The organism is Pseudotabrizicola algicola (assembly GCF_010915705.1).
Lineage (GTDB): Bacteria > Pseudomonadota > Alphaproteobacteria > Rhodobacterales > Rhodobacteraceae > Pseudotabrizicola > Pseudotabrizicola algicola.
Genome location: NZ_JAAIKE010000004.1, coordinates 111,415 through 337,023, shown reverse-complemented (window position 1 = coordinate 337,023; position 225,609 = coordinate 111,415). Strand labels below are relative to the sequence as shown.

The 225,609-nt window shown below is 66.1% G+C and carries 203 protein-coding genes, 3 tRNA genes and 1 pseudogene (2 of these 207 cut by a window edge); 112 read left to right on the top strand and 95 right to left on the bottom strand.

Annotated features, from left to right (window positions below):
- Nucleotides 1-785, bottom strand: partial view of a serine hydroxymethyltransferase gene (gene glyA, locus G3572_RS14630; RefSeq protein ID WP_164613129.1) — the 5' portion only. 529 nt of this gene lie to the left of the window's left edge; the window shows 785 of its 1,314 coding nt (coding positions 1-785); its start codon is at nucleotides 783-785; its stop codon lies beyond the left edge, outside the window.
- A 93-nt stretch (nucleotides 786-878) separates the two neighbouring features.
- Between glyA and G3572_RS14625 the strand changes: the two genes are divergently transcribed.
- The gene (locus G3572_RS14625; RefSeq protein WP_164613127.1) at nucleotides 879-1,745 is read left to right on the top strand and encodes a LysR family transcriptional regulator; all 867 of its coding nucleotides are present in this window, start codon (nucleotides 879-881) and stop codon (nucleotides 1,743-1,745) included.
- Here the strand turns inward: G3572_RS14625 and deoD are convergent.
- Together deoD and G3572_RS14615 are read right to left on the bottom strand one after the other, a co-directional pair.
- Nucleotides 1,738-2,433 (bottom strand): purine-nucleoside phosphorylase, encoded by a 696-nt coding sequence (deoD, locus tag G3572_RS14620; protein WP_164613125.1) that lies wholly within the window; start codon nucleotides 2,431-2,433, stop codon nucleotides 1,738-1,740. The genes G3572_RS14625 and deoD overlap by 8 nt on opposite strands.
- Nucleotides 2,434-2,737: 304 nt before the next feature.
- On the bottom strand, nucleotides 2,738-4,708 hold the full coding sequence (locus G3572_RS14615; protein WP_354004045.1) for a methylmalonyl-CoA mutase family protein: 1,971 nt from the start codon (nucleotides 4,706-4,708) through the stop codon (nucleotides 2,738-2,740).
- A gap of 201 nt (nucleotides 4,709-4,909) precedes the next feature.
- On the opposite strand from G3572_RS14615, the gene G3572_RS22305 reads away from it, so the two are divergent.
- From G3572_RS22305 to G3572_RS14580, 7 genes are all read left to right on the top strand, one after another.
- Entirely contained in the window at nucleotides 4,910-6,253 is a 1,344-nt protein-coding gene (locus tag G3572_RS22305) for a 1-acyl-sn-glycerol-3-phosphate acyltransferase (protein ID WP_164613121.1), read from the top strand.
- A gap of 143 nt (nucleotides 6,254-6,396) precedes the next feature.
- Entirely contained in the window at nucleotides 6,397-7,689 is a 1,293-nt protein-coding gene (gene ccrA / locus G3572_RS14605) for a crotonyl-CoA carboxylase/reductase (RefSeq protein ID WP_164613119.1), read from the top strand.
- Between the two features lie 88 nt (nucleotides 7,690-7,777).
- Nucleotides 7,778-8,032: a hypothetical protein gene (locus tag G3572_RS14600; protein WP_164612582.1), complete on the top strand. Its 255-nt coding sequence runs from the start codon at nucleotides 7,778-7,780 to the stop codon at nucleotides 8,030-8,032.
- An 80-nt stretch (nucleotides 8,033-8,112) separates the two neighbouring features.
- Complete coding sequence (locus G3572_RS14595) at nucleotides 8,113-9,666, top strand: ATP-dependent DNA helicase (RefSeq protein ID WP_164613246.1); 1,554 nt, start codon at nucleotides 8,113-8,115, stop codon at nucleotides 9,664-9,666.
- 57 nt (nucleotides 9,667-9,723) lie between these two features.
- A complete protein-coding gene (locus tag G3572_RS14590; RefSeq protein ID WP_100198217.1) occupies nucleotides 9,724-9,960 on the top strand; it encodes an Lrp/AsnC ligand binding domain-containing protein in 237 nt (78 codons plus the stop codon).
- A 74-nt stretch (nucleotides 9,961-10,034) separates the two neighbouring features.
- Complete coding sequence (locus G3572_RS14585) at nucleotides 10,035-11,216, top strand: glutathionylspermidine synthase family protein (protein ID WP_164613117.1); 1,182 nt, start codon at nucleotides 10,035-10,037, stop codon at nucleotides 11,214-11,216.
- A 4-nt stretch (nucleotides 11,217-11,220) separates the two neighbouring features.
- The gene (locus G3572_RS14580; protein WP_164613115.1) at nucleotides 11,221-11,793 is read left to right on the top strand and encodes a DUF1190 domain-containing protein; all 573 of its coding nucleotides are present in this window, start codon (nucleotides 11,221-11,223) and stop codon (nucleotides 11,791-11,793) included.
- A 46-nt stretch (nucleotides 11,794-11,839) separates the two neighbouring features.
- Here the strand turns inward: G3572_RS14580 and G3572_RS14575 are convergent, their stop codons facing one another.
- Nucleotides 11,840-13,318 carry an NAD-dependent succinate-semialdehyde dehydrogenase gene (locus G3572_RS14575; protein WP_164613113.1) on the bottom strand — a complete coding sequence of 493 codons (1,479 nt, stop codon included), beginning with the start codon at nucleotides 13,316-13,318 and terminating at the stop codon, nucleotides 11,840-11,842.
- Nucleotides 13,319-13,436: 118 nt separating this feature from the next.
- Here G3572_RS14575 and G3572_RS14570 point away from each other — a divergent pair, with 118 nt between their 5' ends.
- Complete coding sequence (locus tag G3572_RS14570) at nucleotides 13,437-14,216, top strand: hormone-sensitive lipase (RefSeq protein WP_164613111.1); 780 nt, start codon at nucleotides 13,437-13,439, stop codon at nucleotides 14,214-14,216.
- An 8-nt stretch (nucleotides 14,217-14,224) separates the two neighbouring features.
- Here G3572_RS14570 and G3572_RS14565 read toward each other — a convergent pair whose 3' ends face one another.
- The 4 genes from G3572_RS14565 to ubiA form a co-directional block, all read right to left on the bottom strand.
- Complete coding sequence (locus tag G3572_RS14565; protein WP_164613109.1) at nucleotides 14,225-14,794, bottom strand: hypothetical protein; 570 nt, start codon at nucleotides 14,792-14,794, stop codon at nucleotides 14,225-14,227.
- Between the two features lie 90 nt (nucleotides 14,795-14,884).
- Nucleotides 14,885-15,214: a hypothetical protein gene (locus G3572_RS14560; RefSeq protein WP_164613107.1), complete on the bottom strand. Its 330-nt coding sequence runs from the start codon at nucleotides 15,212-15,214 to the stop codon at nucleotides 14,885-14,887.
- 36 nt (nucleotides 15,215-15,250) lie between these two features.
- Nucleotides 15,251-17,185, bottom strand: coding sequence for an OmpA family protein (locus G3572_RS14555; RefSeq protein WP_164613244.1), 1,935 nt, complete (start codon nucleotides 17,183-17,185; stop codon nucleotides 15,251-15,253).
- Between the two features lie 249 nt (nucleotides 17,186-17,434).
- Nucleotides 17,435-18,415: a 4-hydroxybenzoate octaprenyltransferase gene (ubiA, locus tag G3572_RS14550; protein ID WP_164613105.1), complete on the bottom strand. Its 981-nt coding sequence runs from the start codon at nucleotides 18,413-18,415 to the stop codon at nucleotides 17,435-17,437.
- A gap of 11 nt (nucleotides 18,416-18,426) precedes the next feature.
- On the opposite strand from ubiA, the gene G3572_RS14545 reads away from it, so the two are divergent.
- The 3 genes from G3572_RS14545 (at nucleotide 18,427) to G3572_RS14535 (ending at nucleotide 21,180) form a co-directional block, all read left to right on the top strand.
- On the top strand, nucleotides 18,427-19,164 hold the full coding sequence (locus tag G3572_RS14545; RefSeq protein WP_164613103.1) for a 16S rRNA (uracil(1498)-N(3))-methyltransferase: 738 nt from the start codon (nucleotides 18,427-18,429) through the stop codon (nucleotides 19,162-19,164).
- On the top strand, nucleotides 19,161-19,727 hold the full coding sequence (locus G3572_RS14540) for a hypothetical protein (protein ID WP_164613101.1): 567 nt from the start codon (nucleotides 19,161-19,163) through the stop codon (nucleotides 19,725-19,727). The genes G3572_RS14545 and G3572_RS14540 overlap by 4 nt, the downstream gene beginning before the upstream one ends.
- A gap of 106 nt (nucleotides 19,728-19,833) precedes the next feature.
- On the top strand, nucleotides 19,834-21,180 hold the full coding sequence (locus tag G3572_RS14535) for a glutamate--cysteine ligase (RefSeq protein ID WP_164613099.1): 1,347 nt from the start codon (nucleotides 19,834-19,836) through the stop codon (nucleotides 21,178-21,180).
- Nucleotides 21,181-21,397: 217 nt separating this feature from the next.
- On the opposite strand, the gene plsY is transcribed toward G3572_RS14535, so the two are convergent.
- The 5 genes from plsY to G3572_RS14510 are packed head-to-tail and all read right to left on the bottom strand — an operon-like array spanning nucleotide 21,398 to nucleotide 25,200.
- On the bottom strand, nucleotides 21,398-22,003 hold the full coding sequence (plsY, locus tag G3572_RS14530; protein ID WP_164613097.1) for a glycerol-3-phosphate 1-O-acyltransferase PlsY: 606 nt from the start codon (nucleotides 22,001-22,003) through the stop codon (nucleotides 21,398-21,400).
- Nucleotides 22,003-23,280 (bottom strand): dihydroorotase, encoded by a 1,278-nt coding sequence (pyrC, locus tag G3572_RS14525; RefSeq protein WP_164613241.1) that lies wholly within the window; start codon nucleotides 23,278-23,280, stop codon nucleotides 22,003-22,005. The genes plsY and pyrC overlap by 1 nt, the downstream gene beginning before the upstream one ends.
- Before the next feature lie 29 nt (nucleotides 23,281-23,309).
- Nucleotides 23,310-23,720, bottom strand: coding sequence for a hypothetical protein (locus G3572_RS14520; RefSeq protein WP_205518732.1), 411 nt, complete (start codon nucleotides 23,718-23,720; stop codon nucleotides 23,310-23,312).
- On the bottom strand, nucleotides 23,717-24,241 hold the full coding sequence (locus G3572_RS14515) for a hypothetical protein (RefSeq protein WP_164613093.1): 525 nt from the start codon (nucleotides 24,239-24,241) through the stop codon (nucleotides 23,717-23,719). The genes G3572_RS14520 and G3572_RS14515 overlap by 4 nt, the downstream gene beginning before the upstream one ends.
- Nucleotides 24,238-25,200 (bottom strand): aspartate carbamoyltransferase catalytic subunit, encoded by a 963-nt coding sequence (locus G3572_RS14510; RefSeq protein ID WP_205518744.1) that lies wholly within the window; start codon nucleotides 25,198-25,200, stop codon nucleotides 24,238-24,240. The genes G3572_RS14515 and G3572_RS14510 overlap by 4 nt, the downstream gene beginning before the upstream one ends.
- 126 nt (nucleotides 25,201-25,326) lie before the next feature.
- On the opposite strand from G3572_RS14510, the gene G3572_RS14505 reads away from it, so the two are divergent.
- The 4 genes from G3572_RS14505 (at nucleotide 25,327) to G3572_RS14490 (ending at nucleotide 31,615) form a co-directional block, all read left to right on the top strand.
- Nucleotides 25,327-26,154 (top strand): uracil-DNA glycosylase, encoded by an 828-nt coding sequence (locus G3572_RS14505; RefSeq protein WP_164613239.1) that lies wholly within the window; start codon nucleotides 25,327-25,329, stop codon nucleotides 26,152-26,154.
- Nucleotides 26,151-26,693: a molybdenum cofactor biosynthesis protein B gene (gene moaB / locus G3572_RS14500; RefSeq protein ID WP_164613089.1), complete on the top strand. Its 543-nt coding sequence runs from the start codon at nucleotides 26,151-26,153 to the stop codon at nucleotides 26,691-26,693. The genes G3572_RS14505 and moaB overlap by 4 nt, the downstream gene beginning before the upstream one ends.
- A gap of 95 nt (nucleotides 26,694-26,788) precedes the next feature.
- Nucleotides 26,789-28,261 carry an efflux RND transporter periplasmic adaptor subunit gene (locus G3572_RS14495; RefSeq protein ID WP_164613087.1) on the top strand — a complete coding sequence of 491 codons (1,473 nt, stop codon included), beginning with the start codon at nucleotides 26,789-26,791 and terminating at the stop codon, nucleotides 28,259-28,261.
- Nucleotides 28,262-28,264: 3 nt separating this feature from the next.
- Nucleotides 28,265-31,615, top strand: a complete 3,351-nt coding sequence (locus G3572_RS14490; protein ID WP_164613085.1) for an efflux RND transporter permease subunit — start codon at nucleotides 28,265-28,267, stop codon at nucleotides 31,613-31,615.
- A 41-nt stretch (nucleotides 31,616-31,656) separates the two neighbouring features.
- Here G3572_RS14490 and G3572_RS14485 read toward each other — a convergent pair whose 3' ends face one another.
- Nucleotides 31,657-32,472 carry a protein-disulfide reductase DsbD domain-containing protein gene (locus G3572_RS14485; protein ID WP_240335558.1) on the bottom strand — a complete coding sequence of 272 codons (816 nt, stop codon included), beginning with the start codon at nucleotides 32,470-32,472 and terminating at the stop codon, nucleotides 31,657-31,659.
- Between the two features lie 82 nt (nucleotides 32,473-32,554).
- Between G3572_RS14485 and G3572_RS14480 the strand changes: the two genes are divergently transcribed.
- Nucleotides 32,555-33,172: a YqgE/AlgH family protein gene (locus G3572_RS14480; RefSeq protein ID WP_275897793.1), complete on the top strand. Its 618-nt coding sequence runs from the start codon at nucleotides 32,555-32,557 to the stop codon at nucleotides 33,170-33,172.
- Nucleotides 33,173-33,184: 12 nt separating this feature from the next.
- Here the strand turns inward: G3572_RS14480 and G3572_RS14475 are convergent, their stop codons facing one another.
- The 10 genes from G3572_RS14475 to G3572_RS14430 form a co-directional block, all read right to left on the bottom strand.
- On the bottom strand, nucleotides 33,185-35,524 hold the full coding sequence (locus G3572_RS14475) for an aldehyde dehydrogenase family protein (RefSeq protein ID WP_164613079.1): 2,340 nt from the start codon (nucleotides 35,522-35,524) through the stop codon (nucleotides 33,185-33,187).
- A gap of 3 nt (nucleotides 35,525-35,527) precedes the next feature.
- Nucleotides 35,528-36,520, bottom strand: coding sequence for a deoxyribose-phosphate aldolase (gene deoC, locus G3572_RS14470; protein WP_164613237.1), 993 nt, complete (start codon nucleotides 36,518-36,520; stop codon nucleotides 35,528-35,530).
- Between the two features lie 118 nt (nucleotides 36,521-36,638).
- A complete protein-coding gene (locus G3572_RS14465; protein WP_164613077.1) occupies nucleotides 36,639-37,037 on the bottom strand; it encodes a Na+/H+ antiporter subunit G in 399 nt (132 codons plus the stop codon).
- Between the two features lie 5 nt (nucleotides 37,038-37,042).
- On the bottom strand, nucleotides 37,043-37,312 hold the full coding sequence (locus tag G3572_RS14460; protein WP_164613235.1) for a K+/H+ antiporter subunit F: 270 nt from the start codon (nucleotides 37,310-37,312) through the stop codon (nucleotides 37,043-37,045).
- Nucleotides 37,312-37,800, bottom strand: coding sequence for a Na+/H+ antiporter subunit E (locus G3572_RS14455; protein WP_164613076.1), 489 nt, complete (start codon nucleotides 37,798-37,800; stop codon nucleotides 37,312-37,314). The genes G3572_RS14460 and G3572_RS14455 overlap by 1 nt, the downstream gene beginning before the upstream one ends.
- A 1-nt stretch (nucleotide 37,801) precedes the next feature.
- Nucleotides 37,802-39,313: a monovalent cation/H+ antiporter subunit D gene (locus G3572_RS14450; RefSeq protein WP_164613233.1), complete on the bottom strand. Its 1,512-nt coding sequence runs from the start codon at nucleotides 39,311-39,313 to the stop codon at nucleotides 37,802-37,804.
- Nucleotides 39,313-39,666: a Na+/H+ antiporter subunit C gene (locus G3572_RS14445; protein ID WP_164613074.1), complete on the bottom strand. Its 354-nt coding sequence runs from the start codon at nucleotides 39,664-39,666 to the stop codon at nucleotides 39,313-39,315. Before G3572_RS14445 ends, G3572_RS14450 begins: the two co-directional genes overlap by 1 nt.
- Entirely contained in the window at nucleotides 39,666-42,530 is a 2,865-nt protein-coding gene (locus G3572_RS14440) for a monovalent cation/H+ antiporter subunit A (RefSeq protein ID WP_164613072.1), read from the bottom strand. The genes G3572_RS14445 and G3572_RS14440 overlap by 1 nt, the downstream gene beginning before the upstream one ends.
- 169 nt (nucleotides 42,531-42,699) lie before the next feature.
- Nucleotides 42,700-43,926: an ROK family transcriptional regulator gene (locus G3572_RS14435; RefSeq protein ID WP_164613070.1), complete on the bottom strand. Its 1,227-nt coding sequence runs from the start codon at nucleotides 43,924-43,926 to the stop codon at nucleotides 42,700-42,702.
- A 2-nt stretch (nucleotides 43,927-43,928) separates the two neighbouring features.
- Nucleotides 43,929-44,363 carry an RbsD/FucU family protein gene (locus tag G3572_RS14430; protein ID WP_164613068.1) on the bottom strand — a complete coding sequence of 145 codons (435 nt, stop codon included), beginning with the start codon at nucleotides 44,361-44,363 and terminating at the stop codon, nucleotides 43,929-43,931.
- A 240-nt stretch (nucleotides 44,364-44,603) separates the two neighbouring features.
- On the opposite strand from G3572_RS14430, the gene G3572_RS14425 reads away from it, so the two are divergent.
- The 3 genes from G3572_RS14425 to G3572_RS14415 all read left to right on the top strand — a co-directional run bounded on the left by G3572_RS14425 (nucleotide 44,604) and on the right by G3572_RS14415 (nucleotide 47,561).
- Nucleotides 44,604-45,593, top strand: a complete 990-nt coding sequence (locus tag G3572_RS14425; RefSeq protein ID WP_240335571.1) for a sugar ABC transporter substrate-binding protein — start codon at nucleotides 44,604-44,606, stop codon at nucleotides 45,591-45,593.
- Nucleotides 45,594-45,714: 121 nt separating this feature from the next.
- Nucleotides 45,715-46,785 (top strand): ABC transporter permease, encoded by a 1,071-nt coding sequence (locus G3572_RS14420; RefSeq protein WP_164613066.1) that lies wholly within the window; start codon nucleotides 45,715-45,717, stop codon nucleotides 46,783-46,785.
- Nucleotides 46,785-47,561 (top strand): ATP-binding cassette domain-containing protein, encoded by a 777-nt coding sequence (locus G3572_RS14415; protein ID WP_164613064.1) that lies wholly within the window; start codon nucleotides 46,785-46,787, stop codon nucleotides 47,559-47,561. Before G3572_RS14420 ends, G3572_RS14415 begins: the two co-directional genes overlap by 1 nt.
- Nucleotides 47,562-47,741: 180 nt before the next feature.
- Here G3572_RS14415 and G3572_RS14410 read toward each other — a convergent pair whose 3' ends face one another.
- Nucleotides 47,742-48,662: a DMT family transporter gene (locus G3572_RS14410; protein WP_164613229.1), complete on the bottom strand. Its 921-nt coding sequence runs from the start codon at nucleotides 48,660-48,662 to the stop codon at nucleotides 47,742-47,744.
- 128 nt (nucleotides 48,663-48,790) lie between these two features.
- Between G3572_RS14410 and ade the strand changes: the two genes are divergently transcribed.
- The 4 genes from ade (at nucleotide 48,791) to G3572_RS14390 (ending at nucleotide 53,184) form a co-directional block, all read left to right on the top strand.
- Nucleotides 48,791-50,503: an adenine deaminase gene (gene ade, locus G3572_RS14405; protein WP_164613062.1), complete on the top strand. Its 1,713-nt coding sequence runs from the start codon at nucleotides 48,791-48,793 to the stop codon at nucleotides 50,501-50,503.
- A 142-nt stretch (nucleotides 50,504-50,645) separates the two neighbouring features.
- Nucleotides 50,646-51,527 (top strand): LysR family transcriptional regulator, encoded by an 882-nt coding sequence (locus G3572_RS14400; protein WP_164613060.1) that lies wholly within the window; start codon nucleotides 50,646-50,648, stop codon nucleotides 51,525-51,527.
- A gap of 93 nt (nucleotides 51,528-51,620) precedes the next feature.
- Nucleotides 51,621-52,379, top strand: coding sequence for an SDR family NAD(P)-dependent oxidoreductase (locus G3572_RS14395; protein WP_164613058.1), 759 nt, complete (start codon nucleotides 51,621-51,623; stop codon nucleotides 52,377-52,379).
- Between the two features lie 37 nt (nucleotides 52,380-52,416).
- On the top strand, nucleotides 52,417-53,184 hold the full coding sequence (locus G3572_RS14390) for a CbiX/SirB N-terminal domain-containing protein (RefSeq protein ID WP_164613057.1): 768 nt from the start codon (nucleotides 52,417-52,419) through the stop codon (nucleotides 53,182-53,184).
- Here G3572_RS14390 and G3572_RS14385 read toward each other — a convergent pair.
- Nucleotides 53,170-55,755, bottom strand: coding sequence for a hybrid sensor histidine kinase/response regulator (locus G3572_RS14385; RefSeq protein WP_164613055.1), 2,586 nt, complete (start codon nucleotides 55,753-55,755; stop codon nucleotides 53,170-53,172). The genes G3572_RS14390 and G3572_RS14385 overlap by 15 nt on opposite strands.
- 124 nt (nucleotides 55,756-55,879) lie before the next feature.
- Here G3572_RS14385 and G3572_RS14380 point away from each other — a divergent pair, with 124 nt between their 5' ends.
- Both G3572_RS14380 and G3572_RS14375 read left to right on the top strand, forming a co-directional pair.
- Nucleotides 55,880-56,485 (top strand): response regulator, encoded by a 606-nt coding sequence (locus tag G3572_RS14380; RefSeq protein WP_205518741.1) that lies wholly within the window; start codon nucleotides 55,880-55,882, stop codon nucleotides 56,483-56,485.
- A gap of 110 nt (nucleotides 56,486-56,595) precedes the next feature.
- A tRNA-Gly gene (locus G3572_RS14375) sits at nucleotides 56,596-56,669 on the top strand.
- A 1-nt stretch (nucleotide 56,670) separates the two neighbouring features.
- Here G3572_RS14375 and G3572_RS14370 read toward each other — a convergent pair.
- A complete protein-coding gene (locus G3572_RS14370; RefSeq protein ID WP_205518729.1) occupies nucleotides 56,671-57,744 on the bottom strand; it encodes a DUF475 domain-containing protein in 1,074 nt (357 codons plus the stop codon).
- 205 nt (nucleotides 57,745-57,949) lie between these two features.
- Nucleotides 57,950-59,551, bottom strand: a complete 1,602-nt coding sequence (locus tag G3572_RS14365) for a bifunctional metallophosphatase/5'-nucleotidase (protein WP_164613051.1) — start codon at nucleotides 59,549-59,551, stop codon at nucleotides 57,950-57,952.
- Nucleotides 59,552-59,714: 163 nt separating this feature from the next.
- Between G3572_RS14365 and G3572_RS14360 the strand changes: the two genes are divergently transcribed.
- The 4 genes from G3572_RS14360 to G3572_RS14345 all read left to right on the top strand — a co-directional run bounded on the left by G3572_RS14360 (nucleotide 59,715) and on the right by G3572_RS14345 (nucleotide 63,957).
- The gene (locus G3572_RS14360) at nucleotides 59,715-60,053 is read left to right on the top strand and encodes a DUF952 domain-containing protein (protein WP_164613049.1); all 339 of its coding nucleotides are present in this window, start codon (nucleotides 59,715-59,717) and stop codon (nucleotides 60,051-60,053) included.
- Complete coding sequence (locus G3572_RS14355; RefSeq protein WP_164613047.1) at nucleotides 60,050-61,108, top strand: quinone-dependent dihydroorotate dehydrogenase; 1,059 nt, start codon at nucleotides 60,050-60,052, stop codon at nucleotides 61,106-61,108. The genes G3572_RS14360 and G3572_RS14355 overlap by 4 nt, the downstream gene beginning before the upstream one ends.
- A 75-nt stretch (nucleotides 61,109-61,183) precedes the next feature.
- Nucleotides 61,184-62,551 (top strand): aspartate aminotransferase family protein, encoded by a 1,368-nt coding sequence (locus tag G3572_RS14350; protein ID WP_164613045.1) that lies wholly within the window; start codon nucleotides 61,184-61,186, stop codon nucleotides 62,549-62,551.
- 11 nt (nucleotides 62,552-62,562) lie between these two features.
- Nucleotides 62,563-63,957, top strand: a complete 1,395-nt coding sequence (locus G3572_RS14345; RefSeq protein ID WP_164613043.1) for a glutamine synthetase family protein — start codon at nucleotides 62,563-62,565, stop codon at nucleotides 63,955-63,957.
- Nucleotides 63,958-64,014: 57 nt separating this feature from the next.
- On the opposite strand, the gene G3572_RS14340 is transcribed toward G3572_RS14345, so the two are convergent.
- Nucleotides 64,015-64,803, bottom strand: coding sequence for an enoyl-ACP reductase FabI (locus G3572_RS14340; RefSeq protein ID WP_164613041.1), 789 nt, complete (start codon nucleotides 64,801-64,803; stop codon nucleotides 64,015-64,017).
- 10 nt (nucleotides 64,804-64,813) lie between these two features.
- Nucleotides 64,814-66,043: a beta-ketoacyl-ACP synthase I gene (gene fabB, locus G3572_RS14335; RefSeq protein ID WP_164613039.1), complete on the bottom strand. Its 1,230-nt coding sequence runs from the start codon at nucleotides 66,041-66,043 to the stop codon at nucleotides 64,814-64,816.
- Between the two features lie 61 nt (nucleotides 66,044-66,104).
- Here fabB and G3572_RS14330 point away from each other — a divergent pair, with 61 nt between their 5' ends.
- The gene (locus G3572_RS14330; RefSeq protein WP_164613037.1) at nucleotides 66,105-66,638 is read left to right on the top strand and encodes a hypothetical protein; all 534 of its coding nucleotides are present in this window, start codon (nucleotides 66,105-66,107) and stop codon (nucleotides 66,636-66,638) included.
- Between the two features lie 30 nt (nucleotides 66,639-66,668).
- Here the strand turns inward: G3572_RS14330 and fabA are convergent, their stop codons facing one another.
- Nucleotides 66,669-67,178, bottom strand: coding sequence for a bifunctional 3-hydroxydecanoyl-ACP dehydratase/trans-2-decenoyl-ACP isomerase (gene fabA / locus G3572_RS14325; RefSeq protein WP_164613224.1), 510 nt, complete (start codon nucleotides 67,176-67,178; stop codon nucleotides 66,669-66,671).
- Between the two features lie 166 nt (nucleotides 67,179-67,344).
- Here fabA and irrA point away from each other — a divergent pair, with 166 nt between their 5' ends.
- The gene (gene irrA, locus G3572_RS14320; RefSeq protein ID WP_164613035.1) at nucleotides 67,345-67,761 is read left to right on the top strand and encodes an iron response transcriptional regulator IrrA; all 417 of its coding nucleotides are present in this window, start codon (nucleotides 67,345-67,347) and stop codon (nucleotides 67,759-67,761) included.
- A gap of 3 nt (nucleotides 67,762-67,764) precedes the next feature.
- Here irrA and G3572_RS14315 read toward each other — a convergent pair whose 3' ends face one another.
- Entirely contained in the window at nucleotides 67,765-68,082 is a 318-nt protein-coding gene (locus G3572_RS14315) for a DUF6476 family protein (RefSeq protein ID WP_164613033.1), read from the bottom strand.
- On the opposite strand from G3572_RS14315, the gene G3572_RS14310 reads away from it, so the two are divergent.
- The 7 genes from G3572_RS14310 to G3572_RS14280 all read left to right on the top strand — a co-directional run bounded on the left by G3572_RS14310 (nucleotide 68,081) and on the right by G3572_RS14280 (nucleotide 74,583).
- Nucleotides 68,081-69,139: an RluA family pseudouridine synthase gene (locus G3572_RS14310; protein WP_164613032.1), complete on the top strand. Its 1,059-nt coding sequence runs from the start codon at nucleotides 68,081-68,083 to the stop codon at nucleotides 69,137-69,139. The two genes, G3572_RS14315 and G3572_RS14310, sit on opposite strands and share 2 nt — an antisense overlap.
- A 166-nt stretch (nucleotides 69,140-69,305) precedes the next feature.
- On the top strand, nucleotides 69,306-70,199 hold the full coding sequence (gene rpoH / locus G3572_RS14305) for an RNA polymerase sigma factor RpoH (RefSeq protein WP_164613030.1): 894 nt from the start codon (nucleotides 69,306-69,308) through the stop codon (nucleotides 70,197-70,199).
- A 222-nt stretch (nucleotides 70,200-70,421) separates the two neighbouring features.
- Nucleotides 70,422-71,114 carry a phosphatidylserine decarboxylase gene (locus G3572_RS14300; RefSeq protein ID WP_164613028.1) on the top strand — a complete coding sequence of 231 codons (693 nt, stop codon included), beginning with the start codon at nucleotides 70,422-70,424 and terminating at the stop codon, nucleotides 71,112-71,114.
- On the top strand, nucleotides 71,111-71,866 hold the full coding sequence (pssA, locus tag G3572_RS14295; protein WP_164613026.1) for a CDP-diacylglycerol--serine O-phosphatidyltransferase: 756 nt from the start codon (nucleotides 71,111-71,113) through the stop codon (nucleotides 71,864-71,866). The genes G3572_RS14300 and pssA overlap by 4 nt, the downstream gene beginning before the upstream one ends.
- A gap of 1 nt (nucleotide 71,867) precedes the next feature.
- Complete coding sequence (locus G3572_RS14290; protein ID WP_164613024.1) at nucleotides 71,868-72,491, top strand: class I SAM-dependent methyltransferase; 624 nt, start codon at nucleotides 71,868-71,870, stop codon at nucleotides 72,489-72,491.
- Nucleotides 72,492-72,588: 97 nt separating this feature from the next.
- Complete coding sequence (locus G3572_RS14285) at nucleotides 72,589-73,581, top strand: Gfo/Idh/MocA family protein (RefSeq protein ID WP_164613021.1); 993 nt, start codon at nucleotides 72,589-72,591, stop codon at nucleotides 73,579-73,581.
- A gap of 183 nt (nucleotides 73,582-73,764) precedes the next feature.
- Nucleotides 73,765-74,583, top strand: coding sequence for a cobalamin B12-binding domain-containing protein (locus G3572_RS14280; protein ID WP_164613019.1), 819 nt, complete (start codon nucleotides 73,765-73,767; stop codon nucleotides 74,581-74,583).
- Nucleotides 74,584-74,598: 15 nt separating this feature from the next.
- Here G3572_RS14280 and G3572_RS14275 read toward each other — a convergent pair whose 3' ends face one another.
- The 3 genes from G3572_RS14275 to G3572_RS14265 form a co-directional block, all read right to left on the bottom strand.
- Nucleotides 74,599-76,425 carry a M3 family oligoendopeptidase gene (locus tag G3572_RS14275; protein ID WP_164613017.1) on the bottom strand — a complete coding sequence of 609 codons (1,827 nt, stop codon included), beginning with the start codon at nucleotides 76,423-76,425 and terminating at the stop codon, nucleotides 74,599-74,601.
- Between the two features lie 216 nt (nucleotides 76,426-76,641).
- The gene (locus G3572_RS14270; RefSeq protein WP_164613015.1) at nucleotides 76,642-78,252 is read right to left on the bottom strand and encodes an ATP-dependent DNA ligase; all 1,611 of its coding nucleotides are present in this window, start codon (nucleotides 78,250-78,252) and stop codon (nucleotides 76,642-76,644) included.
- A gap of 94 nt (nucleotides 78,253-78,346) precedes the next feature.
- The gene (locus G3572_RS14265; RefSeq protein ID WP_164613013.1) at nucleotides 78,347-79,363 is read right to left on the bottom strand and encodes a ligase-associated DNA damage response exonuclease; all 1,017 of its coding nucleotides are present in this window, start codon (nucleotides 79,361-79,363) and stop codon (nucleotides 78,347-78,349) included.
- Between the two features lie 189 nt (nucleotides 79,364-79,552).
- On the opposite strand from G3572_RS14265, the gene G3572_RS14260 reads away from it, so the two are divergent.
- The 5 genes from G3572_RS14260 to G3572_RS14240 all read left to right on the top strand — a co-directional run bounded on the left by G3572_RS14260 (nucleotide 79,553) and on the right by G3572_RS14240 (nucleotide 84,308).
- Entirely contained in the window at nucleotides 79,553-80,944 is a 1,392-nt protein-coding gene (locus G3572_RS14260) for a circularly permuted type 2 ATP-grasp protein (RefSeq protein WP_164613222.1), read from the top strand.
- 7 nt (nucleotides 80,945-80,951) lie between these two features.
- Complete coding sequence (locus G3572_RS14255) at nucleotides 80,952-81,902, top strand: alpha-E domain-containing protein (protein WP_164613011.1); 951 nt, start codon at nucleotides 80,952-80,954, stop codon at nucleotides 81,900-81,902.
- Nucleotides 81,902-82,729, top strand: a complete 828-nt coding sequence (locus tag G3572_RS14250) for a transglutaminase family protein (protein WP_164613009.1) — start codon at nucleotides 81,902-81,904, stop codon at nucleotides 82,727-82,729. Before G3572_RS14255 ends, G3572_RS14250 begins: the two co-directional genes overlap by 1 nt.
- A 95-nt stretch (nucleotides 82,730-82,824) precedes the next feature.
- Nucleotides 82,825-83,493, top strand: coding sequence for a hypothetical protein (locus tag G3572_RS14245; protein WP_164613008.1), 669 nt, complete (start codon nucleotides 82,825-82,827; stop codon nucleotides 83,491-83,493).
- A 92-nt stretch (nucleotides 83,494-83,585) separates the two neighbouring features.
- Nucleotides 83,586-84,308: an Ntn hydrolase family protein gene (locus G3572_RS14240; RefSeq protein ID WP_164613007.1), complete on the top strand. Its 723-nt coding sequence runs from the start codon at nucleotides 83,586-83,588 to the stop codon at nucleotides 84,306-84,308.
- 23 nt (nucleotides 84,309-84,331) lie between these two features.
- Here the strand turns inward: G3572_RS14240 and G3572_RS14235 are convergent, their stop codons facing one another.
- Both G3572_RS14235 and G3572_RS14230 read right to left on the bottom strand, forming a co-directional pair.
- Nucleotides 84,332-85,279, bottom strand: a complete 948-nt coding sequence (locus G3572_RS14235) for an alpha/beta fold hydrolase (protein WP_164613006.1) — start codon at nucleotides 85,277-85,279, stop codon at nucleotides 84,332-84,334.
- A complete protein-coding gene (locus tag G3572_RS14230; protein ID WP_164613005.1) occupies nucleotides 85,276-85,563 on the bottom strand; it encodes an SCP2 sterol-binding domain-containing protein in 288 nt (95 codons plus the stop codon). Before G3572_RS14230 ends, G3572_RS14235 begins: the two co-directional genes overlap by 4 nt.
- A gap of 69 nt (nucleotides 85,564-85,632) precedes the next feature.
- Between G3572_RS14230 and G3572_RS14225 the strand changes: the two genes are divergently transcribed.
- The 5 genes from G3572_RS14225 (at nucleotide 85,633) to G3572_RS14205 (ending at nucleotide 90,665) form a co-directional block, all read left to right on the top strand.
- On the top strand, nucleotides 85,633-86,190 hold the full coding sequence (locus G3572_RS14225; protein ID WP_164613004.1) for a tetratricopeptide repeat protein: 558 nt from the start codon (nucleotides 85,633-85,635) through the stop codon (nucleotides 86,188-86,190).
- Between the two features lie 20 nt (nucleotides 86,191-86,210).
- Entirely contained in the window at nucleotides 86,211-89,150 is a 2,940-nt protein-coding gene (locus G3572_RS14220) for a helicase-related protein (protein WP_240335556.1), read from the top strand.
- Nucleotides 89,151-89,153: 3 nt separating this feature from the next.
- Nucleotides 89,154-89,474 (top strand): RNA-binding S4 domain-containing protein, encoded by a 321-nt coding sequence (locus G3572_RS14215; RefSeq protein WP_354004038.1) that lies wholly within the window; start codon nucleotides 89,154-89,156, stop codon nucleotides 89,472-89,474.
- Between the two features lie 51 nt (nucleotides 89,475-89,525).
- A complete protein-coding gene (fdxA, locus tag G3572_RS14210) occupies nucleotides 89,526-89,864 on the top strand; it encodes a ferredoxin FdxA (protein ID WP_164613003.1) in 339 nt (112 codons plus the stop codon).
- 291 nt (nucleotides 89,865-90,155) lie between these two features.
- Complete coding sequence (locus G3572_RS14205) at nucleotides 90,156-90,665, top strand: CarD family transcriptional regulator (RefSeq protein WP_103334578.1); 510 nt, start codon at nucleotides 90,156-90,158, stop codon at nucleotides 90,663-90,665.
- 57 nt (nucleotides 90,666-90,722) lie between these two features.
- Here the strand turns inward: G3572_RS14205 and cobS are convergent, their stop codons facing one another.
- Nucleotides 90,723-91,478: an adenosylcobinamide-GDP ribazoletransferase gene (gene cobS / locus G3572_RS14200; protein WP_164613002.1), complete on the bottom strand. Its 756-nt coding sequence runs from the start codon at nucleotides 91,476-91,478 to the stop codon at nucleotides 90,723-90,725.
- Nucleotides 91,479-91,555: 77 nt separating this feature from the next.
- Here cobS and cobT point away from each other — a divergent pair, with 77 nt between their 5' ends.
- Nucleotides 91,556-92,572, top strand: coding sequence for a nicotinate-nucleotide--dimethylbenzimidazole phosphoribosyltransferase (gene cobT, locus G3572_RS14195; RefSeq protein WP_164613001.1), 1,017 nt, complete (start codon nucleotides 91,556-91,558; stop codon nucleotides 92,570-92,572).
- 73 nt (nucleotides 92,573-92,645) lie between these two features.
- Here the strand turns inward: cobT and G3572_RS14190 are convergent, their stop codons facing one another.
- A complete protein-coding gene (locus G3572_RS14190) occupies nucleotides 92,646-95,987 on the bottom strand; it encodes a hypothetical protein (RefSeq protein WP_164612999.1) in 3,342 nt (1,113 codons plus the stop codon).
- A gap of 172 nt (nucleotides 95,988-96,159) precedes the next feature.
- On the opposite strand from G3572_RS14190, the gene G3572_RS14185 reads away from it, so the two are divergent.
- A complete protein-coding gene (locus G3572_RS14185; protein WP_164612997.1) occupies nucleotides 96,160-96,864 on the top strand; it encodes an SIMPL domain-containing protein in 705 nt (234 codons plus the stop codon).
- Between the two features lie 59 nt (nucleotides 96,865-96,923).
- Here the strand turns inward: G3572_RS14185 and G3572_RS14180 are convergent, their stop codons facing one another.
- Complete coding sequence (locus G3572_RS14180; protein WP_164612995.1) at nucleotides 96,924-98,216, bottom strand: O-acetylhomoserine aminocarboxypropyltransferase/cysteine synthase family protein; 1,293 nt, start codon at nucleotides 98,214-98,216, stop codon at nucleotides 96,924-96,926.
- Nucleotides 98,217-98,406: 190 nt separating this feature from the next.
- Entirely contained in the window at nucleotides 98,407-99,408 is a 1,002-nt protein-coding gene (locus G3572_RS14175) for a GT-B fold glycosyltransferase domain-containing protein (protein ID WP_164612993.1), read from the bottom strand.
- A 213-nt stretch (nucleotides 99,409-99,621) separates the two neighbouring features.
- Between G3572_RS14175 and G3572_RS14170 the strand changes: the two genes are divergently transcribed.
- From G3572_RS14170 to G3572_RS14140, 7 genes are all read left to right on the top strand, one after another.
- Complete coding sequence (locus tag G3572_RS14170) at nucleotides 99,622-100,554, top strand: metal ABC transporter solute-binding protein, Zn/Mn family (protein WP_205518728.1); 933 nt, start codon at nucleotides 99,622-99,624, stop codon at nucleotides 100,552-100,554.
- Nucleotides 100,547-101,326, top strand: coding sequence for a metal ABC transporter ATP-binding protein (locus G3572_RS14165; protein WP_164612989.1), 780 nt, complete (start codon nucleotides 100,547-100,549; stop codon nucleotides 101,324-101,326). Before G3572_RS14170 ends, G3572_RS14165 begins: the two co-directional genes overlap by 8 nt.
- Nucleotides 101,323-102,180 carry a metal ABC transporter permease gene (locus G3572_RS14160; protein WP_164612987.1) on the top strand — a complete coding sequence of 286 codons (858 nt, stop codon included), beginning with the start codon at nucleotides 101,323-101,325 and terminating at the stop codon, nucleotides 102,178-102,180. The genes G3572_RS14165 and G3572_RS14160 overlap by 4 nt, the downstream gene beginning before the upstream one ends.
- Nucleotides 102,173-103,042 carry a metal ABC transporter permease gene (locus tag G3572_RS14155; RefSeq protein WP_164612985.1) on the top strand — a complete coding sequence of 290 codons (870 nt, stop codon included), beginning with the start codon at nucleotides 102,173-102,175 and terminating at the stop codon, nucleotides 103,040-103,042. Before G3572_RS14160 ends, G3572_RS14155 begins: the two co-directional genes overlap by 8 nt.
- Nucleotides 103,043-103,071: 29 nt before the next feature.
- Nucleotides 103,072-103,659 carry an imidazoleglycerol-phosphate dehydratase HisB gene (gene hisB, locus G3572_RS14150; protein WP_164612983.1) on the top strand — a complete coding sequence of 196 codons (588 nt, stop codon included), beginning with the start codon at nucleotides 103,072-103,074 and terminating at the stop codon, nucleotides 103,657-103,659.
- A 70-nt stretch (nucleotides 103,660-103,729) separates the two neighbouring features.
- Nucleotides 103,730-104,368 (top strand): imidazole glycerol phosphate synthase subunit HisH, encoded by a 639-nt coding sequence (hisH, locus tag G3572_RS14145; RefSeq protein WP_164612981.1) that lies wholly within the window; start codon nucleotides 103,730-103,732, stop codon nucleotides 104,366-104,368.
- Nucleotides 104,356-105,285 carry a glutaminase gene (locus G3572_RS14140; protein ID WP_164612979.1) on the top strand — a complete coding sequence of 310 codons (930 nt, stop codon included), beginning with the start codon at nucleotides 104,356-104,358 and terminating at the stop codon, nucleotides 105,283-105,285. The genes hisH and G3572_RS14140 overlap by 13 nt, the downstream gene beginning before the upstream one ends.
- 17 nt (nucleotides 105,286-105,302) lie before the next feature.
- On the opposite strand, the pseudogene G3572_RS14135 reads toward G3572_RS14140, so the two are convergent.
- Together G3572_RS14135 and G3572_RS14130 are read right to left on the bottom strand one after the other, a co-directional pair.
- A pseudogene (locus G3572_RS14135) lies at nucleotides 105,303-105,476 on the bottom strand (Ada metal-binding domain-containing protein); the annotation flags it as partial.
- Between the two features lie 72 nt (nucleotides 105,477-105,548).
- Complete coding sequence (locus tag G3572_RS14130) at nucleotides 105,549-105,944, bottom strand: DUF2147 domain-containing protein (protein ID WP_164612976.1); 396 nt, start codon at nucleotides 105,942-105,944, stop codon at nucleotides 105,549-105,551.
- Nucleotides 105,945-106,084: 140 nt separating this feature from the next.
- Between G3572_RS14130 and hisA the strand changes: the two genes are divergently transcribed.
- From hisA to G3572_RS14115, 3 genes are all read left to right on the top strand, one after another.
- Nucleotides 106,085-106,804, top strand: coding sequence for a 1-(5-phosphoribosyl)-5-[(5-phosphoribosylamino)methylideneamino]imidazole-4-carboxamide isomerase (hisA, locus tag G3572_RS14125; RefSeq protein WP_164612974.1), 720 nt, complete (start codon nucleotides 106,085-106,087; stop codon nucleotides 106,802-106,804).
- Nucleotides 106,805-106,901: 97 nt separating this feature from the next.
- Nucleotides 106,902-107,663: an imidazole glycerol phosphate synthase subunit HisF gene (hisF, locus tag G3572_RS14120; protein WP_164612972.1), complete on the top strand. Its 762-nt coding sequence runs from the start codon at nucleotides 106,902-106,904 to the stop codon at nucleotides 107,661-107,663.
- 11 nt (nucleotides 107,664-107,674) lie between these two features.
- On the top strand, nucleotides 107,675-107,992 hold the full coding sequence (locus tag G3572_RS14115; protein WP_164613216.1) for a phosphoribosyl-ATP diphosphatase: 318 nt from the start codon (nucleotides 107,675-107,677) through the stop codon (nucleotides 107,990-107,992).
- A 65-nt stretch (nucleotides 107,993-108,057) separates the two neighbouring features.
- Here the strand turns inward: G3572_RS14115 and G3572_RS14110 are convergent, their stop codons facing one another.
- Nucleotides 108,058-108,483 carry a CoA-binding protein gene (locus G3572_RS14110; protein WP_164612970.1) on the bottom strand — a complete coding sequence of 142 codons (426 nt, stop codon included), beginning with the start codon at nucleotides 108,481-108,483 and terminating at the stop codon, nucleotides 108,058-108,060.
- 149 nt (nucleotides 108,484-108,632) lie between these two features.
- On the bottom strand, nucleotides 108,633-109,442 hold the full coding sequence (rlmB, locus tag G3572_RS14105) for a 23S rRNA (guanosine(2251)-2'-O)-methyltransferase RlmB (RefSeq protein WP_164612968.1): 810 nt from the start codon (nucleotides 109,440-109,442) through the stop codon (nucleotides 108,633-108,635).
- A 129-nt stretch (nucleotides 109,443-109,571) separates the two neighbouring features.
- On the opposite strand from rlmB, the gene G3572_RS14100 reads away from it, so the two are divergent.
- Nucleotides 109,572-109,655: transfer RNA gene (locus tag G3572_RS14100), tRNA-Tyr, on the top strand.
- A 242-nt stretch (nucleotides 109,656-109,897) separates the two neighbouring features.
- Here the strand turns inward: G3572_RS14100 and G3572_RS14095 are convergent.
- Nucleotides 109,898-109,972, bottom strand: a tRNA-Gly gene (locus G3572_RS14095).
- Nucleotides 109,973-110,136: 164 nt separating this feature from the next.
- Nucleotides 110,137-113,598 (bottom strand): pyruvate carboxylase, encoded by a 3,462-nt coding sequence (locus G3572_RS14090; protein ID WP_164612966.1) that lies wholly within the window; start codon nucleotides 113,596-113,598, stop codon nucleotides 110,137-110,139.
- Nucleotides 113,599-113,825: 227 nt separating this feature from the next.
- On the opposite strand from G3572_RS14090, the gene G3572_RS14085 reads away from it, so the two are divergent.
- Nucleotides 113,826-116,198 carry an ATP-dependent helicase gene (locus G3572_RS14085; RefSeq protein ID WP_164612964.1) on the top strand — a complete coding sequence of 791 codons (2,373 nt, stop codon included), beginning with the start codon at nucleotides 113,826-113,828 and terminating at the stop codon, nucleotides 116,196-116,198.
- Here the strand turns inward: G3572_RS14085 and G3572_RS14080 are convergent.
- Nucleotides 116,195-117,337 carry a benzoate/H(+) symporter BenE family transporter gene (locus G3572_RS14080; RefSeq protein ID WP_164612962.1) on the bottom strand — a complete coding sequence of 381 codons (1,143 nt, stop codon included), beginning with the start codon at nucleotides 117,335-117,337 and terminating at the stop codon, nucleotides 116,195-116,197. The genes G3572_RS14085 and G3572_RS14080 overlap by 4 nt on opposite strands.
- Nucleotides 117,338-118,032: 695 nt before the next feature.
- Nucleotides 118,033-118,248, bottom strand: a complete 216-nt coding sequence (locus G3572_RS14075; RefSeq protein WP_198431750.1) for a DUF1127 domain-containing protein — start codon at nucleotides 118,246-118,248, stop codon at nucleotides 118,033-118,035.
- Nucleotides 118,249-118,504: 256 nt separating this feature from the next.
- On the opposite strand from G3572_RS14075, the gene G3572_RS14070 reads away from it, so the two are divergent.
- The 11 genes from G3572_RS14070 (at nucleotide 118,505) to murD (ending at nucleotide 131,900) form a co-directional block, all read left to right on the top strand.
- Nucleotides 118,505-119,596, top strand: coding sequence for an Mrp/NBP35 family ATP-binding protein (locus tag G3572_RS14070; RefSeq protein WP_164612960.1), 1,092 nt, complete (start codon nucleotides 118,505-118,507; stop codon nucleotides 119,594-119,596).
- Nucleotides 119,597-120,238: 642 nt separating this feature from the next.
- Entirely contained in the window at nucleotides 120,239-120,751 is a 513-nt protein-coding gene (locus G3572_RS14065) for a division/cell wall cluster transcriptional repressor MraZ (RefSeq protein ID WP_164612958.1), read from the top strand.
- A 1-nt stretch (nucleotide 120,752) separates the two neighbouring features.
- Nucleotides 120,753-121,760 carry a 16S rRNA (cytosine(1402)-N(4))-methyltransferase RsmH gene (gene rsmH, locus G3572_RS14060; protein WP_164612956.1) on the top strand — a complete coding sequence of 336 codons (1,008 nt, stop codon included), beginning with the start codon at nucleotides 120,753-120,755 and terminating at the stop codon, nucleotides 121,758-121,760.
- Nucleotides 121,760-122,122, top strand: a complete 363-nt coding sequence (gene ftsL, locus G3572_RS14055; RefSeq protein ID WP_164612954.1) for a cell division protein FtsL — start codon at nucleotides 121,760-121,762, stop codon at nucleotides 122,120-122,122. Before rsmH ends, ftsL begins: the two co-directional genes overlap by 1 nt.
- Nucleotides 122,119-123,912 (top strand): peptidoglycan D,D-transpeptidase FtsI family protein, encoded by a 1,794-nt coding sequence (locus tag G3572_RS14050; RefSeq protein ID WP_164612952.1) that lies wholly within the window; start codon nucleotides 122,119-122,121, stop codon nucleotides 123,910-123,912. The genes ftsL and G3572_RS14050 overlap by 4 nt, the downstream gene beginning before the upstream one ends.
- Before the next feature lie 11 nt (nucleotides 123,913-123,923).
- A complete protein-coding gene (locus G3572_RS14045; RefSeq protein WP_164612950.1) occupies nucleotides 123,924-125,405 on the top strand; it encodes a UDP-N-acetylmuramoyl-L-alanyl-D-glutamate--2,6-diaminopimelate ligase in 1,482 nt (493 codons plus the stop codon).
- Nucleotides 125,405-126,850 (top strand): UDP-N-acetylmuramoyl-tripeptide--D-alanyl-D-alanine ligase, encoded by a 1,446-nt coding sequence (locus G3572_RS14040; RefSeq protein ID WP_164612947.1) that lies wholly within the window; start codon nucleotides 125,405-125,407, stop codon nucleotides 126,848-126,850. Before G3572_RS14045 ends, G3572_RS14040 begins: the two co-directional genes overlap by 1 nt.
- The gene (gene mraY, locus G3572_RS14035; RefSeq protein ID WP_164612945.1) at nucleotides 126,851-127,933 is read left to right on the top strand and encodes a phospho-N-acetylmuramoyl-pentapeptide-transferase; all 1,083 of its coding nucleotides are present in this window, start codon (nucleotides 126,851-126,853) and stop codon (nucleotides 127,931-127,933) included.
- 8 nt (nucleotides 127,934-127,941) lie between these two features.
- Complete coding sequence (locus tag G3572_RS14030; RefSeq protein WP_164612943.1) at nucleotides 127,942-129,738, top strand: hypothetical protein; 1,797 nt, start codon at nucleotides 127,942-127,944, stop codon at nucleotides 129,736-129,738.
- Nucleotides 129,739-129,809: 71 nt separating this feature from the next.
- Nucleotides 129,810-130,481 carry a DUF2161 family putative PD-(D/E)XK-type phosphodiesterase gene (locus G3572_RS14025; protein WP_354004036.1) on the top strand — a complete coding sequence of 224 codons (672 nt, stop codon included), beginning with the start codon at nucleotides 129,810-129,812 and terminating at the stop codon, nucleotides 130,479-130,481.
- 24 nt (nucleotides 130,482-130,505) lie between these two features.
- On the top strand, nucleotides 130,506-131,900 hold the full coding sequence (gene murD, locus G3572_RS14020; protein WP_164612941.1) for a UDP-N-acetylmuramoyl-L-alanine--D-glutamate ligase: 1,395 nt from the start codon (nucleotides 130,506-130,508) through the stop codon (nucleotides 131,898-131,900).
- Nucleotides 131,901-132,039: 139 nt separating this feature from the next.
- Here murD and galE read toward each other — a convergent pair whose 3' ends face one another.
- From galE to rimO, 8 genes are all read right to left on the bottom strand, one after another.
- Nucleotides 132,040-133,026, bottom strand: coding sequence for a UDP-glucose 4-epimerase GalE (gene galE, locus G3572_RS14015; protein ID WP_354004047.1), 987 nt, complete (start codon nucleotides 133,024-133,026; stop codon nucleotides 132,040-132,042).
- A 31-nt stretch (nucleotides 133,027-133,057) separates the two neighbouring features.
- The gene (locus tag G3572_RS14010; protein ID WP_164612938.1) at nucleotides 133,058-134,503 is read right to left on the bottom strand and encodes a mannose-1-phosphate guanylyltransferase/mannose-6-phosphate isomerase; all 1,446 of its coding nucleotides are present in this window, start codon (nucleotides 134,501-134,503) and stop codon (nucleotides 133,058-133,060) included.
- 260 nt (nucleotides 134,504-134,763) lie between these two features.
- Complete coding sequence (rfbA, locus tag G3572_RS14005; protein ID WP_164612936.1) at nucleotides 134,764-135,642, bottom strand: glucose-1-phosphate thymidylyltransferase RfbA; 879 nt, start codon at nucleotides 135,640-135,642, stop codon at nucleotides 134,764-134,766.
- On the bottom strand, nucleotides 135,639-136,493 hold the full coding sequence (gene rfbD, locus G3572_RS14000; RefSeq protein WP_164612934.1) for a dTDP-4-dehydrorhamnose reductase: 855 nt from the start codon (nucleotides 136,491-136,493) through the stop codon (nucleotides 135,639-135,641). Before rfbD ends, rfbA begins: the two co-directional genes overlap by 4 nt.
- Nucleotides 136,490-137,530, bottom strand: a complete 1,041-nt coding sequence (gene rfbB / locus G3572_RS13995) for a dTDP-glucose 4,6-dehydratase (protein WP_164612932.1) — start codon at nucleotides 137,528-137,530, stop codon at nucleotides 136,490-136,492. The genes rfbD and rfbB overlap by 4 nt, the downstream gene beginning before the upstream one ends.
- The gene (rfbC, locus tag G3572_RS13990) at nucleotides 137,527-138,090 is read right to left on the bottom strand and encodes a dTDP-4-dehydrorhamnose 3,5-epimerase (protein WP_164612931.1); all 564 of its coding nucleotides are present in this window, start codon (nucleotides 138,088-138,090) and stop codon (nucleotides 137,527-137,529) included. Before rfbC ends, rfbB begins: the two co-directional genes overlap by 4 nt.
- Before the next feature lie 5 nt (nucleotides 138,091-138,095).
- Entirely contained in the window at nucleotides 138,096-139,400 is a 1,305-nt protein-coding gene (locus G3572_RS13985) for a UDP-glucose dehydrogenase family protein (RefSeq protein ID WP_164612929.1), read from the bottom strand.
- A 187-nt stretch (nucleotides 139,401-139,587) separates the two neighbouring features.
- Entirely contained in the window at nucleotides 139,588-140,979 is a 1,392-nt protein-coding gene (gene rimO / locus G3572_RS13980; RefSeq protein ID WP_164612927.1) for a 30S ribosomal protein S12 methylthiotransferase RimO, read from the bottom strand.
- Nucleotides 140,980-141,343: 364 nt separating this feature from the next.
- On the opposite strand from rimO, the gene G3572_RS13975 reads away from it, so the two are divergent.
- Entirely contained in the window at nucleotides 141,344-143,392 is a 2,049-nt protein-coding gene (locus G3572_RS13975; RefSeq protein WP_164612925.1) for an AsmA family protein, read from the top strand.
- A 150-nt stretch (nucleotides 143,393-143,542) separates the two neighbouring features.
- Here the strand turns inward: G3572_RS13975 and G3572_RS13970 are convergent, their stop codons facing one another.
- Nucleotides 143,543-144,154: a GcrA family cell cycle regulator gene (locus G3572_RS13970; protein WP_164612923.1), complete on the bottom strand. Its 612-nt coding sequence runs from the start codon at nucleotides 144,152-144,154 to the stop codon at nucleotides 143,543-143,545.
- Between the two features lie 363 nt (nucleotides 144,155-144,517).
- Between G3572_RS13970 and G3572_RS13965 the strand changes: the two genes are divergently transcribed.
- Both G3572_RS13965 and argF read left to right on the top strand, forming a co-directional pair.
- Complete coding sequence (locus tag G3572_RS13965) at nucleotides 144,518-145,696, top strand: aspartate aminotransferase family protein (RefSeq protein ID WP_164612921.1); 1,179 nt, start codon at nucleotides 144,518-144,520, stop codon at nucleotides 145,694-145,696.
- Nucleotides 145,697-145,775: 79 nt separating this feature from the next.
- The gene (gene argF / locus G3572_RS13960) at nucleotides 145,776-146,702 is read left to right on the top strand and encodes an ornithine carbamoyltransferase (RefSeq protein ID WP_164612919.1); all 927 of its coding nucleotides are present in this window, start codon (nucleotides 145,776-145,778) and stop codon (nucleotides 146,700-146,702) included.
- Nucleotides 146,703-146,749: 47 nt separating this feature from the next.
- On the opposite strand, the gene G3572_RS13955 is transcribed toward argF, so the two are convergent.
- On the bottom strand, nucleotides 146,750-147,295 hold the full coding sequence (locus G3572_RS13955) for a hemerythrin domain-containing protein (protein WP_164612917.1): 546 nt from the start codon (nucleotides 147,293-147,295) through the stop codon (nucleotides 146,750-146,752).
- Between the two features lie 113 nt (nucleotides 147,296-147,408).
- On the opposite strand from G3572_RS13955, the gene G3572_RS13950 reads away from it, so the two are divergent.
- Complete coding sequence (locus G3572_RS13950; RefSeq protein WP_164612915.1) at nucleotides 147,409-147,900, top strand: DUF1993 domain-containing protein; 492 nt, start codon at nucleotides 147,409-147,411, stop codon at nucleotides 147,898-147,900.
- Here the strand turns inward: G3572_RS13950 and G3572_RS13945 are convergent.
- From G3572_RS13945 to meaB, 4 genes are all read right to left on the bottom strand, one after another.
- Nucleotides 147,885-148,499 (bottom strand): hypothetical protein, encoded by a 615-nt coding sequence (locus G3572_RS13945; protein ID WP_164612913.1) that lies wholly within the window; start codon nucleotides 148,497-148,499, stop codon nucleotides 147,885-147,887. The two genes, G3572_RS13950 and G3572_RS13945, sit on opposite strands and share 16 nt — an antisense overlap.
- 87 nt (nucleotides 148,500-148,586) lie before the next feature.
- Nucleotides 148,587-149,786: an MFS transporter gene (locus tag G3572_RS13940; protein ID WP_205518727.1), complete on the bottom strand. Its 1,200-nt coding sequence runs from the start codon at nucleotides 149,784-149,786 to the stop codon at nucleotides 148,587-148,589.
- 250 nt (nucleotides 149,787-150,036) lie between these two features.
- The gene (locus G3572_RS13935; RefSeq protein WP_240335555.1) at nucleotides 150,037-150,297 is read right to left on the bottom strand and encodes a DUF1127 domain-containing protein; all 261 of its coding nucleotides are present in this window, start codon (nucleotides 150,295-150,297) and stop codon (nucleotides 150,037-150,039) included.
- 208 nt (nucleotides 150,298-150,505) lie between these two features.
- The gene (meaB, locus tag G3572_RS13930; RefSeq protein ID WP_164613208.1) at nucleotides 150,506-151,483 is read right to left on the bottom strand and encodes a methylmalonyl Co-A mutase-associated GTPase MeaB; all 978 of its coding nucleotides are present in this window, start codon (nucleotides 151,481-151,483) and stop codon (nucleotides 150,506-150,508) included.
- Nucleotides 151,484-151,672: 189 nt separating this feature from the next.
- Between meaB and G3572_RS13925 the strand changes: the two genes are divergently transcribed.
- From G3572_RS13925 to rpmB, 3 genes are all read left to right on the top strand, one after another.
- Nucleotides 151,673-152,398 carry a DUF3108 domain-containing protein gene (locus G3572_RS13925; protein ID WP_164612911.1) on the top strand — a complete coding sequence of 242 codons (726 nt, stop codon included), beginning with the start codon at nucleotides 151,673-151,675 and terminating at the stop codon, nucleotides 152,396-152,398.
- Between the two features lie 120 nt (nucleotides 152,399-152,518).
- Complete coding sequence (hrpB, locus tag G3572_RS13920) at nucleotides 152,519-154,936, top strand: ATP-dependent helicase HrpB (protein ID WP_435530983.1); 2,418 nt, start codon at nucleotides 152,519-152,521, stop codon at nucleotides 154,934-154,936.
- A 350-nt stretch (nucleotides 154,937-155,286) separates the two neighbouring features.
- Entirely contained in the window at nucleotides 155,287-155,574 is a 288-nt protein-coding gene (gene rpmB / locus G3572_RS13915; RefSeq protein WP_164612906.1) for a 50S ribosomal protein L28, read from the top strand.
- Between the two features lie 187 nt (nucleotides 155,575-155,761).
- On the opposite strand, the gene G3572_RS13910 is transcribed toward rpmB, so the two are convergent.
- A complete protein-coding gene (locus G3572_RS13910) occupies nucleotides 155,762-156,076 on the bottom strand; it encodes a hypothetical protein (RefSeq protein ID WP_164613206.1) in 315 nt (104 codons plus the stop codon).
- Nucleotides 156,077-156,422: 346 nt separating this feature from the next.
- On the opposite strand from G3572_RS13910, the gene lepA reads away from it, so the two are divergent.
- Nucleotides 156,423-158,222: a translation elongation factor 4 gene (lepA, locus tag G3572_RS13905; protein WP_164612904.1), complete on the top strand. Its 1,800-nt coding sequence runs from the start codon at nucleotides 156,423-156,425 to the stop codon at nucleotides 158,220-158,222.
- A 22-nt stretch (nucleotides 158,223-158,244) separates the two neighbouring features.
- Here the strand turns inward: lepA and G3572_RS13900 are convergent, their stop codons facing one another.
- The 5 genes from G3572_RS13900 to G3572_RS22125 all read right to left on the bottom strand — a co-directional run bounded on the left by G3572_RS13900 (nucleotide 158,245) and on the right by G3572_RS22125 (nucleotide 165,177).
- Complete coding sequence (locus G3572_RS13900) at nucleotides 158,245-159,390, bottom strand: OpgC family protein (protein WP_164612902.1); 1,146 nt, start codon at nucleotides 159,388-159,390, stop codon at nucleotides 158,245-158,247.
- Complete coding sequence (gene mdoH / locus G3572_RS13895) at nucleotides 159,383-161,158, bottom strand: glucans biosynthesis glucosyltransferase MdoH (protein ID WP_164612900.1); 1,776 nt, start codon at nucleotides 161,156-161,158, stop codon at nucleotides 159,383-159,385. Before mdoH ends, G3572_RS13900 begins: the two co-directional genes overlap by 8 nt.
- 3 nt (nucleotides 161,159-161,161) lie before the next feature.
- Nucleotides 161,162-161,377 (bottom strand): hypothetical protein, encoded by a 216-nt coding sequence (locus tag G3572_RS13890; protein ID WP_164612899.1) that lies wholly within the window; start codon nucleotides 161,375-161,377, stop codon nucleotides 161,162-161,164.
- Entirely contained in the window at nucleotides 161,374-162,975 is a 1,602-nt protein-coding gene (locus G3572_RS13885) for an OpgD/OpgG family glucan biosynthesis protein (RefSeq protein WP_164612898.1), read from the bottom strand. Before G3572_RS13885 ends, G3572_RS13890 begins: the two co-directional genes overlap by 4 nt.
- 306 nt (nucleotides 162,976-163,281) lie before the next feature.
- Complete coding sequence (locus tag G3572_RS22125) at nucleotides 163,282-165,177, bottom strand: ATP-binding protein (RefSeq protein WP_164612897.1); 1,896 nt, start codon at nucleotides 165,175-165,177, stop codon at nucleotides 163,282-163,284.
- 391 nt (nucleotides 165,178-165,568) lie between these two features.
- Here G3572_RS22125 and G3572_RS13875 point away from each other — a divergent pair, with 391 nt between their 5' ends.
- The 3 genes from G3572_RS13875 (at nucleotide 165,569) to G3572_RS13865 (ending at nucleotide 169,644) form a co-directional block, all read left to right on the top strand.
- Complete coding sequence (locus tag G3572_RS13875; RefSeq protein ID WP_240335553.1) at nucleotides 165,569-165,901, top strand: Hpt domain-containing protein; 333 nt, start codon at nucleotides 165,569-165,571, stop codon at nucleotides 165,899-165,901.
- Nucleotides 165,902-166,180: 279 nt separating this feature from the next.
- Nucleotides 166,181-167,653: a sensor histidine kinase gene (locus tag G3572_RS13870; protein ID WP_164612896.1), complete on the top strand. Its 1,473-nt coding sequence runs from the start codon at nucleotides 166,181-166,183 to the stop codon at nucleotides 167,651-167,653.
- A gap of 128 nt (nucleotides 167,654-167,781) precedes the next feature.
- The gene (locus G3572_RS13865; RefSeq protein WP_164612895.1) at nucleotides 167,782-169,644 is read left to right on the top strand and encodes a heavy metal translocating P-type ATPase; all 1,863 of its coding nucleotides are present in this window, start codon (nucleotides 167,782-167,784) and stop codon (nucleotides 169,642-169,644) included.
- Between the two features lie 18 nt (nucleotides 169,645-169,662).
- Here the strand turns inward: G3572_RS13865 and G3572_RS13860 are convergent, their stop codons facing one another.
- Complete coding sequence (locus tag G3572_RS13860; RefSeq protein WP_164612894.1) at nucleotides 169,663-170,646, bottom strand: LacI family DNA-binding transcriptional regulator; 984 nt, start codon at nucleotides 170,644-170,646, stop codon at nucleotides 169,663-169,665.
- A gap of 145 nt (nucleotides 170,647-170,791) precedes the next feature.
- On the opposite strand from G3572_RS13860, the gene G3572_RS13855 reads away from it, so the two are divergent.
- From G3572_RS13855 to G3572_RS13835, 5 genes are all read left to right on the top strand, one after another.
- A complete protein-coding gene (locus G3572_RS13855; protein ID WP_164612893.1) occupies nucleotides 170,792-171,811 on the top strand; it encodes an ABC transporter ATP-binding protein in 1,020 nt (339 codons plus the stop codon).
- 25 nt (nucleotides 171,812-171,836) lie between these two features.
- Complete coding sequence (locus G3572_RS13850; RefSeq protein ID WP_164612892.1) at nucleotides 171,837-172,967, top strand: extracellular solute-binding protein; 1,131 nt, start codon at nucleotides 171,837-171,839, stop codon at nucleotides 172,965-172,967.
- 72 nt (nucleotides 172,968-173,039) lie between these two features.
- Entirely contained in the window at nucleotides 173,040-173,906 is an 867-nt protein-coding gene (locus tag G3572_RS13845) for an ABC transporter permease (protein ID WP_205518726.1), read from the top strand.
- Nucleotide 173,907: 1 nt separating this feature from the next.
- The gene (locus G3572_RS13840) at nucleotides 173,908-174,732 is read left to right on the top strand and encodes an ABC transporter permease (RefSeq protein ID WP_164612891.1); all 825 of its coding nucleotides are present in this window, start codon (nucleotides 173,908-173,910) and stop codon (nucleotides 174,730-174,732) included.
- Between the two features lie 5 nt (nucleotides 174,733-174,737).
- Nucleotides 174,738-175,529, top strand: coding sequence for a metallophosphoesterase (locus G3572_RS13835; protein ID WP_164612889.1), 792 nt, complete (start codon nucleotides 174,738-174,740; stop codon nucleotides 175,527-175,529).
- Nucleotides 175,530-175,539: 10 nt separating this feature from the next.
- Here G3572_RS13835 and G3572_RS13830 read toward each other — a convergent pair whose 3' ends face one another.
- Nucleotides 175,540-176,577: a LacI family DNA-binding transcriptional regulator gene (locus G3572_RS13830; RefSeq protein WP_164612887.1), complete on the bottom strand. Its 1,038-nt coding sequence runs from the start codon at nucleotides 176,575-176,577 to the stop codon at nucleotides 175,540-175,542.
- A gap of 146 nt (nucleotides 176,578-176,723) precedes the next feature.
- Between G3572_RS13830 and G3572_RS13825 the strand changes: the two genes are divergently transcribed.
- Both G3572_RS13825 and G3572_RS13820 read left to right on the top strand, forming a co-directional pair.
- A complete protein-coding gene (locus G3572_RS13825) occupies nucleotides 176,724-178,508 on the top strand; it encodes a Na/Pi cotransporter family protein (RefSeq protein WP_240335552.1) in 1,785 nt (594 codons plus the stop codon).
- Between the two features lie 3 nt (nucleotides 178,509-178,511).
- The gene (locus G3572_RS13820; RefSeq protein WP_164612885.1) at nucleotides 178,512-180,152 is read left to right on the top strand and encodes a metallophosphoesterase family protein; all 1,641 of its coding nucleotides are present in this window, start codon (nucleotides 178,512-178,514) and stop codon (nucleotides 180,150-180,152) included.
- A gap of 8 nt (nucleotides 180,153-180,160) precedes the next feature.
- On the opposite strand, the gene G3572_RS13815 is transcribed toward G3572_RS13820, so the two are convergent.
- Both G3572_RS13815 and G3572_RS13810 read right to left on the bottom strand, forming a co-directional pair.
- The gene (locus G3572_RS13815) at nucleotides 180,161-181,699 is read right to left on the bottom strand and encodes a phospholipase D family protein (protein WP_164612883.1); all 1,539 of its coding nucleotides are present in this window, start codon (nucleotides 181,697-181,699) and stop codon (nucleotides 180,161-180,163) included.
- Nucleotides 181,699-182,427 carry an endonuclease/exonuclease/phosphatase family protein gene (locus G3572_RS13810; protein ID WP_164612881.1) on the bottom strand — a complete coding sequence of 243 codons (729 nt, stop codon included), beginning with the start codon at nucleotides 182,425-182,427 and terminating at the stop codon, nucleotides 181,699-181,701. The genes G3572_RS13815 and G3572_RS13810 overlap by 1 nt, the downstream gene beginning before the upstream one ends.
- Nucleotides 182,428-182,742: 315 nt before the next feature.
- On the opposite strand from G3572_RS13810, the gene G3572_RS13805 reads away from it, so the two are divergent.
- Nucleotides 182,743-183,426 carry a type 1 glutamine amidotransferase domain-containing protein gene (locus tag G3572_RS13805; RefSeq protein ID WP_164612879.1) on the top strand — a complete coding sequence of 228 codons (684 nt, stop codon included), beginning with the start codon at nucleotides 182,743-182,745 and terminating at the stop codon, nucleotides 183,424-183,426.
- Between the two features lie 49 nt (nucleotides 183,427-183,475).
- Here G3572_RS13805 and G3572_RS13800 read toward each other — a convergent pair whose 3' ends face one another.
- Complete coding sequence (locus G3572_RS13800) at nucleotides 183,476-184,474, bottom strand: 2-hydroxyacid dehydrogenase (protein WP_164612877.1); 999 nt, start codon at nucleotides 184,472-184,474, stop codon at nucleotides 183,476-183,478.
- Between the two features lie 260 nt (nucleotides 184,475-184,734).
- Here G3572_RS13800 and G3572_RS13795 point away from each other — a divergent pair, with 260 nt between their 5' ends.
- The 7 genes from G3572_RS13795 to G3572_RS13765 all read left to right on the top strand — a co-directional run bounded on the left by G3572_RS13795 (nucleotide 184,735) and on the right by G3572_RS13765 (nucleotide 192,237).
- Complete coding sequence (locus G3572_RS13795) at nucleotides 184,735-185,688, top strand: TAXI family TRAP transporter solute-binding subunit (protein WP_164613198.1); 954 nt, start codon at nucleotides 184,735-184,737, stop codon at nucleotides 185,686-185,688.
- Between the two features lie 77 nt (nucleotides 185,689-185,765).
- Complete coding sequence (locus tag G3572_RS13790) at nucleotides 185,766-187,853, top strand: TRAP transporter permease (protein WP_164612875.1); 2,088 nt, start codon at nucleotides 185,766-185,768, stop codon at nucleotides 187,851-187,853.
- On the top strand, nucleotides 187,850-188,209 hold the full coding sequence (locus G3572_RS13785; protein ID WP_164612873.1) for a DUF1850 domain-containing protein: 360 nt from the start codon (nucleotides 187,850-187,852) through the stop codon (nucleotides 188,207-188,209). The genes G3572_RS13790 and G3572_RS13785 overlap by 4 nt, the downstream gene beginning before the upstream one ends.
- A gap of 134 nt (nucleotides 188,210-188,343) precedes the next feature.
- Nucleotides 188,344-190,086 (top strand): sensor histidine kinase, encoded by a 1,743-nt coding sequence (locus G3572_RS13780; protein ID WP_164612871.1) that lies wholly within the window; start codon nucleotides 188,344-188,346, stop codon nucleotides 190,084-190,086.
- Nucleotides 190,083-191,381: a sigma-54-dependent transcriptional regulator gene (locus G3572_RS13775; protein WP_164612869.1), complete on the top strand. Its 1,299-nt coding sequence runs from the start codon at nucleotides 190,083-190,085 to the stop codon at nucleotides 191,379-191,381. The genes G3572_RS13780 and G3572_RS13775 overlap by 4 nt, the downstream gene beginning before the upstream one ends.
- A 60-nt stretch (nucleotides 191,382-191,441) precedes the next feature.
- The gene (locus G3572_RS13770) at nucleotides 191,442-191,837 is read left to right on the top strand and encodes a DUF2177 family protein (protein ID WP_164612867.1); all 396 of its coding nucleotides are present in this window, start codon (nucleotides 191,442-191,444) and stop codon (nucleotides 191,835-191,837) included.
- A gap of 73 nt (nucleotides 191,838-191,910) precedes the next feature.
- A complete protein-coding gene (locus G3572_RS13765; RefSeq protein ID WP_164612865.1) occupies nucleotides 191,911-192,237 on the top strand; it encodes an arsenate reductase family protein in 327 nt (108 codons plus the stop codon).
- Between the two features lie 74 nt (nucleotides 192,238-192,311).
- On the opposite strand, the gene G3572_RS13760 is transcribed toward G3572_RS13765, so the two are convergent.
- Nucleotides 192,312-192,518 (bottom strand): cold-shock protein, encoded by a 207-nt coding sequence (locus G3572_RS13760; protein ID WP_164612863.1) that lies wholly within the window; start codon nucleotides 192,516-192,518, stop codon nucleotides 192,312-192,314.
- 262 nt (nucleotides 192,519-192,780) lie between these two features.
- Nucleotides 192,781-194,727, bottom strand: a complete 1,947-nt coding sequence (gene thrS, locus G3572_RS13755; RefSeq protein WP_164612861.1) for a threonine--tRNA ligase — start codon at nucleotides 194,725-194,727, stop codon at nucleotides 192,781-192,783.
- Nucleotides 194,728-194,853: 126 nt separating this feature from the next.
- Between thrS and G3572_RS13750 the strand changes: the two genes are divergently transcribed.
- Nucleotides 194,854-195,612, top strand: a complete 759-nt coding sequence (locus G3572_RS13750) for an alpha/beta hydrolase (RefSeq protein ID WP_164612859.1) — start codon at nucleotides 194,854-194,856, stop codon at nucleotides 195,610-195,612.
- A 100-nt stretch (nucleotides 195,613-195,712) separates the two neighbouring features.
- Nucleotides 195,713-196,420, top strand: a complete 708-nt coding sequence (locus G3572_RS13745; protein WP_164612857.1) for an alpha/beta fold hydrolase — start codon at nucleotides 195,713-195,715, stop codon at nucleotides 196,418-196,420.
- Here the strand turns inward: G3572_RS13745 and phaZ are convergent.
- On the bottom strand, nucleotides 196,412-197,692 hold the full coding sequence (phaZ, locus tag G3572_RS13740; protein WP_164612855.1) for a polyhydroxyalkanoate depolymerase: 1,281 nt from the start codon (nucleotides 197,690-197,692) through the stop codon (nucleotides 196,412-196,414). The two genes, G3572_RS13745 and phaZ, sit on opposite strands and share 9 nt — an antisense overlap.
- Nucleotides 197,693-197,794: 102 nt before the next feature.
- Here phaZ and phaC point away from each other — a divergent pair, with 102 nt between their 5' ends.
- The 4 genes from phaC to G3572_RS13720 all read left to right on the top strand — a co-directional run bounded on the left by phaC (nucleotide 197,795) and on the right by G3572_RS13720 (nucleotide 202,097).
- Nucleotides 197,795-199,600: a class I poly(R)-hydroxyalkanoic acid synthase gene (phaC, locus tag G3572_RS13735; RefSeq protein WP_164612853.1), complete on the top strand. Its 1,806-nt coding sequence runs from the start codon at nucleotides 197,795-197,797 to the stop codon at nucleotides 199,598-199,600.
- 134 nt (nucleotides 199,601-199,734) lie between these two features.
- Nucleotides 199,735-200,187 (top strand): Phasin, encoded by a 453-nt coding sequence (locus tag G3572_RS13730; protein ID WP_164612851.1) that lies wholly within the window; start codon nucleotides 199,735-199,737, stop codon nucleotides 200,185-200,187.
- Between the two features lie 374 nt (nucleotides 200,188-200,561).
- On the top strand, nucleotides 200,562-201,116 hold the full coding sequence (gene phaR, locus G3572_RS13725; RefSeq protein WP_164612849.1) for a polyhydroxyalkanoate synthesis repressor PhaR: 555 nt from the start codon (nucleotides 200,562-200,564) through the stop codon (nucleotides 201,114-201,116).
- Nucleotides 201,117-201,122: 6 nt separating this feature from the next.
- Entirely contained in the window at nucleotides 201,123-202,097 is a 975-nt protein-coding gene (locus G3572_RS13720) for a LysR family transcriptional regulator (protein ID WP_164612847.1), read from the top strand.
- An 18-nt stretch (nucleotides 202,098-202,115) separates the two neighbouring features.
- Here G3572_RS13720 and G3572_RS13715 read toward each other — a convergent pair whose 3' ends face one another.
- The 12 genes from G3572_RS13715 to G3572_RS13660 form a co-directional block, all read right to left on the bottom strand.
- Nucleotides 202,116-203,345 carry a DegT/DnrJ/EryC1/StrS family aminotransferase gene (locus tag G3572_RS13715; RefSeq protein ID WP_164612845.1) on the bottom strand — a complete coding sequence of 410 codons (1,230 nt, stop codon included), beginning with the start codon at nucleotides 203,343-203,345 and terminating at the stop codon, nucleotides 202,116-202,118.
- A 106-nt stretch (nucleotides 203,346-203,451) separates the two neighbouring features.
- Complete coding sequence (locus G3572_RS13710; protein ID WP_164612844.1) at nucleotides 203,452-204,753, bottom strand: NAD(P)/FAD-dependent oxidoreductase; 1,302 nt, start codon at nucleotides 204,751-204,753, stop codon at nucleotides 203,452-203,454.
- Nucleotides 204,750-206,105: a glutamine synthetase family protein gene (locus G3572_RS13705; RefSeq protein WP_164612843.1), complete on the bottom strand. Its 1,356-nt coding sequence runs from the start codon at nucleotides 206,103-206,105 to the stop codon at nucleotides 204,750-204,752. Before G3572_RS13705 ends, G3572_RS13710 begins: the two co-directional genes overlap by 4 nt.
- Before the next feature lie 29 nt (nucleotides 206,106-206,134).
- Entirely contained in the window at nucleotides 206,135-206,815 is a 681-nt protein-coding gene (locus G3572_RS13700) for a type 1 glutamine amidotransferase (RefSeq protein ID WP_164612840.1), read from the bottom strand.
- Nucleotides 206,816-206,892: 77 nt separating this feature from the next.
- Nucleotides 206,893-208,227 (bottom strand): glutamine synthetase family protein, encoded by a 1,335-nt coding sequence (locus G3572_RS13695; RefSeq protein WP_164612838.1) that lies wholly within the window; start codon nucleotides 208,225-208,227, stop codon nucleotides 206,893-206,895.
- A gap of 125 nt (nucleotides 208,228-208,352) precedes the next feature.
- Nucleotides 208,353-209,180 (bottom strand): ABC transporter permease, encoded by an 828-nt coding sequence (locus G3572_RS13690; protein WP_164612837.1) that lies wholly within the window; start codon nucleotides 209,178-209,180, stop codon nucleotides 208,353-208,355.
- Nucleotides 209,177-210,058, bottom strand: a complete 882-nt coding sequence (locus G3572_RS13685; RefSeq protein WP_164612835.1) for an ABC transporter permease — start codon at nucleotides 210,056-210,058, stop codon at nucleotides 209,177-209,179. The genes G3572_RS13690 and G3572_RS13685 overlap by 4 nt, the downstream gene beginning before the upstream one ends.
- A 42-nt stretch (nucleotides 210,059-210,100) precedes the next feature.
- Nucleotides 210,101-210,826 carry a transporter substrate-binding domain-containing protein gene (locus G3572_RS13680; protein WP_164612833.1) on the bottom strand — a complete coding sequence of 242 codons (726 nt, stop codon included), beginning with the start codon at nucleotides 210,824-210,826 and terminating at the stop codon, nucleotides 210,101-210,103.
- A gap of 45 nt (nucleotides 210,827-210,871) precedes the next feature.
- Nucleotides 210,872-211,636, bottom strand: coding sequence for an ABC transporter ATP-binding protein (locus G3572_RS13675; protein WP_164613196.1), 765 nt, complete (start codon nucleotides 211,634-211,636; stop codon nucleotides 210,872-210,874).
- A gap of 172 nt (nucleotides 211,637-211,808) precedes the next feature.
- Nucleotides 211,809-212,579, bottom strand: a complete 771-nt coding sequence (locus G3572_RS13670; protein ID WP_164612831.1) for a phosphate/phosphite/phosphonate ABC transporter substrate-binding protein — start codon at nucleotides 212,577-212,579, stop codon at nucleotides 211,809-211,811.
- A complete protein-coding gene (locus G3572_RS13665; protein WP_164612829.1) occupies nucleotides 212,576-213,013 on the bottom strand; it encodes a tellurite resistance TerB family protein in 438 nt (145 codons plus the stop codon). Before G3572_RS13665 ends, G3572_RS13670 begins: the two co-directional genes overlap by 4 nt.
- Nucleotides 213,014-213,053: 40 nt before the next feature.
- Nucleotides 213,054-213,815 carry a transglycosylase SLT domain-containing protein gene (locus G3572_RS13660; protein WP_240335551.1) on the bottom strand — a complete coding sequence of 254 codons (762 nt, stop codon included), beginning with the start codon at nucleotides 213,813-213,815 and terminating at the stop codon, nucleotides 213,054-213,056.
- Between G3572_RS13660 and gatB the strand changes: the two genes are divergently transcribed.
- From gatB to G3572_RS13645, 3 genes are all read left to right on the top strand, one after another.
- Nucleotides 213,814-215,325, top strand: a complete 1,512-nt coding sequence (gene gatB, locus G3572_RS13655) for an Asp-tRNA(Asn)/Glu-tRNA(Gln) amidotransferase subunit GatB (RefSeq protein ID WP_164612826.1) — start codon at nucleotides 213,814-213,816, stop codon at nucleotides 215,323-215,325. The two genes, G3572_RS13660 and gatB, sit on opposite strands and share 2 nt — an antisense overlap.
- The gene (locus G3572_RS13650; RefSeq protein WP_164612824.1) at nucleotides 215,322-215,972 is read left to right on the top strand and encodes a hypothetical protein; all 651 of its coding nucleotides are present in this window, start codon (nucleotides 215,322-215,324) and stop codon (nucleotides 215,970-215,972) included. The genes gatB and G3572_RS13650 overlap by 4 nt, the downstream gene beginning before the upstream one ends.
- Nucleotides 215,973-216,132: 160 nt before the next feature.
- Nucleotides 216,133-216,555 (top strand): DUF4177 domain-containing protein, encoded by a 423-nt coding sequence (locus G3572_RS13645; protein ID WP_164612822.1) that lies wholly within the window; start codon nucleotides 216,133-216,135, stop codon nucleotides 216,553-216,555.
- Nucleotides 216,556-216,566: 11 nt separating this feature from the next.
- Here the strand turns inward: G3572_RS13645 and G3572_RS13640 are convergent, their stop codons facing one another.
- The 5 genes from G3572_RS13640 to G3572_RS13620 form a co-directional block, all read right to left on the bottom strand.
- Entirely contained in the window at nucleotides 216,567-217,667 is a 1,101-nt protein-coding gene (locus G3572_RS13640; protein WP_164612820.1) for a pyridoxal phosphate-dependent aminotransferase, read from the bottom strand.
- 141 nt (nucleotides 217,668-217,808) lie between these two features.
- Entirely contained in the window at nucleotides 217,809-218,141 is a 333-nt protein-coding gene (locus tag G3572_RS13635) for a DnaJ family domain-containing protein (RefSeq protein ID WP_164612818.1), read from the bottom strand.
- 191 nt (nucleotides 218,142-218,332) lie between these two features.
- Nucleotides 218,333-221,440, bottom strand: a complete 3,108-nt coding sequence (locus G3572_RS13630; RefSeq protein WP_164612816.1) for a valine--tRNA ligase — start codon at nucleotides 221,438-221,440, stop codon at nucleotides 218,333-218,335.
- Between the two features lie 113 nt (nucleotides 221,441-221,553).
- Nucleotides 221,554-222,306 carry a VOC family protein gene (locus G3572_RS13625; RefSeq protein WP_164612814.1) on the bottom strand — a complete coding sequence of 251 codons (753 nt, stop codon included), beginning with the start codon at nucleotides 222,304-222,306 and terminating at the stop codon, nucleotides 221,554-221,556.
- Nucleotides 222,303-222,662: a DUF1428 domain-containing protein gene (locus G3572_RS13620; protein WP_164612812.1), complete on the bottom strand. Its 360-nt coding sequence runs from the start codon at nucleotides 222,660-222,662 to the stop codon at nucleotides 222,303-222,305. Before G3572_RS13620 ends, G3572_RS13625 begins: the two co-directional genes overlap by 4 nt.
- Before the next feature lie 77 nt (nucleotides 222,663-222,739).
- Between G3572_RS13620 and G3572_RS13615 the strand changes: the two genes are divergently transcribed.
- Complete coding sequence (locus tag G3572_RS13615) at nucleotides 222,740-223,396, top strand: winged helix-turn-helix transcriptional regulator (protein WP_240335550.1); 657 nt, start codon at nucleotides 222,740-222,742, stop codon at nucleotides 223,394-223,396.
- On the opposite strand, the gene G3572_RS13610 is transcribed toward G3572_RS13615, so the two are convergent.
- Nucleotides 223,393-223,824, bottom strand: coding sequence for an Lrp/AsnC family transcriptional regulator (locus tag G3572_RS13610; protein WP_164612808.1), 432 nt, complete (start codon nucleotides 223,822-223,824; stop codon nucleotides 223,393-223,395). The genes G3572_RS13615 and G3572_RS13610 overlap by 4 nt on opposite strands.
- Before the next feature lie 216 nt (nucleotides 223,825-224,040).
- Between G3572_RS13610 and G3572_RS13605 the strand changes: the two genes are divergently transcribed.
- Nucleotides 224,041-225,186: a type III PLP-dependent enzyme gene (locus G3572_RS13605; protein WP_164612806.1), complete on the top strand. Its 1,146-nt coding sequence runs from the start codon at nucleotides 224,041-224,043 to the stop codon at nucleotides 225,184-225,186.
- 124 nt (nucleotides 225,187-225,310) lie between these two features.
- A protein-coding gene (locus G3572_RS13600) for a xanthine dehydrogenase family protein molybdopterin-binding subunit (protein WP_164612804.1) crosses the window boundary here: on the top strand, nucleotides 225,311-225,609 show its 5' portion. Its footprint extends 1,987 nt past the window's final position; only the first 299 of its 2,286 coding nucleotides appear in the window; its start codon is at nucleotides 225,311-225,313; its stop codon lies off the right edge, out of view.

Sequence of the window (225,609 nt, the reverse complement as noted above, 5' to 3'; positions counted from 1 at the left end):
ACGATCAGCCCGCCTGCGGGGCCGCCGAGGGATTTGTAGGTGCTCATCGTCATCAGATGCGCGCCCTGGTGCAGCGGATTGTCCCACGCCCCGCCCGCGATGATGCCGCATTGATGGGCGGCATCGAAAAGGACATGGGCCCCGACCTCGTCGGCGATGGCGCGGATCTGCGGGACGGGATGGGGGAAGAGGTTGAGGCTGCCGCCGATGGTGATGATGCGGGGGCGGCAGCGCAGGGCGAGGGCGCGCAGGCCCGGCAGGTCGATGGTATAGCCATCGGCGTTGACGGGGGCGGCCTGTGTCATCAGCCCGTAGAGGCCCGCGCATCCGGCGGCGTGATGGGTGACATGGCCGCCGACGCTGGCGGGGGGCGCGATGATGGTGTCGCCCGGTTTGGCCAGCGCCATGAAGCCGTAGAGATTGGCCAGCGCGCCGGAGCCGACGCGGATTTCGGCATGGCGCGCGCCGAAGATCTCGCAGGCGAGTTCGGCGGCGATGACCTCGATCTCCTCGATGGCTTCCAGCCCCGTTTCATACTTGTCGCCGGGGTAGCCGAGGCTGGGGCGGGAGCCGAGCCCGCGCGCGAGGGCGGCTTCGGCGCGCGGGTTCATCACATTGGTGGCGGGGTTCAGGTTGAAGCAGTCCTGATCGTGGATCTGGAGGTTTTGCGCAATCAGCGCCTCGATGCGGGCGTTGACTTGCGCCGAGGGCGCGGCGGCGGCGGCGGCGAGGGTCTGGACATGGGCTTCGGTCGGAACCCAGGGGCGGGGGGCTTGGTGGGGCATGGCACTCTCCTGTCTGGGGGCAGGATGCTGGTGGCGGCGCTTGCGCACAAATGAGTTTTCGGAAATATTAGGGTTAGAAAAACTGAGGCTTACATGGCTGTTTCCCCGCCGCGCCTGCCCGATCTGCCGCTGAACGCCTTGCGCGCCTTCGAGGCGGCGGCGCGGCTGGGGGGATTTGCGGCGGCGGCGGCAGAGCTCGGGGTGACGCCGGGGGCGGTGACGGCGCATGTCAAGCAGTTGGAGGCAGTGCTGGGGGCGGCGCTGTTCGTGCGGGGGCCGCGCGGGGTGGAGCTGACCCCCTTGGGCGCGCGGGTGCTGCCCGATCTGACGGCGGCCTTTGATGCGCTGGCCCATGCGGGGCAGCGGCTGCGGGCCGAGGCGCGGCCCCGGCAGGTGCATATCGCCACGCTGCCCGCGATTGCGCAGCTTTGGCTGTCGCCGCGCCTGCCCGCCTTGCGCGCCGCTTGGCCCGAGATTGCGATTTCGATCACTGCGATGGAGGCGCCGCCGAACCTGAAGCGGGCGGGATTCGACCTGTGCCTGTTTCCGTCGGCGGAGCAGGGCTTTGTGCTGGCCGAGGATTGGCTGTTTCCGGTTTGCGCGCCCGGCATGGCGGCGCGCTTGCGGCGGGTGGAGGATCTGGCCGAGGTGCCTTGCCTGACCGATGCCTCATGGCGCGAGGATTGGGCGCTGTGGCTGGCGGGGCAGGGGGTGGCGGTGGTGCCGCGCGGGCCGGTGTTCTCGCTCTATGCGCTGGCACTGGAGGAAGCGGTGAATGGCGGCGGCGTGCTGATGGGCCATTCGGCGCTGGTGGAGCGGCATCTGGCGGAGGGGCGGCTGGTGCGCCCCTTCGCGCATGAATTGCGCCTGCCGCGCGCGCTGCGCCTGTGGTCGGCGCGGCCCCTGCGCGGGACGGAGGCGGCGGCGCGGGTGGCCGAGGGCTTGCGCGCGCCTAGGTGAAGGCGGCGCGCAGGGCCATTTCGACCATGGCCGAAAAGCCCGTCTCGCGGTCGGCGCTGGGCAGGGCCTCGCCGGTCAGGATGTGATCGGAGACGGTGAGGATGGAGAGCGCGCGGCGCTGGTAGCGGGCGGCGAGGGTGTAAAGCTCGGCCGTTTCCATTTCGACGGCAAGGCAGCCGTGGCGCTGCAACTGGTCGTTCAGGTCGGGGCGCTCGTCGTAGAAGGTGTAGGAGGTGAAGATGCCGCCGACATGCACGGGGCCGGTGGCGGCGGCATGGGCCTTGGTGAGCAGGCCGAAATCGGCCACGGGGGCATAGCGCATCTCGCGGAAGATGCTGGAGGAGGGCGAGCCGATGGTGGAGGCGGATTGCGCCAGCACCACGTCGCGCAGGGCAATGTCCGGCTGCAAGGCCCCGCAGGAGCCGACGCGGATCAGGGTTTTCGCGCCGTAGTCGCGGATGAGTTCGTTGACGTAGATCGAGAGCGAGGGCATCCCCATGCCGGTGCCGTGGATGGTGACCGGATGGCCTTGCCATGTGCCGGTATAGGCCAGCATGCCACGCGTTTCCGAGACGAGCGTGGCGCCATCGAGAAAGCGCTCGGCCGCCCAGCGGGCGCGGTAGGGGTCGCCCGGCAACAGGCAGGTTTCAGCGATCTCGCCCGGCTTTGCGCCGATGTGAAAGGTCATGTGCAGCGGGTCCAGCTTGAGAAAACAGAAGGCCGCGTTCTGCGCGTTTGGCTGCGGGAGGGCAAGGGGGAGTGCAACGGGTTGCGCGGATGTTTGCCCCTTCGGCGGACTGAGGACGGGCGCGGAGGAGCGCCCGCTGGCGCGGGGGTTGCAGGCGCGACCGGCGCACGCGTTTTGCGGGTGTAAGGCGGCGCGCGGGGCCGCCGGTATGCGGCCTCGGGCGCCGCGCGCGGCGGCGGCGCGCGGCGGGCGGGCCGCAAAAGGGGCGGGCGTCCGGCCTTCTGGGCTGCGCCCGTCGCGCGGGCTACTCGGCGGCGATGGGGGCGGCGTCGACCAGACCGACGATGTCGAGCATGATGCGGTTCAGTTCGAAATCCTTGGGCGTGTAGACGGCAGCGACGCCGAGCGCGCGCAGGCGGGCGGCATCGGCCTCGGGGATGATGCCGCCGACCACCAGCGGGATATGCGACAGGTTGGCCGCGCGCATCAGGTCCAGCGTTTCGGTGATGAGCGGCAGGTGGCTGCCCGAGAGGATCGACAGGCCGATCACATGCGCCTGCTGGTCCTGCGCCGCCGTCACGATTTCGGCCGGAGTGAGCCGGATGCCTTCGTAATGGATGTCCATGCCGCAATCGCGGGCGCGGGCGGCGATCTGCTCGGCCCCGTTGGAATGGCCATCGAGCCCCGGCTTGCCGACAAGGAACTTGAGCGGGCGGCCGAGTTTGGACGACAGGGTGGCCACCGCCTCGCGGATCGGCTCCAGCCCTTCGGTGCGGTTGGAGGGGTTGCGGCTGACGCCGGTGGGGGCGCGGTATTCGCCGAAGGCACGGCGCACCACCGCCCCCCATTCGCCGGTGGTGACACCGGCGCGGGCGCAGGCGATGGAGGCGGGCATGATGTTGCTGCCATCGGCGCAGGCCTGTGCAAGGGCGGAGAGCGCGGCGCTGACCGCCTGCCCGTCGCGGGCGGCGCGCCATGATTGCAGGCGGGCGATCTGGTCGGCCTCGGCCTCGGGATCGGCGGCCATGATGCTGCCATCGCCCGTGGTGAGCGGCGAGGGTTCGGTAGTGGTGAAGCGGTTGACGCCGACCACGGTGGTTTCCTTGCTCTCGATCTTGGACAGGCGGACGGCATTCGCCTCGACCAGACGCGATTTCATGTAGTCGATGGCGGCGACCGCGCCGCCCATCGCGTCGATCTGGGCGAGTTCGGCGCGCGCGCCCTCTTTCAACTGCGTGACCTTGCGGTCGATGGCGGGGTTGCCGTCGAAGAGGTCGTCATATTCGAGAAGGTCGGTTTCATAGGCGAGGATCTGCTGCATGCGCAGCGACCATTGCTGATCCCACGGGCGGGGCAGGCCGAGCGCCTCGTTCCACGCAGGGAGTTGCACGGCGCGGGCGCGGGCGTTTTTCGACAGGGTGACCGCCAGCATCTCGATCAGGATGCGGTAAACGTTGTTTTCGGGCTGCGGTTCGGTGAGGCCGAGCGAGTTGACCTGCACCCCGTAGCGGAAGCGGCGGTATTTGGGGTTGGTGATGCCGTAGCGGGTTTCGGTGATCTCGTCCCAGAGGTCGACGAAGGCGCGCATCTTGCACAATTCGGTGACAAAGCGGATGCCCGCGTTCACGAAGAACGAGATGCGGCCGACCATGCTGGGGAAATCTTCGGGCGGGACCTTGCCCTTGAGGTCATCGAGCACGGCGCAGGCGGTGGCGAGGGCGAAGGCCAGTTCCTGTTCCGGCGTCGCCCCCGCCTCTTGCAGGTGGTAGGAGCAGACGTTCATCGGGTTCCATTTGGGCAGGTGCTTCTGCGTATAGGCCGCGACGTCGGTGATCATGCGGAGCGAGGGTTTCGGCGGGCAGATATAGGTGCCGCGCGAGAGGTATTCCTTGATGAGGTCATTCTGCACGGTGCCGTTGAGCGCGGCAATGTCGGCCCCCTGTTCCTCGGCCACCGCGATGTAGAGCGCCAGCAGCCAGGGGGCGGTGGCGTTGATCGTCATCGAGGTGTTCATCTGGTCGAGCGGGATCTGGTCGAACAGCGCGCGCATGTCGCCCAGATGCGCGACCGGCACGCCGACCTTGCCCACCTCGCCGCGCGCGAGCTGGTGATCGGAATCATAACCCGTTTGCGTGGGCAGGTCGAAGGCGACGGAAAGGCCGGTCTGCCCCTTGGAAAGGTTGGTGCGGTAGAGCGCGTTGGAGGCTGCTGCGGTGGAGTGACCCGCATAGGTGCGGAACAGCCATGGTGCGTCTTTGGTCATCGGAGCCTCCACCACGCGACTCAGGGTCGCGCAATAATGTTTCGCTTTGTGCCAGATAGGGGAAATATTATGGCGTTGTCAATTCGCTGCGTTGCGGCAATTCGCGGGGCAGGCGGGGAGGGGGGCGCTGCCCCCCGCGCTGCGCGCCCCCCCGGAGTATTTTCAAAGCAGCAATTGGATTGCGCGGGCGCGGGCTTTGGTTAGGGTTGGCGCATGTTCCAGTCGGTTGAAATCCCTGTATGGCTGGTGGTGGTGCTGTTTGCGCTGCCCGGCGTGGCTGCCCTGGACCGGATCATCGGGCCGGGGGTGCGCTGGTTTTTCCGGCGCAGGCTGGAGCGGCTGCTGGCGCGGGTGAATGCGCGGCTGGAGCGGAAGATCGAGCCGTTCAAGCTGATGCGGCGGCAGGATATGGTGGTGCGGCTGCTCTATGATCCGGCGGTGCTGGAGGCGGTGGCCGAGCGGGCGGCGGCGCGCGGGGTGCCCGGCGAGGTGGCGCTGGAGGAGGCGCGGACCTATGCGCGCGAGATCGTGCCGGGGTTTTCGGCGCTGTTCTATTTCGGGTTTGCGACGCGTGCGGCGCGGGCCCTGTCGGCGGTGTTCTTCCGGGTGCGGGTGGGGGTGGTGGCCGAGGAGACGCGCCAGATCGACCCGCGCGCCACGGTGATCTTCGTGATGAACCATCGCAGCAACATGGACTATGTGCTCGTCACCTGGCTGGTGGCGGGGCGGGCGGCGATTTCCTATGCGGTGGGGGAATGGGCGCGGGTCTGGCCCCTGAGCCGGCTGATCCGGGCGATGGGGGCCTATTTCATCCGGCGGGGGAATCACAATGCGCTCTACCGGCGGGTGCTGGCGCGTTACGTGCAGATGACCACGGCGGAAGGCACCACGCAGGCGGTGTTTCCCGAGGGCGGGCTGAGCCTGACGGGGCGGGTGGGCGCGGCGCGGATGGGGCTTTTGTCCTACATCTGGGCGGGGTTCGATCCGGCGGCGATCGAGAAGGGCGGGCGGGATGTGGTCTTTGTGCCGGTCGGGCTGGCCTATGACCGGGTGCTGGAGGACAGGCTGCTGGTGCGGGCCGCGCGCGAGGGCGGGCGGCGGTTTCGCGCGCCGCTGCTGCGGGTGATGTGGGAGGCGCTGCGGATTGCGTTCAAGCGCGCGGGGGGGCGGCGGTTCCTGTTCGGGACGGCGGCGGCGGGGTTCGGGCCGCCGATCTCGCTGCGGGCGCATCAGGCGGCGGGGGGCGATCTGGAGTCGCTGGGCGTGCGGTTGATGGCGGAGGTGGAGCGGGTGGTGCCGGTGCTGGCGGTGCCGCTGGTTGCGGCCTCGGTGGTGATGGACGTGCCGGTGCCGGAACTGGTGGCGCGGCTGGAGGCTGCGGGCGCGGTGATGCGGCTGGCGCCGGGTGGTCAGGAGCAGGCGGAGGCCGAGGGGCGCGCCGCGCTGCGCCTGCGCGGTCTTTTGGATGCAGAGGACAAGGTGGTGCCGGGAACGGAGGATTTGCTGGCGTTTTACGCGGCTCCGGTGCGGCAGCGGCTGGGAGAAGGGGCGGCGTGACTGTGGTTTCTGCGGCGCGGCAGACATAAAATTACAAAATAGGCCTTCATCCTATTGCAATATTGCGCGCTGGTTCATATTCCTTGGCCAGACGCCCGCTGATTCTGCGGCGCGGCATTGGACACAGCAGGATGGAGGCCCCGATGGCTCTGGACACGCAGACGGCGATCGCCGCCTATGAGGCGCCGATCAAGGACTTGTACGAGATTGGCGAGATGCCGCCCCTGGGCCATGTGCCGCGGCAGATGTATGCCTGGGCGATCCGCCGCGAGCGGCATGGCGAGCCGGAGGTGGCCATGCAGCAGGAGGTGGTGGACACCTGGACCATCGACAGCAACGAGGTGCTGGTGCTGGTGATGGCGGCGGGGGTGAATTACAACGGCGTCTGGGCGGGCCTTGGCCAGCCGATCAGCCCCTTTGACGGCCACAAGCAGCCGTTCCACATCGCGGGGTCCGATGCCTCGGGCATCGTCTGGGCGGTGGGTGACAAGGTGAAGCGCTGGAAGGTCGGCGACGAGGTGGTGATCCACTGCAATCAGGACGACGGCGATGACGAGGAGTGCAACGGCGGCGATCCGATGTTCTCGCCCACGCAGCGCATCTGGGGATACGAGACGCCCGACGGGTCCTTTGCGCAATTCACCCGCGTGCAGGCGCAGCAGCTGATGCCGCGGCCCAAGCATCTGACATGGGAGGAAAGCGCCTGTTACACGCTGACGCTGGCCACCGCCTACCGGATGCTGTTCGGCCACGAGCCGCATGACCTGAAGCCGGGGCAGAATGTGCTGGTCTGGGGGGCGTCGGGTGGTCTTGGGTCTTACGCGATCCAGCTGATCAACACGGCGGGGGCCAATGCGATCGGCGTCATCAGCGACGAGAGCAAGCGCGAGTTCGTGATGTCGATGGGCGCCAAGGGCGTGATCAACCGCAACGAATTCAAGTGCTGGGGCCAGTTGCCGAAGGTGGGCAGCCCGGAATATGCCGCATGGTTTGCCGAGGCCCGCAAGTTCGGCAAGGCGATCTGGGACATCACCGGCAAGGGCGTGAATGTGGACATGGTCTTCGAGCATCCGGGCGAGGCGACCTTTCCGGTCAGCTCGCTGGTCTGCAAGAAGGGCGGCATGGTGGTGATCTGCGCAGGCACCAGCGGGTTCAACTGCACCTTCGACGTGCGTTACATGTGGATGCACCAGAAGCGTTTGCAGGGCAGCCATTTCGCGCATCTCAAGCAGGCGAGCGCGGCGAACAAGCTGATGGTGGAGCGGCGGCTGGACCCCTGCATGTCGGAGGTGTTCCCGTGGCAGGACATTCCCAAGGCGCATACCAAGATGCTGCGCAACCAGCACAAGCCGGGCAATATGGCGGTTCTGGTGCAGGCCCCTGCGGCAGGGCTGCGCACCTTTGACGATACGCTGGAGGCCAGCCGCCGCGGCTGATCTGCCGCATGGCGAGGCAGGATGCCGCCGCAAGCCCGGGCTTGCGGCGGCTTTTGCATGGCAGGTCCATTCCAATGGTGACGGGTGCATGGCTTGGGCGCATATATGGGCGCGCATCCGGCGTATTTTGCCGGTGAAGTCGGGCCGGATTATTGCGGATGGTATTGTCATGCATCACGACTGGGTTTGCGAGGTGCTGGAAGATTTGAGGTCCTATGCGCTGGACAACGGGTTGCCCGCGACGGCGGCCCAGGTCGAGGAAGTGCTGCGCGTGCTACGGGCCGAGTTGCGGGGCGCCGAGGGGCCGCTGGGGCGGCCACCGGCCGGGCGCAAGCGAAACTGAGTGCGGGCGAAACTGCGTGCGGGCGGGGGCGTGGCATCTGGCGCAGGCGCCGGCTTGGCCCTATGGTCGCGGCCATGAGCATGACCGCATCCCCCGCCCCACGGCCGACACCGGCCATCCTGACCCTGTCTGACGATCAGGCCGAGGCGCATGACCGGGTGGCGGCAGACCTGCTGGCGGCAGGGATCGACCTGGACCACGGCGGGCTGGAGCCGCCGGGCGAGGGGAAATCGACTGTGCTGGCGGTGATGGGCAAGGCCGGATCGGGCAAGACCATGCTGCTGGCACAACTGACGCGGGCGATGATCGATGCGGGCGTCGAGGTGGTTTCGGGCGATTACGAGGGCAAGAAGCGCAAGGACCGGCGCACGCTGGCGGTGCTGGCCCCGACCAACAAGGCGGCGAGCGTCTTGCGCATGCGCGGGGTTCCGGCGACGACCATCCACCGCATCCTCTATACGCCGCTTTATGATCCGCAATACGAGAAGATTGCCGAATGGCTGACCGGAACGGGGGACCGTCCGGTGATCGAGGACCTTCCCGATCTGGCGCTGGACCGCGCCTTTGCCTTCTATCAGCAGGTTGCGTCGATTCCGGGGGCCTTGGCGGCGGCGGGGCTGCGGGGCTCGGATTTCATCAAGGGCTGGAAGCGGCGGGACGAGCCACTGGATGTGGGGTTCATCGACGAATCTTCCATGCTGGACGAGCGGCAGTTTGACGACCTGCGCGAGATTTTCCCGACGCTGGTGCTGTTTGGCGATCCGGCGCAGCTTGCGCCCGTGGGGCAGTCGGGCAGCATGGTGTTCGACCGTCTGGGTGACAGCAAGAAGCTGATGCTGAACCGCATCCACCGGCAGGCGCAGGACAACCCCATTCTGGACCTTGCGCATGCTCTGGCCGACCCCGACATCGGGTTTGACCGGTTCGAGCGGATGGTGGAGGAGGCGGCCAAGCGCGACGAGCGGGTGGTCTGGGCCGAGCGGGTGGATGCCGACATGATGGCGCGCTCGCCCGCGCTTGTGTGGCGCAATGCGACGCGCATCCGGCTGATCACCGCGTTCCGGGCGGCGCATGGCGCGCCGGATGATGCGCTGCTGCCGGGAGAGCCCTTGATCTGCGACGGGATCGAATTGCCGCTGAAGCACCGCAAGAAGCGCATCGATCTGGAGGCGCGGGGGCTGATCAAGGGGGCGCAGGTGATTTACCTCGGCCCCGGCAACCGGCCCGGATTTGCAAAGATCCATGTGGTCGGCGCGGAGGACCCGCAGGTTTCGGCCGCCAGCATCATCAAGATCGAGCGTCCCGACGAGGACGAGCCGCTGATTGCCTCGGCCGCGACGATGGGGGCGGCGTTTCTGCACGGGGCGGCGGTGACGATCCACAAGGCGCAAGGCAGCCAGTGGGAGAATGTGCAGGTGTTCGCGCCCGATCTCTTTGCCGCCGCACAGGCGGGCCGGTCGGAGGCAGGGTTGCCGCTGTGGAAGCGGCTGGCCTATGTGGCGATCACGCGGGCCGAAAAGCGGCTGTTCTGGGTGGTGCGGGCGCGTCTGGCGCGGCCCCTCGGGCCGCTGGTGGTCGATGATCTGAAGCCCGCCTCGGTCCCGCTGACGCTGAGCGCGCAAAGCGACGGCTGACCCTTTATCCCGTGCCCCCTGCGCGTTAGGGTGCGGGGCAAGGACAGGAGGCCCCCCATGCGCTGTGTATTCGTTCAGTTCCGCTGCACCCCCGGCAAGACCTATGAGGTGGCCAATGCCATCTGGGACCGCGAGGTGGTGTCCGAGATGTATTCGACCAGCGGGGAATATGACCTGATGGCCAAGGTCTACATTCCCGAGGATCAGGATGTGGGGCAGTTCCTGAACGCGGCGCTGTTCGACATTCCGGGCATCAGCCGCACGCTGACCACGATGACATTCCGCACGTTCTGACCACTGGGACATTGCGCCCGGTTGCGCCGGGGCGGGGTCGCCGCCATATCAGGGGTGACCACGAGGAGACAGACTTGGACCGTATCACCTTGCCCGAACGCCCTGAGTGGCGCGCGAAAGCGGCAGAGCTTGGCTTTACCTTTGCCGATATGCATGGCGAGCCCTATTGGGACGAAAGCTCGGCCTATGCCTTCACGCTCGAGGAGATCGAGGGGCGGATCGAGGACCCCTGCACCGAATTGCACGCCATGTGCCGCGAGGCCGTGGCGACGGTCTTGGCCGATGAAGGGCTGATGGAGCGCCTGGGCCTGCCGCGCCTGCGCTGGGAGTTCATCCGCGACAGCTGGGAGGCGGGCGAGCCCGAGCTTTATGGGCGGTTTGACCTTGCCTATGATGGCAAGGGTCCGGCCAAGCTGCTGGAATACAACGCCGATACGCCGACCTCGCTTTATGAGAGCGCCAGTTTCCAGTGGCTGTGGTATGAGGAACAGGTGGCCGCGCGGGTGCTGCCCGAAGGGTCGGACCAGTTCAACCGGATCCACGAGGCGCTGGTCGAGCGGTTTGCCGAGATGTTCGCGCCCGACACCGACCTGCATTTTGCCGCGATGGCGGGTGCGCCCGAGGATTATGCCACCGTCGAGACGATGGCATGGGCCGCGCGTGAGGCGGGGATGGGCGCGCATTACACCGATCTGGAGAAGATCGGGATCAGCGATCAGGGCCAGTTCACCGATGCCGAGGATCGGGTGATCGGCACGCTGTTCAAGCTATACCCGTGGGAAGACCTGTTCGCGGACGAGTTTTCGGCCCATCTTGCGAGCGCGCAATGCCGGTTCATCGAACCTCCGTGGAAGGCGCTGCTTTCCAACAAGGCGATCTTGCCGGTGCTCTGGCAGATGTATCCGGGGCATCCGAACCTGTTGCCTGCGTTTTTCGCCGATGACACCAAGGGATTGGCCGATGCCGCGCATCTGATGCTGGCGGGGCATGTGACCAAGCCGATCTTCTCGCGCGAGGGGGCATCGGTGACGATCACCGCGCAAGGGCGGGTGCTGGAACGGGCCACCAACCGCGATTATGACCGGCACCCGATGATCGTGCAGGGCTATGCGCCCTTGCCGGTGATGGGCGGGATGCGCCCTGTCATCGGCGCATGGGTGGTGGGAGAGACTTGTGTGGGCATGGGGGTGCGCGAGGATCGCGCGCTGATCACGCAAGACCTGTCGCGGTTCAAGCCGCATTTCATTGAAGGATAGGGCCATGAAAAGATCACGCGCGGTATCGCTGGGGATATTGGGGGCGGCGGCCTTTGGTCTGGCGGCCTGCCAGCAGGAAGAGCAGACCGATGCGGCGGCTTTTCCGGATGAGGCGTCCTGCGTGGCGGCCGCGGCGCAGAGCGGCTGGTTCACCCGTGAGGATTGCGCCGCGACCTTTGCCGAGGCACAGGCTTTGCACGCGGAAACGGCCCCGCGTTACGAAAGCCGCGAGCTTTGCGAACAGGAGCATGGCGCGGGGAATTGCGGCGGTGACACCGTGGCCGGATCGGGCGGGGGCGGCAGCATCTTCATGCCGCTGCTGGCGGGCTATCTGATCGGGCAGGCGCTGGGCGGCGGGCGCGCGATGGCGCAGCCGGTGGTGCCGAAGGCGGGCGGCGGCTATGCGACGCCGACGGGGGGCACCCAACTTTCGCGGCTCAATTCCACCGGCAAGATGGGCACGGCGGCCTTTGCCAAGGGGCCGACCACGGTGGGCCAGCCGCCGATGACGCGGGCGGCGGTGGCAAGCCGCGGCGGTTTTGGCGGATCGGCGGCCACGCGGTCGGTGGGCGGATGAAAAAAGGGGGCATTGCGCCCCCTTTTGCCTGCCGTGCGGGTGCCGGTCAGATCGACAGGCAGACGTATTTCATTTCCAGATAATCTTCCATCCCGTGATGGCTGCCCTCTCGGCCAAGGCCGGATTGCTTGACGCCGCCGAAGGGGGCCACCTCGGTCGAGATGATGCCGGTGTTCACGCCGACGATGCCGTATTCCAGCGCCTCTTGCACGCGGGTCACGCGGCCGATGTCGCGGCTGTAGAAATAGCTGGCAAGGCCGAAGATGGTGTCATTGGCCTTGGCCACCACTTCCTCTTCGGTGTCGAACTTGAAGAGCGGCGCGAGCGGGCCGAAGGTTTCTTCATTCGTCACCAGCATGTCATCGGTGACGCCGGTCAGGATGGTGGGTTCGAAGAAATTGCCGCCCAGTTTGTGCCGGTTGCCGCCGGTTTCGATTTTCGCACCTTTGGCGGTGGCGTCGGCGATGTGTTCCTCGACCTTTTCCACGGCGGCGGCATTGATGAGCGGGCCGAATTGCACGTCTTCGGACAGGCCATCGCCCACGCGGGTTTTCGCCACCGCGGCCTGAAGCTTCTCGGCAAAGGCATCATAGACGCCGGCCTGCACATAGATGCGGTTCGCGCAGACGCAGGTTTGCCCGTTGTTGCGGAACTTCGACATCATGGCACCCGCCACGGCGGCATCGAGATCGGCGTCGTCGAACACGATGAAGGGGGCGTTGCCGCCCAGTTCCATCGAGCACTTCATCACCTGATCGGCGGCCTGACGCAGCAGGATGCGGCCCACCTCGGTCGAGCCGGTGAAGGTGAGTTTGCGCACCAGATGGTTTTCGCAGAATTCCTTGCCGATGTCGGAGGATTTCTTCGAGGTGATGACCGAGAGGATGCCCTTGGGCAGGCCCGCGCGTTCGCCAAGGACCGCCATCGCCAGCGCCGAAAGCGGGGTCTCGGCGGCGGGGCGGGCGACGAAGCCGCAGCCTGCGGCAAGGGCGGGGCCTGCCTTGCGGGCGATCATGGCGTTGGGGAAGTTCCACGGGGTGATGGAGCCGACCACACCGATGGGCTGTTTGAGCACGGTGATGCGCTTGTCGCGCTGGTGGCCGGGGACGGTTTCGCCGTAAACGCGTTTCGCCTCTTCGCCGAACCATTCGATGAAACTGGCACCATAGGCCACTTCGCCCTTGGCCTCGGCCAGCGGTTTGCCCATTTCGGCGGTGAGGATGGTGCCAAGATCATCCTGATTGGCCATCATCAACTCGAACCACTTGCGCATGACCTGCGCGCGTTCCTTGCCGGTGCGCGCCGCCCAGTCTTTCATTGCCGTGTTGGCGGCGGCGATGGCGCGGGCGGTTTCGGCGCGGCCAAGGTTCGGGACGCGGGCAATCTCGTCGCCGCGCGCGGGGTTGATGACGGCAAAGCTGTCGCCGTCATCGGCCTCGATCCACTCGCCCGCGACATAGGCGCGGGTGGCGAGCAGCGTCGGGTCTTTCAGCAGCGACGCGAGATCGGTCACGGAATCGAGCATTTGGGGCCTCCCATTTCGGTTTGGACCATGCAAAGCATGGGGCGGGCGGGCTGTCCAGTTCCGACGGGGGCGGCGGGCAGGATCGTGCCAGTTTTTTGATCAAATCGGGACGGACTGGATGGATTTTGCAAGCGCGGCAGACCGGGCCTATGCCAACGGCGCCTTCATTCCGGGGGCGGACGGATTTGTGCCGAAATGGCAGGCGCAGGCGGCGGCGTTCCGGGGAGAGGCGCGGGCAGAGCTCGGGCTGGCCTATGGGGCGGGCGCGCGGCAGGGGTTCGATCTGTTCCTGCCCGAGGCCACACCGCGCGGGCTGATGGTGTTCTTGCACGGCGGCTACTGGATGGCCTTTGACCGTGGCGACTGGTCGCATCTGGCGGCGGGCGCGGTGGCGCGCGGCTGGGCCTGTGCGGTGCCGTCTTACACGCTGGCCCCCGAGGCGCGGATCGCGGACATGACGGGCGAGGCGGCGGCGGCGGTGCGGGCGGCGGCGGCGCGGGTGCCGGGGCCAGTGGTGGTGACCGGCCATTCGGCGGGCGGGCATCTGGCGGCGCGGATGGCTTGCGAGGGCGGGCCAGAGGTGGCGCGGGTGGTGCCGATCTCGCCCCTGGCCGATCTGCGGCCGCTGCTGGAGACACAGATGGCGGCGACGCTGCGGCTGGACAGCACAGAGGCGGCGGCGGAGAGTCCGGCCCTCCTGCGCCCGCGTGCGGGCGTGCAGGCCCATGTCTGGGTCGGCGGGCAGGAGCGGCCCGCGTTTTTGTGGCAGGCGCGCGTGCTGTCGGAGGAATGGGCCTGCCCGTGGACCGTGGAGGCGGGGCGGCACCATTTCGAGGTGGTGGACGGTTTGACCGATCCGGAAAGCGCGCTGGTGCGGGCCTGTCTCGACGGGCTGTAGGCAGGTCGTCAGGGAGCGGTGTCGAAGGCCGCGAGCTTTTCAAAATCGATCTGTTCGACGAACGGCATCATCTGATCGACCGGCAGGCCGCTGATATTGACCAGAATGCGCTGATCGACCAGCGTCATCAGGCTGTTGTCCTGTTCGAGCAGCTTGGCGCCGGGGACTTCGACCAGTTTGCCCATCATCGCAAGCATCTGCTCGTTCATGAACATGCCCGCCATGCCCATCGTCATCATCGGGCTGTCGGCGGTGATCGAGAGGGTCATGGTGTTGCCGGACGCGTCGGAATAGCGCGCCTCGGTCCCGGCACCGCCGCCGGCCAAGGCGAGGTTGGATGTGTAGTCTTCGTTGACCGAAAGGGTCCAGCCGTCGGGGGCGGGAGGCAGGAGGGCGATGATGCGGGCCTGCTTTTGCAGAGCCAGCGCGCCGGAGGCCATCGCCATGTCAAGGGTGGTGGTCTTGAGATCACCGCGCGCATAGGCCTCGAGCGCGGATTGCAGCTTGTCGCTGACCTCGTCCGCGAGGGCGCAAAGGGGCAGGGCGCAAAGGGAGAGCGAGGCGAGAAAGAGGCGCATGGGAGGCTCCGGGTTGATCTGGCCGGAGTATGGCGGGTTTTGACCTTGGGGCAAGCGTGCCGGCAGGGGCGTCAGGTATGGAAAACCCGATCAGGAGTTGGCGTGCATGCGTTCGATATAGGCGCGCATTTCCTCGGCTTCTTGCCGCGCATCGCGCAGGCCGCTCATTGCGGCGCGCAGTTCCGCCTCGGTCTGGGCGATCTGGTTCATCAGTTCGGCCTCGCGTTGTTCGAGGTAGATGATGGCCTGATCGCGGGTTTCCTCGGCCTCGTGGAGCATGGTGGACAGACGGTCCATCTCGCCCATGTCACCCCCCGCGACGCGGGCAAAGCGGTGGAGCACCCAATGCGCGAACCACCCCAAGGCAAAGGCGGCCATGAGGATGATTGCGGTGACGATGATAAACTCTGTGCGATTCATACGCCTTGGGTCGTGGAAGCTGCCATCGGACTTGGCCTAGCCGTCACGGGCCGGTCGCGCAAGGGGGCGGCGGGTCTTTTCTTGCGGGGCGACCGAGGGGCTGTCGTCTTCGGCCAGTGCCGCAGCGACATCGCCTGCGGCTGCTGCGCCTGCTGCGCCGGCGGCCTCGGCTGCCCCGTTGCCGGAGGCGGCTCCGGCGCTGGTCCCGGCAGTGGCCTGCGGCTGGTCGAGCAGAGTGAACTCGATCCGGCGGTTGGCCTCGCGCCCGGCTTCGGTCGTGTTGTCGGCGATCGGGTTGGCTTCACCGTAACCCTTGGCGGTCAGCGCCGAGATGGCGACGCCGCGACCCTGCAGCGCCAGCAGGACAGCTTCGGCGCGGGCTTGGCTCAGGGCCAGATTGCCGCTGTCGGAGCCTTGGCTGTCGGTGTAGCCGCCGATTTCCATGCGCACGTCGGGGCAGTCTTCCAGCACCTCGGCCAAGGCATCCATGATGCCGACGGTCTGGCCGTCGATCTCGGCGGAGCCGGGGGGGAAGGTGATCTTGCGGCTGGAGAGAATGGCGGTGACCTCGGCGGCACATTCCTGCGCGGTGGGCAGGCCGGCGAGCGGATCGAGCTTTTCGTCATAGCGGACCGAGACCTTGAACGTCTGGCCTTGCCCCAGCTTGTCGGACAGCACCTGCGAGATGCGGCCGCGCGCATTCTGCGAGCCGGTGACGCCTTCGACCTCGACCGTATCGGCGCGCACCAGCACGCGGCCCTCGGCCAGTTCGCCCAAGGATTCCAGCCCTGCCAGCACGCGCACCGGCCAGCCATCGGGCAGATCGTCGTCGATGCGGGTGGCGCTGTAGACCTTGCCGACGCCAAAGCGGGCCTGCGCATAGCTGGAGACCGCGTCGCGCAAAAGCTCGTCGGTGACGCGGCCCCGAAGTTCGACGCGGCCCTCGGGCGACAGGCTGGCGGTAAACTCGGCGGGGCCAAGCGCGGCGTCGGATTTGCGTTCGAGCACGGCGCTGAGCGAGAACACGTCGGGCAGGGCGGAATCAAGCTCGCCCACCACGCGGTCAAACTCTGCCTGCGAGACAGAATCGGCGGCGACGAGCGACACATCGGCATCCGAGAAGGTGACGGTGGCCGCGCCGAGGGTTTTCACCGCATTGATCGCGGTGCTGACCGCGTCGGCCCAACTGGGCGAGGGCACGCCCAGACCGACGGTGCAATTGGGCCGTCCTTCGACGCCCGCCGCGCTGCCTGCCGCCAGAATACGGGTGCGGGCGCGGTCGGTATCGGCCGAGCAGGCATCAAAGCGCGCGCCCTGCGCGTCGAGCACGAAGCGCAGGGTGAAGGGGGTCAGCACCGGACGAGGGGCGGAAATATCGATCGCGACCTGAAGTCCGGCGGGTTTGGCGGCATTGAGTTCGTTCGTCAGACGGCGCTGTTCGTCGGCGCTGCTGGCGATGGCGGTGATCTTGACCCCGCTTTGCGAGACAGAGACCTTGGAGCGCGGCAGGCGGCGGATCGCCTCCATCCCGTAGGCGAAGGCTTCGTTCCAGCCTTCGGGGGCGGGATAGGCGGCGGTTTCGAGCATGTCGGAAATCGCCCCGTCCGAGCGCAGGGATTCCGCCTCGGCCAGCAGGGCCTCGACCGAATCATTGTCGGGCAAGAGGCCGATGAGCTGGATGCCATCATCATTGCGCAGCATCTCGATGGAGAATTTCGGCGCCTCGATGGCCTTGACCGGGGTCACGTCAAGCATGTCGCGCACGCGCGAGGCGTCGATCACCGATCCGGCCAGATTGACGGCACGAAAGCGCGCGGCCTCGTTCGGGGCGGTGCCGGTGAGGTGAAGTTGCAGCCCGTTGGCCTCGACCGTGGCCCATGTGATGCCGGCATCGAGCAGGCGCGACGTGACCGCCTGTTCCGAGCGTTGCTCGATCACGATGGCCGAGGCCCAAGCGGCAAGGGCCGCCATCACGCCCGCCCCTGCCACCGCGCCCCCTGCGATGAGCGCATGGGGCAGCGGGCCGTTTGCAATGCGCGCACGGGCCTTGGCGCCGATACGGGTGGTCAGGGTGAGCAGGCGCTTGGGCAAGGCAGGGTCCTGTCTTTGGCCATCCGCCGGTGGGCGGTCGGCAAAATGCAAAGGGCATGGCACGCGCGCCGCCCCGTTCTGGCGGCTGTGCCTGCGCCTTGTCATAAAAGCCCGGCAGGCCGGGATCAATCAGAGCGCTGCGGCAGCGGCAAGAAACAGCGCAACGATGAAGCCCGCATCGCGGTTGGCGCGGAACTGGGCAAGGCAGGAGGCCGGATCGTCGATGTTGAGCCGCGCCATCTGCCGCACCATGTGCCAGCCAAAGGCCCAGACGCCACCCAGCGCCACGGCCAGTTGCAACGGCTGGCGCGCGGGCAGGAGCGCCAGCAGCACGGCCAGACCCATCAGCGCGACCGTGGCGAGAAGGAACAGCTTGAGCCACCAGCCGGTATCGGTGCCGAACAGCCGCGCGGTGGATTTGACGCCGATCAGGGCGTCATCCTCGCGGTCCTGATGGGCATAGATGGTGTCGTAGAACAGTGTCCATGTGATGCCGGAGGCGTAAAGCGCGAGGGCGGCGGGCGGCACCGTGCCTGCATGCGCCGCCCAGGCCAGCACCGCGCCCCAGTTGAAGGCGAGGCCCAGAAATACCTGCGGCCACCATGTGAAGCGCTTGGCGAAGGGGTAGATCGCGACCAGCGCCAGCGAGGCGATGCCGAGCGCGATGGCAAGGGCGTTGTAGGTGAACAGGATCAGCGCCGCGAGCCCCGCCTGCACCGCCATCCAGACCAGCGCCTGACGCGGAGTGACCTGCCCCGAGGGAATCGGACGCGAGCGGGTGCGGGTGACCCGCGCGTCGAAATCGCGGTCGGTGATGTCATTCCATGTGCAGCCCGCGCCGCGCATCAGGAACGCCCCCGCCGCACAGCTGAGCGCCAGCCACAGGTCCCACAGGCGATAGCCATCCACCGCCGCCGCCAGCGCGATGGCCCAGAGGCAGGGAATCAGCAAGAGCCATGTGCCGATGGGCCGGTCCGCCCGGCTGAGCCGCAGATAGGGGCGGCTGGCGCGGGGCGCAAAGCGGTCAACCCAGTTGCCGGCAGGCGCGTCGGCCACCATCCCCGCCACTGGCCCGGCTTCGGCCTCTGGCGTTTCCGGAAATTGGGTCATAGCTTGGGCCTATGGATGCGAAGGTCAGACTCTATGTAGATCAGCCCTTGGGGCGGGGGCAAGCGGTGGCGGTCGGCCCCGATCAGGCCAATTACCTGTTTGCGGTGATGCGCCTTGCCCCGGGGGCGGGGGTGTTGCTGTTCAACGGGCGCGACGGCGAATGGCTGGCGCGGGTGGCCGATGCGGGCAAACGGCGCGGCGTCCTGCTGTGCGAGGCGCAGACGCGGCCCTTGCTGGCGCCGCCCGATCTGTGGCTGCTGTTTGCCCCTGTCCGCAAGGAGCGCACGCAGTTCATCGTGGAAAAGGCGGTGGAGCTCGGGGTGGCGCGGCTTGTGCCGGTGACGACGCGCTATACCCAGTCCGAGCGTTGGCGGCATGACAAGCATGTGGCCCATGTGATCGAGGCGGCCGAGCAATGCGGCGCGACCTTCGTGCCGGATCTGGCCGGGGTGCAACCGCTGGCGCAGGTGCTGAAGGGCTGGCCCGACGGGCGGGAGCTGTTCTGGGCCGATGAGGCCCTGGCGGGACAGTCCGGCGCGATGGGCTCTTCCGCCCTGACGGGCGTCATCGCGGCACCGGCGGCAATTCTGGTGGGGCCGGAGGGTGGCTTTTCGGAGGAGGAAAAGGCGCTGTTGCGCGGTCTGCCCTTTGTCCGCCCGATGCGTCTTGGCCCGCGCATCCTGCGCGCCGAGACGGCGGCGGTGGCGGCCCTGGTGCTGTGGCAGGCGGCGGCGGGGGATTGGCGATGATCCGTCCCGAGGCGCAGGCCGCGCTTTGGCGCTGGCGCGAGGTGGCGCTGGGGGCCTTGGTGGTTGCGCTGGGGCTGTGGCTGATGCGGCTGGGCGGCTACCTTTTGTTGCCCTTGGGCGCGGGGGTCTGCCTTGCCGGCGGGGCGCTGGGGGTTCTTGCATGGCGGCGGATGCGCTTTGTGCCTGCGGGGGACGCGCCCGGCGTTGTGCAGGTCGACGAGGGACAGGTGAGCTATATGGGCCCGCAGGTCGGCGGCTTTGTCAGCCTGCGCGATCTGGTGGAGTTGCGTCTGATCTCGCTGCGCGGGCGGCGGCTGTGGCGGCTCAAGCAGGCAGATGGTCAGGCCCTTCTTATCCCGGTGGAGGCGGCAGGGGCCGAGGCGCTGTTCGACGCATTCTCGAGCCTGCCCGGCCTGTCGAGCGCAGGGCTGGTCGCCGCTCTGGCCCCTGCCTCCCCCGCGCGCACGGACAGCCGGGCGGTGGCGGCGATGGGCGAGAACCGTGTGGTCTGGCGACGGGCCGGGCCGGGCGTCGTGGCGGGCGCGGAGCGGCCCCGACGATAACCTTTTGTGATATGACCCGCGCGCTGCATCGCGCCATCTTGACTTGGCCTGCGCCGCAAGACACCTGTAGCGCCGATGCACCTGATCTCAGCCGGAGCCTGAACCCATGTCTATCCCTCAATCCGGCGGCGGAGTGATCGAGCATTTTGACCAGCTGGCCGGCCTGATGGAATCGGGCTGCAAGCCCAAGGACGCATTGCGCATCGGCACAGAGCACGAGAAATTCGGTTGGCTCGAGGACAGCCGGATGCCCTTGCCCTATGCCGGAGAGCGCTCGATCTCGGCCCTGTTCGATGGATTGCAGGCCCGCTTTGGCTGGAAGGCGGTGCGCGAGGGCGACAATGTGATCGGCCTGCACCGCAACGGCGCCAATATCAGCCTCGAGCCGGGTGGCCAGTTCGAGCTTTCGGGCGCGATGATGGCGGATATGCATGAAACCGCCGCCGAATTGCGCCAGCATCTGGAAGAGGTGCAGGCCATTGCGGGGCCGATGGGCGTGCGCTTCATGGGGATCGGGGCCGCACCGGAATGGACCCATGCGCAGATGCCGGTGATGCCCAAGGGACGCTATCGGCTGATGACCGATTACATGGGCCGTGTGGGAACGCATGGCACCCAGATGATGTATCGCACCTCGACGGTGCAGGTGAACCTCGACTACGCCTCCGAGGCGGATATGGTGAAGAAGCTGCGGGTGGCGCTCGCGCTGCAACCGGTGGCGACCGCGCTCTTCGCCTCCAGCCCGTTTTTCGACGGCAAGCCCAACGGCCACCGCAGCTGGCGCAGCCGCATCTGGCGGGGGCTCGATGACAGCCGCACCGGCATGCTGCCCTTTGCCTTCGAGGGGGATTTCGGCTTTCAGGCCTATGTCGACTGGGTGCTGGATGTGCCGATGTATTTCGTCTACCGCGAGGGGAAGTACATCAACGCGCTGGGCCAGTCCTTCCGTGATTTCCTGAAGGGCGCGTTGCCCGCGCTGCCCGGCGAATTGCCCACGCTGTCCGACTGGGCCGACCATATGACAACGGTGTTCCCCGAAGCGCGGGTCAAGAAATACATCGAGATGCGCGGCGCGGATTGCGGTGACGAGGCCCATATCAACGCGCTGCCCGCCTTCTGGCTGGGTCTGATGTATGACCAGACCGCGCTGGATGCCGCCTGGGATCTGGTCAAGGGGTTTGACGCCCAGACGCGCGAGGCGCTGCGCGTCGCGGCCTCCGTCTCTGCGCTGAAGGGAGAGGCGAACGGCATCCGGCTGGAGAGCCTCGCCCGCGCGGCGGTCGATCTGTCGCGCGCCGGCCTGAAGGCGCGGGGCCTCGGGGAAGAGGTCTATCTCGCGCCGCTCGAGGCGTCGCTGGAGAGCGGCGAGGTGCAGGCCGACCGCTTTCTGCGCCTTTATGGCACGCAATGGCAGCACTCTCTGACGCCGATTTACGAGGCGACCAGCCTCTGAGGGGGGCCAGCCCCCCGCGCTGCGCGCTCCCCCCGGAGTATTTCGGAAGCAGCAATGCAAACGCGCTTTGTCTTGCTGCTTTCCCAAATACTCCCCGCGCGGAGCGCGCGCCCGAGGAGACGCGGCGCAGCCGCGCGACGAGACAAGTCAGCTGCGGCGCAAGCCGCGCCTCTGGATCACCGCCGGAGCAGGGCGGGACGGCGGGCGGGCGTTTGCGTCATTTGCGGCCGATCCTCGGCTCGGTTCCGGCGCGGAGCCGCGCGATATTGGCGCTGTGGCGGGCGAAGACCAGCGCGCCGAGGGCGATGGCCAGCACCGTCATCTCGGGGTAGCCCAGCACCGCGAGCCAGATCGGGGTGAGCGCCACGGCCACCAGCGCCGAGAGCGACGAGATGCGGCTGACGGCGGCGGTGGCGGCCCATGTGGCACAGGCGGCGAGGCCGACGGGCCAGGCCAGTGCCAGCAGGGTGCCGAGGAAGGTGGCCACGCCCTTGCCGCCCTTGAACCCCAGCCAGACCGGGAAGAGGTGGCCCAGAAAGCTGAACAGCGCCGCGACCTGCGCGGCATCGGGCCCCACGAGCGCGCGCGCGATCAGCACCGCGATGCCGCCCTTGCCCGCGTCGAGGAGCAGGGTGGCAAGGGCCGCGGGCTTGTTGCCGGTGCGCAGCACATTGGTGGCCCCGATGTTGCCGGACCCGATCTTGCGCAGATCGCCCAGACCGAGGACGCGGGTGATGACGATGCCGAAGGGCACTGAGCCCAGCAGGTAGGCGAGTGCTGCCGTGACGAGGAGCAAGAGGGGGGCAGAGGTGAGATCGGGCATTAGGATGCGGCTCCGTAAACCTGATGGCCTGCAACAAAGGTGGAGAGAACCTTGCCCTCCATCCGCGCGCCGTCAAAGGGGGTATTTTTCGATTTCGACGCCAGCGTGAAGCGGTCGAGCATGAACGGCGTGTCGGGGTTGAACAGCACAAGGTCCGCGGGGGCGCCTTCGGCCATCCGGCCCTGCGGCAGGCCAAGGCGGCGCGCGGGGTTCAGCGACAATGCGCGGAACAGTTGCGGCAGGGTGAGCTGGCCCGCGTGGAACAGGCGCAAGGAGGCTGGCAAGAGCGTTTGCAGGCCGACCGCGCCCGAGGCGGCATCCTCGAAGGGGAGGCGCTTGGACTCTTCGTCGGCGGGCGTGTGGAAGCTGCCGATCACGTCGATCAGCCCGCTGGCCACCGCGTCGATCATCGCCAGACGGTCATCTTCCGACCGCAGCGGCGGGGTGAGCTTGAAGAAGGTGCGGTAATCGCCCACGTCGAATTCGTTCAGCGTCAGGTGGTGGATCGAGACGCCGGCGGTAACGTCCAGCCCGTTGGCCTTGGCGCGTTCCAGAGCGGGCAGGCTGCGGGCGGTGGTGATCTGGTCGGCGTGATAGCGCGCGCCGGTCATCTCGATCAGGCCGAGGTCGCGGTCGAGACCGATGCGTTCGGCCATCGGATGCACCGCCGGGATGCCGCGCAGGGAGGCGAACTTGCCGCTGGTCGCCGAGGCGCCCTTCGACAGGCCTGGCTCCTGCGGATGGCCGATCACCAGCGCGCCGAGGCTGCGGGCATAGGTGAGCGCGCGTGACAGCACCTTGGCGTCGGTGGTGACGCGGGCGGCATCGGTGAAGGCGATGGCGCCAGCGTCGAGCAGGAAGCCGATCTCGGTCATCTCGCGCCCGTCGCGGCCCTTGGTCAGGGCGGCCATGTGGCGGATGCGCACGGGCGAGGCCTCGGCGGCGCGGCGGGTGACGAATTCCAGCACCTCGGGCGTGTCGATGGCGGGGGTTGTGTCGGGGCGGGCGATGATGGTGGTGACCCCGCCCGCCGCTGCCGCCAGCCCGGCGGAGCGGAAGGATTCCTTATGCCGCTCGCCCGGCTCGCCGATCTTCACGCCCCAGTCGACGATGCCGGGGGCAAGGCAGGCGCCGCCGCAGTCGATCACCTGCGCACCCTTGGGGGCGGAGGCCGCACCGATGGCCGCGATCTGCCCGGCATCGATGATGACATTGCCGGTGGTGACGGTGTCGCCTTCGGGGTCGATGATGCGGGCGTTTTCCAGAAACAGGGTCATCGCGGTGCCTTTGTGCAGCGAAAGAAGCATCAGCGCGCCTGCATCAGGCGGGCGGCGTCGGCGTTGGGATCGGCGAGGTATTTGATCAGATGGCGTTCGCCCGTCACGGTGGTGATCTGCACCGATCCGAGGAAGGCGCGGGCCGAGGTGATCTGCGCACGCGGGATGACGAGCCCGCGCGGCCCGATGAGGCGGTTCTGCGTGAGATACCACAGATCGCCGAGCGCCTCGGAGGCGACATAGGCCGCGCGCACCGCGATGGCGAGGGCCGCCCCGATCGGCCCCATGACCGGATAGGGGTTGCCCTGCCAGAGCAGGAACAGCCCCACCGCCGCACCGAGGCCGACCGCCATGATGAGATGCGCGCGCCAGTAGGTCAGCCGGTCGGGGGTGAAGGTGGCGAGCAGGGTTTCGCCTTCGGTCAGGACGGGCGCCATCACCCGGCCCCCCAGACGAAGAGGGTGACGAAGATGGCCAGCAGGATCAGCACGACCATGGCCACCCGGCCCGACATCGCGGCATCCGAGGGGCGCTTTTTCACCGGCACGTCGAGGGTATCGGCGGCGGCGTCATAGCTGCCCATGCCGACAAGGGCGGGGGCGGGCTGTTCCTCATAGCGGCCGATCAGGCGCAAGGGCGCGCGGGGCGACAGGCGGCCCTGCCCGAGCGCCGCGCGTGCCACCAGCAGCACGGGGCCGCGCAGCGCATCGAGCATCGCGGCATCGGCGGCGAGGCTGGCATCCGACATGCCCTGACCTTCGGCCAGATAGCGCGCGAAGCCGTAATCGGTGAAGGTGTCGGCATCGACCAGTTCGACATGGGCGGGATCGAGGCTGTCGACGCCAAGGGGTCCGGCAAGCGGGGTGCGGGCAAAGGCCTTGGCCTCTGGCTCGGGCAGGTCGATGGCAAAGACCCAGAGGCAGCGGTCGGGGCCGCGGGGAATGGCCAGCGGATCGGTCATGCCATGACCCCTGCGGCCTTGGCGCCGCGGTCGGCGCGCAGGTTGCGCGCGAGCAGGTCCATGCAGGCCATGCGCACCGCGACGCCCATTTCCACCTGTTCCTGAATGACGCTGCGGTTGATGTCATCGGCAAGCTCGCCGTCGATCTCTACCCCGCGGTTCATCGGGCCGGGGTGCATCACGATGGCATCGGGCTTGGCATGGGCCAGCTTTTCGGCATCGAGGCCGTAGCGGTGGTAATACTCGCGTTCCGACGGGATGAAGCCGCCGTCCATCCGCTCGCGCTGGAGGCGCAGCATCATCACCACATCGACGCCCTCCAGCCCCTTGCACATGTCGTCGAACAATTCGCAGCCGAATTCGCCCACGCCTGCGGGCATCAGCGTGGGGGGTGCGATGAGGCGGATGCGGTTTTCCATCTTGCCCAGCAGGATCAGGTTGGACCGCGCCACGCGGCTGTGGGCGATGTCGCCGCAGATCGCGATGGAGAGCCGCTGGATGCGGCCCTTGGCGCGGCGGATGGTCAGCGCGTCGAGCAGGGCCTGTGTGGGGTGTTCGTGCCGCCCGTCGCCCGCGTTCAGCACCGCGCAATTCACCTTGGACGCCAGAAGGTTGACCGCGCCGGATGATCCATGCCGCACCACCAGCAGATCGGGGTGCATCGCGTTCAGCGTCATGGCGGTGTCGATCAGGGTTTCCCCTTTCTTTACCGAGGATTGCGCGACCGACATGTTCATCACATCGGCCCCCAGCCGTTTGCCCGCCAGTTCGAAACTGGCCTGCGTGCGGGTGGAGTTTTCGAAGAACATGTTGATCTGCGTCATGCCCGCCAGGGCATCGGACTGTTTCACCGTGCGGCGGTTCAGATCGACATAGCGGTCGGCCAGATCGAGGACGGCAAGGATTTCCTGCGGTGACAGGTGTTCGATCCCGAGCAGGTGGCGTGCGCGAAACATCAGGGGTCTCCTTGCTGCGGGTTTGGCCTGCTTATGCCAAAGGGGGGCGCGATGGGCAAGGCGCGGTGGATGCGCCGCGTCGGGGCGTCAGGGTTGCGGGGGCGGGGTTGGGGGCCTACCTTCGCGCACATGGGAATCGCACAGGACATTCTGGCGGATTGGCACGCGGCGCAGGCGGCGCTGCTGTGGCAGCATGAGCTTGGCGTCGAGGACTGGCTGCTGGACGCGCCGCTGAACCGCTATGACTTGGCCGATGCGGTCAAGCCGGTGCAGGTGCCGGTGGCGGCGCAACCCGCGCCGGTGCCGGCGGCGCGCCCTGCTGCGCCCGCCGTGGTGCTGCCCGACCCGCCCAAGGTGGATGCGGTGGCCGAGGCCCGCAGCCTTGCTGCCGCGGCCAAGACGCTGAACGAATTGCGTGCGGCGATGGAGGCTTTCGAGCATTGCGAGATCAAGCGCGGCGCGCGCAATCTGGTCTTTGCCGATGGCTTGGCGGGCGCGCGGGTGATGATCGTCGGCGAAGCGCCGGGGCCGGAGGAAGACCGCGAGGGGCGGCCCTTTTCGGGGCGTGCGGGGCAGTTGCTGGACGAGATGTTCGAGACGATCAACCTGTCGCGGGCGGCGGCGCTGCCGGGGGATGCGGTTTATCTGACGGGCGTCCTGCCGTGGCGCTGTCTGGGCAACGGCGAACCCGCGCCCGAGGATATTGCGATGATGCGCCCGTTTCTGGAGCGGCATATCGAACTGGCCGCGCCCGAGATTCTGGTGGCGATGGGCAATGCGGCGCTGTTCGGCCTGACGCAGACGCGCGGGGTGGCGCGGTTGCGCGGGCAATGGATGGAGGCGCTGGGCCGCCCGCTGTTGCCGATGCTGCATCCTGACACACTGCTGCGCACCCCGATTGCCAAGCGCGAGGCTTGGGAGGACCTGTTGGCGCTGGAGGCGCGATTGGCACAATGAGCCGGATTGACGAAAGCAAGGATTTCATTCCGGTGCGCATTGCCGTGCTGACCGTGAGCGATACGCGCAGCGCAGCCGATGACCGCTCGGGCGATACGCTGGTCGAGCGGTTGACGGGGGCGGGGCATCTGCTGGCGGCGCGCGGGATTGTCGCCGATGAGCGCGCGCAGATTGCCGAGCAGTTGCGGGCATGGATCGCCGATCCGGAGATCGATGTGATCCTGACCACGGGTGGCACCGGCCTTACGGGGCGCGATGTGACGGTCGAGGCGCATCGGGACGTGTATGAAAAGGAGATCGAGGCCTTCGGGACAGTGTTCACCATCGTCTCGATGCAGAAGATCGGCACCTCGGCGGTGCAAAGCCGTGCCTGCGGCGGGGTGGCGGGCGGCACATACCTGTTCGCGCTGCCCGGCAGCCCCGGTGCCTGCCGCGATGCCTGGGACGAGATTTTGCGCTGGCAACTCGATTACCGTCACCGTCCCTGCAATTTTGTCGAAATTTTTCCGCGTCTTGAAGAACACCGGCGCAGAAAGTAGCGACGGAAAGCCGCGCGGGCGGCGTAACAGGCTTGTGGTTGGACGCTTGTAGGGTGTGCGCTACTGTTTTTACGACGTCATGACGCGGAGCCTGCATGCGATTTCTGGCACGATCCCTCACCGGTCTGTTTCTGGCCGCCATGACTGTGGCTCTGCTTGCGCTGGCGGCCAGCCTGATCGCGGGGGCGGTGGCAGAGCGCCTGTCGACGCAAAGGCCGGGGCAGCCTGCGCGCGAGCGGGTGTTCACGGCCAATGTGGTGACGGTGACGCCGGGCGTGCTGGTGCCGCAGACGGTGGCCTTTGGCGAAATCCGCTCGCGCCGCACGCTGGAACTGCGCGCGCCGCGCGGGGGGCGGGTGCTGGAGATTGCCGAGGGCGTCGAGGATGGTGCCACGGTGACCGAAGGGCAGGTGCTGGTGCGGCTGGACCCTGCTGATGCCACATCGGCGCGCGATCTGGCGCAGGCAGGCCTGCGCGAGGCCGAGGCCGAGGGGCGCGATGCGGAGCGCGGTCTGCTTCTGGCGCGCGATGATCTGGCGGCGGCAGAGGCACAGGCCGAATTGCGCGGACAGGCGCTGACCCGGCAAGAGGATTTGCAGCGGCGCGGCGTCGGCTCGCCTGCGGCGGTGGAAACGGCGGCGTTGGCGCTGTCCTCGGCGCAGCAGGCGGTGCTGTCGCGCCGTTCGGCTTTGGCGCAGGCCGAGGCGCGGGTGGATCAGGCGGCGTCAAACCGGTCGCGTGCGGCGATTGCGCTGGCCGAAGCCGAGCGCGCGCTGGAGGATACGGTGATCCGCGCCAGTTTCACCGGACGGCTGAACGGCGTTTCGGTGGTCGCGGGCGGGCTCGTCGGGGCCAATGAGCGGCTGGCCGAACTGATCGACCCTGATCGGCTGGAAGTGTCGTTCCGCCTGTCGACGGCGCAATTCTCGCGGCTGCTGGATGATGCAGGCGGGCTGATCCTTGCGCCGGTTGCGGTGTCGCTGGATGTGCTGGGCGCGGAGATTGCGGCGACGGGCCGCGTCGAGCGCGTGGGCGCTGCGGTGGGCGAGGGCGCGACGGGGCGGCTGGTCTATGCTTCGCTGGAAGGCGCGCGCGGCTTTCGGCCCGGCGATTTCGTGACGGTGGCGATCTCCGAGCCGGAGGTTTCGGGCGTTGCGCTGTTGCCGGCCACGGCGGTGGACAGCGCGGGCGGGGTTCTGGTGCTGGGGGCGGGCGACCGCCTTGAGGTGCAGGTGGTGCCTGTGCTGCGCCGGCAGGGCGATGATGTGATCGTTGATGCCAGCGCGATTGCAGGGCGCGAGGTGGTGCTGGAACGCTCGCCGCTGCTGGGTGCTGGTATCCGGATCAACCCGATCCGACCGGGGGCGGCGGAAGAGGCGGCCGCAGTCGCACCTGCCGCGCCTGATACCATCACGCTGACGCCGGAGCGCAGGGCCGGATTGATCGCGATGGTCGAGGCGAACAGCCGGATGCCGGAGGAGGCGAAGGCGCGGATGCTGGAGCAACTGGCGCAGGAACAGGTGCCTGCGCAGGTGGTCGCGCGCCTTGAAAGCCGGATGGGGGGCTAGGCCATGAAGATCGCGCAGGGCGGCGGGCGGGCCGGCGGGCTGATTTCCTATTTCACGCGCCATCGCACCTTGGCGAACCTGCTGTTCGTGCTGCTGATCGTGGCGGGAATTGTGGCCTCGTCCCGCATCCGGGCGCAGTATTTTCCCGATGTGGTCGTGGCCGAAGTGCAAGTTTCTGTCGCGTGGAGCGGGGCCGGGGCGGAAGACGTGGACCGCGCCATCGTGCAGGTGCTGGAACCTGCGCTGCTGGCGGTGGATGGCGTGTCGAACGCGGTGTCGCGGGCGGCGGAAGGCTCGGGGCGCATCGTGCTGGAATTCGAGCCCGGCACCGATCTGACGCAGGCCGCCGAGGATGTGCAGGCTGCGGTCAATTCGGTGAACAACCTGCCGTCCGAGGCGGAAGAGCCGCGCATCACCCGCAGCCAGTGGCGCGATCAGGTCACCGATGTGGTCATCACGGGGCCGGTGGGGGTGGACCAGCTAGCGCGCTTTGCAGATGAATTTGTCGCGCGGCTGTTTCAGGAGGGGATCACCCGCACCACCATTCGCGGCATGGCCAGCCCGCAAACCGTGATCGAGGTGCCATCGGTCGCGATGATCCGGCATGACATCACCCTGCGCGAGATCGCCACGGCCATCGGGGCGGCGGTGCAGACCAATCCGGCGGGCAATGTCGGCGACGGCTCGGCGCGGGTGCGCACGGGGACCGAGCGGCGCAGCGCCGCCGAACTTGCAGGCGTGGTGCTGCGCAGCCTTCCCGATGGCACCAAGGTGACGGTGGGCGACGTCGCCACCTTGCGCGCGGTGGGGCCGGATTCGGGGCGGGCGAGCTATGTCGGCGAGAATCCTGCCATGACGGTGCGGGTGGACCGCAACGCCGAGGGCGATGCCATCCGCATGCAGCGCAGCGTCGAGGAGGTTGCCGCCGAGATGCAGCTTTCGCTGCCGCCGGGGGTGACGGTCGATCTGGTGCGGGCGCGGGCCGAGGAGATCACCGACCGGCTGTATCTGCTGCTGGACAATGCGCTGAGCGGGTTGGCGCTGGTGGTGTTGCTGTTGTTCCTGTTCCTGAATGCACGCACGGCGTTCTGGGTGGCGGCGGGGATTCCGGTTGCGATGCTGGCGGCGGTGGCGGTGATGTATGCTGCGGGGCTGACGCTGAACATGATCTCGCTGTTCGCGCTGATCATCATGCTGGGCATCGTGGTGGATGATGCCATCGTGGTGGGCGAGCATGCCGATTTCCGCGCGCGGCATCTGGGTGAGGGCGCTGTAGAGGCCGCCGAGCGCGGGGCGATGCGCATGGCGCAGCCGGTGGTCGCCTCGACCCTGACGACGGTGATCGCCTTTTTCGGGCTGGTGGCGATTGGCGGGCGGTTCGGGGGGCTGATCCGCGACATTCCCTTCACGGTGATTGCCGTGCTGATCGCCTCTCTGGTGGAGTGTTTCCTGATCCTGCCGAACCACATGGCGCATGCGATTGCCAAGGCAAAGCAGGAAAAGTGGTATGACTGGCCGTCGCGGCAGGTGAACCGCGGCATGGCTTGGTTCGGCGTGCGGGTGGTGAAGCCCGCGATGCGGCTGCTGATCGTGGCGCGCTATCCGGTTCTGGCGGGGTCGGTCGCGCTCTTTGCCGCCTCGGCCGCGCTGTTCATCCGCGGCGATCTGCCGTTCCGCTTTTTCAACGCGCCCGAGCAGGCCTCGGTGACCGGCAATTTCTCGATGCTGCCGGGGGCCGCGCGCAGCGACACGATCGAACTGATGCGGGAGGTGCAGCGCGCCGCCGAAGCGGTGGGCGCGCGGTTCGAGGCCGAGCATGGCGTCAACCCCATCACATTTGCGATGGCCGAGGTGGGCGGATCGGGCGGGCGGGGACTGGCCAGTGCAGAGGGCAAGGATGCCGACCTTCTGGGCAGCATCTCGATCGAGCTGATCAACCCCGATGCGCGGCCCTATTCCAGCAATGTGTTTGTGAGCGCCTTGCAGGAAGAGGTGCGCGGGCATCCGCTGATGGAGGAACTGTCGTTCCGGGGTGGGCGCTTCGGACCGGGGGGCGATGCCCTGTCGATTGATCTTTACGGCGCGGATGCAGCGGGGCTGAAGGCGGCGGCCGAGGCGCTGAAGGCGCGGCTGGCGGTCTACCCCGAAGTATCGGCGCTGGAAGATTCGCTCGCCTATGACAAGGAAGAGCTTGTCCTGAACCTGACGCCTTTGGGGCAGGCGCTTGGCTTTGCCATTGACGAGTTGGGACGCAGCCTGCGCGACCGGCTGAACGGGATCGAGGCCGCGACCTATCCCGACGGGCCACGGTCTGCCTCGATCCGGCTGGAGCTGCCGCGCCGCGAGTTGACCGCAGATTTTCTCGATGCCACGCTGATGCGTGCGCCGGGCGGCGCCTATGTGCCTTTGGCCGATATCGTGACGGTGGAGCGGCAGGCCGGATTCTCGACGATCCGGCGCGAGAACGGCCTGCGGGTGGTGACCGTCTCGGGCGATCTGGCCGAGGATGATCCGGCGCGGGCCGCCGAGATCCAGGCGACGATCCGCGAGACGATCCTGCCCGAGATCGAAGAGCAATTCGGGGTGGAGAGCCGTCAGGGCGGACTGGTCGCGCAGCAGAACGCGTTTCTGGGCGAAGCAGGCACGGCGGTGATCCTGTGCCTGCTGGGGATTTACCTGTGTCTTGCGTGGATTTTCGCCAGCTGGAGCCGTCCGCTGGTGGTGATGTCGGTGATTCCCTTCGGCCTGATCGGGGCGATGTGGGGGCATGTACATTGGGGCGTGCCGCTGTCGATGTTTTCCATCGTCGGGCTGATCGGCATGTCGGGAATCATCATCAACGATTCCATCGTGCTGGTTTCGACCATCGACGAATATGCCGAAAAGCGCGGGCTGATTCCGGCGATCATCGACGGGGTGGCCGACCGTTTCCGCGCGGTGCTGCTGACCACGATGACCACGGTGTTCGGCCTGTCGCCGCTGCTGTTCGAACGCAGCTCGCAGGCCGAATTCCTCAAGCCCACGGTGGTGACCCTCGTTTACGGACTGGCGTTCGGGATGTTTCTGGTTCTGATCGTCGTGCCGGCGCTGATGGCGGTGCAACAGGACATCGGCAAGCGGTTTCGCGCCTTGTCGCGCGGGTTGCGGCGCGGGCCACGCGGGCTGTTGGCGGGAACCGCGGCGGTGCTGGCGCTGATCTTTGCCGCGACCCTCGGGCCGGCGCTGCTGGGCAGTCAGCTTCCCGGTCTGCCGATCTTGTCGCAGGGGCTGGCCTTGGGGCTGTTCGCGCTGGGGGCCGTAGGGGTCACCCTTGTCGTCTACGGCATCACGCGGCTGCGCGCGGTGCGGCGGTAGGGAGGTCCGATAAGGCCGGAGAAGGACGCCAGCCCTCGGCGTCAGTCGGCGGGGCAGCCGCGGATTTCGACCGCACGGCCTTCGCCGGCGATCACGGTCACGACCACGGCGCTGCGGTTGAGCGCGAACGGCGCGCCGGAGGGCGGCACCATTTCGGCGACGGCGGTCAGGCTGCCGCCGCTGCGCTGCACCTGCGCTTCGGACACCCAGATGTTGGCAAGGCCCGGCTCGAACACCACGACCTCGGTCTGGCCCTGCGGCGGCATGTCCATCCGCGCCGTGATGCGCAGACCGTCGCGGATGGCCTCGACCGTGCAGGTGATGCGGGTCAACCCCGCCTCGGCGGCGGTGGAGGGTCTTGCGCGCAGGGCGGCGTTGATGGCGCTGTCAGGGTTACCCGGACCGGGCAGGGCCGTGCCGAGCATCAGTGTGGCCGGAATGCAGATGTCTTTGCATACCCCGAGGTCCACCGATGCCCGCAGCCGCACCGGTTTGCGCGGGTCTTTCGGCGTCACCTCGATCGGCAGCACCAGTTCGTCATGATAACCGACGGTCTGCATTCCGTTGGTCTGGAACACATCGGGGGCAGGCCAGTGAAAGCGCACCGCGCCCACGTTTTCCGATCCGGCCCAGTCGAATTGCGGCGGGATGCCCGCATCGCCCGGCGCGCGCCAGTAGGTTTTCCAGTTCGGGGCAAGTTGCAGGTGCAAGGCCGCCATATGGGTGCCGGAGGCGGTCTGCCAGCCGGGCCGGAATTCGCCTTGCACCACATCGGACAGCAGGACCGATTGCGCCTGCACGGCAGTCGCGGCGACAGTGGGGCCAAGGACAAGGCAAAGGGCAAGGGCGCGTATCATGGGTCGAAACATAAGGAGTGGCCCGTGAATGGAAAGTCACAAAGACGGGAAGCAAATGTAGCACTTGCCTCTTGAGGCATGGCTGCATCAGCATCATGTTGGCAGCGAGGGGCAAGACCGAGAGGCAGAACGGGAGACCGAGACGATGGACCTTGACGGCAAGTTGCTGATCGCGATGCCCGGCATGGGGGATGCGCGATTTGACCGGAGCGTGATCTTGATCTGCGCCCATTCCTCTGATGGCACGATGGGGCTTATCGTCAACAAGCCTACGCCGGATCTGAGTTTTTCCGGTTTGCTGGAGCATCTGGACATCTCGCGCGCGCCCGAAGGGCGGGACATTCGCGTGCATTTTGGCGGGCCGGTGGAACGCGGGCGCGGCTTTGTGCTGCACTCGTCCGATTACCCGCGCGGCCCTGCCACGATGACGATGCCGGGCGGCTATCACATGACGGCGACGCTCGATATTCTGCAGGCCCTGGCTCAGGGGGGTGGGCCGGATGCCGCGCTGCTGGCCCTGGGTTATTCCGGCTGGGGGCCGGGGCAGCTTGAGTCCGAGATTCTGCGCAACGACTGGCTTTTGGCCGATGCGCCGCCCGATCTGGTCTTTGCGCGGGACGACAGCAGCAAATGGGTGAACGCGTTGAAAACGCTGGGCATCGACCCGCTGACGCTTTCGGCGACAGCGGGTCGCGCCTGAGTGTTGCGCGGTCTATTCGCCGTAAGGCACCCAGACGGTTTTCACCTCTGTCGCCTGCCGCAAGAAGCTGCGGCCTTCGGAGTCCGGGGCCATCCAGTCGCGCGCACGCCCGTGGTTGACCCATGTCCGCTTGAGGTTGGTGGCCGATTCCGTTTCGATCACCTGCGAGACATCGGATGACGAAAAGCTCCAGACCGCGTCGATATCCATGTGGCCGGCCAGCGGTTTGGCAAGATCGGCATGGGGGCCGGTGACGATGTTCACCACACCGGCTGGCAGGTCCGAGGTTTCCAGCACCTGATAGAAGTCGGTCGCCGACAGCGGGAAGGGCTGTGACGGCACCAGAACACAGGTGTTGCCCATCGCGATGGCGGGGGCGATCACCGAGACGAGGCCCAGAAGCGGCGACTCGTCGGGGCAAAGGGCGGCGATGACGCCGCAAGGCTCGTTCATCGCCAAGGCCACGCCGCGGATCGGCACGGATTTGACCGCGCCGTCAAACTTGTCGGCCCAAGCCGCATAGCTGAACAGGCGGGCGATGGCGGCGTCCACCTCGGCGCGGCCCGAGGTGCCGGTTTGCGCGGTGAGGCGGGCGGCGAATTCATCGGCACGGGCCGAGAGGTTCTCGGCGATGTAGAACAGGATCTGCGCGCGGTTGTGGGCCGAGGCGCGGGCCCAGCCCTTGGCGGCCTGCGCCGCCTCGACCGCGTTGCGGATGTCCTTGCGGTTGCCGATGCCGACATGGCCCAGAAGCGCACCCTTGGGGCCATAGACCGCTTGCGAATAGCCGCCATCGGGGCGGGCCTGCTTGCCGCCGATGAACAGCTTTGCGGTGCGGTCCAGTCCTTCGACGGTGGCCGATCCGGGTGCCGGCAGGGCGCGGACGGGTTTGAGCGCGGCCGGTTTGCCTGCGGGGCGCAGATAGGCGAGCAGCCCCTCCCAGCCGCCTTCACGGCCAAAGCCGCTTTCGCGCACGCCTCCGAAGCCTGCCGCCGCATCGAACATGTTGGTGCCATTGATCCAGACCACGCCCGCCCGAAGTTTGGGCGCGATGTCGAGCGCAAGATTCACATTCTCGGTCCAGACCGTTGCGGCAAGGCCGTAGCGCGTGTTGTTCGCGAGCTCCACCGCCTCGGCAGGGGTGCGGAAGGTCATGCTGACCAGAACCGGACCGAAGATCTCTTCCTGCATCAGCGGGGATGCCGCCGACAGGCCGATGATGAGGGTGGGGGGATAGAAACAGCCCGATGGCATCGGGGTTGCGGCGGTGTATTTCTCGCCCTCGGACGCATCGACCAGACGGGTGATGGTGGCCAGTTGCACAGGGTCCACGACTGCGCCCACGTCGATGCATTTGTCGAGCGGATCGCCGATGCGCAGTCCGTCCATCCGGCGCTTCAGCTTGGTGTGGAAGCGTTCGGCCACGCCTTCCTGCACCAGAAGGCGCGATCCGGCGCAGCAGACCTGCCCGCCGTTGAACCAGATGGCATCGACCAGCCCTTCGACAGCCGAGTCGAGATCGGCGTCGTCAAAGACGATGTAGGGCGATTTGCCGCCCAGTTCCAAGGTAAGCGCCTTGCCGCTGCCTGCCGTGGCGCGGCGGATGGATTTGCCCACCGAGGTGGACCCGGTGAAGGCGATCTTGTCGACGCCGGGGTGATCGACCAGCGCCGCGCCTGTGTCACCATCGCCGGTGACGATGTTCAGCACGCCCTTGGGCAGGCCCGCCTCGCGGCTGATTTCGGCAAACAGCAGGGCGGTCAGCGGCGTGTATTCGGCGGGTTTCAGCACCACCGTATTGCCCGCCGCCAAGGCGGGGGCCACCTTCCACGCCAGCATCAGAAGCGGGAAGTTCCACGGGATGATGGCGCCGCAGACGCCCAAGGGTTCCATGCCCGGCTGTTCGGCAGGAGCAAGCTGGGCAAGGCCCGCGTGGTAGTAAAAATGCCGCGCCACCAAGGGCAGGTCGATGTCGCGGGATTCGCGGATCGGCTTGCCGTTGTCGAGGCTTTCCAGCACCGCGAGCAAGCGGGCGTGTTTCTGCACCAGCCGCGCAAGGGCATAGAGATATTGCGCGCGTTTGTGCGGGGCAAGGCGCGCCCATTTGGGTTGCGCGCGGCGGGCGGCGGCAACGGCGGCGTCCACGCTGGCCGGGGAGCCTTGGCTGACCCGTGCCAGCACCGCGCCAGTGGCCGGATTGCGGCTTTCGAACAGCGCCTCGGGCGCGGTGAAGGTGCCGTCGATGAAATGGCCGAAGCCTGCGGGATGCGTGGCAAGCCATGCCTGCGCCTCGGCACTGGATTCGGGGGCGGGGCCATAGGACATGGTGTTGAAAATCTCTTTGATCGTCATGGCTCAGCCCATCGCGTGGCGGTTTGCGGCCGAGTAATGGCCGGTCAGGTGATGTTCCAGTTGCCGCTCGATATCGCCGAGGAGCGAGGAAGCGCCAAAGCGGAACAGGTCGGGTTGCAGCCACGGGTGGCCGAGTTCGTCCTTCATCAGCGCGAGATAGAGCAGCGCGTCCTTGGCCTTGGCGATGCCGCCTGCAGGTTTGTAGCCGACGAGGATTCCGGTGCGGTCCTGATAGTCACGGATGGCGCGGATCATGGTGAGCGAGACGGGCAGGGTGGCGTTCACGCCTTCCTTGCCCGTGGAGGTCTTGATGAAATCGGCCCCCGCCATCATGCAGATCAGCGACGCCTTGGCGACGTTGCGCAAGGTGCCAAGCTCGCCCGTGGCGAGGATCGCCTTGACATGCGCCTCGCCGCAGGCCTCGCGCATTTCGCGCATCTCGTCGTAAAGCGCCTGCCAGTTCTGCGTCAGCACATGGCGGCGCGAGATCACGATGTCGATTTCCTGCGCGCCCGCGGCCACGCTTTCACGGATTTCCTGCACGCGCAGGTGCCAGGGCGACAGGCCCGCCGGAAAGCCGGTGGACACGGCGGCGACCGGAATCGCCGTGCCTTCCAGCGCGCGGACGGCGGTTTCCACCATGTCGTGATAGACGCAGACCGCGCCGACGGTCAGCCCTTCCATGCCCAGCGCCGTCAAGGTTTCGGCGCGCACGGGCTGGCGCGCCTTGGCGCAGAGGCGCTGCACGCGGCCGGGGGTGTCATCGCCTGCAAGGGTTGTCAGGTCGATCAGGCTGATGGCCTTGAGCAGCCACGCGGCCTGATATTCTTTCTTCACCGAGCGCCTGCCGCCAAGGCTGGCGGCGCGGCGTTCGATAGCAGAGGTATTGGCCTGCACCGAGGCGACCCAATCCAGATCGAGGGCCATGCCCGGATTGCGGTCATGGGACGGATGGGCGGGGGGCAGGGACACCAGCCCCGTGGTCGGGGCTGGCATGTCTGGGGAAAGCGCGGTCACGGCAAGCCCTTTGCTGGAATAAATCGCCAGCAATGTTGCATGGGCGCGGCCACCCGGCAAGCCTGACGCCGCGCTGTTTTGACCTTTTGGTCAGAAATCAGCCCGGATCGCGATCATTCAGTAGGGCAGGGCTGACGGCCTGCACCTCGGGGTCATAGGTGGCCCATTCGGTGCCGACGCCGGTGGGCGGAAGGTCCTGCTTGTCGATGGCGCGGTGCAATTGCACTTTGGCGATGAAATTGGCGGTGATCGGGGCTGTCAGGAACAGGAACAGCGTGATCATCAGCTCGTGCCAGCTGAGCGTGCCTTCGAAATACCAGAAATAGGCCATCGACGCGATCAGCGCCGAGCCGACGCCGAGCGTGGTGGCCTTGGTCGGCGCATGCAGCCGCTGGAGCGTCTGCGGCAGTTTCAACAGGCCGAAACTGCCGACGATTCCGAAGATGCCACCGAACACCAGCAGGGCCGACAGGATGTATTCAACGATCTGGTCCATGCCACTCACTCGATGATGTCGCCGCGCAGGACGAATTTGCAATAGGCCACGGTCGAGACAAAGCCCGTCATGGCAAAGAGCAGCGCCGCCTCGAAATTGACGCCCGACCGGGTGCGGATGCCATACAGCACGATCAGGGTGAGCACGTTGATCACCATGGTGTCGAGCGCCAGAATACGGTCTGTCACGCCGGGCGCGCGGAACACGCGGTAGAGGTTCATCGCAAGGCCGAGGCCAAAGCAGAGGAAGGCGAAATCGAGAGCGTAATTCAGGATCATTCGAATATCCTTTTCAGGCGGGCCTCATAGCGGGTCTTGATGTCGTTGATGATGCTGTCAGGGTCGGGGGCGTGCAGGGCGTGGATCAGAAGCACCCGGCCGCAGGACGACATGTCCGACGTCACCGTGCCGGGCGTCATCGTGATGGTGCCGGCCAGAATGGTGATCGCTTCTGGCGTCTTGAGGTCGATCGGAATGGCCAGCCAGCGCGAGCGGATGTTTTCGTTGCGCATGAACAGCACGATCCGCGCCACCTGGATATTGGCCAGCACGATATCCCACATCACCAGCAGGACATAGGCGGCGAAGCCCGGCACGTTGCGCAGCGGCGGGCGGTTGGGCCAGTAGGGCGCCGTCAGCAGCGGGATGACGATGGCAAGGATCAATGCCATCACCAGACTGCCGATCTTCACCTGATTGACGAGCAGAATCCACGTCGCGAACAGCAGCAGCGACAGCAGCGGGTGGGGAAAGAGGCGGCGCATGTCAGTTCACCTCGGGCAGTTGGTTCGCGGCGATATAGGCGGAGGTGTCAAAGAGGCTGTCCGCCGTGACCTCCATCCAGGCGATGACGGGGCCCGCCAGCAAGGTCAGCGCGACCAGTCCGGCAAGCAGCATGCCCACGGCCACGAAGGCAAGCGTCTGGGACGGGTGGCCGGGGGCTTCGCCTGCGGGGGCCGAGGCATGGGCCTTCCAGAACAGGGTGGAACCGGCGCGGGCAAAGCCCAGAATGGTGATGAGCGAGGTCACGAGGATGACTGACCACACCAGCGCCGCCTGTTCGCGCAGCGCGTCGAGCACCAGCAATTTGCCAATGAAGCCCGACAGCGGCGGCATCCCTGCGGTGGCAATGGCCGAGACCATGAACAGCGCCGAGATGAGCCCCGCCTGTGCGATGGGCGGCAGGGACTGGTGCAGGCCGTCATGGGCGCGGCGATGCGCGACCAGATCGGCGATCAGGAACAGTGCGGCGCCAGCAAGCGTGGAATGCACCATGTAATACATCGCCGCCGCCGTGGATTGCGGCGTGAAGGCCGAAATCGCGATGAAGGCGGTTCCCATCGAGGCCACGGCGGCAAAGGCCGCCAGCCGAGACAGGGTGGTTGCGCCAAGGATGCCCAGAGCGCCGAGGACCAGCGTGATGAGCGCGGCGGGCAGCATCAGGTCGACGATCAGGGTTCCGGTGATCGGATGCGAGGGCGGCAGCACGATCACGCCGAAGCGGATCACCGAATAGGCCCCGATCTTGGTCATCACCGCGAACAGGGCGGCAACGGGTCCGGGGGCGTTGGAATAGGTGCCCGGCAGCCAGAACTGCAGCGGTACCAGCGCGCCCTTGATGGCGAAGACCATCATCAGCATGACGGCGGCAACCCGGAACAGGGCCGCATCTCCTTCGGTCAGGGCGGCCGATTTGACCGCCAGATCGGCGATGTTCAGCGTGCCGGTGATCGAATAGATCGTGCCGAGCGCAAAGAGGAACAGCGACGATCCGACAAGGTTGAAGGCGACATATTGCACGCCCGCCCGCAGACGGTCCTTGCCGCCCGAATGGATCATGAGCCCGTAAGAGGCGATCAGCAGGATCTCGAAGAACACGAACAGGTTGAAGGCGTCGCCCGTCAGGAAGGCCCCGCAGATGCCCATGAGCTGGAACTGGAACAGCGCATGGAAGTGCCGCCCCCGCGCATCCCACGCCGAGCCGATCACATAGAGCAGCACCGCCACCGCCAGCACGGCTGTCAGCACCACCATCAGCGCCGACAGACGGTCGAGCACCAGCACGATGCCAAAGGGCGCGGGCCAGTCGCCCAGCTTGTAGACCTCGGGGCCCTCGTTGCTGGCGGCGACCAGCAAGGCCACGCTGGCAGCCAGCAGGCCGAGGGTGGACACAATGGCGAACACCCGCTGCAACAGAAGGTCGTTGCGCATCAGAAGGACCATCAGCGCGCCCATGACGGCAGGCAAAAGGACCGGAGCGGAAATCCAGTGATACATCATTTCTGGCCCCCTTCGGTCGGGGCATCGTCGTCGTTCATATCCACCTTGTCATGGCCAGCTTCCAGAAAGGCGCCAAGCGCCATCATCACGATGACCGCCGTCATCCCGAAGGAGATCACGATGGCGGTCAGCACCAGCGCCTGCGGCAGCGGGTCGGAGTAGCCCGGCGCGCCTGTGCCATAGATCGCGGGCATGTTTGTTGCCAGACGGCCCGAGGTGAACAGGAACACGTTCACCGCATAGGTGAGCAGGGTCAGTCCGACGACCACGGGAAAGGTGCGCTGGCGCAGCATCAGATAGACCCCGGCAGAGGTCATCAGGCCGATTGCGGATGCAACAAGGGCTTCCATCAGCGGACCTCCCCGGAGTTGAGGGTGCGGCCTTCGGACGGGTCGATGTCGAAGGGCTGCACGTTGACGGTTTCACCGGCGCGCAGGCCGATGCGGGACAGCGAGGCCAGCGCCAGCATCACGGCGCCGAGCACGGTGAGGAAAACCCCGATGTCGAACAGCAGCGCGGTGGCAAGCTCGAACTCTTCCAGCGGCCAGATGGTGAAGTAGCCGAAGGCCGAGGTGAGGAAGGGCAGGCCGTTGAACCATGCCCCGATGCCGGTGGCGGCGGCGATCAGCACCCCGCAAGCGATCAGCGCATGGTAATCCACCTTTTGCCGCGCCGCCGTCCATGCAAAGCCCGAGGCCATGTATTGCATGACCAGCGCGATCGCCACGATCAGACCGGCGATGAAGCCGCCGCCCGGTTCGTTATGGCCGCGCAGGAAGATGAAGAAGCCCACCATCAGCGCGATCGGCAGGATGACGCGGGTTGCGACCACCAGCATCATCGGGTGGCGGTCGCCCGCGCGGCGCTGATCCGGACGCCAGGCCAGCAGCCTGTCATTGGCCGGACCCGCGCGCAGCAGCGCTTCGGTCAGCGCAAAGATCACGAGGGCGGCGATGCCCAGAACGATGATCTCGCCGAAGGTATCATAGCCCCGGAAGTCGACCAGTATGACGTTGACGATGTTGGTGCCGCCGCCGCCCGGTTTGGAGTTGGTGATGTGGAACTCGGAGATCGGGCTGAAGGCCTGTTCGCGCATCATTAGCGCATAGGCCAGCGCGGCCATGCCCACACCTGCGACAACCGCCACCGCCCCATCCCAAGTGCGGCGCACGGGGGTGCTTTCAACCGGCGTGGCCTTGGGCAGGAAATTCAGCGCGAGCAGCATCAGGATGATGGTGGCCACCTCGACCGAAATCTGGGTCAGCGCCAGATCGGGGGCCGAGAAATAGGCGAAACCGACAGAGACCATCAGGCCGACGATTCCCACAAGAACCAGCGTCAGCAGGCGCTGGCGGTGATAGATCACGATGGCGACGGTCGCCAGCACCAGAGCCAGCCAGCCCAGCGCCGGAACCGGATGGATCGGCATCATCTCCCGCGTGCCGGCGGTGTGCGCGCCGCTGTCAAAGGCGTAATAGGACACCGCCGCGATACCCAGCACCGCGATGGCGATGTAGCGGGTAAGAGACCCGTCGTGGAGGCGGTTCGAGAGGCGGCCCGCGAGGGCGGCGAAGGGCTCCACGATGCCGTCGAAAATCTTCTTGGCCTCGGGGCGCGGCGTGGCATTCCACATCGCCATCAGGCGCGGGTGCAGGCCCATGAGCAAAAGGCCGCCGCCGATGGCCGCCAGCGACATCCACAGGGCGGGAGCGTAAAGACCGTGCCAATGCGTGATCTTGACGGCAATCGCCTCTCCCGTGACCGCGCTCGCCGCCGCGTTCACCAGCCATGATGCGGTCAGCATCGGGAACAGGCCGATCAGGATGACCAGCACGGCCAGCAGGGCAGGGGCCGCCCAGAGCCCGAAGCCGGGGTCATGCGGCTTGGCCGGATAATCGCTCCGCACCGGACCGAGGAAGGCATGGGCGATGAAGCGGAAGCTGTAGGCGACCGAGAACAGCGCCCCGATGGTGGCCAGAACGCCCAGCAGCCACGGGTTTGCCATCCACGCGGTATGGGCGGCCTCCTCCAGCATCAGTTCCTTGGACAGGAAGCCGTTCAGCGGCGGGATGCCCGCCATCGACAGCGAGGCGATGGTGACGATCGTGAAGGTGATCGGCATCAGCGTGCGCAGTCCGCCAAGGCGCTTGAGATCGCGTGTATGCGCCTCGTGGTCCACAATCCCCGCCGACATGAAGAGCGCGGCCTTGAAGGTGGCGTGGTTGATGATGTGGAACACGGCGACCGTCGCGGCCTCGGCGGTGCCAAAGCCCAGAAGCATGGTAATCAGGCCAAGGTGCGACACGGTGGAAAAGGCAAGGAGCGCCTTGAGGTCATCCTTGAACAGCGCGATCTTGGCGGCCATCACCATCGTGATCAGGCCGGTCGTCGCCACGATGTAGAACCATTCCGGGGTGCCGGACAGCACCGGCCACATGCGGGCCATCAGGAACAGCCCGGCCTTCACCATTGTAGCCGAGTGCAGATAGGCCGAAACCGGGGTCGGCGCGGCCATTGCATGGGGCAACCAGAAGTGGAACGGGAACTGCGCCGATTTGGTGAAGGCGCCCAGCAGGATCAGGATCAGCGCGGGCAGATACCAGTCGGAGGCCTGGATCGCCTCTTTGCTTTGCAGGATCACCGTCAGGTCATAGCTGCCGGCGATATTGCCAAGGATCAGCATGCCCGCGATCATCGCAAGACCGCCGCCGCCGGTCACGGCCAAGGCCATCCGCGCGCCTTGGCGGCCTTCGGGAAGGTGCTTCCAATAGCCGATCAGAAGGAAGGACGACAGCGACGTCAGTTCCCAGAACACCAGCAAAAGCAGGATGTTATCGGAAAGGACGATGCCGACCATCGCGCCCTGGAACAGCATGAGATAAGTGTAGAACTGCCCCATCGGGTCCGATTTCGCGAGATAGAACCGCGCGTAAAGGATGATGAGAAGGCCGATGCCGAGGATCAGGCCCGCAAACAACAGGCCCAGACCGTCGAGGAAGAAATTGGCGTTGAGCCCGAGGGACGGGATCCACTCGATCCGGGTCTGCACAACTTCACCGCGCAAAACGGCGGGGGCGTTCAGGCCCAGCATCAAAAGCGCGAGGGCGGTGACCGATCCGGTTACCAGCGCGCAGGCATTCTTGCCTGAGCGGATCATAAGGCCGGGAAGAAGCGCTCCGAGGAAAGGTAGCGCAGCAATCAGGGCGAGTGACATGAAACGGACGTTCCCTCGTCGTGGCGTGGCGTTTTTGCGTCGTTATCGTCGCGGCGGGTTTTCGCCGATCAAAGACCTAACGGGCGCGTTTTCAAGACCTTTAGGGCCCAGAACCGGCAACGGAAAGCATTTTCGTCTTCGCCAGTGCGCCCAAGGGGCAAAAACGCGACTAGGTGTCGCGGCCAGATGCGTTCTGGTCGATCAGATAGCGCTGTGACAGCGGAATGGCCGCCGCGCCCAGGACGCGCGCATTTGCCCCCACGGTGCCTTCGCGGATCACCGGAGGGTCGATTCCGGCCAGATCCAGCCGGTGCAATGCCTGATCCGTGCGCAAGGTCAGCGCGGCACGGATGGTGGTTGGCACCCAGCCATCCAGCAGCACCGCCTCCAGTTCGATCAGCGCGGCAGCAGACAGGATGGCATGGGCAAGACTGCGCGCCGCGGTATCGAGCCATGATTCCAGCAAGGGCGCAGAGACGTGCCAGACCTCATGCTGCGCCCAGAGGTGATCGGCGCTTTGCCCGTCGCGTTCCATCGCATCGGCCAGAACCGACAGCGAGGCGGTGTCGAGCAGGCGCATGATCCGGCCATCCGGTCCGGGAACCGGCATGGGGCCGACGCCTGCCGCATTGCCGCTGCGTCCGGTGAAAAGCTGGCCGTTCAGCACCAGCCCGCCCCCGATAAAGGTGCCGAAATAGAAATAGAGAAAGTCATTGGGCCGCTCGCCGGTGCCGAACACCAGTTCCGCACCGCAAGCGGCGGTCGCGTCATTCTGGACAAACACCGGAAGGCCCGACAGCGCCGCCAGTTCCGCCTGAATGTCGCGGCTGCGCCATGCGTCCATTTCGGCCTGCGGCGCACCGAGCGATTGCACCCAGTTCCAAAGCTGGAACGGCATCGCAACGCCAAGCCCGCCGATGCGGCCCTGCAGCGCTTCGGGCAGGGCAGCGGTCAGCCGGGGCAGGGTGGCAGCGACAAAATCCACCACCGCGCCCGGCGTGGGGTAGCGATAGACCTGCCGCTCCAGCCGGACGACGCGGCCCAGAAAGTCGACCAGCGTCAGGTCTGCCGAACGTCGGCCGATCTTCAGGCCGAAGAAAAAGGCGCCATCTGCCGCCAGCGACATCGGAATCGAAGGCTGCCCGATGCGGCCCCGTTGCGGCTCGCCGCGGATCAGCAGCCCGTCCTGTTCCAGCGCGCGCATGATGACAGAGACGGTCTGTGCCGACAGGCCGGTCATGCGGGCAATGTCGGATTTCGCCAGCGCCCCGTGCTTGCGCAGCAAGGTCAGCACCAGCCGTTCGTTCTGCGCGCGCATTCCCGACTGGTTGGTGCCGCGCAGCGCCAGATCATCGGCTGCGATGCGGTCTACAATTGGTGCAGCATCGCCCGACATTCTTACTGGTTTTCCCTGATCACGCCCTTGCGAAGGATGACATTGGCATAAAGGGCAGTCTCGCTGCTGGCAACAATCGTATGTGCGGCGCGGATGCGCGGATAAAGCGCGGCCCCGGCCAGCGGCTGCACCGCATATCCGGGTTTGATCCGACCACAGAGCGCCTCGATTCGGTGGTGGAATGGCCCCGCCTGTTCGGGGTCGTTGAACTGGCTGGCACGGCTGATGGCATAGGGCACGTCGTCATCCAGCGGCAGGACTTTCAGGATCGCTTCCAGCAGCGGCAAAAGCCCGTGGCCATCGGCGCGCACCAAACGGCGGGCATGCTCTTGCGCCGGGTAATTGCCATCGACGATGGCGATTTCGTCGCCATGCCCCATGGCGCGCAAGGTCGCCAGCAGTTCTGGCCCCAGAATGGATGGTATGCCGATCAACATATGTCTTGGCCCTCGCGCTTTGTGCCCAAGGACGTCCTCCCCAAAGCCAGATTGGAGGGCATTCGGTGCCGCTGTCAATATTAAATCACTCTTATTTATTTATATTGACGCAACGCCGAGAATCGGCTTTTGTGTGGTCACCGCAGCAGGAGGAACGGCTGCGACCAGAAAACGTGCAGCAGGGGGCAACCCCCTGACATCCTTGGGAGGAACAGCATGAAACTTTCGATGACCGCTCTTATGGGCTCGGCCGCGCTTGCGCTGATGGCCACCACCGCCAGCGCGCAGACCAGCGCATGCCTGATCACCAAGACCGACACCAACCCCTTCTTCGTGAAGATGAAAGAGGGCGCTGAAGCCAAGGCTGCCGAACTGGGCGTGACGCTGAAATCCTATGCCGGCAAGATCGATGGCGACCATGAAAGCCAGGTTGCCGCTGTCGAGGCCTGCGTGGCCGATGGCGCCAAGGGCATCCTGATCACTGCGTCGGATACCAAGGCGATTGTGGATTCGGTCAAGGCCGCCCGCGATGCCGGCGTTCTGGTCATCGCGCTCGACACCCCGCTTGATCCGATCGACGCGGCAGATGCGACCTTTGCCACCGACAACTTCCAGGCCGGTCTGCTGATCGGGCAGTGGGCTGCGGCAACGCTGGGCGCCGAAGCGGCCAATGCCAAGATCGCCATGCTGGACCTGTCGATTGCACAGCCTTCGGTGGACGTGTTGCGCGACCAGGGCTTCCTGCAAGGCTTCGGCATCGATCTGGCGGACCCGAACAAATGGGGCGATGAAACCGACCCGCGCATCGTCGGCAACGAAGTCACCGCCGGCAATGAAGAGGGCGGCCTGAAGGCGATGGAAGCCCTGCTGGCCAAGGACCCCGACATCAACGTGGTCTACACCATCAACGAGCCTTCGGCAGCGGGTGCCTTCGAGGCGCTGAAAGCCGCTGGCAAGGAAGGCGTTCTGATCGTCTCGGTCGACGGCGGCTGCCCCGGTGTGGCGGATGTGCGTGACGGCGTGATCGGCGCGACCTCGCAGCAGTATCCGCTGCTGATGGCATCGCTCGGCATCGAAGCCATCGCCAAGTTCGCCGCAGACGGCACCAAGCCTGCGCCCACCGAAGGCAAGGCCTTCTTCGATACCGGCGTGGCGCTGATCACCGACAAGCCCGTCGCTGGCGTCGAGTCGATTGACACGGCCAAAGGCACCGAGCTTTGCTGGGGCTGAGCCCGTATCGCGCCTGACCTGAGGCGCGGGACCTTACACAAGTTCGGCAGGGGCGGCCATTGCGCCGCCCTTGTCACAGGCAAAGCACAGCCATGACCGCAGTGCCGGGGAGGGGAATGACATGACGGATGCAAAGACGGCTTCCAGTTTCGAGGAGGGCCTGAAGGGCGCTTCCGAGAAAGTGGCCGAATTCCACGAAGACAAAAGCGCGCTGAAGAGGGTGCAGCACTGGCTTCATCAGACACCCTCGGCGGTGCCGCTGATCGTTCTCATGGTGGCGCTTGCCGTGTTCGGCATTCTGGCCGAAAACTTCTTCAAGGCCGGCACGCTGACGGTGATCCTGCAGCAGATCGCGATTGTCGGGATTCTGGGCTGCGCACAGACCATCGTGATCCTCACGGCAGGGATCGACCTGTCGGTCGGGGCCATCGCGGTGTTCTCGTCGGTGCTGATGGGGCAGGCCACGTTCCGCTATGGCGTGCCCGCCGAACTCGCCATCGCGATCGGACTTGTTCTCGGCACGGCGATGGGCGCGGTGAACGGTTTGCTGATCGCCAAGATGAAGCTGCCGCCCTTCATCGCCACGCTTGGCACATGGCAGATCCTGCTGTCGGCCAACTTCATCTTTTCGGCGAATGAAACCATCCGGTCCTCCGACATTGCGGCGCAGGCACCGGCCCTGCAATTCTGGGGCGGCTCCATCCAGCCGGGGGGCGTCAAGATCCTTTATGCGGTGTTCCTGATGATCGCACTGGTCGCTATCATGGCCTATGTGCTGCGCAGCACTGCTTGGGGACGGCATGTCTATGCCACCGGCGATGACCCGCAGGCTGCGGAACTCGCCGGTGTGCCGACCAGCAAGGTGATCATCCAGGTCTATGCACTGGCCGGATTCTTCTGCGCCATCGCAGGCTGGGTGATGATCGGTCGTTTCGGCTCTGTCTCGCCCACCGCCTCGACCGGCCAGCTTGGCAACATCCAGTCGATCACGGCTGTGGTGATCGGGGGCATCTCGCTCTTTGGCGGGCGCGGGTCCATCATGGGCATGTTCTTTGGCGCGCTGATCGTGGGTGTGTTTGAAATGGGCCTGCGCCTTGTCGGCACCGACCCGCAGTGGACGTTCTTCCTCATCGGCGTGCTGATCATCTTCGCGGTCGCCGTGGACCAGTGGATCAGAAAGGTGGCAAGCTGATGGAACCGCTTCTCAAGGGCACAAATCTGGTCAAGCGTTACGGCAAGGTGACCGCGCTCGACCATTGCGACTTCGACCTTTATCCCGGCGAAATCCTTGCCGTGATCGGCGATAACGGGGCAGGCAAATCCACGCTGATCAAGGCCATTTCGGGCGCTGTGGTTCCGGACGAGGGCGAGATCAGGCTCGAAGGGCGTCCGGTGCGGTTTTCCTCGCCGATCGAGGCGCGGGCGGCTGGCATCGAAACGGTGTATCAGACCCTCGCCATGTCTCCCGCCCTGTCGATCGCCGACAACATGTTCATGGGGCGCGAGTTGCGCGCGCCGGGGATCATGGGGTCGGTGTTCCGCAAGCTGGATCGCCCCCGGATGGAGAAATTCGCCCGTGAAAAGCTGAACGAGCTGGGGCTGATGACCATCCAGAACATCAATCAGGCGGTGGAAACCCTGTCGGGCGGCCAGCGCCAGGGGGTGGCGGTGGCCCGCGCCGCCGCCTTCGGCTCCAAGGTGGTGATCCTTGACGAGCCCACCGCCGCGCTGGGGGTCAAAGAATCGCGCCGCGTGCTGGAACTGATCCGCGACGTGCGCGCGCGGGGCATCCCGATCATCCTGATCAGCCATAACATGCCGCATGTGTTCGAGGTGGCGGACCGCATCCACATCCACCGTCTGGGTAGGCGCCTGTGCGTCATCAAACCGGGCGAGCACAGCATGTCGGACGCCGTGGCCTATATGACCGGCGCCAAGGTGCCAGACGGCGTCGTTGAACAGGCCTGACGCCCGCCCGGACACCGTTTGCGCCCGCGCGTCAGTGCGGGCGCAAACGGAGCGCATCCGGCCTGCGCGAAGCGCCGGACGGTGTTTTTTGCAGAACAAGCTTGGATGCAGGGCGGTTAAGCCAAAAGGGGGGCCGACGGCCCCCTTATTCCTTGTCTGCGCAGGATCAGGTCGCCAAGGTCAGGTGCCGGGGGGCATGGCCTTGCGCTGGCGCGCGCGCGCCATTCCCAGCTTGCGCTCGCGCCAGATGATCAGCACGCCTGCGCTGATTACCAGTGTCGCTCCCAGCAGCATTGTTGCGGTCGGCACTTCCGCAAAGAAGAACCAGCCGATCAGCAGGGCAAACAGCATCGAGGCATAGTCGAAGGGCGCGATCACCGAGGCATCGGCACTGCGATAGGACGAGGTGAGGAAGATCTGCCCCAGCCCCCCCAGAAGACCCGCCGTCACCAGCAGGGCTGTCTCGGCGGGGGTCGGCCAGACCCAGCCATAGGGCAGGGTCAGCAGCGAGAGCAGGGTTGCGGTGACCGAGAACCAGAACACGATGGAGGCGGTCTGCTCGGTCTGCACCAGTTTGCGCACGAAAACCTGCGCAAGAGCGGTGAAAACCGCCCCGCTCAGCACCAGAATGGCGCCGAAGGCTTCGGCATGGGTGGCCCCCGCGTTCAGCACGCTCAGGCGCGGCGAGACGACGATCAGCACCCCGATCATGCCCAGAACCACGCAACTGAAACGGAACAGACGCACCTGCTCGCCAAGGAACATTGCGGCAAACACCACGGTCAGCAAGGGCGCGGTATAACCGATGGCCGTCACCTCGGGCAGCGGCAGATAGCCGAGCGCGGCAAAGCCGAGACCCATCGCCACCGTTCCCATCAACCCGCGCCAGAAATGGCCGAAGGGGTTGCGGGCGCGCAGGCCTGTCGACAACTCGCCCCGCCAGAGCAGCCAGATCAGGATGACGGGAATGGCGAAGAACGAGCGGAAGAACACCGCTTCACCCGGAGGCACATGGGCAGAGGTGGCCTTGATCATCGCCGACATCGTGATGAACAAAAGGACGGAAATCAGCTTGAGGGCAATGCCGCGCAACGGGTTCATGGGGGCATCGTGTCCGACCCGCCGCCCCCCTGCAAGGCCGTCATTGTCCCCCGCACAATCGGGGCGGGTGCATTCGCGGCTTTCCTGTTCCGCGCGGCTCTGCTTTGCTGAGGTCAAAGGAGTCGCCCATGCCCGAGATTGCCCCCAAAGCCCCGCTGTCCGACCGTATCGCCCAAGGCAGGGGTCAGGTGCCCGCCGATCTGGTGCTCAAGGGCGGGCGGGTGTTCGACCTGATCACCGGCGATCTGGTGCAGACCGATGTGGCGATCTGCGGCGATACCATCGTGGGCGTGTTCGGCACTTATGACGGGCAGCGCGAGATCGACGTATCGGGCCGGATTCTGGTGCCGGGTTTCATCGATACCCATCTGCATATCGAATCCTCGCTGCTGACCCCCTTCGAGTTCGACCGCTGCGTGACCCCGCGCGGGGTGACGACGGCGATCTGCGACCCGCATGAAATCGCCAATGTCTGCGGCGCGCCGGGGCTGGAGTATTTTCTGGAAGCCTCGCTGCACTGTCTGATGGACATACGGGTGCAGCTTTCCTCCTGCGTGCCGTCAACCCATATGGAGACGGCAGGGGCGCGGCTGGAGGCGGCGGACCTGCTGCGCTTTCGCGACCATCCGCGCGGGATCGGGCTGGCCGAGTTCATGAACTTCCCCGGCGTGCTGATGCAGGATGAAGGCGCGATGGCCAAGCTGGAGGCGTGGCAGGGCCGTCATATCGACGGCCACGCGCCCTTGCTGCGCGGCAAGGACCTGAACGGCTATATCAGCGCGGGCATCCGCACCGAGCATGAGGCAACAACCGCCGAGGAAGGGCTGGAAAAGCTGCGCAAGGGAATGCGGGTGCTGATCCGCGAGGGGTCGGTGAGCAAGGACATGGAGGCGCTGGCGCCGCTGCTGACCGAGCGGCATGCGCCCTATCTGTGCCTGTGCACCGATGACCGCAACCCGCTCGACATCGCCGAGCATGGCCATCTGGATTACATGATCCGCCGCCTGATCGCGCTCGGTTGTCCGCCGCTGGCAGTTTACCGTGCGGCAAGCCTTTCGGCGGCTGAGGCCTTCGGGCTCAAGGATCGCGGCTTGATCGCACCCGGAAAGCGGGCCGATATCGTGGTGATCGAAACGCTGGAAGACTGCCGCGCCAGTCTGGTGCTGGCGGGCGGGGTGCTGGCGGAGGCGGCGGCCTTTGCCGCGCGCGGCACGCTCGCCCCTGTGGCGCGGCAGTCGGTCAAGGCGCGCAAGGTGGCGCCGGAGGATTTCCGCACCGGCGGCAACCGGGTCGGGACGCCGGTGATCGGCATCCTGCCCGGCAAGATCATCACCGAGCATCTGAGTTTCGACATCGTTCCCGAGGATGGCGACAAGCGCCCCGATCTGGCGCGCGATCTGGTAAAAATCGCGGTTCTGGAACGGCATGGCGTGAACGGCAATCTGGCGACCGGCTTTGTGAAGGGCTTCGGGCTCAAGCGCGGGGCAATCGCCTCGACCGTGTGCCATGACCATCACAACATCGCGGTGGTGGGTGCGGATTATGCCGACATGGCGCTTGCCGCCAACCGTCTGGGCGAGATCGAGGGCGGGTTCATGGTGGTGGCAGAGGGCGAGGTGCTGGCCGAACTGCCGCTGCCGGTGGCCGGGCTGATGAGCCTCGAGCCGTTCGAGGCGGTGCGCGATGCGCTGATCGACTTGCGCGCGGCGGCGCGGGGCCTGGGGGTGGAGCTGGAGGAGCCGTTCCTGCAACTGGCGTTCCTGTGCCTGCCGGTGATTCCGCACCTGAAGATCACCGACAGGGGGATTGTGGATGTGGACCGCTTCGAGGTGATGACGTGATCTGTGACGGGGGCGGCCTCGGGGGGCATCGAGCCCCCGCTCGGCCGCGCTGCCGCGCCTCTTGCACCGGCCGGTGCGCGCGGGGCTGGCCGCGGCCTCCGGCGGGAGTATTTGGGAAAGCAGCAAGCCGTGGGGGGCGGGCGTGATCGACAAGCTGGAGATGTTCATCGCGCTGGCGCGCGCGCGGCATTTCGGGCGGGCGGCCGAGGCCTGCGGGGTGACGCAGCCTTCGCTTTCGGCGGCGATCCGGCAGCTGGAGGATCATCTGGGGGTGCAGCTGGTGTTTCGTGGTGCGCGGTTTCAGGGTCTGACCCCGGAAGGGCAGCGCGTGCTGGAGCGGGCACAGGGAATCGTGGCCGAGACGCGGGCGCTGCGCGACGAGATGCGGTCGGTCAAGAAGGGGCTGGCCGGGAACCTGCGGATCGGGGTGATCCCGACGGCGCTGCCGATGGTGGCGCAGCTGACCGCGCCCTTCACCCAGCGCCATCCCAAGGTGTCTGTCACCATCCTGTCGCGCACAAGTGCGGAGATTCTAGAGGGGATCGAGCGGCTGGAGCTGGAGGCGGGGATCACCTATCTGGACAACGAGCCGCTGGGGCGGGTCGTGACCCAGCCGCTTTATGCCGAGTTCTACCGTCTGGTCTGTGCGCCGGGGTCTGATTTTGCGGGTCGGACGCGGGTGGAATGGGCCGCGCTGGCGGGGGTGCCTTTGTGTCTGCTGACCTCGGACAACCAGAACCGCCGGATCATCAACCAGCATCTGGCAGAGGCGGGGGTGAAGGCGGAGGCGGGTGTGGAAGCCAATTCCACCATCGCGCTGATGGCGCATGTGATGACGGGGCAATGGGCGTCTGTCTTGCCCAAGGCGCTGGCGGACCTCTTCGCGAAATCGGGGGCGGTGCGGGCGGTGCCGATCGTGGCGCCGGAGGTCGAGCATCTTGTGGGGCTGATCGCGGCGCGGCGCGACCCGCCGACCCCGTTGATCGAGGCGCTGATGGAGGAGGCGCGGCGGCTTTCGGGTTGAGATTTTTCCCGCCCCGCGCCGGGGCGCGCCCTTGCCCGCCGCCCGTGGGCGCGGCACAACTGGGGCAGTTTATCGAGGGGAGGGAGCGGCAGCATGTTTGCCATTGTGACAGCCGGGCCATCGGCCATCGGGCGCAGTCTGGTGATGGCCTTGGCCGAAGCGGGCCATGATCTGGCCTTTACCCATCTGGGTGCGGCGGCGGCGGCGGCAGAACTCGAGACGCGGGTGACGGCGCTGGGCCGTCGCGCGCGTGGCTGGGAGACGGATGCCGGCGATGCGGCGGCGGTTGCGCGTTTTCATGCCGAGGCTGCGGAGTGGGCCGGAGAGGCCCCCGATGTGCTGGTGAACAATGCGGGCATCCAGACATGGGCCGGACTTCTGGAATTGCAGGCGGCAGACTGGGACCGGGTGATGCACACCAATCTGCGCGGCACCTTTCTGAACACGCAGGCGGCAGGTCGCGCGATGGTCGCGGCTGGCAAGGCGGGCAGCATTGTCAATCTGGGCTCGGGGTGCAACAAGCTCGCCTTTCCGCGGCTGGTGGATTATACGGCCAGCAAGGGCGGCATCGAGCAATTCACCAAATCGGCAGCGGTGGAACTGGGGCCGCATGGAATCCGCGTGAACTGCATCGCGCCCGGGGCCATAGCGACCGAGCGCACGGCGGCAGAGGCGGGGGATTACGCCGCCACATGGTCAAAGGTCACGCCCTTGCGGCGGGTCGGCACGCCCGAGGATATCGCGGGGCCGGTGGTGTTCCTGTGCTCGCAAGCGGCGCGGTTCATCACGGGGCAGACCATATGGGTAGATGGCGGGGTGTTTTCGCAAGCGGTCTGGCCTTATGACCATTGAACCTTGCCGGCGGCAGCGGCGCGCCTAGATGCGCCATATGACAAAGACAGCCCTGATCGTGGCCCATGGCCAACCCTCTGAACCCGAGCCCGCCGAGGCGGCCCTTGCGGCGCTTGCGGCGCAGGTGAGCGTGCATTTGCCGGGGTGGCGGGTGCTGTCGGCGACTCTGGCAGCGGACGGGGCGCTTTCGGCAGCCGCCCGGACGGCGGGGCCGCAGGGCGGGTTTGTGTTTCCGATGTTCATGGCCGACGGGTGGTTCACCCGCCAGCACCTGCCCGAACGCCTGTCAAAGGCCTGCCATGCCGCGCTATTCGCCGGGGGCGGGTGTGACCGGCAGGGATGCGGCGGGGCGTCAGGCTGTGCGCGCTGGTGCATCTTGCCGCCCTTCGGGCTGGACACGACGGTGCAGGATCTGGCGCTGCGGGTTTTGCACGAAGCCGGGGTGCCGCCGGGTGGCGAGGTTTTGATTGCGGCGCATGGCTCGGGGCGCAGCACGGCCCCTGCAGAGGTGGCTCATGCATTGGCCGCGCGCCTGAAACTCGGGTTGCTGCTGGCCCGTTGCGAGGCGGCGTTCATTGAACAGGACCCGCGCTTGGCCGAGGTCAGCGGATTTGGCCCCGAGGCGGTGTGCCTGCCGTTCTTTGCTGCAGAGGGCGAACATGTGACCGACGATCTGCCTGATGCCCTGCAAGAGGCCGGATTTGCCGGACGCATCCTGCCACCTCTCGGGCGCGATCCGCGGGTGCCTGCGGTGATTGCGGCGGCGCTGCGCGCGGCGGCCGAGGTCACGTCAGACCGGCCATAGCGCCCGCTCTGCGCCGAGCGCGTCATTGGTGGCTTGCCACAGCGCGGGGAGGGCCGAGATACGCCTTGCGGCCTCTGCCATCTCGCCCTGCCGGATCGCCTGTTCTACACGCGAGAGCGCTTCGCACAGGGCAAAGGCCCCAAACGTCGCGCTGCTTCCGGCCAGATGATGCGCCAGCCTTCCAGTTTCCTTGTCGGGGGCAACTTGCGTCATGCGGGCAATCATGTCTTGCCCTTCGGCCAGCATCCTGTCGATGAGCGACTGTGTTGCCTCTTGGCCCAGCATATCCCTGAGATCGCGCAGCGCCGAGATTTCCAGCAAGGGCTGCGCCGCACGGGTGGCGGAAGGACCGGGGGGCGGGGGCGTCGCTGCAAGCGGTTGAAGCTGCGCCATCAGTGCGGCGCGCGTGATCGGCTTGGTCAGGCAGGCATCCATCCCCGCCATCCGAAAGCGCTCGAGGTCTTGCGGCAGGGCATGGGCGGTCAGCGCGATGATCCGCGCCGAGACCGATGCGCCCCCCGCGCGGATGCGCCTTGCGACTTCTATCCCGTCAAGTCCGGGCATCGAAATATCCGTGATGATGACGTCGTAGCGGCTGTGATCGGCCAGCGCGACGCCCTGCAGGCCATCGGTGGCCTCTGTCACATGGTGGTTGCAATCGGTCAGGGTGCGGCGCACGAGAAAGCGGTTGATGTCATTGTCCTCGATCACCAGCACGTTGAGCGGCTGCACTGCCGCATTTGCCTCGGGCGGTGCGTGGGTGCGGATCGTAGGGGCCTCGGGCGCTGGTAGGGCGGGTGCCGCCTCGACCGGCGGCAGCGGCAGGCGCAGCCAGAACAGGCTGCCCTCTCCCGGCTCGCTTTCGACGCCGATGCTGCCGCCCATCGCCTGCACAAGACGCCGCGCGATGCCGAGGCCAAGGCCGGTGCCACCCGCCTCGCGCCTGTAGGACGAGTCCACCGTTGCGAAATCTTCGAACACCCGGTCCAGATCGGCCTTGGGAATTCCGATGCCGGTATCGCAAACCCTGATTTCGACCATCTCCGGTGTCTGGCTGTCCAAAAGACGCTCTGTCTCGACGGTGATCGCGCCCTTGCGGGTGAATTTCACCGCATTGCCGATGAGGTTGAGCAAGATCTGCTGCAACCGCCCCGGATCGCCGCGCACGGTGCCGAGCGGTCCGGTCAGCGCCAGATGGCGAATGGTATTGCCCCCGTTGCGCGCCACGCCAGCCTGATTGGCGATGCAGTCATCGATCAGACGATCCAGCGCGAAAGGGGTATCGGCAAGCACGATCTGCCCCGATTCCGAGCGCGAGATATCAAGGACGGATTCTACATGGCCAAGCAGGATATCGCCCGAGACCTGCATTACCCGCATCAGTTCCTGCTGGCTTTCGTTCAGCACGGTGTCATGCATCAATTCGATAGAGCCGATCAGGCCATTCAGCGGCGTGCGCATCTCGTGGCTCATCACCGCAAGGAAATCGGCCTTGGCCTTCTCGCCCGCCCGCGCCCGCGTCAGCGCCTGTTCCAATGCCTGCTGGTCGGCCTGACGCTGCGAGACATCGCGCAGGAAGCCCACAATCAGCGCACCGGGTTTCAGATCGCGCACGGCCAGAGAAATCTCGAGCGGGAAGCTGCGGCCATCGGCGCGCCGCCCCGTCAGTTCGATGCGCTGCGGACCTGAATCCACTGCCTTGGCAACAGTGTCTTGCAGGCGTTCAGTGTACTCCGCCTGATCGGCGGCAAGAAAAACCAGAGGCAGGATCTTCCGTCCCATCACCTCTTCACGCGTGTAGCCAAACATGCGCTGGGCCGCCGGATTGAATTCGATGACCCAGCCGCCACGGTTCGTCACCACGATGGCATCGGGAGAGGTGGCGATGATCAGTTGCAGACGGTCGCCCGCGATCTGGTTTTCCTTCGCCTGCCGCTGAGTCACGCGGTAAAGCCGGGTCGCCATCGCGGCCAGCATCCCCAGCAGCAGCATCGTCGCCCCTGTCGTCAGCGCCAGATTGGTCAGCGTGTCGGACACACGGGCGCGTGTCCGGTCGGTGCCTCTTGAAAACGCCAGAAGCGAGTCGAGCGACAATGCGCGGGCGTTCTGATGCACCATATCGGTCTGTGCGGCCATCTCGCCCAGCGCCGCCGTCAGCACCTCGTCCGGGGAATCGATGGTTGTGACCCATCGTTCGGTGAAAGATCGCATGCGTTGCAGGCGCTCGAAGTTTTCCGGCTGTCGGATGAAATCCTCATACAGCGGGCTTTGTTCGAGCATGGTGAGACGGCTATACAGCACGTTGAACCAGCGGCGCACCTCGGACAGATCGGTCAGGCCCGTCTGTGCCTTGATCAGCGTGGTTTGCAGGCGCAGCACCTCCACCTCGGTCTGCATCATGACCCATTGGCCGTTGTCGCTATCGGCCCGTTCCAGCGCAGACATCCGTGCCCGCACATCCAGCGCCAGCATGGCGACCATGCCCAGCATTGCCAGCACAAGGCTTACAACCGCCAAAAGACGCACAGACCCGCTGATCGGATTGCGCCGGGGAAGGGGGATATTCGTCATGCAAGCCCTTGCATCCGTGGGTGAAAGTCAGGCTAGAATACACCAGTGTTGTATGTTGTCGATCTGACCCGGCTCTGGCCCTGAAATTGGATGACCCTCGATAAAGGATGACCTGATCGTGCGGATGCTTCTGGCCGATGACCATGACCTGTTCCGCGAGGCCGTGTCGGCGATGCTTACGGCCGAAGGCGGTGTTGCCGTGGTCTCTGTCTCGCGGCTGGATGCCGTGCTCCAGAATCTTGCCGGAGAGCCGTTCGACCTGATCCTGCTGGATTACCAGATGCCGGGGATGAACGGGTTTGCCGGCCTGCGTCAGGTCAAGGAGGCCGCGCCGACGGTGCCGGTGGCGGTGATGTCTGGCACCACCTTGCGCGAATTGGCCGAAGAGGCGCTGGCCAACGGGGCGGCGGGCTTTGTGCCGAAGACCTTGGGCATCCGCGCCATGATTGCTGCGGTCAAGCGGATGGGGGCCGGAGAGATCTTTGCGCCGCTGTCGATGCTCGATTCCCCGCCCGCCTTGCAGCCCCCGCTGGAAGACCTGACACGCCGCGAGCGCGAGGTGCTGGAAGGTATCTGCAACGGCAAGTCGAACAAGGAAATTGCCCGTGACCTCGATGTGCAAGAGGTAACGGTGAAACTGCACGTCAAAACGCTGGCCCGCAAACTGGGCGCGCGCAATCGAACGCATGCGGCGATGATCGCGCGCGATGGCGGGCTTCTGCGGTCCTGAGCCTTCGCCCTGCATCCGGGGGCAGGGTCGGCGCGTGCAGAATTCTCGCCACACCGGCACAGGGCCCGGTTGACCCCGCCCGCGCGATCCATTAATCGAACAGGCAGAGCGCGGGCGTTGTGTAATGGTAAGACCTTAGCCTTCCAAGCTAATGACGCGGGTTCGATTCCCGCCGCCCGCTCCAGTCAATCTGCCGCATGTGCCTTGTTCCAGCGGATCGACGACCACAGCGACACCCCGATCAACGCCGCGCCGCCAAGTCCCGTGATGACCTCGGGAATATGCGTCAGCGTCTGCACATACATGATCACCGACAGGATCAGGATGGCGTAAAAGGCCCCGTGTTCCAGATAGCGGTATTGGGCAAGCGTGCCACGTTCGACCAGCATGATGGTCATCGACCGCACATACATCGCGCCGATGCCAAGTCCGATGGCGATCACGAACAGGTTGGAGGACAGGGCAAAGGCTCCGATCACACCATCAAAACTGAAGCTGGCATCCAGAACTTCGAGATAGAGGAACGCGCCGAGCCCGCCCTTGGCCGCGCCCGCGAGCACCTGCTGGCTTTGGTCCAGAACACCGCCCAAGACCTCGACCAGCAGAAAGGTCAGCAAACCCCAGATGGCGGCGTGAAAGAAGGTGGTCGCATAGACCGCGCCCTTCTGGCTTTCGATCACTTCGGAAAAGACCAGCATCACCACCAATACAAAGGCAATCTCGATGCCCTTGACCGAGGAATAGGCGGTAATCTTTTCTTCCAGCCAGCGCACCCAATGCACGTCCTTTTCGTGGTCGAAGAAGAAGGACAGCGCGACCATCATCAGGAAGGTGCCGCCAAAGGCCGCGATGGGCAGATGCGCCTCGTGCATGATGCGGCTGTATTCCTCGGGCTGGGTCGCGGCCATCACCAGCGCGCTCCACGGCCCGACATTGGCCGCGATCACCACGATCAGCAGCGGAAACACTATCCGCATGCCGAATACCGCAATCAGGATACCCCATGTCAGAAAGCGCTGTTGCCAGACCGGGGTCATGTCTTTCAGCTTGTTGGCATTCACGATGGCATTGTCAAAGGACAGCGAGATTTCCAGCACTGCCAGAACGCAGACAATGAAGAAGACTTTCATCGCGCCGCCAAAGCTGTGTTCGGTGGCGAACCCCAGCCACAGCCCGAGCGCAAGGCCAAGGCCGGTGACAATGAATGCCCATGTAAAATAGGACAGCGTGGCGCGCTGCGTCGGTTGCAAGGAAGACATGAGTCATGGACCGCGCGGCAGGTGGCGGTTCGGATGCCGACATCGCAGGCTCGCCGCAAAGTCCTGCCAGAGGGGCCCGGTCACCCGTTGGGCATGCTATGCGCCTTTTTGTCTCACTCCGCAAGGTCGCCCTTCGTCCTGGACTTCGGGTCGGCAGGTGGCGGGGGCAAGCGCGATGCCGGCCCCCGCGCGGATCGCCCCGCCTTTATTTGCGGGTGATGCGCCCATCCAGATAGGGCGTGTAGTTTTGCGACTTGGCCATGTAGTCCGCCAGAACATCCGCCAGATCCGGCCCGAAGTCATAGGCGTTGCGGGCGTCGACGAACATGCGGAAACCATCGCCTCCACCGCGCACATAGTTGTTTGACACAAGATTGTATTCTGCGGCCTCGTCGATAGGAGCCCATGCATCGCCGCCAAGCATCACCATCACATCCGACACGCGGCTTCCGACCGCTTGCGCCGGATCGAAGCTGTATTTCAGGCCCGACACCTGCGCAAAGCGCCCGCCCGCATCTTCAAGACGGCTGACGCCGTTTTCCAGCGCGGCAACGATATCGGCCCCCGTCACGGTAAAGGTCGACAGCGTGTTCTGGAACGGCAGCACGCCCAGCACCTCGCCCATCGTCACCGGACCCGCGTCGATAGAGGCGCGCAGACCGCCGCCATTGGTGATGGCAATGGTCACGCCCTGGTCTTTCACACGGTCCAGCATCGCATCGGTCACCAGATTGCCCATCTGGCATTCCATCTGCCGGCAGGTCTCGCGGCTGCCGTCGATGGCCTCCGCAGCCTCGCCGATCACCTTGGCCTTCACTTCCTCGATCGGGCCAGCCAGTTCCGCCACGCGCGCCTCGATCGCCGGGTCGGGGGTCACGCTCGAATCGAGCAAGATCGTGTTGCCTGCAGCATGAAGCAGCGAGCCGTCATCGGCAAAGGTAAGCTTCAGATGGCCGAGGTATTTCGAATAGGCATAAGCCTGCACCACCGGCACCATCGCCCCCGACTCCTGGCTGACCCAGGTGGGGTAGGGGCCGGCGCGGTTCGGGTCGGTTGCAGACAGATAGGTGTGGCTATGCCCGCCCACCACCGCATCGATCCCCGGCACCTGCGCCGCGATCTCTTGGTCCATCGTGTAGCCGGCATGGGTGACGGCGATGATCTTGGTCACCCCCTCCTCCTCCAGCGTCGCCACATCGGCCTTCAGGCTTTCGATCTCGTCCTGAAAGATCACCATATTGCCGGGGCTGGAGGTTTCGGTCGTATCTGTGGCCAAGGCCGAGATGATGCCGATCTTCTCGCCGCCAACGTCCAGAACAACATGGTTTTGCACGCGTCCCGCGAGAATGTTCGACTGGCTGACATCAAGATTGCCCGAAATCACCGGAAAGGTGACCTTGTCGAGGAACTCGGCCAGCCCTTCGGGGCCGTCGTCGAATTCATGGTTGCCAAGCGCCATCGCATCGGGACGCAACTGTTCAAGGAACTCGGCCTCTGCCGCGCCCTTGTAGGTGGTGAACATCAGGCTTCCCTGAAACTGGTCGCCCGCATCGACAAGGATCACGTTTTCTCCTGCCGCCGTCAGGCTGTCGCGCAATTCGTTCACCTTGGCCGACAGGCGCGCGATGCCGCCAAAGCACTTGTCTTCCGCCGCCTCTGCGGCCGAGCAGGTGGAATCCGAGCCGTTCACCGCCTCGATCCGGCTGTGGAAGTCATTGATATGCAGAACATGCAACGTGTACTCGGCCTGCGCTGCCCCCGCAGACAGCGCCACTGCAGCGACAGAGCCCATCAATCGGATTTTCATACATTGCTCCTCTTCTGGTTGATGGCATCAGCCTGACTTGCCCCCGCGGCTGAGTCAAACCCGCGCATAAGGCTTGCGCGTCTTTGACCTTGCGTCACCTTTGCAAAGCGCCGATGACAGCAGTTCCCATTGACCAACCCCTGCGCAATGTGCATGGAAAGCCATGCTCATTTACAAGATCTTCCGCCGCCCCGAATGGGATGCCTTCCGCGCCGCCGGAGAAACCGCCGGGGCTCCGGTGGACCTTGCCGACGGGTTCATCCATTTTTCCACGGCGGCGCAGGTGGCTGAAACCGCAGCCCGGCACTTTGCCACGGAAAGCGATCTGGTGCTGGTGGCCTTCCGGTCCGATGCTCTCGGCCCCGACCTGAAATGGGAACCGTCGCGGGGCGGGGCACTTTTCCCGCATCTTTACCGCCCCTTGCGCCTGAGCGATGTGGTCTGGGACAAATCGCTGCCGCTGGGGGCCACAGGCCATATCTTTCCCGAGGGTGTCTGGTGAACCTGATCGAACGCACAGGGCTTGCGGTCCTGCACCGCATGGACCCCGAAGCCGCGCATGGCCTGTCGCTGCGGGCGCTGAATGCAGGGCTTGTGCCGCTGCCGGGTCTTGTCACATCTTCCCGTCTCGCCTGCACTTTGGCGGGTATGGCTCTGGCAAATCCGGTCGGGCTCGCGGCGGGCTATGACAAGAACGCAACCGCACTGGGTGCGCTGGCGCGGGCAGGCTTCGGCTTTCTCGAGGTGGGGGCTGCGACGCCGCTGCCACAGCCCGGCAATCCCAAGCCGCGCCTGTTTCGCCTGACCGAGGACCGCGCTGCCATCAACCGTTTCGGCTTCAACAACGAGGGCATGCAGGCCATCGCCGCGCGGCTGAAGTCCCGCCCCCGCAGCCTGCCCATCGGTCTCAACCTAGGGGCCAACAAGACTTCGGCGGACCGTGCGGCCGATTTCGCGCATGTGCTGGCGGCTTGCGGCCCGCATGTCGACTTCGCGACGGTGAATGTCAGCTCTCCCAACACCGAAAAATTGCGCGACCTGCAAGGCGCTGCCGCGCTTACGGCCTTGTTGGCAAGGGTGATGGAAGTGCGCGACGGTCTGGCCACGCCGGTGCCGGTGTTTCTCAAAATCGCCCCCGATCTGAACGGCGACGAGATAGCTGAAATCGGTGAGATTGCGGTGGCGGCAGGGCTCTCGGGCATTATTGCCACCAACACCACGCTGTCGCGCGAAGGTTTGAAAAGTGCAATGCGCAATGAAATGGGGGGGCTTTCGGGCGCGCCGTTGTTCGAAAAGTCCACACGGGTGCTGGCCCAGCTTTCCGTTGCGACCCAAGGCCGCCTGCCGCTGATCGGTGTCGGGGGCATCGGCAGCGCCGAGCAGGCCTATGCCAAGATCCAGGCCGGGGCCACGGCGGTGCAGCTTTACACCGCGATGGTGTATCAGGGCATCGGCATTGCCGCCCGCATCACACGCGGGCTGGATGCCTTGCTTGCGAAGGACGGATTTTCCAATGTGGCCGAGGCGACGGGCAGCGACCGGGGCGCGTGGCTTTGACGCTGCCGGACTGCGGTGCAGCCTCTTCCATTTGATCAAATCATCCGCGATACTGGCCGTGAATGAGGGAACACCATGTCACAGCCAGCCATCGCCGGAGTTTCAGCCGACCGTCTGACCGCCTTTGCCGCGCGCGAGGCGCAGCGCTACCGGCTCTCGCGCCCCCTGTCGGCCAAGGCACTTGAAGCCGGGGCAGGGGCCTTCCTCAACGGCGTGCCGATGCATTGGATGCGCGACTGGCCGATGCCGCATCTGCCGCTGGTCGCCAAGGCCAAGGGCGCGCGCATCACCGATCTGGATGGTTACGGGATCGACGACTTCTGTCTCGGCGATACTGGCAGCATGTTTGGTCACTCCCCCGAACCTGTCGCCCGTGCCATCCGCAAACAGGCGCGGCGCGGCCTGACCTATATGCTCCCAACCGAGGCCGCGCTGGAGGCCGGGCGGTTGCTGACAAAACGCTTCGGCCCGTTCCTGTGGCAGATCGCCACTACTGCCACCGACGCCAACCGCTTTGCCTTGCGCGTGGCGCGGGCGGTGACGGGGCGGCCCAAGGTTCTGGTGTTCAACGGCTGCTATCACGGCACGCTGGACGACACGATGGTGGAACTGTCGGGCGGCAAGACCGTAAACCGCGCGGGACTTGTCGGGCAGGTGCAGGATCTGAGCCTTGGCGCGGTCGTTTGCGAATTCAACGATCTGGCCGCCGTCGAGGCGCTTTTGGCCAAGGGTGACGTCGCGGCGGTCCTGACCGAACCGGTGATGACCAATTGCTCCATGGTGCCGCCCGACCCCGGCTTTCACGACGGCTTGCGCGCCCTGACGCAGCGGTTTGGCGCGTTGCTGATCATGGACGAGACGCATACGATCTCGACCGGTCTGGGCGGCTATACTGCCGTGCATGGGCTGACGCCCGATATGTTTGTGGCGGGCAAATGTGTGGCGGGGGGTATGCCCACCGCGATCTGGGGCATGACAGAGGCGGTGGCGGCGCGTTTTTACGCCTATGACGCCGCGCGCGCACCGGGCCATTCCGGTATGGGAACCACGCTGTCGGCCAATCCGATGCAATTCGCCTGTCTTGTCGCGACCCTCTCCGAGGTCATGACCAAGGACGCCTATGCGGGGATGGAGGCCGGGGCCGCCCGGCTTGCAAAGGGGCTCGAACGCGCGATTGCCGCGCATTCGGCGCCTTGGCATGTGGTGCGGGTGGGCGCGCGGGTAGAGTTCATCTGCGCCCCCGGACCGCTGCGCAACGGGTCCGAGGCGGGCCTTGCCCACCAGCCGGAACTGGAGGCCGCACTGCATACCGGCCTGCTGAACCGTGGCTGCCTGATCGCGCCGTTCCACAACATGATGCTGGTCAGTCCGGCGACGAAAGAGCGGCAGATTGATCGGCTGGTGCTGGCCTTCGACGAAATTCTCTCCGAACTCTTTTCCTGAGGTGCCACGCGATGACCGCCCATCCCAGCCCCTCCGGATCGCTTGTCGCCGAGGCCGAAGCCTTTCTCGAAGCGCATCCCGAGATCGAGGCGTTCGACATTGTCTTGCACGATTCCAACGGTATTGCCCGGGGAAAGGTGATCCGGCGCCGCGAACTCTTGTCTCTTTACAACGATGGCCGCCATCTGCCGATCTCTATCCTCGGCCTCGACATCTGCGGCGAGGATGTGGAGGAGACCGGGTTGATCTGGGAGCAGGGCGACGGCGATCTGCGCGCCTGGCCGATCCCCGGCACCCTGGTTCCGGTGCATAACAGCACCCCGCCGCGCGGCGAGCTGCTGATGTCGCTCTATCACCTTGATGGCACCCCCATGCCCTCCGACCCCCGCCACGCCTTGCAGCGGCAGGTGGACGCGCTTGCCGCGCAGGGCTTTTTTCCTGCCGGAGCCTTCGAGTTGGAGTTCTTTCTGCTTGATCCGGCGCGCGGTCCGGATGGCAGGCTGCGCCCTGCCGCCGACGTGCTGGACGGGCGCAGATCGACCCGCACCGAGGTTTATTCGGTGGATCATCTGCACGGGATGCTGCCGCTCTTTGCCGATGTCTATGCGGCGGCCGAGAAGTGCGGCATCGTGGCCGAGACGCTGATCTCGGAATACGCGCCGGGCCAGTACGAACTGACCCTGCATCATCGCCCCGATGTGCTGCAGGCCGCGGATGATCTGATGCGGCTCAAGCGCATTGTGCGTGCGCAGGCCCGTGCGCATGGCGTGACCGCTTGTTTCATGGCCAAGCCGATGGCCGAGCATGCAGGGTCAGGCATGCACTTCCACGTATCGATGCAGGACGCCCAGGGCACCAATCTGTTCGTCGAGGCGGAAGAAGGCATCTGGAACGACAGGCTTCTGCATGCCTTGGGTGGCCTGCGAGCGACGATGGGCGAGTCGATGCTGGTTTTCGCGCCCCATGCGAATTCGTGGCGGCGTTTCGCCGATCAGAGCTATGCCCCCGTCAGCCCGACATGGGGGGTAAACAACCGCTCGGTGGCCCTGCGCATTCCTGCGGGCGATCCGCGCGCGCGCCGGATCGAACATCGTCCGGCGGGCGTGGATGCGAACCCCTATCTCGTGGCGACGACGGTGCTGGCCGGAATGCGCCACGGTTGGGCCGGCAAGATCGACCCCGGCCCAGAGACGCGCGGCAACGGCTATGAAAGCATCACGAGCGCCCTGCCGATCCCGGCAGATTGGCGTCAGGCCCTCGAGGCGGCGAAGGCCTCTGATTTCCTGAAAGAGGCCTTGGGCGCCGACATGCACCGCACCTTTACCGCAGTTAAGCAGGCCGAATACCGCCGTGTGATGCGCACCATTCCAGAGATCGAATACGATCTTTATCTGCACAGTGTCTGACCGGACGATTTTCTGCGAACCACCATTTATCCGGATTTTCGCAGAAGAATCTTGCGGTTACATATTGGCCGGTTGCGGGAAGCCCAAGACGTGATAGCCGCCATCGACATGGATCACCTCGCCCGTGGTCGATGCCCCAAAGTCCGAACAGAGCCAAGCCGCGGTGCCGCCAATCGCCTCCAGCGTCGCATTCGCGCGCAGGGGCGCGTTTTCTTCGGTGTGGCGGTAAGTGGCGCGCGCGCCGCCGATCGCCGCTCCGGCCAGCGTTTTCATCGGGCCGGGGGAAATTGCATTGACCCGCACCTTTTGTGGCCCGAGGTCATTCGCCAGATAGCGCGTCGCGCTTTCCAAGGCGGCCTTGGCCACGCCCATCACGTTGTAATTGGGCGAAACCCGGTTCGACCCCTGGAAGGTGAGGGTGATCAGGCTGCCACCGTCCGGCATCATTTCCGAGGCGCGACGGGCTACGTCGATGAAGGAAAAGCAGGAGATCGTCAGCGAATTCTGGAAGTTGCCGCGTGACGTGTTGATGAACCGGCCCGTCAACTCCGTCTTGTCGGAAAAGGCGATGGCATGGATCAGGAAATCCATCTTGCCCCAGCGCTCTTTCAGCGTGGCGAAACAGGCATCGAGGCTTTCGTCGTTGTTCACGTCGACATCGACCAGCAGGTCCGATCCGACAGACGCGGCCAGCGGCTCCACCCGCTTGCCGAACGCCTCACCCTGATACGAGAACGCCAGTTCCGCGCCCTCGTCGGCCAGCGTCTTGGCAATGCCCCAGGCGATGGAGCGTTCATTCGCCACACCCATGACAAGCCCGCGCTTGCCGGTCATCCAATTGGCCATGATCCGCCCCTTATCCGCGATACTTGCTCATCACCAATGTGGCATTGGTGCCGCCAAAGCCGAAGCTGTTGGACAGGATCGAATCCATTTCCACACTATCGCGATAGGTCGTGGCGATTTCCTCGGGCTTCAGTTCCGGATCAAGCTGGGTGACATTCGCCGAAGCCGTGATGAAATTGCCCTGCAACATCAAGAGCGAATAGATCGCCTCATGCACGCCGGTCGCCCCGAGGCTGTGGCCGGTGAGCGATTTGGTCGACGAGATCGGCGGCACCGAGCCTTCGCCGAAGACGCGGCGCACGGCCTTGACCTCGGTCACATCGCCCGCAGGCGTGCTGGTGCCATGCGCGTTGATGTAGCTGATCTTGCGATCCGAGGGCAGGGTGGACAGTGCCTGCCGCATCGACCGCTCACCGCCCTCGCCGCTGGGGGCCACCATGTCATGCCCGTCGGAGGTGGCGCCATAGCCGGTGACTTCGGCATAGATCTTCGCGCCGCGTGCAAGGGCGTGGTTGAGTTCTTCCAGAACCACGACCCCGCCACCACCGGCGATGACAAAACCGTCACGCGTGGCATCAAACGCGCGCGAGGCCAGTTCAGGCGTGTCGTTATACTTGGAAGACATCGCGCCCATCGCGTCGAACAGGCACGACAGCGTCCAGTCGAGTTCTTCGCCGCCGCCGGCAAAGACGATGTCCTGCTTGCCGAACTGGATCAACTCGGCCCCGTTTCCGATGCAATGCGCCGAGGTCGAGCAGGCCGAGGTGATGGAATAGTTGACGCCCTTGATCTTGAAGGGCGTGGCGAGGCAGGCCGAATTGGTCGAGGACATGCCCTTGGTCACGCCGAAGGGGCCGATCCGCTTGGGGCTGCCCGAGTCGCGCACGATGTTGTGCGCCTTGAAGAAGGACTTGGTCGATGGCCCGCCCGACCCCACGATGATGCCGGTGCGCTCGTTCGAGATGTCCGAAGCCTCCAGCCCAGAATCCTCGATCGCCTGCCGCATCGCGATGAAGTTATAGGCCGCGCCATCGCCCATGAAGCGCAGGTCGCGCTTGTCGATATTGTCTTCCAGCACGATTTTCGGCTCGCCATGAACCTGGCTGCGGAAACCGCGCTCGGCATATTCGGGGGCAAAGACGATGCCGGATTTTCCAGCGCGCAGGCTGGCTTCGACTTCGGCAGCAGTGTTTCCGATGGGAGAAACGATACCGATGCCGGTGATGACGACGCGACGCATGGCGGCTCCTTCGCTGATCTTTGTCTTTCTGTAAGGGACCAGTGGGCGAGGAGCAAGCCATTTGGGTCAGGCATCTCCTGTGTGGCGCGCGTCAGGCTGCGCCCGCTCCGCCCCGACACTTACGTTGATCGAATCGGGGGAATCGCCTTATTTTTCTGGGACCGATCCGGATTTAGCCGACGCTTTTCACGATTTCTCCAAGGAGAGCATGATGCGCATAACATGGCTTTTCGTCTGTGGTTTTATCCTGTGCCTGTCCCAGCCGGCGCTATCACAAAGCACCAAGGCGATGACCGCAGAGCAGATGGCTGCAATGACGTCCAACGGGGTCACGTTGACGCTTGGCGGTCCCGGCATGGGATACAAAGGCAGCCTTGAACTGACGAAAGACGGGAAAGGCAAAGGCAGCGCTGTTACCGACGCCGGCCAGAAGATTTCCATATCTGGCACATGGCGCCTGAACGGAAACATGTTTTGCCGGACCTGGCGCGATCTGGACGGAGGCAAGGAGGTCTGCGAGACGTGGCACCCGATCTCGAGCCGGTCTGTCGAGGTTTACAACGGGAAGTCCAAACTTGGCGTCAATTCGTGGTAAGCCACGGATGCGCAAGCCCGTAAAGGCGCCTCAGCTTTCGCTGAGGGCCACCTTCATGTCCGTGACCTGATAGATCACCTCGCCGTCGGCTTCGACGATGCCATTGGCGACGCCCATCGTCAGGCGGCGGGTTGTCAGGGCCTTGGTGAAATTGACCTTGTAGGTCAGCATCTTGCGGTCGGGGCGGACCATGCCCGTCAACTTGACCTCGCCCACGCCCAGCGCATAGCCGCGCCCCTTCCAGCCGCGCCAGCCAAGGTTGAAGCCGGTCAGTTGCCACAGCCCGTCAAGACCGAGGCACCCGGGCATGATCGGATTGCCGGGAAAATGGCAGTCGAAAAACCAAAGATCGGGAGTGATATCGAACTCGGCCACCACATGGCCCTTGCCGAATTCGCCGCCGTCTTCGGAGATTTCGGTGATGCGGTCCATCATCAGCATCGGCGGGGCAGGCAGCTGGGCATTGCCGGGGCCGAACAACTCGCCACGCGCGCAGGCCAGAAGTGCCTCTTTGTCAAAGCTTGACGGATATTGCCCCATTGCCGACGGTTCCCCTCGTTTCGCTGTCATTCATTTCAATGCTGTAACACCCGCAGAGAGTCAGAGGCAAGGGTGCCACGCGCGGCGGCTCAAGGGGGGTTGACTTGATTTCCATTGAAATCCGGCGGGCGGGCGCTTTATATGGAGCAAGAAGAGCAGGACGCAGATGAACAACTCGGCACTGGAACGCGGAACGGAATGGCTGGCACAGGGCGGATTGCGCCCCACGCGCCAGCGGCTTTCGCTTGCCAGTCTGCTTGTGGGCGATGGTGTGGATCGGCATGTGACCGCCGAAAGCCTGTTCGCCCTGTCCGCCCAGTCTGGGGAAAAGGTCAGCCTTGCCACCGTCTACAACACCTTGCGCGCCTTCTGCGCGGCGGGGCTGATGAACGAGGTCGTGGTGGACGGATCGAAAAGCTATTTCGACACACGCATCGACGATCATCCGCATTTCTACTGGGAAGACACCGCCGAACTGACCGATGCGCCGAAAGACCAGCTCGAGATCAGCGGTCTGCCCGATGCCCCCGAGGGCACCGAGATTTCGCGCGTCGATGTGGTGATCCGCCTGCGCCGCGCCTGACGCTCAGGGCTGCGCCGCCTCGTTGCCGCTTGTCACAATCTCTTGCCGGAAACTGCCATCGCGTCCGAACATCAGGATGCGGTCATCTTCTGTCACCACAAGGATGAACCCTTGGCCAAGGGTCACCGCGGCGGGGCGGGCGCCATCGGGCAGGGTGATCTGATCGGGCAGCGCCATCGGGCCAAGGTCCGGCATGCGGGTGACAAGCAGACCAACCACGGTTATGACACCCACAATCATCGTGGCGGTGAGAACGATCACCAGCCATTTCAGAAGTCTCAGCGAAGGCGGAAGCGCTTCGGTTTCAGGAGTGTTGTTCATGTCCGGTCCTCTTGCCGAAGCCTTTGATGACGAAGACCCCACGCTGGTGGTGACCATCGCCGAGGGCTGTGCCGACCGTCTTGATAAGGCGCTTGCCCGTTCGGTGCCAGAGGATGCGGCACTCTCGCGCACGCGTCTGATGAAGATGATTGCCGACGGTGCCGTGTGGCGCGCCGGGGTCGCGCTGACCGACCCCAAGATCAAGGTGGAGGAGGGCGAGGTCATCACCTTGATGCTCGATCCGCCGGCGCGCGTGGACACCTTGGCCGAGGACATTCCGCTGGTGGTGGTTTACGAAGATGACCACCTGATCGTGGTCGACAAACCCGTTGGCATGGTCGTGCATCCGGCACCCGGAACGCCGTCGGGCACCTTGGTCAACGCACTGCTTGCCCATTGCGGCGACACACTTTCCGGCATCGGCGGTGAACGCAGGCCCGGCATCGTGCACCGTATCGACAAGGACACCTCGGGCCTTCTGGTCGTGGCCAAATCCGACAAGGCGCATCACGGTCTTGCCGCGCAGTTTGAACGCCACGATGTGAACCGGCGCTATGTTGCGCTTGTCCATGCCGTGCCCAATGCCGCCGATCCGCGCCTGCGGGGCATCAAGGGCGTGAGTTTCGAAACGGGGGGCATCATCAAGATTGCCACCCTGCTGGCGCGTCACAAGACCGACCGCCAGCGGCAGGCCGTGGTCTGGCACGACGGCCGCCACGCGGTAACGCGCGTGCGGGTGCTGGAAGCCTTCGCCGATCAGGCCGCTCTGGTGGAATGCTGGCTGGAAACGGGGCGCACGCACCAGATCCGTGTGCATATGGCACATGCGGGGCACGGGCTCTTGGGCGATCAGACCTATGGCGGCAAGCGCAAGATTTCGCCCAAGGCGCTGACACCGCAGGCGGCAGAGATGGGCAACAGCTTTCCCCGGCAGGCGCTGCATGCCGCCACGCTCGGCCTTCGCCACCCTGTTACCGACGAATGGCTGGAGTTCACCTCGCCCTTGCCCGAAGACATGGCGGCGCTTCTGGAGGCGCTGCGCAGGCCGCAAGAGTGACATTCCCGTGATCCGCACGTCACAATCCTTCCGCAAGGGAACGGAAATGCCTTCATCCTGCGTTAACACAAGGATGATAGCTGGCGGCCTTGAAGGCGCGGCGTGCAACCCTTAGGTAAGTTGGCCCCCGGGGGCTGATGGCACCGGGGATAACAGGGGGCGACAGATGAGCACCTATACCAATCTTCCCGCACCAAGCCCGGAACAGGGCTTGAACCGTTACATGCAGGAAATCCGCAAGTTCCCTTTGCTGGAGCCTGAAGAAGAATACATGCTGGCCAAGGCTTGGGTGGACCGGCAGGACAGCACCGCTGCGCACAAACTCGTCACCTCGCACCTGCGCCTCGCGGCCAAGATCGCGATGGGATATCGCGGTTACGGGCTGCCGCAGGCCGAAGTCATCTCCGAAGCCAATGTCGGTCTGATGCAAGCCGTCAAGCGGTTTGATCCCGAGCGCGGCTTCCGTCTGGCGACCTATGCCATGTGGTGGATCCGCGCGAGCATTCAGGAATACATCCTGCGTTCGTGGAGCCTTGTGAAACTGGGCACCACCTCGGCGCAGAAGAAACTGTTCTTCAACCTGCGCAAGGCCAAGGCCAAGCTCGGCGCGCTGGAAGATGGCGATCTGCGGCCCGAAAACGTGGCGCAGATCGCCAAAGACCTGTCGGTGACCGAGGAAGAGGTCGTGGCGATGAACCGCCGGATGGCGGGGGCCGATGCCTCGCTGAACGCGACCGTCGGCACCGAGGATGGCGGCGCACAGTGGCAAGACTGGCTGGAGGACGAGAACAGCGATCAGGCCGAGGCTTATGCCGAAAATGACGAACTGTTGATGCGCCGCCGCTTGCTGGTGCAGGCGATGTCGGTGCTGAATGATCGGGAAAAGGAAATCCTGATGCAGCGCCGCCTTGCCGATGAACCTGTCACGCTCGAAACGCTGTCGGAAAAACATGCGGTCAGCCGCGAGCGGATCCGCCAGATCGAGGTGCGGGCCTTCGAAAAGCTGCAAGACCGGATGCGCGAGCTTGCCAAGGGCAAGGGCATGGTCGTTCCCGGTTGATGGGCGGCACCCCGCTGTCTTTGGGCGGCTCCGCAAGGGGCCGCCCTTTGCTTTTGTGCCGCCCTCTTGGCCTTGGGCAATTTGACCGTTACCACAGCCCGTAATTTGGCGGGCATCCGCCGAAGCTATGACGTTTTTGTTGGCTGATGGGTCGTTTTTGTTTGCCCCCGATGCGCGGGCAGGCTACGCCCTCTGCCTAAGGTTGAAAGGACCGGACCAACCATGACGATGCTGGGCACTTTTCTAAAGCCGATGCACCCCGAGGGGTACAAGTTCGTGGCGATCTTCGCCGCGATTGCCCTTGTGCTGTTCTGGCTGTGGGAGCCTCTGGGCTGGATCGGCGTGGGCCTCACGGTCTGGTGCTATTACTTTTTCCGCGATCCTGTCCGCTCGGTGCCGCAAGGCGCGGGCATTCTGGTGTCGCCCGCCGATGGCGTCATCAGCCTGATCGAGCGCGCGGTGCCGCCACCGGAACTGGGCATGGGACCAGAGGCGCTGATGCGGGTTTCGGTGTTCATGAACGTGTTCAACTGCCATGTGAACCGCGCGCCGATTGCAGGCACCGTGGGCGCCATGAGCTATCGGCCCGGCAAGTTCCTGAACGCCTCGCTCGACAAGGCGTCGGTGGACAACGAGCGCAACTCGCTGCGCCTTGATCTGCCCGACGGGCGCCAGATCGCCGTTGTGCAGATCGCCGGTCTGGTGGCACGCCGCATCATGTGGTGGGTGTCGGAAGGGCAGGGCCTGCGCACGGGTGAGCGTTTCGGCCTGATCCGCTTTGGCAGCCGCGTCGATGTCTATCTGCCCGAAGGCGTGGCCCCGCAGGTCGCCATCGGTCAGACGATGGTGGCGGGGGAAACCGTGCTTGCCGTGCTGGGCCGTGATCTGCCCCAAACCATGAGCCGCATGGAATGAACGAAGAGCCCGTCACGCCCCCCCGGCGCAGGATGCCGCTGCTGTATCTGCTGCCGAACCTGATCTCTATTCTGGCGCTCTGTGCCGGCCTTACCGCCATTCGCATGGCGGTCGAGGGGCGGTTCGGCTGGGCGGTGGCCCTGATCGGCCTTGCCGCCGCGCTGGATGGCATCGACGGCCGGCTGGCGCGGATGCTGAAATCGGAAAGTGCCATCGGGGCCGAACTCGACTCGCTCTGCGATCTGGTCAACTTCGGTGTCACGCCAGCCTTGGTGCTGTATTACTGGGGGATGCGGGCCGATACCTCGCTGGGTTGGATCGCGGTGCTGATCTATGCGGTTTGCTGCATGTTGCGGCTGGCGCGTTTCAACGTCGGCAACCGCCTGCCGGAAGGCGCAGAAAAGCCCAAGGGCTTTGTCGGCGTGCCATCTCCGGCGGGGGCGATGCTGGCGCTTTTGCCGATCTACCTTGCCTATGCCTTCGACAACGCCCTGCGGATGCCGCCTTGGGCGGTGGCCATCTGGATGGTCTTCGTGGGTGCCTTGATGATTTCGCGCATGCCGACCCCGTCCTTCAAGGGGGTGCGCATCTATGCCGAGAACGCCCGTTTCATCCTTGTCGGCTCTGTCGCGGTGATCGCCGCCCTGCTGACCTATCCTTGGGTCACACTGCTGTTGCTCGATCTGGTGTATCTGGCCGCCATTCTGGTCCTCTGGCGCAAAAGCGCCCGTTCATTAAGGAGTGTCGTCTGACATGGATATTCACGCCGTCCGCAAATCCTATGCCCGCTGGGCCCCGATCTATGATGCAACCTTCGGCGTCATCACGCGGGTCGGGCGGCGGCGGGCGGTTTCCGTCCTGAACGGGCTTGGCGGGCGGGTGCTGGAAGTGGGGGTTGGCACCGGCCTGTCCTTGCCGGCCTATCGCCCCGACGTCTCGGTGACCGGAATCGATGCCAGTGCGGAAATGCTGCAAAAGGCGCAGGACAAGGTGGCCGAACTGGGGCTTGGCAATGTCAAGGCGCTGCGCCTGATGGATGCCCGCGCGCTTGAATTTGCCGACAGCAGCTTCGACCACATCAGCGCGCTGCACATCATGTCGGTGGTGCCAGAGCCCGAGCGGGTGATGGCGGAAATGGCGCGGGTGTTGCGCCCCGGTGGCACCATCGTGATGGTCAACCATTTCGCCCGCGATGCCCACCACAAGGGCGCGCTGCCGTGGCTGGAACGTGTCTTTGCCCCGTTTGCCGACCGTCTGGGCTGGCATTCCGATTTTCAGCGCAGCACGGTGACGCAGACGCGCGGCCTGACCCTGATCGAAGAAACCGATCTGCCGCCCTTCGGCATGATGACGCTGATGCGCTTTCGCAAGGACTGACCCGCGCCGTCGCCGAAATCGCGGCCCTTGCAGTGAAGTGGCTTCCCCCTGCGCGCACAAGCCATTAGGCTGATTGCGCTAACAGGGAGAGAACCAGATGAAACCAGTTCGTTGGGGGGTGCTCGGCGCCGCCAAATTCGCGCGCGAGCATATGGCTCCGGCCATCCACGCCGCCGAGGGAGCCGAATTGGCGGCGCTTGCGACCTCTGATCCGGCCAAGGCCGAAGGCTTCCGCAGCTTCTGTCCCGGCCTGCAGGTCCATGCCAGCTATGATGACTTGCTGGCCGATCCGGCCATCGACGCGGTTTATGTGCCCTTGCCCAACCATCTGCATGTCGAATGGACGCTCAAGGCGCTTGCCGCTGGCAAGCATGTGCTGACGGAAAAACCCATCGCCCTGCGCGCCGAGGAAATCGACCGGATCATCGCGGCCCGAGATGCCAGTGGCCTCTTGGCGGCCGAAGCCTTCATGATCGTGCATCACCCCCAGTGGCTGCGCGCGAAGGAGTGGCTCGACGAAGGCCAGATCGGCCAGTTGCGCCATGTCGATGCTGCCTTCAGCTATAACAATGCCGCCGAGCCGGGCAACATCCGCAACCGCCCCGACACCGGAGGCGGCTCGCTGCGCGATATCGGGGTCTACACGCTTGGCTCCATGCGCTTTGTCACCGGGGCGGAGCCCGCAGAGGTGGCCGCGCGCATCATCGTGGAAGGCGGGGTCGAGGTGTTTGCCGATCTGAACGCCCTGATGCAGGGCCCCACAGGCCGTTTCACCTACCGCTCGCTCACCTCGATGCGGCTGGCCAACCGGCAAGAGGTGGTTTTTCAGGGCGACAAGGGCATGATCCGCGTGGGCTCTGCGCCCTTCAACGCCAATGTGCATGACGTGGCCGAGGTGGAATTGCACCTGCCCGGCCAGCGCGTCATCACCGACCGTTTCCCGACCGCCAACCACTACAAGCTGCAGGTGGAGGCCTTTGGCCGCAGCATCCGCACCGGCGCGGCCTATCCTTGCCCGCTCGAGTTCGTGCGCGGGACACAGGCGATGATGGACAGCGCCCTTGATACCGCAGCAGAAATCAGCCTTTAGGGCCGATTTCGGCAGGGCCTCTGGGCAGCGCGGCGCAGAGGCCCTGCAAAACTTCGCTGGACAGGTTGACATATCTTCCCCAAGACTTGGACCAAGGGCGAGGAATCGCCTGCCGGGGGATCGCTTCGTGTCGGATGGCCGCCTTGCCAATCCCACGCGCGGCCACGTTCAAAGTGACCAGACATGGAAACACGCTTTCCTGCGTTCAAGGCTCTAGGAAATCGGGGCGCTGATCCCGATGGCGTTGTTCCTGAAACCACCGCCATCGTCCATTCCTTCGCGGCTGAAGTGATCTTGCGGGTTGCGGCTCAGGCGCGTCGCGACCGGATGGAAGCCACCGCCTCCAAGATCGCCCTGCTGCGCGATGCGCTGCTGGGCGAAGATGACATGGCCGCCGCCGATTTCGTGCGCGACGCCCGGCTGGGCGGGATGCCCGCCGATACGCTCTATTACGGTCTGGTCGCGGGGGCGGTGCAACAGGTCGGCGATGTCTGGGCGCGCGACCACATCACCTTGCCTGACATGCTGCGCACCTCGCAGCGGGTCTGGCGTATCATGAACGATCTGCGCGAGGTGTTCGTGCGGCTGTCAGACCGCAAACCGGGCCAGCGGGCCGTCTTTGCGCCTTGCCCGAGCGAACCGCACCGGATCGGCCTGACCATCACCGCCGATGACCTGCGACGCCGTGGCTGGGAGATTGAACTGGTCACCGAGGATGACCATGACAGTCTGGTGCAGGAAATCGAGCGCCGCGCGCCGATCCATGTGGCCCTCGGGGCCACCTCGGTCGACATGACACTCGAACTCACGCGGCTGGTGGTGGCCTTGCGCGCCCATATTCCCGGCGTGTGGGTCATGATCGGCGGGCCGATCACCGAACAGGTGCCGGACCTGCTCGCGCTCACGGGCGCCGATGCCTTGGCCAACACCGCCGAACATGCCGAACGGCTGATGCTGGACCATATGGCAGACCTGCTCGACCGCCGCGCGAACCGGTATTGAAATCCGGCCCGCGTTTCAGTCTTCCATTGCCTCCAACTCGTCGATGAAGCCCGCGATCATCGACAGACCCTTGTCCCAGAACTTCGGGTCCGACGCATCCAGCCCGAAGGGGGCCAGCAATTCCTTGTGGTGCTTCGATCCGCCCGCCTTGAGCATGTCGAAATACTTCTGCTCGAAGCCCGGCAAGCCATCCGCATAGGCCGCATAGAGCGCATTCACCAGCCCGTCGCCAAAGGCATAGGCATAGACGTAGAACGGCGAATGGACGAAATGCGGAATATAGGCCCAGAAGGTCTCATACCCGTCCATGAACTCGAACACATCGCCCAGCGATTGCGCCTGCACGCTCATCCACAGCGCATTGATGTCGTCGGGCGTCAGCTCCCCTTCGGCCCGCGCGGCGTGCAGCTTGCATTCGAAGTCATAGAAGGCGATCTGGCGCACCACCGTGTTGATCATGTCCTCGACCTTGCCCGCCAGCAGCGTCTTGCGCTCGGCTTTCGTCTTGGCCTGATCGAGCAGCTTGCGGAAGGTGAGCATTTCGCCAAATACGCTGGCGGTTTCGGCCAGCGTCAGCGGGGTAGAGGACAAAAGTTCGCCCTGACCCGCCGCCAGCACCTGATGCACGCCATGCCCCAGCTCATGCGCCAGCGTCATCACATCGCGCGGCTTGCCCAGATAGTTCAGCATCACATAGGGGTGCACGGTCGACACCGTGGGGTGTGCAAAGGCGCCCGGTGCCTTGCCCGGCTTCACGCCCGCATCGATCCAGCCCTTTTCAAAGAAGGGCTTGGCGATCTCGGCCATCTCGGGCGCGAAATCGCCATAGGCGTCCAGTACCATGCGGCTTGCCTCGTCCCAGCCCACCACCTTGGGGGCTTCCAGCGCCAGGGGCGCGTTGCGGTCCCAGATCTGCAACCGCTCCAGCCCCATCCACTTGGCCTTCAGCCGGTAGTAACGGTGCGACAGCTTGGGATAGGCGGCCACCACCGCATTGCGCAGCGCCTCGACAACCTCGGGCTCCACATGGTTCGACAGGTGCCGCCCGTGCTGCGGTGATGGCATCTTGCGCCAGCGGTCATGGATTTCCTTTTCCTTGGCCAAGGTGTTGTGCACCCGCGCAAACAGCTTGATGTTGCGCTCGAACACAACCGCCAGCGCCCGCGCCGCCGCCTCGCGCTTGGCGCGGTCAGGGTCGGTCAGCAGGTTCAGCGTCGCCTCGAGGTTCAGCTCCTCCTCTTCCCCCTCCACCTTGAACATCAGCCCGGCCATCGTCTCGTCGAACAGCTTGTTCCACGCGCTCGCGCCCACGACGGACTCGTCATGCAGTAACTTTTCCAGCTCGTCCGACAGCTGATGCGGCCGCATCGCGCGCATGCGGTCGAACACCGGCTTGTAGCGCGCGAGTGCCGCATTGGCGGCAAGCAGCGCCTCGAGCTGCGCATCCTCGATGCGGTTGAACTCCAGACTGAAGAACACCAGCGGCGTCGTGAAGGTCGTCACCTTGTCCTGCACATCGGCGATGAACTTGGCACGCTCGCTGTCCATCGTGTTCTGGTAATAGCGCAGACCCGCGAAAGACATCAGCCGACCGGCCACCACGTCGATCTTCTCATAGGCCAGCACACAGTCCAGCATGCCCGCTGCATCGAGCCCCGCCAGCTTGCCCTCATAATCGGCGGCAAATGCGGCGCAGGCCTTTTCCAGCCATGCCATATCCGCGGCAAATTCCTTGGACTCCGGCGATGGATAAAGATCGCGCAAATCCCATTCGGGCAGGTTCCCGAACCCTCCCGAGGCGGCATTGGCATCAAAAACAGGGCGGGGCATCGGCAGGGTCATCGGCCATCCTTCCAGAACATCTTTGCACTCAAATAGGGGCTGGGTCGGGCAAAAGGCAACCCACGGCCTATTTTCTGTCTCCAAATATCCTGGGGGTCCGGGGGCAAAGCCCCCGTCTTTTTACAATTCGCTGCGGGCAAAGCCCCCGTCTGTCTATAATTCGCTGCGGGTAAAGCCCTCGGCTTCTCTTTTTTGTCAGACGAAACCCCAGTTTTCCTAATCTGCCGTGGTTGGCCCCGGCATCGAGACCTGTCGCAGCAGCGCGCGCAGGCTCTCCAGCGTGTCAATCTCGTCCACGCCCTTGTCATGCCGCCAGCGCAGCATACGCGGAAAGCGCAAGGCGATGCCGGATTTGTGGCGCGGGCTGGCCTGTATGCCCTCGAACCCGATCTCGAACACCAGTTCCGGCACCACGCGACGCACGGGGCCAAAGCGTTCAACCGTGTGCTTGCCGACCCAGCGGGTGATCTCGGCGAATTCCGCGTCGGTCAGGCCGGAATACGCCTTGGTGAAGGGCACCAGATCATTGCCGTCCCGCACGGCGAAGGTGAAATCGGTAAACAGGTTCGCCCGCCGCCCGTGGCCCGATTGCGCGTAAAGCATCACCGCATCCACGCTGAACGGGTCCAGCTTCCATTTCCACCAATCGCCCCGCTTGCGCCCCGCGTGATAGGGCGACGACAGCCGTTTGAGCATCAGCCCCTCTGCCATTTGCGCCCGTGCGGTTGCGCGGATCTTGGCCAGTGTCTCCCAATCCCCTTGCACCACGGTCGAGGGGGTCAGCGGCAATCCTGCAGGCAGCGCGGCAAGCAGCGATTCCAGATGCGCGCGGCGTTCCGACAGCGGCGCGCCGCGCAGGTCCACCCCCTTCGCCTCCAGCAGGTCATAGGCCAGAAAATGGCCGGGCGCCTCGGCCAGCAGCTTTTTGGGCACGGTCTTGCGGGCAATGCGCTTTTGCAGATCGGCAAAGGGCAGGGGTGCGTTTCCTCCCCATGCGACGATCTCGCCATCCAGAACCGTGCCGGGGGGCAGGTGGTCTTGCAACGGAGCAAATTCGGGGAAACGGTCCGTGATCAGGTCTTCGCCCCGGCTCCAAATCGCGAAAGTGCCGGGGCGCGCGATGATCTGGCCGCGGATGCCATCCCATTTCCATTCGGCCAGAAAGGCTTCGGGCGCGCCCAGACTGTCGGGCGCGGCCTCCAGCGGGCTGGCAAGGGCAAAGGGATAGGGCCGCGCGCCTTCTGCCGCGCCGCCGTCCTCGGTCAGATCGGCAAACCGGGTGCGGGCCGGGTCCCAGTCCCCCATCAGCCGATGCGCCATGACCGCCGCCTCGACCCCCGTGGCCTGCGCCAGTGCGCGGGTCATCAATCCGCTGCTGACCCCCATCCGGAACCCGCCCGTCATCAGCTTGTTGAACAAAAACCGCTCGTCCGGCCCCAGCCCGGCCCAGACGCCGGTCACGAAACTGCGCCGTTCGGGTTCCGGCCGCCCGCCCTGCGCGATCAGCGCGCGCAAGGTGGCATCGAGCGACAGGTCTGTCTCGCGCTCTGGCGGCGGCAGCAGGCGGGCGATCGTCTCGGCAAGATCGCCTGCGATCGCATAACATTCCTCGAAGAGCCACAAGGGCACAGCGGCGGCCTCGGCGGCCCAGAGGCGCAATTCGGTGGCGTTGACGATCCGCTTGGGGCGGCGGCCCGAAAGCAGCGCGATGGTCCAGACCCTGTCTGCTTCAGGGGCGGATCGGAAGTATTCTGCCAGGGCAGCGGTTTTTTCCCCTGTCCTGGTGGTGGCGTCGAGCGCGTTGAAAAGGGCTGCAAAACGTTTCATGCGCACGCGCCCCTGGCTGGCCGGGCAGGGGGGGCTTTCCGCCCCCCCGGGCCTGCGGCCCTCCCCCCCGGGAGTATTTGGAAAAGCAGCAAGATCATGCGGGGTCCGCCTCGACGGCTGCGTCCGATTCCTCTGCGCCGAACTCGGTCTGCACGATGCCTGCGTCATAGCCCTGTTCTTCCAGCCAGCGGCGGAAGGGGGTGGTGTAGCCGTGGGTGACGAAGACGCGGGTGGCCCCGGTCGCGCGGATCGCCGCGTTCAGTCCCGGCCAGTCGGCATGGTCCGAGATGACAAAGCCGGTGCCAAGGCCGCGGCGGCGGCGGATGCCGCGCAGGGCCATCCAGCCGCTGGCAAAGGCCTCGGCCGCCGGGCCGAAGCGGCGCGCCCAAGGGGTGCCAAGGGCCGAGGGTGGGGCGATGACGAGCGCGCCGGGGTGGGATTTGGCATCGACGCCGGCGCTGACGCGGATGGTGGGCGGCAAGGCATAGCCCTGATCGCGCAGGATCCGCGTGGTTTCCTCGACCGCGCCGTGGGTGAGGATCGGCCCCGCATCGGGCAGGAGCCGCATCAGGCGTTGGGCCTTGCCCAAACCATAGGCGGCGAGGATCGACGTCCGGCCCTCTGCCGCATTGCCCTGCCACCATGCGGCGAGTTGCTCTGCGATCAGCCTCTGCGGTTGCCAGCGAAACAGCGGCAGGCCGAAGGTGCATTCGCTGATGAAAGTATGGCAGCGCACCGGATCAAAGGCTTCGGAGAGACCGTCGGCCTCGACCTTGTAATCGCCCGACACCACCCAGACCTCTCCGCGCCGCGCGATGCGGATCTGCGCCGAGCCCGGCACATGGCCTGCCGGGTGAAAGCTCACCTCGACCCCGCCGATCTGCCGTGTCTCGCCATAGGCGATGCCCTCGGCGCGGATGTCGCCGAGCCGGTGTCGGATCACCGGCAGCGCCTGATGGGTGCAAAGATACTGCGCATGGCCCCATCTGGCATGGTCGCTGTGGCCATGCGTGACAAGCGCGCGCGCCACCGGGCGCCACGGATCGATGTAGAAATCGCCGTCGGCGCAATAGATGCCGCGGTCGGTAAAACTGAGAAGCTGCGAGGACATAGGCAGAGCCTAGCACGACCTGATCCGGTGGAAAGGTCATGAGACACTTTTGGGCTGCACAAAAAACCGGCGATTGTGCCTTCTGTGGGCAGGAAATGCAGCGCCCCCCTTTCGCTGTTGCATGCGGGCTGCTTAACTGCCCCCAAGGACCGGTAAACGGGGGCCGTTGTGACCAGCTACTTCAACGAGATGTATCAAGGCAATTCGGTGCGGGCGCCCTATGCGCGGCTGCAGGACTGGATGAGCGCCATGCCAGCGGAACTGCGCCAGATGAAGCAGGCGGAAGCCGAGGCGCTGTTCCGGCGCATCGGGATCACCTTCGCCGTTTATGGCGAAGGCGGCGATCCGGACCGGCTGATCCCGTTCGACATGTTCCCGCGCGTGTTTTCCGGCACGGAATGGGCCAGGCTGGAGCGCGGGATCAAGCAGCGGGCGCGTGCGCTCAATGCCTTTCTGGTCGATGTCTATGGCCGCGGCGAGATCGTGCGGGCAGGGCGCATTCCGGCGCGTCTGGTCTATCTGAACGAAGCCTATGAAAAGGCGGTCGTCGGTTTTGTGCCGCCCAAGGGGGTCTATTCGCACATCGTCGGCATCGACCTTGTGCGGACCGGCCCGGATGAATTCTTCGTGCTGGAAGACAATTGCCGCACCCCGTCGGGCGTGTCCTACATGCTGGAAAACCGCGAGATCATGATGCGCATGTTTCCGGACCTGTTCCGCGAAAACCGCATCCAGCCGGTCGACAGCTACCCCGAGATCCTGCGCCGCACCCTCGCCTCGGTGGCCCCCGCGAAATGTGACCGCGAGCCGACGGTGGTGATCCTGACACCGGGCCATTACAATTCGGCCTATTACGAGCACAGTTTTCTTGCCGATCTGATGGGCGTCGAACTGGTGGAGGGGCAGGACCTTTTCGTCGAAGGTGAATTCGTCTTCATGCGCACCACCGAAGGCCCGCGCCGTGTGGATGTGATCTACCGGCGGATCGATGATGCCTTCATCGACCCGCTGTGCTTCCGCCCCGATTCCATGCTGGGGGTGCCGGGGCTGATGGATGTCTATCGCTCGGGCGGGGTCAGCATCTGTTCGGCCCCGGGGGCAGGGGTGGCCGATGACAAGGCAGTCTACACCTATGTTCCCGAGATGATCCGCTTTTATCTGGGCGAAGAGCCGATCCTGAACAATGTGCCGACGTGGCAATGCGGCAAGTCGGATGATCTGGCCTATGTTCTGGCACATCTCGACGAACTGGTGGTCAAGGAGGTGCATGGCTCGGGCGGTTACGGCATGCTGGTCGGGCCAAAGGCCAGCGCCGATCAGGTGGAACTGTTCCGCGCCCGCATCACCGCCAACCCGGCAAACTACATCGCCCAGCCCACGCTTGCCCTGTCCACGACGCCTACCTTTGTGGCCGAAGGCATCGCGCCGCGCCATGTCGACCTGCGCCCCTATTGTCTGGTCGGGGAACGGATCGAACTGGTGCCGGGCGGGCTCACGCGGGTGGCGCTGACCGAAGGTTCGCTTGTGGTGAACTCGTCGCAGGGCGGCGGGGTCAAGGATACCTGGGTGCTGGCGGAGTGAACCGGACATGCTGAGCAGAACCGCAGACAACCTTTTCTGGCTGGCCCGCTATATGGAGCGGGCAGAAACCTCGGCCCGGCTGCTCGAGGTCGGGGCGCGCATCGCGCTGATGCCCTCGGCGGCGGGGTATCGCAACGAATGGGAATCGCTTTTGCACGCCAGCGGCACCGCCGATGGCTTTGCCCGCAAATATGGCGATGCGGTGCAGCGCAATCTGGAAAGCTGGTTCTTTTTCGACGCCGACAACCCGTCTTCGGTCATGTCCTGCGTGACGGCGGCGCGCGAGAACGGGCGTATCGTGCGCACGGCGCTGACCACGCAGGTCTGGGACGCGCTGAACACCGCCTTTCAGGAATTGCGCCAGTTGCAGCGGCGTCCGCGATCGGAGCTGGAACTGTCGATGCTGACGGACTGGACCATGCGCAACACCGCGCTGGTGCGCGGGTCGATCGATGCGACACTGCTGCGCAATGACGGCTGGGATTTCCTGAACCTCGGCTATTTTCTGGAGCGCGCCGACAACACCGCGCGGCTGATGGATGTGAAATACTACGTCCTGCTGCCACGGCTGGAATTTGTCGGGTCGGGCCTTGATAACTACCAGTGGACAACGCTTCTGCGCGCCATGTCCTCGCACCGCGCCTTTCACTGGGCCTATGGCGGCGAGGTGACGGCGGCCAAGATCGCGCATTTCCTGATCCTCAATCCGCAATGTCCGCGCAGCCTGATTACATGCGTCGAAGGCATGACCAGCCATCTGGACCGCCTCGCGCGCGGCTATCAGCGCAAGACGGCGGCGCAGGAAAAGGCGCGCGGCATTCAGGCCGAACTGGCCGAATTGCGCGTCGAGGACATATTCGAAGAAGGTCTGCACGAGTTTCTCAGCCGTTTCATCGGCGATATGGCGCGGGCGGGCTCTGTCATCCGGGACTGCTATCTGAACGGGGATGTGCGCTGATGTTGCTGACGGTCGATCATGTCACCCGCTATTTCTACGACCAGCCGGTGCGCGGGGTGGTGCAAAGCCACCGCCTGATGCCGTCCCAATGCGCCGGACAAAAGATGCTGCGCTGGAAGGTCACGGTCAGCGATGGCCAGATGGGCGGCGGCTTTCGCGACGGCGCGGGCGATTGGGTGCAGGGCTGGACGGTGCTTGGCCCGGTGAATGAAATCACCGTGCAGGTGACGGGGCAGGTGGAAACCGTCGATCAGGCGGGCGTCTTGCGCGGCCACAAGGAACTCACCCCCGCCGAGGCCTATCTGCGCAAGACCCACCCGACCGAGGCGGATGCCGCCCTTGCCGCCTTGGCCGAAGGGCTGGACCCGGCCAAAGACGCGCTTGCCGCCGCGCACGAGATTTCGGCCCGCGTCTCCGATGCGATCCTCTACACGCCCGACACGACCAACGCCCATACCACCGCCGCCGAGGCTTTGGCGCAGGGAACCGGCGTGTGTCAGGATCAGGCCCATGCCGTGATCGCCATTGCCCGCCATGCCGGTCTGCCCGCGCGCTATGTCTCTGGCTATCTGCTCGTCGGGCTTGACGGCGCCGCGCATGATGCGGCCCACGCCTGGGCCGAGGTCTTCATCGCGGGCCTCGGCTGGGTCGGGTTTGATCCGGCCAACCGCTGCTGCCCCGATGATCGCTATATCCGTTTGGGTTCAGGCCTCGATTCGCGGCACGCGGCCATGATCCGGGGAATCGCGCGCGGTCAGGGCGAGGAAAGCCTTGTCGTCTCGGTCAGCGTGCAAGAAGGCCAAATTCAGTCCCAAACGCAGCAATAGCGGGCAAAGTCGCACCAGTTTCCCAATTTCTGCCCCGCTGTTGCCACATCTGGCCCGCACCTTGCACTGTGCGAGAAGCGCGTAGGGGGTGAACTATGGCCTTGGCCTATGATTTCGATATCTTCGAGGTGATCCCGGATGCCGGAACGTCGGACCCGGAGCTTGACGGCTTTCTGACGGCAGCGGGGTTCGTGTCAAAAACCGAAGCGGCCACCGTGGCCCTGTTCCGCGATCCGCGCACGGCAGAGGCGCTGCGCCGCGCGCCGCCCGCGTTGCGAGAGTATTTCGTGGCCTCCGGCTTCGGCTTCAACACCTACGACTCGGGGGCGCCAGCGGGGCGCTATCCGGCCAAGGACGAGGCGGCCCGTCTGGCCGTCATCTTCCGGCTGACCGAAAACGCCAGCCGCCATGCCTTGCCCCGCCCCGATGATGCGCCCGAGGGCGGCGAGGTGTTTCGTCTTGGGGCATTTCTGGCTGAACTGGACCGCGCCCAGCCCATCGACATGCCGGAACCGCCTGCGGTTCACGTTCTGGGCGATGATGCCAACGCGCGCGCCGAAGCGGGCAGCGCGCCGCGCCGCAGGGTGCCTGCGATCTTCGAGACCGATCCCATCATCAACGAACCGGCCGCGCCTGCGCCAGAGCCGCCGCGCCGGAAGTTCTGGCAGCACCGCTTCTTTCGTCTGGGCGCCGCCGCTACTTTGGTGATCTTTGCCATGCAACTGGCCAGCGGAACCGCCTTGACGGTGCTGGCCAGCCTGTAAACACTGGTGAATAGGGCGCTTCGCCCCATGAACGCCCTTTTCATCCCCCTGCGCGGGCAGTAGCGTTCGCGTCTGAGTCTCGGGGGAAAATGATGACCTATTGCGTCGGGCTGTTGTTGAACGAAGGCATGGTGTTGCTGTCAGATACGCGCACCAATGCGGGGCTCGACAATATTGCCACCTACCGCAAGATGTTCCACTTCGAAAACCCCGGAGAGCGGATCATCACCATCGTCACCGCAGGCAGCCTGTCGGTGACGCAAACCACCATCTCGCGCCTGCGTGACGCGATGGATGACAAGGACGCCACCCCCGAAACATCGGTGATGCTGGCGCCGACCATGCTCAAGGTGGCCGAGATCGTGGGCAACGTGCTGGCCGATGTGCGCCGCGAGATTGACCAGAAACTCTCGATGTCTCAGGGCGCCAGCGCCACCATGATCGTGGCAGGCCAGCGCAAGGGCGGCGGCATGCGCATGTTCCTGATCTATCCTGAAGGCAATTTCATCGAAGCGACCGAAGACACGCCCTTCCTTCAGATCGGCGAGCACAAATACGGCAAGCCGATCCTTGACCGCGTGGTAAAGCCCAGCACGTCGCTCGCCGATGCGCAAAAGGCCGTGCTTCTGTCCATGGATTCCACCCTGCGCTCCAACCTGTCGGTCGGGATGCCGCTGGACCTGTGCGTCATCAACCGCGACGAATTGCGCATCGGCATCTTGCGACGCTTCGAGGCGGGTGATGAATCTTTCCGCGCCATGAGCGAGGCGTGGTCGAACGCGCTGCGCGAAGGCTTCAGTCGAATCCCGATCTGACCGGTGCCGCGCCGGACCGCGCCTTAGCGGTGGGCGTCGAACAGCGCCGCCGCGTCGTCATAAAAGCGGGTGCGATGGGCAAGAGCCTCCATCGGGACCTCGTGCTCGGCGCCGTGATACATGTCCAGGCGCCCGTTGCGCCAGCGGGCCATGCGCAGGTGGATCGGGGCCACATCGACCACCTTCTCCGCGCTTCCCAGCACGGTCAGCGCCGGATAATCCGGCGACGGCGCCAGCGACAGATCGCGGCATTCCATCAGGGCTGTGTAAACCCAGGCCAGACTTGGCCCCCCCAGCGCAAGTTCGGGCCGTTCCGTCATCTGGCGCTTCATGTAACGCCACATCTCGGGATCGGTGGTCAGAACATTGCCGCCAAAGCCGACGTCCAGAATGTAATTCTTGTTGCTGGTGCTTGGGGCAAGACGGTGCGACAGCCCGAGCAGACCCGAAATCTGGGCGATCGGCTGTGCAAAGGGGCGCATCCACGCCGCCATCGCGATGCCCCACATCGGGGCCGAGAACACCGCCGCCTTGACGGGCAGGCCATGCATCAGCGCACGCAGGGCAATCGCGCCGCCCATGGAATGGGACATCAGGTAATAGGGTTCGGGCAGGCCGAGCCGCCGGGCCATGTCAAGGACCGCCTGCACATCCAGCTGGTAGTCGTGGAATTGCCCGACATGCCCCAGCATCCGGTCCGGCAGCAACCTGTCAGCCAGACCCTGCCCACGCCAGTCGACCACCACCGTCGCATAGCCGCGCGCGGCCAGATCGGCGGCCCCCATGCCATATTTTTCCACATATTCGGTGCGCCCCGGAAAGAGCAGCACCGTGCCCTTTTCCCCCACCGGCCAGACTCCGGCACGGATGCGCACCCCGTCGACCGTGGTCAGCCAATAGGCCGCCCCCCCGTCAGGGCCGAGCGCAAGGTCCGCGTAAAGCGGCGCGGCGGGAAAAAGCGGCTGTGTCACCCCAGGAACGAGCCCAGTTTCATCGCCATGCCCATGCTGCCATCCACCGCCAGCTTGCCCTGCATGAAGGCCATCGTCGGGTTCATGTCACCATCGAGGATGCGTTTGAACACCTCGGCGCTGGCGGTCATCGTGACATCGGCCGGATCATCGCCCGCGCGCACGCCGTCAGCGTCAAGCATGATCGCGCCCTCGCCCTCGATCACGAACTTGGCCACCCCGTCAAAGCCGCCGGACAGCTTTTTCGACAACACCTGAACAGCCTCGGTTACCACATCGCTCATGAAGGATTCCTCTCTGCCTTGTGACGGCTTGCATATGGTTTTTCTGCGTCAATACGCTACCATCATCATATGAAAGTTCATCGGCGGTTTCTCAATCCTATCGTTGCGGCACTTTTGTCAGTTTTTATACTGGCAGCAAATGCGCATGCCGATGAACCTTTGGACGATTTGTTCGACCGGCTGAAATCGGCCGATCCGCGCGCCGCCAGCCGGCTGGAGCGCGAGATCTGGAACGAATGGTCCAAGAGCGGCTCTCCGGCGATGGATCTTCTGTTGCAGCGCGGGCGCGATGCGATGGCCGCAGGCCGCACCGCCGAAGCGATAGAGCATCTGACCGCGCTGACAGATCACGCCCCCGATTTCGCCGAAGGCTGGAACGCGCGGGCCACCGCCTATTATCAGGCGCGCCAGCTTGGCCCCTCGGTGTCGGATATCGCCCGCGCCCTTGTGCTCAATCCGCGCCATTTCGGGGCGCTGGCGGGTCTCGGCGCGATTTATGAAGAGCTGAACAATCCACGCAAGGCGCTCGAGGTTTATCGCGCTGCTTTGGCTATACATCCCCATCTGCGCGGCGTATCAGAAAAGGCGCGGCGTCTGGAAGCACAGGTCGCTGGCACCGAACTCTAAGGGCAGGGCAAAGGCACAGGATGGGCGCGACCACGGGCCGGATCACGGCGGTCCTCGGGCCGACCAACACCGGCAAGACGCATTATGCCATCGACCGGATGCTGGGGCATCGCACCGGCGTGATCGGGCTTCCTCTGCGCCTGCTTGCACGCGAGGTCTATGACCGGATCGTGGCTCTGCGCGGCCCTTCGGTGGTGGCTCTGGTGACGGGCGAAGAGCGTATCGTGCCGGAGCGTACCCAGTATTGGGTTTGCACGGTCGAGGCGATGCCGCTCGAGATCGGGGCCGATTTCGTCGCCATCGACGAGATCCAGCTTTGCGCCGACCCTGACCGCGGCCATGTGTTCACCGACCGCCTGCTGCGGGCGCGCGGCCTGCATGAAACGCTGTTCATGGGGGCCGAAACCATGCGTCCGGCGATTGCGGGGCTGGTGCCGGGCGTGACCTTCCTGAAACGCGAGCGTTTCAGCGAATTGACCTATACAGGTTCGAAAAAGATAAGCCGCATGCCTCCGCGCAGTGCGATCGTGGGGTTTTCGGTTGAAAACGTCTATGCCATCGCCGAACTGATCCGCCGCCAGAAAGGCGGCTGCGCGGTGGTGATGGGCGCGCTTTCCCCGCGCACCCGCAATGCGCAGGTGGCGCTTTACCAGAATGGCGATGTCGATTATCTGGTGGCCACCGATGCCATCGGCATGGGCCTCAACCTTGATATCAAGCACATCGCCTTTTCCGCCACCGCCAAGTTCGACGGCCGCCGGATGCGGGGCCTCTACCCGCAGGAATTGGCGCAGATCGCGGGGCGGGCAGGCCGCCACACCGAAAACGGCACCTTCGGCGTCACCGGAGAGGCGCGGCCCTTTGACGAAGAGATCATCGAGGCGATCGAAAACCACCAGTTCGCCCCCGTGCGCAAACTGATGTGGCGCAACCATGCGCTCGATTTCGGCAATGCCGACCGCCTGATCCGCAGCCTTGAAGAGCCGACTTCGAATGAATGGCTCACCCGCGCGCGCGATGCTGACGATGTGCTCGCGCTCAAATCGCTGGTCGAACTGGCCGAAGTGCGCGAGCGGCTGACCGGCCCCAAGCGGGTCCAGCTTTTGTGGGATGTCTGCCGCATCCCCGATTTTCGCGGCGCCTCGGCGGCCGATCATGCCGGTCTGCTGGCGAGGATTTTCGAATTCCTCTGCGGGCGGGGTCTGGGCGGGGGCAGGGTGCCTTCCGACTGGATCGGCAAGGCCGTTTCCCGCATCGACCGCACCGATGGCGATATTGATGCCATTTCCAAGCGGTTGGCGTATATTCGCACCTGGACCTATATTGCGCAGCGCAAAGGCTGGGTGGATGACGAAAGCCATTGGCGCGACGAAACGCGCGCTGTAGAAGACCGTCTGTCAGATGCGTTGCACGCACGACTGACTCAAAGATTTGTAGACCGGCGGACAAGTGTGCTGCTTCGCCGGTTGAAGCAGAAGGAGACCCTCGTGGCCGAGGTGAATGACAAAGGCGAAGTGACGGTCGAAGGCGAATTCGTCGGCCGTCTGGAGGGATTCCGGTTCCGGCAGGATGCCAGCACCTCGCCCGACGAGGCAAAGGTGATGGCGCAGGCCGCCGTTCAGGCGCTCAAGCCGGAATTCCATCTGCGGGCGGATCGCTTCTACAACGCCCCCGATACCGAGATGGATTTCACCGAGCAGGGGGGCCTGATGTGGGGCACCACCGCGGTGGGCAAACTGGTGAAGGGGGCCGAGGCGCTGCGCCCGTCGGTCGAGGCCTTCGTCGATGACGAGGCTGGGCCGGAAGTGGCCGAAAAGGTGCGCCGCCGCCTGCAACATTTCATCGACCGCAAGGTTGCAGCGCAGTTCGAGCCGCTGGCCGCGATGAGCCGCGACGAGACGCTGACCGGGCTTGCGCGCGGTTTTGCCTTCCGGCTGGTCGAGGGTCTGGGCGTGCTGCCGCGTGATATCGTGGCCAATGACGTCAAGGAACTCGATCAGGAATCGCGGGGTGCCTTGCGCAAGCATGGCGTGCGCTTTGGCCAGTTCACCATCTTCCTGCCGCTTCTTCTGAAACCCGCGCCCACCCGTCTGCGGCTGGTGCTCTGGTCGCTGTGGAACGGCCTTGACGAGTTTCCCGAAAGCCCGCCGCCCGGTCTGGTCACCATTCCGAACGTGGCCGAGGTGCCGAAGTCGCATTACACGCTGGCCGGTTATCATCCGGCAGGCAGCCGTGCGATCCGCATCGACATGCTGGAACGTCTGGCCGATATCCTGCGCCAGAAAGACAGCCGCGCCGGGTTTGAAGCGACCCCCGACATGCTGTCGATCACCGGCATGACGCTGGACCAGTTCGCCGATCTGATGGCCGGTCTTGGCTACAAGGGCGAAAAGGCCGAACGTCCGAAGGTCAAGGCCGCCGAACCCGTGGCCGCCGTGCCTGCGGTAGACCCCGACCAGCCGCAAAACCCGATCCCCGAAGAGGTGTCGATCCTTGCACCGGTGCCGGAAGAGCCGGCCGCCGAGGCCGCCGCGCCCGAGATGGAGTCGTTCTACACCTTCACCTGGGCACCCAAGCCGCGCAACGCGCGCCCCGAACGCGGCCCGCGTCCGCAAGGCGAACGGCGCGACCGTCCGCAGGGCGACCGGCCACGCGGGGAGCGCCCCCAAGGCGAGCGTCCGCAAGGTGATCGCCCCGCTGGCGACAAACCCCGCGGGGAACGTCCGCAGGGCGAACGGCGCGAGCGTCCGCAAGGGGAAGGCAAGCCGCAGCACGCAAAAGGCGATCACGGCAAGGGTGACCGCAGCAAGGGCGATCGTGGCAAGGGGAAGGGCGACCGTCCCGACCGCAACGATGCCAACAAGCCGCGTCAGTTCGAGGCCCGCCCCCAGCGCGCCGACAAGCCGATCGACCCCGACAATCCCTTTGCCGCGCTGCTCGCGCTGAAGGGCAAGGTCTGACACTTGGCCGGGCCGGGGGCGAAACCCGCGCCCGGAGTCCAGCCGCGTTTGCGGCTGGACAAATGGCTTTGGCAGGCGCGGTTCTTCAAATCGCGCAGCCTCTGCGCCGAGGTGATCGAAGGGGGCCATTGCCGGGTGAACGGGCAGCGGACGCTCAAGCCCGGCTACAGCGTCGGGGTGGGGGATGTGCTCACCTTCGCGCAAGGCAAACAGATCAGGGTCATCAAGGTGCAAGCGCTTGGCCTGCGCCGTGGCCCCGCGACCGAGGCGCAGCAGCTTTATCTGGACCTTGACCCGAATGCGACGCCGGAGGCGCTTGAATGATCCGGCGGCTTGCTCTAGCTACTGACCCGACAAATCCAAGGGCCTGATCCGATGACATATGTGGTGATTGATAACTGCATCGCCTGCAAATACACCGATTGCGTGGAAGTCTGTCCGGTGGACTGCTTCTACGAAGGCGAGAACATGCTGGTCATTCACCCCGATGAATGCATCGACTGCGGTGTGTGCGAACCCGAATGCCCCGCCGATGCCATCCGCCCCGATACCGAACCCGACATGGACGAATGGGTGGCGTTCAACCGCAAGTATTCGGAAATGTGGCCCGTGATCACCGTCCGCAAAGACCCTCTGCCCGAGGCCGAGGCACGCGATGGCGAAAAGGGCAAGCGCGAGAAGTATTTTTCGGAAGCCCCCGGCGAAGGCAGCTGACGCCTTTATCCTGCCCGATTCGTCAGATCCGCCATGCCGAATCGGCAAGGCTGACAAAAATCCAATGAAATCAATGTAACTTTGCCCCCGAGGGCAGAGTCGCGGCAGTTGGAATCATGCGATTTTTGTGATATACACCTGTTACAAACAACCATGGACGCCTGACCTCCGCTCAGAGCTGCTCGCCTGAGGTGGAATTTCTTGTGACACGACGCGCCGCATCGCCGGGCCTGCCAAGGCCGGGGCGGTTCTTTTGTCGCCAGAGGGCCTCCGCTGTTAGGAAGCGACTGAATGACCAAGTCCAAAAGACCCGAGTTCCGCCCGAATGAATTCGTCGTATATCCCGCTCATGGCGTGGGCAAGATCATGTCCATCGAAGAGCAGGAAATCGCCGGGTTCAAGCTGGAGCTGTTCGTCATCACCTTCGAAAAGGACAAGATGACGCTGCGGGTGCCCACCCACAAGGCCACCGAAATCGGGATGCGCGCTCTCTCGGCGCCCGATGTGGTATCCAAGGCGCTTGATACGCTGAAGGGCAAGGCCAAGGTCAAGCGGGCGATGTGGTCGCGCCGCGCACAGGAATACGAACAGAAGATCAATTCGGGTGACCTGATGGCGATTGCCGAAGTGGTGCGCGACCTGCACCGCAGCGACGATCAGCGCGAACAGTCCTATTCCGAGCGTCAGCTTTACGAAGCCGCGCTGGAGCGTCTGACGCGGGAAGTCGCGGCTGTTTCCGGCATCGACGCCGGATCGGCTGCAAAGACCGTGGATGATGTGCTGGTGAGCCGCGCGGCCTGATCCGCGCCGGAACCGCGACCGATTTCCGAACGGCGGCCTGCAAGGGCCGCCGTTTTTTCATGTCACCCAGCCCGCCGCGACCGTCAGCGCCGCCAGCCACGCCATCTGCTGGCTTGCCCCCAGAATATCGCCCGTCTGTCCGCCGATCCGCCGCTGCGCCGTCAAGGCAACCGCCAGCCCCGCCACCGCCACCGCCGCGCCCATCGCTGCCGCCAGCGCGCCGAGCGGCGCGGCGATCAGCAGGGCAAGGCCCGCCGTCAGCAGCGCCACCGCCAGCGGTGGCCGCCCGACCGACCGCGAAAGCCCGCCCGCGCGCGCATGGCCCATCAGCGCCATGATCAGCGCCATCGGCACCCGCGACAGCACCGCCGCCGCCGCCACCGCCGCAAAGGCCCCCGCTTGCAGCAGCGCGACCAGCGCCGACCACGCCGCCAGCGTCGTGAGCAGCAGCGCCAAGGTGCCATAGCTGCCGATGTGGCTGTCCTTCATGATCTCCAGCCGCCGCTCGCGGGTCCAGCCACCAAACAGCCCGTCCGCCGCGTCGGCCAGCCCGTCCTCGTGCAGCGCGCCCGTCATCAGGGCCGAGGCCGCCAGCACCAGCGCCGCTGCCACCCCGACAGGCAGCTCCAGCGCCAGTGCGGCCCATCCCGCTGCCGCCGCCAGCGCGCCCAGAACTAGCCCCACCAGCGGCCAAGCCCAACAGGATTGCGCGCGGTGGTGCTGCGTCTGCGGAAAGGGCAGGCGGGTCAGCAGGCCAAAGGCCGAGGCCACATCCGCCAAAATCCACACCGGCTTTTGCTCTGGGCCGCTCATCTCGTTCGTTCCCGGCTGGCCATTTCCTGCTTTGGTCTGTAGCCAAGCCGGGAATGGCTTGCAACGCAGGAACCGAAATGACCGTGCCTTTCACCTCGCTCGACAGTTTTCGCCACCTTCTGGCCACGTGCCCCGCGCCTGACAGCGCCGCGCAAGGGCTGGCGCTGGCCCGCAACGGGCAGTTGACCAAACCGCCGGGGGCCTTGGGGCGACTGGAGGATCTGGCGATCTGGCTTGCCGGTTGGCAGGGGCGGGAAAAGCCGCAGGCCAGCGCGCCGCAAGTGGTGATTTTTGCCGCAAATCATGGCATCGCCGCCCGCGGGGTCTCGGCCTTTCCGCCGCAGGTCACCGCCCAGATGGTCGCCAATTTCCGCCACGGCGGCGCGGCGATCAACCAGCTGTCCCGCACGTTCGGCGCATCGCTCGGCGTTCATGCGCTCGACCTTGACCAACCCACGGCAGACTTCACCCAAGGCCCCGCAATGACCGAGGCCGAGGTGGTTTCCGCCCTTGCCACGGGCTGGAACGCGGTCGACCCCGAGGCCGATCTGCTGGTCACAGGGGAAATGGGCATCGGCAACACCACCTCTGCCGCCGCCATCGCCGCCGCGCTTCTTGGCGGCAACGCGCAGGATTGGGTCGGGCGCGGCACGGGCGTGGATGATCACGGGCTCGCCCGCAAGGCCGAAACGGTGCGCGCGGGTCTTGTCGCCCATGCCGATGCGCTCCACGATCCGCTGGAGGTGCTGCGCCGCCTTGGCGGGCGCGAGATCGCGGCCATGACAGGGGCCATCGCCCGCGCGCGGATGGAACGGGTCGCCGTGGTGCTCGACGGGTTTATCTGCTGCGCGGCGGCGCTTGTGCTGCAACGGCTGCATGAAGGCGCGCTCGACCATTGCATAGCAGGCCATGTCAGCGCCGAGGCGGGCCATGGTCGCCTACTGGCCGCCTTGGGCAAAGACCCGTTGCTGGCCTTGGGCCTGCGCCTTGGCGAAGGCTCGGGCGCGGCGCTGGCGCTGGGGGTGGTGCAGGGGGCCATCGCCTGCCATTCCGGCATGGCCACCTTTGCCGAAGCCGGGGTCAGCGGGGCCTGACAGGCCCCTTCACCACCTTGCCCTGCCATGAAAAAGGGCCGCCCCGCGGCGGCCCGTTGCCACCAGACCCCCGTCAGCCCGCAGGCATGGTCAGGGCAAGCATCCGCCCGCCCTTCTGATAGCGCACTTCCGATGCGGTGATCGCCTGCACGCGGCCTCCGTCGATATTGTCTCCGACCTGCACCTTGCGGTAACGGCCATTCGGCTGGCGCACCAACGCATAGCGCTTGGACTGCGTGCCATAGACGCCGATCAGGTTCAGCCGGCCCAGATTGATCGCATTCACAAAGGTCGCTTGCTTGGCCACATTGGCGGTGGTCGGAATGCGCGGCGCGTTGGAACGGGCCACCACTTCCGGCTCGTCCTCGGCCTCATCCGCCTCGATCTGGGCAGGTGGGGCGGGGGCGCGTGCGGCAGGGGCGGCCGCGACCACCTCCGGCTCGGCGCGGCGGGTGGCGGCGGCCACCGCAGCCTCTACCGCGCGGCTCAGATCGCGGGGGCGCGGGGCGGGGACGCGCGACACCGAAACCGCCATCGGGCTCAGGCTCGCATCCTCGGCCACCACTGCTTCGGCCACCGCCGCCTGCACTGCCAGCGATGCCGCTTCCGAGGCTTTGCGCGCGGCCTCTCCGGCGGCCAGAATCGCCTGCGGACGCAAACGCGGGCGCAGGCTGGCAAAACGGCTGTCCTCTGCGGGGGCGAGCGAGGCATCGTCATCGGTTCCGGCGGTCGCTGCATCTGTCGCCGGCGCGGCGGGGGCGAGACCCGCAGGACGCACACGCGGACGCGCATCGGACAGCGCCGGATCGGCGGCATAGGTCTCGGCGGGCAGCGGGTCTGTCCCCGCGCTGGCGGCAAGCTCCGGCGCTGCGGCAGGGGCCGGCTCTGCCGCAGCGGCCACCGGCGCGGCAAGCGCCGCCGCCGCCGCCTCGATCGCGGCAGGGCGCACCGGCGGCAGCCGTGCCGGCTTGCCTGCGATCAGCATCACGCCTTCCGGCGTCATGATACCTTGTGGCGTCGGCACAATGCGGCCTTCGGCATCAAATTGGTAGACGGTGCCGAAAGGGGGCGGCGGCATCTGCGCGGCGGGCGGCAGATCGCCCCGCGCGGCAGGGGCGGGAAGCGCCAGCGGATCGCTCAGAGAGGGCGGAACATCCATGCCGGCCAGAAAAATCTCGTCCTGCTCGGCGGCTTCCGGCCGTATCTCGGCGGCGGCGACATCCTGCACGCCGGTTTGCGGCGCCGGTTCGGCAACGGCGGGCGCGGCCGCTTCGGGCAGCGCGGCAACCTCCGGCTCCGGCTCTGCCAGAGGGGCGGCAGGCGCGGGGGCCAGATCGGCCAGATCGACATTTACCGGCAGATCATCCGGCTCGGCCAGCAGCGAATAGCCATCCTCCTCGCCCTCCAGCAACTGCCCGTCGGCCAGCGCCTCCGCCGCGCCGGTCGGATCAAATCCGGCAATTTCGACCTCGGGGGCCGGATCGTCGGCGCGCGTCAGATAGAAGGATGACCAGGCCGCAACCAGAGCCAGCAGCAACAGCAGCACGCCCGTCAGGATCAGCCCCAGATACCTCGGCTTGCCCCGCCGCGGCATGGTGCGCGCACTCAGGCCGCGCCCAATTGCATCGGGGGCAGGCGTCTTCTGCCGCGTCAGCGATTGCGCCGCAGCGGCAACGCTCGCCTTGGCGCTTGCGCTGTCCAGCGGCGCGGCCAGCGTGGTGATCGGAGCCAGGGTCGAGGCGGCGACCCCCGGTTTCACACCGACAGGCGCTGCAGGGCTTGCGGCTGGGCCGGGCTTTTTCTTGCGGGTGCCGGGAATGCTCTGGGCCGTCACCAGGGTGCCAAGGCTGCGCAGGCTCTTGCCCGCCTTGCCCATCACACTCGCGGGCGGCGTCGGCGGATCGCCGGGCAGGCGCGGTGGCGGTGTCGGCAGCGGATCATCATAGCTGAACTTGGGGGCAGGCTTGGCCCCCGCTGGCCGCTCCACCACCGGCTTTGCGCCTGCGGGACGCGCGGCAACCGGCGGGGCAGGGCGCGGCGCAGCCGCAGGGTCGGGGCGTCCGGCGCGCGGCTCGGCTCCGCCCAGCGGGCGCGGTGCTCCTTCGGCAGCCCGCCGCGTGGAAAACGCGCGCAGCGCCGCCGAGGATATCGGTGGGGGCAGGTCGTCATCCTCATCGGTCACCGCCGCCGCCGCAGCGCCAACGCGCGGGCCAGACCGTGGCGCGTCCCCGTCTTCGGGCGAGACATCCACCGCCATCGGGGCTTCGCTCTCGTCGACGAAGGACGGTTTGGCGCGGGACTTGGCGGCGGCAATCACAGGGCTTGCCGAGTCAGCCGCGGCTGCGGGTGCGCGGGGCGCATCGACGGACGCGGCGGCGCTGGCCGCAGGGTCTTTGGCCGCTTCGGCCGACCAAACCGGCCGCTCCGGCTCTGCCAGACCGGGACGCTCGGCGGGTGCCACAGGTTCAGGAGGCACAGGTTCCGGCAAAATCGGCTCGGGCCGCGGGGGAGAAGCAACCACGGGCGGGGCAATGACCGGGACCGCAACGACAGGCTCGGGCAGCACAGGCTCTGGCACCACAGGCTCCGGCTCGACGGCCTCGGGCGGCGCGGGAACCGGCGCTTTGGGCACTTCGGGCGATGCGGCGGCCCCCGGACGGAAGGCCGCAGGCACCGGACGCTCCGGCGCGGGCGCATCCTGCTCCGCCACAACCGGCTCTGCCTCTGCTTGCGGCTCCGCAACAGGCACGTCCACGTCCGCCGCTGCAGTCACGGCCTCCGGCCCGTCCTCGACAACGGCCTCCGGCTCGGCCGCCGCGCCCTCGACTTCTCCGACCTCGGCGGGCGCGGGCTCTGCCACGCGCGGCACCTCGCGGGCGAGGATGGTCACCGGCTGCGGGTCGGCTTCCACCGTCTCGCCCGGCTCAAGGCTTTCTGCCGCCCGCGATGCGGTGCCGAAGAACGGTTCCTTGTCAAATCCCCGCTCGGGCGCTGCCACGAAGGACACCGGGTTGAACCGGTGCTCGGTCGCAAAGGCCTCGGCCTCGGCCAAAGTCTCGCGCGCGACAACGGCCACCGTCACCGTCGCCCCGCTGCCCGACCAGTCATACACCAATTCGTCCAGCGCATAGGGTGTGCGCCCGTCCAGCGCCGCCTCGATCTGGGCGCGGCGGCTGTCATCATCCGGCCCCACGGCGTCGATCTGCAAATACAGGATCTGCGACTCGGGAATGATCAGCTTGGTCGTCACCCCGGTGGGCGAGAGGCCAAGCGCGGTCGACCGCAGATATTCGAGGCCCGCCGCCAAGTCCGGATCGGCAAAGGCGACGCTTCCGACATCCATCCAACCCCGTGACGTCCGGTGCAGGAGCGTGACGCCGTCTTCGGTCAGGTTAAGGGCAAAACTCGGTTTCATGTCCGGCATCTAGCATGAGAAAACAAGGTGCGGGAACCGTTCCTTGCGGGCTAAATCTTTCCTACAGCAGCTTTCCGCCGAAGAAAAGAAAAAGCCCCGTGATGCACCAAGGATCGGCTTGCGGGCTGCGTTTCAACTTCGGAAACCTGATCGCACCAAACGGAGAACCTCCATGCGCATCCTGCACGCTGCCCTGATCGCCTCGCTCTTGTCGGCCACCGTCCTCACCCCGGCCCTTGCCCAGTCCGGCCCCAGCCTGCCGCAGATCACCGTCACCGGCGAAGGCGTGGTGGACGGCGTCCCCGACATCGCAACCCTCTCGCTCGGCGTGACCACGATGGGCGACACCGCCGCCGCCGCGATGGCAGCCAATACCGCGTCGCTCGACGCGGTCATGGCCCGGCTCAAGGCGGCGGGAATCGCCGACCGCGACATGCAGACAACCAATCTGTCGATCAATCCGAACTGGACGGGCTATGACAACGGCACCCGCCAGCGGATCGACGGTTACACCGCCTCGAACCAGTTGACCGTGCGCATCCGCGATCTGGACGGCCTCGGCGCTGTCCTCGATGCCGCGATCCAGGACGGGGCCAATACGCTCAACGGGCTCAGCTTCGGCCTGTCCGAGCCGCGCCCCGCGATGGATGCCGCCCGCAAGGCCGCCGTGGAAGATGCCCGCGCCCGTGCCACCCTGCTGGTCGAGGCGGCAGGCGCCAAACTGGGCCGGATCGTGTCGATCAGCGAGGGCGGCGGCTATTCGGTGCCGCAGCCTATGTTCCGCCAATCCGCCGAAGCGGTCGGCGCGGTGCCGGTGGCCGCGGGAGAGGTGGCCACCAGTGCCAGCGTGACGATCGTGTTTGAAATCAACCAGTAAGGTCGGCTCCCTTCTGCCGGGCGCGCCGCGCGGTGCGCCCGGCAGATCGGCTGTGACACTCAGGCAGTCGCCTTGTCCATCGCCTGATCGAGGTCGGCGATGATATCGGCCAGATCCTCGATCCCGATCGAGACACGCACCACATTCGGCGCGGCTCCGGCCTTGATCTGCTGCGCCTCGGGCAATTGCCGGTGCGTGGTCGAGGCAGGGTGGATGATCAGGCTGCGCGTGTCGCCAAGGTTGGCGACATGGCTGAACAGCTTCAGATTGTCGATCAGCTTGACGCAGGCGTCATAGCCACCCTTGAGCGCAAAGGTGAACAGCGCGCCCGCGCCCTTGGGGCATATGCGCCCGATGCGGTCCGCATAGGGGCTGCTCTCCAGCCCGGCATAAGTCACCATCTCGACCCGCGGGTCCGCCTCCAGCCACTTGGCCACCGCCAGCGCGTTTTCCACATGGCGCTGCATCCGCAAGGACAGGGTCTCGATTCCCATCAGCGTGTAATGCGCGCCCTGCGGGTTCATCGTCATGCCCAGATCGCGCAGGCCCACCGCGATGGAATGGAAGGTAAAGGCCATCGACCCCAGCGCCGGATGGAAGGCGAGCCCGTGATAGGCAGGCTCCGGCTCCGACAGGGACGGGAACTTGCCGCTGGCCGACCAGTCGAACTTGCCCGAATCAACCACGATACCGCCGGTGACGGTGCCGTTGCCGGTCAGGTACTTGGTGGCCGAATGCACGACCAGCGTCGCCCCGTGCTCGATCGGCTTGCACAGATAGGGCGTGGCGGTGGTGTTATCCACGATCAGCGGCAATCCCACCTTGTCCGCAATCGCGGCGATGGCATCCAGATCGGTGATATAGCCGCCGGGGTTGGCGATGGTCTCGCAGAAGATCGCGCGGGTGTTGTCATCCACCGCCGCCTCCACCGCCGCCAGATCGTCGAAATCGACAAATTTCGCCGACCAGCCAAAGCGTTTGATGGTCTGGCTGAACTGCGTCATCGTCCCGCCATAGAGCCGGGTCGAGGCGATGATGTTCAGCCCCGGTCCCATCAGCGGAAACAGCGCCATGATCTGCGCCGCATGCCCCGAAGAGCAGCAGATCGCCCCCGCGCCGCCTTCCAGCGCGCAAACACGGTTCGCCAGCGCCGACACGGTCGGGTTGGTCAGGCGCGAATAGATGTAGCCCACTTCCTGCAGGTTGAACAATTTCGCCGCGTGATCCGCATCGCGGAATACATAGGCGGTGGTCTGGTAGATCGGCACCTGCCGCGCGCCTGTCGCGGGGTCAGGCTCGGCCCCCGCGTGAATGGCCAAGGTGTCAAATCCGTAGCCGGGTGTGTCGCTCATCTGGTGTCCCCCCTTGATGGTTCCTGCGGAACGCTATCGGGGTTCGCGGCAACCATCAACCGCTGCTCTGTCCGGAATCGTCGGGATCGGACGCCTGCATTGCTGCTTTTGAAATACTCCCCGCGGAGCGTCCGGCGGCGGCCGCAGGAGCCTCCGGCGGGAGTATTTCAAAAGCAGCAATTGCAAGGGATCAGCGCAGCCAGAGCCCTTCGCGCTTGAGCGTGTTGCGGATCACCTGCTCGCGCCGGGGCAAGGCGTCGCGGTCAAACAGGGCGCGGGCGCGGCGGCCCTGATTCTGGTAGACCATCGCCTTGACCGGCGCATGGTCGCGCAGCAGGCGGCGCAGCGGCTGGTCCTTGGCGACCGCCTCCAGCACCTCGACCGCGCGGTCGCTTTCGCGCGCATAGAGCAGCGGCAGGCTGCGGTAATGGCATGTCACCGCGCCATCGAGTCCCGCAAGTCCCGGTCCCGGCCGCCCGCCGCCGAAGGAATGGATCACCAGCGGCAGCGCCACCTGATCCAGCCAAGGGTCCAGCGATTGCAGCACGAGTTCCGGGGGGCGGTCGTTGAGGATGGATCTGGCATAGGACAGGAAGCGCGCGCCGAAGCGGCGGGGGCTTTCATGAAAGAACCAGCCCGCGTTGAAGTAAAGATAGCGCTGCCAGTATTCATCGGGCTGGTCCAGATCGAGCGAGGCGGCAAAGTCGAGCCCGAAGCGGTCATAAAGCGACTTCCAGATCGCGGTATAGCCCGGACCGTAAAGCTCAATCTGCGGCCAGGTGCCTTCGCGGCGCATGCTGGCCGAGGGGCGTCTGAAGTCGAGTGCAAGGCTGCCCAGATCGCCAAGGATCAAGGTATCGGTGTCGAGAAAGAGGAAAGGCGCGTCGGGCAGGGCGGCCAGCGCCTCGATCTTGTTGCCATAGGGGTAATCTTGCCCGAAGACCTGCGAGTCGAACGGCAGGATGGTGGCCCCGAGCGATTGCAGCAGCGCGCGCGCCTCGTCGCTCATCCTCGGATCGCTCCGCCACAGCGGGCCGGGCTGCGGTTCGCAGATGACAAGCCTGCCGGAAAAACCGGGGTTGGTCAGGCGCAGGGAGCCTGCCAGCAGGATCGCCTCGTATTGCAAGCGGCCCGCCTGGCCGATGGCCATCACGGTGAAATCCTGTGACGTTTTCGGATCTGGCGCGCGCATTTCCGGTCCTGCCCCTCGCTTTGGGTTTTGTGTAGCGGGGAATATCGCACCGCGATAGGGGGCTTGCGCGCCTCGACCCCGCGCCGCGCGGCACTGCCCAAAGCGGCGGCAATCGCGAAGATGCGATTGCGAACCATTCGCAATATAATTGACATTGCGAATAATTCGCATAACTTCACGATGGAAAAGGCAAAGACGGGGGGCCGAAACACCATGCTCGGGCGACGCGGTTTTCTGGGGGTAATGGCGGGCGGCCTGCTGCCGATTTCGGCACGTGCCGATACGCCTGCGATTGTCGCCACCACCGGCATGATCGCCGATGCCGCCCGCGCGCTGTGCGGTCTGCCGGTCAGCGCCTTGATCGGGCCGGGAATGGACCCGCATGGCCATCGGCCGACCCGCAACGACATTGTGACCCTGTCGCGCGCCGATCTGGTCTTCTGGCACGGGCTCAATCTGGAGGCGCAGTTTGCGCGGCTCATGCCGGATCTCGCGCAGACGCGCCCTGTGCTGGCGGTGGCCGAAACACTCCCGGCCGAGCTTCTGCTGTCGGACCCGGCCTATCCGGACCGCCCCGATCCGCATGTCTGGTTCGATCCGGCGCTCTGGGCGCAGGCAACGGAGGGGATGGAGCCCTTGCTGGCCGCCTTTGCCCCGGATGTCGCGGCGCGCGGCGCGGCCTATCGCGCCCAGATTGCCGAAATCGCCACCTATGCGCGGCAGGCGCTGGACACCATTCCGGCAGAGGCGCGCCTTCTGGTCACGGCGCATGATGCCTTTGCCTATTTCGGCCGCGCCTTCGGGCTGGAAGTGGAGGGGGTGCAGGGCATCTCGACCGAGTCCGAGGCGGGGCTGGCGCGCATTTCCGAACTGGTCGACCTGCTGGTTGCGCGCCGCGTGCCTGCGGTCTTTGTCGAAAGCTCGGTGTCGGACCGCGCCTTGCGCGCCCTGATCGAGGGCGCGGCGGCGCGCGGCCAGCAGGTGCGCATCGGGGGCGAGCTGTTTTCCGACGCGATGGGGCCGGACGGAAGCTACGAAGGCACCTGGGTGGGCATGATGGACCATAACGTGACCACGATCACCCGCGCCCTGGGCGGCACCGCGCCCGAACGGGGCGCGCAGGGGCGTCTGGCCGCAGATGGCTGACAGGGTCCCGCCAAACCCTCTGCGGGCCGCTGAATGCCCGGCGCTCGAGGTGCGCGGGCTCAGTCTGCGCTACAAGGATGTGCAGGCGCTGGAAGCGGTCACGGCCACGGTTCCGGCCGGATCGATGACCGCCATCATCGGCCCCAATGGTGCGGGCAAGTCCACCTTGCTCAAATCGGTGCTGGGTCTGGTGCAGGCCGAGGGCGAGGTGCGCGCCTTTGGCGGCCCTGTCGCGCAGGCGATGGCGCGCATCGCCTATGTGCCGCAGCGTGCGGCGGTGGATTGGGCCTTTCCCGTGCGGGTCATCGACGTGGTGCTGATGGGCTGCTACCGCCAGACCGGCCTTCTGGGCCGGATCGACGCGCAGGTGATGGCGCAGGCCCAGTCGGCACTGGCGCGCGTGGGGCTGCAGGATTTCGCGCGCCGCCAGATCGGGGCGCTGTCGGGCGGCCAGCAACAGCGGGTCTTTCTGGCCCGCGCTCTGGCGCAGGGGGCGGATCTGTTCTTGCTGGACGAACCCTTTGCGGGGGTGGATGCCGCCACCGAATCCGCCATCATCGGCGTGCTGAAATCCCTGCGCGCAAGCGGGGCCACCATCCTTGCCGTGCATCACGACCTGACGACGGTGGCCAGCTATTTCGACCGCGTGCTGCTGCTCAACCGCCGCAGCATCGCCGAAGGCCCCGTGGCGCAAACCTTTACCCGCGCCGCCCTTGAGAAAGCCTACGGTCCCGCGCTCTTTCCCGATCCCGCCATCCGGTCTGCCTCATGATCTGGCAGGCCCTCTTGCTGCAGGCTGGCTACAATGCCGCGCTGGTCAGTCTGGGGGCCGCCTGTCTGGGCGCGGCGGCGGGGGCGGCAGGGGCGTTCCTGACGCTGCGGCGGCGGGCGCTGATGTCGGATGCGATGGCCCATGCCACGCTGCCGGGCATCGGGCTTGGCTTTCTGGTCATGGTCGCACTGGGCGGCGATGGCCGCTTCCTGCCCGGCCTGATGCTGGGCGCGGCGCTCACCGCGGCGCTGGGCCTGTGGGCGGTGCAGCGCCTGTCGCGCCAGATCCACGAGGATGCTGCCACGGGCGCGGTGCTGGCCAGTTTCTACGGCGCGGGGATCGTGCTCCTGACGCTGATCCAGGGCCTTGGCACCGGCCGGCCTGCGGGGCTCGAGACGGTGCTGCTCGGATCGACCGCCGGCATGCTGCGCGCCGATGCGCTGGTGATCGGCTTTGGCGGGCTGGCGGTCGTGGCGGCGCTCTGGGTGCTGCGCCGCCCGCTGACACTCGTCGCCTTCGATCCGCTGCACGCCGCCATGATGGGCATCAACCCGCGCCGGATGGACAGCCTGCTGATGGCGCTGGTGCTGGCGGTGGTGCTGGTCGGGCTGAACGTCACCGGGCTGATCCTGATCGTGGCGCTCTTGGTCACACCCGCCGTCACCGCCCGGATGTGGAGCGGCACGGTCAGCGGCACCGCCAGCCTCTCGGCGCTGATCGGGGCGGTCTGTGGCTATCTCGGCGCGGCCATCTCGGCAGGCGTGCCCGACCTGCCCACCGGTCCGGTGATCGTGCTGCTGGCGGCAGCGGCCTTCATGCTGACCCTGCTGGTGCGGGGGCGGCGCGATGGATGAGTTCCTGATCCTCTCGCTGCCGCCCATGCTGATCGCCGCGCTGGCGGCCATCGCCTGCGCCTTGCCGGGCAATTTCCTTTTGCTCTCGCGCCGTGCCATGCTCGGCGACGCGCTCAGCCATGTCGTGCTGCCCGGCATCGTCGTCGCCTTCCTGCTCACAGGCTCGGGCAGCGGCGTGGTGATGGGGGCAGGGGCCCTCGCGGCGGCAGGGCTTTCCGCGCTTTTCATCGAGGAGATCACCCGCCGCACGGGGATGGAGCCGGGGGCGGCGATGGCGGTGGTGTTCACCACGATGTTCGCGCTCGGCGTCGTGCTGCTGGAAACCACCGGCACCTCGGGCGTGCATCTCGATGTCGAACACGCGCTCTATGGCAATCTGGAAAGCCTGATCTGGCTCGGCGCGCCGCCCCCGGAACTTCTGCGCCTGACGCTCATCGCGGCAGGCCTCGCCCTCGCGCTGCGGCTGGTCTGGCGCCCCCTCGTGCTTGCCACCTTCGATCCGGTCTTCGCGCAGACCCAGGGCGTGCCGGTCGGTCTGGTGCGCGCAGGGCTGACCGGTGCCACCGCGCTCGCCGCCGTTGCCGCCTTTCAGGCGGTCGGCTCCATCCTCACCATCGCCATGCTGATCTGCCCCGCCGCCGCGGCCCGCCTTCTGACGCAAAGCCTGCCGGCCCAGCTCGCGGCCTCGCTCGGCTTCGCCGTGACCGCGGCTCTCGGCGGCTATGTGCTGGCAGGCTACGCGCCGCTCTGGCTGGGCCTTCCCTTCACCCTCTCGGCTGCGGGCATGATCGCCACGCTCTGCGGCCTCATGCTGGCCGCCGCCGCGCTCATCGCTTCCCATCGCGCCCGCGCCGCCCTATAAGGCCCGCACAGCAATCCGAGAGCCCCTTGATGCGCACAGCCGAAATCACCCGCACCACCGCCGAGACGCAGATCACCGTATCGATCAACCTCGACGGCACCGGCAAATATGATGTGACCACCGGCGTCGGCTTTTTCGACCACATGCTCGACCAGCTCGCGCGCCACTCGCTCATCGACATCACCTTGCGCGCCACCGGCGATCTGCACATCGACGATCACCACACGGTCGAGGATTGCGGCATCGCGCTGGGGCAGGCCCTCGCCAAAGCCCTTGGCGACAAGCGCGGCATCCGCCGCTTTGGCCACTTCGCCCTCGCGATGGACGACAGCCAGATCGCCTGCGCCCTCGACCTCTCGGCGCGGCCCTTCCTCGTCTGGAACGTCGATTTCCCGACCGCCAAGATCGGCACCTTTGACACCGAACTGGTGCGCGAATTCTTCCAGGCCCTTGCCACGCATGGCGGGATCACCCTGCATGTCGACCGCACCCACGGGTTCAACAGCCACCACATCGCCGAGGCGACCTTCAAATCGGTTGCCCGCGCGCTGCGCATGGCGGTGGAGCCCGATCCGCGCATGGCAGGCGAGCTTCCTTCCACCAAGGGCGCGCTCTAACCCGTTTTCCGTCTTCAAATATCCCCGCCGGAGGCTCCCCCAGCCCCGCCGGGCGCAAGGGTCCAGAACCATGCTCACCGTCCTCGTCGACTATGACAGCGGCAACCTGCACTCCGCCGAGAAGGCCTTCCAGCGCATGGCGGCCGAAACCGGCGGCGGTGACATCCTCGTCACCTCCCGCCCCGAGGACGTGGCCCGCGCCGACCGGATCGTGCTGCCCGGCGACGGGGCCTTTCCGGCCTGCCGCCGCGCGCTCGGCGATGTGGGCGGCCTGTTCGAGGCCATCGAAGAGGCGGTCACCCGCAAGGCCCGCCCGTTCCTCGGAATCTGCGTCGGCATGCAGATGATGGCGACCTGGGGCCGCGAATATTCGGACACGCGGGGCTTTGACTGGGTGGGCGGCGAGGTCGTTCGCATCACCCCCGCCGATCCTGCGCTCAAGGTGCCGCATATGGGCTGGAACGATCTGGTGATCGACCATCCGCATCCGGTGCTTTCGGGCATCGGAACCGGCGATCACGCCTATTTCGTCCACTCCTACCATTTCCGCGTCGCCGATCCGGCACAGCGCCTTGCCCATGTCGATTACGCGGGCGATGTCACCGCGATCATCGGGCGCGGCACGATGGTCGGCACCCAGTTCCACCCCGAGAAATCGCAGGCCACCGGTCTGCGCCTCATCGCAAACTTCCTGCAATGGAATCCCTGAGCCCCGCCGCGCTGCAATCCATTCTCGATGACATCGCCGCCGCGATGGCGCAGCGCAGCGATCGTGGCCAGCCTGCCAGCTACATCCCCGAACTGGGCCGCGTCAGCCCACAGCACTTCGGCATCGCGCTCTGCCTGCCCGGCGGGCAGACGCTCCTGGCGGGCGAGGCCACCACCCGCTTCTCGATCCAGTCGATCTCGAAGGTCTTTACCCTTGCCATCGCGCTCGGCCGCCTCGGCGATGACCTGTGGCAGCGCGTCGGGCGCGAACCCTCCGGCGCTGCCTTCAACTCCATCGTCTCGCTCGAGCATGATCAGGGCATCCCCCGGAACCCCTTCATCAATGCCGGCGCCATCGCGGTGACCGATGCCATCCTCGAAGGCTTGCAGCCGCGTGATGTGCTGGCCGAACTGCTGCGCTTCCTGCGCGTGGCCGCCGGGGACGAGGACATCCACATCGACAAGACCGTCGCCGCCTCCGAGCGCGCCCATGCCCATCGCAACACCGCTCTGGCCGAATTCATGGCCGCACATGGCAATCTGCGCAATCCCGCCGCGCTCACCATCGGCACCTATTGCCACCAATGCGCGGTGGAGATGACCTGCGTGCAACTCGCCCGCGCAGGGCGCTTTCTGGCGGGCCTGCCCGCCGCACCGCGCCTCGTCTCACCCGCCCGCGTCCGCCGCATCAATGCGCTCATGCTCACCTGCGGCCATTACGATGCCTCGGGCGATTTCGCCTATCGGGTCGGCCTGCCGGGAAAATCCGGCGTCGGCGGCGGCATCCTCGCCATCGCTCCCGGCCGCGCCAGCATCGCCGTCTGGTCGCCGGGTCTCGACGCGCAAGGCAATTCCAGACTGGGGGCAGAGGCGATGGAACACCTCGCCCGCGCCACCGGATGGTCTGTCTTCGGCTGACCGCCACAGCGCTTGCAAGGCCGATATCCCGCTGCCTGCGCCGCCGCCGGGCTGTCAAACAGCCGCACGTTGCGGCGCAGCGGCGGCGGCGCGGGGCAACCGAAGCCGCAGAAAATCCCCGTGGTGATCACGGCGTAAATCCCGTGCCGTGGCTGGCGCCCGCGCAGATCGGCCCACTCTTCGGCTGTCATGCTTCCCTCCCCAAACCAAAGCGCGGCCAAGGTTGCCCCTGACCGCGCCGGAATGCGACCCGAAAGCTGCGCTTACTTGATCTTCTTCCAATCCTGCTTGGAACAGATCAGTCCGCCCGCGACACAGCCCGAAAGCTTCATCGCCGTGCCGTTGACCGCGATCTTGCCCATGTAGATCTTGTTGTTCGACGGCCGCCACACCTTGCCCTCGTAGGCCCCGCCGCCCTTGGCCGCCATGTCGCGCACCAGTTGTTTGCCAAGGTTCTCCGACTTGTATTCCGCCCCCGCCTTGAAGGTCTTGACGATGGTGCCGCAGAAATTGGCCCCGCAAGGCGCGATCTGCACATGGGCATAGGCCCCGTCATCTTCCTGCGTCTGCCACAAGCCGACGATCGGCTCGGCAAAAGCCGTTCCGGCACACATCACAAGGGCGGCGGCCATCGCCACCTGTTTCGCGAATCTGTTCATATCTGGGCTCCTCCCTGAAGCGTGCGCGATCATCCGCATGCCGCCCGCGCCCGTGCAAGCATGACGTCGGGTCGCGGCCCCCTTGGCATCGCAGGCCCGCCGTGCCAAAGGGGGGCAAACCCCTGTCAAAGGTGCGCGCCATGATCCTCTATCCCGCCATCGACCTGAAAGACGGCCAATGCGTCCGCCTCCTGCGCGGCGAGATGTCCGCCGCCACGGTGTTCGGCGACGACCCCGCCGCGCAGGCCGCCAAGTTCGAGGCGGCAGGCTGCGACTGGCTGCATCTTGTCGACCTCAACGGCGCCTTCGCAGGACAGCCCGTCAACGCGGCAGCGGTCGAGGCGATCCTTGCCCGCATCAAGGTGCCCGCGCAACTGGGCGGCGGCATCCGCGACATGGCCACCATCGAGATGTGGCTCTCCAAGGGCCTCGCCCGCGTGATCCTCGGCACTGTCGCCGTCGAAAACCCCGCTCTGGTGCGCGAGGCATCCCGCGCCTTTCCCGGCAAGGTCGCGGTCGGCATCGACGCTCGCAAGGGCTTTGTCGCCACCAAGGGCTGGGCCACCGAAACCACGGTGCAGGCCACCGACCTCGCCCGCAGCTTCGAAGATGCCGGCGTCGCCGCGATCATCTACACCGACATCGACCGCGATGGCGCCATGCAGGGCCCCAACATCGAGGCGACCGAGGCGCTCGCCCGCGCCGTCTCGATCCCCGTCATCGCCAGCGGCGGTGTTAGCCGCATGGAAGACCTCGTCGCGCTGCGCGACACCGGCGTCATCGCCGGTGCCATCTCGGGCCGCGCCCTCTACGATGGGGCCATCGACCTTGCCACCGCCCTCGCGGCGCTCAAGGCCTGACCATTTTCTGTCCGAGAGTATCCTGGGGGGTGCGCGCAGCGCGAAGGGGGGCAACGCCCCCCTTTCCCCGCCCCGCCACACGCGCTAGGGTCCGAGCATGCTGAAAACCCGTATCATCCCCTGCCTTGATGTCGCCGATGGCCGCGTGGTCAAGGGCGTCAACTTCGTCAACCTGATCGACGCGGGCGATCCGGTCGCCGCCGCCCGCGCCTATGATGCCGCCGGCGCGGACGAGCTGACCTTCCTCGACATCCACGCCACCCATGAAAACCGCGGCACCATGTTCGATCTGGTCACCCGCACCGCCGAGCAATGCTTCATGCCCCTCACCGTGGGGGGCGGGGTGCGCACGCATCACGACGTGCGCGCGCTCCTCCTCGCAGGGGCCGACAAGGTCAGCTTCAACTCCGCCGCCGTTGCCAACCCCGATGTGGTGGCCGAAGCCGCCGACCGCTTCGGCAGCCAGTGCATCGTGGTGGCGATCGATGCCAAGACCGTCGCCCCCGGCAAATGGGAGATCTTCACCCACGGCGGGCGCAAACCCACCGGCATCGACGCGGTCGACTTCGCCCGCACCGTCGCCGCCAAGGGGGCGGGCGAGATCCTTCTCACCTCGATGGACCGTGACGGCACCAAGGGCGGCTACAACCTGCCCCTCACCCGCGCCATCGCCGATGCCGTCAGCATCCCCGTCATCGCCTCGGGCGGTGTCGGCACGCTCGACCACCTCGTCGAAGGCGTGACCGAAGGCCATGCCTCTGCCGTTCTCGCCGCCTCCATCTTCCACTTCGGCACCTTCACCATCGCCGAGGCCAAGGCCCATATGGCCGCCGCCGGCATCCCGGTGCGGCTGACATGACCAAGGCCGATATGACCCACACGCTCGACCGTCTCGCCGCCACCATCGCCGTCCGCAAGGGCGCCGACCCCGAGTCGAGCTGGACCGCCAAGCTGCTGGCCAAAGGCCCCGAAAAATGCGCCGAGAAATTCGGGGAAGAGGCAATCGAGGCCATCATCGAGGCGGTCAGGGGCGACCGCGCCAGACTGGCCTCGGAGGCGGCAGACGTGCTCTACCACCTTCTGGTGATGCTGGCTGCACGCGACGTGGCCCTGGCCGACGTGCTGGCCGAACTGGATCGCCGCGAGGGGCAGTCCGGCATCTCCGAAAAGGCCGCTCGGCGGCCCTGACGGGCCTTCTCGCTCACCAGCCCCACGCAGGCCCGCGCCCGATGAGCGCCGCCGACCGGCGTGCCCTAACCCAGTCCGAGGCGCGGGATTTCGATGGCCGGGCAGCGATTCATCACCGCCGCCACCCCGCGCGCCTCGGCCCGCGCCGCCGCTGCGGCATCCTCGACACCCAGTTGCATCCACACGCAGGTCAGATCGGGAAACCGCGCCAGCGCCTCGTCCACCACCGCGCCCGCCTCCTCGCTGCGCCGGAAGATGTCCACCATGTCCACCGGCCCCTCGATTTCGGCCAGACTGCCGCGCACCACCTCGCCCAGGGCCGTCTGTCCCGCCTGTCCGGGGTTGACCGGAATCACCCGGTAGCCACGGGCCGCCAGATAGGCCGCCACACGGTGGCTCGGGCGGTCAGGCTTCGGGGACCAGCCCACCAGCGCAATCGTGCGGCAGCGGGTCAGAATCGCGCGCAGCCGCGCATCTTCGGCATCGGTCATCGGCTCACCTCAAAGAAAACCGCAAAGAAAAAGGCGCCGCGGGTGAACCCCGGGCGCCAGGTGTGGAACGAGGGACAGTGAATAAGAGACGGGAGTTCCGGCCCGTGCCTCCTCATCCTCACATAAGAAGTTTAAGCCCGCCTTAAAGTTCATGTCGCGCTTTTGTGATGCAGCCGCTGGCTTGCCGCATAAAGCGACACCGCCGCCGCGTTTGAAACGTTCAGGCTGCCAAAGGCTCCGGCAAAGGGAATCCGCGCCAGATGATCGCAGGTCTCGCGCGTCCGCTCCCGCAGGCCCGGCCCCTCGGCCCCCAGCACCAGCGCCACGGGCCGTCCGTTCGCAAGGTCCAGTGCGCCCTCCAGCGACTGCTCCGCCTCTCCGGCAAGCCCGATCAGGATATAGCCCATATCGCGCAACTCCTGCATCGCATCCGCCAGATTGCCCACCCGCAGATAGGGCTGGCGTTCCAGCGCGCCGCTCGCGGTCTTGGCCAGCGCCCCGGTTTCCGGTGCCGAATGGTGGCGCGGCGCGATCACCGCGCGCGCGCCGAACACTTCGGCGCTGCGCAGCACCGCGCCCACGTTATGCGGGTCGGTCACCCTGTCCAGCAACACCACCAGCGGCAGGCCCTCGCCCGAGATCGCCACATCGGGCAGCTTGCCCCAGTTCAGCGCCCGCACCTCCAGCGCCGCGCCCTGATGCACCGATCCCTCGTCGATCGGCACGTCAAAGCGGCGCGGATCGGCGATTTCCGGCGTCATCCCCGACTCGGCCACCGCCGCCTCCAGCTTGTCCAGCGCGTTCTTGGTCAGCACCAGCCGCAGCTTCTCGCGTGCCGGATTGACCAGCGCATCACGCACCGCGTGCAGGCCGAACAGCCAGACCGTCTCTTTGGCTTCGGCCCGCTTGCCGCGTTCCTTGTCGATCACCCATGTCGGTTTGGTGGTTCCGGTCTTCATGCTGCAGCCCATTGTTTCTGGCCCCGCAGAATGCGGCGGGGCAGGGGGGATGCGCAAGCCGAAACTCTTGGCACAACCATGCATTCGGCGCTTGACGCCCCCCCGCGCCTTGGGTATTCCGCCCCCGTCGGGTGACGAGCTGCAAGGTGCGGCAGCGGACTGTAACTCCGCCGGGGAGACCCATGCCTGGTTCGATTCCAGGGTCACCCACCATCCCTTCCGGATGGGGACCGACACAAGGAAAGCCGCCTCCGGGCGGCTTTTTCTTTTTCTCCCGCAGCGTCACGCCCCGCGCCCAAAGCCATCCGCGCCGCGTCCGCAATACGCGGCCACGCGGTCGCCACCCGCACCTGCGCAGCGCTTCGCCGCCCCCTGCAAGGCCGAAACCGTCATCATCAAAGCCAAAGGGGGGAAATGAAAAAGGGCAGCCGAAGCTGCCCTCTTACAGACCGAAATGGAGCGGGCGAGGCGATTCGAACGCCCGACCCTAACCTTGGCAAGGTTATGCTCTACCCCTGAGCTACGCCCGCACCGTTTCGGTAAGCGGTGATTTAGGGGAAGCCGCGGGTGCCCGCAAGAGGAAAATGCATGGGCCGTGCGCTTTTTTTCCGCCGCCCGGACAGGCCATCCGAAAAGCCCAACAAAAAAAGCCCCGGCGCGGGGCCGGAGCTTTCAAGCATTTGTAAAATGGCGCTTATTCCAGCTCGATCAGCAGGTCCTTGGCGTCGATCTGGCTGCCCGCATGGACATGCAGCGCCTTGACGGTCGCCTCGCGGTCGGCGTGCAGCCCCGTCTCCATCTTCATCGCCTCGATGGTCAGCAGCAGATCGCCCGCGCGCACCTTTTGCCCCACGCTCACCGTCACGCTGGCAATCGATCCGGGCATCGGCGCGCCGACATGGGCGGGGTTGCCCTCGGCCGCCTTGGGGCGTGCGGCGGTCTTGGCCTTCACCGCGCGGTTCGGCACGCGGATCACCCGTGGCTGGCCGTTCAGCTCGAAGAACACCTTCACATCCCCGTCTTCCGAAACATCGCCCACCGCCTGCAGCCGGATTTCCAGCGTCTTGCCGGGGTCGATCTCGGCGGCAATCTCCTCGCCCGAGGTCATGCCGTAAAAGAAAGTCCGCGTCGGCAGCACCCGCACCGGCCCGTACAGGCGATGGCGGGCGCGGTAATCCATGAAGACCTTGGGATACATCAGGTAGCCGTTCAGGTCTTCCTCATCCAGCATCTCGCCATCGGCCTCGTCCTGCCCCAGATGCAGCTCCTGCGCCAGCTTGGCCCGCACTTCATCCAGATCGACGGGCGGCAGCGTCTTGCCCGGCCGCTCGGTCAAGGGGGCCTCTCCCTTGAGCACCTTTTTCAGGATGCCCTCGGGCCAGCCGCCATGCGGTTGGCCCAGATTGCCCTTGAGCATATCGACCACCGAGTCGGGGAAGGCCACATCCACCGCAGGGTCTTCCACCTGCGCGCGGGTCAGCCCCTGCGCCACCATCATCAGCGCCATGTCGCCGACCACCTTTGAGGATGGCGTGACCTTCACGATATCGCCGAACATCTGGTTGGCATCGGCATAGGCCTGCGCCACCTCGGGCCAGCGATCCTCAAGGCCCAGGGACCGCGCCTGCGCCTTCAGGTTGGTGAACTGCCCGCCCGGCATTTCGTGCAGATAAACCTCCGACGCCGGGGCAGGGGTGCCGGATTCAAAGGCCGCATATTGCGCGCGCACCTGCTCCCAATAGTTGGAAATCTCGCGGATCGCCGCGATGTCGAGCCCTGTGTCGCGGTCGGTATGGCGCAGCGCCTCGACGATAGAGCCGATGCAGGGCTGCGAGGTGCCGCCCGAGAACGCATCCATCGCCGCATCCACCGCATCGACGCCTGCATCGCAGGCGGCCAGCACCGTGGCCGCCGCCGCGCCCGAGGTGTCATGCGTGTGGAAATGCACCGGCAGCCCCACCTCCTGCTTCAGCGTCTTGACCAGAACCCGCGCCGCCGCAGGCTTCAGAAGCCCCGCCATATCCTTGAGCCCGAGGATATGCGCCCCTGCCGCCTTCAGCTCCAGCGCGCGCTCGACATAGTATTTCAGGTCATACTTCGACCGCGCCGGATCGAGCAGATCGCCGGTATAGCATATGGTGCCTTCGCAAACCTTGTTCGCCTCCAGCACGGCATCCATCGCCACCCGCATGTTTTCCACCCAGTTGAGCGAATCGAACACGCGGAACACATCGACGCCGGTTTCGGCGGCCTGTTTCACGAAACTCTGCACCACATTGTCAGGGTAATTCGTGTATCCCACCCCGTTGCTGGCGCGCAGCAGCATCTGCGTCATCAGGTTCGGCATCGCCGCGCGCAGATCGCGCAGCCGCTGCCACGGACATTCTTGCAAGAAGCGGTAGGCCACATCGAATGTGGCCCCGCCCCAGCACTCCACGCTGAACAGTTGCGGCAGATGGGCGGCATAGGCGGGCGCCACCTTGATCATGTCGATCGACCGCATCCGCGTCGCCAGCAGCGACTGGTGGCCATCGCGCATGGTGGTGTCGGTCAGCAGCACCTTCTTCTGCGCCTTCATCCAGTCGGCCACCGCCTGCGGCCCCTTCTGCTCCAGCAGGTTGCGGGTGCCCATCGCGGGCTCGGCGCGCAGCTTGGGGGCCTTGGGGGCCTTGGCCTCGGCGGGCGGCTTGGGGCGGCCTGCGGTTTCGGGATGCCCGTTCACCGTGATGTCGGCGATATAGGTCAGGATCTTCGTCGCGCGGTCGCGCCGCTTGCGGAAGGCGAACAGATCGGGCGTCGTGTCGATGAACTTGGTGGTGTAGCTGTCATCGAGGAAGGTCGGGTGCTTCAGGAGGTTGATGACGAACTCGATATTCGTCGCCACCCCCCGGATGCGGAATTCGCGCAAGGCGCGGTCCATCCGCGAAATCGCCTTCTCGGGGGTCTGGGCATGGGCCGTCACCTTGACCAGAAGCGAATCGTAATAGCGCGTGATGACGCCCCCCGCATAGGCGGTGCCGCCATCCAGCCGGATGCCGTTGCCGGTGGCGCTGCGATAGGCGGTCAGGCGCCCGTAATCGGGGATGAAGTTGTTCAGCGGGTCTTCGGTCGTCACGCGGCACTGCAGCGCATGGCCGTTCAGCCGCACCTCGGCCTGTGACGCGACGCCCGTCGCTTCGGCCAGCGTCTTGCCCTCGGCAATCAGGATCTGCGCCTGCACGATGTCGATGCCCGTCACCTCTTCGGTCACGGTATGCTCCACCTGCACGCGCGGGTTCACTTCGATGAAGTAGAACTTGCCCGAGTCCATATCCATCAGGAACTCGACCGTGCCGGCACATTCGTAATTCACATGGGCGCAGATCTTGCGGCCCATCTCGCAGACCTCGGCGCGCTGCGCTTCGGTCAGGTAGGGGGCAGGGGCGCGCTCCACCACCTTCTGGTTGCGGCGCTGCACGGTGCAGTCCCGCTCCCACAGATGGTAGATCTCGCCATGCTTGTCGCCAAGGATCTGCACCTCGACATGCCGCGCGCGCAGGATCATCTTTTCCAGATAGCCCTCGCCATTGCCAAAGGCCGCCTCGGCCTCGCGCCGCCCTTCGCGCACCTTGGCCTCCAGCTCGTCTTCCGACATGATCGGACGCATCCCGCGCCCGCCGCCGCCCCATGACGCCTTGAGCATCAAGGGATAGCCCACCGCCTTGGCCTCGGCCTTGATCGCGGCCATGTCCTCGCCCAGCACCTCTGTCGCCGGAATCACCGGCACTCCGGCTTCCATCGCCACCCGCCGCGCGCTGGCCTTGTCGCCAAGCGCACGCATCGTCTCGGCGCGCGGCCCGATGAAGATGATTCCGGCCTGATCGCAGGCATCGACGAAATCGGGGTTCTCGGACAGCAAGCCATAGCCGGGGTGTATCGCATCGGCCCCGCACATCTTGGCCACGCGGATGATTTCGGGGATCGACAGATAGGCCCCGACGGGGGACAGCCCCTCGCCGATCCGGTAGGCTTCATCCGCCTTGAAACGGTGCAGGCTCAGCTTGTCTTCCTCGGCAAAGACCGCCACCGTCTTCTTGCCCATCTCGTTCGCCGCCCGCATCACGCGGATTGCGATTTCCCCCCGGTTGGCGACAAGAATCTTGCTGAACTCGGGCATTGTCTACTCCTCAAAGACATGGCGTCGGCGCGGCATCGGCGCGGCAATCCGCCTCACTCTATTGTTGCCGCACTGCAGCGCAAGGGCGCTCTGATGCCAAACTGCAAAGTTTGCGAAATATGCAGGCCGATCTTTGCACCTGCGAAATCCCGCCTTTCCTCGGGGAAAATGTGAACAAGTCACGAACAGACGCTTTTCATCCCCCCAATCCGGCGTATAAATGACCCATGAACACCTGGGATGAAAATGATGCCTTCGAGGCCGCCGCCGCACCTGCCGTGCCGCTGTCGCAGCGGGCAATGGCCGCGCGCCCCGCGCCCTATCTCGATGATCTGAACCCCGCGCAGCGCGCCGCGGTCGAGGCGCTGGACGGCCCCGTCCTGATGCTCGCGGGCGCAGGCACGGGCAAGACCAAGGCGCTGACCAGCCGCATCGTGCATCTTCTGCACACGGGCCGCGCCCGCCCCAATGAAATCCTGTCGGTCACCTTCACCAACAAGGCCGCGCGCGAGATGAAAGAGCGTGTCGGCCGCCTGCTGGGACAGGTGGCCGAAGGCATGCCGTGGCTCGGCACCTTCCACTCGCTTTCGGTCAAAATCCTGCGCCGTCATGCGGAACTGGCGGGGCTGAAACCCAATTTCACCATTCTGGACACCGACGACCAGATCCGCCTGCTCAAGCAACTCATCGCCGCCGCCAACATCGATGAAAAGCGTTGGCCCGCCCGCATGCTTGCCGGCATGATCGACGGCTGGAAGAACCGCGCGCTCACGCCCATGAACGTGCCGTCGGCCGAAGCTTCGGGCTTCAACAACATGGGGACCGAACTTTACGCCGCCTATCAGGACCGCCTGCGCACCCTGAACGCCACCGATTTCGGCGACCTCTTGCTGCACTGCGTCACCATCTTTCAGGCGCATCCCGATGTGCTGGGCCAGTATCAGCGCTGGTTCCGCTATATCCTTGTCGACGAATACCAGGACACCAACATCTGCCAATACCTCTGGCTGCGGCTTCTGGCGCAATCGCACAAGAACATCTGCTGCGTGGGTGATGACGACCAGTCCATCTACGGCTGGCGCGGGGCCGAGGTGGGCAATATCCTGCGCTTCGAAAAGGACTTTCCCGGCGCAACCGTCGTGCGGCTGGAACAGAATTACCGCTCCACCGCCCATATCCTCGCCGCCGCCTCCGGCGTCATCGCGGCCAACAAGGGCCGCCTTGGCAAGACCCTGTGGACAGCGGGCGAGGCGGGGGAAAAGGTGCGCCTCATCGGTCATTGGGATGGCGAGGAAGAGGCAAGGTGGATCGGCGAAGAGGCCGAGGCGCTGCAACGCGGCACCCGCGGGCTCGATCCCGTCAGCCTTGACCATCAGGCGATTCTGGTCCGCGCCAGCCACCAGATGCGCGCCTTCGAGGACCGTTTCCTCACCATCGGTCTGCCTTACCGCGTGATCGGCGGCCCGCGATTCTACGAACGGCAGGAAATCCGCGACGCGATGGCCTATTTCCGCCTTGCCGTGTCCCCCGAAGACGATCTCGCCTTCGAACGCATCGTCAACACCCCCAAGCGGGGCCTCGGTGACAAGGCGCAAGGCGAAATCCAGCGCCTTGCCCGCGCGGCCGAAGTGCCGCTTCTGGATGGCGCGCGCGAGGCGGTGGCCAAGGGCATCATCGGCGGCAAGGGCGGCGGGCAACTGCGCCAGTTTGTCGAAGGCGTCGACCGCTGGCATCAGGCCACGCTGCGCCCCGATTACAACCATATCGCATTGGCCGAGACGATTCTCGACGAATCGGGCTACACCGCCATGTGGCAGAACGACAAGACGCCCGAAGCCCCGGGGCGGCTCGACAACCTCAAGGAACTCGTGAAGGCGCTCGAACAGTTCGACAACCTGCAAGGCTTCCTCGAACACGTCAGCCTCATCATGGACAACGAAACCGAAGAGGCGTCCGAAAAGATCTCGATCATGACCCTGCACGCCGCCAAGGGCCTCGAATTTCCCGTGGTGTTCCTGCCGGGCTGGGAGGACGGTCTGTTCCCCAGCCAGCGCAGCATGGACGAATCGGGCTTGAAAGGGGTGGAGGAAGAACGCCGCCTTGCCTATGTCGGCATCACGCGGGCCGAAACGCTCTGCACCATCTCTTTCGCGTCCAACCGCCGCGTCTATGGCCAGTGGCAATCGCAACTTCCCAGCCGCTTCATCGACGAACTGCCCGCCGACCATGTCGAGGTGCTGACGCCCCCCGGTCTTTATGGCGGCGGCTTCGGCGCGGCGGCCTCTGTCGGCTTTGGCTCCGGTCTGGAAGAGCGGGTGTCAAAGGCCGATGTCTACAACTCCCCCGGCTGGCGCCGCCTGCAAGGCGCAAGCCAGCGCCCCGTGCATCAGCCGCGCGAAACCCGCCACCTGACCATCGACGCCGAGGCGATTTCCGCCTTCAGCATCGGGGACCGCGTGTTTCACCAGAAATTCGGCTACGGGCGCGTGTCGGGCATCGAAGGCGACAAACTCGATGTCGATTTCGACCATACCGGCCTGAAAAAGCTGGTCGCCCGCTTCGTCATACCCGCCGATCAGGTCGATGACGTGCCGTTCTAGGCCCGCGCCCGCTCCAGCCCGTAAACGACCAGTCCGGCGACCAGACCCCAGAACGCCGCTCCGACGCCGAACACCGCCACCCCCGATCCGCCCACCGCCAGCGTGATCGTGGCGGCAAAACGGGTCTGCGGCGCGGCAAAGGCCCCCGTCAGCGCCCCCATAAGCGGACCCAGCAGCGCCAGGGCCACCAGCGCCGCCATCACCTGCGGCGGCAGCGCGGCCAGCAAGGCCAGAATCGCGGGCGAACTCAGGCCAAGCACCACCCAGACGCCCGCATAGGCAAGCCCCACCTTCCAGCGCTGCGCGCGGTCGGGATGCACGTCATCGCCCATGCAGATCGCCGCCGTGATCGCCGCCATGTTCACCGTATGCGCCCCGAACAGCGCCGACACCGCCGAAAGCCCCCCCGTCACCGCCAGCGCCCGCGACACCGGCGGCTCATAGCCCGCCGCCCGCATCACCGCGAACCCCGGCAGGTTCTGGCTCGCCATCGTCACCAGATACAGCGGCACGCCCAAGCCGAGCAGCACCCCCAGATCCCATTCGGGCAGCACCGGCACAGGGGCAGGCATCGGCACTGCCAGCGCAGGCAGCACCGCCGCCCCGCCGCCAAAGGCCAGCGCCAGCCCCGCCGCCAGTGCCGCCAGAACCGCAAGCGCAGGATTCCACAGCCGCACCAGCGCAAAGACCGCCACCATCGGCATGACCAATCCCGGCGCCGCCTCTGCCGCCCCGGCCCCGCGCAGACAAAAGGGCAGCAGCACCCCCGCCAGCATCGCCGCCGCGATCCCGTCGGGAATCGACGCGACCAGCCGCCCGAGGGGGCGCACCGCCGCCGTCAGCGCCACCAGCGCACCCGCCAGCACAAAGGCCCCGACCGCCTGCGGCAGCGTGACCCCCGTGGTCGCCGCAATCAGCGCAGCGCCCGGTGTCGACCATGCCAGAACCACCGGCACCCGGTTCCACACCGACAGCCAGGCCGAGCCCGCCGCCTTGGCCAGCGACACCGCCAGCACCCAGCTCGCCGTCTGCCCCGCATCCGCGCCCACCGCCGCCGCCGCCGCCAGCACCAGCGCAATGGTGGACCCATAGCCGACAAGCGCAGCGACAAGGGCTGCTGAGATCAAGGAAATCTGCATGATGCTCCCGCTCTGGCGCGGCTGTTCCGGCGCAACCGGCACCCGCAGGCCCCGAACAATCCCAAGTCCCGCGCGACTGCAAGCCCCGAAAATGAAAACGGCGACGCCCAGGGAGGAGGAGGGGCGCCGCCGCATCATTCACGACCAACCCCAGGGAGGAGGAGGGGGCCGGCCTATCCGGGAACCCGCGCCCCGGGGAGGAGGAGGGGGCGGAGGTTCCGACTTTCAGTCCAGCCCCAGGGAGGAGGAGGGGGCGGAACCGAAGGGGTCTGAGGGTGCAACCCTCGTATTTCGGGCGCGGCGACCCCAGGGAGGAGGAGGGGGCCGCCGCTGATCCGACCGGCTCAGGGAGGAGGAGGAGCCGTTCGAACTGTGGTGAGGGGTGGACCCCTCGGATTTCGGGCGCGGCGACCCCAGGGAGGAGGAGGGGGCCGCCGCTGATCCGAGCGGCTCAGGGAGGAGGAGGAGCCGTTCGAACTGTGGTGAGGGGTGAACCCCTCGAATGATCCGCGGCACCCTCAGGGAGGAGGAGAAGGGTGCCGCTGTTCCGAAAAGCCCCGGGGAGGAGGAGGGGCTTCCCGTATCAGATAGGAGCGCTTGCTCCGGTTTAAAGGGCGTCGGTATCAGGGAGGAGGACGATACCGACGCTTTTGCTACAGACCCCGGGGAGGAGGAGAGGGGCCTCGCAAAGAAACTTACTTGCCGTAGGCCGCTTCGTTTGCAACACGGGTGATCATGCTGCGGTGAATGCCAAGGTCTGCCAGTTCGCGGTTCGACAGCGCCTGCAGTTCGCGGACGGTCTGTTTGAACACCCGGCGACGCTCAAGGCCAACGCGAATGGATTTCACGATGGCCGCCGCCCGGTCAGCAATGCCGTAAGACGCGGCACGCGAGGAGTTTACATAAGCCATGATACTCTAGCCTCTTGGTTCGATTGCGGTTGCAGCGTTCTGCCGCGTTGTTAGGGGTAACATGGGGCAAATGCTGCAACTGCACAATACGCCCTTCGCGCAATGCCGCCATGCAGCAACCGCATGGCTGACTGTCACAGAAACGTCATTAATTACAGCGCCTTCGCGCAAAATTTGAGCGTTTGGTCAAGCAAACCTTGAGCTTTCGGTCAAACATCGCAACTGTGCCGCAACGACAGGCAAAAGGAAAACAAAGATGGGTGTGTCGCAACGTGAAGTCATGGCGGCTCTGGCGTCCGTCAAGCTGCCCGAAGGCGGTGATCTGGTCTCGCAAGACATGATCCGCGCCCTTTCGATTGACGAATCGGCGGGCGGTGCCAGCGTCCGTTTCGTGATCGAGGCCCCGACGCCCGAGGTCGCCCGCATCGTCGCGCCCTTGCAGCCGCAGGCCGAAGCTGCCGTGCGGGCCATTGCGGGCGTCGCCTCGGTGCAGGCCGTCACCACCGCGCATGGCCCCGCCGCCAAACCGGCAGCCCCTGCGCCCAGCCTCAAGATCGGCCAGCACCCGACCCCGCATCAGGGCGGGCCGCAAAAGCTGGCGGGCATCGACCGCATCATCGCCATCGGCTCGGGCAAGGGCGGGGTGGGCAAATCCACCGTGTCATCGAACCTCGCCGTCGCCCTCGCCCGTCAGGGCCGCCGCGTCGGCCTGCTGGACGCCGATATATACGGCCCCAGCCAGCCGCGCATGATGGGCGTCAACCGCCGCCCCGGCAGCCCCGATGGAAAAATCATCGAACCGCTCACCGCGCATGGCGTCACCATGATGTCCCTCGGCCTCATGCTCAAGGACGACGAGGCGGTGATCTGGCGCGGCCCTATGATCATGGGGGCCTTGCAGCAACTGCTGACGCAGGTGGCATGGGGCCAGCTCGATGTGCTGCTCATCGACCTGCCCCCCGGCACGGGCGATATCCAGCTTACCCTGTGCCAGCGCACCCAGTTGACCGGGGCCATCGTCGTCAGCACGCCGCAGGATGTGGCGCTGCTCGATGCGCGCAAGGCGCTTGATATGTTCCTCAAGCTCAAAACGCCGGTTCTCGGGCTGATCGAGAACATGTCCACCTTCTGCTGCCCCAATTGCGGCCACGAGACGCAGATCTTCGGTCATGGCGGGGTGCGCGCCGATGCCGAACGGCTCGATCTGCCCTTTCTGGGAGAGCTTCCGCTTACCCTCGCCGTGCGTCAGGCAGGCGACAGCGGCACCCCTATCGCGGCCACCGATGCCCCCGAGGCCGAGGCCTATGCCCGCCTTGCCCATCGCCTGATCGCGGGGGGCATGGCCTGACGCGGCGGGATTGGCCGGGATCGGGCGGGAAAGGGCGTTCACGGCGAATCACGCAAATGGGAATTTCTGGGAAATCCGGGTGATCGGCCCGGATTTCTGCATTTCTGGCCCATGTGCCTGTTGCAAAAGTGCAATTGTCTCGCCGTCTTTTGCGGCCTGACCGCCCCGGCACGGGAAACTCTGGGAATAAATCCGGGTCACTACATATAGCGTTCACGGCGCTGTGATCGCTGGTTTTCCGCTGTATTTTGATTTCTCCGACCCCTAGATGATGTTTCGGATCGGGCCGGAAAACCAAATCTGCCCGCCTTCGCCCGAAATTTCCCGTTGCTTCCCAGATGATCCCATGTCATCCCTACACCATCGAAACGGGCAGTACGGAAAGCAGCGGCAGCTCAAGACCGCAAACAGGCGAAACAGTCAGGCTTCATACAGGCAAACCCGTTTAGACAAACAGAGATCCGGCGCGCGAGCGAGCAGACATCTCCCCCAGGTGGCGCGCGTAGCTGGACGCCCAGCGATGGGACAGGCGGCGGATCGAGCAGTGGCAGCAGCTCGGTCCTCCGTTCCCGTTTCTGGCCCAAGGATTTGGCCCCTTCGGGGCCGGCAGAATGGAAAGGGACGGGCGCAAGCTCAGCAATTATGTCGGACATGTTTCGCGGTGAATACTACCAGAAGGTAGATTCGAAAGTTCGGGTCCTGATCCCGGCACCGTTTCGGCGTGTTCTCGACGCTGGCGACACCCGCACCGCCGAAAGCCCCCGCACCCGCATGATCATCGTCTACGGCGGCAAGAACCGACAGTTCTGCGACTGCTATTCGATGGCAGGTGCCGATGCTCTGGCGCGCTGGGTCGAAACCATCCCGCTGGGCAGCAAGGACCGCATCAAGGCCGAACGTGACCTCATCACGCGCTCGGCCACGGTGGAAATCGACGACGATGGCCGCATCGTGCTTCCTGGTCCGGTCCGTGAAAAGCTGGGCCTCACCCCCGAGATGATCAAGGACGGTGTCGAGGCTGCGCTTGCTGGCGCGACCGACCGCTTTTCGCTCTGGCGCGGCGATGTCTACCGCGACATGTTCGGCGATGATGACGATGAAGACGACGGTGAAGATGCCCTTGCGGTGGTTGGCCGTTACCCAAAGGTAGGGTGAGATGGCACAGACCGGCGATCAGGATCAGGGTCGCGCCCCCCATATCCCGGTGCTGTTGCGCCCGATCCTCGAGCTTTGCGCCCCGATCTCGGGCCTCTGGCTTGACGGCACTTTCGGGGCAGGGGGCTATGCCCGCGCGCTTCTGGACGCAGGGGCGGATGTGATCGGCGTCGACCGCGACCCGCTGGCGCTGCAAATGGCACAAGGCTGGCGCGCCACCTATGGCGACCGTCTGACACTGGTGGCAGGCACCTTCTCGAACCTCGACCAGTATGCGCCGCAGCCGCTCGATGGCGTGGTGCTCGACCTTGGCGTCAGCTCGATGCAGCTCGATCAGGCCGAGCGCGGGTTTTCCTTCATGAAGGATGGCCCGCTCGACATGCGCATGTCGCAAGATGGCCCCTCCGCTGCCGATCTGGTCAACACCGCCGATGAATCGCGGCTCGCCGACATCCTCTATCATTACGGCGAGGAACGCGCCTCGCGCCGCATCGCCCGCGCCATCGTCGACCACCGCAGCCGCGCCCCGATCGAAAGCACCCTGCAACTGGCCGAGATCGTCGCCCGCTGCCTGCCGCGCCCGAAACCGGGGCAAAGCCACCCCGCCACCCGCAGCTTTCAGGCCATCCGCATCGCGGTGAACACCGAATTCACCGAACTGGCCGAGGGGCTGATGGCCGCCGAACGTGCGCTCAAACCCGGCGGCCTTCTGGCCGTGGTCAGCTTCCACAGCCTCGAAGACCGTATCGTCAAACGCTTCTTCCAACTGGCTTCGGGCAGCGAATCCAACGCCAACCGCTATGCCCCGCAAACCGCGCTCAACACCGCGCGCTTTGATCTGGTCACCAAGCGCGCCGTCGGCCCCGACGAGCGCGAGCTGGAAGAGAACCCCCGCGCGCGCTCGGCCAAGCTGCGCATCGGGCGCCGCACCGCCGCGCCCGCCCAAAACCTCGATCCCGCCGCGCTCGGCCTGCCCGAGCCACCGCCCCAGAAGAAAGGACGCCGCTGATGCGCCCCGTCATCTATGTTCTGTCCTTCATCGCCGTGCTCGGCCTTGGGTTCTGGGCCTACCGTGAACATTACGACACCCGTCAGGCCCTGCGCGATGTCTCCCGGCTCAATTCGGAAATCGCGGGCCTGCGCGAGGCGCTTGCGCTGCAACGCGCCGAATGGGCCTATCTCAACCGCCCCGACCGCCTGCGCGAACTCGCGTCGCTCAACTTCGAACGGCTTGGCCTGATGCCGCTGGAGCCGTCGCAATTCGGCGATGCCGCCAACCTCTCCTATCCGGCGGTGGATGAATTCTTTGGCGACATCAACAATTCGGTCATGGTCAATGGCCAGCTGAACCCCGAGGAGGAACCGCTATGACCCGCACCCCCCTCCGTCCGCTGGCCCGCATCCTCAAGGCCCGCGCCCAAGGCGAAAACCCCGATGTGATCGAGCGCGAAAACCTGCGGCTGCGCCACGAACAGATGCGCGACGCCGCCCGCTCGCGCGCCGAAGTGCGCCTGCTGATCCTCGGCTTCTCCTTCTTTCTCGCCTTTTCCGCCATCGGCGTTCGCATGGGCGTCCTGTCGGCCACCGAAGCGGCCGAGCCGCGCTCTTTCGCCTCCGGCGCCGAGATCCTTGCCCAACGCGCCGACATCACCGACCGCAACGGCCGCGTTCTGGCCACCAACATGCTCACCCACGCGCTCTATGCGCACCCCAAGGACATGGTGGACCCGGCCCGCGTCGCCAAGGAACTGGCCGCCATCTTCCCCGAGATGAAGGCCGACGACCTGACCCGCCGCTTCACCGACGGGCGCAGCTTCATCTGGCTGCGCAAGGTGCTCAGCCCCGAACAGATGCAGCAGGTGCATGAAATCGGCGATCCGGGCCTGCTGTTCGGCCCGCGCGAGATGCGGCTCTATCCCAATGGCACCTTGGCCGCACATATCCTTGGCGGTTCGTCCTTCGGGGTCGAGGGCGTCCATTCCGCCGAAGTCATCGGCACCGCCGGAATCGAGCGGGCCATGGATGCCCGCCTGCGCGATCCGGCGCTTTCGGCCACGCCGCTCGAACTTTCGGTCGACCTGACGGTGCAGGCGGCGGTCGAGGAAATCCTTGGCGCGGGCGTCACCATGCTGAACGCCAAGGGCGGCGCCGCGATCATCATGGATGTGAAGACGGGCGAGATCCTGTCGCTGGCCTCGCTGCCCTCCTTCGATCCCAACAACCGCCCCAATCCGGTGCTCCCCAAGGATGCCGAACCGGGTGACAGCCCGCTGTTCAACCGCGCGGTGCAGGGGGTCTATGAACTCGGCTCCACCTTCAAGATCTTCGCCACCGCGCAAGCGATGGAACTGGGCCTCGTCGGCCCCGATACGCTGGTCGATGCCAATGCCCCGATGCAATGGGGCAAGCACCGCATCCGCGAATTCCAGAACAAGAACTACGGCCCCCTTGCCACGGTGACCGATGTCATCGTGAAATCCTCCAACGTCGGCACCGCCCGCCTTGCCCTGCAGATCGGAGGTCTGCGGCAACAGGAATTCCTCAAATCGCTCGGCTTCTTCGACCCCACCCCGATCGAGTTGACCGAGGCGCCGGGGGCCAAGCCCCTGCTGCCCGCCCGCTGGCCCGACATCGTGACCATCACCACCTCTTACGGGCACGGCATGTCGGCCAGCCCGCTGCACCTTGCCGCCGCCTATGCGACCATCGCCAACGGGGGAATCACCGTCAAGCCGACCCTGCTCAAGCAAAGCGGTCCGCAGGCGGGCGTGCGGGTGATGCGCGAAGAGGTGGCCGATGCCTCGGTCGAAATGCTGCGTCAGGTGGTGACGCGCGGCACCGCCAGTCTGGCCGAGGTTCCGGGCTACGAGGTCGCGGGCAAGACCGGCACCGCCGACAAGCCCCGCCGCACGGGGGGCTATTACAAAGACAAGGTGATCAACACCTTCGCCTCGGTCTTCCCCGCCTCGGACCCGCGCTATGTGGTGCTCGTCACGCTCGACGAACCTGTCGAAACCTCGGGCACCGAGCCGCGCCGCACCGCAGGCTGGACCGCCGTTCCGGTCGCTGCCGAGATCACCCGCCGCATTGCGCCCCTGCTGGGCATTCGGCCAGTGGTTGAAGCCCCCCCCGCCGATAGGCTAACAGCCGTTCGGAACTGAAGGGAAATGACATGGCACCGCACCCGGCGACTCGCCGCGCCACTCTGGCAGAGCTTGGGCTGACCCCAAGGGCAGGGGCGAACCCTGCAATCACCGGCCTTACGGCAGACAGCCGGGCGGTGCAGCCCGGCTTTCTCTTTGCCGCGCTGCCGGGCAGCCGCCTGCACGGCGCGGCCTTTGCCGCCACCGCCATCGCCCAAGGGGCCGCCGCCATCCTGACCGATGCCGAAGGCATGCGCGCCTTGCCGCAGGGACCGACACCCGTTGTCGTGGTGCAGGACGCGCGCGAGGCCTTTGCCCGCGCGGCCTCGCTCTGGTTCGGTGCGCAGCCCGCCCGCATGGTCGCCGTGACCGGCACCAACGGCAAGACCAGCGTGGCCACCTTCACCCGCCAGATCTGGGAGGCGCTCGACCACGCCGCCATCAACATCGGCACCACGGGGGTAGAGGGCGCATGGACCGCGCCTTCGTCCCACACCACCCCCGATGCGCTGACCCTGCACGGCATGCTGGCGGCTGCCGCAGGGGCGGGCGTGACCCACGGCGCGATGGAGGCGTCGTCCCACGGCCTCGACCAGCGCCGGATGGATGGCGTGCGCCTCTGCGCGGCAGGTTTCACCAACCTCACGCAGGACCATCTGGATTATCACGGCACGATGGAGGCTTACCTTGCCGCCAAGGCCGCGCTGTTCACCCGCCTCCTCCCCGATGATGCGATTGCCGTGGTCAACCTGAACGGCGCGCACGGGTCCGAGATCGTGGAACTCTGCCTCGACCGTGGCCTGCCCACCATGACCATCGGCCACGGGCAGGGGGCCGACCTGCGCCTCTTGTCACAACGCTATGACGCCACCGGACAGGACCTGCGCTTTTCATGGCAGGGCAAGCCCCATATGGCCCGCCTCAACCTCGTGGGCGGCTTTCAGGCCGAGAATGTGGCGCTTGCGGCGGGCCTCGCCATTGCCTCGGGCGACGACCCCGAGGCGGTTTTTGCCACCCTGCCCAAGCTCACCGGTGTGCGCGGACGGATGCAACTGGCCGCCACCCGCACCAATGGCGCGGCGGTCTATGTCGACTACGCCCATACGCCCGACGCGATTGAAACCGCGCTCAAGGCGCTGCGCCCGCATGTGATGGGCCGCATCGTGATTGTCTTTGGCGCGGGCGGCGACCGCGACACTACGAAACGCCCGCTGATGGGGGCCGCCGCCGCCGCCCATGCCGATGTGCTGTTCGTGACAGATGACAACCCCCGATCCGAAGATCCCGCTGCCATCCGCGCCGCGATCATGGCGGCCTGCCCCGAGGCAACCGAAGTCGGCGACCGCGCCGAAGCCATCCTGCGCGGCGTCGATGCGCTGCAACCCGGCGATGCGCTGCTCATCGCGGGCAAGGGCCACGAAACCGGCCAGACCATCGCGGGGCAGGTCTATCCCTTTGACGATGTCGAACAGGCCAGCGTGGCCGTAGCCGCCCTTGACGGAGTGATCTGATGCCTGCATCCCTCTGGACCTCTGCCGATGCCGTCGCCGCGACGGGGGGGCAGACCACCGCCGCTTGGACGGCGCAGGGCGTGTCGATCGACACCCGCACGCTGCGCCCCGGCGATCTGTTCATCGCGCTCAAGGATGTGCGCGACGGGCATGATTTCGTGGCACAGGCGCTGGAAAAGGGGGCCGCCGCCGCCCTCGTCTCGCGCCGCCCCGAAGGCGTCGCCGCCGACGCACCACTGCTGATCGTGCCGGATGTGCTGCGCGCGCTCGAACAGCTTGGCACCTTCGCCCGCGCCCGCACCCGCGCCAAGGTGGTCGGCGTCACCGGATCGGTCGGCAAGACCAGCACCAAGGAAATGCTGCGCGCCATCCTCGGCGGGCAAGGCACGGTCCATGCCGCCGAAGCCAGCTACAACAACCATTGGGGCGTGCCGCTCACACTGGCGCGGATGCCCGCCGACGCCGATTTCGCCGTGATCGAGATCGGCATGAACCACCCCGGCGAAATCGCGCCCCTCTCGCGCATGGCGGCCCCGCATGTGGTGATGATCACCACCGTCGCCGCCGCGCATCTGGAAGCCTTCGAAAGCATCGAAGGCATCGCCCATGAAAAGGCCTCCATCATCGACGGTCTGGTGCCGGGCGGCACCGCGATCCTGAACGCCGACCTGCCCACCACCCCCATCCTGACCGCCAAGGCCGCCGCCACCGGTGCCAGCGCCGCCCTCTTCGGCACCGCCGACGCCGCCGGGTATCACCTCGACCACGCCGATCTGGCCGAAGACGCCACCGTCGTCCGCGCCACCTGCATGGGCCGCCCCGTCCTGTTCAAGGTCCGCACCCCCGGCAGGCATTTCGCCCTGAACGCGCTCGGCGCGCTCGCCGTGGCCGATGCGCTCGGCTGCGATCCCGCGCTCAGCGCCTGCGACATCGGCAACTGGCTCCCCCCGCAAGGGCGCGGCACCCGCGAAACCATCCAGCTCGACCGCGTCGAGGAAACCAGCTTCCAGCTCATCGACGATGCCTTCAACGCCAACCCCGCCTCGATGGCCGCCAGCCTCGATGTGCTCATCGCCGCCCGGCCCGAAAACGGCGTCGGCCGCGTGGGGCAGGGCCGCCGCATCGCCATTCTGGGCGACATGCTGGAACTCGGCCCCACCGAAACCGCGCTCCACGCGGCCATCGCCCGCCATCCGGGCCTGTCGGCCATCCACACCATCCATTGCGTCGGCCCGCGCATGCGCGCCCTGCACGCCGCCCTGCCGCGCAAACAGCAGGGGGAATGGGTCGAAACCGCAGCCGAACTTGCCCCCCATGCCCGCCAGCTGGTGGATGCAGGCGATATTGTTCTCGTCAAGGGCTCCAAAGGATCAAAGGTCAGCCTTGTTGTTGACGCCTTGCGCAAAATGGGCCAAGGCAGCGCCCCAACAGAAGGGACCGCGTAAATGTTGTATCTGCTGACCGAGTTCTCTGCCGGAGGGGATTTCTTCAACCTCTTCCGCTACATCACCTTCCGCGCCGGTGGTGCCTTCCTGACCGCGCTGATCTTCGGCTTCCTCTTCGGCCAGCCGCTCATCAACATCCTGCGCCGCAAGCAGGGCAAGGGCCAGCCCATCCGCGACGACGGCCCGGCCACCCATTTCGCCAAGGCCGGCACCCCGACGATGGGCGGCCTCCTGATCCTCTCGGCGCTTCTGGTCTCGACCCTCCTCTGGGCGCGGCTCGACAACCCCTATGTCTGGATCGTGATGCTGGTCACCATCGCCTTCGGCCTGATCGGCTTTGCCGATGACTATGCCAAGGTCACCAAGCAGAACACCAAGGGCGTCTCCAGCCGCGTGCGCTTTACCGCCGGTCTGCTGATCGCGGTTCTGGCCACCTTTGCCGCAAGCAGCTTCCACCCGCCGGAACTGACCAACCAGCTGGCCTTTCCCTTCCTGAAGGACCTCCTGCTGAACCTGTCCTACTTCTTCATCCCCTTCGGCATGATCGTGATCGTCGGTGCCGCCAATGCGGTGAACCTGACCGACGGGCTCGACGGCCTTGCCATCATGCCGGTGATGATCGCCGCAGGCACGCTGGGCGTGATCGCCTATGTGGTGGGCAACTTCAATTACACCCAATACCTCGGCGTCCACTTCGTGCCCGGCACGGGTGAGCTTCTGATCTTCTGCGCCGCCCTCTTCGGCGGCGGCATGGGCTTTTTGTGGTATAACGCCCCCCCTGCCGCCGTGTTCATGGGCGACACCGGCAGCCTCGCCCTTGGCGGCGCGCTCGGCGCCATCGCCGTCTGCACCAAGCATGAAATCGTGCTCGCCATCGTCGGCGGCCTCTTCGTGGTCGAGGCACTCAGCGTCATCATCCAGGTGCTCTACTTCAAACGCACCGGCAAACGCGTGTTCCTCATGGCCCCGATCCACCACCATTTCGAGAAAAAGGGCTGGGCCGAGCCGCAGATCGTCATCCGCTTCTGGATCATCAGCCTGATCCTCGCCCTGATCGGGCTGGCCACGCTCAAGGTAAGGTAAGCCGCAAGATGCAGGCCAGAAAGCTCCTGATATACAGCGGGCTTCTGGTCCTGCTGATCATCCTCGCCTCTTTCGTTTTCGCCACCATCCTCGTCTGGGTCCGGCTCCTGTCCGATGATCCGCTCTCCTCGGGCGACTCGGCGGCCTATCCGCTGCTGCAATCGACGGTCGGGCTGGCCATCTCGGCAGTTGCGTCCTCGGTGGCCCTCCTGCTCGCCCTGCGCTCGGTGCAATCGGCGGAAAAAGAGCGCACCATCGCGCTGCTCGACATCTACCAGCCCGAGATCACCGCGCTGGTCGAGGAAGCCAACGCGCTGCAAGACCGCCTGCGCGATGTGGTCCTTGCCATGCGCGCCACCGCCCTTGCTGGCGCACACCTCACCCGCGCGCGGCTCTTCGAGGATTATCGCCGCGACAGGGTGCCGGGCGATGCGCTGCGCGCCGTTCTGGCCGCGCGCAAGGCGCGCGCCATCGATGCGCACCGTGCCGCCTGCGGAAAAGACCCCGACCCCGAAGACCTGCCCGAACACATCGCCTTGGCCGATGATCCGGATGATTACTTCGGCGAGGTGATCTACCGCTTGCCCGGCTTTGACCGCGCGGCCTTTGCCGAGCAGCAGCGGGCAGGCTTCGGCCATGTCCCGTATTGGCCGCAAGAGCAGAAACTGACCGATGAGCAGCTTTCCGTTCCGGCCGCAGCCCAGACCTTCGACGCCTCTCTGGATACCCTTCGCCGTGAACTGGAAGGCTTCGTCACCGACGTGACCTCGCCCCGCTCGGGCCTGTTGCACACTGTCCTGTCGCGGCGCTTTGCGGGCCTTGTCACCGGCCCCTTTGCCCCGCTGGGGGCGCATCTGGCACAGCCTGTCAACCGGCAGGACAGTGTCGCACAACAGGATGGCACCGTCTGGCCAGTGCCTGACCTTGCTGCCGAAGGCTATCACGCCCTGACCCGAGTGCCGGCACTGTTCGGGCGCCATCTGCCGCTTGCCTTCCTGCGCAGCGCCGATATGCCGGACGCGCTCTTGCCGGCCGATGCCTTGCCCGATGCCTGCTTTCACAGCCGCCTGCGCATCCTCGATGTCACCAAGACCGAGGGCGAGGCGGCAGCGCTGCGCGGCTTTCCCCTGCGCGGCCCCGCCACGCCCGAGGCTCTGGGTCTGCTGCTCGGTCGGTTCCTGCCCTGCATCACCCATTTCAAGGTCGCGCAGCCCACCAGCATCCTGATGATGCAGGCCGATCGTCATTTCCATGACAGTCCCGGCCTTGATGATCTGTCTGCGGACGAGATTGCCGCGATGTATCCCGCCGATCTGGCCGAGAGCGCCGGTGATGACCTGCCACCGGAAACGCCGGACGAATGGGTCAGCCGGATGCAGCGCGACGGACTCGTGCCGCCCGAAGACGATTTTCCCGCGGAGGCAAGCCCGTTCATGCCGCCCCCCGAGGAAGACAGCCACCATTCGCCCGCCTTCTACCGCCACATCGACCATTACCCTGATGACGACGAGGCCTGCGCCTTCTCTCCGGTCTTTGTCTGGGTGATCCCGCTTCTGGTCCGTCTGATCTCGCCCATCGGCGTCTTGCGCGAACTGACGGACGCGATGGCCGATCTGGATCTTGACGGCGATCTGCTCCAGCGTCACCTGCGCCTCCAGATGCTGCGGCTTTACAGCTATGAGGCCTTCGGCGACCCCTCCAGTGCGCCAGTCCCCGTGCCGGACCGCCTCGGCCATTGGGCGGCAGAGCGCGCAAGGGCCAACCCGGCGCGCGATCTGTGGGACGACAGGCCGGCAAGGTCTTAACAAGCCGTAAATTCGCACGGCTAACCCATTGAAATTGCACAGACCAATCCCGTGTAACACAGGGGGACCGCGTGAAAGAAGCCGACCTTTACCCCCCCGTCAAAGCCTTCCTCGAAGCGCAGGGCTACACCGTCAAGGCCGAGATCGGGGCCGCCGATGTCATGGCCTGCCGGGGCGAGGAGCCGCCCCTGATCGTCGAGCTCAAGACCGCCCTCAACCTCCCCCTCATCCTGCAGGGCGTGGCCCGGCAGGGCCTCTTCGACCACGTCTACCTCGCCATCCCCCAGCCCCCCCGCTGGACCCACCGCTACCGCGACCTGACGGCCCTCCTGCGCCGCCTCGGCCTCGGCCTGCTCACGGTCCGCGATGGCCGCGTCGAGCCCCACCTCGACCCCGCCCCCTACCAGCCCCGCAAGAACACCGCCAAGGCCGCCCGCCTGCTGAAAGAGTTCCACAAGCGGCAGGGCGACCCCAACATCGGCGGCACCACGGGTATCAAGCGGGTGACCGCCTATCGGCAGGACGCCCTGCGCCTCGCCGCCGCCCTCGCCGTCGGCCCGGAAGCCCAAAGCCCCGCCGTCCTCGCCCGCGCCACCGGCATCGCCCGGGCGGGCGCCATCCTGCGGGACAACCACTACGGCTGGTTCGATCACCCCGCCAAGGGCCGCTACACCCTCTCTCCCGCCGGACAAGCCGCCTGCGCCGCCCCCTTGGAAGATCACGCGCCATCCCCTATCCCGTGAGGATCAACCGGAAAGGGGCGGCAGATGATTCCAGTCAAGGGCTATGCAGGCGAAAAGGTCGCGGTTCTGGGCCTCGGGCGTTCCGGCCTTGCCACCGCGCGTGCGCTCGTCGCAGGGGGGGCGACGCCCCTGTTGTGGGACGACAGCCCCGAAGCCCGCGCCAAGGCCGAAGCCGAGGGCTTCACCCTGACCGATCTGGGCCGCGCCGGCGCGCTCGAGGGCGTCGCCTGCCTCATCACCAGCCCCGGCATCCCCCACCTCTATCCCGCCCCCAACAAGATCATCGCCCGCGCGCTCGAGGCGGGTGTGCCGGTCGACAATGACATCGGCCTGTTCTTCCGCAGCTTCTCCACGTCGGACTGGGACAACTTCGAAACGATGCCCCGCGTGGTCTGCGTCACCGGATCGAACGGGAAATCCACGACGACCGCGCTCATCCATCACATTCTGGAGGTCGCGGGTCGGCCGACCCAGATGGCGGGCAACATCGGCAAGGGTGTCTTGTCGATCGATCCCGCGCGGGATGGCGAGGTGGTGGTGCTGGAACTGTCGAGCTATCAGACAGAGCTTGCCCGCGCCCTCACCCCGGATGTCGCCGTTTTCACCAACCTGTCGCCCGACCATCTGGATCGCCACAACGGGATGGGGGGCTATTATGCCGCCAAGCGCCGCCTGTTCTCCGAAGGCGGCCCTGACCGGGCGGTGGTCGGGGTAGACGAGCTGGAGGGCCGCTTCATGGCCAACCAGCTTGGCATGGGGCCGCAGGATGACCGGGTGATCCGCATCTCGTCCGGCCAGAAGCTCGACCAGTTCGGGTGGAGCGTCTTTGCTCGCAAGGGGTTTCTTGCAGAGTGGCGCAAGGGGCGGCAGGTGGCCAGCATCGATCTGCGAGAGGTGGCGGGTCTGCCGGGGGCGCACAACCACCAGAATGCCTGCGCCGCCTATGCGGCCTGCCGGGCGCTGGGGATTGCGCCCAAGCTGATCGAGGGGGCGTTCCAGTCTTTCGCGGGGCTGCCGCACCGCAGCCAGCTGGTGCTGGAGCGGAACGGGGTGCGGTTCATCAACGACTCGAAGGCGACCAATGTGGACAGCGCGGCCAAGGCGCTGCAGGCCTTTCCGGCGGTCCGCTGGATTGCGGGGGGGATGGGCAAGGACGGCGGCATCGCGGCCTTGCAGCCCCATCTGGGCGCGGTGGTGAAGGCCTATCTGATCGGCCATTCGGCCCGCGATTTCGCCCTGCAACTGGGCCAGACCCCGCATGAGATCTGCGAGACGATGGAGCGGGCCGTGGCGCGGGCGGCGGAGGAGGCGCAGGCGGGGGAGGTGGTGCTGCTGGCCCCGGCTGCGGCCAGTTTCGACCAGTATCCGAACTTCGAGAAGCGGGGGGAGGATTTTGTGGCGCGGGTGAGGGCGCTGTGAGTCCCCCTGTGTTACAGCCCCATTAATCGTTTTATTTCAATGGTTTGACCTGCGGGCGTTAGGTTTTTCTTAACCGTTGCGCGCCGTCAAGGCCAGTGCCGCGCCGGAACACGGCGCGGCACCGGCAAGCGCCGGTCTTTCAGCTTTGGTAGCCCGGGGTCTGGTCCCAGCGCCACGCGTCGCGGATCATCTGCTCCATCGTCGAATGGCTCCGGACCCAGCCAAGCTCTGTCTCGGCGCGCTGGCTGCCCGACACCAGAACGGCGGCGTCGCCGGGGCGGCGGGGGCCTTCGGTGATGGGAACCGGACTGTTCGTCACCTGTCCGGCATGGCGGATCACATCGCGCACCGAAAAGCCCACTCCCGTGCCAAGGTTGAAGGCGGCGGTGCCCTTGCCGTCAAGCAACCAGCGCAGGCCCAGCACATGCGCCTGCACCAGATCGGTGACATGGATGTAATCGCGGATGCAGGTGCCGTCGGCGGTGGGATAATCGGTGCCATGCAGGGTGAGCGCGGCGCGGCGTCCGGCAATCGCCTCGAGCATCAGCGGGATCAGATGGGTTTCGGGGCGGTGCTGTTCGCCAAGCTCCCCCTCGGGGTCGGCGCCTGCGACGTTGAAATAGCGGAAAATCACATGGCGCAGGCCGAAGGCGGCCTCGAAATTCGCCAGCACATCCTCGATCGCGCGCTTGGAGGCGCCGTAGGCATTGATCGGGCGTTGCGCCGTCTCTTCCGTCAGCACCACGCCATCCTGATCGCCATAGGTGGCGCAGGTGGAGGAGAAGATGAAGTTGAGACAGCCGTGGGCCACCGCCGATTCAGCCAGATTGAGCGCGCCGCCGACATTGACGCGCCAATAATGCGCGGGGTCTTTCATGCTTTCGCCCACCAAGGACAGTGCGGCGAAATGCAGCACGGCCACAGGTTTGTATTGCGCAAAGGCGGCATCGACCGAGGCGCGATCCATCAGATCGCCCTTGAACAGAGGGCCGAACTTGACCGCCTGTTCCCAGCCTGTCGAGAGGTTGTCAAAGGTAACGGGAATGAAACCGGCCTTGCGCAGCGCCTTGCAGGCGTGCGAGCCGACATAGCCCGCACCGCCTGTCACCAGAACATGATCCAAAATGCAGTCTCCTCAAATCGCGTGCCGCGAGGGCCTAGCCTTTGGCCCCTTGGCCGCGCGCGTAGACATCTTCGTAACGGATGATGTCATCTTCACCGAGATAGCTGCCGGTTTGCACCTCGATCAGCACCATCGGCACCTTGCCGGGGTTTTCCATGCGGTGCACCGCACCGAGCGGGATATAGACGGACTGGTTTTCGGTGAGCAGTTTCACCTCGTTGTCGACGGTCACGCGGGCGGTGCCCTCGACGACGATCCAGTGTTCCGAGCGGTGGTGGTGCGATTGCAGGCTGAGGGCCGCCCCCGGTTTCACCACGATGCGCTTGACCTGAAAGCGCGAGCCGATGACGAGGCTTTCGAACATGCCCCACGGGCGGTGATCGGTCGGAAAGGCGGTGGCCTGCGCGCGGCCTTTGGCCTGAAGCGCGGCAACAGCCTCTTTCACGCGCTGGCTTTGCGATTTATGCGCGACCAGCACGGCATCGGTGGTGGCGATGGCCACGATATCCTTGAGCCCGATGCCGACCAGTTCCACACGCGGCGATTCTGACCGCAGCAGCGTGTCTTCGCAGCCGATGGCGGTCGCATTGGACGAGGCGACATTGCCCGCCGCATCCGGCCCGGCCTCTTGCCAGACGGCTTCCCAGCCTCCCAGGTCGGACCATCCGGCAGAAAAGGGCATGACGGCGAGGTTCGGGGCCTTTTCCATGATGGCATAATCGATGGAGATATCCGGCACCTGCGCCCAAGCCGCCGGATCAAGGCGGCTGAAGCCGAGGTCGGGCTTGGCATTGGCAACAGCGGCGCTGACGGGTTCGAGCACATCGGGGGCGTATTGGCTGAACGCCTTGACCAGCGTATCGGCGGTAAACAGGAAGATGCCCGCGTTCCACAGGAAATTGCCGGCGGCGATCATCTGTTCGGCCTGCTCGGCCTTGGGTTTTTCGACAAAGCGGGCAAGGGCCTGCGGCTCGGTCGCGGTTGCATCGGCGCCGGGGGCGAGTTCGAGATAGCCATATCCGGTTTCGGCCCGCGTGGGGGTGATGCCGAAGGTGACGATATCGCCCGCGAGGGCGCGGGGCGCTGCGGCCTGCACGGCGGCACGGAAGGCGGCGGCATCGGGCACCACATGGTCGGACGGGGCGACGAGCAGCAGCGCATCGGGCTGGGTGGTGCGCAGATGCAGCGCGGCGGCCAGAACGGCGGGGGCGGTGTTGCGCCCGTCGGGTTCGATCAGGATGGCCTGCGGGCTGGTTTCGATGGCGGCGAGTTGTTCGACGACGATGAAGCGGAAATCATTGCCGGTGATGACGACAGGTTCCTTGAAGCCCGCACCGATCAGGCGGCGCACGGCACCCTGGAACAGGCTTTCATCCCCTGTCAGGCGGGAAAACTGTTTGGGAAAGGATTTGCGGGAGAGCGGCCAAAGCCGCGTTCCCGACCCGCCGCACAAAAGGACCGGATGGATGAAGGATGTCATGAAAAAGGCCTGTCGGTTGCGAAAAGGTGTCTGGTTGGCAAGTGGACGCTGGCCCGGGCCGAAAGGCAAGGGCCGGAGCGCGTTCGGAAATCCGTATCAGGCTGGTTACAGATGCCGGCCCGTTTCGTCAAAGCCGTGCGCGGGATTTGCCGCGCAAAACCGACGCGTGGCGTCGGGCCGCGCAATATAGAGGCAGCCGGGGGCGACGGCGATTGCAGGCAGGGCGGCGGGCTGTGTCGGATGCGTGCCATGGCGCGGGGTCAGGCTTGTTTGGCGATGGTCAGCAGGTATTTGCCGTAATCGTTCTTGCGGAACACCTCGGCGCGGCGGGCAAGGTCATCGGCGCTGATCCAGCCCAGCAGGAAGGCGATTTCATCGGGGCAGCCGACTTGCAGGCCCTGCCGTCCGGTCAGGGTGCGCACGAAATTGCCCGCATCGAGCAGGCTTTCGTGGGTGCCGGTGTCGAGCCATGCAAAACCGCGGCCCATCTGTTCGACCTGCAGGCTGCCTTCGGCCAGATAGATCTGGAGAAGGTCGACGATTTCCAGCTCGCCGCGCGGCGACGGTTTGATCTGGCGGGCCAGTTCGGGCGCGCGGCCATCGAGGAAGTAAAGGCCGGTGACGGCGTAGTTCGAGGGCGGCACGGCGGGTTTCTCGATGATCTCGCGCACCTTACCCGTGGCATCGAAGCCCACCACGCCGTAGCGTTCGGGATCGGTCACGCGGTAGCCGAAGACGGTGCCGCCGGTCGTGCGGCTGTCGGCGGCCTGCAAGAGTTCGGGCAGTCCGTGGCCGAAAAAGATGTTGTCGCCCAGCACCATGGCCGAAGGAGCCCCGTTCAGGAACTCCTCGGCCAGCAGATAGGCCTGCGCCAGACCATCGGGCGAGGGCTGCACGATCCAGTCAAAGCGCACGCCCCATTGCGCGCCGTCGCCCATCAGGCGCTGGAACTGCGGCTGGTCTTCGGGGGTGGTGACGATGGCGATCTCGCGGATGCCCGACAGCATGAGGACCGAGAGCGGGTAGTAGATCATCGGTTTGTCGTAGATGGGCAGCAGTTGCTTGGACACGCCCATGGTGATCGGCCAGAGCCGCGTGCCGGAGCCGCCTGCCAGAATGATGCCCTTGCGTGTCGTCATGGCAGAACCTCCAGCGTGGTCAGGGTGTCGCGCAGGGCCGCGTGCCAGTCGGGCCGGGCGAGGCCGAAGGCGGCTCGGGTCGCGGTGCAGTCGAGGCGCGAGTTGAGGGGGCGGCGCGCGGGGGTGGGATAATCGGCGGTGGGGATGTCCACCACCTCGACGCTGCGGCCCGAGAGGGCAAAGATCGCGCGGGCAAAATCGGCCCATGTCACATCGGGCGCGCCGGAGAAGTGATAGGTGCCGGAGAGGGCAGGGTCATCGCGCAGCCGCGCGGCAATGGTCAGGCAGGCCTGTGCGATGGCGGCCGCCGGGGTGGGGCCGCCGGTCTGGTCGCCGACGATGGTCAGCCGGTCGCGGGTTTCGGAGAGGCGCAGCATGGTTTTGACGAAATTGGCGCCATCGGGCGAGAACACCCATGACGTGCGCAGGATCGCGTGCACGGCGCCGGTGGCGCGCAGGCGGGCCTCACCTTCCGCCTTGGTGCGGCCATAGGCCCCGAGGGGGGCGATGGGGTCGAACGGCTGGAACGCCGCTGTTCCCGCGCCGTCAAAGACGTAATCGGTCGAGATATGCACGAAAGGCACGCCCAGCGTGGCGCAGGCCTGTGCCATCGCCTCGGGCGCGAGGGCGTTGACCAGATGCGCGGTCTGCTCGTCCTGCTCGGCCTTGTCCACTGCCGTATAGGCGGCAGCGTTGATGACCGCCCCGGGGCGGGCCTGCAGGATGGCCTGCGCGCAGGCGGCGGGGTCGGTCAGATCGGCGCGGTCGCGGCCAAGACAGGTGGCATCAGGCGCCAGCCGCGCCAACGCGCGCGCCACTTGCCCGCTTTGGCCAAAGACCAGAAGGGTCATGCCTTGGTCCCCAGACGCTGGCCCACGCCCTGACGGTCGAGCAGCGGACGCCACCAGTCTTCGTTGTCGAGATACCAGCGCACGGTGCGGCGCAGGCCCTCCTCCACCGTGACGGAAGGCGACCAGCCGAGTTCCTCGCGGATGCGGGAAGGATCAATCGCATAGCGCGCATCATGGCCCGGACGGTCGGTCACAAAGGTGATGAGCCGGTCATGCGGCGCGCCATCGGGGCGCATTTCATCAAGGAGGGCGCAGATCGTGCGCACCAGATCAATGTTGCGCCGTTCATTCTCGCCGCCGATGGCATAGCTGCGCCCCGGCACGCCCTTTTCGAGCGCGAGCAGCAGGGCGGCAGCGTGATCTTCGACATAGAGCCAGTCGCGCACGTTTTCACCCTGACCGTAAACCGGAATCGGGCGGCCATGCAGCGCGTTGAGGATGACCACCGGGATCAGCTTTTCGGGGAAGTGGAAGGGGCCGTAATTGTTGGAACAATTGGTCAGCACCACCGGCAGACCGTAGGTTTCGTGCCAAGCGCGCACCAGATGGTCGCTGGCGGCCTTGGAGGCCGAATAGGGGCTGCGCGGATCGTAGGGTGTGGTTTCGGTGAACTGCCCCGTGGGGCCGAGCGAGCCGAACACCTCATCCGTCGAAATGTGGTGAAGGCGGAAGCTGTCAGGGCGGCCCTGCGCCTGCCAATGGGCGCGGGCGGCCTCGAGCAGGTTGAAGGTGCCGGTGATGTTGGTTTCGATGAAGTCACCCGGCCCGTCGATGGAGCGGTCGACATGGCTTTCGGCGGCAAGGTGCATCACCGCATCGGGGGCGTGGTCGCTGAAAATGCGGGTCAGCGCCTGACGGTCGCGGATGTCGGCCTGTTCGAAGCGGTAGAGCGGCGAATTGTCGACCGAGGCGACATTTGCCAGATTGGCGGCATAGGTCAGCGCATCGAGGTTCACGACATGATGCCCGCGCGCGACCGCCAGCCGCACGACTGCCGATCCGATGAAGCCTGCGCCGCCGGTGATGAGTATCTTCATGCTTGACCCGTCTCGAAGGGGGTGACGAAATCGGCGAAGGACTGGGCTGCGCGGTCTTTGTCCGACAGGACGGGCGAGGCGACGGGCAGCGGCCAGTCGATGCCGCAACTGTTCCACAACACCGCGCCGTCGCAGTCGGGGGCGTAGACGTCGGTGCATTTGTATTGCACCTCGGTATCGGCCACCAAGGTGACAAAGCCGTGCAGGAAGCCTTTGGGCACAAGCAGTTGATGCCCGTTTTCGGCGGTGAGTTCCGCGCCCGTCCATTGGCCATAGGTGGGAGAGCCGCGCCGCGCATCGACCGCGACATCGAAGATCGCGCCGCGCGTGCAACGCACCAGTTTGTCCTGCGCGCGCGGGGGCTTCTGGAAATGCAGGCCGCGCAGGGTGCCCGCCTCGGCGGAATAGGAATGGTTATCCTGCACGAAGGCAAGGTCCAGTCCCGCCTCGGCCATGCGCTGCGCGTTCCATGTTTCGGTGAACCAGCCACGGGCATCGCCAAAGCGGCGCGGCACCAGCAGGAGCACGCCGGGCAGGGAGGTTGGTTTCACATCAAGCATCAGGGTTACCGTCCTACCGCGTCATAGGCCTCAAATCCTGCGCCGAGCACGGCGCTGCGTTCATAGATATTCCTGAAATCGGCCATGCGCGCCAGTCTCATCGTGGCGGCAAGGCGCGGCAGGTCGAGGGCGCGGAATTCGTTCCATTCCGTGAGCAGCATCACAAGGTCGGCCCCTTCGACGGCGGCATAGGCATCGGCGAACCATGTGACACCGGGCAGCAGATGCTCGCCCTCGCGGCGGCCCTGCGGGTCCACGACATGCACGCGCGCACCTGCGCCGATCATGGCGGGGACGATGGTGAGCGAAGGGGCCTCGCGCATGTCATCGGTGTTGGGTTTGAAGGTCACGCCCAGAACCGCCACGGTCTTGCCGTTGAAAGAGCCGCCGCAGAGATCGCAGGCCTTGTCGATCATGCGGCGTTTGACTTCGGCGTTCACGGTGATGACGGTTTCGGTGATGCGCTGGGGCACGCCATACTCTTGCCCGATACGGGCGAGGGCCTGCGTGTCTTTGGGAAAGCACGAGCCGCCATAGCCCGGCCCTGCATGCAGGAACTTGTTGCCGATACGGCCATCGAGCCCCATGCCTTTGGCCACCGCCTTGACATCGGCGCCCACCCGCTCGCACAGGGCCGCGATTTCGTTGATGAAGCTGATCTTGACCGCCAGAAAGCCGTTGGCGGCGTATTTGATCATCTCGGCGCTTTCGAGATCGGTGAAGACGATGGGGAAATCGCGCAGGAAAAGCGGGCGGTAGAGGTCGGACATGACCTGACGCGCGCGGTCGGTTTCCAGCCCGATCACCACACGGTCGGGGCGCATGAAATCATCGATGGCGGCGCCTTCGCGCAGGAATTCGGGGTTGGAGGCCACATCGAATTCTGCATCGGGGCGGGTGGCGCGGATCACCTCGGCCACCTTGCGGTTGGTGCCGACAGGGACCGTGGATTTGGTGACGATGACAGCAGGTCCCGTCAGGGCATGGGCGATTTCGGCGGCGGCGGCCATGACATAGGACAGATCGGCATGGCCATCGCCGCGGCGGGTGGGGGTGCCGACGGCGATGAACACCGCCTCTGCCCCGTCGACTGCCGCGCGAAGATCGGTGGTGAAGCGCAGACGCCCCGCCTCGGCATTGCGCTGCATCAGCGTGTCGAGCCCGGGTTCATAGATCGGAACGATGCCCGCCTGAAGCTGCGCGATCTTGTCGGCGGAGGTGTCGACGCAAATCACGTCATGGCCGAAATCCGAGAAACAAACACCCGACACAAGACCGACATAGCCTGTGCCAATCATGGCAACCTTCATAATCTTTCTCCTTGGACAGCAGCAATACGCCCAGCCTGTCCGCAGCGCATCCGGTCAGGCGCGGCAGCGGCAGGGCCGTGTCTTAGCGGGGTGTTAGCCTTGAAGCGGGGCCAAAAAAAGGTGGAAGTTGCTGCGATTTGTGACGGCAGGGCGGCAGGCAGGCATAAAAGGCACAGGGCGGGGCCGGTCAGTCGAGAAGATGGCCCCAGAGGTCATACTCGCCCGCCTCGTCCACCTGCACGCGCACCAGATCGCCCGGTTTGAGCGTGTCAAAGCCGCTGTCGATAAAGAGGTTGCCGTCGATCTCGGGCGCGTCCGCCATCGTGCGGCAGGTCGCGCCTTCGGCATCGACCTCATCCACGATGACCTGCAGGGTGCGGCCCACCTTGGCGGCAAGTCTGGCCTCGGAAATGGCTTGCGCCTTTTCCATGAAGCGGTCCCAGCGGTCCTGCTTGACCTCGGCCGGGACATGGTCCGGCAGGTCATTGCTGCGCGCGCCGGCGACGTTTTCATACTGGAAGCAGCCCACACGGTCGAGTTGCGCCTCGTCCAGCCAGTCGAGCAGGGTCTGGAATTCGGCCTCGGTCTCGCCGGGATAGCCGACGATGAAGGTGGAGCGCAGGGTGAGATCGGGGCAGATCGCGCGCCAGGCGGCGATTTCGTCGAGCGTCCTGGCCGCTGCCGCCGGCCGCGCCATGCGGCGCAGGACATCGGGATGCGCGTGCTGGAAGGGGATGTCGAGATAGGGCAGCAGGCCGTTCGCGGGGTCGGCCATCAGCGGGATCAGGTCGCGCACATGCGGATAGGGGTAGACGTAGTGCAGCCGCACCCATGCGCCAAGCTTGCCCATCTCGCGCGCAAGATCGGTGATATGGGCGCGCACCTCGCCGCCTTTCCAGGGCGAGAGGTCATGCTTGCGGTCCAGCCCGTAGGCGGAGGTGTCCTGGCTGATGACCAGAAGCTCGCGCACCCCCGCCTCGACCAGTTTTTCCGCCTCGCGCAGCACGGCATGGGCCGGGCGGCTGACAAGGCGGCCGCGCATGTCGGGGATGATGCAGAACTTGCACTTGTGGTTGCAGCCTTCGGAAATCTTCAGATAGCTGTAATGGCGCGGAGTCAGCGACACGCCCGTTGCCGGCAACAGGTCGATGAACGGATCGGGCGCGGGCGGCACCGCGCCGTGGACGGCATCCAGAACGGCCTCGTACTGGTGCGGGCCGGTGACGGCCAGAACCTTGGGATGCGCGCCGGTGATGTATTCGGGTTCCGCCCCGAGGCAGCCTGTCACGATCACCCGTCCGTTTTCCTGCAGCGCCTCGCCGATGGCTTCGAGGCTTTCGGCCTTGGCGCTGTCGAGAAAGCCGCAGGTGTTGACGATGACCGCATCCGCGCCCTTGTAATCGGGGCTGATCGCATAGCCCTCGGCCCGCAGCCGCGTGAGGATGCGTTCGGAATCGACCAGCGCCTTGGGGCAGCCGAGGCTGACCATGCCGATGGTGGGCTGGCCGGGGCGCGGAGCCTCGGAGAAGGTGGCTTTCGGGGCCAGATCAGGGCGGAGGTTGGGCGGGTTTTGCGACATGGGGCGCTCTATACCTGTGTTTTTCGGAAGCGGATAGGGGGGAAGAGCCGCCCGCTGGGCCCGGGACACGGCGCGGAATGTTCGGGACAGGCGCGGAGGGGGGGCGGGGCTGTGGTCAGGGCGCGGACGGGATGGCGCGGCGCGGGTGGTGGCCGTGGGATGCGCTCCGCGCGGGAGTATTTGGAAAAGCAGCAAGGACCTGGATATGCTGCTCTGTTGGGGATGCGGGGCGCAGGATCGGCGAGCGCCCGCCGATCCTGCGCCGGCGGGGCTGGCGGCGATGTCGTGATCCGTTGCGGCGCGGGCGCGGGGCGGCGTAGGCTTTGGCACGGATGCGCCGGAGGCGGCGACAGAGGGGGATGCGATGCGTTGGATGATCCGCGCGGTGCTGGCGCTGGGGCTGTTTGTGTTTCTGGCCGTGGCGGCGCTGTTCTTGATCCCTGCCGAGCGCATTGCGGCGCTGGCGGGCGAGCGGTTTACCGAGATGACAGGGCGCAGGCTGGTCATCGAAGGCTCGGTGCGGCCGAGTCTCTATCCGGTCCTCGGGGTGCAGACCGGTGCGGTGACGATATCGAACGCGGCATGGAGCGATGCGGGCGCGATGCTGCGCGCAGAGGGTCTGAGCATCGGGCTGGACATGGCGGCGTTGCTGCGCGGAGAGGTGAAGATCACCGGCCTTCAGGCGCAGGAGCCGCATCTGCTGCTGGAGCGGGCGCGCGACGGGCAGGTGAACTGGGTGTTCGGCGGGCAGGCCGGGGGCGCTGGCGCGGGGGGGGCCGCGAGTACGGGCGGACCACCGGACGCGGCGACGGGCGCGCCCTTTACCCTTGATCTGGCGGAGGTGACGGGCGGGCGAGTCACCTTTGTCGATCATGCGGCGGGGCGCCGGATGGAGCTGAGCGAGATCGAGGGCTCTTTGCGCATTCCGGCCTTTCTGGGGCCTGCCGAGGCCGAGATGACGGCGGTGATAAACCGCCAGCCCTTTGCCCTGCGTCTGTCGCTGGCCGAGTTTGCGCCCTTTCTTGCGGGGAGGCTGGGCGACGTTGACCTGACGCTGACGGCGGGGGCTTCGGAATTGCGTTTTGCGGGGCGCGCGGGTTGGAAATCCTCGGCGGCCGAGGGAGAGCTGGCGGCACGCATCGGCGATCTGGCGGCGCTGGCGCGGCTGGCGGCGGTGTCTGCACCCGATCTGCCGCCCGGTCTGGGCGCGCGCAGGCTGGAGGCGACGGGGCGGCTGACGCTGACCGAGGCGCAATCGCTGCATGTGCGGGGCGGGGCGCTGGTGCTGGATGACAACCGCCTGACGCTGGAGGCCGATCTGACCACGGCAGGGGCGCGGCCCAAGCTGACGGCGCAGGTAACGGCGGGCGATCTTTCGCTGGCGGCGGCGCTGGGCGGGCCGGCCGGAGGCGGGGCCGCGGGAAGCGGGGCAGAGGGCGCGGCGCAGAGCGGGGGATGGTCGCGCGCGCCGCTGGATGTATCGGCGCTGGGGCTGCTCGATGCCTCGGTCGCGCTGCGGGCGCAGAGCCTCGATCTGGGGCGGGCGCGTTTTGGTGCGACGCAGGCGCTGGTCACGCTGGAGCGGAGCCGCGCGGTGTTTGATCTGCGGCAGGTGGCCGCCTATGAGGGCGCGATCAGCGGGCAGTTCGTGGTCAACGGGCGCTCCGGCCTGTCCGTTGGAGGGGATTTGCAGCTGACGGGTCTGGCGATGCAGCCCCTGCTGGTCGATCTGGCGGGCTATGACCGGCTGATCGGGCGCGGTGATCTGGCGCTGAAGTTTCTGGGTGTCGGCGGCTCTGTGGATGCGATCATGCGCAGCCTGTCCGGCGCGGGGCAGTTGAGCCTTGGCACGGGGGAATTGCGCGGGCTGGATGTGGCGGGGATGCTGCGGCGGCTGGATGCGGGCTATGTCGGCGAGGGGCAGCGGACGATCTTTGACGCGGTCTCGGCGGGGTTCTCGATAGAGCAGGGGCGGCTCTCGAACTCCGATCTGGCCCTGCGCGCGCCTTATGTGACGGCGACGGGCAGCGGTGTGGTCGATCTGGGGGCGCGGACGCTGGACTACCGGTTGCGGCCTGTGGCGCTGGCGGCGGAGGATGGCAGCGGCGGGGTGCTGGTGCCGCTGCTGATTACCGGGCCCTGGGCCAGCCCGCGGTTTCGGCTGGATCTGGAGGCGCTGGCGCGCGAGCGCTACGAGGCGCAGGCCAAGGAGCTGGAGGCGCGGGCGCGGGCCGAGGCGGCGGCGGCAGAGGCGCGGGCGCGGGCAGAGCTGGCACGGAAGGCGGAGGCGGAGCTTGGCATCGTGCAGCAGGAGGGCGAGAGCTTCGAGGATGCCGCCCGCCGCCGCGCGCAAGAGGCGCTGGACGCCGAGGCCGGACGCCTGCTGGAGCGGCTGCTGGGCGGCGGCAACTGACGCGGGCCCATCTGCGGCGGCGCGCGCAGGGTCTGGCGCACGGGGCGTTTGCGGAGGGCGAAGTGTGCCGCTTCGGGCGCCGGCGCAGGCCACGGGGCGGAGCGCCGTTTGCCATCGCCCGTTCCTGCGCGGCCTCGGGGGGCGCGGGGCCTAGCGGCGGCGGTCGCGCCGTGCGCTCATCGGCTGGAAGGCGACGCCGACATGGGCCTCGCAATAGGGTTTGCCGGGCAGGCTGGGCAGGCCGCAGAACCAGAAATCATCGGTTGCAGGGTCCCCGATCGGCCATTTGCAGGTGCGCTCGGTCAGTTCCATCAGGGTCAGGCGCTTGGCGTGCTTTTCCACCTCGCGCACCGAGGCCAGTGCCTCGGGGCTGATCTCGTTGGCCGAAGGCTGCGGCGGCAGCGGCTGGCCCGCGGGGATGATCGCCTTGCGGATCGGCAGCGGTGTCACGTTCGACGGCGCGGCAGGGGCTGCGGCGGCGGGACGCTCCGGCGCGGGGCGCGGGGCTGCAGCGGCCATCGGCTCGGGGCGCGGCTCTGGCGCGGGGCGGGCCGCCGGTTCGGCCTTGGCGGCAACCGCCGGAGCCTCGTCCTCACCCTCGTCCTTGCCGCCACCGACGCGGTTCGACAGGCCCAGCCGGTGCACCTTGCCGATCACCGCGTTGCGGGTGACACCACCCAGCTCCTTGGCGATCTGGCTGGCCGACTGGCCTTCGGCCCACATCTTCTTGAGCGTTTCAACCCGCTCATCCGTCCAGGACATGGTGATCTCCGCTATTGCGCTGCCGATAGGTCTTTGTGCCGCGCATTGTAACCGCGACGGCACGGGATACAAGCAGGCAGGGCGAAGATCAAGCGCCCCACGGCGGCTGCGGGTGGCAGATTTCCGTTTACAGGCGGCGGAACTTGCCCTAACAGCAGGGCATGACCAAGCGGCACGCCCTTATCCGACGTCCCCGACGCTTCTGAGCGAAGGTCTGCGCGCGGCCCGGCGCAGGGGGTATTCCCCCTTCGGGTCATCCCCAGATTGACACCCCCCACGGTCCCCCGTTACGGCTTGGCTTTCCCCTGTTCATCCGGGGATGCTTGCGCCCCCGGTTCCGTCCCACCCCGAAAGGCATCTGCCATGATTTCCGCCGTTCTGCCCACCTATAACCGTGCACCGCTCGCCTTCGTTTCAGGGGAGGGCAGCTGGCTGACGGCAGAGGATGGCAGCCGATACCTCGATCTGGGCGCAGGCATCGCGGTGAACGCGCTGGGCCATGCGCATCCGGCGCTGGTGGAAACCCTGACGGCGCAGGCGCAGAAGTTGTGGCATGTGTCCAACATCTACACGATCCCCGAGCAGGAACGGCTGGCCGAGATGCTGGTGGCGCGCACCTTTGCCGATACGGTGTTCTTCACCAATTCCGGCACCGAGGCGGCGGAACTGGCGATCAAGATGGCGCGCAAGCACCATTACGAGGCGGGCCAGCCCGAGCGCACGCAGATCATCGCGGTGGAAGGCGCCTTCCACGGCCGCTCCACCGGCGCAATTGCGGCCGCGGGGTCGGAAAAGATGGTCAAGGGCTATGGCCCGCTGATGCCGGGCTTCACGCAGGTGAAATGGGCCGATCATGACGCGATCCGCGCCGCGATCACCGACCGGACCTGTGCCGTCATTATCGAGCCGATCCAGGGCGAGGGCGGCATCCGCGTGGTGCCCGACCAATGCCTCAAGGGCCTGCGCGATCTGTGCGACAGCACCGGCACCCTGCTGATCTTTGACGAGGTGCAATGCGGGATGGGCCGCAGCGGCAAGCTTTTCGCGCATGAATGGGCGGGCGTCACGCCCGACATCATGATGGTCGCCAAGGGCATCGGCGGCGGCTTCCCCCTCGGCGCGGTGCTGGCCACCGAGGCGGCGGCCTCCGGCATGACGGCGGGCAGCCACGGCTCCACCTATGGCGGCAACCCGCTTGGCTGCGCCATCGGGGCCAAGGTCACCGAGATCGTCTCGGAGCCTGCCTTCCTTGACGGCGTCAGCCAGAAGGCGGCGCAGTTCCGGCAGGGGCTGGAGGGGCTTGTCGCCAGCCACCCCAAGGTGTTCGAGGCGGTGCGCGGGCAGGGCCTGATCCTTGGCCTGAAATGCGTGGTGCCGAATGCCGACGTGGTCAAGGCCGGCTATGCGCGCCACATCCTGACGGTGGCCGCCGCCGACAACGTGCTGCGCCTCCTGCCCGCCCTCAATATCCCCGAGGCTGACATTGCCGAGGCGCTTGCCCGCCTCGACGCCACCGCCACCGATCTGGAAAATGCCCTCTGATCTGCATTTTCTGTCTTTCAAGTATCCCGGGGGTCCGGGGGCAGCGCCCCCGGGATTCCCGCCAGAACAGCGAACCGATATGAACCACTTTCTCGATATCCACAAAACCGACGCGGCCGAACTCAGAACCATGATCGACTCGGCCCATGCGATGAAATCGGCGCGGGGCGGGCGTCCGCGCGGCGCGCCCGATGATGACCAGCCCTTGGCCGGACATATGGTCGCGCTGATCTTCGAAAAGCCCTCGACCCGCACCCGTGTGTCCTTTGACGTGGGCGTGCGGCAGATGGGCGGGCAGACGATGGTGCTGTCGGGCAAGGAGATGCAGCTTGGTCATGGCGAGACGATTGCCGACACCGCGCGGGTGCTCTCGCGCTATGTCGACCTCATCATGATCCGCACCTTCGAAGAGGCGACGCTGCTGGAAATGGCCGAGCATGCCACGGTGCCGGTCATCAACGGGCTGACCAACCGCACGCATCCCTGCCAGATCATGGCCGATGTGATGACCTATGAAGAGCATCGCGGCCCGATTGCGGGCAAGAAGGTGGTCTGGGCCGGTGACGGCAACAATGTCTGTGCGTCCTTCCTGCATGCGGCGGGGCAGTTCGGCTTCGATTTCACCTTCACCGGACCGGAAACGCTCGATCCCGAGGACAAGTTCGTGCAATTCGCACGCGCCAAGGGGTCGGATGTGCAGATCGAGCGCGATCCGCATACGGCGGTGATCGGGGCCGATCTGGTGGTCACCGACACCTGGGTCAGCATGCATGACCCAGAGTCGGCCAAGGAGCGTCGCCACAACCAGTTGCGCGGCTATCAGGTGAACGAGGCGCTGATGGCGCGTGCCAAGCCCGACAGCCTGTTCATGCATTGCCTGCCCGCGCATCGCAACGACGAGGCGACCAGCGCGGTGATGGACGGCCCGCATTCGGTGATCTTCGACGAGGCGGAGAACCGTCTGCATGCGCAAAAGGCGATCATGCGCTGGTGTCTGGGCAAGTAGCGCTCCGCGCTCCCTTCGGGCGCTTGTCGCGCGCGCCTGTGCGCGACTCAGCCCATCTGGTGCTTGAGGATGACGGGGATGATGAGGTCTTCCTCATCCTCGAGATGGCGGACGAGCTGCTTTTCAAAGGGCGCGAGGCTGGCATGGAAGGCCAGCGCCGACTCTTGCGGGTCGGTCGCCTGCAGGGCGGCGTTGGCCGAGGTGACAAAGCCATCAAGCAGGGCGTCGAGCGCGTGGTGATCGGCGTCGAGCAGGTCGAAGCCGCGCGCGAGGCGGGGCTCCAGCCGGACCATCGTGGGGAAATAGCTGGCGTCTTCGATCTGGTGATGCCCGATCAGGCCCTGCACCAGTTGCTCGCCCCCGCGCAGCAGGCGGCCCTGCCAGCGCTGCGGGTCGATCCGCCCGCCGGCCATGTGTTCGGCATCGAGGCGCAGGCCCGACATGAGGTCCCGGAATCCCAGATGGCGGTCGAGCCAGAAGGCGGACAGGCCTTCGAACCCCGGCACGTCGGACCACCTCTCGCGGGGCCAGTCGGCCAGCAGGGTGACAAGGTCGGGCGGGAGGCGGTCGCGGTTGGCAAGATCATGGGTCATGCTGCGTCACATAACCCATTCCGGCGCACCATCAACCGGTCTTGACGCTGTGGCACCGGGGGCAGATCACTGGTGGCAGTGAAAATCCGCCGCACGCCAAGAGGACAGGCCCGATGCATCACCGCTCCATCGCCGTTTACGACCGTTTCCTTGCCAATCTGTCGCGCATCCTGACACGCGCCGAGGCGCATTGCAGCGAGAAGGGCATCGCGCCCGAGGCGATGCTGACCTTCAGGCTGTTTCCCGACATGTTCCCCTTTGTGCGGCAGGTGCAACTGGCCTGCGATTTTGCCGCCCGCGCCGCGGCGCGGCTGGCGGGGGAGGAGCCGAAGGCCTTTCCCGACACCGAAACCAGCTTTGCCGAGTTGCAAGAGAGGATCGCGGCGGCGCGGGGTTACATGGCCGGGTTCGAGGCGGCCCGCTATGACGGGGCCGAGGGCCGCAAGGTCACGCTGAAGGTGCGGGGGCAGGAGGTGACGATGACGGGAGAGAACTTCCTGAACCTCTATTCGATGCCGCAGTTCCATTTCCACCTGACCACCGCCTACAACATCCTGCGCCACAACGGGGTGCCGCTGGGCAAGGGCGATTACATGGGCGGCTGATCTTGCTTGCGTCCGGTGCCGAGGAGGCTGGCCGCCACCGCCGCCTGAAGCAGCAGGACAAGTCCGATCGGGATGTGGAAATAGCGGAACATGCTATCCTCGGTCACAAGCGCGAAAACGGCAAAGACCATTGCGGCTGCAAGGGAACCCGGCAGGCCCGAGATCGTACGGGAGCGTGTGGACCCTGCGAAGTAGTGGCCCCCCCAGCGCAGCGGGCCGCGAAGTGGCTGATAAATCCGGTGGGTTCGGGGGGAGATCACGCAGCGCTCGCGCGCGAGGCTGGCCGCGTTGAGCCGCAAGGTCGCATAGACCATGAGCGGCACGGCCGTCACCGTGTTGATGGCGGATGCGATGATGGCGGCGGCAACGAGCGAATAGCCAAGGTGGAACAATGCCACACCGATGAGGACCGCGGCGGGCATCGCAACGGACAAGCCCGCTGCAATCGCGAGTTCACGCAAATAGGCGGCTCGTCCCAGCACGACATGGGAGGCTGCTGCCGATGTCGGGTCGAGGATCGAAACGACGCGTTCTGACCTTTGCGTGCCAGCCGTAGAGCGGTGGCCGACGGTGCCGGTCTGCCCCCGATCACCGGTCATTGGGTGGCCGGCAGGCGGATTCGGGAAAAGGCGCAAGGACAAGCGCGCTGCCTGCACGCCCGGGGCCAGATGCGCCGGCTTGCGGCGTCATGCAGCGGGTCTGTGTGCGTCTTCCTCGGGCGCGGCCTGCACCTCGTCCGCGCCGGAGGTGCGGCCTGCGAGCAGGGCGACCACGACCAGCAAGAGCGACAGGACGCCGTAGGTCACGCGGAAACCGATGGCCTCGGCCACGAAGCCGATGCTGGCGGGGGCCACGAGGATGCCCGCATAGCCCACCATCGTGACCGCCGATATCGCGCTGCCTGACGAGACACCGGGATAGTTTCCGGCGGCGGAGAACAGGATCGGCACCATGTTGGCGACGCCGAGGCCGGTGATGAAGAAGGCGGCAATCGCCAGCGTGTCGGTGGGGGCGAGGGCGGCCAGCATCATCCCTGCCGCCGCGACCAGACCCGAGACGCGCAGGGTGAGCACCGCGCCAAAGCGGTTGCGCACGGAATCGCCCGCAAAGCGCATCAGCGCCATCGCCCCGGCAAAGAAGGCAAAGCCGAGACCCGAGCGGAACACGTCGGACTGCATGTCCTTTTGCAGGTAGAGCGCCGCCCAGTCGAGCACCGCGCCTTCGGGCACCATCGAGAACAGCGCCAGCGCCCCCAGCAGCCAGAGCCCTGCCGCGCGCGGCAGCAGGACGGTCTTTTCGCCGGATGCCGTGGCGGTGACGGGGGCAGGCGCCTCGCCCCGCAGGAAGGGCATCACGGCGATGACCAGCGCGGCCGTGACCACAGCCACCAGCGCCGCCTGCGTTTCCGCGCCCCAAAGCGAGATCACCCAAGCGCCCGCCGATCCGCCGACAAAGCCGCCAAGGCTCCAGAACCCGTGGCTGGAGGACATGATGGCGCGGCCAAGGCGGCGTTCGACCTCGACCGCATTGGCGTTCATTGCCACATCCATGCAGCCGATCAGCGCGCCCAACAGCGCCATCGCAGGCGTCAGCACCACGAGCGAGGGCGAGAACACCACGATCGGCAAGGCGGCGGCGGCGGAGAGGGCAAAGGCGCGCAAGACCGCGACCGAGCCATAGCGCCCGATCAGCCGTCCGGTAAAGACCATCGCCCCCACCGCGCCGAGGCCGAGAACGAGGATCAGAAGGCCCAGCGTGAATTCGCTGATCTGGTGGCGGGGCAGCAGCAGCGGGATCTGCGGGGCCCAGGCCCCCATGACGAAACCCGCCGCCGCGAACATCATCGCGACAGCCCAGCGGGCGCGGTTTGCCTCGGTCATGGTCATGGCGGCTTTCTCCCTGTAATGCGCCCTTGGGTAAACCGGGGCAGAGGCCACGGAAAGCCCCCCGCGCTTCACAGATTATGACAGCGCTAACATCGCCACAGGGGCGGGGCGGCGGCGGACAAAAGAAAGCGGCGAACCGGGGGAGGACCGGTTCGCCGCGAAACCTGTTGGCGCAGGGAGGAGGAGAGCGCCTTCAGGAGGCTGGTGTCACCCGTGGGCGACGTGTTTCATGGGGCCACCGGGGTGGCGATTACTTGCCGTAGGCGGCCTGGCGCGCGATGTCTTCGATCGACACGCGGGCGACGTTGATGTCGGCCAGATCGCGGTCGGACATGGCCGACAATTCGTTCAGGGTTTGCAGATAGACCGCGCGACGCTCGCGGGCCACATTCCACTTGGCCAGAACATCGCCCATCCATCCGCCGACCTGAATGCCAGCAACCGTTTGCGTGTTCGTGTAAGCCATGATCTTTTCCTCTTCATCATCTTCGGACCGGATCGGGCGGCCCATCCGCCTTTTCCGTTGACGCTAACATGGGGTGGATGCTGCACCGCGACAATCCACTGAAAACCCAAAGCCGCTATGCGATTTGTGCATGGCTGACTGCGGTGAATTTCATCGGGATGTGATCTCTTGTCATAAAAGTGACAGGTCTTGCAGGGGAATCGTGGCGGCTGCCCGCGGGCAGCCCCCGCAGTTCTGCCGTGCCTTGCGCCTGCTAGGCGCGGCCCAGCAGCGCCAGCATCTGCGTTGCCGCCGCCTCGGGGGACAGATCGCCCGCCTCGACGCGCGCGCCCAAGGCGGCCATCGAGCCCTTGGCCGGTTCACGGTCCAGCACCGACAAAAGGCCCTGCCGCACCTCTTCGCCGAACCAGTGGCGGGCCTGATGGGCGCGGCGGCTTTGCCAGTGGCCGTTTGCCTTGCGCCAGCCGGCCAGCCTTTGCATGTCGGCCCAGGCTTCGGTCAGGCCGCTGTCTTCGATGGCCGAGACGCAAAGCGCCTTGGGAAAGCCTTCGGGGTCTTGCGGGCGGCGGCGCAACAGGTGCAGCGCCCCCGCGTAATCCGCGCGGGTGCGCTGGGCCGCGGGTTTGAGATCGCCATCGGCCTTGTTCACGAGGATCAGGTCGGCCATTTCCATGATGCCGCGCTTGACGCCTTGCAGTTCATCGCCCCCCGCCGGGGCCAGCAGCAGGATGAACAGGTCGCAGATTTCCGCTACCACGGTTTCAGACTGGCCGACGCCCACGGTTTCCACCAGCACCACGTCAAAGCCCGCCGCCTCGCACAGGGCCACCGCTTCGCGGGTGCGGCGGGCGACGCCGCCCATCTGCGCCTGCGAGGGCGAGGGGCGGATGAAGGCGGCAGGGTCGCGGCTGAGCCGTTCCATCCGCGTCTTGTCGCCGAGGATGGAGCCGCCCGAGCGGGCCGAGGAAGGGTCCACCGCCAGCACAGCCACGCGCAGGCCCTGCGCCACCAGCATCATGCCGAATGCCTCGATGAAGGTGGATTTGCCCACCCCCGGCGTGCCGGACAGCCCGATGCGCAGCGCCTGCCGCCCTGCGGCGCGGGCCTGTGCCACGAGGTCCACCGCCTCGGCGCGGTGATCGGCGCGGGCGCTTTCCACCCGCGTGATGGCGCGTGCCAAGGCCCTGCGGTCGCCCGCGATCACGGCATTTGCCAGATCGGTCATCTCCATCGCGGCATCCATCCGTCACATCTGCTTGATCTGATAGCACAAGCGGCACATTCCCGCCGCTCTGGACAGATCAGGTCGTTTCCTCTGCCCTTCATGCCCTATACTGGGCGCCTAGGCCAGAGTGTGTGCCCCGGTGCCACGCCCCGCGCCCTGACCTGACCCGACGACCCCTGCCGCAAGGAGCCTGTGATGCTTGTCCGATCTTTTGCCCTTGGCCTTGGCCTGATGGCGCAGTGCCTGGCCGCGCCCGTCCAGGCGCAGGAAGCGTCGGAGCTGCGCTATACCATATCGGTGAGCGGTCTGACGGCGGGCAAGCTGGTGCTGGCCGCACAGCGCGGCGGGGGCAGCTATGCGCTGAGCGCCAACACAGCCTCGGCGGGGCTGGCGGGGCTGCTGCGTTCCTTCAGCCTGACCACCCGTGCCAAGGGCAGCGAGCGCGGCGGTCGTCTGATGCCGCAGCATTATGCCGCCAAGGCAGAGGGCGCGCGGCAGGGGCGCGGCGCGGAACTTGCCTTTGCCGACGGGGTGGCGACGGTGATCAAGGCCGATGCCCGGCCCGGAGCCGCGCCCGTGGTGGACCCGAGCCAGCACAAGGGCGCGATCGACCCGCTGACGGGGCTCTACACCGTCTTGCGCGACACCGACCGCGACAGCGCGTGCCAACTGGATTTCAAGATGTTCGACGGCCATCGCATCAGCCGCGTGATCGTGGGCTCCCCGCAGGCAGAGGGTGAGGGGCTGGTCTGTCAGGGCGTCTATCGGCGGGTCGACGGCTATCCGGCCAAGGAACTGGCCAAGCGCAGCGAGTTTCCCTTCGAGGTGGTCTACCGTCCGGCAGCGGATGGCACCTTGCAGGTGGCCGAGGTGTCGATGGACAGCCTGTTTGGCCCGGCCCGCATGGTGCGGGACGACTGACACGGCAGGGTGCGTGCGGCGGTTTTGGCACCCGGGGCGGGCCGCGGCCTTGAACAGGCGCCACGCGGGGGCCTTGATCTGCGCCGCCACTCGCCCTAACCCCGGCGCATGGTAAACCCCGTGACCCCTGCTGACCCGCTGCCGATCGATGCGGTGATCCCCGACCTGCAGGCCGCGATGGCGGCGCAGGGAATGGCGGTGTTGCAGGCCCCGCCCGGAGCGGGCAAGACCACGCGGGTGCCGCTGGCGCTGCTGGCGCAGGTCACGGGCCGCATCCTGATGCTGGAGCCGCGCCGGCTTGCCGCCCGCGCCGCCGCCGCCCGCATGGCCGATACGCTCGGGGAGGGCTTGGGGCAGACGGTGGGCTACCGTATTCGCGGCGAGGCGAAAACCGGTGCCGCCACCCGCATCGAGGTGGTGACCGAGGGCATCCTGACCCGCATGATCCAGTCCGATGCCGAACTGCCGGGGGTGGGCCTTGTCATCTTTGACGAGTTTCACGAGCGATCCTTGCAGGCCGATCTGGGGCTGGCGCTTGTCCTCGAGATTCGCGGCGCGCTGCGGCCTGATCTGCAGGTGCTGGTGATGTCGGCCACGCTGGACGCGGCACCGGTGGCGGCGCTGATGGGCGATGCGCCCCTGATCACATCCGAAGGCCGCGCCTATCCGGTGGAGACCCGCTGGCTGCCGCGCCCGCCCGATGCCTCGCTGCGCCATGAGGCGGCGGTGGCGGCGCTGATCCGGCAGGCGGTGGAGGAGGTGGCCGAAGGCGATGTGCTGGCCTTCCTGCCCGGCGAGGGCGAAATCCGCCGCGTGGAGGCGCAGTTGCAGGGCCTGTCCGGCCTGACCATCCGCCCGCTGTTCGGCGCGATGGAGTTTGCCGCGCAGCAGGCCGCGCTGGCCCCTGCGCCGGGGCGCAAGCTGGTGCTGGCGACCTCGATCGCCGAAACTTCGCTGACCATTCCGGGGGTGCGGGTGGTGGTGGACGGGGGCCGCGCGCGGCGGGCGCGGTTCGATGCGGGGTCCGGCATGTCGCGGCTGGTGACCGAACGGGTGACGAAGGCAGAGGCAGAGCAGCGGCGGGGCCGCGCGGGGCGGGTGGCGCCGGGGGTGTGCTACCGGCTGTGGACGAAGGGGGAAGAGGGCGGCATGGCCGCCTTTCCCCCCGCCGAGATCGAGGCGGCCGATCTGGCGCCGCTCGCGCTGGAACTGGCGCTCTGGGGGGCGGCGGACCTGCCGTTCCTGACCCCGCCGCATCCGGGGGTGCTGGCCGAGGCGCAGGCGCTGTTGCAGGGTCTGGGCGCGCTGGACGCCAAGGGCGGCATCACGGCGCATGGCCGTGCGCTGGCGGCGCTGCCGCTGCACCCGAGGCTGGCGCATATGCTGGTTGTCGCGGGGCCTGCTGCGGCACCGCTGGCGGCGCTGCTGGCGGAACGTGATCCGCTGCGCGGGGCGGGGGTGGACCTTCTGGCGCGGCTCAAGGCCATCGACCGCCCGCCGCCCGAGGCGCACCGCGCCACGCTGGAACGCATCCGCGCCGAGGCGCGGCGTCTGGCGCGGATGGTGCAGGGGCCGCAGCGCCCCGACCTGTCGGCGGCGCAGATGGCGGCGCTGGCCTATCCCGACCGCATCGGGTTGCGGCGCGCGGGCGACGCGCCGCGCTGGGTGCTGTCGGGCGGCAAGGGGGCGGCGATGGCGGCGGGGCAGGCCCTGTCTGGCGCGCGGCTGATCGTGGCGACCGATCTGGACGGCGATCCGCGCGAGGCGCAGGTGCGGCAGGCGGTGGCGATTTCGGAAGCCGAGGTGCGGGCGCTTTACGCCGACGAGATCGGCTGGGTCGAGGTCTGCGACTGGTCGCGCCGCGACGGCAAGGTGGTGGCGCGCCGGCAGGAACGCTTTGGCGCGCTGGTGCTGGCCGAGCGGCACTGGCCAGAGGCCCCGCCCGAGGCGCTGGCGCGGGCGGCGCTGGAGGGGCTGCGCCAGATCGGCCTGCCCTGGACGCCTGCTGCCCGCCGCTTGCGCGCCCGCCTGCGGCTGGCAAGGGGCGATGACTGGCCCGATCTGGACGATGCCGCGCTGCTCGGCAGTGCCGAGGGCTGGCTCTTGCCGCATCTGGCGGGCAAGCGCAGCGAGGCGGAGTTGCGGGCGCTTGATCTGGCCGAACCGCTGAAGGCGCTGGTCGGCTGGGACCGCATGGCGCAGACCGACGCGCAGGTGCCGGCCAGTTTCGAGACGCCCCTCGGGCGCCGCGTGCCGATCGATTACGACGGCGACCATCCGTCGATCGAGGTGCGGCTGCAGGAGATGTTCGGGGTGACGCGCCACCCGACTGTGGGGGCCGCGCGGCTGCCCTTGCGCATCACCCTGCTGTCACCGGGCCAGCGCCCGGTGCAGGTGACGCTGGACCTGCCCGGGTTCTGGGCCAACAGCTATGCCGATGTGCGCAAGGACATGCGCGGCCAGTATCCGCGCCATCCCTGGCCCGAGGACCCGACGCAGGCCGCCCCCACCTTGCGCGCCAAACCCCGCGGGACGTGAAGCGGAGGAGCGCGCTGGCGCGCGCGCTGCTTTTGTCTCGGCTCTGGCCTGCGGCCAACCGCCTCGGGCGATGCGCTCCGCGCGGGGAGTATTTGGAAAAGCAGCAATGGGGGGCCTTCGCGGTTTGCAGCTTTCCCGGACAGGTAGCTGACCCCCTTGGGGCTGGACCTCTGGCCGGAAAGTCGGGGGCGGTGCTGCGTGGGCCCAATCTTGCGGCGGGCGGGGTGAATCGCTTGACGAGGGCGGCAATCGCGCGTAAACGCAGCCATCGAATTCGAGGTCGCGTGCGCGCGGGCCTTGTTGTTTATGCACCTTACGCCCTGCTGGCGTTGACTTGAAGGATTACGACGATGTCGCGTGTCTGCGAACTCTCGGGCAAGGGCCCGATGACCGGTAACACCATCAGCCACGCGAACAACAAGTCGCGTCGCCGTTTCTTGCCGAACCTGAACGAAGTGACCCTGATCTCGGACGTTCTGGGCCAGTCGTTCAAGCTGCGCATCTCTGCTGCGGCACTGCGCACGGTGGACCACCGTGGCGGGCTGGATGCGTTTCTGGCCAAGGCCAAGGACGAGGAACTGTCCAGCACCGCGCTGAAGATCAAGAAAGAGATTGCCAAGGCACAGGCTGCCGCCTGAGCTTCGGTTATCGGCTAAAAAAACCCGCCGCGCTGGATGCGTGGCGGGTTTTTTGCTTTTGCGCCGAGTGTTGCGGCAGGGGTGGTCTTTTCGGCGCCCTGCCTGAGTGCCGCCCCGCGCGCGATGAGGCTGGCGCGAGGGGCTTTGAAGCCGAGTTTGGCGCGAGGGCCGCCGGTCGGGGCGGCTGTCAACTCGTGGCGCAATAGGCTTCGGCCTGCTCGCCGAAGGCCTTGTAGCGACGCCAGAATTCGTTGTCGTTGTCGGATTTCGACATCCGCACCTTCTGGGCGCGGTCGGGGTTCTTGAAGAAGGACGCTGCCTTGCGCTGGTCGCCGCCGCGCAGGGTCATGTCGGCCACTTGCTGCACGCAGGCGCAGACGGGGCGGGTTGCTGCCTTGCGGTCGGAGTTCAGACAGGCGCGTTCAATCGGGCCGGCCAGTACAACACCGGATGACAGGGAAAGCATCATGGCGGCGCAGGCTGCCAGAACAACAGGTTTCATCATCATTTTCTGCCTCATTGCCGGAGACGGGGTTTCCCTCCGTCGCTGGTCGTTTTCTGCCAGCATCATGACGATTCGTGCGCTGTTTTTCAATGCCGCAGCGCGGCTCGGCGGTGGATTGCCCAAAAGTGTCCATGTGTTGCGGTAGCGTCGGTGCCATCTACAAGATGCGCGGGGTGACGCGGCTTCGGCATCACCGGAGCAGCCTGCGGCGGGGCAGAGGGGCGGGCGAGGGGAGCGAGAATCGGCCCGTGGCGACGGGTTGCGGCAGGCGGTCGCTGTCTTGGCCCCGGCATGGCGCTGCAACCCTCTTCCCGCCCCCATATTTCCAAGCTATATGCCGCGCATGACCCAGCTTGATCTCATCCGCAATTTCTCCATCGTGGCCCATATCGACCACGGCAAATCCACCCTCGCCGACCGGCTCATTCAGTTGACCGGGACGGTGGCTGCGCGCGATATGAAGGCGCAGATGCTGGACAGCATGGATATCGAGCGCGAGCGCGGGATCACGATCAAGGCCAACACGGTGCGGATCGAATATCCGGCCAAGGATGGCAAGACCTATATCCTGAACCTGATCGACACCCCCGGACACGTCGACTTTGCCTATGAGGTCAGCCGCTCGATGAAGGCGGTGGAGGGGTCTTTGCTGGTGGTGGATGCGTCGCAGGGCGTCGAGGCGCAGACGCTGGCCAACGTCTATCAGGCGCTGGATGCGGGGCACGAGATCGTGCCGGTCCTGAACAAGATCGACCTGCCCGCCGCCGAACCCGAGCGGGTGAAGGCGCAGATCGAGGATGTGATCGGGCTGGATGCGTCGGATGCCATCAACATCTCGGCCAAGTCGGGCCTCGGGATTCCGGATGTGCTGGAAGCGATCGTCACGCGGCTTCCGGCCCCCAAGGGGGACCGCAACGCGCCCTTGAAGGCGATGCTGGTGGACAGCTGGTATGACAGCTATCTTGGCGTCGTCGTCATGATCCGCGTGATTGACGGGGTGATCCGCAAGGGTGACCGGATTCGCATGATGCAGACCAATGCGGTCTATGGTGTCGACAAGCTGGCGGTGCTGAAGCCGCAGATGGTGGATATCGAGGAGTTGGGGCCGGGAGAGATCGGCATCTGGACCGGCTCGATCAAGCAGGTGCGCGACACGCGGGTGGGCGATACCATCACATCCGAGAAGAAGGGCTGCGAGACGCCGCTGCCGGGGTTCAAGCCTGCACAGCCGGTGGTGTTCTGCGGGTTGTTCCCGGTGGATGCCAACGACTTCGAGGACCTGCGCGATGCCATCGAAAAGCTGCAACTGAACGATGCCTCGTTCAGCTCGGAAATGGAAACCTCGGCGGCGCTTGGCTTTGGCTTCCGCTGCGGGTTCCTCGGGCTGTTGCACCTCGAAGTGATCCGTGACCGGCTGGAGAGGGAATATGACCTTGACCTGATCACCACCGCGCCGAGCGTGGTGTTCAAGCTGCACATGAAGGATGGCGAGGTGCGTGATCTGCACAACCCCGCCGACATGCCCGACCTGACCTATGTGGACCATATCGAAGAGCCGCGCATCAAGGCGACGATCATGGTGCCGGACGATTATCTGGGTGATATCCTCAAGCTGTGTCAGGACCGGCGCGGCATCCAGCTGGACCTGTCCTATGCAGGGGCCCGCGCGATGGTGGTCTATGACCTGCCGCTGGCCGAGGTGGTGTTCGATTTCTACGACCGGCTGAAATCGGTGACCAAGGGCTATGCCAGCTTTGACTATGTGATCAGCGAATACCGCGAGGATCATCTGGTCAAGATGTCGATTCTGGTGAACGAGGAACCTGTCGATGCGCTGTCGATGATGGTGCACCGCGACCGGGCCGAATCGCGCGGGCGGGCGATGGTGGAAAAGCTCAAGGAGCTGATCCCGCGCCATATGTTCAAGATCCCGATTCAGGCCGCCATCGGCGCGCGGGTGATCGCGCGCGAAACGCTGAGCGCGATGCGCAAGGACGTGACCGCCAAGTGCTATGGCGGCGACGCCACGCGCAAACGTAAGCTGCTCGACAAGCAGAAGGCGGGCAAGAAGAAGATGCGCCAGTTCGGCAAGGTCGAGATTCCGCAGGAAGCCTTCATCTCGGCGCTGAAGATGGACAGCTGAGCGGCCGCAGCCGGGCGTCGTGTCAGGCTGCGGGGACCGCGCCGGCGCGTTTGGCGGTTTTCTGGCGCTCGCGCAGATGCGCGACGGCGAGCAACAGGCATAGCCCCGCGCCGATCAGCGCGGTATCGAGCAGGGTTGACGGCGGGGCCAGCGCCTTTGTCACCTGCGCGCCATAGGCCAGCACGGTGCCTGCGGCAAAGACGGGCAGCGAGTGGCGGCCAAGCAGCGTGAGCGGGGCAAGGCGCGGATGCGCGGCCAGCCCGCGCAACGCGGGCAGGGCACTGATCAGATAGGCCAGCGCCAGAATGTGCAGAAGGCGCGGCAGGAACACGAAGCTTTTGTCAAAGGCGGTGACCACGCCGGGGAAGCCTGCCTTCTGGTTCAGCAGCCACAGGCCGTGACGGCCATAATCGGCAATCAGCGGCACTTGAACCCAGAGTGCGGCCCCGATCACCGCAAGGGCGGACAGCCAGACCGCCCAAGGCCGCAGCGGCAAGGCCCTGCGATGCCGCCGCATGGCAAGCCCCGTGACGATGCCCGCGACGAACAGCACCTGCCATGCCAGCGGATTGAAGAACCAGCCGTTGTCTTGCGGCCATGTCGGCACGCGGATGCGCAACAGCCCCACCACGAACCACAGCGCCACCGAGGCCGCCATCGTGGTGCGGGGCGCGCGCACGGCGCACCACAGGATCAGCGGGGCCACCAGCATCAGCGCCACATACATCGGCAGGATGTCGGCATAGGCGAATTGGTGCGAGAGGAGCACGAGGGGCAAGAGGTAGCTGGCCGGCTCCTCCAGCGCGCGCAGGATGTTGCGCCGCTTTGCCATCTCGGCAATCGCGGGGTGATCGGCCAGCAGGGCAAAGAGCGCAAAGACCAGCGCGACCACCAGAAGATGCACCGCCCAGATCGTCAGCGCCCGCCGCCACGGCCGCAGCGCGGCGGGCCAGATCGGCTGGCGTGCCTGAAAGGCCGGGCCATAGGCCAGCCCCGCCGCGATGCCCGACATCAGCACAAAGCCTTCGGCTGCATCGGAAAAGCCGAAATTGCGCGAGGTGAGGCTTTCCCAGATCGTGCCGGGAATGTGGTTGATGAAGATCATAACCAGCGCGATGCCCCGAAAGAGGTCGATGCGCTGATCGCGCTGGTGCGGCAGCTCAGGCAACCTGTTGCTCCGTGGTCTGGCGGCTCCAGTCGGACAGGATTGCATCATGCAGGGCGACCACGGGCGGCAGGGCGCGGTCGGCGGGCACCAGAAACTGGCCGGAGCGGGCAGGGCGCGAGGTCCAGCAGATCAGGAGCGGCGCAAGCAGCATCGGCCCCGTCACCGGCAGCAGCCATAGCAGCAGGCCGGGTGCGACCATGTGGGTCACCGCAATGCCTGCGGCGCCCAGCAGGCTGATCCAGCGCCCCGCTGCCCAGCTTTCGCCAAGGGTGAGCCCGCCTTCGCCGCGGTTGTTGACAGGCCAGCCGCCGTCGCGCCCCGACAGCACCTGCAGCACCGAGCGGGTCTGGAAGGCCAGCAGCACGGGGGCAAAGACCGACGAGAGCGCGAGTTCCGACAGCACCGCGCGCAGGCTTTTGCGCGGCCCGCCGAAGTCGCGTGCGCGCCCTGTCATCACGGCATCCAGCCCGACCAGCAGCTTGGGCATCACCAGAAGCCCGAAGATGCCAACCGCAAGCCCGATGGCCTTGGGCGTTTCGTCATTGGGAAACACGGGGAAGGGCCAGTTTTCCAGCGGGAAGTAATCGGGCTGCCCCGTGGCCGGAATCGCGGCGATGGAGGCCGCGATGAAGCCGAGCCAGAGCAGCGGCGCAAGATAGGCGAAGATGCCCTGAAACAGGGCAAAGCGGCTCCAGAGCAGCAGGCCGGGGGCGGCAAGCACCTTGGTGTGTTGCAGGTTCCCCTGACACCAGCGCCGGTCGCGCTTGGCATGGTCAAGGATGTTCTCCGGCCCTTCCTCGAATGATCCTGTCAGGTCATCATCAAGCCGCACCGTCCAGCCCGCACGGGCCAGCAGCACCGCCTCGACCGAGTCATGGCTGAGGATATGGCCGCCAAAGGGCGGCGGGCCGGACAGTTCGGGCAGGCCACAGCTTTGCGCCCAAGCCCGCACCCGCACGATGGCGTTATGGCCCCAGAACGGGCCTGCGCTGCCCTGCATGGTGGCAAGGCCGCGCGCGAAGGCGGGGGAGTGGAAGGCGGCGGCAAATTGCATCGCCCGCCCGAAGACCGAGCGCGCGCGGATCACGCGGGGCAGGGTTTGCAGCAACGCAAGGGCGGGGTCCGCCTCCATCCGCCGGATCATCTCGACCATTGTCGCGCCTTCCATCAGGCTGTCGGCGTCGAGGATGATCGCGTAATCCCAAGCCGCGCCCGAGGTGGTGATGAACGCCTCTATATTACCTGCCTTGCGGCCCGTGTTCTGGCTGCGGCGGCGGTAGAACATGCGGCCCGTGCCATTCTGCTCGGCCAGAAGGCGGGCAAAGCAGCGGGTTTCCGCCTCGGCCACCGCAGGATCGCGCGTGTCGGAGAGGATGGCGAAATCGATGCGGGCGGGATCATCCAGCGCGCGCAGGGACTGGTCCATCGCGGCGATGCGGGTGAAGGTGGCCACCGGATCCTCGTTGTAGACCGGCACGATCACCACGGTCTTGCCACGGACCGGCCCCGCGTGGCGGCGCGGCGCGGGGGGCTGGCGGGCGATCAGCCCGACCAGCGCGGTTGCCGCGCCCCAAGCCAGCCACCATGTGGACAGGAAGATCAGCGCGCTGCGCAAGACATCAAGCGAGGAGACACCGTCTGTCGCGCCGTAAGTCATGAACACCATGCCCGCAGCGGTGGCCGCCGTCAGGCTGGCGACAAGCGCAAAGGCCCGCGCGGCGGCGGGGGAAGGCGCGCGCCCCTGCTCCGCGCTGCGAACGGGGGTCATGGATCAGCCCGTGCGCCGCATGTTGGGGCGCAGCGCCGCGGGAAGGCGCGAGAACAACAGGGCGGCCAGCGCGCGGCGATAATGCCCCGGCTCGGCCTGAAGCCTCTGGCGCGGCATCTTCAGCGGAGCATGGGGCGGTGCGGGGAGCGGCATCTCCGCCGCGGCGGGGCTTGCGGCCTGTGCCATGCGCTCGGCCTGGGCGCGGGTCTGGAAGGTCATGCGGTCACCCATTGATAAAGCCAGTTCTCGGTGAGTTTGCGACCGAAACCTGCGATATGCGCAGTGAGTTCCACCGTGGCCCCGGTTTCGGGCAGCACATCGAGCACAAGCCGCCAGACCTGCTCTCCTTCGATCTTCGAGAGGGTCTGAACGCTTATTTTTCCACCACTCAGCGAAACCACGGGGTTCACCTCGGCCTGGGCGGGCAGTTGCGACAGCAGGCCGCCCGCGAAATCGACCACGAACTTGCGGGTGCCGTCGGTGTTCTGCACGCCCGACACGCCGCCTGCACCGGCGCGGGTTTCCTTGACGTAGGCGATGTCTGCCTGCGGATCGACGGGCAGGGCGCCCCAGTGCTGACGGTAGGCAAACTCCATCATGGTGCCCGGAACGGGCTTTGCCTCTGGCACCCAGAAGGCGACGATGTTGTCATTCACTTCGAGCGGGGTCGGAATCTCGACCAGACGCACCGCACCGCGCCCCCAGTCGCCCAAGGGCTCGATCAACAGGGAGGGCCTGCGTTCGTAATGCGACACCGCATCCTGATAGTTTTCGAAGTCGCGGTCGCGCTGCATCAGGCCAAAGGCCACCGGGCTTTCCTCGACAAACCACGATTCCGTCAGGCGCACCGGATTGTTCAGCGGCCGCCAGATGCGGTCGCCATCGCGGCGGTGGATGGCGAGCCCGTCACTGTCATGCACATTGGGGCGGAAATCGTCGAAATCGGCGCGGTTCTTTTCCGAGAACAGGAACATCGAGGTGAGCGGCGCGATGCCGACCTGATCCACCTCGGTGCGGAAGAACAGGCGCGCGGTGACATCCACCACCGTGTCGCGTCCGGGGCGGATGACCATGCGGTAAGCGCCGGTGCAGCTTTGGCTTTCCAGCGCCGCATAGACTGTGACCTCGCGCGCGAAGGGAACCGGCCGTTCCACCCAGAAGCGGGAAAAGCGGGGGAATTCCTCGGGCTTGCCAAGGCCGGTGTTGATGGCAAGGCCGCGCGCCGACAGCCCATAGCCGGTATCGCGCCCCACGGCGCGGAAATAGCTTGCCCCGAGGAAGGCGATCACCTCGTCAAAGCGGTCAAGGCTGTTGAGTGGCGCATTCAGGCGGAAACCGGCGACACCCGGCAGCGGATCATGTTCCGGCACCCGGTCCTTGACCCGGTCGAAATAGCGGAAATCGTCGGTGGTGAAGGTCATCGGGCGGGCCATGCCGTCCTGCACTTCGAACAGCGTCACCGGTTCGGCGAACAGCCAGCCCAGATGGAAGGTGTGCAGGTGGAAGCCGGCATCGGGGCCACGCCAGCGGGCCTGTTCGGGATTGAACTGCACCGCCTTGTAGTCGTCATAGGTGAAATCCGAAAAGAACCCGCTGGCCTGCGGGGCCGGACTGTGCGGGGCCTGCGCCAGCGCCTGCATGTCCTGTGTCAGACGGTCAAAATCAAAGGGGCTGGCAGCCGCATCTTCGGGCGCGGGGGTTTGCGCCCGCGCCATGCCCGAAAGGCTTGTGCTGCACTGCAGAAGGGTGGCTGCGCCCAGCACCGAAAGAAAGGTGCGACGTGGCATGGCTGTCAGAGACCGCTGGTGAGACGGCATGGTGTATCCCAGTCTTCGATTCGAGAAAAAACTAAGCATCAATCGCAGGTTATCCGGCACGGCACCAGAACGCTTGCGTTGCACGGGGGGCATTGCGGCCATGCGTCCGGCGCAATGCTGCTGTGCAGCGCAAGCGAGCCTCGGCTCGCCGCGCCCATATAGGAGGGGTGACGGGAACTTGCCATGACCCTTGCGGGCCTTGGGCGGGTTTGGGCGGCGTGCGGGCGTGCCATGAGCAATTTTCCGCCCGTGCTGTCCGGTCAGCGCGGCATGGCGCGGCGATCAGCCGTGCAGGGGGCGCTGCGCCTAATGCGGGCCGTTGCCGCGCGGCAACGGCGGCTCCTGCCCTGCGGCCGCCTCGGGGATGACCGCTGCCTCGGCACCGGCCCCGGTTCCGGCGCTGGCCTTCTGACCTTCGCGCAGGATGGCGCGCAGCGCGTCCAGCCGGATCGGTTTTGACAGATGGGTGTCAAACCCCGAGGCAAGATAGAGCGTCAGGTCATCGGGCATGGCATTGGCGGTGGCTGCCACCGCAAAGGCAGGCGGGCGCAACCGGTCTTTTTCTAGCTGGCGGAGGCGTTGCAGGGTTTCGATGCCCGACAGCCCCGGCATGGAAATGTCGAGCAGGTAAAGATCGAAGCCCTGCTGCTCGGCCATGGCGATGGCGGCGTGGCCATCTTCGGCGGTCAGCGGTTCCACCCCCATCTGGCGCAGCATGGCGCAGAGCATCAGAAGGTTGCTCTTGCTGTCATCGGCGCACAGCACGTTCAGCGCCGCGAAATCGGCGCTGGGGGCGGGGGGGGCGTGGATGTGCAGGTGCTGCACGAAATCGGCCCGCCGCAGCGGCAGCGTCACCTCGAAGCGGCTGCCTTGGCCGATTTGGCTTTGCACCTCGATCCGGCCGCCCATCACCTTGACCAGTTTGTGCACGATCGTCATGCCAAGGCCGGTGCCGCCAAAGCGGCGGGTGATGCCTTCGTCGGCTTGGCTGAATTCGTCAAACATCGTGGCGATCTGCTCTGCCGTCATGCCGATGCCGCTGTCCTCGACCACCAGCACCAGCTGCTCGGCCCCGCTGACCGACACCCGCACGCCGCCGCTTTCGGTGAACTTCACCGCATTGCCGACGATGTTCTGCAGGATCTGGTTCACGCGGTGGGCATCGCCCAGCCAGAAGCCGCTGGCCTCGGCCCCGATCGCAAGCTCCAGTGCGAGTCCCTTGTCGCGGCAGCGCAGTTCCTGGCTGATCTTGATCTGCCGCAGCAGCGTGTCGATTTCAAAGGGCCGCTCCTCGAGCGTGACCGCGTTGGCCTGAAGCTTGGAGACGTCGAGGATATCATTGACGATATGCATCAGCAGATCGCCCGAGGTCTGGATGTGCCCCACAAGATCACGCGCTTCGGGCTGTTTGACCATGCCGTGCAGCACATCGGCCAGCCCGATCACCGAATTGAGCGGCGTGCGGATCTCGTGGCTCATATGCGCCAGAAACCTCGCGCGGGCTTCGGCAAGGTCCTGTGCGCGCTGCCGCTCGGCGGTCAGCGATCGGTTCAGCCACGCCGCGCGCAGGGCGATCAGGCCAAAGCACCATTGCAGCGCGGAGAAGGCCAGCGCAAAGGCGATCAGCGCGGTCGCCGTCAGGATGACCGGGATCGAGGCATCAAAAGCCAGCAGCACCAGCCGGACGAAATAGCCGATCGACAGCACGAAGAACGGAAAGCTGATGAGCAGCCGCAATTCGCGGTCATAGCTGCGCGACAGGTGCAGGATGACCAGCCCCATGCTGAGCGTCATCAGGCCATTGGCGATGCCCGTGCTGACAAACAGGATCGCGGCGCCCGATCCGGTGAGCGTCAGCCAGAGTTGCCCGCCAAGGATGAAGGCGCCGATCGCGGCGAGGAGGCGATAGGGCGGGCGCGCCTTGAGCGCGGTGTGCATCGCGATGAAGCCGAACACGATCCCCGAGAGCGTTGCGACCACGATCACGCTTGCGCTGAGTTTGAAGGGCAGTGACCAGTGAAACAGCAGCGTGACGCAGGAAACCAGCAATCCCAGATTGGCCGCGCACAGCCAGTCATTCGCGGCCCGCAGGTCTGCATCGATCAGGCGGCTGCGCCGTTCGAGCAAGACAAGCGCCAAGGCAACGACAACCATGATCGCGGCAATGGTGACGACGACTCTGATGTCAACGTTGGCGATCACCCGGTGCCCCTCGACAAGCCAAGAAAATATATGTCACAGTTTAACTGAAATCAGGCGCACAGCGTTACTGCCAATCGTGATTGCCTGTCAAACACCGCTTTCTCTGCCCGCATCAAAGCGGGCGCTGCCCATGCGCCGCTGAACGCCCGGCGTTGCACCCTCCGATGCCGGAAGGTTTGCTGCAAAAGCGGTTTGGATCAAGTGGCATTTCCGCGCGATTGCTCGCAGGCCGCGCCGCCATGCACGGCGGGCGGCATTGCCGCGCCGCGCCAGCCGTGCCATCAAGCGACTGGCCCCGTGCTTTCACCGGTGTTCCGGCCCGTATCGCCGGAAACAAGACAGGGCGGGCGGATGTCGGCACACCGGCGACGCCGCGTGAAAGAAAGAAGGAATGGCGATGATAGACTGGCAGCGTGTGCGCGACCTGAGACAGGAAATCGGGGCCGAGGTCTTTGATCAGGTGGTGCCGCTGTTCCTGACCGAAGCGGATGAGGCCGTGGCGCGCTTGCGTGTGGCGCGGACCGCGCCCGAGTTGCGCGACGCGCTGCATGCGCTCAAGGGCAATGCGCTCAATCTCGGGTTCACCGATCTGGCGCGGCAGTGCCAGACGCTGGAGACGCGGGCCGAGGCGGGCGAGACCGATCTGCCGCTGGCAGAAATCTACGTCACCTTGCACCGGTCGCGCGCGCTGTTTCTGGTCAACCTGCCGGACCTGAGCGACTGAGCCACGGCCTCGGGGGGGCGGCGCGGCCGGTCTGCGGCCTATTCCCGTGCAGACATTGACATGGACCGCATTTGCAACAGGTTGCAAGTTCAAGTGTCGCAGGACTATTGCACAGCTTCGCATCGGTGGTAGTGCGGAGTGTGTAAATGGTGTGTCGCGGCCCTGGGGCGCGCGTTTTTCCGGAGTGTCCATCAAGATCGTCTTGCACAGGTCAATCAACAGGCAGGGTCACACGAGATGAGTTCAGACTCTGTTCCTTTGGTTCCGAAGGCGGGCTTCATGGCCGATGGCGCTGATCTGGTCGAAGGGCTGCGCCTTGGCAAGGTCGGGGTCTGGCGCTGGAAGATCGACACCAACCTGCTGAGCTGGACCGCCAATCTCGAAGAGATTCACGCGCTTGCCGCCGGATCGTTTGACGGCACCCTGGCCAGTTTCCAGAACGATCTGCACCCCGAGGATGCGGCGGGCGTCTGGCAGCAGATCATCGCCTGCATCGATCAGGGCGCGCCTTACCGCACGGTTTACCGCACCATTCCGCGTCCGGGCCTGCCCGATCTGTGGATCGAGGCGGCGGGCGGCGTCAGCGTCGCGCCCGATGGCACCGCCTATCTGACGGGGGTGTGCACCGATGTGACCGCGCGTGTCGAGACAGAGCAACGTCTGGCGCGGCGGCAGGCGCAGCAAAGCGCGGTGGCGGCGTTCGGGTCATTCGCGCTGGCCGAGCCCGAGTTCCAGAAGATCATGGACCGCGCGGTGCACATCGCCGCCGATGTCTTGCAGGTGCCGCTGACCAAGATTTTGCAATTCGCCGACTCTGCCGATCATCTGGTGCTTGTTTCGGGTCTCGGCTGGCAAGAGGGGCTGGTGGGAAGCGGCAAGGTCGGCATCGAGCGCGAGTCGCAGGCGGGGTTCACGCTCTTGGCGCAGGCCCCTGTCATCGTGGCGGACCTGCTGAGCGAAACGCGCTTTGACGGCCCGCAATTGCTGCATGACCACGGCGTGCGCAGCGGCATTTCGGTCATCATACCAGGCTCTGGTTTTCGCCCCTTCGGCGTGTTTGGCATCCATTCGCGCGACGTGCGCCGTTTTGAGGCTGCCGATGCCGAATTCCTGCTGTCGCTGGCCAACATCGTGGCGGCAGCGGCGCGGCAGGTCGAGGCCGCGCGCCAGCAGGCCCTGCTGGTGCGCGAGATGGCGCATCGGGCGGGCAACATGCTGCAACTTGTCAACAGCATCGCGGGCCAGACCTTCAGCGCCGCAAGCGATCCCAAGCTGGCGCGCAATTCCTTCAGCGCGCGGCTGAGTGCGCTGGCGCGGTCCAATTACATCGTCTCGCGCAGCGGGTGGGGGGCGACGCGCTTTGCCGAGGTGGTGACAGAGACGCTCAAACCCTTTGGCGAGCGGATCACGGCGACGGGCCGCGACATTCTGCTGCATCCCGACCTGTGCTTTGACATGGGGCTGGTGCTGCATGAACTGGCGAGCAATTCGCTCAAGTTCGGGGCGCTGGGGCGGACCTTGGGCAGCGTGAACATTCACTGGACCTATCGCGTCGAGGCCGATGGCGCGCGCATTTTCAGCTTCGAATGGTCCGACCCGGAGTCGACCGCCGCGCCGGACGCCTCGGCCACGGGGTTCGGATCAAAACTGGTGCGCGCGCTGATCGAGCAGAAATGGCACGGCACCATCACCAAGGAAACGCAGACGGGCTTCCGCCTGCGGTTTGACATCCCCTATCCGGAACGCGGCTAGAGGCGCGCAGGGCGGCGTTTGTGCCGCTTGATCGAGATCATGGCCGCGCGGGGCAGGGGATGACACCCCCTTGGAGGCGCGCGGAGGGGGGCGGATGCGCCCGCCACCCCGCGCGGGAGGAAGTGCCGATGACCAGGAACACCCTGTCCCCCCTGCCGCTGGCGCTGCTTGGCTTTGCGCTGGCGGGTCTGACAGGCGGGGGCGTTTTGTGGCTGTCGGGACAGCCGGGACAGGCCGGTCTGGTCTGGACAGCCGGTGTGCTGCCGGTTCTGCTGGCGCTTGGCGTCGAGATCCTGCGCAGCCTGCGGCGGGGCGAGGTGGGGCTGGATATCGTCGCGGCCCTGTCGATGACGGCGGCGCTGATCTTTGGCGAGACGCTGGCCGCCGCTGTCGTGGCGCTGATGTATTCGGGCGGCACGTTTCTGGAGAGTTTCGCCCAGAGCCGCGCGCAGCGGGCGATGACGCAGCTCTTGTCGCGTGTGCCGCGCAGGGCCACGCGGCGGCAGGGCACGCTGCTCGAGGAGATTGCGCTGGCCGAGGTGCGCCCCGATGACCTGCTCTTGATCCGGCAGGGCGATGTGGCCCCTGTGGATGGCACCTTGGCGGCGGGGGTGGCGGTGCTGGACCAGTCGGCGCTGACCGGTGAATCGCTGCCCGTGCGGCTGGCGCGCGGGCAGGCGGTGATGAGCGGCGCGACCAATCTGGGCGAGGCCTTCGAGATGGTGGCAACCCGCACCGCCGAGGATAGCACCTATGCCGGGATCGTGCGGCTGGTCGAGCAGGCGCAAGCCTCGAAGGCACCGATGGTGCGGCTGGCCGACCGCTGGTCACTGGTGTTTCTGGCGGTGACCTTGGCGCTGGCGGGCGGGGCATGGGCGCTGACGGGTGATCCGATCCGCGCGGTGGCGGTGCTGGTGGTGGCGACGCCCTGCCCGCTGATCCTTGCGGTGCCGGTGGCGCTGGTGGGCGGATTGTCACGCGCGGCCCGCTTTGGTGTGCTCATCAAGGGGGCGCAGCCGCTGGAGGCGATGGCGGGGGCGAAGCGGCTGATCCTCGACAAGACCGGCACCCTGACCGACGGGCGCCCGCAGATCCTGTCGGTCGCGGCGCAGGACGGCTTTGGCCCCGAGGAGGTGCTGGCGCTGGCGGCGGCGCTGGATCAGGCCTCGCGCCATCCGGTTGCGCAGGCCCTGGTGGCGGCTGCGACGGCGGGGGGGCTTGCTCTGCCGATCCCCGAGGCCGTGGCCGAGGTGCCGGGCGAGGGGGTGCGCGGCAGCGTCGCCGGCCGCCCCGTGGTGGTGGGCGGGCTTGGCTTTGTCGCGGTGCAGACCGGCAGCGCGGTCGCCGCGCCTGCCGCTGCCCCGCCCGGTGCGGCGCTGGTGGCGGTGGCGGTCGCGGGGCGGCTGGCGGGGGTGATCGTGCTGGCTGATGGCCTGCGCGCCGGGGTGCCGGACCTGCTGGCGGCGCTGCGTGCGCGGGGGATTGGCCGCATCACGCTGGCGACGGGGGACCGCCGGACGGTGGCAGAGACGGTGGCGCAGGGCGTCGGCCTTGATGCGATCTGTGCCGACCTCTCGCCGCAAGACAAGGCGCGGCTGGTGCAGGAAGAGCGCAGCGGTGGGCCGGTGATCATGGTGGGTGACGGGGTAAACGACGCGCCGGCGCTGGCCGCCGCCGATGTGGGCGTCGCGATGGGCGCACGGGGGGCCGCCGCCTCGGCCGAAGCGGCGGATGTGGTGCTTCTGGTCGACCGTCTGGACGGGCTGCTGTCGGGCATCGAGATTGCCCAGGGCGCGCGGCGCATCGCGCTGCAAAGCGTGATGGCGGGCATCGGCCTGTCGGTGCTGGGGATGATCGCGGCGGCCTTCGGCTATCTGACGCCGGTGCAGGGGGCGGTGCTGCAAGAGGGCATCGACGTGGCGGTGATCCTGAACGCCTTGCGCGCGCTGCGCATCAGCCCCAGCCGCGCGCCGGAGCCGAAGCGGGGCTGAGCGGGCGGCGCGCGAAGGTCAGAGGCTTTGACGCAGGCGCAGCGCGGGCGGCAGGCGGATGGTGGCGACGGGCCCCTTTTCGCCCCCGATCCGGCGGGTAAGCAGGTCGAGCGCGGCGCTGACGGTTTCGGCCACCGGATTTGCCACGGTGGTCAGGCAGAACGGCTCCCACGCGGCGGCGGGGATATCGTCAAAGCCGCAGATGCCGACATCTTGCGGCACCCGCAGGCCAAGGCGGCGGGCGGCGGCGATGGCCCCGATCGCCATGGCGTCATTGCCGCAGACGATGGCATCGGGCCGTTCGGGCGCGGTCAAGAGGGCAAGCGCCTGCACCAGACCGCTGTCGGTGCTGTAATCGCCGCGCCGCGTTTCGCTGAGCGCGAGGCCATGCGCCGCAAGCGCCGCCGTAAGCCCGTCAAGCCGCTCCACATTCGAGAAGGTATCGGCCCGCCCGCCGATCCAGGCGATGCGGCGGCGGCCTGCCGCCACCAGCCGCTCGGCAATCATCGCCATGCCCGCCCGGTTGTCGCAGCAGACCGAATCGGCGCCGCCCCCGTCCAGCACGCGGCCCACCACCACGATGGGCGCGCCATTGGCGGTGCAGCGTTCGGCCAGTTTCTGGCTGACCGATCCGGCGGCGATCACCGCGCCATCGACCTGATAGGCCAGCGCATGGTCGAGCGCCGGTTCGATCTCTTGCCCCGGGCTGACCGGCACCAGCAGCGGCCAGAGCCCACGGGCGCGGATGCCCTGCGACAGATGATCGAGAAACCAGCTTTCATAAGGGCTTGAGAGCGACCCGACCACCACCGCGATCAGCCCCGTGGCCCCGCCCGTCAGGCTGCGCGCCATCAGGTTGGGCCGGTAGCCCAGATCATCGGCGACCGCGAGTATATGGGCGCGTTTGTCGGGCTGGATGCTCGCCCCTGCGGTAAAGGCCCGCGATACCGCCGAGCGTGAAACCCCGGCCCGTGCCGCCACATCATCCGCCGTCACCCGCATGCCGACCCCCTTGGCCGAAAATGAACACGATTTCACTTTAGACACATGCTTGTTACATATCAAGATTATTCAGCCTTGACACACAGGCAGAAAGTCGCAAACCATGATTGCACACGCTTTCAAAACCGCGTCGAGGGAGGACGATATGGGAGTCGAGGCGCTGGAGCTGCAGGGGCTGTCCATCCGTTTGGGCGGTGCGCAGATCTTGCATGATGTCAGCTTGAGCGTGCCTGCGGGCAGCTTTACCTGCCTGCTGGGGCCATCGGGCTGTGGCAAGACCACGCTGTTGCGATCCATCGCCGGATTTGCGCCGCCCGCTTCGGGGGATATCCGCCTCGGGGCGCGGTCGATTGCCGGTCTGCCGCCCGAAAAGCGCGGCACGGCGATGGTGTTCCAGTCCTACGCGCTGTGGCCGCATATGACGGTGGCGGGCAACCTGACCTATCCGCTCAAGCTGCGCGGGATCGCGCGGGCCGAGCGGGAGGAGCGCGCCGAGCAGATGCTGGAGCTGCTGGGTCTGCCCGGCTATGGCGCGCGCAAGGTGGGCAGCCTGTCGGGCGGCCAGCGGCAGCGCATCGCGCTGGGCCGCGCACTGATCATCGATCCGCCGATCCTCTTGCTGGACGAGCCGCTGTCGAACCTCGATGCCGCGATCCGCCGCAACCTGCGCGGCGAGTTGCGCCGGTTGCAGCAGCGGCTGGGGATCACCACCATCATGGTGACCCATGATCAGGAAGAGGCGCTGGCGATGGCCGATACCATCGTGCTGATGCGCGCAGGGCAGGTGGTGCAGGTCGCCTCTCCGCAAGACCTTTACGCCAGACCCGCCGATCTGGACGCCGGACGGTTTCTGGGCGTCGACAATGTGGTTGCCGCGCGCCCCGATGATCCGGTGGCGGCGGCGACGCTGGGGTTTCGCAGCATGGATGCCCGCATCCGTGACACGGCCTTGGAGGAGGCCAAAGGAAATGCCCTCGTCCGGCATGGCACGGTTCTGGACTGTGCCTATACGGGCGGGGGGTATCACCTTCAGCTTGAAAGCGGAGCCGAGGTGATTTCGGCGGTGTCGGGCGTGCCAGTCGCGCCGGGCTCGCAGGTGTGTGTCGCTGTGCCGACCGCATCGCTCATGGCGTTCGGCACAGATCAGCGATTGCTGCCGAACTGATCCCACTCACAGCGGAGACTTGCCAATGAAACGGTCCCTTCTTCTCGGCGCGGCCTTCAGTGCCGTGTTCAGCCTGCCCCTTGCCGCCCAGACCCTGAACGTGGTGACAGCGGGCGACACCAATATGGTGGATTACATCAACGATTACCTCGGCCCCCTGTTCGAGGAACAGAACCCCGGCGTGACGGTGCGCGCACTCGGCACCGGCCCCGGCGATGGCGGCAGTCAGGCGCTCTATGAAAAGCTGGCCGCGCAGCGAGGTAATGACGTCTGGGATGTCGATGTCGGCGTCGTGCATCAGCGCATGGCGGGGCAGATGGTGACCGAGGGCCTGCTGCAATCCTACCGCGACAAGGCGGCCACCGCACCGCTCGTCACCGCCGCCAGCGCCGAGAACGCGCTGGGCGTGGATGTGGGCGGCTATGTGATGCCGATGTTCCAGAGCCAGATCGCCATCGCCTACAATCCGGCGCTGGTCAGCACCCCGCCGCAAAGCTATGCGGAACTGGTGGAGTGGGCGCAGGCCAACCCCGGCCAGTTCGGCTATAACGGCATCACCGGCGGCATGGCGGGCGTGGGCTTTGTCTTTGGCTGGATGTATGCCTTCTCTGACATGGCCGAGACGCTGCAAAGCGGCCCCTTCGATGCCGCAGCCACCGAAGGCTGGGGTCCGGCGCTGGAAAGCCTCAAGCAATTCAACGCGGTGGCCACCATCACGCCCGGCAATGCCGGCACGCTGGATGCGCTGAACCGGGGCGAGATCGCGATGGGTCCGGTCTGGATGGACATGTTCTACACCTGGGTTGCCGATGGCCGCCTGAACCCCGACCTTAAGCTGCTGATCCCCTCTCCGGGCATGCCGGGCCAGCCGATGTATTACGTGGTGCCGGAAAAGGCGGCGCAGGCCGATCTTGCGGTGAAGTTCATCGAACTGGCCACCTCGCCCGAGGTGCAGGCCGAAGGCATCGTGCGGCGCTTCAACTGGCTGCCGGGGATTGATGCCAACGCCGTCAAGGAGAACCTGACTGCCGAGGAATGGGGCGCGCTGTTCACCGATGTCTCGCCCGAGGTGCTGGCCGAGCGCGGGCTGTCGATGCCGCAGGCTGATTACTTCCGCGCGATCCTCGAATCCTACGAACGGCAGGTTGCCAACTGACCTGTTGCCGGGGCGCGGTCTGGCCGTCGCCCCGGCGCTTTCCCCTTTGCCGTCCATGAAAGCCCTTGCCTGATGACCATTGCTGACCCCTCTGCGCGCGACTGGCGCGGGATGTTGCCCGGCCTGATGCTGATTGCCCCCGCGCTGCTGGCGATTGCGCTGCTGTATGTGGTGCCGCTCGCGCGCTCGGTGGTCTTTGCCTTTGTCGATGCAGAGGGCGGTTTTACCACGGCGCATCTGCGCACCGCGATAGAACTTTATGGCCGCGACGTGATCTTCACCGTGATGGTGGCACTGGCGTCGCTGGCGCTGATCTCTGTCACCTCGATCGCGATTGCCGGATATCTGACGCTGGGGGCGACGCCATGGGCGGTCACCGCGCTGCGCTGGCTCTATCGCTGGCCGTTGTTCATTCCCTTCATCGTGGCGGGGCAGACCGCGCGCAGCTTTCTGGCGCGCAACGGGCTGATGAACAGCCTTCTGATCGATTCCGGCCTGATGGACCCTGCACTGGCCCAGAGCCTGCTCGACTGGCGCGGGCTGGTGCTGACCTTCGCGTGGAAGCAGGTGCCTTTCGTCACCCTGCTTCTGGCGGGGGCGATGGCCTCGGTCGACCGCTCCACCATAGAGGCCGCGCGCAACATGGGGGCAGGGCGCCTGCGCTGCCTGATCGAGATTGTGCTGCCGCAGGTGCGCGGCACGCTCTTGGTGGGGCTGATCCTGTCTCTGGTCACCATCATGTCGGTCTTGTCGGTGCCGATGATGGTGATTGCCGGAAACCCGACCATGATGACCTCGATGATGGCCCACCGCGTCACCTATTACGGCGATTATGCGGTCGCCAATGCCTTGGGCCTGTTTTCCTATCTGATCACGGCGGTGGCGGCCTATGTCTATCTGCGCATGACGCTGACCCAGCACAACGAAGGGGGGCGCTGACATGGCCTTTGCATCCTTGGCCCGGCGCGGGGCGGCCAACCTTCTGCCCGCCGTGATGATCGGCCTTTGCGCCTTTGTGGTCTTCGGCCCGCTGACCAACCTCTTCCTCTGGGCCTTTGCCGAAAAATGGTTCTTTCCGGCGCGCTACCCGACCGAGTTCGGCTTTGACTTCTGGCACCGGGTGTTCCGCCCGCGCGCAGGGGCCTGGACCTCGCTGTTCAATTCGGTCTGGATCGCGCTGGCCACGGTGGCGCTGTCGATGGCGCTGGCGGTGCCGGCGGGCTATGCGCTGGCGCGGCTGAAGCTGCCGGCGCGGGCGGCGATCATGCTGATCTTCCTGTTGCCGCAGGCCTTTCCCAGCCTGCCGATCTTTGTCAACATCGCCCAGATGTTTTATGGCCTCGGCCTGAACGGCACCTACACCGGCGTGGTTCTGGTCCATTCGCTGCCCGGTCTGGTCTATGCGGTCTGGATCGCCACCGCCGCCTTCTCTGCCGTCGACCGCACGATGGAGGAAGCGGCGCGCAACCTTGGCGCGGCCCCCTTGCGCACCTTCCGGGACATCACGCTGCCGCAGGCCTTTCCCGGACTGGTCGCGGCCTCAATCTTCGTCTTTCTCGACAGCATCGACGAGTTTACCGGCACCTTCTTTGTCGGCACGCCCGATATCACGACGCTGCCGATCCTGATGTTCAACGCCTCGATGGGCGGGAACTACCAGATCGCCGCGATCACCGCGCTGATCCTGCTGATCCCGTCCATCGGGTTCATGCTGGTGATCGAGCGGTTCCTCAAGGCCGACGTTCTGTCGCGGATCGGAAGGTAAGCGCCATGCTGATTGCCCATCTTTCCGATCTGCACATCAGCGCGGGTGCGCCCGAAACCGCTCCGGTGCGGCGCGATGCGCCCGATATGGCGCGGCGTGTCATCGCCGATCTGCTCGCCCTGCCGCAGCGCCCCGATGCGGTGGTCATCACCGGCGATGTGGCCGATGGCGGGTCCGTGGCCGATTATGCGCTGGTGCGCGAGATCCTTGCCCCGCTGCCGATGCCGGTCTTCGTGGTGCCGGGCAACCATGACAAGCGCGGCCCGATGCGGGCGGCCTTTGGCGGCACAATCCCCTTTGCCGCGCCTGACACCCTGCATTTCGAGGCGCAGCTTGCGGGGCTGCGCCTCATCGGGCTCGACAGTCTGGTGCCGGGCCGGGTCGAGGGCGCGCTGGACGGCACCCAGCTTGACTGGCTGGAGCAGCGTCTGGCCAGCACCGCCGACCCTGTTTTCCTGCTGCTGCACCACCCGCCCTTTCCCACCGGAAACGCGCATTGGGATGCAAGCGCCCTGCGCGCCGGAGCGGGGCGGCTGGGCCGGATCCTGCGCGCCCGCACCGCGCCGCTGCGCCTTTTGTGCGGCCACGTGCATCAGGCGTTCCACAGCCAATGGGCAGGCCATTATGCCGCTGTCGGGGGCAGTCCGGCCTTTCAATACGGGTTCGGCTTTGACGGTGACACAGAGCCGCCGCTGATCGACGCCCCCTATGCCTATTGGCTGCACCATTGCCGCGCCGATGGCAGTTTTGCCGTGCATCCGCGCCAGATGAACCTGCCGCCGCGCGCCGATCTGTAACGGCGCGCCCCTAGCGACGGGTGCCGCGCACCGAGCGGCGCCAGATCAACTCGGCCGGAAAGGCAATGGGCTCACGCTGGGTGCCGGGCGGGGGCGGTTCGTCAAGCAGGGAGATGATCCGCGCGGCGATCTGGTCGATGGGCTGACGGAACGTGGTCAGATCGAACGAGGACCATCCGGCCTGTTCGATATCGTCAAAGCCGATCACGCACAGATCATCGGGAATCGACAGGCCGAATTCGCTGCGTGCGGCATCCATGAAACCGCAGGCCAGCAGGTCGGTCACGCAGAACACCCCGTCTGGCCGCTGCGGCCGGGCCAGCATCTGCCGGCCGAGCGCGCGCCCCGAGGCGTAAGTGGTGGGGCCGAAATGCGCGACCTGCACCGTCGTTCCGGCCTCGGCGGCAGCGGCGACAAAGGCTTCTTCGCGCGCGACCACGCTGGCGGTTCCCACCTCGGACGCCACCAGTGCAATCTGGCGGCACCCCGCCGCCTGCAGGTGCAGGAACGCCTCGCGCGCGGCGGCGCGGTTCGTCACCATCAGCCTGTCCGGCCCCGGCACCGCATCATCGCGGTTGAGCATGATGACATGCTGGCCATTGGTCAGGCAGGTCTGGATCAGCGATCCCGGCGGCTGGCCCGACAGCACGACGGTGGCATCGGCCCGGTATTCCAGCGTCTGGCGCAAGGCCTTTTCCACGCTTTGCGTCTGCCCCGACGTGTTGATCACCATCGCCACCTTGCCCGCCCGCTGCAGACGGCTGGTCAGCGCATGGATCAGCCCCGCCTGATAGGGGGTGTTGAGGTCCGTCGCCACCAGCGAGACGATGTTGGAGCGGTCTTGGATCAGCCCGCGCGCCAGATGGTTCACATGATAGCCAAGCGCCTCTGCCGCCTCGATCACCCGCTTTCGCGTTGCCGCCGAAACGCTGGCGCCTTCGGTGAAGGTGCGCGACACCGCCGAGCGCGAGACGCCCGCCCGTTCCGCCACCTGCAGCGCGCTGACGTAAGAGCGTTGCCGGTGCTTGCCGCCTGCGGTTTCGCTCATCGTGTCACGCAAGGGTTGGTCACGGCGCACCTTTCGGTTTACTGGTCCGGCCCCTGTCTAATCGCCATGACGGGCGGGACGGCTGGGCGGGCCTTGAGCTGTCATAGCGGCCATCGGCCCCCGGTTCAACAATTCCGGGGTCTGAGTTGACAGATTTGCACGCGGGTGCAATGCTGGACGGCAGCGACGCGCCCTGCGGATCGGCGGGCCTGCAACTCTTCGGGGGGGAGCCGTTTTCGGCAACCGCATTGCCCCGTCAACCGGAGGATTCTGAAATCGGCTCCACGCTTGTTCTGATCGATATTCTGGGGGCCGGGGCGCTGCTGCTCTGGGGGTTGCGGCTGATCAAGACCGGCATGTTGCGCGCCTTTGGCAGTTCGCTTCGCGTCTGGATCGGTCGGGGCGCGTCGAACCGGATCAAGGCCCTGATCGCAGGCTTCGTCGCCACGCTGGCGGTGCAGTCGAGCACGGCAACGGCGGTGATTGCCGCGTCTTTTGCCGCGCGCGACCTGTTGTCGGGGGTGATGGGGCAGGCGGTGATGCTGGGGGCCAATATCGGCACCAGCGTGGCGGCGGCGGTGCTGTCGCTTGATCTGCACTGGCTCTCGCCGCTGCTGATCCTGATCGGGGTGGTGGTGTTCTCGCGCTCGGGGCGCGCGGGGGGCAAGGGCATTGGCCGCGCCATCCTCGGGCTGGGGCTGATGCTGCTGGCGCTGGACCTGCTGGGGCAGGCGACGGAACCGATGCGCGAGTCGGCGGTGGTGCGGCAAGTGCTGCTGGCCTTGGGGGGCGCGCCGCTGTTCGCGCTGATCTTCGGCACCGGACTGGCGGCGCTGGCCTCGTCCAGCCTTGCGACCGTGCTGTTCGTGATGCTCTTGGCGCAGGCGGGGGTGGTGTCGCCCGAACTGGCACTGGTGCTGGTGGCCGGAGCCAATCTGGGCGGGGCGATCCCGCCCTATCTTGCGGTGATGTCGGACGGGGTGCAGGCGCGGCGGCTGGCGCTGACCAACCTTGCCGTGCGCGCGGGCGGGGCTGCGGTGCTGACGCTGGCCGCGCCGCTGCTGGCCCGTCTGGCGCAGCCCTATTTCGCCGATACCGCCGCCCTGACGCTTGGCGCGCATATCGGCTTTTCGCTGGTGCTGGCGGTGGTGTTCCTGCCGCTGCTGACCCCGCTTTGCGCCCTTGTCGAACGCTGGATGCCGCATCAGGCCGCGCTCGATTTCGCGCCGAAATATCTCGACGACAGCGCCATGTCCTCGCCGACCATCGCGCTTGCCGCCGCCGCGCGCGAGACCTTGCGCCTTGGCGATCTGGTGGGCGAGATGCTTCAGCTTTCGCTCGATACGCTGCGCGGCCATGATGACCTTGCGCGCGACCGCCTCTCTGCCGCCGAGGACGAGGTGGACCGCCTGCACAATGCCATCAAGATCTATCTTGCACGCCTCTCGCGCGAGGAACTGGACGCAGATGACATCCGCCGGATGAGCGAGATCCTGTCTTATGCGGTCAACCTTGAACATATCGGCGATCTGATCGATTCCGGCCTGTCGGAGCTTGCGATCAAGAAAGACCGCCGCCGCCTGAGCTTTTCGCCCGAGGGGATGGAAGAGATTTCCGCCTTCTACCAGCGCACCATCGAGATTCTGGCGGTGGCGCAAAGCGTGTTCCTGTCGCGCGACGAAAACCTCGCGCGCGATCTGGTCAAGTGCAAGGTCGAGGTGCGGCAGATGGAGGCGCTGTCCGCCGAGCGCCATATGGAGCGTCTGCGCGAGCGGCGGCTGGAAACGGTGGAAACCTCCAGCCTGCATCTTGATATCCTGCGCGATCTCAAGCGGGTGAACGCGCATCTGATCTCGGTGGCCTATCCGATCCTCGATGGCATCGGGGCTCTGGGCGACACGCGTCTGCAACCCGTCAAGCGAAAGGGCTGAGTGATGCACCGCTTTGCCGTCGTGTCCGATCCGCATATCCATGCGCTGTTTCCGGACTACGGCGTGGAGGGCGTCCGGTTTCAGGGGCGCGCGGGGGCCTGTGTGCGCAGCCGCCGCGACAGTGTGGAATCGACCCGCATCTTCAACGAAAGCGGCCTTGCCCTGACGGCTGCGCTGGAGGCCTGCGCGGCGCAGGGCATCCGCACCGTGCTGATCCCCGGCGATCTGACCGATGACGGGCAGGCCCCCAGCATGGAGGCCGCGCTGGCGCTGCTGGTCGATTACGGCACGCGCCATGACATGCGGTTTTTCCTTTGCCCCGGCAACCATGACGCCTATGGCATGAGCGGGCGGCCCCATACCAAGGCCTTTTTGACCGGCAGCGGCGGCAGCGTCACCGTCAGCAGCCGCCCAGAGGATGCAGGCAAGCCTGCGGGCGGCGAAACCGTCCATGATCCGCGCATGGGCTGCGGCAGCTATGTCGGGCTGGCAGAGGCGTGGCGCGCGCACGGGCTGATGCGCGATCCGCGTGATCTGCACTGGGAAAGCCCCTTTGGTCCCGACGATTCCCCCGCCAGCCGGATGCATGACATGACCGCCGCCGATGGCCGCACCACGCATCGGCAGATCGACCTGTCTTATCTGGTCGAACCCGAGCCGGGCCTGTGGCTGGTGTCGATCGATGCCAATGTGTTCGAGCCGCGCAGCGGCAGGCCCGACAACACGCAGCCCGATGCCTTCGAAGACAGCACCAACGCGGGCTGGAATGCGCTGGTGCGGCTCAAACCCTTTCTGCTGGACTGGATGGCCGATGTCGCGCGGCGGGCGCAGGACTTGGGCAAGACGCTGATCTGTTTCTCGCATTACCCCGTGGCCGATGTGCTGCGCGGCACGCTGGAGGCAGAACGGGCGCTGTTCGGGCAAAGCACCGGCGTCCGGCGCAACCCCACGCCCGCCACCACGGCGCGCGTCGCGGCCACCGGAATCGGCAGGCATTTCTCGGGCCATCTGCATTATCATGCGACTGCCCGCGCCGCAGAGGGCGGGCCTGCGCTGGTCAATCACGCGGTGCCGTCGCCGGTGGCCTTCCCGCCTGCCTTCCTGCTGGCCAGCGCCACCCCTGCCACGCTGACCACTACCCCGCAGGTGATCGACTTTGCGGGCTTCGATGCCTTCTTTCGCTTTTACGGCAAAGGCGGGGAAGCGCCCGACTGGCTGGAGGCCGCGACCTACCCCGAGTTTCTCTATCGCCATATCGGCGCGCAAGTGCGGCACCGCTTTTTGCCCAATGACTGGCCGCAAGACCTGCGCGCCTGTCTGGAGGGGCGCAGCACGGGCGATCTGGTGGCTCTGGCGCGCCGCGATGCGCCCGCCGATGCCGCAGACCCGTCACTGCCCAAGGGGGGCGCGGGCCTGCCCGTGACCCGTTTGCTGACGGACTGGTATGCCCTGCGCAGCGCGGGCGAGCTGGCGAGGCCCTTCCTGACCGACGACGCGCTGCGCGACTATTCCGCCTTGATCGCGGCCTACGCGGGGCGCCACTGGGCCGACCCGACCTCGGTGCAGGCGCGCATCCAGATTTTCGTGCACATGCTGGCGCAGATGCTCGCCGATGCAGGGATCGCCCCGGAGGATGCGGCCTAGGGGCCGCGCTACATCAGCCATTCCACCGGCAGCCATCCGACCACGGCGACCACCAGCCGGCGCGGGGCGGTCAGGCCGGGTTCCTTGGTGCGGATCACGCCACTGGCCATGTCGATCCATATCTTTCGCCGACCCTTGAGCGCCACTTTCCACGCCAGCCCCGCAAGACCGCTGTCAAAGGTTGTGTGCAGCGCCTCGGCCATTTGCGGGCTGTCGATCAGGATGCCCATTTCGGTGTTGAGCGTGGTGGAGCGCGGATCAAAGTTGAACGAGCCGACGAAGACGCGTTTGCCATCCACCGCAAAGGTCTTCGCGTGCAGACTGGCCTTCGCCCGCCGGAACCGCCCGCGCCTGCGACGCTGCGGATGGGCTTCGGCGCGGGCATGCACCTCGAACAGCGTCATTCCGGCCCGCAGCATCGCGCGGCGGCGTTTCGCATAGCCCGCATGGACCGCGACCACATCGGTGGCGTCGATCGCATTGGTCAGCGCCCGCACCGCGATGCCTTGCGCGGTCAGGGTGGCAAAGGCGCGCACCCCCGCCTTGCCCGGCACCAGATAGGGGGAAACCACATCCAGCCGATGCTCGATCTGCCCCACCGCCTGCCGCAACCGCGTGGCCAGCAGGTCCTGGCGCGGCACCGCGCCCTGGCCCTTGATCGGGTCGTCACTGACCAGCACCGCCTTCGTCCATTGCAGCGCCAGATCGCCCCCGCGCAGGGCGGCGGAAATGGGGCTGGCCTCGACCAGCGCGCGAAACTCTGTCCATGCGGGCAGGGCGCAAAAACGCGAAAGCCCCGCCGCTATCGGGTCGGCCTGCTTTGGGCGGCGCAGGATATCCGAGGCGGGATGGGCAGAGCGGCAGGCCCAATAGCGGTCAAAATCGGCACTGACCTCCGGCACGATGGCCCCGGCGGCCAGCACATCAAGATCGATGAACAGCGCCTCGGGGCAGGTTTCGAAATAGCGGTCGCCAATATTGCGCCCGCCAAGGATCGTCGCCACCCCGTCCACGGTGAAGGATTTGTTGTGCATCCGCCGGTTCAGGCGGAAGAAATCGAAGCCATAGCACAGCGGCTTGACCCGCCGTAGGTTGAAGGGGTTGTAAAGCCGCACCTCGGCATTGGGATGCGCATCCAGCGCGGCCAGTTCCCGGTCCAGCCCCGCCGTGCCGTTGTCATCCAGCAAGAGCCGCACCCGCACCCCGCGCTCTGCCGCGCGTTTGAGGGCATCGAGCAGCAGAAATCCCGTCAGATCCCCATACCAGATGTAATATTGCACATCGATCGAGGACACCGCCGCATCGGCCAGCATCAGGCGGGCGGCAAAGGCATCGGCCCCGTTCGGCATCGGCCTGATCCCCGTCAGCCCCGGCGCGACGGAGGCTGGCGGGCACAGCGCCGCGACGATGGGGCCACCGGTGACCGGGGGCAGGGCGCGGCTTTCGGTCCGTCCGGGCAGCACGGGCACCGGAAACAGCGCCCGCGCCAGCCCGATCAGCAAAGCGACAAGAAGGCAAAACTGGAACAGGACCCAAGCGACGCCCATCACGAGGCGGCAGCGGCAGAGACCGCTTCGGCAGGCGCAAGAAGCCGGAAATGGCCGAGGATCGGCCGATGGTCCGAGGCCATCACCGCCTCGGGTCCGGCAATGACACTGCTGCCGAGCAGTTCCAGATCGCGGCTGAAGGCCAGCCTGTCCAGCCGCAGGAACGGGCGGCCCGCCGGAAAGGTCGGGCCGGGGCTGTGAACCGAAAGCCAGTCCGGCACCGCCTCGAACCCGTGTCGGTCACGCCATTCGTTGTAATCGCCCGCAATCACCGTGGGGCGATGGGCCAGTTCGGCCAGACGGTCCACGATGAAACCAAGCTGCTTGCGCCGGTTGCCGCGCAACAGGCCCAGATGCACGCCGACGATGCGGACGGGCAGGCCGCGCACCGTCAGATCGACGATCACCACCCCGCGCGGCTCCAGCGACGGCAGATCGTGCAGATGGATCGCCTCGACCTCGATGCCGGGGCGTTTGAGCAGCGCAATTCCGTGCCAGCCCAGTCCCACGGCGTTTTCGGTCAGGTCCACCACCTCGAAAGGGCCGATCCGGCCGTGGCTGCGGGGCAGCGCGGCGGGGCGTGGGTGCAGGCGGAAATCGGCCTCTTGCAGCAAGACCACATCGGCATCAAAGCCCACGATGGCATCGATCGTGCGCGCGGGTTGGCGGCGAAAGTCGCGGCCCAGACCGGCACGGATGTTCCAGCTTGCCACGCTCAGGTCGGACATTCCCGTTGATCCTTTCTGGCTCGAGGCCGGTTTCATCTCTGCCTTGGGGCATCGCCGCTGCGCCTGTTCATCGCCCAGACGAACAGGAAGCGGGCATGGGCAGCCGCAGGTAAAGCGCGCAACCCCGCGCATGGGTTCCCCGCCGTGCGGATGCATCCGCCCCTGTCACAGAACGGCAGCGGTGCTGCCGCTGTCAATCCTGTGATGTGCCAATCCCGCGCCGCGCCGGAACCTGTGCGGCCCGCTGCGGGTTTGGTCCGCAGCCCCCGGTGCCAATCCGGGTCGCCGGGGCCAGACGAACAAGGAAAACGGCTGATGAAAATACTGATGGTTCTGACCTCGCATGACCGACTGGGCGATACCGGCAAGAAAACCGGCTTCTGGCTCGAAGAGTTTGCCGCCCCCTATTACGTGTTCAAGGATGCGGGCGCGCAGATCACCCTTGCCTCTCCCAAGGGGGGCCAGCCGCCGCTTGATCCGGCCAGCGATGCCAAGGATGCGCAAACCCCCGCGACCGACCGTTTCAAGGAAGATGCGGCGGCCAAGGCGGCCCTTGCCGATACGGCTGTTCTCGCTTCGGTGTCCGCCGACGGGTTTGACGCCGTGTTCTATCCGGGGGGCCACGGCCCCCTGTGGGATCTGGCCGATGATCGCCATTCGCAAATCCTGCTGGGCCAGTTCGCCGCCTCGGGCCGTCCCATCGGGGCGGTGTGCCATGCGCCCGCCGTCTTCAAGGATGCCAAGGGCGCCGATGGCAGGCCGCTCGTCGCGGGCAAGACCGTGACCGGATTTTCCAACACCGAGGAAGAGGCGGCCGGCCTGACCGATGTTGTGCCTTTCCTTCTGGAAGACATGCTCAAGTCTTCGGGCGCAACCTATCGCAAGGCGGCCGATTGGCAGCCCCATGTCATCGTCGACGGCCAGCTCGTCACCGGACAGAACCCTGCCTCCTCGGAAGAGGCAGCAGAAAAGCTGCTGGCCTTGCTCAAGGCCGCATGACGCTCCGCTCCCCCTCGCCCCGACGGGGCAGGGGGGCGGTTCGCCGCCGCTAATCGGGCAAGCTCACAGGGTGCAGCGGTGCGCCCCCGTCGCGGAAGGCGGTGATGTTTCCCACCGTCACCGCCGCAATCGCCTGAAGCGCCTCCCGCGTGAAAAAGCCCTGATGCCCGGTGATCAGCACATTGGGAAAGGTCAGCAGCCGCGCAAAAACATCATCGGGAATGTATTGGGCCGACAGGTCCTCGAAGAACAGGTCGCCCTCTTCTTCATAGACGTCGAGCCCGAGCGCCCCGATCTGCCCCGATTTCAGCCCGCGGATCACCGCCCGCGTGTCCACCACCGCCCCGCGCGAGGTGTTGACCAGCAGCACCCCCCGCTTCATCGCCGCAATCGCCGCATCGTCGATCAGATGGTGCGTCGCGGGCGTCAGCGGGCATTGCAGCGTCAGGATGTCCGAGCGCGCCAGCGCCTCGTCCATCGTCACATAGCGCACCCCGAGCGCGGTGCATTCGGCACTGGGCGAGGGGTCGAAGGCCAGCACCTCGCAGCCGAAGCCCGTCAGGATGCGCGCCAGCACCGTGCCGATCAGCCCGGTGCCGACGATCCCCGCCACCTTGCCATGCATGTCAAAGCCCATCAGCCCGTCGAGCGCGAAGTTCCCCTCGCGCACCCGGTTGAAGGCGCGGTGCGTCTTGCGGTTCAGCGTCAGGATCAGCGCCGCCGTGTGTTCGGCCACCGCATGCGGCGAATAGGCCGGCACCCGCGCCACCGCAATTCCCGCCGCCCGCGCCGCCGCAAGGTCCACATGGTTGAATCCGGCCGAGCGCAGCGCGATCAGCCGCACCCCCATGCCGGCCAGACGCCCGATCACCGGCCCCGACAGATCATCATTCACAAAGGCGCAGACCGCTGCCGCCCCTTCGGCCAGCCGCACGGTATCGGCGTTCAGCCGCCCCTCGTGAAAGCGCAGATCCAACCCTTGCCCGCTGGCCGCCGCCTTCAGAAAGGCGTGATCGTGCGGCTTGGCACTGAACACATCGACACGCATGGCCCACCTCGTCCTGCTGTTCCGGCTCTGGGTCAGGCTATGCGCGTGGCCGTCAAACGACAAGTCCGCGCCATCGCGCGGCCCTCGTGGCGAAATCTCGCGCGGGGGCTGGCGAAAGCTTGCGACGAAGCTGCGCGGCTGCGTGCCAAGCCCTCTTTGCAGGCCCGCCCTGCACGGGCCAAACTGCGCCATCCCGCGGAGGAGCGGGGTTACGCCGTGGCAGGCCAGTCCTGCCCGCATCCAAGGAGGATCACATGACCATGTCCCTGACGCGCGGATTCCGCGCGCTTGTCGCCTGCACCGCGCTCACAGCGCTGCCCGTGTCGGCACAGGCCGAGCAATTCATCAACATCCTGACCGGCGGCACCTCGGGCGTCTACTACCCCATCGGTGTCGGCCTGTCGAAAATCTATGCCGACGGCATCGAAGGCGCGCGCACGCAGGTGCAGGCCACCAAGGCCAGCGTGGAAAACCTGAACCTCTTGCAGCAGGGCAAGGGCGAATTTGCCATCGCGCTGGGCGATTCCGTGAAACTGGCATGGGAAGGCGATGCCGAGGCGGGCTTCAACGCCCCGCTGACCAAGCTGCGCGGCATCGCTGCCGCCTATCCGAACTACATCCAGATCGCGGCGAGTGCGAGCAGCGGCATCACCACCGTGACCGACCTGCGGGGCAAGTCGATCTCGGTGGGGGCCGCGAAATCGGGCACCGAACTCAACGCCCGCGCCATCCTCGAGGCGCTGGACATGAGCTATGCCGATCTGAGCAAGACCGAATACCTGCCCTTCGCGGAATCGGTGGAACTGATGAAGAACCGCCAGCTTGATGCCACGCTGCAATCGGCGGGGCTTGGCGTGTCCTCGCTCAAGGATCTGGCAACGTCGGTGCCGACCACCATCGTCTCGGTTCCGGCCGAAGTGGCGGAAACCCTTGGCGCGCCCTACCTCGCCGCGACCATTCCGGCCGGCACCTATGAAGGCCAGACCGAAGACATCCCGACCCTCGCCGTCGGCAACTTCTTCCTGACCCATGAAGGCGTGGATGACGAAACCGCCTATCTGATGACCAAGCTCCTGTTCGAGAACCTGCCCGCGCTGGCCGCCGCACATCAGGCCGCCACCGCCATCTCGCTCGATACCGCGCTCGACGGCATGCCGGTGCCGCTGCACCCCGGCGCGGAACGCTATTACCGCGAGGCCGGTCTGATCCAGTAATCCCCGCGCAAGACGGGGCCAGACACAAGACCGTGGCGGGCCGCACAGGCCCGCCCGCATCGCTCGGGGAGGGGCAAATGACCAAAGACAAAGCCGACGCCGTGGTAGAGGCGCATAACCCGCATGATCCGCTGGCGGCAGGTTTCCCGCCGGGGTGGGAGGGGCGGGCGCTGTTCTATATCGCCATCGCGTTTTCCGTGTTCCAGATCCTGACGGCGGCGCATCTGGTGGATTTCGCCAGCCAGATCACCCGCGCCTTCCATGTGGGCTTCCTGCTGCTCCTGGGGTTCCCGCTCTTGGCGTTGATGCGCGGGGCAAGGCCGCTGGTGCGCGCGCTGGCATGGGGGCTGGCGGCGCTGTCGGTCGGGGTCGCCTGGTACCAATGGGCGGAATATGTGCCGCTGCTCATGCGCGCGGGCGATCCGCTGCCGCTCGATATCGTGGTGGGCGTCATCGCGCTGGCCACCGTCTTCGGCGCGGCCTGGGCCATGATGGGGGCGGCGCTGCCGATCATCGCGGGCACCTTCCTTGCCTATTGCCTCTGGGGCCAGTATCTGCCCAGCCCGCTCAACCATCGCGGCTATGATTTCGCGCAGGTGGTCGAGCATATGGCCTACGGCACCGAAGGCATCTACGGCATTCCCACCTATGTCTCGTCGACCTTCATCTTCCTGTTCATCCTGTTCGGTGCCTTTCTCGAAAAGGCGGGGATGATCAAGCTGTTCACCGATGTCTCGCTCGGCCTTGTCGGGCACAAGATGGGCGGGGCGGCCAAGGTCTCGGTCCTGTCGTCGGGGTTGATGGGCACCATTTCCGGCTCGGGCGTCGCCAATGTCGTCACCACCGGCCAGTTCACCATTCCGCTGATGAAACGCTTCGGCTACCGCCCCGCCTTCGCGGGCGGTGTCGAGGCCACGGCCAGCATGGGCGGGCAGATCATGCCGCCGGTGATGGGCGCTGTGGCCTTCATCATGGCCGAAACGCTGGGGGTTGCCTATATCGAGGTGGTCCGCGCCGCCATCATCCCCGCCATCCTGTATTTCACCGCCGCCTTCTGGATGGTGCATCTCGAGGCAGGCCGGATGAACCTGCGCGGGCTGTCGAGGGCAGAGCTGCCTTCCCCCCTCGCCGCGCTCAAGGCAGGCTGGCACCTGATCCTGCCGCTGGCCGTGCTGGTCTGGCTCCTGTTCTCGGGCTACACGCCGCTGTTCGCAGGCACCGTCGGCCTTGGCCTGACCTTGATGCTGATCCTCGGGGCCAGCGTGGCACTGGGCCTGCCTGCTGGCGTGATCCGCATCATCTTCTGGATCGGGCTGGGCTTTGCCGCAGGGGCCTTCCTGCAATGGGGCATCTGGGTGGTGGCCGGCGTCGTCGCCGCGCTGATCGCGCTCAACGCGCTGTCGCAGGGTGGGCGCGAGACGCTGATCATCTGCCGCGACGCACTGGCCGATGGCGCGAAAACCGCGCTGCCCGTCGGCATCGCCTGCGCGCTGGTGGGTATCATCATCGGCACCATGACGCTGACCGGCGCCGCGAACACCTTTGGCCAGTTCATCGTGGGCGTGGGGGAAAGCAGCCTGTTCCTCTCGCTCGTGCTCACCATGATCACCTGCATCGTGCTGGGCATGGGGATTCCCACCATCCCCAATTACATCATCACCTCCTCCATCGCCGGACCGGCGCTGCTGGAACTCGGGGTGCCGCTGATCGTCAGCCATATGTTCGTGTTCTACTTCGGCATCCTTGCGGACCTGACGCCGCCCGTCGCGCTGGCCTGCTTTGCCGCAGCCCCCATCGCCAAGGAACGCGGGCTGACCATCAGCCTGAACGCGGTCAAGATCGCGGCGGCGGGTTTCGTGATCCCCTTCATGGCGGTCTATACCCCCGCGCTGATGCTGCAGAACGGCGGGCCACTGGCCGAGGCCATCGGTTTCATCCCCGCGGTGATCTACATCGTCACCAAGGCGCTGCTCGCCATCGGCCTCTGGGGCGTGGCGGTGATCGGCTGGCTGGGAACGCCGCTTGCCCTGTGGCAGCGTGCGCTGGCGATGCTGGCGGCGGGCGCGCTGGTGGTGGCGCTGCCCGCCACCGATGGCATCGGCTTTGCGCTGGTGCTGGCCTTCGCGGCCCAGCACCTGATGCTGCGCCGCAGGGCCGCCGCATGAGCTGCCTGATGGCGGGGGCGGTGGCGCTGGCGCTTTCCGGCCCCGGCTTCACCCTGCACTGGACCCATTCTGTCGAGAAAACCGAATGGGTCGAGGCGTGGGAATTGCGCCCGCACAGCCTCTATCTCCTAGAGGCCCGCATCAAGGGCAGCGGCGCGGGGATGGAGCCGGGGGAGGGCGCGGTGCAGGAAAACGGCTGGTGGGTCTGGTCCCCCGGCACCGAAGTGGCCGAGCTACACCTCGCCGCCTCTGGCAGCACAGGCGCGGGCTGGCGGCTGTGCGACGGCGGCACCTGCCATGACGTCGGCCGCACGGCGGGCCGCGCCATCCGGCTTGCCCCCTGCGACAGCCCCTGAAACCGCTTTGCTTGCCCCCGCCCGAGGGTGCAAGATGACCCGACCCGAAGACAAAGGCCCCGCCCGATGACCGCCCGCGCCCCCCATACCCCTCTGCCCGCGCCGCCGCCTGCGCGCGAAAGGGCAGGGCGTGCATGACCGGACGCGGCATCCTGCCCCCGCTGCTGGCCGCGCTGGTCGCCGCCGCCCTTGCCTGGCTGGTCGCCGAACGCTGGGCCACCGCCAGCCTTCGCGAAAGCCTTGACCGCTCGCTCCTCCTGACCGCCCGCGCGGTCGAGGCGGAAATCGACCGCTTCCGCGCGCTGCCCGATGTGGCGGGCGAAGATGCCCGCATCCGCGCCGCGCTGATCGATCCGCGCGCGCTCGACGCCGCCAACCGCTATCTGGAAACCATCTCGGCCCACGGCGGTGCCTCCGATCTTTTCCTCATCAATGCCGAAGGTCAGGCCATCGCCGCCTCCAACTGGAACCGCCCCAGCAGTTTCGTGGGCGAGCGCTACAGCTTCCGCCCCTATTTCACCCAAGCGATGGAAAGCGGGCGCGGCCAGTTCTATGCCATCGGCGTCACCACCGGGGTGCCGGGCTATTTCCTGTCCACCCGCGTGACCTCGGGCGACCAGACCGGAGTGCTGGTGGTAAAACTCGACCTGCGCCCCTTGCAGGCCACATGGCGCAGCGCGGGCGCACAGATGGCCCTTGCCGATGCCGACGGCGTCATCTTCCTGTCGGGGCGCGAAGACTGGCTCTATCGCCCGCTGGCACCGCTCGGCGCCGAGACGTTGCAGCGCCTCGACGCCACCCGCGCCTATGACGGGGTCGATCTGGCCGAGGCCCCGCCGCTCTTGCCGCGCGCGCCCCTCGGGGCAGATGCCACCGGCGAGGGCTGGATCGCACGGCTGACAGGGGTGGACCGCACCGGCTGGCGGCTGATCGCCGCGCGCCCCGCCGCCGATGTCAGCGGCTTTGCGCTCGGCTGGGCGCTGATCGCCGCCCTTCTGGCCCTCGCCGCCGCCGCTGGCCTGAAGACTTGGGAACAGCGCCGCCAGTTGATCGCCCTGCGCCTGTCACAATCCGAACGGCTGGAATCGATGGTCGCCACCCGCACCGCCGACCTTGCCCGCGAAGTCGAGGCGCGGCGGCAGGCCGAATCCGACCTGCGCGCGGCACAGGAGCACCTGATCCACGCCGAGAAGATGGCCGCGCTTGGCCGCATGTCCACCGCCATCGTGCATGAAATCAGCCAGCCGCTTGCCGCGATGGAGGCGACGCTCGCCGCCGCCGAGATCGGCCTGCCCCCCGCCGATACCGGCACCGCGCCGCGCCTTGCCACCGCGCGCGGGCTGATCCGCCGCATGCAGCGCACCACGAAACATCTGAAGAGCTTTGGCCGCAAGGAGGCAGGGGCGCTCAACCTGATCGACCTGTCGCCGGTGATCGTCTCGGCGCTGGAGCTTGTCACCCCGCGCGCCCGCGCTGTGGGCGTCACTCCGGTCTTCCACCCCGCCAGCGTCACCGTTCTGGCGGGCGCGGTGCGCATGGAACAGGTGGCGGTCAACCTGATCCTGAACGCGCTCGACGCCGTCGAAGGCCACTCCGGCGCATCGGTCACCGTCAGCCTTTCGGCGCATGGCCCGCACGCCACCCTCACCGTCAGCGACACCGGACCCGGCATCGACCCCGATATCCTGCCCCGCGTCACAGAACCCTTCTTTTCCACCAAGACCAGCGGCGAGGGGCTGGGGCTGGGGCTTGCCATCTGCAAGGCGATCCTGTCGGAATTCGGCGGTGATCTCGCCATCACCTCCGCCCCCGGCCAAGGCACCACCGTCACCGTCACGCTGCCCTTGGCTGCCCGGTCGCGTGAGGCCGCCGAATGACCGCGCGCCTTTTCGTGGTGGAAGATGATGACGACCACCGTGCCGCGCTCTGCGATCTGATGCAGGCGGCGGGCCATGTGGCCACCGGCTTTGCCAGCGCCGCCGCCGCCCTTGCCGCCCTGACCGACCCGCCCGACCTGATCCTCACCGATCTGCGGATGCCGGGGATGGATGGGCTTGGCCTGTTGCGTGCCATCCGCACCCTGCCGCTCGATCTGCCGGTGGTCTTGCTGACGGGCCACGGCGATATCGGCCACGCGGTGCAGGCCATCCGCGCCGGAGCCGAGGATTTTCTGGAAAAGCCCTATGACGCCGCGCATCTCATCGCCGTTGTCGCCCGCGCGCTTTCCGCCCGCGCCACGCGGGCCGAGGTGGGGCGGCTGCAACAGGTGCTTGCCGAACGGGCCGAGGTGACGCTTCTGGGCCAGAGCCGCGCCATCCGCGCCTTGCGCGACCGCATCGCAGCCCTCGCGCCGCTCGATGTCGATGTGGTGATCTCGGGCGAGACCGGCACCGGCAAGGAACTGGCGGCCCGTGCGCTGCACGCGGGCGGGCCGCGCGCGGATGGCCCCTTCGTGGCGATCAACTGCGCCGCCTTGCCCGATGGCATGGCCGAATTCATCCTCTTTGGCCATGCCGCCGGGGCCTTTCCCGGTGCCACCACGGCCCGCGCGGGCAAGCTGGAGGCCGCGCACGGCGGCACTCTGATGCTGGACGAAGTGGAATCGATGCCGCCCCCCGTGCAGGCCAAGCTGCTCCGCGCGCTGCAAGACCGCAGCGTCGAACGGCTCGGCGAAAACGGCCTGCGTCCGCTCGATTTGCGGGTGATCGCCACCACCAAGGCCGATCTGCGCGACGCCCCCGATTTTCGCCCCGATCTTTACTTTCGCCTTGCCGGTGCCGATCTGCGCACGCCCCCCCTGCGCGAGGCGGGCGAGGATATTCCCCTGATCTTTGCCCATTACGCGCAACTCGCCGCCCGCCGCTATGGCCGCCCCGATCCGGTTGTGCCTTTCGCGCTGGAACAGCAACTCAAACGCCGCGCATGGCCCGGCAATGTGCGCGAACTCAAGGCCGCCGCCGAGGCCCATGCGCTCGGCCTCTTTGCCCCTGCCGCCACGGACGACACCGGCCTGCCCGAAGGCACGCTGGCCGAACGGGTCGCCGCCTTCGAGGCCCGCGAGATTGCCGCCGCCCTCGACCGCCACCGCGACAACACCCTGCGCGCCGCCGAAAAGCTCGGCCTGCCGCGCCGCACCCTGAACGACAAGATGCGCCGTTACGGCCTGACCTGAGCCGCTTTCCCGCGTGACCTTTCGGAACGGCGCTCTACCATCACGGGAAAGGAGCATCCGATGCAAATTCTCACCCTCTATCTCTCCACCGTGCTGGTGTTTCTGATCGTCGATGCGGTCATGCTCAGCCTTGTGATGAAACCCCTGTTCACCCGCCACATCGGCCCGCTGATGGCCGAACCCATCCGCTATGCGCCGGCGGGGTTGTTCTACGCGGCCTATATCGCCGGTCTGGTCTATCTGGTCAGCCTGCCCGCCCTGCGCGACAACGCCGCCCTGATCCTGCCCGCCGCGATCATCGGGGCGATGGCCTATGGCACCTATGAATTCACCAGCTATGCCATCATGCGCGACTGGCACTGGTCGATGGTGGTGACCGATACCCTGTGGGGCGCGACACTGACCGCGTTTTCGGCTTGGGCGGGGGTGACGATCACCCGCATGATCTTCGGCTGATCGGGGCAGGGGCTGTCAACCGGCCCCTCCCCGCGCTACACCCGTGCCACACCCAACCCAGATGAGGCCCCGAATGATCCTGTATGGCATCTCCACCTGCGACACCTGCAAAAAGGCCATCAAGGCGCTTGAAGCTGCCGGCCATTCCGTCACCTTCCGCGACGTGCGCAAAGACCCGCTGACCGAGGCCGAGATCGACACCATCGTCACCGAATTCGGTGACCGCATCATCAACAAATCCTCCACCACCTACCGCAGCTTCGGCGATTTCCTGAAAGCCTCGGACCCCGACGCGCAGATCCGCAGCCAGCCCACGGTGATGAAGCGTCCGGTGATCGAGGCCGAGGGCAAATGGTATCTGGGCTGGGATCAGGCCACGATCGACGCGCTGGCCGGCTAGCCCCGACCGCCGACTGAAAATGCAAAAGGGCGGCCCGCTGGCGCGGCCGCCCTTTTGTCTGATCCTTGGCCGCCTTACAGCAGGCGCAGATCGCCCGCAGACTCGCGGCCGTCGCGGCCCGATTGCAGCTCGTAGGCGATCTTCTGGTTGTCGTTCAGGCCCTGCAGGCCCGCCCGCTCCACCGCCGAGATATGCACGAAAATATCCTTGCCGCCGCCATCGGGGGCGATAAAGCCGAAGCCCTTGGTCGCGTTGAACCATTTTACAGTGCCGGTAGGCATCCTGTCTCTCCTCTCAACTCACCCCGCAGCGGAATTGCCGCAAGCCGTGCCGCCAGATTCCACGGCCTTCGGTCTGCGAGGCGGTCAGAAAGTCTGTCATCACTTCCGCCAAGGATGACTCAGATTCCCCCAAAATCAAGCACAAACAATCTGGCGCGCGCGCGCCCGCGCCGCCAAAGCGGTGTTTCTGGGTTCCTCGGCTGATTTCTGCGCATCTTCCCGGCCAACGCGCGCGCCGGGGGGGCGTCCCCCGGCTGCGGGTTCAGCGCAGATCGGGCGGGGTCGCTTCGGCCACCAACTCGGCCACCAGCGCATCCAGCCCCACCGTGCGCGTCTGCGTCTCGCCCAGACGGCGCACCGACACCGTGCGATCTTCCACTTCCTTCATGCCCACAGCAAGGATCACCGGCACCTTGCCCACGGAATGTTCGCGCACCTTGTAGTTGATCTTCTCGTTGCGCATGTCGGCCTCCGCCCGCAGCCCCGCCAGCGTCAGCGCGGTGACCACTTCCTCGACGAACGGATCGGCGTCCGAGACGATCGAGGCCACCACCACCTGACGCGGCGCGAGCCACAGCGGCAGCTTGCCGGCGAAGTTCTCGATCAATATCCCGATGAACCGCTCGAAACTGCCCAAGACCGCGCGGTGCAGCATGAAGGGCCGGTGCTTGGCGCCATCCTCGCCCACATAGCTTGCCTCCAGCCGCTCGGGCAGGTTCGGGTCAAGCTGCAAGGTGCCGCATTGCCAGTCGCGGCCAATCGCATCGGTCAGCACGAATTCCAGCTTGGGCGCATAGAACGCGCCCTCGCCCGGAAAGAGCTCGAACTCATAGCCCGCAGCGCGGCAGGCATTGGCCAGCGCCGCTTCCATCTTGTCCCAGATCTCGTCGCTGCCCACGCGCTTTTCGGGCCGCGTCGACAGTTTCACCCGCCACTTGTCAAAGCCAAGGTCGGAATAGACCCGCGCCAGCAACTCGATGAACTTCTTCGATTCCGCTTCCACCTGCGCCAGCGTGCAGAAGATATGCGCGTCATCTTGCGTAAAGCCGCGCACCCGCATGATGCCATGCAGCGCGCCGCTGGGTTCATAGCGCGCGCAAGAGCCAAACTCCGCCATGCGTATCGGCAGGTCGCGATAGGATTTCAGGCCGACGTTGAAGATCTGCACATGGCAGGGGCAGTTCATCGGCTTCAGCGCGTTCACCGTCTTTTCGCGGGCGTGGTCCTCGTCCACCTCCACGATGAACATGTTTTCCTGATAGTTTTCCCAGTGGCCGCTGGCTTCCCACAGCTTGCGGTTCACCACCTGCGGCGTGTTCACCTCGACATAGCCATCGGCCCGCTGCCGCCGCCGCATGTAATCCTGCAAGGCGACATAAATGCTCCACCCGTTCGGATGCCAGAAGATCTGGCCCGGCGCTTCCTCCTGCATGTGGAACAGGCCCATCTCGCGGCCCAGCTTGCGGTGGTCGCGCTTCGCGGCCTCCTCCAGCATGGTCATATGCGCCTTCAGGTCATCGCGGTTCTTGAAGGCCACGCCATAGATGCGCTGCAACATCGGGCGGCTGGAATCCCCCAGCCAGTAGGCCCCGGCCACATGGGTCAGCTTGAAACCATCGGCAGGCACCTGGCCCGTATGCTGCAAATGCGGCCCCCGGCACAGGTCCTGCCAGTCACCATGCCAATACATGCGAATGTCCTCGCCCGCCGGAATCCGGTCCAGCAGCTCGATCTTGAAGGGCTCGCCGCGCTCTTCATAATAGGTGCGGGCGCGGTCGCGATCCCAAAGCTCGGTCCTGACCGGCTCACGCGCATTGATGATCTGCTTCATCTTCGCTTCGATCTGGCCCAGATCGTCGGGGGTGAAGGGCTCGGCGCGGTCGAAATCATAGAACCAGCCGTGGTCGCGCACGGGGCCGATGGTCACCTTCACATCGGGCCAGATCTCCTGCACCGCACGCGCCATGATATGCGCGCAATCGTGCCGGATCAGTTCCAGCGCCGCCGCGTCATCCTTGAGCGTGTTGATCGAAACCGTCGCATCCGCCGTGATCGGCCATGCCAGATCCCAATGCGCGCCGTTTACCTTGGCCGAAATCGCCGCCTTGGCAAGGCTGGGCGCAATCGACGCGGCCACCTCGGCCGGGGTCACCCCCGCCTCATAGCTGCGGACATTGCCATCGGGAAAGGTGAGTGAGATCTGTGCCATATCGGCCTCCTCGTCGTTTTGGCGCCTACGAAACGCCCGGTTGCGGGTTATATCGGACGCGGTTTTGCGCCGGGTGCTTGGCAAAGTCAACACGCCCCGCGTAGAACGGCAGGGACGGAGGATGCCATGACACAGCCGCAAGTTCTGACCACGCCGCAAGATCGCCGGATCGCCTATCACCAGACCCCGGGGCAGGGGCCGGGTGTGGTGTTTCTGGGCGGGTTCAAATCCGACATGTCCGGCACCAAGGCGCTTTTCCTGCAAGACTGGGCCGCCGCACAGGGGCGTGCTTTCTTGCGCTTTGACTATTCCGGCCACGGGCAATCCTCGGGTGCGTTTCTCGACGGCGCCATCGGCGACTGGTTTGAAGATGCGCTCGCCGCCATCACCACGCTGACCGAGGGGCCGCAAATCCTTGTCGGTTCGTCAATGGGTGGCTGGATCGCGCTTCTGGTCGCCAAGGCCCTGCCGCAGCGGGTGGCGGGCTTGGTCGGCATCGCCGCCGCGCCCGACTTCACCGAAGACAGCATGTGGGCAGGCTTTACCGAGGCGCAGCGCCAGACCCTTGCCACGGCGGGACGGGTCGAGCTTCCCTCGGATTATGCCGACGAGCCCTATGTCATCACGCGGCGGCTGATCGAGGAAGGGCGGGGCCGTCTGGTGCTGCGTGACCCGCTGGATTTGCCCTTTCCGGTCAGGCTGTTGCAGGGCACGGCTGACACGGACGTGCCGCCCTCGGTCGCGCTGCGCCTGATGGATCACGCCGCCAGCCCCGACCTGCGGCTGACCTTGGTCAAAGGGGCAGATCACCGCTTTTCCACGCCCGACTGTCTGGCCCTGATCCCGCAGGCCATTGGCGAAATTCTTGATAGGGCGCAGTCATGAGTTTTCAGTTTTCAATCGTTCTGGGCAAAATGGCCCCTGTTCCGGTGCCAGAGTTGCACTTTTCGAACATGAGCGGCTCCGTTCCGCTGATGACAGCATGATGGGCGAGCCGATCCTGTTCATTCCCGGCCTGATGCAGGACGCGCGCGCCTTCCTGCCGCAGATCGTGGCACTTGGCCTGCGCCACGCCGCGCAAATCTATCTGCCCGTGCAGGACACCGTGGAAAAGATGAGCGAGGATGCCCTGCGCCACGCGCCGCCGCAGTTTGCGCTGATCGGTCACGGGCTGGGCGGCGATGTCGCGCTCGACATCCTCCGCCGCGCGCCGGAACGGGTGTCCCGCGTGGTTCTGCTGGCCACCGATCCGCTGGCCGAAGCGCCCCAGATGGCGGCCCTGCGCGAAGCGCGGCTTGTCGCGGCGCAGGCCGGACGGCTCAAGGCGGCGATTGCCGAAGACGTACCCGCCAGTGCCTTGGCCGACACGCCCGACCGTGACGCGGTGCTTGCCCTGATGCAGGACATGGCGCTGGGTCTGGGAGAAGGGGTTTACATGCGCCAGTGCCGCGCCCTGCAACGCCGCCCCGACCAGCAGCGCACCCTGCGCCGCGCCACGGTTCCGGCGCTCTTCCTTGCGGGTCTGGCCGATACGCTCTTGCCGCTGCGGCGTCAGGAATTCGCGCGCGACATGATGCCCACCTCGGCGCTCAAGCTGATCGAAGGCGCGGGCCATCTGCCCATGCTCGAAGCCCCCGAGGCCGTGACAGCGGCGATCGAGGGGTTTCTGACCGGCCCGATGATCCTACGCTGAGGCCAGCGTCACCACATTCTGCGGCTTGACCGCACGCGGCGCATCGGAATTGGCGTCGATGAAGGCCAGCACCAGCGGGCGGATGTTCAGCCGCCACGACTTGCCCGCAAAAATCCCGTAATGCCCCGCGCCCGGTTCCAGATGCGAAGCCTTCTTGGAATCGGGCAGGTTGGTCAGCAGGTCCAGCGCCGCAAGGCACTGGCCGGGCGCCGAAATGTCGTCATTCGCGCCCTCGACGATCTTGACCGCCACATCGGTGATCGCTGCAAAATCCACCTTCCGCCCCGCCACCACGAAGTCATTGCGCGCAATCTCGCGGTTCTTGAAGATCCGCTCCACCGTCGACAGGTAGAACTCCGCCGTCATGTCCATCACGGCCAGATATTCATCATAAAAGCGGTTATGCGCATCATGGTCCGAGGCCTGCCCGCGCGCGACCCGCATGATCTGCTCGCTGAACGCCTTGGAGTGGCGGTCCGCATTCATGGAAATGAAGCTCTGCAATTGCAGCAGCCCCGGATAGACCAGCCGCCCCGCGCCCTTGAACTTGAAGCCAACGCGCTGGATCGCCAGCTGCTCCAGCTGTCCCATCGTCACCCGGCGGCCGAAATCGGTCACCTCGGTCGCCGCGGCATCCGGGTCCACCGGCCCGCCGATCAGCGTCAGGCTGCGCGGCTGCGCGCTCGGGTCTTCCGCCGCCAGATAGGCGGTCGCCGCCAGCGTCAGCGGCACCGGCTGGCACACCGCGATCACATGCAGGTCAGACCCCAGATCGCGGATGAAATCGGCCAGATACAGCGTGTAATCCTCGATGTCGAACTTGCCCGCGCTCACCGGAATGTCGCGCGCATTGTGCCAGTCGGTGATGAACACATCGCAATCGGGCAACAGCGACAGCACCGTCGACCGCAGCAGCGTCGCATAATGCCCCGACATCGGCGCAACCAGCAGCACCCGCCGCTTCATCGGCGCACGCCGGCGCACGAAGAACTGGATCAGGTTGCCAAAGGGCCGCTCCACCACCGTTTTCACATCGACCAGATGGTCGGTGCCATCCGCCCCCACGATAGACCGGATGCCCCAGTCGGGCTTGGCCACCATGCGGTCAAAGGTGCGCTCCGTCACCTCGCCCCAGGCGGCCATGAGGGGCAGCATCGGGTTCATCGACAGCGCGAAAATCGGGTACGAGGCCATCGCCCGCGCCGTCGCCCCCATCCAGGCGTTGGTGTTGCGCGCCGTTTCCATCATGTCATAGGTGGTCATGTACTTCATCGCCGTCTCCAATCCGGGCCCGCTGCCCAGCAATTCGTCGCTTTCCCCCCCAGTCCACCGACGTTATGCTGCACCTGCGCAGGTTAGGGGGGAATTATTAGCATGACAACCGACGACAAGGACGCTGGACCAAAGTTGGAGAGGATGCAGGCCAATCTGGCACGGGTCGAGGAACTCTCGCAGCGCCTGATGACCGCCCTGGCCCACCGCAAACAGGCCGATAACGCCCTCTCCGGCCCCTCGAACGAGGTATATATGAAGGCGGCGGCCGCTTATGTGGCCGAAATGATGCAGAACCCCTCGAAGATTCTGGAACAGCAGATCAGCTACTGGGGCAAGAGCCTCAAGCACTATGTCGATGCCCAGCAGGCCCTGTTGTCGGGCGAACTCAAGGCCCCCGCCGACCCCACCCCGAAAGACCGCCGATTCTCCAATCCGCTGTGGGAAACCCATCCGGCCTTCAACTACATCAAGCAGCAATACCTGATGAATGCCGAGGCGATGACCAATGCCATCGGCGATCTCGAACGGCTGGAGCCGACCGACCGCCGCCGCGTCGAATACTTCACCAAGCAGATCATCGACATGTTCTCGCCCACCAATTTTCTGGGCACCAACCCCGATGCGCTGGAGCGCGCGGTGGCGACCGAAGGCGAAAGCCTCGTCAAGGGGCTGGAAAACCTCGTGCGCGACATCGAGGCGAACAATGGCGATGTGCTGGTCACGCTGGCCGACCCGGATGCCTTCCATGTGGGCCAGAACATCGCCACCACCCCCGGCGCCGTGGTCTATCGCAACCGCATGCTGGAACTCATCCAGTATAGCCCCACCACCGAAAAGGTGCATGCCACGCCCTTGCTGATCTTCCCGCCCTGGATCAACAAGTTCTACATCATGGACCTCAAGCCGCAGAATTCGCTGATCAAATGGATCGTCGATCAGGGCTTCACCCTTTTTGTCGTCTCGTGGGTCAATCCGGGTGCCGACTATGCCGATGTCGGCATGGATGATTACATCCGCGACGGTTACCTGCGCGCGATGGCCGAGGTGCGCCGGATCACGGGGGAAAAGCAGATCAACGCGGTGGGCTATTGCATCGCGGGCACCACGCTGGGGCTGACACTGGCGCATCTTGACCGGGCGGGCGATACCTCGGTGAAATCCGCGACCTTCTTCACCACGCTGACCGATTTTTCCGATCCGGGCGAGGTGGGCGTGTTCCTCGAGGATGATTTCGTCGACGGGATCGAACGCCAGTCGTCGCGCGATGGCATCCTGTCCAAGTTCTTCATGGGCCGCACCTTCAGCTTCCTGCGTTCCAATGACCTGATCTACCAGCCTGCAATCAAAAGCTACATGATGGGCGAAGCGCCCCCCGCCTTCGACCTTCTGTTCTGGAACGGCGACGGCACCAACCTGCCTGCCACGATGGCGGTCGAATATCTGCGCGGGCTCTGCCAGCAAGATGGCTTTGCCAAGGGCACCTTTCCCGTCTTCGGTGAACCCGTCAGCCTGTCCGGCGTCAAGGTGCCGCTCTGCGCCATCGCCTGCGAAACCGATCACATCGCGCATTGGCGCGGCAGCTTCAACGGCATCAAGCAGATGGGGTCCAAGGACAAGACCTTCATCCTGTCGGAATCCGGCCATATCGCGGGCATCATCAATCCGCCCTCCAAGGACAAGTACGGGCATTACACCTCGGACGCCCCGCTCGAGGGCCCGCCCGAGGCATGGAAGGCCGGGGCCACCTTCCACAAGGGCAGCTGGTGGCCGCGCTGGGGCGCATGGCTCAAGGCGCGTTCGGGCAAGCAGGTGGCCGCCCGTATTCCGGGCGATTCGACCAACCCGGTCCTTTGCGACGCGCCCGGAACCTATGTCACCGCCAAGGTTGTTGCGGGAAGTGATTGACGGCCAATAACTTAGCCGGACACAACCGGAAATAATGCTGCATTGCAGAAAAATGGTTGAAATGCTGCGGTGCAGCATCTATATTCAGGTCATGGAAAACAGGTCGGACGCTCCGGCCAAGCAGGAGAAGACCAATGACCAAGACCCCGGATTTCACCAAAGTGATGCAGGACATGATGGCTTCCTTCCCGGTTGACTCGTCCGCAATGCAAAACGCATTCAAGACCCAGGCTGCTCTGGCTGAAAAGATGTCGAAAGTGGCTCTCGAAGCCGCCGAGAAGTCGACCGAGATCACCGCGAAATGGACCAAGGACACCATCGCCAAGATGGCTGACGTGTCCAAGGCCAAGACCGAGCCGACCGATTACACCAAATCGGTGACCGACTTCGCATCCGCAGCGGCTGAAATGGCTGCCGAGAACCTGGCCGCTTTCGCAGAAGTTGCAAAGAAAGTGCAGATGGAAACCGTCGAGCTGATGCTGGCCGCTGGCAAGGACATCTCCGAAGATGCGACCGCCGCCGTCAAGAAAGCCACCAATGACGTGACCGTCGCCGCCAAGAAGGCCGCAGCCACCGCTGCCAAGTGATCCAGCCGGATCGGCGCTGGCGTCGCTGACCTCCTCCCCAGCCGGCACACAGCGCATGGCGGACCCCCCGGGGTCCGCCTTTTTGCTTGCGGGCGCCCGGGCCTCTCGCCTCTGCGCATCCCGCAGCATTTTCCGTCCCCAAATATCCTGGGGGGAGTCGCGGCCCGCGACGGGGGGCTGGCCCCCCTGCGCCGCGTCCACGCGCGCCGGATGCGTTAAGATATCGTAAACGCCGCAGTATCAACCCATTGATATTATATAATTTTCCGCCCTGTAACACAGCGGAACCCCTGACCGCACCGTCAGGCTTTCCTTTTCGCCCCGGCCTGCGTAAGCTTCTCTGCAACCGCATAATAACCTCAGGGGAGGGGGCTATGGCCGAAACCGACAAGCCGCTGCTGATCAAACGCTACGCCAGCCGCCGCCTGTACAACACCGAGACCTCCGATTACGTCACGCTGGAGGATATCGCCGGCTTCATCCGCGCCGGCCGCGAGGTGCAGATCGTCGACCTCAAGTCCGGCGACGACCTGACGCGCCAGTATCTCCTCCAGATCGTGGCCGAGCATGAATCCAAGGGCGAGAACGTGCTCCCCATCGCCGTGCTCACCGACCTCGTGCGCAGCTATACGACCAATGTGAACTCCATCGTGCCGCAATTCCTTGCCGCCAGTTTCGAGATGCTGCGCGAAGGCCAATCCAAGATGATGGGCAATCTGGGTGTGCTGCCCAATCCGATGGCCGCGATGCCGGGCTTTGATCTGATGCGCAAGCAACAGGAAGCCTTCATGAAAACCATGATGACGGGCGTTCCGGGTTGGGGCAGTTCCGGCCCCGAGGATGACAAGGAAGAGCCGAGCAGCGCCGAAGACCTTGCCCAGATCAAGAAGCAGCTTGCCGAGCTGCAAAAGAAGCTCTCCAAACTGTAACCCGCCATGCCCGAAGCCCAGACCCGCGTCACCCTCTGGGGGATAGAGGTGTTTCTGGCCGTCGCCGACGAGGGCACGATATCCGCCGCCGCCCGCCGTCTGGGCGTCTCGCCCCCTGCGATCAGCCAACAGATTGCGGCGGTCGAGGCAAGCTTGGGCGCGGTGCTGTTTGACCGCACCGCTCGGCCCTTTGCGCTTACTCCGGCAGGGCGGCTCTTTCGCCGCCATGCGCAGGTGATCCTGAACACCGAGGCCGAGGCCCGCGCCGATCTGGCCCGCGCCGATCTGGCGCGGTTCAGCACCCTGCGCCTTGGAATGATCGAAGACCTTGACGCCGAGGTGACACCCGCCCTCTTGTCAGGTCTGGCGCAAGACATGGCAGACTGCCGCTTCCTGCTCGAGACCGGGGCCAGCCACCGCCTGCTCGACAAGCTAGAGGCGCGGGCGCTTGATGTGGCGGTGGCGGCTGAACTGGGCGCAGAGGCCGCCGATGCGGGCTGGCGTGAGGTGCATCCGATCCTGAGCGATCCCTTTGTCGCGGTGCATCCGAAGGGGCAGGGCAAGGCGGCGGGCGGGGCGCAGGCAGACAGCGCCGATGCGCCACTCATCCTTTATTCCGCCCGTCACCTGATGGGCCGCCAGATTGCTGGCCATCTGGCCCGCGCCAACCAGCGCCCGCAGGTCCGCTTCGAACTCGACAGCTATCACGCCATTCTGGCGCTGGTCGCGCAAGGGGCAGGCTGGACCATCCTGACCCCGCTAGCCCTGCACCACGCAGCCCGCTTTTTGCCCGAGGTGGCGGTGCATCCCTTGCCGGGCGCACCGTTGGCGCGCAGCATCTCGCTCTCGGCGCGGGCCGGGGTGATGGGTGCGGTGCCAGGCCGCATCGCGCAAGACCTGAGGGGGTTGATCGGCAGCCGCATCGTCACCCCCGCCGTGGCGCAATGGCCGTGGCTGGCCCCCGCGTTGCGCCTTTCCTGACGGCGCGGGGGCAGGGCATCACACGCGGCGCGCAGCCCGTCCTGCGTCGCAGAGCGCGGCCGCGATCACATCAAGCTCGGCCTGCGTCAGCCGCGCGGGCAGGCGCACATCGCAGGCCCGCATCAGCATCGCCCGTGTCAGCGGCAATTCCGGGGCGGCGCCCAGAAACTCCCAGTTCCAGAATGCCCGCGCATTGCCCTCTGACAGACCAAAGATCTGCACGCCCACCCCGCGCGCCTTGGCCTCTGCCTGAAAGCGCAGCGCCTCGGCATCGCTCCACTGCCCTGCCAGCGTGAACTGGATCGAATCCGGTGCCCGTTCTTCGGGGGGCAGGGCGGGTGGCACCACGAAAAGCCCGCTTTCAGTCAGCGCGGCCGCCACATGGTCATGGTTGTGCCGCCCGTCGCGCACCCGCCGCGCAATCTCGGGCAGTTGCGGGCGGATGACCGCCGCCGACAGGTTCTGCATCCGCAGGTTATACAGCGGCAACTTGTTCTGCCATGCGCAAAAACTGTTCTGGAAACCTGGGTGTTTCTTCCAGTTTTCTTCATAGGCGCCCGACATGATGACCGCCCGCGCGGCAAGTTCGGGGTCATCCGTCACCAGAATTCCGCCTTCACCCGCGTTCACCATCTTGTAGGACTGAAAGCTGAAACAGCCCACCCTGCCAATGGTGCCGATGTTACGCCCGCCCCAGACCGTGCCGAGACTGTGCGCCGCATCCTCGATCACCGGAATGCCTGCCGCATCGCACAGCCGCATGATCGCGTCCATGTCCGATGTATGGCCGCGCATATGGCTGATCAACACCGCTGCCGCACCTGGCAGCTTGGCCTCGAAGTCCGCCAGATCGATGCGGTAGCTTTCTCCCACCTCGACCAGCACTGGCACACAATCGGCATGGACGACCGCCGATGGCACGGCGGCAAAGGTGAAGGCGGGGATCAGCACCTTCGCGCCGCGCGGCAGGTCCAGCGCCCTGAGCGACAGGAAAAGCGCGGCGGAACAGCTTGACACCGCAAGCGCATATCGCACCCCCAGCAGGTCTGCGAACTCCTGCTCCAGCAGGCTGACAGGTGCATCCTTGGCGGCGGTGTAGCGGAACAGATCGCCCGAGGTCAGCAGACGCTCTATCTCGATCCGCGCGGCATCGGGGATCGGCTCGGCGCTATAGACATCAGGGGCGACGGGTCGGGCAGCAGAGGCGGGGGGTGTAAGGTCGGTCACTGTCTGGCCGTCATGTGCCATTTGGAATCCTTAAACTCAGTTTAAGCTCTGCTTAAACTCTGTGCCGCCTCAAAGCCAGTGACATTTCCATGTCGGTCAACGCCTTGCGCGCAAGGCCGCCGAAACCTTACACACCCAGCCGATCGCGCAGCGAATACCATGTCATCGCCGCCACCAAGAGCGGCCAGCGCAGCGCCGCCCCGCCGGGGAAGCGCGGCTGCGGCAGGCCCGCCAGAAGGTCAAATCCGCTGGCCTGACCCTGCACCACCTGTGCCATCATCTTGCCCGCCAGCGTCGCCATCGCCACCCCGTGCCCCGAATAGCCCGAGGCCGAAAGCACATTCGCCGCAGGGCGCATCAGGCAAGGCATGCGGTTCATGGTGATCGCCAGAGTGCCGCCCCATGCGTAATCGATGCGCACCCCGCGCAACTGGGGGTAAACCTCCAGCATCGGTTTCATCACAGTCTTGACCACATCGGGAAAGCGGTAGCCATAGCTTTCGCCGCCGCCGAACAACAGGCGGCCATCTTCGGACAAGCGCCAGTAATTCACCACAAACTTGGTATCTGCCACCGCGATCGGGCGTGCCAGCACCCCGGCAGCGCGCTCGCCCAGAGGCTCGGTCGCCACGATGAAATTGTTGATCGGCATCACCCGCGCCGCCACTTTCGGCTCCAGCCCGCCCAGATAGCCGTTGCCCGCGAGGATCACATGGTCACAGGTGACCTGCCCGCTGGCGGTCTGCACCACGGGGCGCGCACCGTGGCGGATGTGATGCACCTCGGATCGTTCATGGATATGCGCCCCGGCCGCCGCCGCGGCCCGCGCCAGACCCAGAGCGTAGTTGAGCGGGTGCAGATGCCCTGCGCCCATATCCAGATCGCCGCCATGATAGGCGTCTGACCCGATGATCTTCCGCATGGCGCCTTTGTCCAGCGGCTCGATCTGGTCATAGCCGTAATCGGTGCGCAGCTTTTCGGCATAGTGCCACGCATGGCGGGCCTCGGCCTCGGACCGGCAGGCATGGGCGATGCCGGGGTAAAAGGTCACCGGCATGGCGTGGCGCTCGATCAGGCCGCGCACCAGCGCCTTTGCCTCTTCGCCCATATCCCACAGGTGCCGTGCCGCCTCGCGTCCGGCCTTGGCTTCCAGCCAATCCTGATCCTGACGCTGGCCGCTGCCCACTTGCCCGCCGTTGCGCCCCGAGGCCCCGAAGCCCACCCGATGCGCTTCGAGCAGCACCACCCGCAGCCCTGCCTGCGCCAGATGCAGCGCGGCGGACAGTCCGGTATAGCCGCCACCGACAATGCAGACGTCGGCGCTGTGTTGGCCTTTCAGCGCCGGAAAGGGGGCCAGAGGTGTCGCTGTGGCCGCGTAGTACGAGGCGGGATATTCGCCCGCGCGATCATTGGCGTGCAGCAGGTTCATACGTTCAAAAGCAGGTGTTCGCGTTCCCACGGGCTGATGACCTGCAGGAACTCTTTGTATTCGTTGCGTTTGACGGAGTCGTAAACCTTGCAGAAATCCTCGCCCAACACCGCCTTGAGCGCTGCATCCTCATCGAGGAGGTCAAGCGCATCGCCCATGTTCACCGGAATTTCGTCGCTGTCGATATAGGCGGAGCCCACGAATTCGGGGCGGGGCAGGCGTTTTTCCATCAGACCCAGATAGCCACAGGCCAGCGTGGCTGCGATGCCGAGATAGGGGTTGCAATCCATGCCCGGCAGCCGGTTTTCCACGCGCCGCGCCGCTGCGGATGAAATCGGCACCCGCAGGCCGGTGGTGCGGTTATCGCGCCCCCATTCCAGATTGATCGGCGCGGCAAAGTCGGGGACATAGCGGCGGTAGCTGTTGACATAGGGCGCCAGCAACGCCACGCCCGCGCCCAGATGGTTCTGCAAACCGCCGATGAAATGCAGGAAAGCCTCGGTTTCTGCCCCTTTGGGCCCCGCAAAGATGTTCTTGCCGCTCTTGGCGTCCACCACGGAAGTGTGGATATGCATGGCCGATCCCGGCTCTCCGGCGATCGGCTTGGCCATGAAGGTGGCAAAACAATCATGCCGCAGCGCCGCCTCGCGGATCAGGCGCTTGAAGAAGAACACGTCATCGGCCAGCCGCACCGGATCGCCATGCGCAAGGTTGAGTTCGATCTGCCCTGCGCCGCCTTCTTGCAGGATGCCATCGATTTCCAGCCCCTGCGCCTCGGCGAAGTCGTAAATGTCGTCGATCACCTTGCCATATTCGTCGACCGCCGACATCGAATAGGCCTGTTTGCCAGCCGCGCGCCGCCCCGTGCGGCCCATCGGGGGCAGGACGGGCATGTTCGGGTCGATGTTGCGCGCGGTCAGGAAGAATTCCATCTCGGGGGCGACGACGGGCCGCCATCCCTGCGCCTCATACAGCGCCACCACCCGCCGCAGCACGTTGCGCGGCGCAAAGGGCACCAGATTGCCCTCTTGGTCCTTGGCGTCATGGATGACCTGCAATGTCACATCCGCCGTCCACGGCGCTGCGGTGGCGGTTGTGAAATCGGGCTCGAGGATCATGTCGGGCTCGGTGAAGGCATCAAACGGGTTGTCCGCCCATTCCCCCGTGATCGTCTGCAAGAAGATGGAATTGGGCAGGAAATAGCTTTTCTGCGTCGCGAACTTGGCGGCAGGCATCGCCTTGCCCCGTGCCACACCGGCGATGTCGCCGATGATGCATTCCACCTCATCCACGCGGCGGTTGCCGATAAAGTCGCGTGCCGCCTCGGGCAGCTTGTCGGTCCATTTCGACATGGGTTCGTCCGTTGCTTGGCCGCCGGAGATCAGGACCGGGGCGCTTTGAAAAAGGCCGCGATGCGCGCGGCAATCGCGGTATCGTCCAAGGGTGTATCCAGTTTCGCCGCCGCTGTCTGCAACAGCGCATCCGGCACCACCCCGATGGCGCGGGTTTTCATCAACCCTTCGACAAATGGCGTGCGAAATTCCGGATGTGCCTGAATGGTCAGCGTGCGGTCATCGTAAAGCAGCGCCGCGTTCTCGCAAAAGCCGTTCTTGGCCAGAACCACCGCCCCCGCGGGACGCTCGACCACCTGATCCTGGTGCCAGGCGTTCAGCGTGATCTGCTGGCCCTCAAAATCATAGGACGTCGGGCCAACCGACCAGCCGCCCGCGAATTTCTCGACCCGCCCCCCCATCGCCTGCGCGATGATCTGATGGCCAAAGCAGATGCCCACCATCGGCACATGTTCCGCATAGGCCGTGCGGATAAACGCCTCCAGCGGCGCGATCCACGGATGGTCTTCATAGACCCCGTGCTTGGACCCGGTGATCAGCCAGCCGTCACAGTCGTGAACCGACCCGGGGAAAACGCCATTGACCACCTGAAAGGTGCGAAAGGCAAATCCGTGGCCGTCCAGCAGCCGCGCGAACATGTCGGGGTAGTCGCCCATCGCGGGCGCAAGGGCTTCGGGCGCGAGCCCTGTTTGCAGAATGCCGATCAGCATGACCTGTCCGAAAAATAACGCAACCACAGCTTTGGGCCGCGCCCCGCCAAGGGTCAAGGGGGCGCGGTCATCAAGGATCAGACCGTATCGAGATAAAGCTCGATCCGCTCTTCCGGAGTCAGGTCCGAAATATAATGCATCTCCTGCCGTTTGGTCAGCACGAAGTTCCGGATCAGCTCCTTGGGCAGGAACCGGTACAGCATGTCGCTGTTCTCGAACGCATCAATCGCTGCCTCCCACGAGCTGGGAATCTGCGGCAGGTCCATTGCATAGGCGTTGCCCGTTACCGGTGGCGGCGGCTCCATCTCGTCCTCCATCCCGACCAGCGCCGCGCCGAGAATGGTGGCCAGCATCAGATAGGGGTTCACATCCCCCCCCGCCACACGATGCTCGATCCGCCGCGCCGAAGGGCTGCCTGCCGGTATCCGGATCGCGGCGGTCCGGTTCTCGTAGCCCCAGCAGATCGCGGTGGGCGCATGACGGCCTGGCACCAGACGTTCATAGCTGTTTTCATGCGGCGCAAAGACCAGCGTCGAATCGTGCATCGCCGCCAGACAGCCGGCCACCGCCTGTTTCAGCGCCGCCGTGCCCTTGGGCCCGCCGGAATCAAAGATGTTGTCGCCTGCCGCATCCAACACCGAAAAATGCGTGTGCAGACCCGACCCGGAATATTCGGCATAGGGCTTGGCCATGAAACTGGCCGCAAAGCCATGCCGCCGCGCCAGACCCTTGACCAGCATCTTGAACAGCCACGCATCATCGGCGGCGCGGAGCGCGTCGTCGCAATGCATCAGGTTCACCTCGAACTGGCCAAGACCGGTTTCCGAGGTCGAGGTATCGGCGGGAATGTCCATCGCCTCGCAGGCATCATACAAGTCGGTAAAGAACGTATCGAATGCATCCAGCGCGCGAATGGACAGCGTTTCCGCCGCCTTGCGCCGCTTGCCGGAGCGGGGGCTGGGCGGCACTTGCAGAGTCTTGCCGGAGTCGTCGATGAGGAAAAACTCAAGCTCCATCGCCACCACCGGCGTCAGCCCGCGCGCCTTGTAACGCTTGACCACTGCATTGAGCGCATGACGGGGATCGCCCTCATAGGGCGCGCCATTCTCGCGGAACATCCAGATCGGCAACAGCGCGGTGGGGGCCTCGAGCCAGGGCATCGGCATGAAGCCGCGCTCGGTGGGTTTCAGAACGCCGTCCTGATCGCCCTGTTCGAACACCATCGGGCTGTCGTCGATATCCTCGCCCCAGATGTCCAAAGACAAAACGGAAAACGGAAAGCGGGTGCCGTCTTTCACCGCCTTTTCGGCATAGCGCGACGGGATACGTTTGCCACGGGCCTGTCCGTTCAGATCGGCGGCCGCCACTCGTATGGTGCGCACTTGCGGGTGCTTACGCAGATAGTCCTTCATCATCATCGCTGGTCGGGGCCTCGCCGGGGGCGCGGCCCGTGGTCCATCCTCGGGTTACGATCTTGCGTCCCGCCTGTGATGCGGGTCCGGACGGGTGTCCGGATAATTTGATCAAATGTAGGCTACTATCGGATCAACTGAGGACGCAAGCGAATTTTGCCGCTCAGATTGGAAGGCAGGTGCCGGTTCAGCCGCGTGTTGATCCGCCCCATCAGCCAGATCAGCAAAAGCGTCAGGATGATGAAGTAGCCCGCCACGATCGGATAGGGGATAAAAGGGTTGAAGGTCTTGTCCGCGAAATAGCTGGCGTAATAAAGCGCATCGCCCCGCTGCTGAAACGCCGGAAAGCCCGAGAAAAACACCAGCGTCGTGGAATGGAACAGGAAGATCGCCTCATTCGTATAGGCGGGCCAGGCGAGGCGCAGCATGGTCGGCCACTGGATCCGGCGGAACTTGGCAAAGCCGGTCAGGCCATAGGCTTCGGCCGCCTCCAGATCGCCCTTGGGGATGGATCGCAGCGCGCCGTGGAAGATCTCGGCCGAATAGGCGGCGGTGTTGAGGAACAGCACAAACAGCGCTCCCGCCCAGGCCTTTGTCGTCCACGCCGTCTGCACCGTGACGCCGAACACGTCAATTCCGGCGCGGGGCAGCAGTTGCAATGCCTCGTAGGCAAGGAAGAACTGGATGAATAAAGGCGAGCCGCGGAACAGAAAGATGAACCATTCCGCGGGCTTGCGGGCAATCGGGTTATGCGAGGCCTTGGCAAAGGCAATCGCATTGGCCAGCACAAAGCCGAACAGCAGCGCCACGACCCCGAAATACACGTTCCAGATCAGGCCCGATCCGATCAGCGTGAATTGCTGGCACAGGGTGAAGTCCGTGCGCGGCAGCAACCGCTCGCCATAGCCCAAGGACCGAAAGGCATAGGCACCGATGGTTTCCCAACAGGTCATATCCCCGCCTTTCGCATCGCTTCGCCCGCCGCCGTGGCCTGACCCTTGGCCAACCGCGCGGCAATGCGGTTCAGCACGATTTCCGACAGGCGCGTGAAGCCCAGATAGAACACCAGCAACGCCATGAAATAATAGAGCCGCCAGTCGGGGTGCGGGTAGTCAAAGGCCTGCGTCTTGGCCCCGCCCAATTCCCGTGCCCAGTAGACGATATCCTGCACACCCAGCAGGAACAGCAAGGGCGTGGCCTTGATCAGGATCAGCCACAGGTTTGACAGGCCCGGCAGGGCGTAAACCCACATCTGCGGCACCAGCACACGGCGGAACACCTGTGACGGGCTAAGACCATAGGCTTCGGCGGTTTCCAGTTGCGCGCGCGGCACCGCCTGCATCGCACCATAAAGGACATTGGCCGCAAAGGCCCCGAAGACCAGCGCGAAGGTCAGCACCGCAAGCATGAAGCCGTAGAACTGATGCACCGTCTGCGGGGCAGACCCGAGCGGCACCTTTGCCTGCGGACACACCCTGAATTCCAACCCGTTGCGCACGGGTTCCACCCAGTCGGGGCAGCGGATCAGGTGCATGATGTATTCGATCCCCTGATCCAGCGCGATCACGAAGAACAGGAAGAACACGATATCGGGCACACCGCGCACCATACCGGTATAACCCTTGCCGATCAGGCGCAGCGCGAAAAACTGGCTGCGCGCCGCCATCGCGCCGAAAAATCCAAACAGCATGGCAATCGGGGCCGTCACCGCCAGCAGCAGCAGCACGGTGCCAAATGCCCAATACATATTCAGGTGCTTACCCGAGGTCAGGTAGCACGACAGCCATGACAGGCCTTCCAGCGATTTGGGATCAGCGCAAAATTCAAACATGCGAAATTGCCCCCGCCCGCAGCGCGCGCGGGGGCCTGTTCATCAGAACACGTCGGCGTCTTCGCCGAACCACTTGATGATCAAGGCGTTCAGCGAACCGTCCTCTTTCATCGAGCCGATGGCGGCGTCAAACTTGCCGCGCAGTTCCGTGTCCGACTGGCGCAGGCCCATGCCCACACCGCCGCCCAGCGTCACGTCATCCGACACGATCACCAGCTGTCCATTCGATTCGTTCACGATTGGAACCAGGTAGTCCTTATCGGCAAACACCGCATCGGCCTCGCCGTTGCGCACCGCTGCGACGGTTTCATCCGGCGTCGCGAACTCCAGCAGCGTCGCGCCAGAAGCCGCGATGTAACCCGATTGGATGGTGTTGACCTGCGCCGCGATCACGCCGCCCTCGATATCGGCATCGGGCGACAGTGCGACATAGGCCGACGGGGCCGGGGGGGTGTAGTTCTGGGTGAAGGAGATCACCTTCGACCGCTCTTCATTGATGTTCATGCCGGCGATGATGGTGTCATAGTTGCCGGACTGAAGGTTCGGGATGATCGAATCCCAATCGGTTGTCACCCATTCACAGGTCAGCTCGGCGCGGCGGCACAGCTCGTCGCCCAGCTCGCGCTCGAACCCGTCCACCTGACCGTTGTCATTGATGAAGTTGTACGGAGGGTAGGCGCCCTCGGTGCCCATGCGCACGACCTGCTGCGCAAAGGCGCTCCCTGCCGTGAGCGCGACAAGCGCGGTGGCGAGCATCAGCTTTTTCATATGTGTCTCCCTAGTTGTTAGCTGTTGTTATGGTTTCGTGTATCGTCAGGCGGTCGCGGAAAGGAAACCGCGCAGACGGGCGGTCTGCGGCGCGCCGAACACCCGCTCCGGCGGTCCTTCTTCCTCGATCAGGCCCTGATGCAGGAAGATGACGTGGTCCGAACAATCGGCCGCCAGTTTCATGTCATGCGTGACGAGGATCATCGTGCGCCCTTCTTCGGCCAGCGCCTTGATCACGCGGATCACCTCTTGCTCCAGTTCCGGGTCCAGCGCGCTTGTCGGCTCGTCGAACAACAGGGCGCGCGGCTCCATGCACAGCGCCCGCGCAATCGCGGCGCGCTGTTGCTGCCCGCCCGACAGCATCGCAGGCCATGCATCGGCCTTGTCGGCAATGCCCACCTTGGCCAGATATTCCCGCGCCTTCGCCTCGACCTCGCCCGGATCGCGCTTCAGCACCGTCACCGGCGCCTCCATCACATTCTGCAGAATCGTCATGTGAGACCACAGGTTGAACTGCTGGAACACCATCGACAGATTTGTGCGGATGCGGGTCACCTGTGCGCGGTCGGCGGGGTGGCGGTTCAGCCCTTCCCCCTTCCAGCGCACCGCCTCGCCCTCAAAGCGAATCTCGCCCTGCTGGCTGTCCTCCAGAAGGTTGCAACACCGCAGCAGCGTCGATTTCCCCGACCCCGACGATCCGATCAGGCTGACGACATGCCCGCGCGGTGCCGTCAGGTCCACACCCTTGAGCACCTCGAGCGAGCCATAGGCCTTGTGCAGACCCCGAATCTCGATCACCGGGGTGCCCACGCCATTGGCCGCGCCGGGAATGGGCGCGGGCTTGGTCCGATCACTCTCGCTCAGATGGGCAGTGGTCACTTTGCCTCGCGCCGTTTGGAACAGTTGATCAAATTAGGACGCAAGATTGCTCCCTTTGCAACGCCCTTTGTGACAGACGCAGCGGCAGATGCCGCGGCTTTTATCACCTTTCGCCTTGAATTTGGGCGGGGGCAGGGGGGATGGGCAGAGCCAGATACGCGCTTTGCGGGATATCGACAATCCCTTGCAGGCCAAGGTTGAGCCGCTCTGCCTCGCCCAGAGCCGCAATCGCCTCGGCGACTGCCTCAAAGATCGCCCTGCGCGGCGCGCCCTTGGCGGCAATCAGCGGCAGGCCCGGCGTGGGCCTGGTCTGCGCAAACACGCGCAAGCGTGCTGCAAAGCCGTCGTGGCGGCACAACAGCCGCCATGTCACCGCATCGATTGCCGCGAAATCCGCTCTCCCCTCGGCCACCGCCCGCGCGCTTTCGCGGTGGCTGCCTGTTTGCAGCGCAGGAAAAAGTGGCACGCCTAGGCTTTGAAAATGCTCATGCACCGCGGCCCAGCCCGATTGCGACAATGCCTCGTTGAACGCGAGTGCCGCGCCGCCGAATGCCGCCGCATCGGTGCGCGCATCATCCGCCCGCGCGATCAGCACCGAGCGGTAATAGCCCGGCGGGCATCCGTCGACGCCATAATCCGGCGTGCCGATCAGCGTGACCTGCCCGTGCAACCGTGCCCGAAACGGCAGACCGCAGGTTTGCGACAACACGAGGCTCGGCGCCTGCCATGCGGGCCAATAGGCCCCGTCGCCTCGCGAAAGTTCATGTGGCGCCTCAATTCCGCGCGCTTGCAATCCGTCGCGGATGTGACGCCACAGCCTATCCGTAGCCTCGCGCGTCTCGGCGCGGTCATACATGGCAAGCGAGGCAATCACCCTTTGGCCGCCCGCTGGCGGGCCAGCGCCGATTCCACATCCGTGAGCCCCAGCAGATTGGCAACCAGACGCAGCAACCTGTCCTCTTCGGCATTGCGTCCGCCATCCGACAGCGCGACAGACCACAGCGCCTGCAGCAGACTGTTGCGGTCCTCTTGCGCGGTCGCGGCCTTGATGGCGCGGGTGAAGCGCACGGTGTCGGGGGCTTCGGCCTCCAGCACCTCGGCCTCTTTGCGCAGGCTGGCGGCGGCAAAGGGCGACAGACCGTGCATGGCGGCCATGACCCTGTCGATCTGCGCAACCTCGGCAGCGGCATAATCGCCGTCAGACCGCGCCACGCGCACCATCAGCGCGCAGAGCGCAAGGCGCGCATCGGGTTCGGGCAGTCGCGCGGGGGCAGGGGCCAGAAGGCCGGAGAGGAGTCTTTCAAACATGGATCAGACATAGGCCGCAGCCGGGCCAAGGGCAAGAAGCTCAGCCCGTGCAATACTCTTGCGACTTGGTCCAGCCTGCGATGTCCGATCGTTTCGATGCCGACCGGAACGGCCCCCAGTCACGCCCGATGCCCTGATTGCCGCTGCCCGCAACCACACCGTCGCGGCCCACCTGGGTCGACATGATCTTGATGGCGCAGGCCAGATTTGCCTCGCCGTTCTTGAGCGCTTCGGGGCTGGTCGCCTCGCAGCGATAGGCGCGGGCGGTCTGGGGCGAGATCTGCATCAGGCCGATATAGCGCCCGCCGCCGCCCGACGCGCGGGGGTTCCATGTGCTTTCATGCTTGGCGGTCGCCGACAGCAGCCCTGCCCAGAACGCACGGCGCTCGGTCAGAGACGCGTCATCATATCCGGGGCACCAGCGCTGGATATCGGCAGGCACGCGTGCCGCCAGCACCGCATCCTGCGCGGCGATCATGTTCATCGAGGTGCGTGTCCAGTTGGCCGCTTCCGGTCGGTGATCCCAGCGCATGGCGGGGGGCTCGCTTGTGTCTTTCCCGGTGGCACCGGCCACACAGCCGGCAAGAATGAACGTCGAAAGAGCGACAAGCGAAAGGGAAGCGCGCATCAAAAAGACCATCGGTGGCACCGCACCTCTGTGCGCGGCCCCGAGGCGATAGGCTGCAACGCCCTGTGCGAACAACCCCGCCATGCGGATGTCGGCAGCAATCCGCCAGTTCCACCCCTTGCCCCACGGCGTTTGCCCGCCTAAAGACAGGGGGAAACTTAAGGAGTGCGCCATGCTGGACCTGACCTACACCGCGCCGACCCCCAAGGTGATTGCCGGGGCAAAGCACGATTGGGAACTTGTCATCGGAATGGAAATCCATGCGCAGGTGTCTTCCAACGCCAAGCTCTTTTCGGGTGCCTCCACCAGTTTCGGCGCGGAGCCGAATGCCAACGTGGCCTTCGTGGATGCCGCCATGCCCGGCATGTTGCCCGTCATCAACGAATTCTGCGTGGAACAGGCAGTGCGCACGGGGCTTGGTCTCAAGGCGCAGATCAACCTGTTCTCTGCCTTCGACCGCAAGAACTATTTCTATCCCGACCTGCCGCAGGGCTATCAGATCAGCCAGCTTTACCACCCCATCGTGGGTGAGGGCGAGGTGCTGGTCGAACTCTCCCCCGGCGTCGCCCGCCGGGTGCGGATCGAGCGCATCCATCTGGAGCAGGACGCGGGCAAGTCCATTCACGACATGGACCCGGCGATGTCTTTCGTCGATCTCAACCGCACCGGCGTGGCCCTGATGGAAATCGTCAGCCGGCCCGACATCCGCGGCCCCGAAGAGGCTGCCGCCTATGTCGGCAAGCTGCGCCAGATCTTGCGCTACCTTGGCACCTGTGATGGCAACATGCAGAACGGCAACCTGCGCGCCGATGTGAACGTTTCGGTCTGCCGCCCCGGTGCCTATGAACGTTATCAGGAAACGCAGGATTTCAGCCATCTGGGCACCCGCTGCGAGATCAAGAACATGAACTCGATGCGCTTCATCCAGCTGGCCATTGACTATGAAGCCCGCCGCCAGATCGCCATTCTGGAAGATGGCGGCAAGGTCGAGCAGGAAACCCGGCTCTATGACCCCGACAAGAACGAAACACGTTCCATGCGGTCAAAGGAAGAGGCGTTTGATTACCGCTACTTCCCGTGCCCAGACCTGCTGCCCTTGGAGATCGAACAGGGGTGGGTCGATGACATCGCAGCCTCGATGCCCGAACTGCCCGATGCAAAGAAGGCCCGCTTCATGGGCGATTTCGGCCTGACCGATTATGACGCCAACGTGCTGACCGCCGATCTCGACTCGGCCGCGTTCTTCGAATCGGTGGCGCAGGGACGTGACGGCAAGATCGCCGCCAACTGGGTCATCAACGAACTCTTCGGCCGGCTCAACAAGGTGGGTCTTGCCATCGCGGAAAGCCCCGTCTCGGCTGCGCAACTGGGCGGCATGCTTGATCTGCTGGCCAAGGGCGAGATCACCGGCAAAATGGCGAAGGGCCTGTTCGAAATCCTGTGGACCGAGGGTGGTGATCCTGCCGAACAGGCGGCAAAACACGGGATGAAGGCCGTAACCGATACGGGCGAGATCGAACGCGCGCTCGATGCGCTGATCGCGGCCAACCCCGAACAGGTGGAAAAGGCCAAGCTGAACGCCAAACTGGCCGGCTGGTTCACGGGCCAGGTGCTCAAGGCCACCGGCGGCAAGGCCAACCCCGCCGTCGTGAATGCGATGGTGGCGCAGAAACTCGGGCTGTGACGCTGCTGGGCCGCTTTCGCGCGGCCCTTGGCCGCGACGATGCCACGCTGCTGGCGCGGGCGCGGGCCGATCTGCGCTTGGGTCTGGGGCTGAACCCGCCTGCCTGCCTGCCGCCCCTGAACCGCGCCATCGCCGCGCTGGAACGCCTGCCCAACACGTCCGAGGTGGCGCTGATGCTGGGCCGCGCGCTGTGTGCCAAGGCGCGGGCAGAGCCCGGCACTGCGGCCCCCGTCCTGCGCGCGCGGGCGGTCGCCAAACTGCGCGCCATGATCGACACGCCGCGGGTGCCTGCCACCGAAAAGGCCGCGCTCTGGGCGGCTCTTGCGCAGGCTTGGATGCCGCTGCCGGCCGATGCCGACAATCCCGATCTTTGCCACCGCCAGTTGCTGCGCGCCTTCGAGGCGCAGACCGAAGCGCTGGTGGTGCCCTCGGCGGCAGCGCATCTGGTCATGGCCGAAATCGCCCTCGCGCTCAGCCGCTCCCCGCTTTGCGCCCAGCCGAGGGACATGGCCGAGGCCGTGCGGCGTCATGTGCAGGCCGCGCGCGCGCTTGGCCCCGATGCCGATGAATTGACCACCGCCCATGCGCTGATTTCCGCCACGCGCGCGCTTTTTCCGGGTCCTTCCGGTCCTGCCACCTCGGCCTGACGCGCGCCTTCCCCTAGAGATAGCGGTCCGCCCTTCGCCAACCTACCAGATGGGGCGATTGTTGCGGCGCTGCCCGCAGGTCCTTGAAATCTGCGGCTCCGCCTTGGCCTTGTTGCCCAAATCCCGCTATTCTGCCCCCTGTCAAACTGCGGGAGCCATCATGCAGCGCTATGAATTCAAGGTCATTCCAGCCCCCAAGCGGGGCGAGAAATTCCGTGGTGTCAAAACCACCGAAGATCGTTTTGCCCAGACGCTGACGCAGGTCATGAACACGCTGGGGGCCGAAGGGTGGGATTACGTTCGCGCCGACACGCTGCCTTGCGATGAGCGTGCAGGCCTGACCGGAACCAAGACCACCTACCAGAATATGCTGGTGTTTCGCCGCCCGCTGGCGCAAGGCGTGGCCGCAACTGCGCCCTTGGCTGCTGCGGCTGTCACCGATCCGGCCATCGCCGCACACAGCCTGCGGGCAGATGCCGCCCCCGCAGCCGATGTGCCAGCCCTGAAACTCGGGGGCGCTCAGGTGCCGCTGGGGGCAGCCCCCGCCATTGGTCCCGCCAAATCGGAAATCGCCGCCGAATAGGTGCGGCAGGGTCAGCCTGCCGCGGCCACCGCCTCCGGCAGCACCTCTTCCAGCACATCCAAGGCGGCGTCATCGCCCAGACTGATGCGGATGCAGCGGTCCAGCGGTGCCACAGCCGGCATGCGGATGAAGACGCCCCGCGCCACCGTCTCGCGCAGGATCACGCGGGCGTGGTCGCCGTCGCGCCCGCAGTCCACCGTCACGAAATTGGTGGCCGAGGGCAGGGGGCGCAGGCCGTTGGCTTGGGTGATCCGCGCCACCCGCGCCCGCGCCGTGATGATCCGCGCCCGCACCTCGGCCAGCCAGTCCTGATCTTGCAGGGCCGCCAGCGCGCCGATCTGGGCCACCCGCCCCATGCCGAAATGGTCACGCACCTTGTCAAAGGCCCGCGCCAGTTCGGGACGGGCAATCGCATAGCCGACCCGTGCTCCCGCCATGCCATAGCCTTTGGAAAATGTGCGTAGCCGGATCACCTGCGGGTGGTCGGGATCGATCCTCGGGATCGTTCCATCGGGCGCGAGGTCGGCATAGGCTTCGTCCAGCACAAGGAGGCTATGGTCCGGCAGGTTGGCCACCATCTCCTCGATCACCGCCGCCCGATGATGGCTGCCCATCGGGTTGTCGGGGTTGGCGAGGTAGATCAGGCGCGCGCCGGTCTGCCTTGCACTGTCCAGCAGGGCCTGCGGGTCTTCGTGATCGCCGCTGTAAGGCACGCGGTGCAGCGCCCCGCCATAGCCCGCCACATGGAAGGCAAAGGTGGGATAGGCCCCGAGCGAGGTGACCACGGGGGTGCCCGGCTCCAGCGTGAGGCGGCACAGGAGGCCCAGAAGCCCGTCGATGCCGCCGCCCAGCACGAGATGGGCAGGGGTCACGCCGTGATGCGCGGCGAGGGCGGCCTTCAGGTCATGCCCCTCGGGGTCGGCATACATCCAGACCCCCGCCACCGCCTCTTGCATCGCGGCGCGGGCCTTGGGGGAGGGGCCGAACAGGCTCTCGTTCGCCCCCAGTCTGGCGCGGAAGGGCCTGCCCTGCTGGCGCTCCAGCGTCTCGGGGCCGGTGAAGGGCACGGTGGCGGGCAGGGAGGCGGCGAGGGGTGTGAGAAATCGGGTCATGATGGGGGCAGAGTGGCGGGAAATACCGCACAGGGCAAGGGGGGAGCCCGCTGTGTTACAAAGCGGGCTTCCTAGATAAATCAAGGGCTTGCCCTGCCGTCTTCAGGCTTTCTTAACTCTTGCCCGCACAAGCGCCTGCGCTCAGTCGCGCAGGAAGCGGCGGCGGGCCTCTTCGGCCATGGCCTGCCGCATCTCCAGCCGGGCAAGTTCTGCCATCGCCGCCTTGCGCGCGGCCTCATCCGTCAGGCTGGCCAGATGCGCGCGCTGGGCGATCACCTGCTTTTTCAGCGTGATCTCCTCGGGCAGGACGCCCGCCTGCGCCATGATGCGGAAGCCCACCGCATCGCCCGCACTGACGAAGGCATCGCCCGGGCGTTCGGGCAGCGGCTTGCCCTCTCCCTCAAGCCCCTGCAACTGGCCTTGCAGGCGGGATTTCTGGATCTGGCGTTCGGCGAGTCGGGATAGCCAAGACATGTGCGGACCTCCTGTTCCTTTCCAAGATGGGCCTTGCACGGGCCGAAAAAAAGGGGGGCTGTCTGCCCCCCTTCGTCGCTGCGCTCCTCATCCCCCCGAGGATATTTGTGAACAGATGAGGACCCGAGCGGATTTCATCTGTTCTTAAATATCCCCGCCGGAGGCTCCCCCCGGCGGTCCGGGCGTGCCGGTCAGCCGATTTCGGCCAGCCGTGCCATCGCGGCGCGCAGCGTCGCGGCTTCTTCCTCGCGGGCGGCGAGGTTGGATCGCGCCTCTTCCACCACGTCCTCGGGGGCCGAAGCGGCGAAGGCGGGGTTGTTCAGCCGGCCCTTTAGCCCGCCGATTTCCTTGGCCAGCTTGTCGAGTGTCTTTTGCAGGCGGGCCTTTTCCTCGGCGATGTCGATGACGCCTTCGAGCGGGATCGCGAAGGTCGCGCCTTCGGCGGCCACGGTGATCGCGCCCTTGGGGGCGGCATCGGCGCGGGTGAGGCTGGCGATGCGGGCAAGCCGCTGGATCAGTGCCTCGTTGCTGGCCCATGCGGCCTGCGCCGTTTCGGTCATCGCGGTGGCGACCAGATCGAGTTTCAATCCGGCAGGCACATGCACCTGCGCGCGGGCCGAGCGGATATCGTCGATCAGGGCGGTGACCCATGTCATTTCCGCCATCGACGGCGCGTCGATCAGGGTGGCGGGCAGGGCGGGCCAGTCGGTGTGCACCAGACGTCTGGCGCGGGTGCCGGTGGTGTGCCAGAGTTCTTCGGTGATGAAGGGCATGAAGGGGTGCAGGAGGATCATAGACTGATCCAGCACCCATGCCATCGTGGCGCGCGTCTCGGCCGCCTGTTCGCCATCGAACAGCGGTTTGGCGAATTCGACATACCAGTCGCAGACCTTGCCCCAGACGAATTTGTAGAGCACGTCGGCGGCCTGATCGAAGCGGTAGTTTTCCAGCGCCTCGGAAACCTCGGTCGCGGCCTTGGCGGTTTCGCCGATGATCCAGCGGTTCACGGTGGCGCTGGCCTGCGGCGGCGCGCTTTGGGTGGCGTGGCCTTCCCAGACGCCGTTCATCTCGGCAAAGCGGCAGGCGTTCCAGAGCTTGGTGCCGAAGTTGCGGTAGCCCGCGATGCGGGCGGTGTCGAGTTTCAGCACGCCGCCGAGGCTGGCCATCGCCGCATTGGCGAAGCGCAGCGCGTCGGCGCCGTATTCGTCGATGATCTCCAAGGGGTCGATGACATTGCCGAGGGATTTCGACATCTTCTTGCCCTTGGCGTCGCGCACGAGGCCATGCAGGTAGACGGTGTTGAACGGCACCTGACCCACCACCGCAAGTTGCATCATCATCATGCGGGCGACCCAGAAGAAGATGATGTCCTGCCCTGTGATGAGGGTGGAGGTGGGGAAATACCTTTGCAGTTCCGGGGTTTGTTCCGGCCAGCCCAGTGTGCCGATCGGCCAGAGGCCGGAGGAGAACCATGTGTCGAGCACGTCGGGGTCGCGCCAGACCGGATAGACCAGATGGGTCGGGTCCTGGCTGAGGGTATAGTCGGCCAGTGCCGCCGCGAAGGTTTCCACCGCCGCCTGCCGGTCTGCAACCTCGACCACGCGGGCGGTGTTGAGCGGCTGGGGCAGGGCGGCCAGATCATCGCGGAAGCGTTCCGTCACCGCCGCGACGCTGTCGGCGCAGTGGAAGCGCGACTCGCGCGCGAGATAGCCGCCATCGCCGAGGATGGTCAGGATTTCGACCTGATCGAGCGCATTGTCGCCTTCGTCATCGACAAAATCGGCGGCGTCGATGGACAGGCCATACCAGACCGGAATCTGGTGGCCCCACCAGAGCTGGCGGCTGATGCACCAAGGCTCGATGTTCTCCAGCCAGTGGAAATAGGTTTTCTCGCCCGACTCCGGGATGATCTTTGTGGCCCCTGTGCGCACCGCATCGAGCGCGGGGCCGACGATTTTTGCGGTGTCGACGAACCACTGGTCGGTCAGCATCGGTTCGATCACCACCTTGGAGCGGTCGCCGAAGGGCTGCATGATCTTCTTCGCCTCGACCACCGGTTCGCGGCGGAGGTGTTCCGATCCTGTCTCGGGGTCGGTTTCCTTGATCAGCGTGGTGACGGCAAGGCCGATGGCGTTGATATCGGCGATGACTGCCTTGCGTGCCTCGAACCGGTCAAGCCCGCGGTATTTCTCGGGAACGAGATTGAGGCTGTCGACCTCGGCCTCGGTGGCGGGGGAGCCTGCGGCAATCTCGCGGGCGCGGGCGACGGCCTCGGCATAGGGCGCGCCATCGGCGCGCATGTGGCCGCGCGTGTCCATCAGGCGGTAGCAGGGGAGGTTATTGCGCTTGGCGACGGCGTAGTCGTTGAAGTCATGCGCGCCGGTGATCTTCACCGCGCCGGAGCCGAAGGTCGGGTCGGGGTATTCGTCGGCGATGATCGGGATCAGGCGGTCGCAGAGCGGCAGGTGGACCATCTTGCCGACGATGGGCGCATAGCGTGCGTCGGAGGGATGCACGGCCACGGCGCCATCGCCCAGCATGGTTTCGGGGCGGGTGGTGGCGATTGAGATGTAGTCGCGCGTCTCGCGCAGGGTGACGTTCCCCTCGGCGTCCTTTTCGATATATTCATAGGTCTCGCCGCCCGCGAGGCGGTATTTGAAGTGCCACATATGGCCCGCGACCTCGATATTCTCGACTTCGAGATCGGAGATCGCGGTTTCGAAATGGGGGTCCCAGTTCACGAGGCGCTTGCCGCGGTAGATCAGGCCCTTGTGATACATGTCCACGAAGACCTTGATGACGGCGTCGTGGAAGTTGCCCGCTTCGCCCTCGGGCGCGTTGGGGGCGCCGGACATGGTGAAGGCCTCGCGCGACCAGTCGCAGGAGGCGCCGAGGCGTTGCAGCTGGCCGATGATGGTGCCGCGCGAGGATTGTTTCTGCTGCCAGACGCGGGCGAGGAAGGCGTCGCGGCCCATGTCGCGGCGGGTCGGCTCGCCGTTTCTGGCCATTTCGCGTTCGGTCACCATTTGCGTCGCGATGCCGGCGTGGTCGGTGCCGGGCTGCCAGAGGGTGTCATCGCCCATCATCCGGTGCCAGCGGGTGAGGATGTCTTGCAGCGTGTTGTTGAAGGCATGGCCCATGTGCAGGCTGCCGGTGACGTTCGGCGGCGGGATCATCACGGAAAAGGCCGGGCGACCGGGCTTGGCATTGGCTCCGGCGGCGAAGGCGTTTTCGTTCAGCCAGAGCGCCGAGATCCGGGCTTCGGCCTCGGCGGCGTTGAAGGTCTTTTCCATCGGCATGGGCATCATCCTCTGCGGTTGCAGGGGACTTAGCGAATTAGGGCGCAAAGGCCAAGGGGCAGGGCGGGCCGCGCGGGGGCTTTCGCGCGGCGTTTCCGGTCGGGCCAACCCTTTCAGGGCGGGCCGACGAGGGCGAAGATCGCGCCGCGGCTGTCGGCGGCATAGCAGACAAAGGCGCCGCCCGGCACTTCGATGGGGCCGTGCAGGGGTGTGCCGCCTTGCGCCGTGATCCGCGCCATCGCCGCCGCGATGCTTTCGGTGCCGAAGACAGGCAGCCAGTGGGGCGGGGTCCGGGGCTGTGACAGGGCCATGAGGCCGCCGATATCCCCCGCGCCGCGGCGCACCATCTGATAGGTGCCCATCGGCCCCATATCCATGGCCGTGCCGGCCTGCCAGCCGAGGAGGGCGGTGTAGAAGGCCAAGGCGGCGGCGGGATCGGGGGTTTGCAGCTCGTGCCAGTTGGCATGGCCTGCGGCCTGCTGGTCAAAGGCCGCCCCCGGCTGGCCATCGGCGGGCTGCATCAGGCCGAAGACCGCGCCCTGCGGGTCGGCGATGATCGCATAGCGTCCGGTGCCCGGAATGTCGTCGGGGCCTTGCAGGACGCTGCCGCCCAGATCGCGGGCGCGGGCGGCGGTGGCGTCGCAGTCGTCGACCGCGAAATACATCATCCAGACCTCTGACATGCCGCCATCGGGTGCCATGAGGCCCGCCACCATATCGGTGCCCATGCTGGCGATGGTGTAGTCGAAGCCCGGCACGCCCGCATCGGCGAAGTGCCAGCCCATCACGGGGCCGTAGAACGCCGCCGAGGTGGAACTGTCGGCGGTGGCGAGTTCATACCAGAAGGGAAGGCCCTGAACGCTCATGCCGCACCCTTGACCAGAACCGGCACAAAGCCGCCATAGATCATGCGCTTGCCGTCAAAGGGCATGTCGGCCATTTCTTCGGGCGTCACCGCCTCTTCCATCGCCTTGTAGGCGGCGTTGCGGGTGTCCTTGTCGGGCCATGTCATGAAGCAGACCACCACCGTTTCGCCTTCGGCCAGATCGACGGAGCGCAAAAAATCGGTGTGCTTTCCGGCGGGCACATCGTCGCCCCATGCCACCATAAGAGAGAGGGCGCCACGTTTTTCGAAGGCGGGCCACCATTTGTCTTCATGCGCGATATAGGCGTCGCGGCGGCCCGTGGGAACCGGAACAACGAAGGCATCGAGATAGGCCATTGTCTTTCCCTCCTGTTTGCACTTGCCGGAGCAGGCTTGCAAAGTTAGTTACAAAAAACAACTAAAAGATGGGGACGATGACCGGAATCCGCCGAAGCTACGAGGAAGGCTGCATTGCGGCCCATGCGCTTGACCTGATCGGGGACCGCTGGGCGCTGCTGGTGGTGCGCGAACTGATGCTGGGGCCACGCCGCTTTGGCGCGATTCGCGCAGGGCTGCCTGGGGTGAGCGCCAATATCCTGACGCGGCGGCTGGAGGAGCTGGAGGCGGCAGGGCTTGTGCTGCGCGAGGCGCTTCGGGAGGGGGCGGGGTTTCAGAGCTATCGGCTGACCGAGGCGGGGATGGGGCTGTGGCCGGTGATCCGCGCGCTGTGCCGCTGGGGCGCGGCGATGCCGGGGCATGACCCGAGCCTGTTCATCAGCCCGGTGTCCTTGATGCTGTCGCTGCGGGCGATGTGCGCGCGCGGGCGGGCCGGGCCGCACGAGGCGGTGATGATCGCGGCGGGGGAGTCCTTCGTGATCCGCACCGCGCCCGGTGCCTTCCGGGTGGAGCGCGGAGAGGCGGCGGGGGCGGGGCTGCGGTTCGCAGGCAGCACCAATGCGCTTGCTGCCACGCTTTACGGCCCGATGCCGCTTGCGCAATGCGCCGCGGGGCTGATCGGGTTCGAGGGCGATCCGGCGCAGGGGCAGGCCTTTGTCGACCTGTTCTCGCTGCGCCCCGAAGCGGCGGGCTAGACCGCGCGGTCTATCTTGGTGCTGAGGTGGATCAGGCTTTCCGAGGAGTGGACGCCCGTCATCGCGCCGATCTGGTCAAGCACCTGATCGAGCACCTGCGTGTTCGGGCAGGCGATCTGCAGCAAGAGATCGACGCGGCCCGAGGTGGTATAGACCCGCTCCACCTCGGAAATCGACTTGAGGCGGGTGAGGAGGGCGGCCTGCGTGCGCGGCTCTATCGTGAGCAGGACGGTGGCGCGCAGGCGGTTGGGATCGGCCCCCTGACCCAGCTTCAGCGTGTATCCGGCAATGGTGCCATTGTCTTCCAGACGTTCCAGCCGCGCCTGGATGGTCGAGCGCGCAACCTTGAGCCTGCGCGCCAGCATGGCCAGCGACAGCCGCGCGTCGGCGCGCAAAAGGGCGATGATGTTGCGATCGAGTTCATCCATACGATTTGACCGATGTTTTCGTCATTATAACGACCCTGCGCTGCGATTATATAGTTTTGTTCGGTGCGATTGTGCCCCATATGGCGCATCCTACGTTGCAGGAAAAGGGCGGCTCATACGCACCTGGCCTGGTTTTAGATAACCACGCTGGTGCCCGGCCCCGTTCGCAGCAACGGTCAAGGGCTCTGCGTCTTGTTGGCAAGGAAGGAAACGCCGATGGGACTGTCGAAAACGATCTGGACAAATCCGACCGAATATCTGCGGGTAGAGCAACCCGTTGATCCGGTGCTGTTTTTTGCGCCGACCATGGTGCAGGCCGCGGCCCGCCGGTTCATCGACGGCTTTCCGGGCATGGTGACCTATGCGGTCAAGTCCAACCCCAGCGACGAGATGATCGAGAACCTCGCCGCCGCCGGCGTGCGTGGCTATGATTGCGCGAGCGGTTTCGAGATTGACCTGATCCGCCGTCTGGCCCCCGATGCGGCCATCCATTACAACAACCCCGTGCGCGCGCGCCACGAGATCGCCTATGCGGTCGAGCGCGGCGTGAAATCTTACAGCGTTGATTCTCGGTCCGAACTCGACAAGCTGATCGAGATGGTTCCGGCGGAAGGCACCGAGATTTCGGTGCGTTTCAAACTGCCGGTGGCGGGTGCGGCCTATAACTTCGGGGCCAAGTTCGGGGCCACGGCGGACGTGGCTGTCGATCTGCTGAAAACGGTGGCCGAGGCCGGGTTCATCCCGTCGCTGACCTTCCACCCCGGCACGCAATGCACCGACCCCAAGGCGTGGGAATCCTACATTCTGGAGGCTGCCGAGATCGCACGGCGCGCCGGTGTGACGATCGCCCGGCTGAACGTGGGCGGCGGTTTTCCGAACCACCGGCTGAACGGCGTGGCGCCGCAGCTTGAGGAGACCTTTGCGCTGATCGACCGCGTGTCGACCGAAGCCTTCGGGGCCGACCGTCCGCTGCTGATCTGCGAGCCGGGACGGGCGCTGTGCGGCGATGCCTATACGCTGGCGGCACGGGTCAAGGCGGTGCGCGACGACACGCATGTGTTCCTGAACGATGGTGTCTATGGCACGCTGACCGAATTGCCGCTGATCGGGGTGATCGACCGGATGGAAGTGCTGTCGGGCGCGGGCGAGAAGCGTGTGGCCGAGGATGTGCCGCGCATCATCTTCGGGCCGACCTGCGATTCCGTCGACCGTCTGCCGGGTGACATCGCGCTGCCGGGTGATATTGCCGAGGGCGATTTCCTGATCGTGCATGGCATGGGGGCCTATTCCACCGTGACCAATTCGCGCTTCAACGGCTTTGGCAATCTGGGTGTTGCCACGGTGCTGTCGCTCAAGGTCTGATCCGGGGCCGCTCATCGCGCGTGACCGCGCTCTTCGCTTGCCGGGAGTCCGGCCTGTAACGCCTCTGGCTGGACAAATCCGGCCGGGGGCGTAACTCTTTGTGCGGCAGGCAAAGGGGTGGGTCATGAGCGGGTTCGGCAAGGCGCAAGGTGTTGGACGGCATGAAGATATCCGGTTCCTGACCGGGCGCGGGCGCTATGTGGACGACATCGCGCCCGCGGGGGCCTTGCACGCGCTGTTCCTGCGCTCGGATCATGCGCATGGCGAGATTCTGGCGCTGGATCTGGCGGCGGCGCGGGCGATGCCGGGGGTGCATCTGGTGCTGGATGCGGCGGCGCTGGAGGCGCTGGGCGTGACGCTGGGCATGAAGGGCGCGCGGTTGCGCAATGCCGATGGCAGCATGGGCGCGGGGCCGGAGCGGCC

Coding starts and splice junctions, on each gene's coding strand:
- deoC (WP_164613237.1), bottom strand. CDS start 36,520: ATGCCAGCCCCGACCACGGGGCTGGTGTCCCTGCCCCCCGCCCATCCG.
- G3572_RS13795 (WP_164613198.1), top strand. CDS start 184,735: ATGTCCCTGACGCGCGGATTCCGCGCGCTTGTCGCCTGCACCGCGCTC.
- G3572_RS13820 (WP_164612885.1), top strand. CDS start 178,512: ATGCACCGCTTTGCCGTCGTGTCCGATCCGCATATCCATGCGCTGTTT.
- G3572_RS14380 (WP_205518741.1), top strand. CDS start 55,880: ATGCTTCTGGCCGATGACCATGACCTGTTCCGCGAGGCCGTGTCGGCG.
- G3572_RS13840 (WP_164612891.1), top strand. CDS start 173,908: ATGGCCTTTGCATCCTTGGCCCGGCGCGGGGCGGCCAACCTTCTGCCC.
- G3572_RS14250 (WP_164613009.1), top strand. CDS start 81,902: ATGTTGCTGACGGTCGATCATGTCACCCGCTATTTCTACGACCAGCCG.
- G3572_RS14010 (WP_164612938.1), bottom strand. CDS start 134,503: ATGACATCCTTCATCCATCCGGTCCTTTTGTGCGGCGGGTCGGGAACG.
- rpoH (WP_164613030.1), top strand. CDS start 69,306: ATGAGCACCTATACCAATCTTCCCGCACCAAGCCCGGAACAGGGCTTG.
- G3572_RS14535 (WP_164613099.1), top strand. CDS start 19,834: ATGTCTATCCCTCAATCCGGCGGCGGAGTGATCGAGCATTTTGACCAG.
- G3572_RS14580 (WP_164613115.1), top strand. CDS start 11,221: ATGAAAAGATCACGCGCGGTATCGCTGGGGATATTGGGGGCGGCGGCC.
- G3572_RS13640 (WP_164612820.1), bottom strand. CDS start 217,667: ATGACCCGATTTCTCACACCCCTCGCCGCCTCCCTGCCCGCCACCGTG.
- G3572_RS13690 (WP_164612837.1), bottom strand. CDS start 209,180: ATGACCTGTTGGGAAACCATCGGTGCCTATGCCTTTCGGTCCTTGGGC.
- G3572_RS13910 (WP_164613206.1), bottom strand. CDS start 156,076: ATGAAACCTGTTGTTCTGGCAGCCTGCGCCGCCATGATGCTTTCCCTG.
- G3572_RS13635 (WP_164612818.1), bottom strand. CDS start 218,141: ATGTCTTGGCTATCCCGACTCGCCGAACGCCAGATCCAGAAATCCCGC.
- ftsL (WP_164612954.1), top strand. CDS start 121,760: ATGCGCCCCGTCATCTATGTTCTGTCCTTCATCGCCGTGCTCGGCCTT.
- argF (WP_164612919.1), top strand. CDS start 145,776: ATGAACCACTTTCTCGATATCCACAAAACCGACGCGGCCGAACTCAGA.
- G3572_RS14230 (WP_164613005.1), bottom strand. CDS start 85,563: ATGAGCGATGTGGTAACCGAGGCTGTTCAGGTGTTGTCGAAAAAGCTG.
- rsmH (WP_164612956.1), top strand. CDS start 120,753: ATGGCACAGACCGGCGATCAGGATCAGGGTCGCGCCCCCCATATCCCG.
- G3572_RS14505 (WP_164613239.1), top strand. CDS start 25,327: ATGGGAATCGCACAGGACATTCTGGCGGATTGGCACGCGGCGCAGGCG.
- ubiA (WP_164613105.1), bottom strand. CDS start 18,415: ATGACCCAATTTCCGGAAACGCCAGAGGCCGAAGCCGGGCCAGTGGCG.
- G3572_RS13975 (WP_164612925.1), top strand. CDS start 141,344: ATGCGTTGGATGATCCGCGCGGTGCTGGCGCTGGGGCTGTTTGTGTTT.
- G3572_RS14315 (WP_164613033.1), bottom strand. CDS start 68,082: ATGAACAACACTCCTGAAACCGAAGCGCTTCCGCCTTCGCTGAGACTT.
- G3572_RS13630 (WP_164612816.1), bottom strand. CDS start 221,440: ATGCCGATGGAAAAGACCTTCAACGCCGCCGAGGCCGAAGCCCGGATC.
- G3572_RS14205 (WP_103334578.1), top strand. CDS start 90,156: ATGACCAAGTCCAAAAGACCCGAGTTCCGCCCGAATGAATTCGTCGTA.
- G3572_RS13750 (WP_164612859.1), top strand. CDS start 194,854: ATGACACAGCCGCAAGTTCTGACCACGCCGCAAGATCGCCGGATCGCC.
- G3572_RS14370 (WP_205518729.1), bottom strand. CDS start 57,744: ATGTCTTCCTTGCAACCGACGCAGCGCGCCACGCTGTCCTATTTTACA.
- G3572_RS13805 (WP_164612879.1), top strand. CDS start 182,743: ATGAAAATACTGATGGTTCTGACCTCGCATGACCGACTGGGCGATACC.
- G3572_RS14045 (WP_164612950.1), top strand. CDS start 123,924: ATGGCACCGCACCCGGCGACTCGCCGCGCCACTCTGGCAGAGCTTGGG.
- G3572_RS13815 (WP_164612883.1), bottom strand. CDS start 181,699: ATGGGCGTCGCTTGGGTCCTGTTCCAGTTTTGCCTTCTTGTCGCTTTG.
- G3572_RS14225 (WP_164613004.1), top strand. CDS start 85,633: ATGAAAGTTCATCGGCGGTTTCTCAATCCTATCGTTGCGGCACTTTTG.
- cobT (WP_164613001.1), top strand. CDS start 91,556: ATGACCGTGCCTTTCACCTCGCTCGACAGTTTTCGCCACCTTCTGGCC.
- rfbB (WP_164612932.1), bottom strand. CDS start 137,530: ATGAAGATACTCATCACCGGCGGCGCAGGCTTCATCGGATCGGCAGTC.
- G3572_RS13615 (WP_240335550.1), top strand. CDS start 222,740: ATGACCGGAATCCGCCGAAGCTACGAGGAAGGCTGCATTGCGGCCCAT.
- G3572_RS13695 (WP_164612838.1), bottom strand. CDS start 208,227: ATGAAGGACTATCTGCGTAAGCACCCGCAAGTGCGCACCATACGAGTG.
- G3572_RS13785 (WP_164612873.1), top strand. CDS start 187,850: ATGAGCTGCCTGATGGCGGGGGCGGTGGCGCTGGCGCTTTCCGGCCCC.
- G3572_RS14300 (WP_164613028.1), top strand. CDS start 70,422: ATGACGATGCTGGGCACTTTTCTAAAGCCGATGCACCCCGAGGGGTAC.
- G3572_RS14540 (WP_164613101.1), top strand. CDS start 19,161: ATGATCCGTCCCGAGGCGCAGGCCGCGCTTTGGCGCTGGCGCGAGGTG.
- rfbD (WP_164612934.1), bottom strand. CDS start 136,493: ATGACCCTTCTGGTCTTTGGCCAAAGCGGGCAAGTGGCGCGCGCGTTG.
- G3572_RS14140 (WP_164612979.1), top strand. CDS start 104,356: ATGGAATCCCTGAGCCCCGCCGCGCTGCAATCCATTCTCGATGACATC.
- G3572_RS13720 (WP_164612847.1), top strand. CDS start 201,123: ATGCCCGAAGCCCAGACCCGCGTCACCCTCTGGGGGATAGAGGTGTTT.
- G3572_RS14275 (WP_164613017.1), bottom strand. CDS start 76,425: ATGACCCTGCCGATGCCCCGCCCTGTTTTTGATGCCAATGCCGCCTCG.
- G3572_RS14455 (WP_164613076.1), bottom strand. CDS start 37,800: ATGCGCCGCCTCTTTCCCCACCCGCTGCTGTCGCTGCTGCTGTTCGCG.
- phaC (WP_164612853.1), top strand. CDS start 197,795: ATGACAACCGACGACAAGGACGCTGGACCAAAGTTGGAGAGGATGCAG.
- G3572_RS14090 (WP_164612966.1), bottom strand. CDS start 113,598: ATGCCCGAGTTCAGCAAGATTCTTGTCGCCAACCGGGGGGAAATCGCA.
- G3572_RS13620 (WP_164612812.1), bottom strand. CDS start 222,662: ATGGCCTATCTCGATGCCTTCGTTGTTCCGGTTCCCACGGGCCGCCGC.
- rpmB (WP_164612906.1), top strand. CDS start 155,287: ATGTCGCGTGTCTGCGAACTCTCGGGCAAGGGCCCGATGACCGGTAAC.
- G3572_RS14130 (WP_164612976.1), bottom strand. CDS start 105,944: ATGAACAGATTCGCGAAACAGGTGGCGATGGCCGCCGCCCTTGTGATG.
- G3572_RS14425 (WP_240335571.1), top strand. CDS start 44,604: ATGGGCTCGGCCGCGCTTGCGCTGATGGCCACCACCGCCAGCGCGCAG.
- G3572_RS14080 (WP_164612962.1), bottom strand. CDS start 117,337: ATGCAGATTTCCTTGATCTCAGCAGCCCTTGTCGCTGCGCTTGTCGGC.
- mraY (WP_164612945.1), top strand. CDS start 126,851: ATGTTGTATCTGCTGACCGAGTTCTCTGCCGGAGGGGATTTCTTCAAC.
- pyrC (WP_164613241.1), bottom strand. CDS start 23,280: ATGACCCTGTTTCTGGAAAACGCCCGCATCATCGACCCCGAAGGCGAC.
- G3572_RS14625 (WP_164613127.1), top strand. CDS start 879: ATGGCTGTTTCCCCGCCGCGCCTGCCCGATCTGCCGCTGAACGCCTTG.
- G3572_RS14495 (WP_164613087.1), top strand. CDS start 26,789: ATGCGATTTCTGGCACGATCCCTCACCGGTCTGTTTCTGGCCGCCATG.
- G3572_RS13730 (WP_164612851.1), top strand. CDS start 199,735: ATGACCAAGACCCCGGATTTCACCAAAGTGATGCAGGACATGATGGCT.
- G3572_RS14050 (WP_164612952.1), top strand. CDS start 122,119: ATGACCCGCACCCCCCTCCGTCCGCTGGCCCGCATCCTCAAGGCCCGC.
- rimO (WP_164612927.1), bottom strand. CDS start 140,979: ATGTCGCAAAACCCGCCCAACCTCCGCCCTGATCTGGCCCCGAAAGCC.
- irrA (WP_164613035.1), top strand. CDS start 67,345: ATGAACAACTCGGCACTGGAACGCGGAACGGAATGGCTGGCACAGGGC.
- G3572_RS14155 (WP_164612985.1), top strand. CDS start 102,173: ATGGATGAGTTCCTGATCCTCTCGCTGCCGCCCATGCTGATCGCCGCG.
- moaB (WP_164613089.1), top strand. CDS start 26,151: ATGAGCCGGATTGACGAAAGCAAGGATTTCATTCCGGTGCGCATTGCC.
- G3572_RS13885 (WP_164612898.1), bottom strand. CDS start 162,975: ATGCCGTCTCACCAGCGGTCTCTGACAGCCATGCCACGTCGCACCTTT.
- G3572_RS14385 (WP_164613055.1), bottom strand. CDS start 55,755: ATGACGAATATCCCCCTTCCCCGGCGCAATCCGATCAGCGGGTCTGTG.
- rlmB (WP_164612968.1), bottom strand. CDS start 109,442: ATGAAGACCGGAACCACCAAACCGACATGGGTGATCGACAAGGAACGC.
- G3572_RS13875 (WP_240335553.1), top strand. CDS start 165,569: ATGGCGATGATAGACTGGCAGCGTGTGCGCGACCTGAGACAGGAAATC.
- G3572_RS14590 (WP_100198217.1), top strand. CDS start 9,724: ATGCGCTGTGTATTCGTTCAGTTCCGCTGCACCCCCGGCAAGACCTAT.
- G3572_RS13860 (WP_164612894.1), bottom strand. CDS start 170,646: ATGCGGGTGACGGCGGATGATGTGGCGGCACGGGCCGGGGTTTCACGC.
- G3572_RS14285 (WP_164613021.1), top strand. CDS start 72,589: ATGAAACCAGTTCGTTGGGGGGTGCTCGGCGCCGCCAAATTCGCGCGC.
- G3572_RS13775 (WP_164612869.1), top strand. CDS start 190,083: ATGACCGCGCGCCTTTTCGTGGTGGAAGATGATGACGACCACCGTGCC.
- G3572_RS14570 (WP_164613111.1), top strand. CDS start 13,437: ATGGATTTTGCAAGCGCGGCAGACCGGGCCTATGCCAACGGCGCCTTC.
- G3572_RS13945 (WP_164612913.1), bottom strand. CDS start 148,499: ATGACCGGTGATCGGGGGCAGACCGGCACCGTCGGCCACCGCTCTACG.
- G3572_RS14545 (WP_164613103.1), top strand. CDS start 18,427: ATGGATGCGAAGGTCAGACTCTATGTAGATCAGCCCTTGGGGCGGGGG.
- G3572_RS13835 (WP_164612889.1), top strand. CDS start 174,738: ATGCTGATTGCCCATCTTTCCGATCTGCACATCAGCGCGGGTGCGCCC.
- rfbA (WP_164612936.1), bottom strand. CDS start 135,642: ATGACGACACGCAAGGGCATCATTCTGGCAGGCGGCTCCGGCACGCGG.
- G3572_RS13610 (WP_164612808.1), bottom strand. CDS start 223,824: ATGGATGAACTCGATCGCAACATCATCGCCCTTTTGCGCGCCGACGCG.
- G3572_RS14410 (WP_164613229.1), bottom strand. CDS start 48,662: ATGAACCCGTTGCGCGGCATTGCCCTCAAGCTGATTTCCGTCCTTTTG.
- G3572_RS14170 (WP_205518728.1), top strand. CDS start 99,622: ATGCTCGGGCGACGCGGTTTTCTGGGGGTAATGGCGGGCGGCCTGCTG.
- G3572_RS14070 (WP_164612960.1), top strand. CDS start 118,505: ATGGGTGTGTCGCAACGTGAAGTCATGGCGGCTCTGGCGTCCGTCAAG.
- G3572_RS13845 (WP_205518726.1), top strand. CDS start 173,040: ATGACCATTGCTGACCCCTCTGCGCGCGACTGGCGCGGGATGTTGCCC.
- G3572_RS14430 (WP_164613068.1), bottom strand. CDS start 44,363: ATGTTGATCGGCATACCATCCATTCTGGGGCCAGAACTGCTGGCGACC.
- G3572_RS14165 (WP_164612989.1), top strand. CDS start 100,547: ATGGCTGACAGGGTCCCGCCAAACCCTCTGCGGGCCGCTGAATGCCCG.
- rfbC (WP_164612931.1), bottom strand. CDS start 138,090: ATGCTTGATGTGAAACCAACCTCCCTGCCCGGCGTGCTCCTGCTGGTG.
- G3572_RS14465 (WP_164613077.1), bottom strand. CDS start 37,037: ATGGACCAGATCGTTGAATACATCCTGTCGGCCCTGCTGGTGTTCGGT.
- fabB (WP_164613039.1), bottom strand. CDS start 66,043: ATGCGTCGCGTCGTCATCACCGGCATCGGTATCGTTTCTCCCATCGGA.
- G3572_RS14190 (WP_164612999.1), bottom strand. CDS start 95,987: ATGAAACCGAGTTTTGCCCTTAACCTGACCGAAGACGGCGTCACGCTC.
- hisA (WP_164612974.1), top strand. CDS start 106,085: ATGATCCTCTATCCCGCCATCGACCTGAAAGACGGCCAATGCGTCCGC.
- G3572_RS14560 (WP_164613107.1), bottom strand. CDS start 15,214: ATGAATCGCACAGAGTTTATCATCGTCACCGCAATCATCCTCATGGCC.
- G3572_RS13890 (WP_164612899.1), bottom strand. CDS start 161,377: ATGACCTTCCAGACCCGCGCCCAGGCCGAGCGCATGGCACAGGCCGCA.
- G3572_RS14265 (WP_164613013.1), bottom strand. CDS start 79,363: ATGTCCTCGCAGCTTCTCAGTTTTACCGACCGCGGCATCTATTGCGCC.
- G3572_RS13850 (WP_164612892.1), top strand. CDS start 171,837: ATGAAACGGTCCCTTCTTCTCGGCGCGGCCTTCAGTGCCGTGTTCAGC.
- G3572_RS14175 (WP_164612993.1), bottom strand. CDS start 99,408: ATGCGCGCGCCAGATCCGAAAACGTCACAGGATTTCACCGTGATGGCC.
- G3572_RS13665 (WP_164612829.1), bottom strand. CDS start 213,013: ATGTTTGAAAGACTCCTCTCCGGCCTTCTGGCCCCTGCCCCCGCGCGA.
- hisF (WP_164612972.1), top strand. CDS start 106,902: ATGCTGAAAACCCGTATCATCCCCTGCCTTGATGTCGCCGATGGCCGC.
- G3572_RS14245 (WP_164613008.1), top strand. CDS start 82,825: ATGGCCTTGGCCTATGATTTCGATATCTTCGAGGTGATCCCGGATGCC.
- G3572_RS14085 (WP_164612964.1), top strand. CDS start 113,826: ATGAACACCTGGGATGAAAATGATGCCTTCGAGGCCGCCGCCGCACCT.
- G3572_RS14445 (WP_164613074.1), bottom strand. CDS start 39,666: ATGGAAGCCCTTGTTGCATCCGCAATCGGCCTGATGACCTCTGCCGGG.
- G3572_RS13685 (WP_164612835.1), bottom strand. CDS start 210,058: ATGTTTGAATTTTGCGCTGATCCCAAATCGCTGGAAGGCCTGTCATGG.
- G3572_RS14420 (WP_164613066.1), top strand. CDS start 45,715: ATGACGGATGCAAAGACGGCTTCCAGTTTCGAGGAGGGCCTGAAGGGC.
- G3572_RS13985 (WP_164612929.1), bottom strand. CDS start 139,400: ATGAAGGTTGCCATGATTGGCACAGGCTATGTCGGTCTTGTGTCGGGT.
- G3572_RS13745 (WP_164612857.1), top strand. CDS start 195,713: ATGGGCGAGCCGATCCTGTTCATTCCCGGCCTGATGCAGGACGCGCGC.
- G3572_RS13705 (WP_164612843.1), bottom strand. CDS start 206,105: ATGTCGAAATGGACCGACAAGCTGCCCGAGGCGGCACGCGACTTTATC.
- lepA (WP_164612904.1), top strand. CDS start 156,423: ATGACCCAGCTTGATCTCATCCGCAATTTCTCCATCGTGGCCCATATC.
- G3572_RS14365 (WP_164613051.1), bottom strand. CDS start 59,551: ATGAAAATCCGATTGATGGGCTCTGTCGCTGCAGTGGCGCTGTCTGCG.
- G3572_RS13855 (WP_164612893.1), top strand. CDS start 170,792: ATGGGAGTCGAGGCGCTGGAGCTGCAGGGGCTGTCCATCCGTTTGGGC.
- G3572_RS14310 (WP_164613032.1), top strand. CDS start 68,081: ATGTCCGGTCCTCTTGCCGAAGCCTTTGATGACGAAGACCCCACGCTG.
- G3572_RS14115 (WP_164613216.1), top strand. CDS start 107,675: ATGACCCACACGCTCGACCGTCTCGCCGCCACCATCGCCGTCCGCAAG.
- ccrA (WP_164613119.1), top strand. CDS start 6,397: ATGGCTCTGGACACGCAGACGGCGATCGCCGCCTATGAGGCGCCGATC.
- G3572_RS14075 (WP_198431750.1), bottom strand. CDS start 118,248: ATGGCTTATGTAAACTCCTCGCGTGCCGCGTCTTACGGCATTGCTGAC.
- fabA (WP_164613224.1), bottom strand. CDS start 67,178: ATGGGGCAATATCCGTCAAGCTTTGACAAAGAGGCACTTCTGGCCTGC.
- G3572_RS13605 (WP_164612806.1), top strand. CDS start 224,041: ATGGGACTGTCGAAAACGATCTGGACAAATCCGACCGAATATCTGCGG.
- gatB (WP_164612826.1), top strand. CDS start 213,814: ATGCTGGACCTGACCTACACCGCGCCGACCCCCAAGGTGATTGCCGGG.
- phaZ (WP_164612855.1), bottom strand. CDS start 197,692: ATGAAGTACATGACCACCTATGACATGATGGAAACGGCGCGCAACACC.
- G3572_RS14110 (WP_164612970.1), bottom strand. CDS start 108,483: ATGACCGATGCCGAAGATGCGCGGCTGCGCGCGATTCTGACCCGCTGC.
- G3572_RS14260 (WP_164613222.1), top strand. CDS start 79,553: ATGTATCAAGGCAATTCGGTGCGGGCGCCCTATGCGCGGCTGCAGGAC.
- G3572_RS13660 (WP_240335551.1), bottom strand. CDS start 213,815: ATGGCGCACTCCTTAAGTTTCCCCCTGTCTTTAGGCGGGCAAACGCCG.
- hisB (WP_164612983.1), top strand. CDS start 103,072: ATGCGCACAGCCGAAATCACCCGCACCACCGCCGAGACGCAGATCACC.
- G3572_RS14220 (WP_240335556.1), top strand. CDS start 86,211: ATGGGCGCGACCACGGGCCGGATCACGGCGGTCCTCGGGCCGACCAAC.
- G3572_RS13770 (WP_164612867.1), top strand. CDS start 191,442: ATGCAAATTCTCACCCTCTATCTCTCCACCGTGCTGGTGTTTCTGATC.
- G3572_RS13935 (WP_240335555.1), bottom strand. CDS start 150,297: ATGGGCCGCCCGATCCGGTCCGAAGATGATGAAGAGGAAAAGATCATG.
- thrS (WP_164612861.1), bottom strand. CDS start 194,727: ATGGCACAGATCTCACTCACCTTTCCCGATGGCAATGTCCGCAGCTAT.
- G3572_RS14475 (WP_164613079.1), bottom strand. CDS start 35,524: ATGACGATCAAAGAGATTTTCAACACCATGTCCTATGGCCCCGCCCCC.
- G3572_RS13830 (WP_164612887.1), bottom strand. CDS start 176,577: ATGAGCGAAACCGCAGGCGGCAAGCACCGGCAACGCTCTTACGTCAGC.
- G3572_RS13780 (WP_164612871.1), top strand. CDS start 188,344: ATGACCGGACGCGGCATCCTGCCCCCGCTGCTGGCCGCGCTGGTCGCC.
- G3572_RS22305 (WP_164613121.1), top strand. CDS start 4,910: ATGTTCCAGTCGGTTGAAATCCCTGTATGGCTGGTGGTGGTGCTGTTT.
- hisH (WP_164612981.1), top strand. CDS start 103,730: ATGCTCACCGTCCTCGTCGACTATGACAGCGGCAACCTGCACTCCGCC.
- G3572_RS14595 (WP_164613246.1), top strand. CDS start 8,113: ATGACCGCATCCCCCGCCCCACGGCCGACACCGGCCATCCTGACCCTG.
- G3572_RS13810 (WP_164612881.1), bottom strand. CDS start 182,427: ATGTCCGACCTGAGCGTGGCAAGCTGGAACATCCGTGCCGGTCTGGGC.
- G3572_RS13680 (WP_164612833.1), bottom strand. CDS start 210,826: ATGAAAAAGCTGATGCTCGCCACCGCGCTTGTCGCGCTCACGGCAGGG.
- G3572_RS13760 (WP_164612863.1), bottom strand. CDS start 192,518: ATGCCTACCGGCACTGTAAAATGGTTCAACGCGACCAAGGGCTTCGGC.
- murD (WP_164612941.1), top strand. CDS start 130,506: ATGATTCCAGTCAAGGGCTATGCAGGCGAAAAGGTCGCGGTTCTGGGC.
- G3572_RS14565 (WP_164613109.1), bottom strand. CDS start 14,794: ATGCGCCTCTTTCTCGCCTCGCTCTCCCTTTGCGCCCTGCCCCTTTGC.
- G3572_RS13625 (WP_164612814.1), bottom strand. CDS start 222,306: ATGAGCGTTCAGGGCCTTCCCTTCTGGTATGAACTCGCCACCGCCGAC.
- phaR (WP_164612849.1), top strand. CDS start 200,562: ATGGCCGAAACCGACAAGCCGCTGCTGATCAAACGCTACGCCAGCCGC.
- G3572_RS14490 (WP_164613085.1), top strand. CDS start 28,265: ATGAAGATCGCGCAGGGCGGCGGGCGGGCCGGCGGGCTGATTTCCTAT.
- G3572_RS14065 (WP_164612958.1), top strand. CDS start 120,239: ATGTCGGACATGTTTCGCGGTGAATACTACCAGAAGGTAGATTCGAAA.
- G3572_RS14360 (WP_164613049.1), top strand. CDS start 59,715: ATGCTCATTTACAAGATCTTCCGCCGCCCCGAATGGGATGCCTTCCGC.
- G3572_RS13965 (WP_164612921.1), top strand. CDS start 144,518: ATGATTTCCGCCGTTCTGCCCACCTATAACCGTGCACCGCTCGCCTTC.
- G3572_RS14450 (WP_164613233.1), bottom strand. CDS start 39,313: ATGTATCACTGGATTTCCGCTCCGGTCCTTTTGCCTGCCGTCATGGGC.
- G3572_RS13955 (WP_164612917.1), bottom strand. CDS start 147,295: ATGACCCATGATCTTGCCAACCGCGACCGCCTCCCGCCCGACCTTGTC.
- G3572_RS14600 (WP_164612582.1), top strand. CDS start 7,778: ATGGCTTGGGCGCATATATGGGCGCGCATCCGGCGTATTTTGCCGGTG.
- G3572_RS13800 (WP_164612877.1), bottom strand. CDS start 184,474: ATGCGTGTCGATGTGTTCAGTGCCAAGCCGCACGATCACGCCTTTCTG.
- G3572_RS14030 (WP_164612943.1), top strand. CDS start 127,942: ATGCAGGCCAGAAAGCTCCTGATATACAGCGGGCTTCTGGTCCTGCTG.
- G3572_RS14160 (WP_164612987.1), top strand. CDS start 101,323: ATGATCTGGCAGGCCCTCTTGCTGCAGGCTGGCTACAATGCCGCGCTG.
- G3572_RS13870 (WP_164612896.1), top strand. CDS start 166,181: ATGGCCGATGGCGCTGATCTGGTCGAAGGGCTGCGCCTTGGCAAGGTC.
- G3572_RS14040 (WP_164612947.1), top strand. CDS start 125,405: ATGCCTGCATCCCTCTGGACCTCTGCCGATGCCGTCGCCGCGACGGGG.
- G3572_RS14345 (WP_164613043.1), top strand. CDS start 62,563: ATGACCGCCCATCCCAGCCCCTCCGGATCGCTTGTCGCCGAGGCCGAA.
- G3572_RS13700 (WP_164612840.1), bottom strand. CDS start 206,815: ATGCTGATCGGCATTCTGCAAACAGGGCTCGCGCCCGAAGCCCTTGCG.
- G3572_RS13790 (WP_164612875.1), top strand. CDS start 185,766: ATGACCAAAGACAAAGCCGACGCCGTGGTAGAGGCGCATAACCCGCAT.
- cobS (WP_164613002.1), bottom strand. CDS start 91,478: ATGAGCGGCCCAGAGCAAAAGCCGGTGTGGATTTTGGCGGATGTGGCC.
- G3572_RS14390 (WP_164613057.1), top strand. CDS start 52,417: ATGACAAAGACAGCCCTGATCGTGGCCCATGGCCAACCCTCTGAACCC.
- G3572_RS13645 (WP_164612822.1), top strand. CDS start 216,133: ATGCAGCGCTATGAATTCAAGGTCATTCCAGCCCCCAAGCGGGGCGAG.
- G3572_RS14575 (WP_164613113.1), bottom strand. CDS start 13,318: ATGCTCGATTCCGTGACCGATCTCGCGTCGCTGCTGAAAGACCCGACG.
- G3572_RS14435 (WP_164613070.1), bottom strand. CDS start 43,926: ATGTCGGGCGATGCTGCACCAATTGTAGACCGCATCGCAGCCGATGAT.
- G3572_RS14240 (WP_164613007.1), top strand. CDS start 83,586: ATGACCTATTGCGTCGGGCTGTTGTTGAACGAAGGCATGGTGTTGCTG.
- G3572_RS13940 (WP_205518727.1), bottom strand. CDS start 149,786: ATGACCATGACCGAGGCAAACCGCGCCCGCTGGGCTGTCGCGATGATG.
- ade (WP_164613062.1), top strand. CDS start 48,791: ATGCCCGAGATTGCCCCCAAAGCCCCGCTGTCCGACCGTATCGCCCAA.
- pssA (WP_164613026.1), top strand. CDS start 71,111: ATGAACGAAGAGCCCGTCACGCCCCCCCGGCGCAGGATGCCGCTGCTG.
- G3572_RS13710 (WP_164612844.1), bottom strand. CDS start 204,753: ATGAACCTGCTGCACGCCAATGATCGCGCGGGCGAATATCCCGCCTCG.
- G3572_RS14485 (WP_240335558.1), bottom strand. CDS start 32,472: ATGATACGCGCCCTTGCCCTTTGCCTTGTCCTTGGCCCCACTGTCGCC.
- G3572_RS14340 (WP_164613041.1), bottom strand. CDS start 64,803: ATGGCCAATTGGATGACCGGCAAGCGCGGGCTTGTCATGGGTGTGGCG.
- G3572_RS14280 (WP_164613019.1), top strand. CDS start 73,765: ATGGAAACACGCTTTCCTGCGTTCAAGGCTCTAGGAAATCGGGGCGCT.
- G3572_RS13865 (WP_164612895.1), top strand. CDS start 167,782: ATGACCAGGAACACCCTGTCCCCCCTGCCGCTGGCGCTGCTTGGCTTT.
- G3572_RS13970 (WP_164612923.1), bottom strand. CDS start 144,154: ATGTCCTGGACGGATGAGCGGGTTGAAACGCTCAAGAAGATGTGGGCC.
- G3572_RS14185 (WP_164612997.1), top strand. CDS start 96,160: ATGCGCATCCTGCACGCTGCCCTGATCGCCTCGCTCTTGTCGGCCACC.
- G3572_RS14180 (WP_164612995.1), bottom strand. CDS start 98,216: ATGAGCGACACACCCGGCTACGGATTTGACACCTTGGCCATTCACGCG.
- G3572_RS14555 (WP_164613244.1), bottom strand. CDS start 17,185: ATGGCGGCCCTTGCCGCTTGGGCCTCGGCCATCGTGATCGAGCAACGC.
- G3572_RS14270 (WP_164613015.1), bottom strand. CDS start 78,252: ATGAAACGTTTTGCAGCCCTTTTCAACGCGCTCGACGCCACCACCAGG.
- deoD (WP_164613125.1), bottom strand. CDS start 2,433: ATGACCTTTCACATCGGCGCAAAGCCGGGCGAGATCGCTGAAACCTGC.
- G3572_RS14395 (WP_164613058.1), top strand. CDS start 51,621: ATGTTTGCCATTGTGACAGCCGGGCCATCGGCCATCGGGCGCAGTCTG.
- G3572_RS14255 (WP_164613011.1), top strand. CDS start 80,952: ATGCTGAGCAGAACCGCAGACAACCTTTTCTGGCTGGCCCGCTATATG.
- G3572_RS13715 (WP_164612845.1), bottom strand. CDS start 203,345: ATGGCACATGACGGCCAGACAGTGACCGACCTTACACCCCCCGCCTCT.
- G3572_RS13925 (WP_164612911.1), top strand. CDS start 151,673: ATGCTTGTCCGATCTTTTGCCCTTGGCCTTGGCCTGATGGCGCAGTGC.
- G3572_RS13950 (WP_164612915.1), top strand. CDS start 147,409: ATGCATCACCGCTCCATCGCCGTTTACGACCGTTTCCTTGCCAATCTG.
- G3572_RS14290 (WP_164613024.1), top strand. CDS start 71,868: ATGGATATTCACGCCGTCCGCAAATCCTATGCCCGCTGGGCCCCGATC.
- G3572_RS14350 (WP_164613045.1), top strand. CDS start 61,184: ATGTCACAGCCAGCCATCGCCGGAGTTTCAGCCGACCGTCTGACCGCC.
- meaB (WP_164613208.1), bottom strand. CDS start 151,483: ATGGAGATGACCGATCTGGCAAATGCCGTGATCGCGGGCGACCGCAGG.
- G3572_RS14440 (WP_164613072.1), bottom strand. CDS start 42,530: ATGTCACTCGCCCTGATTGCTGCGCTACCTTTCCTCGGAGCGCTTCTT.
- G3572_RS13765 (WP_164612865.1), top strand. CDS start 191,911: ATGATCCTGTATGGCATCTCCACCTGCGACACCTGCAAAAAGGCCATC.
- plsY (WP_164613097.1), bottom strand. CDS start 22,003: ATGCCCGATCTCACCTCTGCCCCCCTCTTGCTCCTCGTCACGGCAGCA.
- G3572_RS14415 (WP_164613064.1), top strand. CDS start 46,785: ATGGAACCGCTTCTCAAGGGCACAAATCTGGTCAAGCGTTACGGCAAG.
- fdxA (WP_164613003.1), top strand. CDS start 89,526: ATGACATATGTGGTGATTGATAACTGCATCGCCTGCAAATACACCGAT.
- mdoH (WP_164612900.1), bottom strand. CDS start 161,158: ATGACCCCCGTTCGCAGCGCGGAGCAGGGGCGCGCGCCTTCCCCCGCC.
- G3572_RS14515 (WP_164613093.1), bottom strand. CDS start 24,241: ATGACCGATCCGCTGGCCATTCCCCGCGGCCCCGACCGCTGCCTCTGG.